Annotated in this window: 199 protein-coding genes and 5 tRNA genes (2 of these 204 running past the window's edge); 62 read left to right on the top strand and 142 right to left on the bottom strand. The window is 54.2% G+C overall.

Features of this window, described 5'->3' with window-relative positions:
- Window positions 1-422: the 5' portion of a DUF1232 domain-containing protein gene (locus SH287x_RS08560; RefSeq protein ID WP_479518682.1), read on the bottom strand. It extends 49 nt beyond the left edge of the window; only the first 422 of its 471 coding nucleotides appear in the window; the start codon lies at window positions 420-422; its stop codon lies off the left edge, out of view.
- 636 nt (window positions 423-1,058) lie between these two features.
- Between SH287x_RS08560 and SH287x_RS08555 the strand changes: the two genes are divergently transcribed.
- From SH287x_RS08555 to SH287x_RS08540, 4 genes are read left to right on the top strand one after another with little or no spacing between them, the layout of a single operon-like run.
- Window positions 1,059-1,766, top strand: coding sequence for a helix-turn-helix transcriptional regulator (locus SH287x_RS08555; protein ID WP_479518281.1), 708 nt, complete (start codon window positions 1,059-1,061; stop codon window positions 1,764-1,766).
- A gap of 42 nt (window positions 1,767-1,808) precedes the next feature.
- Window positions 1,809-3,230, top strand: a complete 1,422-nt coding sequence (locus SH287x_RS08550) for a class I SAM-dependent methyltransferase (RefSeq protein ID WP_479518280.1) — start codon at window positions 1,809-1,811, stop codon at window positions 3,228-3,230.
- Window positions 3,227-5,827, top strand: coding sequence for an ATP-binding response regulator (locus SH287x_RS08545; RefSeq protein WP_479518279.1), 2,601 nt, complete (start codon window positions 3,227-3,229; stop codon window positions 5,825-5,827). The genes SH287x_RS08550 and SH287x_RS08545 overlap by 4 nt, the downstream gene beginning before the upstream one ends.
- A complete protein-coding gene (locus SH287x_RS08540) occupies window positions 5,817-7,052 on the top strand; it encodes a response regulator (RefSeq protein ID WP_479518278.1) in 1,236 nt (411 codons plus the stop codon). Before SH287x_RS08545 ends, SH287x_RS08540 begins: the two co-directional genes overlap by 11 nt.
- A gap of 53 nt (window positions 7,053-7,105) precedes the next feature.
- Here the strand turns inward: SH287x_RS08540 and SH287x_RS08535 are convergent, their stop codons facing one another.
- Both SH287x_RS08535 and SH287x_RS08530 read right to left on the bottom strand, forming a co-directional pair.
- Window positions 7,106-7,387, bottom strand: a complete 282-nt coding sequence (locus SH287x_RS08535; protein ID WP_479518277.1) for a hypothetical protein — start codon at window positions 7,385-7,387, stop codon at window positions 7,106-7,108.
- 333 nt (window positions 7,388-7,720) lie between these two features.
- Window positions 7,721-7,975, bottom strand: a complete 255-nt coding sequence (locus SH287x_RS08530; RefSeq protein WP_479518275.1) for a transposase — start codon at window positions 7,973-7,975, stop codon at window positions 7,721-7,723.
- A 317-nt stretch (window positions 7,976-8,292) separates the two neighbouring features.
- Between SH287x_RS08530 and SH287x_RS08525 the strand changes: the two genes are divergently transcribed.
- The gene (locus tag SH287x_RS08525; protein ID WP_479518274.1) at window positions 8,293-9,354 is read left to right on the top strand and encodes a DUF1559 domain-containing protein; all 1,062 of its coding nucleotides are present in this window, start codon (window positions 8,293-8,295) and stop codon (window positions 9,352-9,354) included.
- A 551-nt stretch (window positions 9,355-9,905) separates the two neighbouring features.
- Here SH287x_RS08525 and SH287x_RS08520 read toward each other — a convergent pair.
- From SH287x_RS08520 to SH287x_RS08485, 8 genes are all read right to left on the bottom strand, one after another.
- A tRNA-Asn gene (locus tag SH287x_RS08520) sits at window positions 9,906-9,978 on the bottom strand.
- A gap of 187 nt (window positions 9,979-10,165) precedes the next feature.
- Window positions 10,166-11,509, bottom strand: a complete 1,344-nt coding sequence (locus SH287x_RS08515; protein WP_479518273.1) for a type II secretion system F family protein — start codon at window positions 11,507-11,509, stop codon at window positions 10,166-10,168.
- A 121-nt stretch (window positions 11,510-11,630) separates the two neighbouring features.
- Window positions 11,631-12,488, bottom strand: coding sequence for a type II secretion system F family protein (locus SH287x_RS08510; RefSeq protein WP_479518272.1), 858 nt, complete (start codon window positions 12,486-12,488; stop codon window positions 11,631-11,633).
- Between the two features lie 135 nt (window positions 12,489-12,623).
- The gene (locus SH287x_RS08505) at window positions 12,624-13,973 is read right to left on the bottom strand and encodes a TadA family conjugal transfer-associated ATPase (protein WP_479518271.1); all 1,350 of its coding nucleotides are present in this window, start codon (window positions 13,971-13,973) and stop codon (window positions 12,624-12,626) included.
- A 67-nt stretch (window positions 13,974-14,040) separates the two neighbouring features.
- The gene (locus tag SH287x_RS08500; RefSeq protein WP_479518270.1) at window positions 14,041-15,624 is read right to left on the bottom strand and encodes a pilus assembly protein TadG-related protein; all 1,584 of its coding nucleotides are present in this window, start codon (window positions 15,622-15,624) and stop codon (window positions 14,041-14,043) included.
- Window positions 15,625-15,759: 135 nt separating this feature from the next.
- Entirely contained in the window at window positions 15,760-16,749 is a 990-nt protein-coding gene (cpaB, locus tag SH287x_RS08495) for a Flp pilus assembly protein CpaB (RefSeq protein ID WP_479518269.1), read from the bottom strand.
- A gap of 185 nt (window positions 16,750-16,934) precedes the next feature.
- Window positions 16,935-17,345, bottom strand: coding sequence for a TadE/TadG family type IV pilus assembly protein (locus SH287x_RS08490; RefSeq protein ID WP_479518268.1), 411 nt, complete (start codon window positions 17,343-17,345; stop codon window positions 16,935-16,937).
- The gene (locus tag SH287x_RS08485; RefSeq protein ID WP_479518267.1) at window positions 17,332-18,021 is read right to left on the bottom strand and encodes an A24 family peptidase; all 690 of its coding nucleotides are present in this window, start codon (window positions 18,019-18,021) and stop codon (window positions 17,332-17,334) included. The genes SH287x_RS08490 and SH287x_RS08485 overlap by 14 nt, the downstream gene beginning before the upstream one ends.
- Before the next feature lie 392 nt (window positions 18,022-18,413).
- Here SH287x_RS08485 and SH287x_RS08480 point away from each other — a divergent pair, with 392 nt between their 5' ends.
- The 3 genes from SH287x_RS08480 to SH287x_RS08470 all read left to right on the top strand — a co-directional run bounded on the left by SH287x_RS08480 (window position 18,414) and on the right by SH287x_RS08470 (window position 30,277).
- On the top strand, window positions 18,414-19,265 hold the full coding sequence (locus SH287x_RS08480; protein ID WP_479518266.1) for an inositol monophosphatase family protein: 852 nt from the start codon (window positions 18,414-18,416) through the stop codon (window positions 19,263-19,265).
- A gap of 486 nt (window positions 19,266-19,751) precedes the next feature.
- A complete protein-coding gene (locus SH287x_RS08475; protein WP_479518265.1) occupies window positions 19,752-23,396 on the top strand; it encodes a hypothetical protein in 3,645 nt (1,214 codons plus the stop codon).
- Window positions 23,393-30,277 carry a hypothetical protein gene (locus tag SH287x_RS08470; protein ID WP_479518264.1) on the top strand — a complete coding sequence of 2,295 codons (6,885 nt, stop codon included), beginning with the start codon at window positions 23,393-23,395 and terminating at the stop codon, window positions 30,275-30,277. The genes SH287x_RS08475 and SH287x_RS08470 overlap by 4 nt, the downstream gene beginning before the upstream one ends.
- Before the next feature lie 191 nt (window positions 30,278-30,468).
- On the opposite strand, the gene hemB is transcribed toward SH287x_RS08470, so the two are convergent.
- Window positions 30,469-31,512: a porphobilinogen synthase gene (hemB, locus tag SH287x_RS08465; RefSeq protein ID WP_479518263.1), complete on the bottom strand. Its 1,044-nt coding sequence runs from the start codon at window positions 31,510-31,512 to the stop codon at window positions 30,469-30,471.
- Window positions 31,513-31,798: 286 nt separating this feature from the next.
- Here hemB and SH287x_RS08460 point away from each other — a divergent pair, with 286 nt between their 5' ends.
- The 5 genes from SH287x_RS08460 (at window position 31,799) to SH287x_RS08440 (ending at window position 36,198) form a co-directional block, all read left to right on the top strand.
- Complete coding sequence (locus SH287x_RS08460) at window positions 31,799-32,053, top strand: zinc ribbon domain-containing protein (RefSeq protein ID WP_479518262.1); 255 nt, start codon at window positions 31,799-31,801, stop codon at window positions 32,051-32,053.
- A 72-nt stretch (window positions 32,054-32,125) separates the two neighbouring features.
- The gene (locus SH287x_RS08455; protein ID WP_479518261.1) at window positions 32,126-33,064 is read left to right on the top strand and encodes an EboA domain-containing protein; all 939 of its coding nucleotides are present in this window, start codon (window positions 32,126-32,128) and stop codon (window positions 33,062-33,064) included.
- Between the two features lie 92 nt (window positions 33,065-33,156).
- Complete coding sequence (locus SH287x_RS08450) at window positions 33,157-34,068, top strand: TatD family hydrolase (protein ID WP_479518259.1); 912 nt, start codon at window positions 33,157-33,159, stop codon at window positions 34,066-34,068.
- 601 nt (window positions 34,069-34,669) lie between these two features.
- Window positions 34,670-35,005, top strand: a complete 336-nt coding sequence (locus tag SH287x_RS08445; RefSeq protein WP_479518258.1) for an STAS domain-containing protein — start codon at window positions 34,670-34,672, stop codon at window positions 35,003-35,005.
- A gap of 77 nt (window positions 35,006-35,082) precedes the next feature.
- A complete protein-coding gene (locus SH287x_RS08440) occupies window positions 35,083-36,198 on the top strand; it encodes a serine hydrolase domain-containing protein (RefSeq protein ID WP_479518257.1) in 1,116 nt (371 codons plus the stop codon).
- Between the two features lie 55 nt (window positions 36,199-36,253).
- Here SH287x_RS08440 and SH287x_RS08435 read toward each other — a convergent pair whose 3' ends face one another.
- The 3 genes from SH287x_RS08435 to SH287x_RS08425 form a co-directional block, all read right to left on the bottom strand.
- Window positions 36,254-36,784: a TlpA family protein disulfide reductase gene (locus SH287x_RS08435; RefSeq protein ID WP_479518256.1), complete on the bottom strand. Its 531-nt coding sequence runs from the start codon at window positions 36,782-36,784 to the stop codon at window positions 36,254-36,256.
- Between the two features lie 122 nt (window positions 36,785-36,906).
- Window positions 36,907-37,380 carry a c-type cytochrome domain-containing protein gene (locus tag SH287x_RS08430; RefSeq protein ID WP_479518255.1) on the bottom strand — a complete coding sequence of 158 codons (474 nt, stop codon included), beginning with the start codon at window positions 37,378-37,380 and terminating at the stop codon, window positions 36,907-36,909.
- 362 nt (window positions 37,381-37,742) lie between these two features.
- Window positions 37,743-38,723 carry a hypothetical protein gene (locus SH287x_RS08425; protein ID WP_479518254.1) on the bottom strand — a complete coding sequence of 327 codons (981 nt, stop codon included), beginning with the start codon at window positions 38,721-38,723 and terminating at the stop codon, window positions 37,743-37,745.
- Between the two features lie 651 nt (window positions 38,724-39,374).
- Between SH287x_RS08425 and SH287x_RS08420 the strand changes: the two genes are divergently transcribed.
- The 3 genes from SH287x_RS08420 to SH287x_RS08410 all read left to right on the top strand — a co-directional run bounded on the left by SH287x_RS08420 (window position 39,375) and on the right by SH287x_RS08410 (window position 41,917).
- The gene (locus SH287x_RS08420) at window positions 39,375-40,235 is read left to right on the top strand and encodes a hypothetical protein (protein WP_479518252.1); all 861 of its coding nucleotides are present in this window, start codon (window positions 39,375-39,377) and stop codon (window positions 40,233-40,235) included.
- A gap of 349 nt (window positions 40,236-40,584) precedes the next feature.
- Entirely contained in the window at window positions 40,585-40,875 is a 291-nt protein-coding gene (locus SH287x_RS08415; RefSeq protein WP_479518251.1) for a hypothetical protein, read from the top strand.
- A gap of 529 nt (window positions 40,876-41,404) precedes the next feature.
- On the top strand, window positions 41,405-41,917 hold the full coding sequence (locus SH287x_RS08410; protein ID WP_479518250.1) for a hypothetical protein: 513 nt from the start codon (window positions 41,405-41,407) through the stop codon (window positions 41,915-41,917).
- A 65-nt stretch (window positions 41,918-41,982) separates the two neighbouring features.
- Here SH287x_RS08410 and SH287x_RS08405 read toward each other — a convergent pair whose 3' ends face one another.
- The 3 genes from SH287x_RS08405 to map all read right to left on the bottom strand — a co-directional run bounded on the left by SH287x_RS08405 (window position 41,983) and on the right by map (window position 45,452).
- A complete protein-coding gene (locus SH287x_RS08405) occupies window positions 41,983-43,017 on the bottom strand; it encodes an ArsI/CadI family heavy metal resistance metalloenzyme (protein WP_479518248.1) in 1,035 nt (344 codons plus the stop codon).
- A 494-nt stretch (window positions 43,018-43,511) separates the two neighbouring features.
- Window positions 43,512-44,501, bottom strand: coding sequence for a DUF1559 domain-containing protein (locus tag SH287x_RS08400; protein ID WP_479518246.1), 990 nt, complete (start codon window positions 44,499-44,501; stop codon window positions 43,512-43,514).
- A 132-nt stretch (window positions 44,502-44,633) separates the two neighbouring features.
- Window positions 44,634-45,452: a type I methionyl aminopeptidase gene (gene map, locus SH287x_RS08395; protein ID WP_479518244.1), complete on the bottom strand. Its 819-nt coding sequence runs from the start codon at window positions 45,450-45,452 to the stop codon at window positions 44,634-44,636.
- A 408-nt stretch (window positions 45,453-45,860) separates the two neighbouring features.
- Between map and SH287x_RS08390 the strand changes: the two genes are divergently transcribed.
- The 3 genes from SH287x_RS08390 (at window position 45,861) to SH287x_RS08380 (ending at window position 48,851) form a co-directional block, all read left to right on the top strand.
- Window positions 45,861-46,679 (top strand): TrmH family RNA methyltransferase, encoded by an 819-nt coding sequence (locus tag SH287x_RS08390; RefSeq protein WP_479518242.1) that lies wholly within the window; start codon window positions 45,861-45,863, stop codon window positions 46,677-46,679.
- A 103-nt stretch (window positions 46,680-46,782) separates the two neighbouring features.
- On the top strand, window positions 46,783-47,535 hold the full coding sequence (locus tag SH287x_RS08385; protein WP_479518240.1) for a TrmH family RNA methyltransferase: 753 nt from the start codon (window positions 46,783-46,785) through the stop codon (window positions 47,533-47,535).
- 500 nt (window positions 47,536-48,035) lie between these two features.
- The gene (locus SH287x_RS08380) at window positions 48,036-48,851 is read left to right on the top strand and encodes a hypothetical protein (protein WP_479518238.1); all 816 of its coding nucleotides are present in this window, start codon (window positions 48,036-48,038) and stop codon (window positions 48,849-48,851) included.
- A gap of 256 nt (window positions 48,852-49,107) precedes the next feature.
- On the opposite strand, the gene SH287x_RS08375 is transcribed toward SH287x_RS08380, so the two are convergent.
- Window positions 49,108-49,566 (bottom strand): SRPBCC family protein, encoded by a 459-nt coding sequence (locus SH287x_RS08375; protein ID WP_479518236.1) that lies wholly within the window; start codon window positions 49,564-49,566, stop codon window positions 49,108-49,110.
- Between the two features lie 326 nt (window positions 49,567-49,892).
- Complete coding sequence (locus SH287x_RS08370) at window positions 49,893-50,204, bottom strand: tetratricopeptide repeat protein (RefSeq protein WP_479518234.1); 312 nt, start codon at window positions 50,202-50,204, stop codon at window positions 49,893-49,895.
- A 378-nt stretch (window positions 50,205-50,582) separates the two neighbouring features.
- On the opposite strand from SH287x_RS08370, the gene SH287x_RS08365 reads away from it, so the two are divergent.
- The 4 genes from SH287x_RS08365 (at window position 50,583) to SH287x_RS08350 (ending at window position 56,431) form a co-directional block, all read left to right on the top strand.
- A complete protein-coding gene (locus SH287x_RS08365) occupies window positions 50,583-51,944 on the top strand; it encodes a trypsin-like peptidase domain-containing protein (protein ID WP_479518232.1) in 1,362 nt (453 codons plus the stop codon).
- A 257-nt stretch (window positions 51,945-52,201) separates the two neighbouring features.
- On the top strand, window positions 52,202-53,146 hold the full coding sequence (locus tag SH287x_RS08360) for a thiamine-phosphate kinase (protein WP_479518230.1): 945 nt from the start codon (window positions 52,202-52,204) through the stop codon (window positions 53,144-53,146).
- A 49-nt stretch (window positions 53,147-53,195) separates the two neighbouring features.
- Complete coding sequence (locus SH287x_RS08355; RefSeq protein ID WP_479518228.1) at window positions 53,196-55,814, top strand: DEAD/DEAH box helicase; 2,619 nt, start codon at window positions 53,196-53,198, stop codon at window positions 55,812-55,814.
- Window positions 55,811-56,431 carry a 5-formyltetrahydrofolate cyclo-ligase gene (locus SH287x_RS08350; protein WP_479518226.1) on the top strand — a complete coding sequence of 207 codons (621 nt, stop codon included), beginning with the start codon at window positions 55,811-55,813 and terminating at the stop codon, window positions 56,429-56,431. Before SH287x_RS08355 ends, SH287x_RS08350 begins: the two co-directional genes overlap by 4 nt.
- Before the next feature lie 101 nt (window positions 56,432-56,532).
- Here SH287x_RS08350 and SH287x_RS08345 read toward each other — a convergent pair whose 3' ends face one another.
- A complete protein-coding gene (locus tag SH287x_RS08345; RefSeq protein WP_479518224.1) occupies window positions 56,533-57,117 on the bottom strand; it encodes a hypothetical protein in 585 nt (194 codons plus the stop codon).
- Window positions 57,118-57,394: 277 nt separating this feature from the next.
- On the opposite strand from SH287x_RS08345, the gene ispD reads away from it, so the two are divergent.
- Window positions 57,395-58,165: a 2-C-methyl-D-erythritol 4-phosphate cytidylyltransferase gene (gene ispD / locus SH287x_RS08340; protein WP_479518222.1), complete on the top strand. Its 771-nt coding sequence runs from the start codon at window positions 57,395-57,397 to the stop codon at window positions 58,163-58,165.
- A 101-nt stretch (window positions 58,166-58,266) separates the two neighbouring features.
- On the opposite strand, the gene SH287x_RS08335 is transcribed toward ispD, so the two are convergent.
- From SH287x_RS08335 to SH287x_RS08310, 6 genes are all read right to left on the bottom strand, one after another.
- Window positions 58,267-58,902, bottom strand: a complete 636-nt coding sequence (locus SH287x_RS08335) for an SRPBCC family protein (RefSeq protein WP_479518220.1) — start codon at window positions 58,900-58,902, stop codon at window positions 58,267-58,269.
- A 221-nt stretch (window positions 58,903-59,123) separates the two neighbouring features.
- Entirely contained in the window at window positions 59,124-60,143 is a 1,020-nt protein-coding gene (locus SH287x_RS08330) for an alpha-E domain-containing protein (protein WP_479518218.1), read from the bottom strand.
- Between the two features lie 195 nt (window positions 60,144-60,338).
- Entirely contained in the window at window positions 60,339-61,844 is a 1,506-nt protein-coding gene (locus SH287x_RS08325; RefSeq protein ID WP_479518217.1) for a circularly permuted type 2 ATP-grasp protein, read from the bottom strand.
- Window positions 61,845-61,934: 90 nt separating this feature from the next.
- A complete protein-coding gene (locus SH287x_RS08320) occupies window positions 61,935-62,849 on the bottom strand; it encodes a transglutaminase family protein (protein WP_479518215.1) in 915 nt (304 codons plus the stop codon).
- Window positions 62,850-62,948: 99 nt separating this feature from the next.
- Window positions 62,949-65,615 carry a circularly permuted type 2 ATP-grasp protein gene (locus tag SH287x_RS08315; protein ID WP_479518214.1) on the bottom strand — a complete coding sequence of 889 codons (2,667 nt, stop codon included), beginning with the start codon at window positions 65,613-65,615 and terminating at the stop codon, window positions 62,949-62,951.
- Window positions 65,616-65,895: 280 nt separating this feature from the next.
- Window positions 65,896-69,504 (bottom strand): transglutaminase family protein, encoded by a 3,609-nt coding sequence (locus SH287x_RS08310; RefSeq protein WP_479518213.1) that lies wholly within the window; start codon window positions 69,502-69,504, stop codon window positions 65,896-65,898.
- Between the two features lie 519 nt (window positions 69,505-70,023).
- Between SH287x_RS08310 and SH287x_RS08305 the strand changes: the two genes are divergently transcribed.
- Window positions 70,024-71,631: an arylsulfatase gene (locus SH287x_RS08305; RefSeq protein ID WP_479518212.1), complete on the top strand. Its 1,608-nt coding sequence runs from the start codon at window positions 70,024-70,026 to the stop codon at window positions 71,629-71,631.
- Window positions 71,632-71,689: 58 nt separating this feature from the next.
- On the opposite strand, the gene SH287x_RS08300 is transcribed toward SH287x_RS08305, so the two are convergent.
- From SH287x_RS08300 to SH287x_RS08290, 3 genes are all read right to left on the bottom strand, one after another.
- Complete coding sequence (locus tag SH287x_RS08300; protein WP_479518211.1) at window positions 71,690-72,460, bottom strand: segregation and condensation protein A; 771 nt, start codon at window positions 72,458-72,460, stop codon at window positions 71,690-71,692.
- Window positions 72,461-72,648: 188 nt separating this feature from the next.
- Window positions 72,649-73,500, bottom strand: coding sequence for a sugar phosphate isomerase/epimerase family protein (locus SH287x_RS08295; RefSeq protein ID WP_479518210.1), 852 nt, complete (start codon window positions 73,498-73,500; stop codon window positions 72,649-72,651).
- Window positions 73,501-73,667: 167 nt separating this feature from the next.
- Window positions 73,668-74,948, bottom strand: a complete 1,281-nt coding sequence (locus tag SH287x_RS08290) for a DUF481 domain-containing protein (protein WP_479518209.1) — start codon at window positions 74,946-74,948, stop codon at window positions 73,668-73,670.
- Between the two features lie 484 nt (window positions 74,949-75,432).
- Between SH287x_RS08290 and SH287x_RS08285 the strand changes: the two genes are divergently transcribed.
- From SH287x_RS08285 to SH287x_RS08265, 5 genes are all read left to right on the top strand, one after another.
- Window positions 75,433-76,389, top strand: coding sequence for a C-terminal binding protein (locus SH287x_RS08285; protein ID WP_479518208.1), 957 nt, complete (start codon window positions 75,433-75,435; stop codon window positions 76,387-76,389).
- Window positions 76,390-77,100: 711 nt separating this feature from the next.
- Entirely contained in the window at window positions 77,101-87,615 is a 10,515-nt protein-coding gene (locus SH287x_RS08280; protein WP_479518207.1) for a C45 family autoproteolytic acyltransferase/hydrolase, read from the top strand.
- A complete protein-coding gene (locus SH287x_RS08275) occupies window positions 87,612-88,370 on the top strand; it encodes a 4'-phosphopantetheinyl transferase family protein (RefSeq protein ID WP_479518205.1) in 759 nt (252 codons plus the stop codon). The genes SH287x_RS08280 and SH287x_RS08275 overlap by 4 nt, the downstream gene beginning before the upstream one ends.
- A gap of 60 nt (window positions 88,371-88,430) precedes the next feature.
- Complete coding sequence (locus tag SH287x_RS08270; protein ID WP_479518203.1) at window positions 88,431-89,195, top strand: SDR family oxidoreductase; 765 nt, start codon at window positions 88,431-88,433, stop codon at window positions 89,193-89,195.
- 185 nt (window positions 89,196-89,380) lie between these two features.
- The gene (locus SH287x_RS08265; protein WP_479518202.1) at window positions 89,381-91,045 is read left to right on the top strand and encodes a GH3 auxin-responsive promoter family protein; all 1,665 of its coding nucleotides are present in this window, start codon (window positions 89,381-89,383) and stop codon (window positions 91,043-91,045) included.
- A gap of 187 nt (window positions 91,046-91,232) precedes the next feature.
- Here the strand turns inward: SH287x_RS08265 and thiC are convergent, their stop codons facing one another.
- The 3 genes from thiC to serC form a co-directional block, all read right to left on the bottom strand.
- On the bottom strand, window positions 91,233-93,086 hold the full coding sequence (gene thiC, locus SH287x_RS08260; RefSeq protein ID WP_479518201.1) for a phosphomethylpyrimidine synthase ThiC: 1,854 nt from the start codon (window positions 93,084-93,086) through the stop codon (window positions 91,233-91,235).
- A gap of 295 nt (window positions 93,087-93,381) precedes the next feature.
- Window positions 93,382-94,353 carry a phosphorylase family protein gene (locus tag SH287x_RS08255; protein ID WP_479518200.1) on the bottom strand — a complete coding sequence of 324 codons (972 nt, stop codon included), beginning with the start codon at window positions 94,351-94,353 and terminating at the stop codon, window positions 93,382-93,384.
- Window positions 94,354-94,379: 26 nt separating this feature from the next.
- Window positions 94,380-95,462: a 3-phosphoserine/phosphohydroxythreonine transaminase gene (gene serC, locus SH287x_RS08250; protein WP_479518199.1), complete on the bottom strand. Its 1,083-nt coding sequence runs from the start codon at window positions 95,460-95,462 to the stop codon at window positions 94,380-94,382.
- 62 nt (window positions 95,463-95,524) lie between these two features.
- Between serC and SH287x_RS08245 the strand changes: the two genes are divergently transcribed.
- From SH287x_RS08245 to SH287x_RS08230, 4 genes are all read left to right on the top strand, one after another.
- Window positions 95,525-95,773, top strand: coding sequence for a hypothetical protein (locus SH287x_RS08245; RefSeq protein WP_479518198.1), 249 nt, complete (start codon window positions 95,525-95,527; stop codon window positions 95,771-95,773).
- A gap of 179 nt (window positions 95,774-95,952) precedes the next feature.
- Complete coding sequence (locus tag SH287x_RS08240) at window positions 95,953-96,765, top strand: sensor histidine kinase (protein WP_479518197.1); 813 nt, start codon at window positions 95,953-95,955, stop codon at window positions 96,763-96,765.
- A gap of 588 nt (window positions 96,766-97,353) precedes the next feature.
- Window positions 97,354-97,656, top strand: coding sequence for a transposase (locus tag SH287x_RS08235; protein WP_479518196.1), 303 nt, complete (start codon window positions 97,354-97,356; stop codon window positions 97,654-97,656).
- On the top strand, window positions 97,653-98,441 hold the full coding sequence (locus SH287x_RS08230; protein WP_479518195.1) for an IS3 family transposase: 789 nt from the start codon (window positions 97,653-97,655) through the stop codon (window positions 98,439-98,441). The genes SH287x_RS08235 and SH287x_RS08230 overlap by 4 nt, the downstream gene beginning before the upstream one ends.
- Window positions 98,442-98,953: 512 nt before the next feature.
- Here the strand turns inward: SH287x_RS08230 and SH287x_RS08225 are convergent.
- The 20 genes from SH287x_RS08225 to SH287x_RS08130 form a co-directional block, all read right to left on the bottom strand.
- Complete coding sequence (locus SH287x_RS08225; RefSeq protein WP_479518193.1) at window positions 98,954-100,324, bottom strand: hypothetical protein; 1,371 nt, start codon at window positions 100,322-100,324, stop codon at window positions 98,954-98,956.
- A gap of 125 nt (window positions 100,325-100,449) precedes the next feature.
- Entirely contained in the window at window positions 100,450-100,686 is a 237-nt protein-coding gene (locus tag SH287x_RS08220; protein WP_479518192.1) for a hypothetical protein, read from the bottom strand.
- Between the two features lie 95 nt (window positions 100,687-100,781).
- Window positions 100,782-101,246: a DUF2262 domain-containing protein gene (locus SH287x_RS08215; RefSeq protein ID WP_479518191.1), complete on the bottom strand. Its 465-nt coding sequence runs from the start codon at window positions 101,244-101,246 to the stop codon at window positions 100,782-100,784.
- 750 nt (window positions 101,247-101,996) lie between these two features.
- On the bottom strand, window positions 101,997-102,920 hold the full coding sequence (locus SH287x_RS08210) for a malate dehydrogenase (protein WP_479518190.1): 924 nt from the start codon (window positions 102,918-102,920) through the stop codon (window positions 101,997-101,999).
- A gap of 67 nt (window positions 102,921-102,987) precedes the next feature.
- Entirely contained in the window at window positions 102,988-103,905 is a 918-nt protein-coding gene (pvmN, locus tag SH287x_RS08205) for an aldolase PvmN (RefSeq protein WP_479518189.1), read from the bottom strand.
- A 59-nt stretch (window positions 103,906-103,964) separates the two neighbouring features.
- Entirely contained in the window at window positions 103,965-104,276 is a 312-nt protein-coding gene (locus SH287x_RS08200) for a EutN/CcmL family microcompartment protein (protein WP_479518187.1), read from the bottom strand.
- Entirely contained in the window at window positions 104,273-105,229 is a 957-nt protein-coding gene (locus tag SH287x_RS08195; RefSeq protein ID WP_479518186.1) for a hypothetical protein, read from the bottom strand. Before SH287x_RS08195 ends, SH287x_RS08200 begins: the two co-directional genes overlap by 4 nt.
- A 63-nt stretch (window positions 105,230-105,292) precedes the next feature.
- Window positions 105,293-105,550, bottom strand: a complete 258-nt coding sequence (pvmK, locus tag SH287x_RS08190; protein ID WP_479518185.1) for a BMC-P shell protein PvmK — start codon at window positions 105,548-105,550, stop codon at window positions 105,293-105,295.
- 124 nt (window positions 105,551-105,674) lie between these two features.
- Entirely contained in the window at window positions 105,675-107,093 is a 1,419-nt protein-coding gene (locus SH287x_RS08185; RefSeq protein ID WP_479518184.1) for an aldehyde dehydrogenase family protein, read from the bottom strand.
- 103 nt (window positions 107,094-107,196) lie between these two features.
- Window positions 107,197-107,616 (bottom strand): hypothetical protein, encoded by a 420-nt coding sequence (locus tag SH287x_RS08180; protein ID WP_479518182.1) that lies wholly within the window; start codon window positions 107,614-107,616, stop codon window positions 107,197-107,199.
- A 146-nt stretch (window positions 107,617-107,762) separates the two neighbouring features.
- Window positions 107,763-108,143 carry a EutN/CcmL family microcompartment protein gene (locus SH287x_RS08175; RefSeq protein ID WP_479518181.1) on the bottom strand — a complete coding sequence of 127 codons (381 nt, stop codon included), beginning with the start codon at window positions 108,141-108,143 and terminating at the stop codon, window positions 107,763-107,765.
- Window positions 108,144-108,192: 49 nt separating this feature from the next.
- Entirely contained in the window at window positions 108,193-109,383 is a 1,191-nt protein-coding gene (gene pvmG / locus SH287x_RS08170) for a lactate kinase PvmG (protein ID WP_479518180.1), read from the bottom strand.
- Between the two features lie 208 nt (window positions 109,384-109,591).
- Window positions 109,592-109,861 (bottom strand): BMC-H shell protein PvmE, encoded by a 270-nt coding sequence (gene pvmE, locus SH287x_RS08165; RefSeq protein ID WP_479518681.1) that lies wholly within the window; start codon window positions 109,859-109,861, stop codon window positions 109,592-109,594.
- Window positions 109,862-110,052: 191 nt separating this feature from the next.
- On the bottom strand, window positions 110,053-110,343 hold the full coding sequence (pvmD, locus tag SH287x_RS08160; RefSeq protein ID WP_479518179.1) for a BMC-H shell protein PvmD: 291 nt from the start codon (window positions 110,341-110,343) through the stop codon (window positions 110,053-110,055).
- An 87-nt stretch (window positions 110,344-110,430) separates the two neighbouring features.
- Window positions 110,431-111,165 carry a phosphate propanoyltransferase gene (pduL, locus tag SH287x_RS08155; RefSeq protein ID WP_479518178.1) on the bottom strand — a complete coding sequence of 245 codons (735 nt, stop codon included), beginning with the start codon at window positions 111,163-111,165 and terminating at the stop codon, window positions 110,431-110,433.
- A 76-nt stretch (window positions 111,166-111,241) separates the two neighbouring features.
- Window positions 111,242-111,991, bottom strand: a complete 750-nt coding sequence (locus SH287x_RS08150) for a DeoR/GlpR family DNA-binding transcription regulator (RefSeq protein WP_479518177.1) — start codon at window positions 111,989-111,991, stop codon at window positions 111,242-111,244.
- Between the two features lie 488 nt (window positions 111,992-112,479).
- Complete coding sequence (gene purN / locus SH287x_RS08145; protein WP_479518176.1) at window positions 112,480-113,136, bottom strand: phosphoribosylglycinamide formyltransferase; 657 nt, start codon at window positions 113,134-113,136, stop codon at window positions 112,480-112,482.
- A gap of 125 nt (window positions 113,137-113,261) precedes the next feature.
- Window positions 113,262-114,662 (bottom strand): hypothetical protein, encoded by a 1,401-nt coding sequence (locus SH287x_RS08140; protein ID WP_479518175.1) that lies wholly within the window; start codon window positions 114,660-114,662, stop codon window positions 113,262-113,264.
- Window positions 114,663-115,020: 358 nt separating this feature from the next.
- Window positions 115,021-115,977 (bottom strand): PDZ domain-containing protein, encoded by a 957-nt coding sequence (locus tag SH287x_RS08135; RefSeq protein WP_479518174.1) that lies wholly within the window; start codon window positions 115,975-115,977, stop codon window positions 115,021-115,023.
- A 118-nt stretch (window positions 115,978-116,095) separates the two neighbouring features.
- Window positions 116,096-116,371 (bottom strand): CPXCG motif-containing cysteine-rich protein, encoded by a 276-nt coding sequence (locus SH287x_RS08130; RefSeq protein ID WP_479518173.1) that lies wholly within the window; start codon window positions 116,369-116,371, stop codon window positions 116,096-116,098.
- Window positions 116,372-116,672: 301 nt separating this feature from the next.
- Between SH287x_RS08130 and SH287x_RS08125 the strand changes: the two genes are divergently transcribed.
- On the top strand, window positions 116,673-117,374 hold the full coding sequence (locus SH287x_RS08125) for a hypothetical protein (protein WP_479518172.1): 702 nt from the start codon (window positions 116,673-116,675) through the stop codon (window positions 117,372-117,374).
- 131 nt (window positions 117,375-117,505) lie between these two features.
- Here the strand turns inward: SH287x_RS08125 and purH are convergent, their stop codons facing one another.
- Window positions 117,506-119,083 (bottom strand): bifunctional phosphoribosylaminoimidazolecarboxamide formyltransferase/IMP cyclohydrolase, encoded by a 1,578-nt coding sequence (gene purH / locus SH287x_RS08120; RefSeq protein ID WP_479518170.1) that lies wholly within the window; start codon window positions 119,081-119,083, stop codon window positions 117,506-117,508.
- Between the two features lie 448 nt (window positions 119,084-119,531).
- Window positions 119,532-119,816 carry a DNA methyltransferase gene (locus SH287x_RS08115; protein WP_479518169.1) on the bottom strand — a complete coding sequence of 95 codons (285 nt, stop codon included), beginning with the start codon at window positions 119,814-119,816 and terminating at the stop codon, window positions 119,532-119,534.
- Window positions 119,817-120,286: 470 nt separating this feature from the next.
- Between SH287x_RS08115 and SH287x_RS08110 the strand changes: the two genes are divergently transcribed.
- Entirely contained in the window at window positions 120,287-120,883 is a 597-nt protein-coding gene (locus SH287x_RS08110) for a hypothetical protein (RefSeq protein WP_479518168.1), read from the top strand.
- On the top strand, window positions 120,880-121,362 hold the full coding sequence (locus SH287x_RS08105; RefSeq protein ID WP_479518167.1) for a thermonuclease family protein: 483 nt from the start codon (window positions 120,880-120,882) through the stop codon (window positions 121,360-121,362). Before SH287x_RS08110 ends, SH287x_RS08105 begins: the two co-directional genes overlap by 4 nt.
- Before the next feature lie 54 nt (window positions 121,363-121,416).
- On the opposite strand, the gene SH287x_RS08100 is transcribed toward SH287x_RS08105, so the two are convergent.
- The 3 genes from SH287x_RS08100 to SH287x_RS08090 form a co-directional block, all read right to left on the bottom strand.
- Window positions 121,417-122,292, bottom strand: coding sequence for an SDR family oxidoreductase (locus tag SH287x_RS08100; protein WP_479518166.1), 876 nt, complete (start codon window positions 122,290-122,292; stop codon window positions 121,417-121,419).
- A gap of 99 nt (window positions 122,293-122,391) precedes the next feature.
- Window positions 122,392-122,916 carry a general stress protein gene (locus SH287x_RS08095; RefSeq protein ID WP_479518165.1) on the bottom strand — a complete coding sequence of 175 codons (525 nt, stop codon included), beginning with the start codon at window positions 122,914-122,916 and terminating at the stop codon, window positions 122,392-122,394.
- Window positions 122,917-123,008: 92 nt separating this feature from the next.
- On the bottom strand, window positions 123,009-123,311 hold the full coding sequence (locus tag SH287x_RS08090) for a citrate synthase family protein (RefSeq protein ID WP_479518163.1): 303 nt from the start codon (window positions 123,309-123,311) through the stop codon (window positions 123,009-123,011).
- 272 nt (window positions 123,312-123,583) lie between these two features.
- On the opposite strand from SH287x_RS08090, the gene SH287x_RS08085 reads away from it, so the two are divergent.
- A complete protein-coding gene (locus tag SH287x_RS08085) occupies window positions 123,584-123,877 on the top strand; it encodes a GYF domain-containing protein (RefSeq protein WP_479518161.1) in 294 nt (97 codons plus the stop codon).
- Between the two features lie 12 nt (window positions 123,878-123,889).
- Here the strand turns inward: SH287x_RS08085 and SH287x_RS08080 are convergent, their stop codons facing one another.
- The 19 genes from SH287x_RS08080 to SH287x_RS07990 all read right to left on the bottom strand — a co-directional run bounded on the left by SH287x_RS08080 (window position 123,890) and on the right by SH287x_RS07990 (window position 145,779).
- A complete protein-coding gene (locus tag SH287x_RS08080; protein ID WP_479518160.1) occupies window positions 123,890-125,164 on the bottom strand; it encodes a glycosyltransferase in 1,275 nt (424 codons plus the stop codon).
- A gap of 2 nt (window positions 125,165-125,166) precedes the next feature.
- A complete protein-coding gene (locus tag SH287x_RS08075) occupies window positions 125,167-127,374 on the bottom strand; it encodes a hypothetical protein (protein WP_479518158.1) in 2,208 nt (735 codons plus the stop codon).
- A 1-nt stretch (window position 127,375) separates the two neighbouring features.
- A complete protein-coding gene (locus SH287x_RS08070; RefSeq protein WP_479518157.1) occupies window positions 127,376-129,274 on the bottom strand; it encodes a hypothetical protein in 1,899 nt (632 codons plus the stop codon).
- Complete coding sequence (locus tag SH287x_RS08065; protein ID WP_479518156.1) at window positions 129,271-132,234, bottom strand: hypothetical protein; 2,964 nt, start codon at window positions 132,232-132,234, stop codon at window positions 129,271-129,273. Before SH287x_RS08065 ends, SH287x_RS08070 begins: the two co-directional genes overlap by 4 nt.
- 4 nt (window positions 132,235-132,238) lie before the next feature.
- The gene (locus tag SH287x_RS08060) at window positions 132,239-132,385 is read right to left on the bottom strand and encodes a hypothetical protein (protein ID WP_479514559.1); all 147 of its coding nucleotides are present in this window, start codon (window positions 132,383-132,385) and stop codon (window positions 132,239-132,241) included.
- Window positions 132,386-132,417: 32 nt separating this feature from the next.
- Window positions 132,418-132,846 carry a hypothetical protein gene (locus tag SH287x_RS08055; RefSeq protein WP_479518154.1) on the bottom strand — a complete coding sequence of 143 codons (429 nt, stop codon included), beginning with the start codon at window positions 132,844-132,846 and terminating at the stop codon, window positions 132,418-132,420.
- Window positions 132,847-132,857: 11 nt separating this feature from the next.
- A complete protein-coding gene (locus SH287x_RS08050; RefSeq protein WP_479518153.1) occupies window positions 132,858-133,301 on the bottom strand; it encodes a hypothetical protein in 444 nt (147 codons plus the stop codon).
- Complete coding sequence (locus SH287x_RS08045) at window positions 133,301-134,269, bottom strand: phage tail tube protein (protein ID WP_479518152.1); 969 nt, start codon at window positions 134,267-134,269, stop codon at window positions 133,301-133,303. The genes SH287x_RS08050 and SH287x_RS08045 overlap by 1 nt, the downstream gene beginning before the upstream one ends.
- Window positions 134,269-135,378, bottom strand: a complete 1,110-nt coding sequence (locus SH287x_RS08040; protein ID WP_479518151.1) for a hypothetical protein — start codon at window positions 135,376-135,378, stop codon at window positions 134,269-134,271. Before SH287x_RS08040 ends, SH287x_RS08045 begins: the two co-directional genes overlap by 1 nt.
- Window positions 135,312-135,662 (bottom strand): hypothetical protein, encoded by a 351-nt coding sequence (locus tag SH287x_RS08035; RefSeq protein WP_479518150.1) that lies wholly within the window; start codon window positions 135,660-135,662, stop codon window positions 135,312-135,314. Before SH287x_RS08035 ends, SH287x_RS08040 begins: the two co-directional genes overlap by 67 nt.
- Complete coding sequence (locus tag SH287x_RS08030; protein ID WP_479518149.1) at window positions 135,625-136,908, bottom strand: hypothetical protein; 1,284 nt, start codon at window positions 136,906-136,908, stop codon at window positions 135,625-135,627. Before SH287x_RS08030 ends, SH287x_RS08035 begins: the two co-directional genes overlap by 38 nt.
- A gap of 68 nt (window positions 136,909-136,976) precedes the next feature.
- Window positions 136,977-138,305 (bottom strand): hypothetical protein, encoded by a 1,329-nt coding sequence (locus tag SH287x_RS08025; protein ID WP_479518148.1) that lies wholly within the window; start codon window positions 138,303-138,305, stop codon window positions 136,977-136,979.
- Window positions 138,302-138,697, bottom strand: a complete 396-nt coding sequence (locus SH287x_RS08020) for a hypothetical protein (RefSeq protein ID WP_479518147.1) — start codon at window positions 138,695-138,697, stop codon at window positions 138,302-138,304. The genes SH287x_RS08025 and SH287x_RS08020 overlap by 4 nt, the downstream gene beginning before the upstream one ends.
- A 119-nt stretch (window positions 138,698-138,816) precedes the next feature.
- Window positions 138,817-139,152: a capsid cement protein gene (locus SH287x_RS08015; protein WP_479518145.1), complete on the bottom strand. Its 336-nt coding sequence runs from the start codon at window positions 139,150-139,152 to the stop codon at window positions 138,817-138,819.
- Window positions 139,153-139,282: 130 nt separating this feature from the next.
- Window positions 139,283-141,523, bottom strand: coding sequence for a phage major capsid protein (locus tag SH287x_RS08010; protein WP_479518144.1), 2,241 nt, complete (start codon window positions 141,521-141,523; stop codon window positions 139,283-139,285).
- Complete coding sequence (locus SH287x_RS08005; protein ID WP_479518143.1) at window positions 141,504-143,081, bottom strand: phage portal protein; 1,578 nt, start codon at window positions 143,079-143,081, stop codon at window positions 141,504-141,506. The genes SH287x_RS08010 and SH287x_RS08005 overlap by 20 nt, the downstream gene beginning before the upstream one ends.
- Window positions 143,081-143,293, bottom strand: coding sequence for a hypothetical protein (locus SH287x_RS08000; RefSeq protein ID WP_479518142.1), 213 nt, complete (start codon window positions 143,291-143,293; stop codon window positions 143,081-143,083). Before SH287x_RS08000 ends, SH287x_RS08005 begins: the two co-directional genes overlap by 1 nt.
- A 162-nt stretch (window positions 143,294-143,455) precedes the next feature.
- Window positions 143,456-143,629 (bottom strand): NrdR family transcriptional regulator, encoded by a 174-nt coding sequence (locus tag SH287x_RS07995; protein ID WP_479518140.1) that lies wholly within the window; start codon window positions 143,627-143,629, stop codon window positions 143,456-143,458.
- Window positions 143,629-145,779 (bottom strand): terminase gpA endonuclease subunit, encoded by a 2,151-nt coding sequence (locus tag SH287x_RS07990; RefSeq protein ID WP_479518139.1) that lies wholly within the window; start codon window positions 145,777-145,779, stop codon window positions 143,629-143,631. The genes SH287x_RS07995 and SH287x_RS07990 overlap by 1 nt, the downstream gene beginning before the upstream one ends.
- A 257-nt stretch (window positions 145,780-146,036) precedes the next feature.
- On the opposite strand from SH287x_RS07990, the gene SH287x_RS07985 reads away from it, so the two are divergent.
- The 5 genes from SH287x_RS07985 (at window position 146,037) to SH287x_RS07965 (ending at window position 151,655) form a co-directional block, all read left to right on the top strand.
- Complete coding sequence (locus SH287x_RS07985) at window positions 146,037-146,240, top strand: hypothetical protein (protein ID WP_479518137.1); 204 nt, start codon at window positions 146,037-146,039, stop codon at window positions 146,238-146,240.
- A gap of 350 nt (window positions 146,241-146,590) precedes the next feature.
- Window positions 146,591-147,664 carry a DNA cytosine methyltransferase gene (locus SH287x_RS07980; RefSeq protein WP_479518136.1) on the top strand — a complete coding sequence of 358 codons (1,074 nt, stop codon included), beginning with the start codon at window positions 146,591-146,593 and terminating at the stop codon, window positions 147,662-147,664.
- Complete coding sequence (locus SH287x_RS07975; protein WP_479518134.1) at window positions 147,657-148,835, top strand: HD domain-containing protein; 1,179 nt, start codon at window positions 147,657-147,659, stop codon at window positions 148,833-148,835. Before SH287x_RS07980 ends, SH287x_RS07975 begins: the two co-directional genes overlap by 8 nt.
- A gap of 8 nt (window positions 148,836-148,843) precedes the next feature.
- Complete coding sequence (locus tag SH287x_RS07970; protein WP_479518133.1) at window positions 148,844-150,658, top strand: ORC-CDC6 family AAA ATPase; 1,815 nt, start codon at window positions 148,844-148,846, stop codon at window positions 150,656-150,658.
- A gap of 10 nt (window positions 150,659-150,668) precedes the next feature.
- Window positions 150,669-151,655 (top strand): hypothetical protein, encoded by a 987-nt coding sequence (locus SH287x_RS07965; RefSeq protein ID WP_479518131.1) that lies wholly within the window; start codon window positions 150,669-150,671, stop codon window positions 151,653-151,655.
- 160 nt (window positions 151,656-151,815) lie between these two features.
- On the opposite strand, the gene SH287x_RS07960 is transcribed toward SH287x_RS07965, so the two are convergent.
- The 17 genes from SH287x_RS07960 to SH287x_RS07880 all read right to left on the bottom strand — a co-directional run bounded on the left by SH287x_RS07960 (window position 151,816) and on the right by SH287x_RS07880 (window position 160,775).
- Window positions 151,816-152,079: a DUF6011 domain-containing protein gene (locus SH287x_RS07960; RefSeq protein ID WP_479518129.1), complete on the bottom strand. Its 264-nt coding sequence runs from the start codon at window positions 152,077-152,079 to the stop codon at window positions 151,816-151,818.
- On the bottom strand, window positions 152,076-152,246 hold the full coding sequence (locus SH287x_RS07955) for a hypothetical protein (RefSeq protein ID WP_479518127.1): 171 nt from the start codon (window positions 152,244-152,246) through the stop codon (window positions 152,076-152,078). The genes SH287x_RS07960 and SH287x_RS07955 overlap by 4 nt, the downstream gene beginning before the upstream one ends.
- Window positions 152,247-152,260: 14 nt before the next feature.
- The gene (locus SH287x_RS07950) at window positions 152,261-152,653 is read right to left on the bottom strand and encodes a hypothetical protein (protein WP_479518126.1); all 393 of its coding nucleotides are present in this window, start codon (window positions 152,651-152,653) and stop codon (window positions 152,261-152,263) included.
- On the bottom strand, window positions 152,650-153,201 hold the full coding sequence (locus SH287x_RS07945; RefSeq protein WP_479518125.1) for a hypothetical protein: 552 nt from the start codon (window positions 153,199-153,201) through the stop codon (window positions 152,650-152,652). The genes SH287x_RS07950 and SH287x_RS07945 overlap by 4 nt, the downstream gene beginning before the upstream one ends.
- A complete protein-coding gene (locus tag SH287x_RS07940) occupies window positions 153,198-153,917 on the bottom strand; it encodes a hypothetical protein (protein ID WP_479518124.1) in 720 nt (239 codons plus the stop codon). The genes SH287x_RS07945 and SH287x_RS07940 overlap by 4 nt, the downstream gene beginning before the upstream one ends.
- The gene (locus SH287x_RS07935) at window positions 153,914-154,207 is read right to left on the bottom strand and encodes a hypothetical protein (protein WP_479518122.1); all 294 of its coding nucleotides are present in this window, start codon (window positions 154,205-154,207) and stop codon (window positions 153,914-153,916) included. The genes SH287x_RS07940 and SH287x_RS07935 overlap by 4 nt, the downstream gene beginning before the upstream one ends.
- A gap of 9 nt (window positions 154,208-154,216) precedes the next feature.
- On the bottom strand, window positions 154,217-156,055 hold the full coding sequence (locus SH287x_RS07930; RefSeq protein ID WP_479518120.1) for a hypothetical protein: 1,839 nt from the start codon (window positions 156,053-156,055) through the stop codon (window positions 154,217-154,219).
- 91 nt (window positions 156,056-156,146) lie between these two features.
- Complete coding sequence (locus tag SH287x_RS07925; protein WP_479514534.1) at window positions 156,147-156,356, bottom strand: carbon storage regulator; 210 nt, start codon at window positions 156,354-156,356, stop codon at window positions 156,147-156,149.
- Between the two features lie 194 nt (window positions 156,357-156,550).
- Window positions 156,551-156,778, bottom strand: coding sequence for a hypothetical protein (locus SH287x_RS07920; RefSeq protein WP_479518119.1), 228 nt, complete (start codon window positions 156,776-156,778; stop codon window positions 156,551-156,553).
- A gap of 37 nt (window positions 156,779-156,815) precedes the next feature.
- A complete protein-coding gene (locus tag SH287x_RS07915; protein WP_479518117.1) occupies window positions 156,816-157,106 on the bottom strand; it encodes a hypothetical protein in 291 nt (96 codons plus the stop codon).
- Window positions 157,107-157,120: 14 nt separating this feature from the next.
- Window positions 157,121-157,336 (bottom strand): hypothetical protein, encoded by a 216-nt coding sequence (locus SH287x_RS07910; RefSeq protein ID WP_479514528.1) that lies wholly within the window; start codon window positions 157,334-157,336, stop codon window positions 157,121-157,123.
- Between the two features lie 29 nt (window positions 157,337-157,365).
- Window positions 157,366-157,452, bottom strand: a tRNA-OTHER gene (locus tag SH287x_RS07905).
- Between the two features lie 20 nt (window positions 157,453-157,472).
- Window positions 157,473-157,823 carry a hypothetical protein gene (locus SH287x_RS07900; protein ID WP_479518115.1) on the bottom strand — a complete coding sequence of 117 codons (351 nt, stop codon included), beginning with the start codon at window positions 157,821-157,823 and terminating at the stop codon, window positions 157,473-157,475.
- Window positions 157,824-157,905: 82 nt separating this feature from the next.
- Window positions 157,906-158,178 carry a hypothetical protein gene (locus SH287x_RS07895; RefSeq protein ID WP_479518113.1) on the bottom strand — a complete coding sequence of 91 codons (273 nt, stop codon included), beginning with the start codon at window positions 158,176-158,178 and terminating at the stop codon, window positions 157,906-157,908.
- Window positions 158,179-158,314: 136 nt separating this feature from the next.
- Complete coding sequence (locus SH287x_RS07890; protein WP_479518112.1) at window positions 158,315-159,439, bottom strand: tyrosine-type recombinase/integrase; 1,125 nt, start codon at window positions 159,437-159,439, stop codon at window positions 158,315-158,317.
- Between the two features lie 613 nt (window positions 159,440-160,052).
- Window positions 160,053-160,247: a hypothetical protein gene (locus SH287x_RS07885; RefSeq protein ID WP_479518110.1), complete on the bottom strand. Its 195-nt coding sequence runs from the start codon at window positions 160,245-160,247 to the stop codon at window positions 160,053-160,055.
- A 454-nt stretch (window positions 160,248-160,701) separates the two neighbouring features.
- Window positions 160,702-160,775, bottom strand: a tRNA-Arg gene (locus SH287x_RS07880).
- 451 nt (window positions 160,776-161,226) lie between these two features.
- Here SH287x_RS07880 and SH287x_RS07875 point away from each other — a divergent pair.
- From SH287x_RS07875 to SH287x_RS07840, 8 genes are all read left to right on the top strand, one after another.
- Window positions 161,227-163,272, top strand: a complete 2,046-nt coding sequence (locus tag SH287x_RS07875; RefSeq protein WP_479518108.1) for a redoxin family protein — start codon at window positions 161,227-161,229, stop codon at window positions 163,270-163,272.
- 97 nt (window positions 163,273-163,369) lie between these two features.
- On the top strand, window positions 163,370-164,629 hold the full coding sequence (locus SH287x_RS07870) for a homocitrate synthase/isopropylmalate synthase family protein (RefSeq protein WP_479518107.1): 1,260 nt from the start codon (window positions 163,370-163,372) through the stop codon (window positions 164,627-164,629).
- Window positions 164,630-165,242: 613 nt separating this feature from the next.
- Window positions 165,243-166,127, top strand: coding sequence for a hypothetical protein (locus SH287x_RS07865; RefSeq protein WP_479518106.1), 885 nt, complete (start codon window positions 165,243-165,245; stop codon window positions 166,125-166,127).
- A 134-nt stretch (window positions 166,128-166,261) separates the two neighbouring features.
- The gene (locus tag SH287x_RS07860) at window positions 166,262-166,921 is read left to right on the top strand and encodes a hypothetical protein (RefSeq protein WP_479518105.1); all 660 of its coding nucleotides are present in this window, start codon (window positions 166,262-166,264) and stop codon (window positions 166,919-166,921) included.
- 102 nt (window positions 166,922-167,023) lie between these two features.
- Entirely contained in the window at window positions 167,024-167,311 is a 288-nt protein-coding gene (locus tag SH287x_RS07855; protein ID WP_479518104.1) for a hypothetical protein, read from the top strand.
- A gap of 236 nt (window positions 167,312-167,547) precedes the next feature.
- A complete protein-coding gene (locus SH287x_RS07850; protein ID WP_479518103.1) occupies window positions 167,548-173,535 on the top strand; it encodes an RHS repeat domain-containing protein in 5,988 nt (1,995 codons plus the stop codon).
- Between the two features lie 5 nt (window positions 173,536-173,540).
- Window positions 173,541-174,326 carry a hypothetical protein gene (locus SH287x_RS07845; protein ID WP_479518102.1) on the top strand — a complete coding sequence of 262 codons (786 nt, stop codon included), beginning with the start codon at window positions 173,541-173,543 and terminating at the stop codon, window positions 174,324-174,326.
- Window positions 174,327-174,505: 179 nt separating this feature from the next.
- Window positions 174,506-176,827 carry an RHS repeat domain-containing protein gene (locus SH287x_RS07840; RefSeq protein ID WP_479518101.1) on the top strand — a complete coding sequence of 774 codons (2,322 nt, stop codon included), beginning with the start codon at window positions 174,506-174,508 and terminating at the stop codon, window positions 176,825-176,827.
- A gap of 625 nt (window positions 176,828-177,452) precedes the next feature.
- On the opposite strand, the gene SH287x_RS07835 is transcribed toward SH287x_RS07840, so the two are convergent.
- The 3 genes from SH287x_RS07835 to SH287x_RS07825 form a co-directional block, all read right to left on the bottom strand.
- Window positions 177,453-178,004, bottom strand: a complete 552-nt coding sequence (locus SH287x_RS07835; RefSeq protein WP_479518100.1) for a hypothetical protein — start codon at window positions 178,002-178,004, stop codon at window positions 177,453-177,455.
- A 159-nt stretch (window positions 178,005-178,163) separates the two neighbouring features.
- Window positions 178,164-178,910: a hypothetical protein gene (locus SH287x_RS07830; RefSeq protein WP_479518099.1), complete on the bottom strand. Its 747-nt coding sequence runs from the start codon at window positions 178,908-178,910 to the stop codon at window positions 178,164-178,166.
- Window positions 178,911-179,024: 114 nt separating this feature from the next.
- Window positions 179,025-179,124: transfer RNA gene (locus SH287x_RS07825), tRNA-Leu, on the bottom strand.
- A 64-nt stretch (window positions 179,125-179,188) separates the two neighbouring features.
- Between SH287x_RS07825 and SH287x_RS07820 the strand changes: the two genes are divergently transcribed.
- The 4 genes from SH287x_RS07820 (at window position 179,189) to SH287x_RS07805 (ending at window position 182,549) form a co-directional block, all read left to right on the top strand.
- Window positions 179,189-180,397 carry a DNA polymerase Y family protein gene (locus SH287x_RS07820; protein WP_479518098.1) on the top strand — a complete coding sequence of 403 codons (1,209 nt, stop codon included), beginning with the start codon at window positions 179,189-179,191 and terminating at the stop codon, window positions 180,395-180,397.
- Between the two features lie 11 nt (window positions 180,398-180,408).
- Window positions 180,409-180,882, top strand: a complete 474-nt coding sequence (locus tag SH287x_RS07815; protein WP_479518096.1) for a hypothetical protein — start codon at window positions 180,409-180,411, stop codon at window positions 180,880-180,882.
- Window positions 180,883-181,034: 152 nt separating this feature from the next.
- Window positions 181,035-181,925: a hypothetical protein gene (locus SH287x_RS07810; RefSeq protein ID WP_479518095.1), complete on the top strand. Its 891-nt coding sequence runs from the start codon at window positions 181,035-181,037 to the stop codon at window positions 181,923-181,925.
- A 21-nt stretch (window positions 181,926-181,946) separates the two neighbouring features.
- Window positions 181,947-182,549, top strand: a complete 603-nt coding sequence (locus tag SH287x_RS07805) for a hypothetical protein (protein ID WP_479518093.1) — start codon at window positions 181,947-181,949, stop codon at window positions 182,547-182,549.
- Between the two features lie 72 nt (window positions 182,550-182,621).
- Here SH287x_RS07805 and SH287x_RS07800 read toward each other — a convergent pair whose 3' ends face one another.
- The 22 genes from SH287x_RS07800 to SH287x_RS07695 all read right to left on the bottom strand — a co-directional run bounded on the left by SH287x_RS07800 (window position 182,622) and on the right by SH287x_RS07695 (window position 204,450).
- Window positions 182,622-182,834, bottom strand: coding sequence for a hypothetical protein (locus SH287x_RS07800; protein ID WP_479518091.1), 213 nt, complete (start codon window positions 182,832-182,834; stop codon window positions 182,622-182,624).
- Window positions 182,824-184,026: a glycosyltransferase family 2 protein gene (locus SH287x_RS07795; protein WP_479518090.1), complete on the bottom strand. Its 1,203-nt coding sequence runs from the start codon at window positions 184,024-184,026 to the stop codon at window positions 182,824-182,826. Before SH287x_RS07795 ends, SH287x_RS07800 begins: the two co-directional genes overlap by 11 nt.
- A gap of 18 nt (window positions 184,027-184,044) precedes the next feature.
- Window positions 184,045-185,811, bottom strand: a complete 1,767-nt coding sequence (locus SH287x_RS07790) for a hypothetical protein (protein WP_479518088.1) — start codon at window positions 185,809-185,811, stop codon at window positions 184,045-184,047.
- A gap of 1 nt (window position 185,812) precedes the next feature.
- Window positions 185,813-187,711 (bottom strand): hypothetical protein, encoded by a 1,899-nt coding sequence (locus SH287x_RS07785; RefSeq protein WP_479518087.1) that lies wholly within the window; start codon window positions 187,709-187,711, stop codon window positions 185,813-185,815.
- Window positions 187,708-190,227, bottom strand: a complete 2,520-nt coding sequence (locus SH287x_RS07780) for a hypothetical protein (RefSeq protein ID WP_479518086.1) — start codon at window positions 190,225-190,227, stop codon at window positions 187,708-187,710. Before SH287x_RS07780 ends, SH287x_RS07785 begins: the two co-directional genes overlap by 4 nt.
- A 124-nt stretch (window positions 190,228-190,351) precedes the next feature.
- Window positions 190,352-190,789: a hypothetical protein gene (locus SH287x_RS07775; protein ID WP_479518085.1), complete on the bottom strand. Its 438-nt coding sequence runs from the start codon at window positions 190,787-190,789 to the stop codon at window positions 190,352-190,354.
- A 12-nt stretch (window positions 190,790-190,801) separates the two neighbouring features.
- Window positions 190,802-191,239: a hypothetical protein gene (locus tag SH287x_RS07770; protein WP_479518083.1), complete on the bottom strand. Its 438-nt coding sequence runs from the start codon at window positions 191,237-191,239 to the stop codon at window positions 190,802-190,804.
- 2 nt (window positions 191,240-191,241) lie between these two features.
- A complete protein-coding gene (locus tag SH287x_RS07765) occupies window positions 191,242-192,204 on the bottom strand; it encodes a phage tail tube protein (RefSeq protein ID WP_479518081.1) in 963 nt (320 codons plus the stop codon).
- 101 nt (window positions 192,205-192,305) lie between these two features.
- The gene (locus SH287x_RS07760) at window positions 192,306-193,271 is read right to left on the bottom strand and encodes a hypothetical protein (protein WP_479518080.1); all 966 of its coding nucleotides are present in this window, start codon (window positions 193,269-193,271) and stop codon (window positions 192,306-192,308) included.
- Entirely contained in the window at window positions 193,268-193,648 is a 381-nt protein-coding gene (locus SH287x_RS07755; protein WP_479518078.1) for a hypothetical protein, read from the bottom strand. Before SH287x_RS07755 ends, SH287x_RS07760 begins: the two co-directional genes overlap by 4 nt.
- A 68-nt stretch (window positions 193,649-193,716) precedes the next feature.
- Complete coding sequence (locus SH287x_RS07750; RefSeq protein ID WP_479518076.1) at window positions 193,717-194,391, bottom strand: hypothetical protein; 675 nt, start codon at window positions 194,389-194,391, stop codon at window positions 193,717-193,719.
- Between the two features lie 6 nt (window positions 194,392-194,397).
- On the bottom strand, window positions 194,398-195,417 hold the full coding sequence (locus SH287x_RS07745) for a hypothetical protein (RefSeq protein WP_479518074.1): 1,020 nt from the start codon (window positions 195,415-195,417) through the stop codon (window positions 194,398-194,400).
- A gap of 129 nt (window positions 195,418-195,546) precedes the next feature.
- Window positions 195,547-196,473 (bottom strand): hypothetical protein, encoded by a 927-nt coding sequence (locus SH287x_RS07740; RefSeq protein ID WP_479518072.1) that lies wholly within the window; start codon window positions 196,471-196,473, stop codon window positions 195,547-195,549.
- Between the two features lie 107 nt (window positions 196,474-196,580).
- Window positions 196,581-196,985 carry a hypothetical protein gene (locus SH287x_RS07735; RefSeq protein ID WP_479518070.1) on the bottom strand — a complete coding sequence of 135 codons (405 nt, stop codon included), beginning with the start codon at window positions 196,983-196,985 and terminating at the stop codon, window positions 196,581-196,583.
- 101 nt (window positions 196,986-197,086) lie between these two features.
- The gene (locus tag SH287x_RS07730; RefSeq protein ID WP_479518068.1) at window positions 197,087-198,007 is read right to left on the bottom strand and encodes a major capsid protein; all 921 of its coding nucleotides are present in this window, start codon (window positions 198,005-198,007) and stop codon (window positions 197,087-197,089) included.
- Window positions 198,008-198,121: 114 nt separating this feature from the next.
- Entirely contained in the window at window positions 198,122-199,303 is a 1,182-nt protein-coding gene (locus tag SH287x_RS07725) for a hypothetical protein (RefSeq protein WP_479518066.1), read from the bottom strand.
- Complete coding sequence (locus SH287x_RS07720) at window positions 199,287-200,762, bottom strand: phage portal protein (RefSeq protein WP_479518064.1); 1,476 nt, start codon at window positions 200,760-200,762, stop codon at window positions 199,287-199,289. Before SH287x_RS07720 ends, SH287x_RS07725 begins: the two co-directional genes overlap by 17 nt.
- A 2-nt stretch (window positions 200,763-200,764) precedes the next feature.
- Window positions 200,765-200,977 (bottom strand): hypothetical protein, encoded by a 213-nt coding sequence (locus SH287x_RS07715; protein ID WP_479518062.1) that lies wholly within the window; start codon window positions 200,975-200,977, stop codon window positions 200,765-200,767.
- Between the two features lie 75 nt (window positions 200,978-201,052).
- Window positions 201,053-201,361, bottom strand: a complete 309-nt coding sequence (locus tag SH287x_RS07710; protein ID WP_479518060.1) for a hypothetical protein — start codon at window positions 201,359-201,361, stop codon at window positions 201,053-201,055.
- A gap of 11 nt (window positions 201,362-201,372) precedes the next feature.
- A complete protein-coding gene (locus SH287x_RS07705; RefSeq protein WP_479518059.1) occupies window positions 201,373-203,478 on the bottom strand; it encodes a terminase gpA endonuclease subunit in 2,106 nt (701 codons plus the stop codon).
- Window positions 203,475-203,801: a hypothetical protein gene (locus tag SH287x_RS07700; protein WP_479518057.1), complete on the bottom strand. Its 327-nt coding sequence runs from the start codon at window positions 203,799-203,801 to the stop codon at window positions 203,475-203,477. Before SH287x_RS07700 ends, SH287x_RS07705 begins: the two co-directional genes overlap by 4 nt.
- Window positions 203,755-204,450 carry a hypothetical protein gene (locus tag SH287x_RS07695; RefSeq protein WP_479518055.1) on the bottom strand — a complete coding sequence of 232 codons (696 nt, stop codon included), beginning with the start codon at window positions 204,448-204,450 and terminating at the stop codon, window positions 203,755-203,757. Before SH287x_RS07695 ends, SH287x_RS07700 begins: the two co-directional genes overlap by 47 nt.
- Before the next feature lie 224 nt (window positions 204,451-204,674).
- Between SH287x_RS07695 and SH287x_RS07690 the strand changes: the two genes are divergently transcribed.
- Window positions 204,675-205,835 carry an AlbA family DNA-binding domain-containing protein gene (locus SH287x_RS07690; protein ID WP_479518054.1) on the top strand — a complete coding sequence of 387 codons (1,161 nt, stop codon included), beginning with the start codon at window positions 204,675-204,677 and terminating at the stop codon, window positions 205,833-205,835.
- A gap of 111 nt (window positions 205,836-205,946) precedes the next feature.
- Here SH287x_RS07690 and SH287x_RS07685 read toward each other — a convergent pair whose 3' ends face one another.
- The 16 genes from SH287x_RS07685 to SH287x_RS07610 form a co-directional block, all read right to left on the bottom strand.
- Window positions 205,947-207,473 carry a ParB/RepB/Spo0J family partition protein gene (locus tag SH287x_RS07685; RefSeq protein ID WP_479518680.1) on the bottom strand — a complete coding sequence of 509 codons (1,527 nt, stop codon included), beginning with the start codon at window positions 207,471-207,473 and terminating at the stop codon, window positions 205,947-205,949.
- A 106-nt stretch (window positions 207,474-207,579) separates the two neighbouring features.
- Window positions 207,580-208,839, bottom strand: a complete 1,260-nt coding sequence (locus SH287x_RS07680; protein ID WP_479518052.1) for a DNA cytosine methyltransferase — start codon at window positions 208,837-208,839, stop codon at window positions 207,580-207,582.
- Entirely contained in the window at window positions 208,836-209,033 is a 198-nt protein-coding gene (locus SH287x_RS07675) for a hypothetical protein (RefSeq protein WP_479518050.1), read from the bottom strand. The genes SH287x_RS07680 and SH287x_RS07675 overlap by 4 nt, the downstream gene beginning before the upstream one ends.
- Before the next feature lie 246 nt (window positions 209,034-209,279).
- Window positions 209,280-210,236 carry a hypothetical protein gene (locus SH287x_RS07670; RefSeq protein WP_479518049.1) on the bottom strand — a complete coding sequence of 319 codons (957 nt, stop codon included), beginning with the start codon at window positions 210,234-210,236 and terminating at the stop codon, window positions 209,280-209,282.
- A complete protein-coding gene (locus SH287x_RS07665; protein WP_479518048.1) occupies window positions 210,233-210,580 on the bottom strand; it encodes a hypothetical protein in 348 nt (115 codons plus the stop codon). The genes SH287x_RS07670 and SH287x_RS07665 overlap by 4 nt, the downstream gene beginning before the upstream one ends.
- The gene (locus SH287x_RS07660; RefSeq protein ID WP_479518046.1) at window positions 210,571-210,858 is read right to left on the bottom strand and encodes a hypothetical protein; all 288 of its coding nucleotides are present in this window, start codon (window positions 210,856-210,858) and stop codon (window positions 210,571-210,573) included. Before SH287x_RS07660 ends, SH287x_RS07665 begins: the two co-directional genes overlap by 10 nt.
- Window positions 210,858-211,886 (bottom strand): hypothetical protein, encoded by a 1,029-nt coding sequence (locus SH287x_RS07655; protein WP_479518045.1) that lies wholly within the window; start codon window positions 211,884-211,886, stop codon window positions 210,858-210,860. The genes SH287x_RS07660 and SH287x_RS07655 overlap by 1 nt, the downstream gene beginning before the upstream one ends.
- Window positions 211,887-211,918: 32 nt before the next feature.
- Complete coding sequence (locus SH287x_RS07650) at window positions 211,919-212,137, bottom strand: carbon storage regulator (protein ID WP_479518044.1); 219 nt, start codon at window positions 212,135-212,137, stop codon at window positions 211,919-211,921.
- 159 nt (window positions 212,138-212,296) lie between these two features.
- Complete coding sequence (locus SH287x_RS07645) at window positions 212,297-213,169, bottom strand: HD domain-containing protein (protein WP_479518042.1); 873 nt, start codon at window positions 213,167-213,169, stop codon at window positions 212,297-212,299.
- Window positions 213,170-213,300: 131 nt separating this feature from the next.
- Entirely contained in the window at window positions 213,301-213,945 is a 645-nt protein-coding gene (locus tag SH287x_RS07640; RefSeq protein WP_479518040.1) for a hypothetical protein, read from the bottom strand.
- 14 nt (window positions 213,946-213,959) lie between these two features.
- Window positions 213,960-214,211, bottom strand: coding sequence for a hypothetical protein (locus SH287x_RS07635; RefSeq protein WP_479518039.1), 252 nt, complete (start codon window positions 214,209-214,211; stop codon window positions 213,960-213,962).
- A 31-nt stretch (window positions 214,212-214,242) separates the two neighbouring features.
- Window positions 214,243-215,520 carry a hypothetical protein gene (locus SH287x_RS07630; RefSeq protein ID WP_479518037.1) on the bottom strand — a complete coding sequence of 426 codons (1,278 nt, stop codon included), beginning with the start codon at window positions 215,518-215,520 and terminating at the stop codon, window positions 214,243-214,245.
- A gap of 225 nt (window positions 215,521-215,745) precedes the next feature.
- The gene (locus SH287x_RS07625; RefSeq protein WP_479518036.1) at window positions 215,746-216,060 is read right to left on the bottom strand and encodes a helix-turn-helix domain-containing protein; all 315 of its coding nucleotides are present in this window, start codon (window positions 216,058-216,060) and stop codon (window positions 215,746-215,748) included.
- Window positions 216,061-216,065: 5 nt separating this feature from the next.
- The gene (locus SH287x_RS07620; protein ID WP_479518034.1) at window positions 216,066-216,872 is read right to left on the bottom strand and encodes a hypothetical protein; all 807 of its coding nucleotides are present in this window, start codon (window positions 216,870-216,872) and stop codon (window positions 216,066-216,068) included.
- Window positions 216,873-217,041: 169 nt separating this feature from the next.
- A tRNA-Leu gene (locus tag SH287x_RS07615) sits at window positions 217,042-217,127 on the bottom strand.
- A 198-nt stretch (window positions 217,128-217,325) separates the two neighbouring features.
- Window positions 217,326-217,550, bottom strand: a complete 225-nt coding sequence (locus tag SH287x_RS07610) for a hypothetical protein (RefSeq protein WP_479518032.1) — start codon at window positions 217,548-217,550, stop codon at window positions 217,326-217,328.
- 324 nt (window positions 217,551-217,874) lie between these two features.
- Between SH287x_RS07610 and SH287x_RS07605 the strand changes: the two genes are divergently transcribed.
- Both SH287x_RS07605 and SH287x_RS07600 read left to right on the top strand, forming a co-directional pair.
- Complete coding sequence (locus SH287x_RS07605; RefSeq protein WP_479518030.1) at window positions 217,875-218,915, top strand: bifunctional heptose 7-phosphate kinase/heptose 1-phosphate adenyltransferase; 1,041 nt, start codon at window positions 217,875-217,877, stop codon at window positions 218,913-218,915.
- Between the two features lie 121 nt (window positions 218,916-219,036).
- Window positions 219,037-220,041 carry a sugar phosphate isomerase/epimerase family protein gene (locus SH287x_RS07600; RefSeq protein WP_479518029.1) on the top strand — a complete coding sequence of 335 codons (1,005 nt, stop codon included), beginning with the start codon at window positions 219,037-219,039 and terminating at the stop codon, window positions 220,039-220,041.
- A 28-nt stretch (window positions 220,042-220,069) separates the two neighbouring features.
- On the opposite strand, the gene SH287x_RS07595 is transcribed toward SH287x_RS07600, so the two are convergent.
- The 3 genes from SH287x_RS07595 to SH287x_RS07585 all read right to left on the bottom strand — a co-directional run bounded on the left by SH287x_RS07595 (window position 220,070) and on the right by SH287x_RS07585 (window position 223,480).
- A complete protein-coding gene (locus SH287x_RS07595) occupies window positions 220,070-220,696 on the bottom strand; it encodes a hypothetical protein (protein WP_479518027.1) in 627 nt (208 codons plus the stop codon).
- A gap of 255 nt (window positions 220,697-220,951) precedes the next feature.
- Complete coding sequence (locus tag SH287x_RS07590; protein ID WP_479518026.1) at window positions 220,952-222,655, bottom strand: DUF4332 domain-containing protein; 1,704 nt, start codon at window positions 222,653-222,655, stop codon at window positions 220,952-220,954.
- 246 nt (window positions 222,656-222,901) lie between these two features.
- The gene (locus SH287x_RS07585) at window positions 222,902-223,480 is read right to left on the bottom strand and encodes a gamma carbonic anhydrase family protein (RefSeq protein WP_479518024.1); all 579 of its coding nucleotides are present in this window, start codon (window positions 223,478-223,480) and stop codon (window positions 222,902-222,904) included.
- 181 nt (window positions 223,481-223,661) lie between these two features.
- Between SH287x_RS07585 and SH287x_RS07580 the strand changes: the two genes are divergently transcribed.
- The 3 genes from SH287x_RS07580 (at window position 223,662) to SH287x_RS07570 (ending at window position 226,211) form a co-directional block, all read left to right on the top strand.
- Entirely contained in the window at window positions 223,662-224,864 is a 1,203-nt protein-coding gene (locus SH287x_RS07580) for a phosphoglycerate kinase (RefSeq protein ID WP_479518022.1), read from the top strand.
- Window positions 224,865-225,000: 136 nt separating this feature from the next.
- Window positions 225,001-225,825, top strand: a complete 825-nt coding sequence (locus tag SH287x_RS07575) for a TIM barrel protein (protein ID WP_479518021.1) — start codon at window positions 225,001-225,003, stop codon at window positions 225,823-225,825.
- 65 nt (window positions 225,826-225,890) lie between these two features.
- Window positions 225,891-226,211: a hypothetical protein gene (locus SH287x_RS07570; RefSeq protein WP_479518019.1), complete on the top strand. Its 321-nt coding sequence runs from the start codon at window positions 225,891-225,893 to the stop codon at window positions 226,209-226,211.
- A gap of 15 nt (window positions 226,212-226,226) precedes the next feature.
- Here the strand turns inward: SH287x_RS07570 and dcd are convergent, their stop codons facing one another.
- The gene (dcd, locus tag SH287x_RS07565) at window positions 226,227-226,823 is read right to left on the bottom strand and encodes a dCTP deaminase (RefSeq protein ID WP_479518017.1); all 597 of its coding nucleotides are present in this window, start codon (window positions 226,821-226,823) and stop codon (window positions 226,227-226,229) included.
- Between the two features lie 179 nt (window positions 226,824-227,002).
- Window positions 227,003-227,797 carry an endonuclease III gene (nth, locus tag SH287x_RS07560; protein ID WP_479518016.1) on the bottom strand — a complete coding sequence of 265 codons (795 nt, stop codon included), beginning with the start codon at window positions 227,795-227,797 and terminating at the stop codon, window positions 227,003-227,005.
- A 377-nt stretch (window positions 227,798-228,174) separates the two neighbouring features.
- Here nth and SH287x_RS07555 point away from each other — a divergent pair, with 377 nt between their 5' ends.
- Window positions 228,175-228,894: an LON peptidase substrate-binding domain-containing protein gene (locus SH287x_RS07555; protein ID WP_479518015.1), complete on the top strand. Its 720-nt coding sequence runs from the start codon at window positions 228,175-228,177 to the stop codon at window positions 228,892-228,894.
- Window positions 228,895-228,921: 27 nt separating this feature from the next.
- Here SH287x_RS07555 and SH287x_RS07550 read toward each other — a convergent pair whose 3' ends face one another.
- Window positions 228,922-230,232 carry a DUF58 domain-containing protein gene (locus SH287x_RS07550; protein ID WP_479518014.1) on the bottom strand — a complete coding sequence of 437 codons (1,311 nt, stop codon included), beginning with the start codon at window positions 230,230-230,232 and terminating at the stop codon, window positions 228,922-228,924.
- On the bottom strand, window positions 230,229-230,686 hold the 3' end of the coding sequence (locus SH287x_RS07545; RefSeq protein ID WP_479518012.1) for an AAA family ATPase. It continues 502 nt past the right edge of the window; only the last 458 of its 960 coding nucleotides appear in the window; the start codon falls outside the window, past its right edge — the gene reads right to left on this strand; it ends in the stop codon at window positions 230,229-230,231. The genes SH287x_RS07550 and SH287x_RS07545 overlap by 4 nt, the downstream gene beginning before the upstream one ends.

The raw sequence follows: 230,686 nt of genomic DNA, 5'->3' as shown, positions 1-230,686 counted from the left end.
TCTGCACCTGATCGTTGATAACGACACCACTTCATAAACACCCCAAGGTGACAAACTGACTGAAGCGGCACAAACGCTTCCACATCCATTTTATTCCGAACAGCAGTTCGTGGCTGGATGTGATTAAACGTTGGTTCTGAGACATTACTCCGAACCGTATTCGCAATCGTGTGTTCAAGAGCGTTAAGCATTGGAATTGGTGGTGAAATAGTACATCGACTATCACCATGCGAATCCGAAACCATTCGTCTGGACGAAGAAAGCGGAAGACATTCTGTAAAACTGGCCCTGACCAGAAAGCCCCTGAATAAGATCTCACCTGAGTGAGACCCTACGCTGCAAACATCATCCGTAAATTCGAACACGGGTATCAAATCCGGTTTCTCATCCAGCGGAGACACCAAGTAGAAGACCGCCCCAATGGCGATTGCACATTTACCAGAGTTTCGCGATTGGCCCCTGCTTCATTCGACTAGGTTGAAAGCCGTTTTCTCGAAGTCCTGCTGAGAAATTCTGGAATTGTGGCCGCTCATTTGCTCGCAAGATTTACGGTCTATGGAGAGCGTTCTTCTCGTGTCGTGGAAGGTCACCCTTGGAAGGTCACCACTCGCCAGTCGGGCGCGCAAGATGGCAGCGGGAACTTGCACCTTATGGCCGTTAGGGACTTCCGGCCTGATCGCGCGGGACGTTTGCCTGGATTTTGCAAGCTGTGCTGCGGCTGGTCGGTGTCAAAGGATTTGTGATTCTGCCCAAGTAGTGGAACGTCGAGCGGGCGTTCGACTGGATTTCGATCACGCCACGCTTCAGCAAAGACGATGAACAGCGGCCTCAAACGACCAAGGCGCTGATTCACCTCTGCATGATCCAACGGATGTCCGACGGCTCACAAAACATCAGTCATCTGTTTGAAAACAGGCTCAGAGAAATGGTCTCCGTGATCTGAAAAACGGGGCACACTTCACCATCAGACTCTTCGTTTCAGTGGACATGTGAAGTCTGTTGTTGCAAGATTCCTTTTTGTGAGCAGTGATCCTGAATGAATTGGGCCAGAATTCAGCATGCATCAAAAAAATGGAATCACAGAACGACTTGAACGTGTGCTGCAGCTTGTCATGCTGCTGCAATCGGGGCGTCGGAGAAGCGTGGCTGACCTCTCAATTGATCTAAAAGTCAGCCGTCGGACAATTTTTCGCGATATTGCATTGCTTCGGGATGTGGGATTACCGATTGTGCATCAGGCCGACAATGGTGGCGTCTGGTTTATGAAGTCCAAGTTCCAGATTCCCAAAATCAATCCCGGAAACGCCTCAATGCTGCTTATGGCGATCCTTTCTTCACCATTGCGAACATTGTCTGAAATCAAACTGCTGACGGATGCCTTTGCCGCAGAGATTTTGAATGGTCTCACCACTGACCAAAGAATATTTGTTCAGAGAGTGCTGAGGGCTGTGCATATTGATTCACATTCTGAAGATTCCATTAAGCAGCAATGCGTGGTGGCCCTTCTGAAATCGATTGAAACACAGAAGAAAGCTCGTCTCTGGGTTGTTTCACAAAAAGACCATGCATCCTGGTCAACGCTCTCTTCTCCACTATCAATCGAACTGAGCGATAAACAATGGAGAGTTTTCGCTCATTCATCATTGCATCATCAGGTTTGCGGTTTTCACATCAACCATCTTGCACAAGTCCAGGTTCTGGATGATGATTTTGACCCGCAGACAATTCGTCGCCCTCGTGATTTAGAAACCGTACCGATGTACTAAATTCTGAATTTTCTAGTCCACATCACCACTGGGGAATTAACGATGGCGAAAGTCGGAAAACTTACCGCCGACAATGTCGTCAGTTTCAAAAACTGCCAAGGGACAGCTGCTGTCGGAACAATTCTACGGTTGAGCCGAGCGGCGATAGTATTCGAGGTCTACAACCCCTACTCGATTGTCCAGGTGAGTGAGGTTCTGCAGCACGTGGTGATTCGCCGTGGGGATCGCCCGATCTATCAGGGGCGTGCCGTTGTCACGACCCTGGTTAACACGGGACTCCTGGCAGTGGTTTCCGCTTCGCTGGTTGAACCATGGGCCGATTTAACAGATATGAATCCTGGCCCGGCACTGCGAAAAGAAGTCGAAAACTTTTTGACAGACTGGACGACATCCAATCAGCGACTTGAGCCAACATACCAGCAAATGGTCACGACAATTCGCAATTTTCTGGGTGACCTGAGCCGCTGGTTGTCGCACAGTGAAGTCGTGACAGGATTGAGCGAACTGCCACCAACAAGCAGTTTGGTCACAGAATTCACCGAAGATGTCGCAAGCCAGGCACTCCCCAAGTTCTATGAACTTTTTGAACAGTTCGAGCAAGTGGTGAAACAAGTCGATCGAAAGGTCGTGAACACACATAAGTCATTTGTCCAGAGGGAACTCCACCCACTTCTGATGTGTTCGCCCTACATTCATCGCACGTTTTCGAAACCTCTGGGATATGCTGGCGATTACCAGATGGTGAACATGATCGTTAGCAATGGATGGGAAGGAACCAGCACATATGCCAGGGTTGTCAACGCGTTTCCACTGAAAATCTCTACCGCTCAAGCCCATCGGAACCGTATAGAAATTCTGCTTGGCAAGCTCACCGAACTTTCAACACAGCATAGGAATCCAGACCACCGTTTTCGTGTGCTGAATGTCGGATGCGGCCCCGCCGTCGAAGTGCAGAGGTTTGTTCAAGCGAACGAAGGAGCGAATCGGACGAATCTCGAACTGCTTGATTTCGATGCACAGGCGCTTGAGTACACGAAATCGGCGCTAATCAGCCTTCTCCTGAACACCAAGTCCGGCATTGAGGTGAAGTTCACGAGGCGATCAATTCATGATCTCCTCGAAACAATGCAAGATGCTCCTCCCTTCCCCAAAGGGCAGTTTGATTTCGTTTATTGCGCGGGATTATTCGACTATCTCAGCGATCCTGTCTGCCAGCGCCTGGTTGAGCTTTTCTATGATTCCCTGGCCCCAGGAGGAACGGTGCTGGTTACCAACGTGCATGTGAAGCATCCGAGTCGGGGCTTCATGGAGCATATTCTCGAATGGACTCTGGTTCTTCGTGATGAAAACGGAATGCGTGCGATGGTTCCAGATGGTGCGGAATGCGTTGTCTATGACGACACAACCGGCGAGAACCTGTTTCTTGAAGTCAGGAAGCCGCTTGAAAGAGATATGTCAGCATGACTTCAGAATCAGAGCATGAGATTGATTTTCAGAAAACGCAGCGTGACCTGTGGTTACGCCGGACGCGCATTGGCTGTGTCCTGACGCTGACATTAATGCCGGCTGGCATTTTGCTGGATCTGGCAGGTTATCCTGAAGCGTTTTATCCCATCCTGTGGGCGCGGATCATTTGTGAGATTGTCGTCGGGATTGTTTTAACAATCCTTATCATCGCACCGACAAAGGCTCCCCTCGGGCTGCTGAGTACCATATGGGCCTATTCTCCAACGGCCGCCATTGCCTGGATGCTCTATGTGACAGATGGTTCGATCTCACCTTTTTACGCAGGATTGAATCTGACCATTCTGGGAACTTGTGTACTACTTCCTTACAACGCCTGGCAGGCTCTTGGCTTTTGTTCGGGAGTACTCGGGATGTATCTCTTTGCCTGTCTGGCTCACACCCGTGTTCCATTACGAGTGGATGCTCTGGTGATGAACTCGATCTTCATTGCGATGACATCCATCATCTGTGCCACGGCTTGCCATATCTATTCACTCGCCAGGCGTCGCGAATTTGATCTTCGGCATGACCTGGAGATGCGTAATCTGGAACTGACCGCCGTCGACGAAATGAAAGGGAGGTTCTTTGCCAACATCAGTCATGAACTAAGAACGCCGCTGACACTTATCATGGCTCCTGTTGAGGAAATGTTGTCTTGGCCGAAAGAACGTTTAGCTCCCCCGATGAGAGAGGCTTTGAGTTTTATCCAGCAAGGAAGCCTGCGGTTGTTAGGGCTGATCAATGACCTTCTTGAACTTGTTCGCTTTGACCAGTCATCTCATTCCGTGATCAAATTTCGCTACAATGTCGATGAACAGCTACGAACGCTTGTTGAATCTGCACAGCCGCTGGCTCGCGGAAAGGGTGTTTCGTTATCTCTGGAATTGTCCTCGCAGAGTATTCCGATTGACGCAAATGACTATCTTGTTGAACGTGTTTTGCTGAACCTGCTCTCAAACGCGATCAAATTTACCCCTGAAGGGGGATCGGTCACAGTCGCTGCCACCGCCAGTCCTGAATGGACGATTATTGATGTGTCAGATTCTGGAATTGGCATGGAAGCCACTGACTTGCCAAAACTCGGACAGCGTTTTGTTCAAGTTGATAATTCGGAGTCACGTAGATATCAGGGATTGGGACTGGGACTGTCGCTGGTTCGCGAAATTGTCGAGGCTCATGATGGCGAGCTTGTGCTGGAAAGCCAGACAGGGCAAGGAACCAGGGTCTCTGTCAAGTTCCCGGCTGCCAATGCCCCTCCCAAGCTTATGGATGAACCCGCATTTGATGGCTGGGCCGACCTCCGTCGCGCGGCTGCACTCGCTTCTGCACGTCATGGCTCATCCCCCGCTGAGCATAGTTCCAATGGTTTAGTGTCTCCCCTGGCAGGAGGAGATGCGACAATCGTACTTGCCGACGACGATGCCGACATGCGGCAATGTCTTGGCAGGATTCTGGAAACACAGGGGACAGTCATCGCCTGTCTCGATGGCGACGAAGCCATTGCAAAAGTGGAACAGAATCATCCAGACTTACTCGTTCTGGATGCCATGATGCCTGGGAAAACAGGACTTGAAGTCGCTCAGGCATTGCGTTCGTCAGGTCGAACATTTGACACCAAGATTCTTGTTCTTACTGCAAACGTGGATGATTCCTTTAAGATCAAGATGCTTGAGTCGGGTGCTGATGATTTTCTTACCAAGCCATTCAGCCCCACAGAACTGACTACTCGCTGCCGGAATCTCATTGCTGCGGCCTCATCACAAAAAAGTCTTAGAGAGCGATCAACGGAACTGGAACGCTCCATTGTTGAGCGAAAAGAAGTTGAATCACGCCTCATTCAGTCGGAGAAGATGAACGCTATTGGTAGTCTGGCGGCGGGCCTGTTACATGAATTTAACAATCCGGTCAACCATGCCCAGATGGCAATTACTTATGCGAAGAATTTGTTGAATCGGGGCCAGGTCTCTAATCAAGCTCTCTTTGGAGAGTCACTTGATGACGTGGCGGCCAGCTTGCATCGTATTGGAGATATTACCCGTGACCTACGATCTTTCGCCTATCCAGACGCAGCTTCGGCACGCAGTCCTGTCGCAATCGTACGAGTCGTGGAACTGGCCCGCCGTTTCGTTTCCCATGAATTAAACCACTGTGAAGTCGTGATCGATATTCCGGACGGGCTTCAGGTGATGGTGGTGGAAAGTCATGTTGTGCAGGTTTTCGTGAACCTGCTGACAAATTCATCTCACGCAGTTACCGAACGTTTTGGCGATCAAAAAGGAACAATCAAAGTTCACGCCTTCCAGAATAACGATCGAGTGGTAATCACTGTCCGCGACAATGGGGTCGGAATGTCAGCAGCCGTGCGTGCTCGTCTCTTTGAGCCGTTCTTCACAACGAAAGAAGTCGGCAAAGGAACTGGCCTGGGCCTTTCTGTCTGCCATACAATTCTGACCCAATATGAATCGACGATCGACGTTGATAGTCAACTTGGATCGTTTACCGAATTCCTTTTCTCTCTTCCTGCCGCAAATGTGGAAACCGCCAATGTCGCCTAACTCTCCGGCCAAACCACTGCATGTGTTATATGTTGACGATGAGGCACCCGCTCTCAAATATTTTGATCGTATGTTCTCCGATGAATTCTCAATAGTCACCGCTTTAAACGCTGCTGATGCCCGGAAGTTGCTGGACACTTCCAGCAAACCAATCGGCGTTTTGTTGACTGACCAGAGGATGCCAGGCGAACAGGGTGTGGATCTTCTTGATTACTCCCGCAAACATTATCCACAGATTGTCAGAATCCTGACAACGGCATATTCAGACTTGCCCAGTGCGATTGCCGCTGTCAACACGGGAGGCGCTTACCAATATGTGACCAAACCGTGGGATTTTGATGCGCTGAGAATCTTACTGAGACAGTCAGTTGATCTTTTCCAGCTTCGAGCCAGTCATGAGGAACTGCTGGCTCAAAAGGCATTCGTCTGGCAACAGTTGTCTCACCGGAATGCCAATCGAGGATTGCTCGGTTTGTGTGCTGCCGTAGAGAGGTGGAATCCCCGCGCGATTAATGGTTTCCTTGACTACTCTCGGATTGCTAAAAGCATGAGTCCGAACGACCTGGATCGCTCATGTTCGTTAGCCATTACAGCGACAGGCGCTGTCGAACTGGAGTTTCTCACTCGATTGGCCAGGATGATTAACCAGGTATCGCCGATAGAGCCCATTTTTATCGAAGAACTCAACGCAAAAAGCATCCTGAATAAATCGATTGATCTGTTTGAACATTTAGAGACACCAGAAGGCGTCAGGGTTGAGCCAGGTGAAATTCCATCAGATATGACGGTCGTTAGTGATGCTCCACGGCTTGTCGCCTTGATTTCTCTTCTTCTAAGTCGAATCTCAAATTTGGATGGTGATGATTTAGTTATTCAAATCAACATGGGGTTAAGCAGCGCAGATCAACTGGTGCTGACTCTTACTGCTCACGAAAAAACGTGGTCATCAACGCAATGGGGATCGCTTTTTGCGGCGATCAATGCCACATCCATTTCCAGTATAAACGATCATTCACTGGATCTCTTGCCCGCATTTCTGATGGCGGCAGAACTGAACGTTACATTAGATGTCGTTGCCCCAACAAAAAACGTTTTTGGTGGGTTCCACGTGTTGATACCAAGAAACAACTTTGCATCAACAGTGCCCCTGGCAGCTGGCGACATTGCGGCTATGTTAGCGGAAAAAACTGAAGACTCCGAGCACCTTATTCCTCCTGCGGAATGAATCAATGTCAGTTCATTCTGATGTCTCTGGTACGGTCACGAAGAGGACAACAATCACGCATGATGTTGTTGCTCTTTCCACGACATTTTAGTGATCTCTCCAGAACGAACAGTCGCCTCGTAACAAGTAGCGCCAGCAGCAGTGGCCAGCATTGTCACTTCGGTTCTCGCTACGATGTTCGCAGCCAAGGGAAGTCCATCACCACGAAGTAGCTTATACCATCTGGGAATGCGGCGGCTCTGTACCCATCCCTCTTCCAAAAGGTATTGGCAAAACTTCTCTCGTGCGCTTATTGGTTGAACGGTTTTGATGTCGAGATCAAGTAGAATATACATGGAGCGAATCCTTCGTGATCACGAGGAGTTGGCCCAAGTGTCGAGTATACTCGATGATGACAGATTTTACGATGAAAAGCCCCCTCTTCTTTGAATGTGCCGCATCAGTTTCTGACAGTCGGCAGCAGTCAAATCGTGTAATACCGACTGTCAGAGATGGTGGCCGGGGATGTGTGGGATGATCGATCAGATTGGATACAGCGGGATTGGCAGGTAGCTGGGGTTCCTCATAAGTCATCAAAGCCCCATCTTTCCCAAAGAGTCGAGCCTGAAAAAGTCAGTTGAAGGTATGATGAGGATTTTAGTCGCGGCGGAGAGGGGCTTTGGTCGGCTTTAGGCTGGTTGGAGACGGATTTTCATCGGGTTTGTGGGGCGGATGCGGCTGGTGAACTCCCACCACACGTTCAAAATCCAGGCAAAAAACAACCGCCCCAGCAGTTTGCGGAGGTTACTTCCCGCAGCCGCCAGCACCGCGTTGATCGCGTCGCCTGTCTGTCCTCGCAGAAAACAGCGGCCCATTCGATGATCCTGCTTCAAATGGCCGATCTTCGGTTCAATCGCACTGCGACGCTGGCGTCGTTTCTTCATCGTACGGCTCAGATGACAACTGGAACTTCCCGAGATGTGAATCGTAGCCGGGCCTTCGTAGCCGTGACCCCGAGACCCTTTGTCAACGAACGCGGATTTCACTGGCAAGCCAGACACCACCCCGAATTCTATGCGATAAAACAAGTTTTCAGGCCCACCGAATCACTCCCAGCGATCGATGTGATGATAGAAAAATCAAAAACTGCCAAAATCATATCGATAAACCACTAGCATTGACTTTGCCACTCGCATAGCATCATCAACCAGAACACTCCTGTGTTTATATTCATTAACACTACGGCTTAAAAGACTGGGTCATGATCAGCAAGCATCGCGGCTTCACATTGATTGAGTTGCTGGTCGTCATTGTGATTATTGCCATTCTGATCGCCCTGCTCCTTCCGGCGGTGCAGCAGGCGCGTGAGGCATCAAGACGAACCCAGTGCCGTAACAACCTCAAGCAGATTGGCCTGGCGCTACATAACTATCACGAGACCAGTCGCCAGTTCCCGTTTGCCGCTTTCCCTCAGACGCCCATTCCTGGGCCTGCTGTGATCCGATCAACCTCATGGCTGGTTCGGATACTGCCGATGTTGGATCAGGGGCCAGCATTTAATTCACTGGATTTTATCAACACCAATGATTTCAGTACCCAGGACGGTGTGACCAGAAATTGGGTCACCATGACCACCACACACATTCCTGGAGTGAATTGCCCGTCGAACCCTCTGCCTACGACAAAACAACATACTGTCAACAGCGTGACAGCTGCTGCCCTCTCACTACCCACCACCACGACGGCGTCAATTCAGATTTCAGATTACGCAGGCATTTCGGGATCTGTCCTGGATCCGGCGACAAATAGCCGCCACTCCCCATCTCACTGGCTTGGAGTACCAACCGGAGGGTGGCAAAGCTGGAGTGGTGTCATCACTTTGTCATCTGCATTCCATGGCAATTCGAGCACTGATGCCACTCCAGTTCTTCAGCCTCCCGTTAATCTTGCCAAGATCACAGACGGCACTTCAAACACGGTCATGGTCGCAGAACAATCAAGCGCTGACCCTTCATGCACAACGACCACAAAGGATTGCCGGGCATTTGGCCATGCCGGCGGTCTTTGGAATGGAGGTTCTGCTGGTGGAAATCAATGGTCACATGGCATCACAACAGTTCGAGTGAATATCAACTTTGAACTCGGTGATACGGGTAATACAACGACAGCCGCTCGTAATACAAAGATCCTGTCAGCCCACACCGGCGGCGCGCATGCCCTGTTCTCAGATGGCTCTGTTCGTTTTCTCTCTGAGAATATGAACAATTCACTCTGGCAAAATATTCTGTCCAAAGCTGATGGTGTCCCAGTCGGCGAATTCTAAAGCGATTCCCCTCTTAACTGTAGCGCACTGGCAGGGTGCTGAAAAAGTCGGATTGCGATATTGTTCTCTGGCGCTAAACTGCTCTTTCTCCCGAAGATACGGGGCGAAATCAACCGATTGTTGGAAGTGCTCAAGTCCATAGGGGTCGACGCACTGGCGAGCATCAAAGAAGAGCTGGCGCGACTGGAGTCGTAAGACAAACAACTGGTTCTTGAATTACGGAGACTGGCCGACCGCCAACGCCCGATTGAACGGATCAACGAGCAGGCGCGGAAGTTTTTGCAAACATGGCAGGGAGTCGCCGAGATTCTTGACCGGGCTTCCGCGGATGAGCAGCAGCTGATTCTGCAGCACTTCATTGAGGTTGTGGAATTGACGGCCACGACCGAGAAAAAAGACGCTGGAACATATGCCCTGAAATTATTTCCAGAAGCAAACAGGACAGCGGCGGATTGCGCTGGACAAAAAGAACCAAAGTCCGTCCAAAACAAGTGCTTCGGACGGACTCGTGTTGACCGAAATTGGATCGGTTCTTCAAATGGTCGAAAAAGCTCCCCGACTTGGATTCGAACCAAGAACCTACGGATTAACAGTCCGGCGCTCTACCGGTTGAGCTATCGGGGAATGCGTGGGGGTAGTTTAGTGTTCTGGCCAAATGATGCAAGTCAAACTGAGGATCAATCACAAATCATGCGTATCGTCAACGATTTCGGAGAACCACCTGGTCAGTTGTGCCACACTGAGATGACACTTTAAAAATTATCAGGTGATCGCAAAAGCTGAAAAAACACTCTGAATTGGTACTTTTTTCTTAGAACGGCTGCTGACCAGGTGGGTTATCGACTCTAGCCCGATTGTTGTTATTGATTCGCTGGATAGCCTGCGATCCGGTATCCAACCCATCGCGTCCCCCTTCATAGAAGAATCGTGACAGTTCGATGACAGCCGGCCCCATCAAGAAGAGATACACAGCCGGCATCAGGCATAGCACTGTGGGAAACAACAGACGGAATGTGGCACGGTTCCCTTTTTCTTCAGCCCGCTGCTTAAGGCTCTCACGCATGGTCTCTGAATAATCGGCCAATGCTCCACTCACGCTTGTCCCCATCCGGGATGTCTGCATCAGCAACGAGGTAAACGAGTGCACTTCGGGGACGTCAACCCGCTGGCTGAAGTTTTTGAGTGCCACTTCAGGAGAACCAATGCGAGACTGCTCGGAGATAATCCGCAGTTCTTGTTCAAGAGCCGGATACGCCCCTTTCATCTCGCTTTGAATTCGTTGCAGTGCCGTGGGAACAGTCATGCCCTGACTGACGCACATGTTCAACATGTCCAGCAGATCCGGCATCGCCTTTTCAATCTCAGTGCGGCGGTCACGCGCTTTGTTTCTCAGGAACAGTCGAGGAAGCGACCACCCCAGAATCGGCATTAAAATAATCGCCCCAATGACCATCGGCTCAAATCGTGGCGGCACCAATAGAAGCAGAACACCACAAAATAGCATCGGCAGAATCATCGCGAGATAGCGAATCGCCGAGAAATTCATCAGAGCATGAGGCTGATAATAGCCAGCCGCATAGAGATCTGAACGAATTTCGCTCTTTGCACCTCCCATGTCAGGAAGAAGCGAAGCTAATGACGAGGTGATCGATCCGAACGCCAGATCTTGAGAAGGAACGCCCGGCACTTCATCAGCCAGAACTCTTGGTAAACCTCGGGTTTGGTCGGCGTAGGTACTTGCCGAATTGACAAACAGCCGCTCATCCTTCCAACTCGCTTCCCGATTCACTGAAGGAGAAATTGGGGAAGGGCTGATCGAACTGGTCGAGTATGACTTGAGGATGCTAACGCCTTTAAGTCCAGGATCAAGACTTTCGCTGCTATCGCTAATATTGTTGCTGCCGCTGTTGACGTTGCTGCTGGATTTTGTCTCCATTTTGACTGAAGGGGCAAGCTCCCCAGGCTCATTATCGGCATCAACTTTAGCCAGTGACCATTCTTCATTGCCAGACGCTGTGCCTGTCGCCGCGCCTGTTCGAGTCCCCTTGGCACGCTTTCGCGAGTTCCACCATTTCATGAAATAGCGATAGCAAATCACGATGGCCAAAAGGCCCATCGCTGCATACAGCAGATTGAGAATGGAGGGTGGCAGCATCGTCTATTCCTTGCCTGGCTGAAGACCAGGATTCGTCATGGTCAAAACTTTATTTGCTGAAAATCAATGGGCGAAGAGGCGATGCGAATCGAGTTGCGCCCCTCCGGTTACCAATGAAGGATTATGTTCGCTGGCTGTCCCGCAGGATCCGGAGCACCCAGATGGTGCCGAGAATGGTTAATGTGAACGCCAGCAAAGTGGCATTGCGTCCCCAGGAACTTCCCATCAATTTGGCGAAATAATCGGGATCACGGAGGGTAAAAAAGACGAGCACTCCGGGAGGCAAAACCACCATCAGCAAAGCTGTGGCCCGACTGGCAGCGGTCATGGCGCGCAGGCGACCCAGATATTGCAATCGATCACGAATCGTTCTTGAGAGCTGCTCCAGGACTCCCACCAGATCGCCACCGGTCTGTTGATGAATACTGAGTGTCATGCAAAAGAGCCGAAGAGTCATCAGGCCAGTCCGGTCAGGGAGATCTGCCAGAGCATCACTCAGAGGCATCCCCATCTGCATGCGTTTAACCCCCAAACGCAGTTCATCACCTAAAGGGGAAGGAGTGTCTGCTGCGATCAATTGCAGGCACTGCTCGATACTGCGTCCCGTTGTTGCGGCCCGTGCCAATTCTTCTAACATCGCAGGAAGTTGCCCCAGCATCTGGTTCTGTCGACGGGAGCGTGTGAACATCAGGAAGAAGATCGGCAAAAGAAATCCAACCACCGCTGCCAGCGCTGTTGTCAGAAAATTCTCTTGAAACACAAAAATCGCCCCACCGAGAGTGAGGCCACATAACAGGCACAGCATCAAGACCACGGCGGGGGAGATTCCCAGGCCGGATTGCAACATTAATTGATCAAACCAGCGGTTCAGACGTTCGCCCGAGCCTTCTTTGCCGGGCTGTGCAAACTCCTCACGAGGTCGCATGATCCCCGAAAAGTCAGCAGTCTGTCTTGATCGATCAAGGGTGGATGTTGCCATAACAAACTCACATTGCCTTCATGAGGCTAAACAAACCCGATCTGAAAACCCGACCTGCTAAATATCACGATGATCAATTCCAGTGACAGACTCGCTCTTTGTCATGTCATTGACTTTTAGCAGCAAGGGGGAGCTTCAAGAGGAGTAGGAACTTGAATCGGATGTTCCCCCCAGTTCCCGGGCATGGAACTGAATGTTGGGAACTTCGTGGCCGCGTGCTGCTAATCGCTTGAGAATTTCTGGCTCATAGCCTGTGGCATAGAACGATCCACGGGCACGACCGTTCGAGTCCACGCCAGTCATGCGGTAGACGTAAATATCTTCAAGACGGTAGTGACCATCTTCGTAGCCATTCAATTCGCTCACACGCATCACTTTACGTTCACCTGTCCCCAGGCGGGTGATGTGCACCAGAATCTGCACCGCATTGGCGATGTACTGCCGAGCCACGCTATGTGGCAGATCAACACCGGCCAAAGCAATCATTAACTCCATCCGGTCGAGAGCGTCGCGAGTATCGTTGGCGTGGATGGTGCTCATTGAGCCATCGTGGCCGGTGTTCATGGCTTGCAGCATATCGAGCACTTCACCGCCTCGAGCTTCGCCCACAATGATACGGTCAGGACGCATACGCAAGCTGTTTTTAAGAAGATCGCGTTGAGTGATTTCCCCGCGTCCTTCGATATTTGGCGGGCGGGTCTCCAGAGAAACCACATCTTTCTGCTGCAACTGAAGTTCAGCGGTTTGCTCGATCGTCACCACACGTTCGGTCTCCGGAATGAACCGCGAGATATTGTTCAGCATGGTCGTTTTTCCGGCGCCGGTGCCACCGCTGACAACAATGTTCAACCGTCCGCGAACAGCGGCAATCAGAAAGTCGGCCATTTCCTGTGTCAGCGAGCCCATACGCACCATGTCTTCAAAGACCACGGCCTTTGATTTGAATCGGCGAATGGAAACCGTCGGGCCACGCAGTGCCAATGGAGGAATGACCGCATTGAGACGCGAGCCATCTGGCAGCTTGGCATCCACCATCGGGGAGACTTCGTCAATACGACGTCCTGTGCGTCCCACCATCCGGTGAATAAACTGCATCAAGTGCGCATCGTCAGCAAAACGAATATCGGTTCGTTCAATCAGACCATTGCGTTCCACAAAGATGGTCTCTGCACCATTGATGAGCACGTCCGTCACTGAAGAATCGGACATCAATGGTTCGATCGGGCCGAAGCCATAAATCTCATCCATGATGGCGGTCACCATCACGTCGCGGTCGGCTGCTGGAAGGTTGGCTTCCTGTTGCTGACAAAGATGATTGGCCAGCGAACGAAGCTGTGCACGCAAGTCAGCTTCCGGAAGCTGGCTGGCTTTGGAAAGATCGATGGCATCAACCATCTGGCGATGCAGTCGCGTTTTCAGAACCTCGAACGTACGCCGGGCGTCGCTCGAACGGCCGTCGACAGGAGTCTGCATGTCAGCAATCATTTTTATATCCTCACGACACGATGCCGGGTGATTTCCACCAAGCATTATCTCACATCGAATGAATCAATCAGTTGGTCAGTCGCAATTGATACAAATACTGGGGAGCCGTCACGCGAATTCGTGGATCTGGCGAATCAACAATGGCGGTGCGAGTCGCGATCACCGCCGGTTGAACGGTCACCTGGCAGCGACCACCTGCGGCGTCCTCTACCTTAAGAATTCTGACAACAGCCAGCGTCATGGCATTGATCTGAAGATCCTGATTTTTCTTGCTTCCAGAACTTGATGAAACGGATGTTTTTCTGTCAGAAGAAGTTTTTTTATCGTTCGGTAACGCTGCCGGGTCGAACAGAATCACCACGCGGGACTGCCCGACAATTGCGGATAAAGCATCACGTTCGGAGGTGTTCAGGTCTTCCAGGGTCGCGTTCATGATTAAAGGAATCCCGGTTCCTGAGCCGGAAACAGCGGGAGAGACAGCTGATTCATGGCCTTCTGTCTCGTTGTCAGAGAGAGAGGATGTTGCATCAAACCCGGCGATGGAGTCTTGTGGTTTTTCACCTGTGCTCTCTTCACCTGTGCCATCTTCACCAGTGTTCTCTTTGGCAGCATTTTCTGATAATTCGGAGGTGATCAGCGCTTTGCGTGTTTTTTCAGTGGGCAAACGAATCTCGCCATTCCATTCTGAGAGCTGCTCCTGTGTGATCCCTTCTGCAATCTGGATGGGGATCTGGTCATCGGCAGTATCAATTCCCAGTTTCAGCAGTAGCGCATTGGTGATGGTGTTGCTGGATGAACTGGGCAGTCCGAATGTCAGCGTCATCTCTGGCAAACCATCTTCCCCTCGCGTCAATCGGCCGGTGGTTTCATCGTAGGCCCACTCATCCGGGCCACCATTTTCGGTGATGGCCTTCTGCCATGTCTGATCGATTGTCCCGCTGGGATCTTTTCGCAAAATCGCCATGGGCAGCATGGGTGCCCTTGCTCCAGAGAGCGGGCGTAATCCAACGACCGGAGCCAGAATGCTCGCTTCAGCATGAGTCTTCACATCTGCCCAAGGCAGTCCCGTTGCTCCACTGACAAACAGCCCCACGGGATTTTCTCGAAATCTTGACCGCTCGGCGAAAACAACCACACTGCCGGGTGACTCTTCGCTTTCCACAAACCGGGTTGTTCGTGAAGTCACCACGTTGTCATCAGGATGCGAGGCTGTGGTGCCGGAAGAATCGATCGTGGAGTTTACCAGGCCTGGTGAATCGGATTTCATCAAGTACGACTGATTGGCAGCGGTTGAATCAACACCCGCCAGATGGCCAATGCGAATGTCTTCACCAGCACCCTGTGCTAACTGGATCGGTTCGCCAGCAGCAAGGTTCAATCCGGCGATATGAGCCGCTTGATAACGTGCGGTTTCCAGATAAGTGGGATCCACATCATCCTTGAGAATTTCATCGCTGGCCAGACTTCGAGCGGCAGCCAGCGCAGCGGCTTCAGCACCTGATTGAAGTTCCACCCGGGCCGCTTCAACCCACAAGCGATCACAAATCAGCGCCAGCATCAACATCACCACCACCAGAGCGCAGGCAAACGCAGGCGTCAGAAAGCCGCGCCTATGAACATGCGGTAAGCGTTGTGATGGAAGCAAGTGCATCGAAGTTCCAACTGGCTCCCTGCGTGAAATAAGGGTGGCTCGCCGTTTTGTCGAGCCACCCTATGCTCATCCTGTCGCGACCTGTCTTGTCGCAGTTGATTTGTCACACCTGTGTCGTGAATCCCCAAAACAAGATTAACGACGATCAAACATGTTTCGCACTGCGGTGGGCGAGAGATCCTTTGTCCGTTGCGGTTGAGCGTCAGCACGAGGCCGATCAGGAGCCTGTCCTGAAGGATCGACATTATCAGTCCGGGGAAGAACCTGTTGGGCGCGATCACGATCGTCTCGGGGGAGTTCACTGAGATCGAGCAATCGACCTTGCTTGTTGAAATGCTGAATTCTTCGGTTCTGCCCCCGGTAAATCTCAGTCAGTAATGGCTGAGCAACAGGGGAAGGAGCCTCCAAACCCAGAATTTCATTGAGCGTCACGCGTTCACTGTTGGTCAGCGCTAATCCTCCATTCCCGGCACCATTGGGATTAAAGACCAGCGTCAGCGCACCGCGTGACTCAGCCAGAGTCACCACATTTGCTTGTGCCTGGGTCAATTCGAGCGTGATGCGATTGGCACCCCGTTCAATCCGGCTTTGTGTAAAGCTGCGGTTGATGGCAATCACTTTGACACCTTCAAAAAGTCGCATCGTCAGGCCGCCTTGAAGGTCAGCATTTGACTCGGACTGCAAGGTGAAAAGCACGTCAACGTAATTCCCTGGTTTGATCATGCCGTCGACAATCCCGACAGCCTGATCAACAGCAATTGAGACCGCTCGCATCCCGTCGGCGACTCTGAGATCCGGAAGTTCACCCGGTTGATAAAGCTGGTTGGCTCGAATTGGTTCTGCCGAGCGAATTTTGGTTCGTGAAACACGTCCCACAATCACGCGGTTGGCCAACAGCATGTCGGGTTTGAGCTGACTGTTCTGCACTGGCCCTAAACCAATATGGTTCTCAGTGATCAACGTGCCAGGCTCAATATCGGAAATCGCCATTGGCACATTGCGCGTGGCAATGACCGGCTTCTTTTCTTCCCGCGCCAGCAATGACTTGCCGATGTAGGCGACGACAAGCAGCCCGACAACGCCGAACATGACAAGCGTCAGCAGGGCAGGGGTCAATCTACGCACTTGAGCATACTCCGCAGGGATTTTGGCATTAATAGCCAATCAGACCGTGGCAAACTTTTTGCGAGCCGATTTCATATCGCGCTCTTCATTGAAGCCAGGCTCCCAGCCTTCTTTCAGTGCCACGATCCCTTGCGGCAAATCACTCCACCATTCTGTCTATCGGTCAATTCGGCTGACGACTGACGTCACTCGCGAATCATTCGCGTTTCTGAGTAAAGATTCTGATCAGCCAATGTGATCCCGATTACCCACAGCAAATCCGGCGCAGCCGCTGTCATTGGTACAGAAACACCAACTGCTACCACTTCCCCCGGCTGATCCGAGAGTTGAGTCTGAACTTCGAGTCCATTTTGTAATCCCGGACTCAGCACGCTGCGGACAATGCTTTCGACAGCAGCGGGATCAGTTCCCGGTAACGAAGCGGCCCGTGCCCCAGCGCGGCTGGCTTCAACAATCTGGCCACGAGCATAAAACAGCATGGAAAACTGCAACAACGCCAGCAGCAGCAACCCGAGAATCGGGAGCGTTATGGCCAGCTCCATCGTGATGAAGCCGCGTGAAGCGCGCTGCCTGTTGACCAGCTTATTTGACTTCATTCGCGGTCTGTTCCTTATTAATCACCGCAGTTGCGTCGGCCGGAGCGTCTTCAGATGCCACGTTGGAAGAAACTGCTGCCACGGCACCCTGGACCGGCTTTTGCTCGCCACGCAATTGACCAGCGGGGAGTACGGTTGCATCAAGAAACAAGATACACCAGGTCGCCAGCGCAATCGGTTCGGCATAAGCCATCAGGCCACCGACTCGGCGCAGGCTTTCGGTCTGTGACTTTCGCCAATTCCCGTTTTCGTCTTTCAATGCCGTTGCTCTGATGTCTTCTCGGGTTTTGTTGAGGCCTCGCCGCAACACACTCCACAGCAACATCAGGACAGAACCAACCGCCACGAACAGAATTGTCAGCACAACTGTGTAAAGTGTCAGCTTCCATCCCAGCCAGACCGAAAGAGCGCCCATTAATTTGGTGTCGCCGCCACCGCTGGCACCAATGGTGAACAACAAGAAGAACAGTCCAAACCCAATTGCGAAACCCAAACCCGCATCGGCCAGGCCAGGAAGCCCATGGAAGGCCAATTGGTAAACCCATCCCAGAGCAAAAGCAGGCAGCGTTAACCAGTTATAGATCCGGAAATAGCGCAGATCGGTGTAAGCGGCTGTTGTCGTCAACACCAGAACGCCCGCGAGAAACACCATCGATTGAGGATTCAAATCAAACATTGCTCTTGCCCTGCCGCTATTTCAGAGGAGTTGACCTGTCGATCTGAGGAGTTCTCATTTCGCCATCCCGCCTTGAATCCGAACCGGGCTTTGTCCAGTGACAGGGCACGATCCGCGCTCTCAGAGAATGTGTCTTCGTGAAACATAGGTTGAAAAATCGCCTCGATGAAAAGTTCCTTCTCTGATGGTGACGTTGTTTTGAGAAATCCTCCTCTTTGTCATCATGGAGTTCTGGTGAAAAAAGAGAGGTCACTTCGGTTAAGTGGGTTGTAGTAGATTTGCGGGCGCTTTACGTTTCGGGAAAAATAACGGGAACCCTCTTCGTGGTTCATGACAGTTCCGGCCTTACCTGCCGAATTCCAAACACAGCTGCCAACAGGGAAGAATACAGCATGCTGCCCCCCGAAATTCCCGGTTCCGAAATTCCCGGTTCCGAAATTCCCGGTTCCGAAATTCCCGGTTCCGAAACTCTGGATCGGCTCCTGTTTTCCGCGATCCGGGCGGCCCGTTTGGGCGGAGCGATGTTGGAGTCGTGGCGTAGTCGATTTACCGTGACTGAAAAAAGTCGCGCTAATTTGGTGACAGAAGCCGACTTTGCTTCGCAAAAACTAATTCACGACACGCTGCTGGGGGATTTTCCCGATCATAATTTTCTGGGTGAAGAGGAACTGGCGACCAAGTCCACCGCCTCCCCTTATCAGTGGGTCGTTGATCCACTGGATGGCACTTCCAACTATGTTCACGGCTTCCCTTATTATGCCGTCTCGATTGGCCTCGAATATGATGGGGAATTGATTGTCGGCGTGATCTATGACCCGACTCGCCACGATCTGTTCACAGCCGTCAAGCAGCGCGGGGCTTTTCTGAATGGGCATCGATTAAGCTCGTCGCCTGTCACTGAAATTGCAGATGCCATGTGCATTGCCAGTCTTCCAACGGCGACTTCCTCCACCGATCCAGCCGTCATGCGTTTTCTAAGCATGATCGGAAAATCGCAAACGGTGCAGCGAACAGGGTCAGCGGCCTTGAATCTGGCTTATCTGGCGGCAGGCCGCATTGAAGCCTTCTGGTCATCCAGTCTGAAGCCCTGGGACATGGCGGCTGGGGTGCTGCTGGTTCGGGAAGCCGGGGGAGTTGTCAGCCAATTGGGCGGGCAACGCTTTGATCTTTACCAGCCAGAAATTCTGGCCACGGGGACTGAACTTCTCCAAAGACAGATTGTCGAAGAGTTTTCGAGACTGTGATCACTTGTCTGATCACGTCCCTGTTCGCTTCGCCGCATTGGGAATCACGAATCTGAGCAGCTTTCGGATTTCTGAAGACGTCCCACAGATGTCAGCTGATGTCACGCTGTTGTCTCTCCTGTGAGTTATGTATATTTGGATAGTTCCCGGGCGATTTTATCTGTCTCTTTGGCTACCATTCCGGTTCATGATCATTCGTCTCTTTGCCAGTTGCCCGATAGCGAATAAATACCAAGCCACAAGATCGCAGATACTGCACAACAGAATAGACTGCATGGTCTTATGATTTCCTCACATTTATGGAACCTTTGAAATCTTCCCGGAAAAAACGGATCGGCGACGTAATATAGCATGTCTCTCATCCTGTCTGACGGTGTTCCTCAATGACCGAATTTTCATGTGAGCGAGTTCTCGCTCGATCGTGATCTCGCTCGATTCAGTGAGTTGTTGGTATCTTGAACTCATTGTTCCCAAGAGAATCTGAGTTTGAACTTCTTTCGTAAAATCTCTGTGGCAGACTCCCGCCTGGCGAAATCCGGGTTCGCGCTGAGGGTGCGCCGCTGGCTGTCATTCAGCCTGGTCATGTGCTGCCTCTTGATGGCGAGCAGTCTGGCGTGCGGACAGGAATCTCAGGCAACCTCCAAGGCATTGCCTCCTGCAATGATTCCAGAAACCGAGCCTTTCAGTACAGAGATCGCGCCAGGGGTAGGTTCAACTCGTCTTCGTGAGGACGAAGCCAATCCGCAAGAGGTTCCCAAGGCAAATCCTCCGGTTATCAACTCACTGCCAGCAGGTGCTCGGGCCACTTCTTCTTCTGAGGGGTTGAAATCTCTCCCGGCTGAAATTGTTTATCTGCCCAATGCCAGCGGAATTCTCGTTCCAGTTCCCGCAGGAGGAACTGTCGAAGGCTATGTCGAATGGTTGCGACAGCAACGACTCGCACCAGCCAATGAAGCTCCACAATGGAGCGTCGGTTCTGTTGAAGTGCAGGGAACGGTCGATGATCACCTGGCAAAACTGACGATTCAATTTGTGATTGAAGTTCAGAAAGCCAGCAAGCCATTCCCCATTTCTATGGCTATGAATGAGGCGACACTTACGGGAGTTCACCACAAAGGTGAGGGGAAACTGCTGTTCGGTGGTTTTGATCGCGATGAAGGATATCGTTGGTGGGTTCCCGGCAAGGGCCGGTTTGAATTCACCGTCGATGCCATTGTGCCATTGCGAAAACAGCAGGCGTCATCGCGACTTCTCATGAGCCTTCCCGGTTCGGCCGTGAGCCATCTTGCCATCACGATCCCTCAGACCGATCTCATCATCAAAACGGTGGAACCTTTTACACAGACATTGTCAAAAGAACCCGCTGGACAGACCATCATTGATGCCTATGGTTTCGGTTCTCGACTCGATCTGTCGTGGCAGCGGGGGAATACTCCCGTGGTCGAATCGCAGTTGGAGTCCTCAACCACGATTACGGCGCGGGTGAATTCGGATTCATTGATTCTGGACGCCATCCAGCGTTTGCGAGTCCCTCAGGGAGTGAACAATCAGATTGTCCTGCGGATGCCCAAAGGGTTTGAATTGGTGACTCTGGAAGGACGTGAGTACCGGGATCATCAGATCGACTCACAGTCTCGAAATCGCGTGATGATTTCGCTGGCATCTTCTGCGACAGGTCTGGTCACACTGAATTGGACAGCACGCAAGGCTGTGGAACTGGATCAACCACTCACCATTCAAGGGTATCAGGTCGAAAAGGCGCGTCGACAAAATGGAGAAATCGGGTTCATTGCCAGCGATGGCATCCAGTTAACGATTGATGATCTCCAAACGCCTCAGATGGTGCGGATGACGGTGGCTGACTGGCAAGCTCAGCACGGTGGCAGTCCGGTCACGAGGGCTTACCGATTCTTTGGACAAGGCTTTCAGTTGAACCTGACACCACGTCCGGTCACTCCTTATGTTGTCTGTGAACCGCAGTTTTCTTTGATGACCTTTGCCAATGAATTGCGATTAGAGGCCATCTATCCCGTGGAAGTCTATCGCGGCCGGGTGACATCACTGAGCCTTCACTGGCCAGCATGGCAACGACAGAACTGGGTGATTGAGGCCATCGAGCCTCGCGGGCCTGTTGTTGAATCGTTCACAGCAGAGCAATCTGCGAGCAAAACGCCACTTTCAAGACGTGACGCCAAAGAAACCGATTCCTTAGACCGCGAGAGCAGGGAATCGTCGAATTCCTCATCGAACCTGACGATCAATTTTTCCTCTCCCAAACAGGAACGGTTTACGTTTCGGCTCAGGGCACGTCGTGCGATTGAGCCAAATCGTCCTTTTTCACTGACGCTTCCCATGCCAGTGGATTCAGCACAAGTTCCCGCCACCCTGGTCGTTTTTAATGCCGAAAATGTGGAGAGCGTGCTCGAGACTGTCAGCGGTGTTCCACTGAAGTCAGCACCTTCCAATAGCGTGGCCAATCTGATGTGGACGCAGAACGTCCAGGAAACGCGACACTCGATCTATCGACTTCCCGCAGAGCAGAACGATTTGAAATGCACGATTGTGCCACAAACCAAAAAAATCAGTTGTACGTCGAACACTGTTGTGCTGCTTGATGGACAAGAACTGAATATTGAGCAGATGCTTTCTCTGAATGTGGAGTATGAGCGGATCCCTTCGTTCCGTTTGAAAGTCCCTGACCATCTCGTGGAGACGTGCCAGTTTCTCAATGATGCCGGTGAAGTCTTGAATGGCGAATGGGGTTCGATGGTCGAATCAGGGTCTCGGGAGTTTCATCTGAACTTCCCTCGACCGGTCTTTGGCCGTTCTGTCATCCGGGCAAGATATTCGGTGCCGCTTTCGGATCGCTCTCCGAAAATTGAACCGATCACGCTTCAGGCCATCGTCCCGGCGGAGTTTCCCCTGATGATGGCCACTGTCGAATATCCACGCGGGCAGGCACTCGTTCCTTCAACAACTTCAGAGGGATGGCGGCTTGTTTCTTCATCTCATTCGTCACATCTTTGGACGACTAACGAAACAAAGGATCCCATTACGCTCCGATTAGAACCGGGCATGGAACTCGATGGCGACCGACCCGAAGTTGATGGCTGCGTGCATCGTTTGTCTGTTGACGACGCGGGGACCTATTTCTGGCATTCTCGGATTTCACTATCGAAAGTCGCTCCGAATATCATTGTGGAACTTCCCGAGGAATCCACATCAGCCCGTTTCTACTGGGATGGCCAGGAAGTGACTCCCGTCGTCCTGACGGCATCCAGGGCAGGCGTCAAAACGTATACACTGCTGCGTCCGCAATCCAATTCTTTAATCACGGACTTTACCAAAAGGGCCGAAACAGAATCATTCGTTTTGGATATCAGCTGGTTAAGCAAAGCCGTTGAAGATGGCCGGTGGACAGGTCAGATTCCACTGATGGGTGCTCAACTTCCTTATATCAACTGGTCTGCTTCTACTTATTGGGAGATTCAACTTCCCAACGATCGTTATCTGCTGAATTACTCGAGACGACTGACACCCATGTTTCAGTGGAAACGGCGCGGTCTCTTCTGGATTCGCGAGTCGTTGCCGACGCCTGAATTGTCAGCCAGCACGACTGGCGAACAAAATGGGACAACACGACAATTGGCGTTGCTCCCCAATAATTCTTCAACGGTCAACCGTTATCTCTTTACCGAGTTTGGACGCGCCACTACCCACGAAGTTGCCATCATCAGCATGCCTCTGATTGTTTTTCTGGGGGCAGGAATTTCTATGGCCGCAGGATTTCTTATTCTTCGTGTCCCTGCTTTGCGGCGCACCATGCCACTCCTGATCGCTGCTTTTGGAATTTCCCTGCTGGGATTGTTCCAGCTTCCCATTCTGCAATTATTGGCTCAGCCGATCATTATCGGCCTGCTGTTCCCATGTCTGGCCATCCTGCTGGAACGATGGTCGGCACTGCGTCGTCAGGAAACCATCCTCACCCTTTCTCACGATTCCTCCGACAGCTTCCGGCCTTCAAGCCACGAGCAGGCCTTGACAGCCCTGTTTGCTTCGGAAGAATCTACACAATATCGCAAACCGCAGTTCTCTCAGGCTGGTGAAGGCGAGCGGGGAGCAATTCCGTGAGCATCCTGTTGCGATGGCTGACTTGTCTCTGCCTGATTTACCTGGCAGCGGACTCTCGTTTGGCTGTGTTCGCCGATGAGCCACCTCTGCGCCGCATTGATGTTCCTGCTGACCAGCCAGCTCAATGGCCACCCGGAAAATGGACAGCCATTCCCCGAGAGGAATTCTCAGCGTGGATGAGCACGATCGAATCGCGCCGGGCTTCTCCCGAGCGGAGCCGTCTCTGGCAGGCCAGTTATCAACTTCAACTGGAAAAGGGGCAATTACAGGGATCCTTTGAGGTTTCTCTTTCCGGGAAATGCCGGCAAGGAGGTGAGTTAATTTCATTAACACCCTGTGAACTGACGCTGAAATCACTTCGTTGGAAAAGTGATGATCCCGTGGTCTTTGGTCGTGCCAACGACCAGAACCCCTACCTCTGGATTGACAGTGATCAGAGGCTACAAAATGACCGTCTTCTCGGTGAATGCACGATTGACGGAGTTTCGCTTCCCCGAAGTTTGTTCTTTTCTCTCTCGTTGTTACCAGCCGACTTGTCAAACATTCAATTGTCTGTCCCCGCAGGCTATCAAGTCTCGAGTAATGCAGGAGTCGTGCTCCAGAATGGGCCTATGGCAGAGACCGGGCTTCAATCGCTGACTTTGAAATTGGCCGGCGTTTCTGAAGTCGAGTTAACATTGACTCGTCAGAGTGAGACAGCGCCTGAACCGACCGTCATGACCTATGAAGAAGATCTGACAGCCATCGTCCGGGAAGATGAACTGCGTTTTCTGTCGACTCTGATGATTGATGTTCCCGACCAACAGACTGTCCGTCGATTGCAATTATCTCTGCCTGACAACTTTGATTTAATTTCCGCCACGCTGGGATCAGACACTCCGCTTCGTTTTGAGAGGCTCTCGTCGGATGTTCACAAACGATCCATCGTGATCAACTTGCCACAGGACATGAATGGTCGATTGCGAGCCATTCGATTGGAAGGAACATTACCGGGGAGTGCACTTCCTCATGTGATGATTCCGCAGATTGTCCTCGCTGATGCGTTAATGACACGGGGGCGAGTGACCGTTAATGTGATCTCTCCTCTTCAACTGCAAAATGTCGAGCAAGAGGGTTACCGCGAAGCCGGCCCACTGACCGTGACCGCCGATGGCGAAGTTTTTGCCTACGAACGACTTCAAAAAAAATCACGATTGAAACTGGAAATTCGCCGGCCAATCCCCCGGTTTACGTGTCAATCAACCACCATCCTTTCCGGTGAAAATGATAACTGGAGAATTCGCAGTCGTCTGGAGTGGCTCATTTCCAGTGGCTCGCTCCAGCAGGCCACGATCACTGTTCCCCCGGAATGGGAAATTACGGAAGTCATCGGTGAAAATGAGAGTTCAAAGTTAGCGAACTGGGAAGTTCAGAAAGACGGAGCACGCACTTCGTTGCTGCAACTGGAGTTTGCCTCATCGTTCAATTCCAGTCAGCCCCGCAGAGTGATGGTGGCGGCACGTCGCACGATTTCCACTTTTCCACAAAAACTGGCGATTCCCGCTTTAAAGCCAGCCAACGCGGAATCCATTGAATTCCTGCTGGGTATTCATACCGACACCACCGCAAGACCTTCACCCAGCGAAAACTCTCGTTTTGAACCGACGATCCTTCCGAATCCCGTTGATCCGCGGCTGAGCAGTGATATCCGTGAACTGGTGCCGAATTTTTCTGCAAAAGACTTTCATTGGTTTCGCGCGGTTGATCCTCAGACCATCGGAGACCTGCTTTTTCTGAACAACCCGCCTCCTGTCGATGTGAGAGCGACAGTCGTTGCTCAGAGTGAAGACGCGGTATTGACCGAACAGTTTTTTCTGGAAATTGCCTCATCCGAACAGCCTTCCCAGGAAATACTGATTTATCTTTCCGAGCCTGGCGACAACATCGAATGGTGGATTCAGGAGGGGAGCAATGAAACCAGATTGACGGCCCACCGTGCTGCCAAAGACCTCTATGCTCAGTGGGGGTATCCTGAGTCTGGCGAACTCTGGCAGATCTCGATGAATGCGAAGGGAAGTGACCTGCGGAATCTTCGTGGTCGACGGCAGAGATCCGCTGAAGAAGCCTCAATCGGATTGGTCTTTGTTCCTCATGCGAGGCAATTTCGGGGCCGATTAATCCTGGACGTTCCCCAGTCACTCAGCCCCATGATCGATGCGAAACACGTCGAAGCGATCGATTTGCCATCTCTTGAGCAGGCATCACTTTTTCGAGACTGGCAACTGAAAGAAATCGTCGGGCATCAACGCCTGTCCTGGAACTATGCCAGTCTGGATTCTCTTGTCCGTATTGGCGATGAAGCCAAAGAGCTTTTCCCTGAAACAGCCCCCATGGCTGAAGTCCAGATCATCGCGCAGATTCCTGCCACGCTTGGTGGGGAGTATCGGTATCAAGTGATCTACCAGCTACCCCGAAACCAGAGAGGGGCGATCACCCAACTGACTTCTCCCCATGGAGTCAGCATTCGTGCCCTGAGATCCGACAATCCGGCGATTTCCGCAGAAGTTCTGCTGACCCCAACGGGGATAGAGCGCCGGACCTGGGAATGGAACCGATTGGAAATTGACTTGGAAGGTCATCTTCCCGGTCAATGGCTCTCTCAGAATCTTGAACTTCCGATCCCTTCGGTGGGAGTTCAAGTCATCTCGTCGACATTGGCGCTGATGGTGCCGCCAGAGGTGGATGTCTCTGCAATCAATTCCGCCTGGTTTGCCCATGAATTTACTCCACCAAGCTGGCAAGAACGTTGGTTTGGGCCATTGGGACGCAGCCGTCAGGAGACAATGTTTGATCCCGTCCGGCGGTTATTGCCTCGTATCACGGACTCCGGATTCTCTGACAAGGGTGAGCCATTTGGCCACCTCATCCCGGATTCAACCTCAACCGCCCAGTTAAAACAGCGAATTCGCACCTTCACATCTCCGAACGGTGATTCACAGATTCGTTTGTCGTTCTGGAATTTGAAAGATGCGCAGCGAGTAAGTTGGGTGCTGTTTTGGGGAACGATTGTTCTTTCAATGGGCATGATTCGTTTTCTCCCTCAAAGAGGTGTCCGCCTCACGTTCTCCGCAGCGGTACTATTAACGGTGATTCATCCCTGGTTGGCATTGTTCACACAGCCATTCGCGGGAGCGATTCTCGCGGGCTTGCTGCTCATGCTGGTCATTCCCATTCGAATCTGGAATGACCGGGAAAAATCTTTGCAAGCCCCTTTAATTCCTTCAGGAAGTACGCAAAGTTTCCGAATTCCCGGCGCCCTGTCGGGATCACTGCTGGTGATGCTCGCGCTGGTTCGTGCCGCCATTGCCGCTGCGATTTTCCTGGCCCTGGTTCCGATGGTGGTTGTGGAAGCTCAGGTCAGTCGTTCAGAGATCAATCCCAAGGCTGTTCCCTCGGTTGCTACAACACAATTGACCCCAATAGCCAGTATGCCCCAGGAAGCAGTGACATCGGCTCCAGATCAAACAGAGGCCGTGCCATTCACTGATGAAAAAGAAGATGCCAACCTGAATGACCTGCTGGTTCCGGTCAGCTCGAATGGGGCGGTTTCTGAAACACTTCCACTGGTTTATCTTCACCCAGAGACTGCTCAAAAGCTGAAGGCTCTTGCCGCTGATTCACCAGCAATCATTGATACGCTGGTGGCACGCTCGGACTACGAAGGGAAGTGGCTTACACCGACCAGTCTCTCATTGGCGGCGACTCATGAAATCTGGGTGCTTCCTGAGTGTAAGAATCCCGAATTGCGGTTTCCGATTGCATCTCGATTTCTGGGTGGACGGGAGTCGATCCTGCTTGATGGCTCGCCAGCGGCAATTTTCCCCTCGTCCACAGGGACTGGTTCCAGCATTTCTTTTCCCGATAATGACACTGCCAACCCAGCACGGCATCTACTGCAATTGGACTTGCATCCTCTCTCCCAGACAGTCCCGAACCAAACGAGATATTCCGTACCGCTACTCCCATCGCTGCTTGCTCAGATCAAATGGCCTGGCCTTACGACAGAGCAGGCTCCTGTCTGGTTGCGTCCGGGTTTTCATACTCTGAAGGTCTCATTCCCGGAAACAGGGCGCTGGATCGGCCCGCTGGATCAGCTTCAGTTCATCAACCCCGTTAAAGGCTCTCGGGGCACGGATGACTCTTCATTCGCTTCGCCAGTCCAGACCTCGGACATGTTGCCGTCACTAAAAAACTCTGTGACAGTCACATCCACCATGAGCACCGATTTCGTCCTTTGGAAGCACGTCAGTCAGCAATTTCGGCGGCCGACAGATCCGCATGTTTTTAAGATAGAAATTCCGTCAGACGCCATTGTGCGTTCATTGACCTCGGAAAGAATACTGACTTCGTACACGCTGCAAGGAGAGACTGCGAAACAGCTGGTGCTTGAACTCAAACCGCGACTTGATGGCCAGCGAGAAGAACTCGACCTCATGCGTTCTGAAACGCCCCTGACAATTGAGTTGCAACTGGTGATTCCGAATGTCTCGGCGAACTCAGCTCGCTTATCACTCACGGACTGGGTGCCTTTTCACGAAACAGCCGTTGTTCTCACAGATTTTTCAATGACCATCGATGGCTCCTATGGTTCGACGCTTCGTGTTTTCCCTGAAGAAAGCCAAACCACATTAGAAAATCGGAATCTCAGCCGGAAAAATGAGAGTCCTCAGAATTGGCCAGCCGGATGGCAAGTCAGTCAGGTCTCACCAGCGAAATTTTTGATCAACACGCGTCAACCAGCCACTCTCAATGCGGAGCTGTCGCAAGTTCATCCCCAGCCCAAACTCACGAGTTGGAGTCAATCTTGTGATGTCTCAGGACAGCGGCTGGAAGTGGATTATCTGGCGGTCATGGAAGCCAATGAGGCTCCCGTCTATGCGTATCGTATGATCGTGGATCGAAGGCTGCAGTTAGAAACCGTTTCCGTTGAGCAAGGGGGAGCCGAGCGACTGGTGCGTGTGTCTGATGACCGCCGCCGTGACAATGGACGTCATCTGTCGTTGCTGCTTTCAAGTTCTTCGGCAGGATCGCAGACGATTCGGATTCGCGGAACCATTCCCTTGCGCCAGCAGAAATCCATTCTGCTCCCACAGTTTGAATTTGACCAGATTCCAGCCATTCCAGGCATATTGTCTCTTCGGGCTGATTCCGACGTTTCTGTCCGGTTAGAGGCCGACCTGGAGCGGATATCGCCCATCGATCAGGCTGCCGTTTCGACCACGACATCGCTGTTGGGAGTCCCCATGGCGAGAGGAAAAAAACTGATCGGCCAGTTCCGCTGGCGGCAAGATCAACCTGTGACACTGAATGTGGTTCCACAAGCCATTTCCATACCAGCCCAGGCTTACACACTCATTGGTTTGACTGATCCCTCCAAACCAGAAGTCACGTCCTGGATCCAGGTTAATCCTCAATCTCTGCCTGTAGGTGAGCAGCGGTACGAATTGGAATTGCCACAGTCCATCCGCAATCACCCTTCAACACAATTGACAGTCACTCGCGGAACCCTTCGTCCGGTAGAACCTCACGCAGGTCGATTTGAATGGAACGATGACGAGCCATCAGCTGTGTTGACTCGTTCCAGCGACTCCGCCCGGCCTCTGATTTTTAAGCTGGAAACCACCCTTGAGTCACTTTTCCCCTTTGATCTTGCCCGATTACTGCCACAGATTCGCAATGTCAGTATTCAGAACTATCAGACATCGATTCTGCCAGTTGATACAGAAATTAAAATCTCTAACTCTCAGCCTGAATTGATGCAATTTGGCCCTCCCGCCTGGGTTCGGAAGTTTGTCACTCTGGAGACTGGTCACGAAAGCTGGATCACACAAGAGACGGGGAATGCGCCGCCCACATTATCAAATAGCAACTCTCAGCCTGTCACGACACAGATTCAAAGCCGTCATGTCTTGTGGCTGGAGACCAATGGCAAGATCAACGCGGTTTCAGAATTTCTGATCAGTTCACCCAACAAGATGCTGGCATCGCTGGAAATCGATCCTCTGATTCAACAGGAATCGGCCTGGGTCAATGGATTCAATGTCCCTGTAAATACCATCAATAACGACTGGGAACCGGAAGATTTGAAATCAGGAAAGCTGGTGAACCTCAAGCTTCGCTGGCAACTCAATTCCTTATCGCGATTGCCTTATCGCCGGCAAATTGTTTTGCCGAATTTTGCGAATCAACACGAAGTTGACTCCACCGTAGCGCTGATGGGCCCGATCGAGGGATGGGTCATTCGCGGGAATAGCCTGCTGCCTATTGGCAAAAATACCTCACAAAATCACTTCTCAGTTCTGCCTATGCCGGGCCATACGAATTCTGCTGCTCGTCATCTGCCATCAAATCTTATTCGCTCCTCGTTCCATGCAAAGACCGTCTCTCCAGCCAGTGATCTCCGATCATTGCTGGTTGAGCATGAGAACGATGTCGATGATTTACAGCTTTCATCCCGATCAGAGATCTCCTGGAGAGATTGGGCCTTCCGTGGGAGTGAAGATCGTTTTTCCGTTATCTCACAAATGCCGAAAGACAATAGGGGCCAAATTGATTTTTTCACGATCAGCCCGGTGATACTGAAGACATTCCACAAGCTGCTTTTTGCGATCGTGGGTGTTCTGCTTTACTTCACTTTCAATCCGATGTTTGTCCATCGCTGGTTTGCTCTGCATCCTCATGCGGCTTTTGCGCTCCTGGGATTACTTGGCTGGCTGGTTTTCATCGCCAGCGGAATTGGCCTTATTGTGGCGATCGCGGCATTGTCCCACAGTGTTTGGCAACGCTATCCGTGGCGTAAATTCCGTCTCTTCCAGCCTGAACCCCTGGTTCAGAAAGAGTGAACCCAGGAAATGGCTTATGCCAAGGTTCCCTCAAACTGAAAATCAGGGCTGAATCAGTGCAAAGTCCGACATCGGAAGACGTTTCAGGGCCATGCCCCAAAATAAAGCCGTGGCATGCCCGTAAGGATCCGCGTCAAACAACTTGACGACAATCAGGTTATGTGACTTTGAGGTGTCTGGGCCTGGGCGATCTATTGTGACTTAAGAGACTTGGCGGCTTCTACGGCGAAGTAGGTCAGGATGCCATCCGCACCGGCCCGGCGGAACGCCAGCAGGCTTTCCAGAATCACTTTCTCCCGATCCAGCCAGCCGCGTTCGGCGGCTCCCGCGATCATTGCGTATTCACCGCTCACCTGATAAGCGAACGTCGGGACGCCAAAGGTCGACTTAACACGCTGGATGATATCCAGATAGGGCATGCCCGGCTTAATCATGATCATGTCCGCTCCTTCCGCCAGATCGAGCGAGACTTCTCTTAATGCTTCATCAGAGTTGGCGGGATCCATCTGGTAGGTCTTTTTATCACCTGATCCCAATTGAGCCGATGAGCCGACGGCTTCTCGAAATGGCCCATAAAATGCCGACGCATATTTAGCCGCATAAGAAAGGATCTGAACGTTGGTATGACCAGCGGCATCGAGCGCCCGGCGGATCGCGCCAATGCGGCCATCCATCATGTCTGACGGGGCAATCACATCACACCCCGCGTCGGCTTGAACAACCGCCTGACGACAGAGCATGTCAATGGTTTCATCGTTGACAATCACGCCATCGCGAAGCAGGCCATCCTGCCCGTGGGATGTATAGGGGTCGAGAGCGACGTCGCAAATAATTCCCATGGGAATCTTAGCCTCTTTGATCGCTCTTACCGTGCGACAAACGAGATTTTGCGGATTGACAGCTTCTGTGCCATCGGGATTTTTCAGGCTGCTTTCCGTGACAGGAAAGATGGCCACTGCGGAAATCCCCAGTGAAGCGGCTTCTTCCAGAGCGGGTAACAGCAGATCAATCGACTTTCGCGAAACCCCTGGCATGCTGGCGATCGGTTGTTCCTGCTGGATGCCGTCGATCACGAACACTGGCCAGATCAGATTGGAACAATGCAGATGATTTTCCTGCACCATAGCCCGCGACCAGGCTGTCTGCCGGTTGCGCCTCATTCGCACTTGAGGGAACATGCCTGTGGGAATCTGGCCCTGGGAGCCCGAAGAAAAGGTTGAATGGGCAAACAGCATGGGGCCAATCCTGCGAGGTGTGATCATTGTTCCGAAGAGGAGGGAGGTCAGGAAGGTTTGCCCTGTGACCTTTCATCGTGTTGTCCATTAAAGAGGAGCGGAACCTGCTCGTGCAACTGCGTAAGGCTTGCTCCCTCTTTGACCGGCGGGGTATTCTGAACTTTGGAGTGATCTCTCGTACAAAACCATCGTTGTTACGCCAGCGATATGACTTCAGTTAATCCTGCCAACCACCGTTGGGACAATGACCTGCCTTCATCACTGAGCGTCCCCGGAAATCAATACCATGATCAACTACGATTATTTCTGCCCGGCCAACAACACGACAGTATCCATTGCTCACGGCATCAAGGAACGAGTGAACACCTGGGGGGAGTTGTGTGAGAAAGCCGCTCTCAGTGTGGGAGATACGCCGCTTGAAACCCCCGTGGAGCGATTGATTTCCGGCGGCTTACTGGCCTCGGTTGTCGGAAGTGGCGGGACGCTTCCTGTGATGACTGGTTGCTGCGGCAACCCCTCGGGATGTGGCCGACATGGCTGAGTTGACGTTCTCCCTGTGACAGCTTTCACCATTGATCTGCATCTGATAAGAACCTGCCGCTGAGAACTTGCCATGTTGTCATCCTCCACGTCACCCCACACCGCACTTTCAATCCCTACGACAGATATTCCGGATGCAGCCAGACATCCAAAGATCTCAGATCTTCTGGAAAGCTGGTTGCAACCCCGATTGGACTCCAGTGCCTGGGAATGGTTGACTGCTCAACGAGACAAAGTTGCTGCGGGTGATAAAAAAGGGCTGTTCCTTTCCTTTGGTCTGGTTCCACGAAAGACGGGCAAGTTTGACTTGAACTTAAGTTCTCAGGAATTGACCGAAGCGGGCATTGTGCGTCCCGGCTGGAATCCTCACGACTGGAGTATTGATCAAGCCGCCAGAATTTTTCTGTTGCTGGCTTGGCCAAATGCCGTGGCTGAAGATCTGGGGACGATCCTTGACCCGCTGTTCAATGCCGGCGAAGTCCGGGAACTGGTCGCACTATTCAGTGCCTTGCCACTTCTCCCGTATCCCGTGGCCCATCAGGCGCGGTGCGAGGACGGGATTCGTTCAAACATCCGGGCTGTCCTGCTGGCAATTGCCTACGATAATCCTTATCCGGCGGAAGAATTGTCCGATAACTCCTGGAACCAGCTGGTACTCAAAGTTCTGTTCAATGACATTTCTTTAAGTGGTCTGGTGGGTGTTGATCGACGCAATAATGCGGCCCTGGTTGAGATGCTGTTGGACTTTTCGGAAGAGCGGCAAGCGGCTGGTCGACCAGTCCCTCTCGATTTATGGCGCCCCATCGGAAACTGTTTGTCAGATCGTGCCCGGCTCAAGCTGGAAGCCTTACTGGCCGGAAGCGACGCTTATCCTCAAAAGGCGGCTTATCTTGCTTTAAGAAGAGCCGATGATGAGTCGTCACGAGCGCTGGCGGCCCGGTATCCGGATCTGGAACAGCAGGTGCAATCGGGGGCTGTCTCCTGGGAAAAACTGGTTCCCCGCTCAGCCTGACTCAAAAGGTCAGTGCCTCCCACTTTCTGAATCTCTGATCGCAACCTCTCTGGTGACAGGTAACGGGCCTGTAAAACGCGAAAGTCAAAATCATGGCCTTCATTGATCCGCATATTCATATGGTTTCCCGGACGACGTCTGATTACGAAGCGATGGCCGCTGCCGGGGTGGTGGCTGTGATTGAACCTGCGTTCTGGCAAGGGCAGCCTCGAACGACGGCGGGGTCATTTCAAGATTACTTTGCAACACTGGTGGGCTTCGAGCGGTTTCGTGCTTCCCAGTTTGGAATCCGCCACTACTGCACGATTGGTCTCAATTCCAAAGAGGCCAATAACGAACGGCTAGCCGATGAAGTCATGGAGATGCTCCCTCTTTATCTGACCAAAGAGGGAGTCGTTGCGGTGGGCGAAATTGGCTTTGATGATCAGACAGCACTGGAAGAGAAGTACCTCCGGCTGCAACTGGAACTGGCCGTCGAAGCCGATCTGCCAGTCCTCATTCACACGCCTCACCGGAATAAAAAACGCGGGACTTACCGGACGATGGATATCATCGAAGATCTGGGAATTTCCCCTCATCGGGTGGTGATTGACCATAACAATGAAGAGACCTGCAAAGAGGTTCTCGACCGTGGCTACTGGTGTGCTTTCACAATCTATCCCCGTACAAAAATGGGGAATGAGCGAATGGTCGAGATTGTCAAACAGTACGGCACTGATCGCGTGATTGTCGATTCGTCTGCCGACTGGGGAGTGTCCGATGCCCTGGCTGTTCCCAAGACTGCCAAGCTGATGGAAAGTGCGGGGATTGTGCCGGAGCAGATCGCTGTTGTGACATACAAAAACGCGCTGGCCGCTTATTCACCCAGCGGGCAGTTTTGTGAATCGGATTGGCTGAGTCCAGAACCTGTGGATCAGCGGACGCTTTTTCAAGGAAACAGTGTTTTGAGAGGTGGCCAGACACCGCGAATTGATGAGCCGAATGATGATCACATTATTCGATAGTGGTGTGCTTCACTGCCTTGAGTTGATAAAGGGCTCGTCTAAGGGTTACTCATCCTCAGGTTTGTTGGCCAGTTCTCTGCACGTGCTTAACCGGCAGAGCAGGTGTGAAGTTCCGCTCGTGTCGCTCTTTCGCAAGAAGCCACTGATCAAGTTGGCTTCCCGGAATAATGAATATGAATTTTTGAGAGATTCCGTTGGAGTTTTTCTTCATGGTTGGTAGTATCACTCCTCAGGCAGGTCGAGTGACAACATTCTTACCATTATCCCATCTGTACGCCCGACCGTCATTTTTTTGACTCACCTGCCCATTCTTTCCTCTTTCGCCTGGTTTTGGCGATCATCTGAGGTTCCTGGTTCCCTCTCTCATGAGGTGAGTCGTTTTCGATTCTCATCGATCTTCTTGTGAGCCACAATTCCGTATTTTAAGCAGCGTCTCCTCGTTTGATGCCTGATATTCTGATGCGAGAGCCTGCAACAAGGTTTCTCTCTGGAGAGATCCTTGAAGCTGAATTGGCTCCTGCGTGTTGAGGTCGCTTGTCATCTTTGTTGACCCTTCTGGTGAGATTCATCAGACTCTCACAGATCAGAGGAGTTAACGGAAATGGCTGAGACGTATACCTCATTTGCAGTTTATCGCGAAGGCCCGCTCACCGTCATTGGGTTTGGCTCCCAACGCCCCGACCGGATTGACTTGGGGGTTTGCCGTGATGAACTGACAGCGTTACTTCAACGTACCCATTGTCAGTCACTGGCCGTTGATTTGACCAAAGTTCGGTTTGTCCCCAGTGGAATGCTGGGATTGCTCGCGACAATCCCCAAGCTGGGAGTCGAGCTGATGGTCTTTAACCCGGCCCAGGATATTCGTGATGTCCTTGAAATCACGAAGCTGGATAGCATCATGCGAATTGAGACCGTGGCCATTGCCGGTGTTCAATAAGGTCGTCTCCCGGATGATCTTCAGATGAATGCTGAGGTTCTGGCGCGTCGCCTTCACAACTTTCAAGGAGGAATCTCATGGCGGTCTCTTCGCAGGAAGCCTGGGTTCAAGCGATTCAACTTGCCGCTGCGTGGGCTGATGCTGAAGGTGTCACGGTGTCGTTCGCCTGCGGATCACCTCGCCGGCAGTTCGCTCCGCAACATCTGGGGCCTGAGTTGAAGCGACTGGGGATCGCGCTTCTCGAAGGGGAGCCTGCTTATCTGGTCGCATCAGTGACCAAGCCTGTGGTGGCATTGGCCATTTTGTCGCTTGTCGAATCTGGCGAATTGCTCCTCAATGACCGGGTGACCCGCTTTTTTCCAGAATTTGGGCGTGAACAGAAACATGGCGTGGAGATCCGTCATCTGCTGACTCATACCTCGGGATTGCCGGATCTTCCCGCTAATAATGTGGAGTTACGCCAGGCTCATGTGGGATTGCAGGCCTTTGTGGAAGCCGCTGAGAAGTCTTCTCTCAGCTTTGCTCCCGGCCGAAGTGTGCAGTATCAGTCCCTTGGTTTTGCCGTCTTGGGGGGAATTATCGAGAAGGTGACGTCTCTTTCACAAGGGGAATTCATCCGCAAGACGTTATTCGACCCTGCCCGGATGATGGAGTCTTCTCTCGGCTCTGGAACCGAACAAGCAACCCGCCGGATAGAGCGCCGCCAGACCTTTGTACAAGTTCCAGAAGATCAGATTGGCGGCGATGACTGGAACTGGAACAGCGTCTGGTGGAGAACACTGGGAGCCCCCTGGGGTGGCATGGTCACCACCACGTCTGATCTCGTGAAACTGTTACAGGCCGTACTGGGGTTGGGAAAAGGAATCACGTTCCCTTTTCCGTCTCAGCCCAGTGTCGAGCAGTCTTTTCAGAATCAACTGACAGGGATGGCAGAATTGGGCGAAATCGAGCGGCGGACTCGCGCCTGGGGCTATGGCTGGCGCTGGAACTGGCGGCAGCATGCGTCACCGTTATGTGAATTGCTCCCCGAAACGACCTGCGGCCATTGGGGAGCAACGGGAACACTTTGCTGGATTGAACCTCAAAGCGGAGCATATGCCGTGATTCTGTCGACCCAGCCTGCAGATCGCTCACGACGGATGATCTCTCGCTTGTCGAATCTTCTGGCAAAAGCCGCACTGGCCCAGGACTGAGTGTTGTTATTGAACTGATCAGAGCCTGTAGCTGATTCAATGAGAGTTGTCAGTTCTATTTGAGAAGCCTTTTCACGACCTGTTCGACACGGTCATGTGTCGCTGGAGTTTCTTCTGAGCTGGAAATCCTTGCTGCGAGTTTTCCATCACGTCCATAAACCAGATAGTGGGGCAGAGCCGCGTTCGTGATTCCAAAAATGTCGGCACCATCGTCACTCAATGAATGAGCACTGATCAGGTGAGTCGCCTTGCCTCCCTTTTCAGACAGAAACCGAGTCACTTTGGCCGGGACTTTCTTGCCATCAAGGTCATCAAAGTTCATGGTGACTAAAACCAGACCGTCAGCCGCATGCGCCTCAGCCAGGGCCACCGATTGTGGGAACTGTTTGAGACATGGGACGCACCAGGTGGCCCAGCAATCGACGACAACGATTTTGCCCTTCTGAGAGGCAATCACACGGTCAAAGGCTGCCTTATCAACCACATTCACCGTCGCATCGCTTGCCTGGGAATCGGAGAAATTCCACAGGCAGGCAATAATGAGGCTAACACTGAGCAGGCAGTAAGACGCGAAAGCTCTGGACATTGAAATCCTCCATGAGAAAAAGAGTCTGTGGTGAGCACATATCATGGCGTCCCCATGGGCGTTCTCATAGTCCAATCCTGTCGAAGAACGGGCCAGGGACTTATGCAAGAATGATGCCTTCGCTATGGAAGATTGTTGAGTTTTTCAGGCCATTCGGCTCCATCGGTCACCCATTTTCTCAACTGTTTCTTCGCGGCATCGGGAAGATGCTTTCCATCGGGGGGCATCACGATATCCGAATCTTTCCCTTCGACATATTGAATCAGCCGGCTCTCATCGGGTTGATTGGCAATAACGACTGGCCCACCGTCTCCACCATTAAGAAACAGATCACGCTGGTCGAGCCTTAACCCGGAATCCTGTCGTTCGCTCCCGTGACAACGAACACAGTTTTTCCGGAGGATGGGAGCGATCTCTTTTTCAAAGAGAGATTTTTTGGGTGGGGGCGGGACAAGATCGTCGGCGAGTAACTGTTGATAGAAGAAATGCCCGAAGAAGAATCCAGCGACATCCCAAGTTGGCTTTCTGGAATATTCTGGCTGCTGACCAGGAACTCCGAATCCCGAGAGCAATAATCCTCCTGCCAGTACTCCCATGCCCAGGCAACGATTTCTGAGTCGGTGAGCTATGAAGAACATCTGTCGCACGCTGACCTTATACGGATCCCAGATTTTAACGGCGCGTTGTGAGGTCTGCTTGCGGATTTTAGCAAGCAGGCTTCACGCATCTCTCAATGAGTGTGTCATACGAATCGCAACTTGAAATAGCGAGTTGATGATCTCAAAACATACTTGCCCAAAGTTGCAAGCATAGCACAAAGAGTGCTCTTTCAAATTGAAATGCGTATGACTTCGAGGCAATCGATGATGGTTTTCACTGCTCCAGATTACAAAGGATAAAGCCACGGCAACCGATGAAGGAAGGCCGTGGCTTTTGAGGAGATTCTGGGTAATCGTGACTATTCTTTTGCGGCAGCGCGAACGCCGCGAACCCCTGTTTTTGTCGGTTGAGAAGGGTTGTTTTCCATCTTTTCGCGGGCGGCAGACAGCAACGACTGAGCCTGCATCAGGTCATTGCGAGTGAAGACTGGGTAATCGTTGTAGCCTTGACCTGCGCGATTCATTTCAGCCGCCAGTTGGGCAAAGGTCATGCGATTGGTCAAGTGCCAGGCTGCTGCTTGAGCTGCCTGCTGATTCACTTGCGGGCTTGGGACATAAGTCAGCAGCTCGCGGAGCATGGGGTCTGATGAAAATTTTTCAACGGGGATCAGTGTGTATTTGCTGCTGGGGGCCGGCTCACGTTTTCCATGTTCCAGGCAAACGGTTTTCAGGGGAACCAGAGCAATTTTTTCGGCAGGAATTGAGAAGATGTTTCCACCACCCATACCGCCACCGCCCATGCCTCCCATGCCGCCACCCATACCGCCTTGCTGACCGCCAAACCCACCGCCACCGGCTTGTTGGCCACCGCCACCCATGCCGCCTTGCTGGCCACCCATGCCGCCGCCACCCATGCCTCCACCGCCGCCAAATCCACCGCCACCGCCAAACTGTGAGTGAATGCTCACCATGACAACAGCGTTGGGAACTTTGACATTCAGCGGCTCATTCCCATTGTTTTCAATGAGAACATTGGCGCCTTTCGAGTCAAAAGGGATGACGCGAACGCCAATTTCACCGGTTTCCATGGCTTCAAAGAGTTCGACTTCTCTTGCCGAGGGATCGTAAGTCAACTTGGTGATCGGGCGTTTGGTGACTTTTTTCGCTTTGACAGGCTTGTTTTTGCCGGGAACTTCATCAGCAACGGATTCAGGGGCAGAAACAGATGCGGCCCGTTCTGGAGTCGCCTTTTCTTCACCGAAACTCACTCCGGTCATCAGGCCTGCCGCAATAAAAAATGCGAGACAGGCACCAGTCAGCTTCGGAAATTGGCAATACATAATCATGTTCCAGAAGACTACGCGGCCTCGTGGTCGAGCACTGAAGATCGCAGGACAGAGATCAACGAGATAGGGAGACAGCAAGATAACGGTCAATTTGCACTTACAGACTACAGGGCCAAGCGACGGCTTCGCAAGAAAAACTTGCCTAAGCTGCCGGAAATCCATGATGGTCAGCCGGTGCTGCTCAATTGTTCGTCAAAACCGACGTGTTCGCTCTGCTTGATCGGATGTCTCATGATCATCACGCGATGTTCTTCAGGGGAAACTCGTGAGAAACTGCCGTTCAAGCCAAGTTTCCCCCTGCGATTTGGAGCATTCGGCACAGCCAGAACGAGGTTGAGCCGGATCACTGATCTCTTGATTACGATTAAAACTTAGCGGAAGTTTGCCAGTCGCATTCCGATGATCGAGGTCAACAATCTCCGATTGTGTTCATTGCAATCTTTATTGATCGTCAAAATCGTTAAAGTCCAAACCGATGTTTGATCAGCTCAGGTTAACAGGCATGGGCCTTGTCTTCGTTTTTGTCGACAAACTTTCATAGGTCTCTCTCCGGGCGAAGTGTCAAGCAAGTCTGACCGAATTCCTGACGAGATTCCCCGTTGTGTGTCAACCTTAGCTGTGTGGGCGAAAATATTGGGAACGCTCATGACCTTATCCCAAATCTCCCTGATGGCTGCGGCTCACCCAGAGCGTGCGAGGTTGACCTATCGCGCGCCGGCGTACGGGATCATTTGCCTGGTATTTGGGTTGGGAACAATAGGGTGTGCGACATCGAAGTCACTCTCTGCCATTTCGCGCCCTCCGGTGGGCACATCAGAAGAAGTGGCTGATTCCCCGAAATTGGCTGCCTCAGATACTCTGAGGCGGCTTTCGATTGTGTATGTTGCCCACATGCCTGACGGGGGAGCATTTATCAATCATGAACCCATTCATCAGGCCAGTCGTACTGAAGACTCCGGGAAAGGGTTTCCTCAAGACAAACCGGCAGATGACCTGGAAGGCAACCATTGGGCTGTCGCAAAGCTTCAAGTGATCTATCCGCATCCTGATGGACGTAAGGATTGCGGGCGGGCCACTGTGGAACTGCGACCGATGGATTGCGGTCGTCAATGCGATAAGCACAGTCTTTTGGAAGTTCGTGCCGACCGGATGGAATCACGCCGCACACGCTATTCGACCTGGATGAGCCGCTGGTTCTGGAAAGTGGTGCCTGCTTCCGAAGAACTCCCGGCTAATTCAGTGGCCACTTTGGATTTAAGCCTGGAACAAATTCAAAAGTTGTCTTTGGAAATGGATCGCCGGGGATACTTCCGCTGGAACTCTGACAGTCAGGGGCCTGCTCAACTTGAGATTCTGATGAACCAACGGCGAGTCTCGCAGAGCTGTGAGTATGACTCACTTTTGGATGATTTGGTCGCCGAGGTCTGGTCGCGAGGGCATCAGGAAGTTGCCCAGCAACGCAAAGATCAGCAGGAACTGCAACTCACCTCATTCCAGGTTCCTTAAGTCGCAGGAATTGCGGCATTCAGCAAAATGCTGGGTTTCAACTGTGATGGTTGCAACGAAGTTTCCTGTTCTTTCGGGGGGATGACCGCCGATACTCCGGTGTGTCGCAATAGAGCACCATCAGGTGTGTTAAGCCAGCGACATTCCATCGTTTGAATTTGAATAGGGCGCATGCCTCGCTAACACAAAAACACCACGTCGAGGGGACAGGTGAGGAATCAATGGTTGTGGGGACTACCAGAGATTCTGACGTGCAGCGGGACAGGCGATTTTCCAGAGTGGCTGCCATTGATTGCAGCCGAGAGTGACATGCTGCTTGAATGACAGGCAGATTAGACGGAGCTTGATCATGTCTCGTTCTTGGTTGATTCACGGACTGCTGGCAGCCTGCCTGCTGGGTTTCATGTCGACAACCGCCAGTGCTGCTGGTGAAGGCCAGCCAACTGACTGGAATCGATTTTACTATTATCCGTATGTGTATTACCCACATAACTTCCAGGCACCGGTCGAGTACAATCACATGTACTACCGATATCCTCAGGAACGACAGATCCCTGTCTACCGCAAGGATTGGCACAACTTTTATCCGACCGCACGCCCTTACCACATGGGGCATCATTTCGTGCTGGACGTGTTTTAGGATGACGGCTCCAGCCTGTCGGGTCTGTTAATGCTTCCTCCGCGATGGCTCGCTTCTGCAGCGTGCTGCGGCAGATTATAAAAAGCTTCTCTGATCAGAGTTCGCTCTTGATCAGAGAAGCTTTTCTCGTTTTCTCTGGGCCTGGCCCTGAAATCATTTCGTCAATCTATGACCAGTTTTCATCTGCCAGTCACAAGGAGAGGACACTGGTGCCGTGTCACGGCTTTATCTTGGGGTTGAACATGTAGTCACGTCCTCCGTTGTCGGACTTGACTACATGTTCAACCCCGATTTTCAACTTTGACAATGCACTGGTCAAACACTGGTGATGGCAAGGCGGCTTTGAAGGAATCAATCATTTGTTTGTAGTGACTGTCTGGGCAGTGGTATCAATTTGGCTTCCCGCTTAGACTCACGTGACGCCGCCAAAGATTCTGCCTCGGGGGAACCGCGATTTGTCCGGTACTCGTTGACACGAATTCAAGCTCACGGTGCTGGCGTTACCCTAAATGCAGAAAATGGTGATGAAATGGAAGTGGTCGACATTCTCTCTCGCTGGACACATGTGGGAACCGCCATCGTGATTGTCGGGGGGAGCGTGTTTCTCCGTTTTGTCGTGCTCCCTGCTGCTTCAAAACTTCCTGATGAACAGCATCAGGCCCTCCGCGCTGCGATCATCGCGCGTTGGAAAATGTTCATTCATCTGGGGATCCTGCTGTTCCTTGTCAGTGGATTCTACAATTACTTTCAGGCCATGCCGAAGCATAAAGGTCAGCCACTCTACCACGCCTTGATTGGGACAAAAATCCTGCTGGCGTTAGGAGTCTTTGGCCTTTCATCAATCCTTGTCGGACGGTCTCAACTCGCGAATAAAATGCGGGGAAACAGTCGATTATGGCTGGGGCTGACCATTGCCATTTCTGCGGTGATTGTGGGAATCTCGGGTTTTGTCAAAGTCGCGATCCCTGCCAGGCCACCCGCTGTATCGGCGCCGGCCGTGATTGCGCCGACCCCAACAGCCAGCACGAATGCAGCACTTTAGCGCTGCATTCGCTTTACGGCAACAACCGACTTCTGCCCATGGGGCAAATCGCCGTTAGAGCATGCTCATGTGCCGACTGGTTCATCGATCAGGCGATTGTTGTTTGGGCTAAAGTCCAGGTGGAGTCCGTCGAAAGCGTGCGGATTATCAAAGGGTTGACGGGCGCGGATCAGAGTCTCCCGCATTTCGACGCCATTCTGGACGAAGCAGGGGTGTCTCCCAAACGTTTCCAGAGAAATTTCAACAAAACCAGCCTTTTGTATCGCGCTGAGCAAATCTTCTCTGATGGGAACGTGTTTGACCAAACTTGCCGGGCCGGGAAGGTTCAGCGCTTCTGATGGCAAGAACTTGTCTGCGGTCAGAGCATGAATCACCAACTCTCCTGTTGGCGCCAGTTGGTTCCTGGCGATCGTCAGCCACTGTTCCATTGATGCTTCCGCATTGGCCTCGTTGAAAGTGCCGCGGAGCTTCATTGACTGATAAACCACGCCAGGTTCAGGGCGTCCCTGCATTCCCAGAAAGTGCTCGAACGTCTTGAGGGAATCCGTTGTTGTGCCTTCTGGGGAGCTATTAGCAAGCTGCTCTTTAGAACGGCTGCAGCAGTTCATGACGATGGGAGGAATGTCTGCCAGCTGCAGCTTGGCAGAATGTGGCTGAACCTCTGCCGATGGATGAGCCGTTGTTTTGACGAGTGGGATTTGTCCCACGCCGCGATGAGCGATGTCCTCTTCCAGTACGTAAAATTCCCACATGTTGCCGTCGGGATCATTGATCCAGAACTTGGTTTGTTTGGAGTAGCAGCATTCGACCCCTTCCTCGCGCTGTGTGGGGAAACCGGCCATTTCCAGGCGGCGTTGCGCTTCGACGAGTTGTTCAGAAGACGAAAAGCGAAACCCCGCATGGTTCAGTGAACCTCGCCCTGTGGGAGGCATCGGTTCCAGCGAGAGTACCAGTGGAGGGTCATTCACCTCAAACTTCGCGTAGTCTCCCCGGCACTTTGCTGGTGGCTGACCCAGCAGGTTGCGAAAGAATTCGACCGAACGATCCAAGTCACTGACATTGAGAGAAAGATGAAATCGATTGACCGTGCCCGCCATCATGCCACCTCTAAAATTTGTTGATTAACGGTGTCTCGATAATCGCAAACCCCAGTTAATCGTTTCTTACCTGTGTGCCCGAACAGGAACAGAAACAATCATTGCCCACAGAGAGATGGCCAGGGCAATCATTGCTAACAGCATAAACCTATAGGTATATTTACTCAAATGGAAGCAGTTTTTTTGAAAAAAAACGGATTAACGGTAAATGCCAGATCGGTGCTTTTCTGTGCCATGGTTTGGATCGAGCCTCAGTAAAGTGACCAAAAACGCTTTCTCCATGTGGTGAAGACACTTACGGTGATAAGATTTCCTGAAACTGACATTCTGAAGACCAGTAACATCAAGTGCTATTGTGTGTTATGAAACAGATAAGCCTACATGCGACGGCCGTCAGGGATACGGCATAAATTCGGAAGAATTTTAGTAGAGAAGCAGTCCGAGTGGTTCCCGCCGACGGGAGCAATCTCTGTGTGCACCCAGCCAATTCCGACTTATTAATAATCACCAATGACCTCGCCACCATGGCGTGAGACTAGCGATTCATAGACGGTGTAGCCGATGTTCTCCGAAATGAATCGAACGGTTCCATCGCCCAGCAAATGATGCGCACCGCCGGTATGCAAGCTTGAAGGCCCCCATCGTTGTTCAACGGGTTGGTAAAGAGCGGCGAAGTCGTCAAAGTACATGTCTTTGTTAATTGAAGAAGAGAGGCCAGCAAGGTCAGGTCTAGCAATATCAACCCATCGCGCTATGACAGCGGCAGAACTTCCATCGATCCAGGTTGTTGCCAGTTCATCTCGCGTTTCAGCAACCATGATCGTGTTGGAACTACCGTCAGTAATATCGCGGAACGAGGTTTTTGATGCGGGATAAATGATCCCTTCGGGGGCAGTCCCTGGTTGCCCCGAAAGGCTCATCACCGTTTTTCCTGCCATAGCGACGTAATTACCGATCGCGAATTTGTCCGTTGCAGATAGCGTAAGATAAACAGAGTCGTCACCATCGGTATCTTTGCCATCACTGAAGCTGCGGCCGTTATAGCTGGGGCAACGATACGCGGGCAGAACGCTTCGAGCTGCGGTGCGGTTCTGAGTGGCGAGAGAGGAAAAATTATAGTTGATCGAGTTATACAGGCTGCCCTGATCAATATATGGGAGAATCAGGCTGCTAAAGCTGTGAAGGTGAAAATCCGGGGCATTGGCCGATGCTGCCGCGTATGTCCATGGCCCCACCGCCTGACTGGGCTTGCTGGTACTGCTGGGCGGGAATACCCGATGGGTGCTCTCGTAATTATGTAATGCCAAACCGATCTGCTTCAGGTTGTTCTTGCACTGAGTCCGGCGGGCAGCTTCGCGTGCTTGTTGGACTGCGGGAAGTAGCAGTGCGATGAGAATGGCGATGATCGCGATCACGACCAGCAATTCGATCAAAGTGAATCCGTGGCGGGAAACTGGTGCAGTGGTGCGGCAGGAAGCGGTGGGCATCGGGGCAGGCTCCAGAGGGGCGACAATCTAACGATGGTTAGAGTGTTGCCTGATGGAAACCCAAATTCAACCCCCTCACGTATAAGTTTTACGCAGAAGCGGGCTGGAACTCACCATTCCTACCGGGTGATGTTAGAAACGGAAGCCTCGCTGTGGGCCACGCTGTGTGAGTGTCAGGATCTCTGGCCCGGTTTCCGTCATCAGGATTTGATGCTCAAACTGGGCGGAAAGAGCCAGATCGACGGTTCGCACCGTCCAGCCATCAAGGCTATCGATGAAAGTCCGGTAAGTACCGGCATTGAGCATCGGCTCGATCGTGAAAGACATGCCCGGCTCTATGACATCCTGCGGAGGATTGAGCCGGGGCACATAATGAGGAATTCCCGGCTCCTGATGAAAATCCTGGCCGATCCCGTGTCCCTGGTATTCGCGCACAATTTCATAGGGCCTGTCGCGGACAAAACGTTCAATCGCCCGCCCGATGTCCGTGACTTTGCCAAAGGGAGCAATCCCATCGATGCCGGCGAACATCGAATCGAAGGTTGTTTGAACCAGTTCGCGCGTGCTATCGGTCACATCACCAATCAGGAATGTTTCTGATTGATCGCCATACCAGCCATCGACCACGCTGGTCAGGTCAATGTTGACAATATCTCCGTCACGAAGTGGCCTGTCGTTGGGAATTCCATGACACACGACTTCGTTCACACTGGCGCAGATCGATGCAGGATACCCCTTGTAACCCTTTGTGGCACAGGTATGCCCGTGGTCGTGCGTATATTCTTCGACCAGTCGATCTAATTGCAATGTGGTCACGCCGGCCTTGACGTGATCGCGGATAAAATCCATCACCTGAGCATTGAAGCGGCCGGCACGCCTGAGGCAATCCCGCTCTTCCAGGCTGTAGATGGGAGACTTACGACGGACTTTTCGGCGGAGCGGTGCCTGCATCGTATGCTGAGTTCGTTAGAGAAAGGGATCGGTTGGCTGGCCGGTGCAGCAATATCACCTGAAAGAGTGTTGCTCGCCTGCTCGCAATTGGCAAGTGCTGTTCGTATTCTCGCTGGGAAGCATTCTTTTTTGTCAAAGTCGCTCACTCGCTTGTTGGCCTGTTTTTGTGAGTCTTCGCTTCTCAATTTGACAGGTTAAGCCATGGCCTGTGGGCGAGCTTGTCAGGACGAAGTGGTCTTATTACGAATCGCAACTTGAAATAGCGCGTTGATGATCTCAAAAACATGCTTGCGCAAAGCCGCAAGCATGGCACGCAGATCGCTGTTTCAAATTGAAATGCGTATGACCGCTGGCTAAGAAACAGAATGACTTGTCTTCGGATCAAATTTGCCTGAATGAAAGTTCCTCGTGCCGAAACTTCTGGGTAATCATAATCGTTCCTGGATCTGGGGGCGCCACCTCGTCATTTCGATGCTTCAGGCGGGAAAATGGCTCCCTCTTGAGGTGCATTTCGATTCACACCGGTTTTCTCCCTATGACGAACTTCCCGTAATCTCCGGTCAGAATATTGCTAGCCAAGGCGTGGCCTCCACCGCGACGCTTCAGCAAGCCTGTGAGGAGTCTGGTGCGAAATTGGTGGCGTCCACAGCCAGTGAATTGTCCCGCACCTGCCGGGCAGAAGATCATCAGGGGCTGTGCGCCCGGATGCTGGAATTCCCGTATACATCGTTTGATGAGCTTTGCCGCGCCGATAAAACTCAGCGGCTGGTGATGCTGGATGGCATCCAGGACAGTTTTAACCTGGGGGCGATTATCCGCAGTGCAGAAGCTTTGGGGTTTCGTGGAATCATCCTGGGTTCTAAAGGACAAGCAGGGATCAATAGCCAGGCGGCTCGCAGTTCTGCCGGCGCGGTCAACTGGTTGCCGATCAGTCGTGTGGACAACCTGATTGAAGCCGCAGGCCAATTGACATTGGCGGGATTTTCCCTGTTGGCTGCCACCGAGAAAAGCGACGTGTCGCTCTGGGATCTATCTCTTCCCCCTCGGATTGCTGTCGTGATTGGAAACGAAGGCCAAGGGGTTTCTCCTGAATTACTGGCTTGTTGTGACTTAAAAGCGGCCATTCCCATGCAGGGAATCACCTCGTCTCTGAATGCCGCTGTGGCTGCTGGAATCGTTCTGGCAGAAGTGGGGCGACAAACGGAACGACACGTCACGATCGCATGATGGTTCCTGATCACTCGCTGGTGAATTCCCGGTGTGATAATCTCCAGGGTGTTAATCTGCTGTTATTGTCTTGAAAATATGCCTTCTTTTCTGGAATGTCTGCGTGCCGATCACCCTGCGAAATCCTCATAGCGTTCTGGCGGCACTCGAGCACCGTGCTCATGATGTTCTGGAAATTGTTGTCTCAGCCAATCCTTCGCCGGGATGGGGCGAAGTGCTGGATCAGGCGCGTGTTCACCAAATCCCCGTGAAAACGGCTCTTCCTCAAGCACCACGCGACCGAACCGAAAAATCCGAGCGACAAAGTGGTTCGGCTGCAACCGTGCGGGAACGGACTCCTGTGACGGTTGAGCAATTGTTTTCGATGTCGCCGCCTGGGCCGATTGAAGGAGAACTTTCTCGAACCAACCCCCATGGAATCTGGTTGGCGCTCGATTGTCTTCAAGACCCACACAATGTGGGCGCGGTGTTTCGTGCGGCGGCGTTTTTCGGGGCCAGGGGCGTGATCGTGACCCGTGACCGTTCTGCGCCCCTCACGGGAACGGCGTACGATGTTTCAGCGGGCGGAATGGAGACGCTCCCTTTTGCTCAACCGCCCAATCTGGCACGAGCACTGGAGCTTGCGAAAAAGGCGGGGGTTTGGGTTCTTGGAACTTCCGAACACGCTGATCAGCCACTTTCACGAATCAAAGCCGATCGGCCCTGGCTGATTGTGGTTGGTAACGAAGAGGGGGGACTTCGCCGTTTAACACTCGAACTCTGTGACGAAGTGTGCGCGATTCCCCAATTGGGGCCAGTGGGATCACTCAACGTTTCCGTCGCGACCGGTATTCTGCTCTACGCATTGAATCATTAACCCCCTTGCGGGGTTTGGGCCTATCGGCCGGGACGTGGGCGAAGGCCCGCAGGCTCGTTGGCCTGCTCCCCTTGCGGGGCCCTTGCGGGCTTCGTGGCGGCGTATGAGGGTCGGTTGTTGATCTACGTTTGGGGCTTACGCCGCCAGGGTGATGGTTGTGGAGGGGTTAATTTTTAGTCTTTGGTGAAGGTCAGTCGTGTATAAAGATACGGGGCGAGTTGGTGCACTGCGCTGGCGATTCATGCCCCCGACGTAACTGAACTTCACAGGCAGTCTAAAAAATGACATGGTTTGAATCTCTCACGGGATTTCGTGAGGAATCACCCGAACAAGTTCGATCTCAGCTTGTTTTGAACGGGAACCAATTGTCTTCCAAGGCTAATGGGAAGAAATGGTCTTGCGGTGAGTTTCAAACACCAACGCTTTCCGAACTCCGACAGCGTGTCAGTCTGATTCCTCGCGCTTCAAAGACGACCTGCGTCCGCGAGCAGGTCGCCAATGTGCAGGATCTTCACAATGATCGTTTAAATGCAGGTGCGATGTTTCAGGTGGCATCACAATTCAACCTTCTTGAAATGATTTCACCGCATGTGACACCAGAAAAGGGTGTCGGTATTTATGGAAATGACCTGACTCAAGGCCCAGCCTGTGCAATTGCTGCCGGGCCAGGAACGATCTATCGCAACTATTTCGCTGAAGTGATGGGGCAGGTAGGCCAGACATCGATAAATCAAATCGACTGCCTAAGTGGGATCGGTGAGCGACTTGGCAACACACAGCAGCGTTTGTGGTCAATGAAAAACGGCTATGCTCTCCCATCTGGGAATGGTCTGAATCTCATCAATCAACAATTAAGTGAGCTTAATGAGCAGGAAACAGATGATCTGAGAGGTTTGTTGAGAATTGGATTACAGATCGATACACAAGTCACACGGAATCCTTCATTAGATAATCCATTGCAGGTTGTTTCTCAGGCCTATTGCTCTGCTATGCCTGTTTCGTACAGTAGCTATTCCTCCGAATCATGGGCTTCATTTGCCACAGTGGTTCTCGAAGCAGCTTATGAAGCCACCATCTGTGCCGCGATCGAAAACACTTATCATACAGGAAATAATAAGCTCTATTTGACACTCCTGGGTGGCGGTGCTTTCGGTAACGAAATTGGTTGGATTTTGGGAGCGATAGAACGGGCCATCCGAATGTCCCGGGATTGTGGACTTGATATCACTATTGTCAGCCACCGCTCATCAAATCCCGCTGTACTGAATTTTTGCCACAAGTTGAATCAATCCATAGATCGAGGAATTGAGTTGTGAAGGCAGTCGTCATGTTGTGATCACTCGGCATCCTTGCCGAACGATACCCAAGCACGCTTCTTTATTGAGAATACCCACTGGAAATCCCTCTCCCGGCACTACATGCCACCCTTTCCTCCGCGGGCGAGGGTCAAATTTCCAATGTTCTCAAAATAGTCGTGGGGGACGTTTGGTTTACTGGCATCTCATGAGAATGCACCACGTTCAAGATGGCTGTGTAATAGACATTTCAAAAATATTACGTTTCGCCGAAAGCTCAGGCACCATCGGGAATTTCTGGCTCCACGAGGTGAGCCAACGCCATTAATGACTCCTGCCATCCCAGGTAGCACATCTCAGATGGAATGACCTCTGGAATTCCCTCCTGAACGATTGTCAGTTCTGTTCCACAAAGCACCGGCTTCAAGGAAACAGTCACATTCATTTCTCCTGGAAGATTCGGGTCATCAAAGCGGTCGACGTATCGAAGACGCTCATTTGGCACCAACTCCACATAGGATCCACCAAACGAGTGCTCAGATCCTGTGCTGAAATTCCTGAATGACATGCGGTAGACCCCGCCAACGCGAAGATCCATCTCATGAACCTTGCCAATAAACCCATTGGGCGGCACCCACTTCACCCAGGCATCAGGTTCGGTGAACGCGCGGTAAACTCGTTCAGGGGGAGCTTTCAGAACGCGGTGGAGACGGACAGTTCCCGTATTGCCAGACATGATTACAGCTCCTGATCAGTGTTGTTAAGTGATTTTGTAAGTGTTGCTGAAGGTGGCCGGATTGATTTTTGAAAATGGCCCGCCAACCCGTGCAAGGCCTTTAGAAGCTATCCGAAAGCGCTTAAATCGTTCTTTGATTGAGGGATCTCTATAAGTCCTTCTCCCTGAGGGAGAAGGTGGCCGCAGGCCGGATGAGAGAATTGGTCATGGCTTTGGAAACACGGCTGGTTCATCGGCCCCCTCACCCCAACCCTCTCCCTCGAGGGAGAGGGAGCCTTCCCGGAAAGATTCATAATTCTGTGAAAATTATAATTGAAAGCGTACCGCTAATCCTCCAGTGTCTCCAGAAATCCCATCATTTCTCCGGCAGCGTGGGAATCCCCGACCCGCTGAGCGGCTGTGATGCCCGCAGAACAGGCTTCTCTTGCGGTCGCGGTCTCACCGATCTCGGCCAGAACCTGCGCCTTCTGGAAATAGGCCGCCACATAATTGGGGTCATCGGCCACTAAAGCATCAAGTGACTGTAAACCTTCGTCAGTGCTTCCCCCCTTGATCAACTCGAGGGCGAGTGCGTACCGTAGAAAGCCATCTTGAGGATCTTCCTGCAACATTTGCCGTAATCGCTCTAAACGCGACATCAATACCCCTTTCAATAATCTCAACAGTATTAACAGTCCCAATGAACGTATTGCCGGTAGACCGGCGGTTATTGCCGTTTTGGTGCCCTGGGACATGGTTTCGCCGTCTCTGTGGAGTGCCTCTGCACTCATTCTCTCGATATGGACACGGAATTCAGCTGATTGCGAAGCGCTGGTCGCTAAACCTTTCCCCATTTCACGTGTACCGACTTGGCAATCTGTACGCCATGAAAGAAGGGGATTTCAACCTCGCCGCGCAGGTGGTCGATGCCAACGCAGCGGAGCCATGGAGGATTGCTCCCGTAAACACGATGGATCGTGGCAACCCGAGACGTTCGACTAAAATCGCTGCCCTGCGGCCCACGAGTGATCTTCCCCATGACTAAATGGCTCATCACGCCAGCAATCTACGGAGTCCTGTGCCTGACAGCATCGCTGGTCAGTGCGTCCGAACTTCGTGAAACACCCGCTGTTCGAGCTTACAAACTGGCTTCGGCCTCTGTTGTGAATATTCACACAGAGAAGTCGGCCCAGGAGCGCGACTCAGTCTTTGCCTCAAGTCGTGGTCGCAAGATCAACGGCATGGGGACAGGCATTGTCATCGACGAACGCGGTTATGTCGTCACCAACCACCATGTGGTGGCAGAGGTGGAACTGATTCGCGCCACATTTGAAGATGGTAGCGATTACGATGCCCGTGTTGTTGCTGTCGATAAAGAACAAGATCTGGCCGTGATCAAGGTTGATGGCTCGCGTCCTTTCAAAGTGGCAGCCTTTGGGACATCCAGCGACATCTTCCTGGCTGAGCGTGTTCTCGCCATCGGAAACGCCTATGGTTACCGCCACACGGTGACTGAAGGGATCGTCAGTGCACTGGGACGTGATGTCGAAGTCAACGAGACGCAGTCCTATCGTAATTTGATTCAGACTGATGCCAGTATCAATCCTGGCAACAGTGGTGGCCCGCTGATCAATATGGATGGAGACGTCATCGGCGTCAATGTGGCCATTCGGGCTGGTGCTCAACGAATTGGCTTCGCCATCCCGATTGATGATGCCCGGAAAGTGGTGGCACGCCTGATTTCTGTTGAACAAATGGGTGTGGCCTATCACGGTGCGATTCTTCGCGACCTGAAAACCCCGACACAAAAGCTGCTCGTTGTTGAAAACGTGCTGACCGATAGCCCCGCTCAACGGGCCGGTCTCAAGGCTGGCGATGTGGTTCTTAAAGCGGGGATTCTTGAAACAGCCGATGCGGTTGACTTCGAGCGATCACTGTTAGGCCGCAAGCCTGGCGAAGCACTGGATCTGGTTGTTCGCCGCAATGACCATGATGAAAAGCTGTCGTTCTCTCTGGGACAGGCGAGTATCTCGCTGGTACAGAATCAGGTCTCACGTACAATTGCTGCGGGGCAGATTGGTGAAGCCGAAGCTCAACGATTCTGGCAGGTTCTGGGTCTGAAGCTCGCCCCCATCATTCCTGAGCAGAAACAATTGACCGGCACCCGTTACCGTGGTGGATTGCGGGTGGTCGATGTTCGTCCAGAAAGTCCAGCGGCTTCCAACGGCATCATCAAGGGCGACATTCTTGTAGGTTTGCACGACTGGGAAACCTTATCGGTTGAGAACGTGACCTGGATTGTCAACAAGTCGAATGAGATCAAGCTGAATCCAATCAAGTTTTATATTGTTCGAGGCCAGGAAACACTCTTCGGGCACCTTCAGACCGCCAGCCGTTAGTGGTACGACCACTTTGTCCTGACAGGTTGTGGAACTCGTCCGCAGGCTCGCTGGCCTGCTCATTACCCTCTGCTGAACCTGTCAAACTCGGAATTGAAGCTCTACCAGACGACCCAGGTTTGATAGCGACCTGATTTGAATAGATACCGCATCCCCGCCCTGTATTCAGGCTCCGGGGAATGCGGTATTTTCTTTTTTGATTCTGAAATCAGGAGTCGTGACCGGTTTCTCTTCATCTCAATGAGTGATGCTACGCCATGTCGACCACCCGACCTGAATTTGCGCTGATTGATCGCATTCGAGAAGCTGCCGGCAATTCACCCCGTGTCCTGTTGGGGATCGGGGATGATGCGGCTGGCCTGGAATGCCGGGATGACAGAGAAACGCTGGTGGCGACCGATATGCTGCTGGACGGCGTACATTTTGTTGCCGCAGAATGTGGCCCTTATCTGGCAGGTCGAAAAGCGCTAGCGGTTAATCTGAGTGATCTCGCAGCCATGGGCGGCAGAGGAGTGGCGACGTTTGTCTCTCTGGCGCTTCCCCGTTCGTACTCCGCAAGTTGGGCGGATGAACTGATGCGCGGGGTGATTGAACTGGCTGACGAATTCCATTGTCCTGTCGCCGGTGGAGATACCAACAGCTGGGATGGCCCACTGGTGATTAACGTGGCCGTTGTGGGTGAAACTCTCCTGGCGCAGTCCATCCGCCGCGGTGGCGCACGGGTGGGTGATGTGATTGCTGTGACAGGGGCTTTGGGTGGTTCCATACATGGTCGCCATCTGCATTTCTCCCCCCGTTTGGAAGAAGCCACGGAACTGATTCGCAAGGCTGTCCCCAATGCCATGATCGATTTGAGTGACGGTCTTTCATCGGATCTCCAGCATATTACCGAATCCAGCGGTGTGGGGGCGCGGCTGATGGCATTTGCCATTCCCGTTCATCAGGATGTCCTGAATTTCCCGGGAATTGATGCCGGTGATCGCACCGCGATGCTAACACATGCGTTGAATGATGGAGAAGATTTTGAACTCTTGATGACGCTGTCTCCTTCCGCCTGGAATGAACTGCGGCAGAACTGGAATCATTCCACACCTTTAACGGAAATTGGTGTCATTACTCCGGGCCAAGGTTGCACCCTGGTGGATAACTCGGGAGAGTCAGTCACACTGGCAGCCGGAGGTTACGTGCACCGCTTTGGCTGAGTGAAAGGTTCTTGTGGTTTCTGGTGGGATTGCCCCGAGGTTATTGCTCATGTCGTTATCAACTCCGGGGTCGCAGACAAGAGACCAGATTCTTGAACGGTACTATGAAACGCTCAGCTACACGCCATATGCAGTACAGGAAGAGGCTCTTTTCGCGTGGTATACGTCAGGCACTGGCGTGCTGATTTGCGCTCCCACGGGAACCGGGAAGACGCTGATTGCCGAAGGGGCCATTTTTGAAGCTCTGCAGAATCAGAAGACGGTTTATTACACCACACCCCTGATCGCATTAACGGATCAGAAGTTTGCGGAAATTCAGGAGGCGGCCGAACGCTGGGGATTTTCACGTGATGATGTGGGACTCATTACAGGAAACCGGAAGGTCAACCCCGAGGCCAAAGTGCTGGTCGTCGTGGCGGAAATTCTGTTGAACCGGCTCCTGCATCCTGATGCGTTTGATTTTTCAAATGTCTTTGCTGTGGTGATGGATGAGTTCCACAGTTTTTCCGATCCTGAGCGTGGCATTGTCTGGGAATTCTCTCTGTCGCTGCTGCCGTCGCATGTCCGGTTGATGCTTCTTTCAGCCACCATTGGCAATGCGAACCCGTTTGTGACCTGGCTGCATCGTTGCCACAACCGACGCCTGGAACTGGTGGTTGGCACTGAGCGAAAAGTCCCGCTCACATTCCAATGGATTGGCGACCAGTTTGTCACCGAGCATCTGGAATATATGGCACAAGGCGAAGGAGAAGGCCGTCGCACTCCTGCGCTCGTTTTTTGTTTTGACCGGGAACTCTGCTGGAGCACGGCTGAGGAACTGAAAGGCCGAGCCATCCTTCAAGGGGATCAACAGAAACAATTGGCCGTCCGGTTGAAGGATGTTGATTTCAAACATGGTGTCGGCCCCAAGCTGAAACAATTGCTCCATCGTGGCGTGGGAGTTCACCACGCGGGTTTATTGCCAAAGCATCGGCGACTGGTGGAAGAACTATTCCAGCAGAAGCTTCTTTCCATTTGTGTCTGTACAGAAACATTGTCGGCGGGGATCAATCTTCCTGCTCGATCGGTTGTCATGACCTGCTTGTTGAAAGGGCCGCCCGGTAAAAAACGTCTGATCGACGCCAGTCTGGCCCATCAGATCTTTGGACGTGCAGGGCGGCCACAATTCGATAAAGAAGGCTATGTCTACGCGCTGCCGCACGAAGATGATGTGCGTATTGCCCGCTGGAAAGAAAAATACGACCAGATCCCGGAAGACACTAAAGACCCTCAACTCATTAAGGCCAAGAAGGCGTTAAAAAAGAAAATGCCGACTCGCAGTCAGGGTCGGCAATACTGGAACGACGCGCAGTTTGAAAAACTCAAGACGGCCCCGCCTCGTGATCTGGTCAGTCAGGGGGAGTTCCCTCTGCGATTAGTGGCTTATCTGGTGAAGCTTTCCCCTGACGTCGCACGCATTCGCACGCTCATCCGTAAGCGATTGATGGAACCTGGCAATCTGGTGGCTTGTGAACGAGACTTCGATCAACTGTTGATCGATATGCACCATGCGGGATTTCTGGAACTGGAACCACCACCGCCTCTCCCAGCTTCCCTTGAGGCCAAAGATGATGCGTCCCCTTCAGAAGGAAGGGAAGAATCTGCCCCGGAATCACAACCAGAAAAGCTGAGTTGGCTCTCCCAGCACTTACAAAAATCCCTTGATGAAAAGCGGAAGGCGCAGGGGAAAGCTTCTGCCACCGAACTGAAGCAGCAGGATGAGGGCGAAAAAGATGTCTATCGGGCGAAGTTCGCGAAGCCCACGCCACTGTTGGATCGCATGTTTGCGTTTCGCAGTATTCATCCGCTCTATGGTGTGTTTTTAGCCGATCACTTCGAGAAAGCTGACCGGCTCGAATGGATTCTGGCCATGGAAAGCGTCCTTGAGTTTCCCCGATCACTTGTGAGATCGGTGCGAATTCCGCCCCCTAAATTTTTACCGCCGGGAACTCTAGCCAACGAAGTGCTGGATCCGGAAATCATCGCACGAGGGATTCTTCCGGCAGGTGACCTTTACCCTGAGTTTGATCACACGCTGCCGCCCGAAGAACGAAAGTATGCACCAACGCTTCCCGAAAAATTGCTGATGCTTTTTCAGTCGGAATATCCGGGGATTTCTGTTCCGATGACCCCGGTCTTTGTGGTGGCTGATCTGGAAGCATTTGGATTCAACTTTTACAAGCTGATTAACGGTCGAGATCTTGGAAAGCAGGAAGGGCTGGTTTTCAAGCATCTGCTCCGAATGGTGCTGCTGCTAGAAGAGTTCGCTGATTGTCCCCCGACCGGTCGTGATCCGGAAGCATGGCGGGCAGAACTCATTGAACTGGCCACCAAGATTTCCTGGAGTTGTGAAGCTGTTGACCCACAAAGTACAGAGCAGACGCTCAAAAGCACCACGAAGGGAGATGTGCTGCAGGGCGAGACGGCAGATGTTCCCGTGGCCCATACCGTTGAGTTGCCCCATCGACCTGCGGGATTCGGTGAAGCTGATGATGACGATGCTTCAAAAGCGAATTTTGTGGAGACCAAGGACAATCATCTCCCCAACGATGATTTTGGCGAAGGATTGGAAGAGGAGGCCCAGGCCAATCCCGCAGAGACGACTGGTCACGAAGAGGATGTGGCATGACCGGGGGGATTATTGACATCCACCTTGCGAAAGCGGCCTGCCGCGAAATGGCCCGGAAAAGCCGCTTGGCGATGCCCCATCGAGAGCAAGCCAGTCGACAAATCATGGAACGCCTGGAACAACTCGACGAATGGAAAAATGCCCGTTCCGTGCTGGTCTATTTATCAATGGGAAGTGAAGTCGACACGTGGCCGCTGGTGAGAAAAATGCTGCAATTGCGGGCCATCAACCCCGGAGCGGCTCAGCGTCTGGCCATCCCCTGGTGTGAGGGCAATCATCTTTCGTTGTTCTGGATAGAGAGCGAAAGAGAATTAGTCGCAGGCGCCTTTGGTATCAAAGAACCTGCCCCAAATTGGCGGCAACGTTCTGAACGCTGTTGTCAACCAAATGAGATTGATCTGATTCTTGTACCGGGCCTGGCGTTTGATGAATCCGGAGGAAGGCTCGGTCAGGGACGTGGCTATTACGACCGCCTCTTGACTCAGCTACCAATCACCACACAGAAGGTTGGCTTGGCCTTTGAAACGCAACTCGTGCCTGCGATCCCCACAGAACCGCATGATCAGTCCTTGGATCTCATTCTTACAGAACAGCGAATCATTCGCAGATCACGATGAGCAGGGCCAGATTCTCTGCGTTTTTTTCTGACAACTTTTATAAAAGCATCCATGGCTCCTTCATTTTTTCCAACGAGGAGCCATGGATCAAGCGTTCAAGACTACTTGAGATCGTAAGCGACTTCATCGCCGATTTTTGCACCGATAGACTTGCGCAGATCTTCCGCAGCGGCCTTCACTGTTGCATCAGGGCCAGTCAGCTTGAGAAAAAAAGTCCCTTTTTCAGGCACGACCAGCATGACCGAAATGGCGCGAGTTCCTGGAACAGCTTTGGTTTTCCCTGCAATTGGCGGCCCTACAGGTTGGTTAAATGTTCCGAAAATGTCACTGACATAATATTCACCCTGTGGTGAGGTTCCTTTAGTGATCTTGACGTCACGACCCTCAGCAGCGAACTGGGCGACCCATCGATTGAGATTGGCATCGACGGCCCCGCCAAACGAACTAATGACAAGTTCCGCAGAGGCGTCCGGCGTTGCTCCGGGAACGACAAACTGCGCCAGTCGCATGCTGTTAGCCGGCGGTTGCGAACCCCACGCGGTGGGAATATTGAGCTTGATTCCTTTGATCTCGATCGCTTCCGTACTGCTGGCTTTATCGGCAGCAATAGAGACCGGTGATGCCATGGCCATGAGGGCAAGGACTGCGAAAGAGAACGTGGTACGAAGAATTCCATTTGAAGTCATGCAAAGGCTCCTTGTGGTCTGCCAAACTTGAATAGCGAGGTTGAACAGGTTGTAAAGTCCGACAACAAAAGACGCGCTATCGTATCGAATCCCAAGTGAAGGCTGTGACGCGGCACTTGTTCATTCCAGGACAAATCAGATTCTCTGGGACATCACACAAGTTTGCGCGTGAGAGGTCAAGGAAGCGTTGCTGCTTCACGATGAGGATTGGCTGATATCTGAACGAAGAGGTGCTTATAATCTCTCAAATCAAACCAACTCAAAAGGAATTGCCAGCGTGCCAAAATTCTCTGTCATCCTTCCCGCTGCAGGTAAAAGTTCGCGATTCGGACAAGCAGGCGCCAGGCAGTCTGCCATTGACCCTTCTCGGAAAAAGGTCTTTACCGAGTTGAAAGGACGACCGGTCTGGCTGCGGGCGGTTGACCATTTTATTGAGCGGCCCGATGTGATCCAGGTGATTGTTGTGTTGTCACCAGAGGATATTGACTGGTTCAAAGAAAAGTTTCGTCCCCATCTGGCTCTCATGAATGTCGAATTGTGTGAAGGCGGAGTCGAACGCGCCGACTCGGTCATGGCTGCTCTTGCGAAGGTCAAACCAGAAGCTGATTTTGTGGCGATTCATGATGCTGCCCGGCCACTGATCAGCAAGGTCTGGATTGACGATGTTTTTGCCGCTGCTACTCAGCAGGGGGCTGCGATTCTCGCTCAGAAGGTGACCAGCACTGTCAAGAGAGTTGGCCAGCAGGGGCGAATTGAAGCCACATTGCCACGCGAGCAGCTTTGGCTGGCGCAAACACCGCAGGTCTTCCGAACCCAACTTCTCAAAGAGGCCTTTGCCAGCCGGGGAAAAGCACAACCCACCGATGAAGCCCAATTGATGGAAGAAGCGGGCCATCAGGTCGTGGTCGTCGAGTGCTCCGCGATCAATCTGAAAATTACAACCCCTGATGACCTGCGCATGGCGCACGCTTTGATCGATCAACTTCCCAGAGAGCGATCCATCGAATCACTGCTCAAGCCTCAACCTACTAACCTGGCGGATCTATAGTGAAGCTGAAACCTTGTCCTGATTTGTCAGGTCAAGCAATGATCAATCCTGCGAGGTCAGTAACACGGGCTCGGGAACTGGTCGATTGAGTCAGCATATTTTTAAGAACCTGATGCTTTGGTTTCTTCTGCTGTTGAGGCAGGACCCTCGGCTTCAGTCGTGTCTGGTGTTTTGCTGGTGGACTCCGTCGCAGCCGGCGAGGGTGACTCGATCACGGCTTTCATGTTGGATAAACCCTTCTCAAAGTCTTTGCCAACCATGGCATCGATATTCATGAATAGTCCTATGGCCTTCCCCATGAAGTTCTGAGGGCCATACATAGACCAGATCACCTGGGTTTGGTCACCTTCCGGGGCAAACTGAAATTCGCTGGTATTCACGCAAGCCATTGGCCGAATAAATTCCAGGTTGATTTTGACGAGTTCACCCGGCTTATTGTCAACAATGGTCATTTTTCCCTGGCCGACTTCGTCATTGCCTGACCATTTGAAAATCGCCCCTTCACCCGCTTCAGGGCCTTCAAATTCAACGGTTGATTTGGGATCAATCTTGGCCCAGGGTGACCAGGCTTCCCACTTGTGAAAATCACTGACATGCCCGGAAACCTCAGCCGCAGGGGCCTTGATCAGGATTTTTCGCGTAATCTTAAATTCGTTGGGTTGCATCGCGACAATCCCCATAAAGAAGACCGTCAGCCCGACAAAGACTCCCAGAACGATTAACAGTTTTGACCGCATGGTGCATTCTCCTGACAGGTCACGCATCGATGGTTATCAGCTTCAACAAAACAGGTCGCTAACATAACCAATATCAGGAGATGCTGCCCGCATGAAAATGATCACTGATTCAAACGGAACACTGAGGCTCTAACAACCAGTGTTGCCTGCGACAGCTTTTCATCGCCAGGCGATCCTGGTTCTGCGAGAGAAACCGCTCTCTGTCACAAACCGATTGTGTCTTAACGGAAAAAAATCGGATGCCGCGGAATACCATTTGATTGAAACTGCGACTGATATTGTGAAGAGGGCTGGACAGGGCGCACTGCGATAAATGTGTCGTGAACACCTTCGCCGATTCGATTCAGCTTGGTCTGTAGTAGATCAAGAAACTCGTGCAACCCTTGCTGGATGACGTCGTCCACCGTGGTGTAGGCCAACTCGGAACGGAGTTGACCCACACGCTGTTCGGCGACATTGCGAAACGTGTCTAGCGGAGTTCCTGAAATGGCATGCAGGGCATTTTCTACGCCAATCACTGAATAATTGATCGCCCGAGGAAAATGGCGATCCAGCAACAGGAACTGGGCAACACGCGAAGGTGTGATGGCATGGAACTGTTTGGAATACATTTCCATCGCACTCACCGATCGCAGTACGGCCTGCCATTGGAGATCGTCGGTCGGTGATCCCACATCATGCACCGTAGGGAGCAGTAGATAATACTTGACATCAAGAATTCGCGAGGTTTTGTCGGCCCGTTCCAGCAATCGCCCTAATCGGCTGAAGTTCCAGCCTTCGCCCCGCGACATGGTGGCGTCAGTAATGCCCTTAAAGAGGTGAGAAGCCTGCTTGACTTCATGGAAGAAATCAAGTGGTGATGCCTTAATACCAGCGTTGGTCGAAGCCTCACGAACCATATAGTAAAAGAGATTCAGTTGTTCCCACATTTCGCTGGAAATGGTCTCTCGCACTGAACGAGCGTTTTCTCGCGCGAACTTGAGGCATGAGCGGATCGAGCCAGGGTAGTCAGAATCAAAAGCGAGAAACTCAATGACACTGGCCTGATTTGCCTCCCCATACTTTTCACGGAAGTATTCGTGATCGCCTGTCGTATAGATCAGCGGAGGCCATGCGTTCTGATGAGACTGTGGCAGGTCAAGCATCAGATTAAACGTGACGTCCATGAACCGTGCCAGATTTTCAGCACGTTCGATATATCGACTCATCCAATAGATCGCATCGGCAACACGGCTGAGCATTGAAAATCTTCCGACAGGCGAACGGGGAGGATGTAAAAACCTTAGACCCGTTTCCGGGTCGGTGTGGCGGCATATGTACGTCGTTTGTTCTGGGAACTATGGGTTTTACGCCGCCAGAACGTTTCTGATAAAATGTTACAGATGAGAGGGGGCTGCTCTCGCAGTTTCGTCAAAAGTCCCCCCAGATCTGGCTGACTAAGGAGCGGGTGGTTGAGCTTGCAATTGCTCCTGATTGGTCGCTATGACCCATGTGTCTTTGCTGCCGCCTCCTTGTGAAGAATTGACCACCAGTGACCCTTTTCTCAGGGCGACTCGCGTCAAACCTCCCGGAAGAACAAAAATCTCTTTTCCATATAGGATATATGGCCTCAAATCCACATGCCGGCCTTCGAAACGCTCTCCACAAATCGTGGGGACACGCGAAAGGGAAAGCGTCGGCTGTGCAATATAGTTACGGGGTTTAGCCTTGATCAGTTCCGCAAATTGATCTTGTTGTTCCTTCGTGGAATGCGGCCCAACCAGCATGCCATAGCCACCAGATTCATTAGCCGCCTTGACGACAAGCTCGTCCAGATGCTTGAGTACATAGTCTCGTTCTTCAGGTTTTTCGCAGATATATGTCGGCACGTTGGGAATGATGGCTTCTTCATTCAGATAATACTTGATGATCTTCGGGACATAGGCATAGATGACTTTGTCGTCAGCCACGCCTGTTCCCGGAGCATTAGCGAGCGCGACACGTCCAGCCCGGTAGACATCCATCAGGCCTTCTACACCCAGCATTGAATCGGGGCGAAAGGCTTTCGGGTCGATAAAATCATCATCGATTCTCCGGTAGATCACATCGACGGGTTCCAGTCCCGACGTTGTCCGCATAAAAACACGGCCTTCAGTCACGACGAGGTCTCGCCCTTCAACCAACTCGATCCCCATCTGTTGAGCCAGGAAAGAGTGCTCATAATAGGCTGAGTTAAAGACTCCGGGAGTTAAAATGACAACGCGCGGGTTGGCCACATCGCGAGGAGAGAGATGCTCCAGCATTCTTAAGAGTCGCAAGGGATAGTCGCCAACCGGCCGCACGCGGCTCATATCGAAGACCTGCGGGAAGGTTCGCTTCATGATCGAGCGATTTTGCAGGACATAAGACACCCCCGAAGGGCACCGCAGGTTATCTTCGAGGACATAAACCTGGCCATCGCCACCACGGACAAGGTCTGTTCCAGTGACATGGCACCAGATTCCATGCGGAGGATTCAATCCCTGGCATTGGGAGCGATAGCTGGTGGCTTCCAAAAGGGTCTCAGCCGGTATAATGCCATCTTTGATGATCTGCTGGTCGTGGTAAATATCGTTGATAAATAAATTCAGAGCCTGAATTCGCTGCTTCAACCCTTTTTCCAGCCATTCCCATTCGGTGGCCTGGACGATGCGTGGCACGATGTCGAACGGAAAAATCCGCTCTGCGCCCTGGTTGTCTCCATAAACATTAAAGGTAATGCCCAGTTGCAGCAACAACCGCTCGGCAGCGGCCTGTCGACGCACGAGTTCCCCCGGCGGTAACGAATTGATTCGCTGGATCAATGGCCCGGCTTCCGAACGAGGCGAGTCGTTGTCAAAAAACAGCTCGTCGTGGAATCCTTCGGTCTGGTAATCAGCAAAATTGAGTGCAACATCGGAAAGGGATGCAAGCGATGGATTCATGAATGTGGTCCTGTGTGGGATTCCAATGAAACAGTCGCTATCACTCGGCGAAAAATATGCAGGATGAAAACGAATCGGAGCCTGAAACAATTAACCAGCAGTCGCAGCAAAACCGGGAGGAGATTCAAATTCGTCTTCAGGCATCACATCGACGGAAATAGTCATGGTGTGATGCCCCCCTCCAATAAAGACTCCTTTAATCGGACAAACATCCGTGTAGTCACGGCCCCATGATGTCGTAATGTGCTGGTCAGATGCCATCGTATTATTTGTCGGATCAAAATCGACCCAACCCGCTTCGCCACAATACGCAGACAACCAGGCGTGAGACGCATCAGCTCCGATCAACCTCGCTTTTCCGGGAGGAGGAGTCGTGCGGATGTACCCACTCACATAACGAGCTGCCAATCCCATGGATCTCAGGCAGCCTATCTGCAGATGAGCAAAGTCCTGGCAAACCCCTCGGCGGCTATCCAGAACTTCCTCAAGAGGACTGTTCACGGTTGTGGCCTTAGGGTCATATTTGAAATCATGAAAAATTCGTGCCGTTAAATCAAGAACTGCTGAAACAATAGGCTTCCCTGGCGAGAATGAGGGAGAAGCATACTCTCGCAGGCTAGAAAAGACATGAATCGAAGGTGAGTCTAAACAGAACTGCATTGCATCAAGGCAGTCGTGCCCGTCTGCGCGGCACAGACGCTCAACCACTTGCTCCCAAGGAGGTGAGTTCATCGGTACGATGGTTGGTCGGGCAATCACCTCAATATGGCTGGTGGATTTCACAATCAGCCGTCGGTGAGGCCTTTGTATGGCGAAGTAATGTTCAACATTTCCAAAGAAGTCTGTCCGTCGCACCACAGCCGCCGGTCGTGGTCGCACAGCGACGCGGTGCTCAAAACATCGCTGTGTCAGCATGTTTCGAGGAGCCAGATGTACCACATTGTGGCATATGGCGATGGGATCGGTATAGCTGTAATCAGTGATGTGGGTGATGCGGTATTCCATACGTGCGGCCTGAGTTGATAATAGCTCACCATGCGGGCAAAAGTTCGCGATGAGTCAGCGCTTCATGGGAGAGGACAGAAACAAGCTCATGCTTGCGGATTACACATTTCCAGGATCGAGATCATCGTCATCGAGCATGCTGGAATTGGTGCCTGTTGTTTTGGAGCGAGGGTTCGGAAGGTTCCATTCGTTGGCCTTGATTTTTCGTGGACGGACATCCGTCAATTGCTGTGCAGAAACAGCATGCAGGAGATACTGATGGGTGATGGCATTGGAAATCCGTGGGAGCAATCGGGAGAGCCGCCCCAGTCGGGTATCGATTCGATCACGGAAATTCACTTCATTCGCCCGTGTCAATTCGTCTGAAGAGATCAGTTGCAACTGACTGACCCCATTAAGAATCAGGCGCTGTTCGGTCGTTCTGAGTGGAGCCGTTCGATCGCGAGGTAATTGATCGATGTGTTGTGATAAGGTCAGTAGCTGGAAAATGACCGAACGAGGGTTCGTCTCGTCGGTCATAATCAAATCTAACACAGGTGGCAATTGAATCCGGGTGAGATAGCGAGTGCGATAGGTGATCAAACTGTCGGCCACTTCCACAACGGATTCCAGGACGGCCGACGAGTTCATGAATTCTGGTACCAGCAGGTTTCTCCCGAGAACCAATGTCTGCATGGCTCGCTCAATACGACGGCCAATATCAAGAAATCGCCAGCCCAGTGTTCGGGTGGTGCTTTCCATCGACAGTCCGCTGAGAGCCGAAAGATCGCCGACCAGACGATTAAGCTGCTGGAGAACATCGGCAAAATCCGTCGTACCTCCTGCGCGACGCCGTTGGAATTCGCGATAGATCCGGTTGATGGTTCGCCAGCTATCGAGTGAAAGGCGTTCACGCACCAGTGAGGCGACATGATTCAGTTGACTCAAGGTCGCTTTCAGACTGAACGGCTCTCGCTCGTCAAAAATGGCTGGCGGTAACAAATTTTCAATCGCGGGAAGGTGTTTCCGAAAGTCTTGTAAGGCAAAGCTGGGTTCAATTTGCCCCCCTTCAGCAAGGCATCTCATGAGGATGGCGACTTCCGGCACATTACTTCCCCCTGACTCGCCAGTCAGGCGACTGATCAGCGTTCGTAACAGGCGAGCCGAACTTTCTGCCCGTTCGGCAAATCGGCCGACCCAGAACATGTTGTCAGCCACGCGGCTGGGGAGTTCAGCTCCGCTGCGACGTAAAGTTATCGCCGCTCCTGGAGGGGACAGCAGCGTGATTTGTGGCACCGGGCCATCGCTCAACACCCAGCAGTCCTTGGCACCTTCTCCCATGGAGACGGACTGATCAATCGTGTGAGATTGCGGCGAGCAACGAACAAGCCCGCCCGGCATCGCAACATAACCAGAATTTGACGCAACCAGATAAGTTCTCAATCCCAAATGCCATGACTGCCAGGAATCATTCAGCAGCACTGGGGCTTTTGATCGTTGAACCACCTCTTGCCCGACATATAACTGTGGACGGGAGGTTAATGCTGCGAACAGAGCATCCCGCTGAGCCTGAGACATTTCCGACGGGCGGCCAGAAGGAAGGTTCGAGTGAGAAAACGCCGGTCTGATCCACAGATGATGGGCATGTTCGCGTACGTAGCTTAATGACTTCGGGTCACCGCACCACCAGGTTTTGGAAGATTCAATTTCCAGATCAGTTCCCAGCCAGTTTCGGGCAATCTGCGGAAGATAAGCCATGATCGCCGGTGATTCGAGCAAGCTGCTTCCCAGCGCATTCGCCACAGCACATTGACGTGCTCTCAAGGCTTGAACCAGTCCGGTCACTCCTCGAAAAGAATCACTTCTCAATTCCAGGGGATCACAATCCAGATCATCCAGACGGCGGAATAGCACATCCACCGGTAAGAGTCCTCCCAACGTTTTCAGCATGACCTGCTGATCACGAACGGCGAGGTCTTCCCCTTCGACAAGCGTATAGCCTAGATAGCGCGCGAGATAAGCGTCTTCAAAAAAGTTAGGGTTCGTCGGCCCCTGACTCAACAGCACGATACGAGGGTTGTCGCGATGGTCGTAAGCCATCTTCTGCAATAATTCTCGCAATGCGATAAAGAACGGTGCCAGCCGCTGAACCCGTTGATCGCGGAAAACCTTGGGATAGATGCTCGATCCGACAATCCGGTTTTCCAGGGCATAGGCCACACCCGAGGGAGCCTCTGTCCGGTCAGCAACGACGATCCAGTTTCCCTGGGGATTTCTGGCCAGTTCGGAAGCATAAATCTGGAGCCACTGATGCTGGACAGGCGCCGGAAGATCATGCAGCGCCCGCGAGTAATGAGGATTACCAAACAGCAGTTGCGGGGGGAGCAAACGTTCGCTGAGCAAACGCTGCTCGCCGTAAAGATCCCGCAGAATCATGTTTAACAGATACGCCCGCTGTGACAGACCACGCGAAAGTTTCTGCCATTGATCAGGAGGGATGATCAGGGGAATGACATCGAATTCCCAAGGACGATTGCGGCGTTCTGTGTCACCGTGTGACGTGTAGGTCACACTGTTTTCATGAATTGTCCGCTGGGCCTGTTGCCGGCATCGCAGCAACTCCACTGGCCCCATCTCTTGCAGGGCATCAGCAAGATGTGTGACATGTGGACGAAGTGTTCCCGGGCAGGCAAAGTATTCATCGTATAGGCCATGAGCAACAGGATAACTGTCAATCAGGCCATCGGTCAGGCCGTTTCTAAGAACGGTTCCAGGTGCTTGAGTCATCGCGCGCGGTCGATCTTTTGCACAAGTGGCGGCTAAGGAAGCCTGGCTAAGTCTCTGCTGTCACACATCTCGAGTGTCTGCTGGATACTGATGTGAGGCTGATTCTGTCAATACGCTTAGAGGACTTGCCATGAAATCTGTGGGCATCCACAGCATGATTTCGCTGTATGATTTCACAGTGAAGGCCCACAAATCTTAACAGCGCCGATCCACAAGCCTTACCATCAGGCCATGCACAAACACATCCACTCACGAACAGGTTTCAAGAGGCGATGATCGATTACATGAACATAGGGGCAGAGGGGCGCCGAAGATCCAGTGTGAATGGATACTGATGATTTGTATGCTCCGGGGGGATGCGGATTTTCCCCGCGGTGTGATTCATTTTGAAGAATCGGTTCATCCGGCGACTCTCAGCTTCATAGGAATTGACAGGAAAGACGTCATAGCCGCGACCACCGGGATGAACCACGTGATATTGAGCACCACCGACCGACCGATCCAGCCAGGTATCAATGACATCAAAAGTGAGTGGAGAGTGAATTCCAATGGTCGGATGCAGGCATGAGGGGGGCTGCCAGGCTCGGTATCTGACTCCTGCAACATATTCAGATTCTGTCCCCGTAGGATGCAGGGGAATACGACGACCATTGACAGTCAGGACATGCCGGCCGGGCGTCATGCCGCAAACCTTGACCTGAAGTCGCTCCACCGAAGAATCCACATATCGGGCTGTTCCGCCAGGGGAACCTTCTTCACCCAGCACGTACCAAGGCTCGAGAGCTGTACGGAATTCGATATGGACTGACCCCAAAGAGAGTTCACCGATTTTCTGGCAACGGAACTCGAAATGGGGATCAAACCATTCAGCTTCCACGGAGAATCCCGCGTTCTGAAGCTCACCCACCACACATTTGAAGTCTTCTTCAAGAAAGTGCGGCAGCATAAATCGATCGTGAAGCGAAGTCCCCCAATGCACGACAGGATGTCGGTAAGGTTCTTCCCAGAACCAGGCCACAAGCGAGCGGATCAGCAGTTGCTGAGTCAGGCTCATCCGGGCATGCGGCGGCATTTCAAACCCGCGAAACTCCACCAACCCCAGTCGTCCGGTAGAACTGTCAGGTGAATAAAGTTTATCGATGCAGAATTCAGAGCGGTGGGTATTGCCTGTGACGTCAATCAGCAGGTTGCGGAAAATTCGATCCACTAACCAGGGGGGAACAGCCGTGTGGTCAGGGATCTGTTCAAATGCCAATTCCAATTCATAGAGCGTGTCGCGACGTCCTTCATCCACGCGCGGAGCCTGGCTTGTCGGGCCAATAAACAATCCCGAAAACAGATATGATAGCGAAGGATGATTCACCCAAAAGGAAATCAGGCTGCGAAGCAGGTCAGGGCGGCGCAGAAAAGGGCTATCAGCCGGCGTCTTTCCACCGAGCACAATATGGTTTCCGCCGCCGGTTCCGGAATGCCGGCCATCGAGCATGAATTTTTCTGTTCCCAGTCGGGACAGACGTGCTTCTTCATATAGCCCGGTCGTTAATTCCGCGAGTTCAGTCCAGGTCTCTGTGGGAGGGGTGTTGACTTCAATCACCCCTGGGTCAGGCGTGACTTTCCAGACCAGCAGTCGAGGGTCATAAGGCGGGAGATAGCCTTCGACAGCCACCGGCATGGAGAGTTCTGTCGCTGTCTCCTCGATAGCAGCAATCAGTTCCAGGAAGCACTCTGCGGTTTCAACGGGAGGAAGGAACACAAAAAGCCGGCCATCACGCGGCTCTACCACCAGCGCCGTTCGCACCCAGCTGTCAGAAAATTCAACCGGAGCAGGGGAAACCCACTCGGGATGTCCAGTGGAACCCTGGTCATGACCATTTTGCCCGTGGCCATTCCCATCAGGGCCATGACCATTTTGCCCATGGCCAGAACCATTCCCATTGCTGCCATTCTTAACCGAATCAAAGCTTCCATAGGGGCTAGAAGCGGCTCCACCATCGTCACCGGTGATTCGTGTTCGCCGGGCAGTCGACTTGAGAGAGACACCTTCGCCGAAGCCCCAATGCTCTGCAGAAGGAGTATCCTGTCCCAACTCGTTGCCCAGATTTTGTGCTGACCACAAATTGGCTCCACTTGTCGAAGCGATACCAACAGGAACCGTTGGAACCGTGGCCTGGATGGCTCGGCGCAATGATTTGGGAGTAGGCAAGGGGGGCAGTGGTTCGAGTGGATCCCGTGTGAGCAATTCGCTGAATCGTTCATCGGAAATATAGGGGAGTGAATCCAGCGGCAAGCGGAAACCCATCGCAGAGTCGCCGGGGAGCAGATAAAACTGATCCCTTCGGACAGGCCATGCAGCCGTCATCCAATGGGGCGTGCTGCTCCAGCGATTACGGCGTAGAGGCAGGACGCAACCCGTTGGTTTCCCGAGTCCCCGCTCAAAGAGGCGGACAATCCGCTCTCGTTCTTCCTGATCTTTCAGCTTGTTATCAAAGACGTCGACATTGATCGGCAAACGCATCTCACGCATGGCGTAGTACGCCACATCTTCGTATCCATTGACAATCGTGCTGGTGGTGACTTCCAGATTTTTGGCCAGCGTTTCGGTGAACTGGCGGGCATCATCGAATGTGAATTCGTACTTCGTGGTTTCATCAGCCATCAATTTGGGCTGACGCCAGACAGGAAGGCCATCTTTACGTGCGATCAGAGTGAAAGCCCAGCGGGGGAGTGGTTCCCCCGGATACCATTTTCCCTGGCCGTAGTGGAGTAAGGCTCCTTGTGCAAATCGCTCACGCAGTCGACGGGAAAGCACATCGGCTCTCATCCGTTTGGTCGGGCCAACGGCAGCCGTGTTCCATTCATCGCCTTCCATGTCATCGATCGAGACGAAGGTCGGTTCACCCCCCATTGTGAGGCGGACGTCTGCCGCCTGGAGGTGGCGATCAACGTCATTTCCCAGTCGTGTAATCCGCTGCCACTGCTCGTCTGTGTAGGGCTTCGTAACGCGGGGATCTTCATGGACGCGAGTGACTTCCATCTGAAAGTCAAACTTGGTTTCGCAGGGATCAACCAACCCGGTCACAGGAGCGGCCGAGGAAGGCTCTGGGGTGGAAGCTAAAGGGATGTGTCCCTCACCGCAGAATAGCCCCGATGTCGGATCCATTCCCACCCAGCCTGCACCGGGAAGATAAACTTCAGTCCACGCATGCAGGTCAGTGAAGTCCACTTCTGTGCCAGAGGGGCCATCAAGTGCCTTGAGATCTGGAGCGAGCTGGATCAGATATCCTGAGGCAAACCGGGCCGCAAATCCAAGCTCTCTCAGAATTTTCACCAGCAGCCAGGCCGAATCACGGCATGACCCTGATCGCTTTGAAAGCGTCTCTTCCGCACTCTGGACTCCCGGTTCCATCCGGATCACGTAACAGATATCGCGATGAACCTGATGGTTCAGTTCCACCAGAAAAGTGATCGTTCGTTGAGGCTTCTTGTCAACGGTCTCCATGTAAGCTTTGAGAAGTGGGCCTGCTGATTCCGCAGAGCGGTAAGCGGTCAACTCGGACTGTAACCATTCCTCGTATTTGAACGGGAATGTCTCAGCATATTCCTCTAAGAAAAAGTCAAAGGGGTTGATCACCGTCATGTCGGCAATGAGATCAACGCTGACACTGAATTCCGTTGTCTGTTTATTGAAGACCAGCCGGGCAATATGGTTCCCGTGAGGATCCTGCTGCCAGTTCAGAAAATGGTCTTTTGGCTCGATATTCAGCGAATACGAAACAATCGGCGTGCGGCAATGGGGCGCGGGCCGTAACCGGACAATGTGTGGCCCCATGTTGACGAGACGATCGTAGGTGTAGACCGTTTTATGGTGGAGAGCAGCGCGAATGGTCATGTGATCTCTGGTTTGCTTAGGCCGTTGTTGTGGAAAGTGGAGTTGCCGCAAAGATCCAGAAGATTGTCTGGATTTGGAGTTTTGCCAACGTGTCCACTGATAAGTTCAGGTCGAATGATCTGTATGGTTTTGACAACATCACTGGAGACACAACCCGCGTCTGTCACCACAATTTGTCTCAATGATAGTTCACAAACGGCAACAAGAATTGTTTCGACAACAGCTTGAGAGAAACGTCACCTTCGTCTGGCGAGGCCAAATTTCCTTCCATTCACTCTCCTCTAGCAATTTCCATGCATTGTGAGGCAGGAAACAGGGAGTTTGCTATGAAAACTTGGGTTTGGAGTCCGGCAGGTTAAAAAATAAGCAAGATGGACACGGTCTGGTCGGAGTTTTGCTACACAATTAATCAACAGTGCGGTGGTTGCAGGCATGGTTGGGCGGGGTGTTAGTCAACTGAAGGACGTTTTAGACGTGATAAAGTTTCAAAAATCATTCTTTATGGGCCGGAAACCATCGGTGATTGCTTTTCTTTTGGCTTGTGTGCTGTCTTTTTCAGCAGTGGTCGAGGCGAGTGAGGCCCAGAAACATTCTTCCTCATCGGCAGAAAAATCCCCTGCGGGAACGGAGACCGTCAGGATCTCAAATCGTCCGAATGTGGTTTTTATCTTGGCCGACGATCTGGGATGGGGAGAAGTCGGTTGTTTTGGACAGGAAAAGATTCCCACACCGAATATCGACAAACTGGCGACGCGCGGCGTCAAACTGACCCGGCATTACAGTGGTGCTCCGACGTGCGCCCCATCGCGCTGTGTACTGTTGACGGGAAAGCATCTGGGGCACGCGGAGATTCGCGGAAACCAGCAGGCAAAAGTTCTGCTTCCCATGTTTTCTGAAGGGCAGCATCCGATCAGCCACGAATCCATCACAGTGGCAATGCAGTTTCAAAAGAGCGGCTATGCGACAGGGGCTTTCGGGAAATGGGGGCTGGGGCCAGTCGGAAGTACCGGAGAGCCAAATAAAAAAGGATTCGACGAATTCTTTGGCTACAACTGCCAGGCCATCGCTCACAGTTACTTCCCGAAATCACTTTGGAAGAACCGCGAAATTTTTCCGTTGAATGAGGTTCCGATTCCGGGAAATGCCAGGCAACCGGAAGGAACGATAACAATGGAAAAGTTCCAGGGGAAAAAATACGCCCCAGAGTTCACACTGAATGCTGCCGTGCAGTTCATCAATGATCACAAATCGCAGCCATTTTTTCTCTATTTGCCGTTTATTGAGCCTCATGTGGCGCTGCAGCCACCACCAGCTCTGGTTGAGAAATTCCCAAAGGAATGGGATCAAAAGGTCTATCGTGGCGAAGGAGGCTATCTCCCTCATCCCAGGCCGCGGGCGGCTTATGCCGCCATGATTCACGACCTTGATAACCATGTAGGACAGATCGTCTCGACTTTGGAAAAGTGCGGCTTGCTGGATAACACCATCATCATCTTTACCAGTGATAATGGGGCCACGCATGCGACTCAATCGCCAGACTTTCATGTCGGTGGAGCCGATCCGGTCTTTTTTAATAGCACCCGAGGATTGCGCGGCTATAAGGGAAGTACATACGAAGGTGGCCTTCGAGTTCCTGCCATCGTGAACTGGCCCGGAAAAATCCCTTCGGGGAGTGTTTGTGATTTTCCCTCCTATTTTCCCGACTGGTTTCCCACCTTATGTTCGATGGCCAACATCCCGCTCACAGACGAACTGGATGGCATCAACCTTCTCCCTTGCCTGACTGGCGAAATCCCAGCCAGAACGAGAGAACGGGAGAAGCCTATGGTCTGGGTCTATGCGGAATATACAGGTCAGGTCTGTGTGCGACTGGGGGACTTCAAAATCCTGCGTCGTGGCCTGAAAACGCGAAATCCGCAGCCATGGGAAGTTTATCATCTTCACGACGACGAAGCTGAATCAAAGAACTTGAGCGGGGAAAGACCGGATCTCGTAGCCAAAGCCATCGAGATACTTCGCGAGCAAACCAGCGCGAATTCCGTATTTCCTATGCCGGATTGTGATACTCCAACCGGCATGGCTCCCAAAGCAAAGTCCAACCCAGCGAAGAACCAGAAATCGTCCTGATCTTCCCTGATGGGTTTGATATCCCGGCATCAGAAAGAGGAATGGGGACAACAGCCCATTATTCTTTTACGGGAGTAACTTCTTCGTTTTCTGTCGGCGGAGCAGGGGGCGTCAGATAGATTTCACCGTGCGGAGAAGGCTGCTCTGCGTGGAAATGGTGGTGCCTTAGCAGTTCAAGAATCGCGAGGAAAATCCCCACGATTTTGCTTCGTTCATTCGCCCCTTCGAAGAATTCGCTGAACGCCGCACGTCCTGTGTGACGCACGCGCGAGCCAATCCGTTCGACATAGACCGAAATCGGTGTGTCGTCGTAGCGGATCGAGGCGGTCTCCACCACGATTTTCTTCTGCATGACACGAGCCAGCGCACTGACAAGATCCCACAACTCGACCTCCTTAAAGGAGTCGTTTGTCGCATCACGACCAGTCTTTGGTTTTTCGCTTGCCAGTCGGGGAAAGCGGGCATGCCATTCATCGGCATGAACCTGCAGGGCCATGCCAGCGTCCCGGTAGCGTTTGTATTCCAACAGTTGGTCGATGAGTTCAGCGCGAGGATCTTCGCCCATCGCCGCCTGGGCTTCCTGCTCCTGATCATCACTGCGAGGCAGAACAAGGCGGCTTTTGATCTCGATCAGCGTGCTGGCCATCACGACAAATTCACCAGCCACATCCAGGTCGATGAGTTCGATCACCTGAAGGAAAACCAGAAACTGGTTCGTGACCTGGGAGATCGGGAGATCCACCAGATCAATCTCATTCCGCCGAACCAGATACAACAGGAGATCTAACGGGCCACTGAAGTTGTCGAGTTGAACGCGATAGTCTGGCATCTGCTCATCCGCGTTCAAAGAGGGACTCCATGTTGCAGCTGCCTGCCACCTTTGCAGAGTCCCGCCAGTTAATCCTTTAACACGTTATCGTCCAGAGACATCGTAAAGTTCATTGTGGCCTGCGGACTTTGCCGATCATGGCACCGGCTGCCGCGTTATCAAAAGCGGCAGCCGCATAAACTGCCGCTTTACCCCGCAATTTTACTGCGCAATGATGTCAGAAGATCCAATGCTGACGCAAGATCTTTCTTTTGCTGAACAGGATCATGAGGGATCTCACGTTCAATGGTCAGCGGGCCGCGATAGCCGATTTCCAGCAGTGTCCGCAGATAATTTTCCATGCCGACATCGCCTGTCCCCAGCGCCACTTCCTGTCCCCAGGATTTGCCACGTTCAGCCTCAGCCGCCCAGAGTGCATCCTTGCAGTGGATACTCCGAACATACTGGCCCACTTTCTTGAGAGCTTCGATCGGATTGCCGGTGCCGTAAAGAATCATGTTCGCTGGATCAAAATTGATTCCCAGATTGGAGCGATTCACATCGTGGATAAACTCCAGCAGATGTTCGGCAGTTTCCTGCCCGGTTTCCAGATGAATGGCCTGCTGATGACCGGCGGCGTGCGCCAATAAATCCTGCGTGACAGCCACGAGATTCTGATAATCTTCCGTTCCGCGCTCGGGAACGAAACCAATATGCAGGCCGATGGCCGGACATCCGACCCAACTTGCAAAGTCAGAAATTTCTTTCATCTCCTGCACGCGAGAGGCCCGCGTGGCTAGGGGAACAAGACCCACTGTCCGGGCCGTCGTCGGAATGTCGGCATAGCTTTCCCCCTCGAAACCACCAAAAATGACGGTGACCGTGATGCCGGCTGCGTCGCATTTTGCACGGAAAGACTTGGCCACTTCCGGCGTCCGTGTGTGAGGATGAGGGGCATGCACCTGAACCGTCGGAACCTTAAGGTCTTGGGCAACTTCCAGATGGACGCCTAAACCCGCATCAACAGATGTGAATACGCCAATTGGCCAAAGGCTGCTCATGTTGTGACTCCCGATGATCAATCAAAGTGGCTGCTGAAGATTCAACGAGACAGATCACATGCGGCTCGTTCTGTTCTCAATGATTCTGGGCAAAATGTTAACTCATTCGACTTCTCGCAACCAGCAAGTCTTTCACGATGCAGAAGCCCGCCTCTTTTTGCAATGTCTCATTTTCGCTGATAGACAATCGATAAAACGGTGAAAACGTCTGATGGCTTTCTTCCGGGACTGGGGATAGAGATGTATTCAGTGCGGACATTCAATGCCAGTTTCCAGCGATGTTCCTGATCCAGATCCCACATCAGCGCAGATGTCGAGAAAACACGATAAAGAGAAGGATCCAGCAGGCTCGGTTGATAGCGAACACGGGTTTCCAGTGTTGTCCGATCGGATAGAGGCCAGCGGGCTTCAATTTCGCTGAAAAAGTCGAAGGTTGTCCGCGTATCGTTAGGCTCATCAAAAACTTCAACGGTCACAGCAGGGCCTACGCGAGCAATCAAACGCTTTTTTGGTTCATAATAAAAACGATAGCCAACGCCGATGGTATCTGTTCCACGAAAATACAGGTTTGCCAATTTATTATATTCGTTTTTGCTACTTAAGAACGTGATCCACTTGTCTTCTTCGTTAGCGATCGGCCAGTCAAAGTTCCCGTTCAACCACCAGCGATTGGCTGTATTTTGTCCTTGAGTTCTAGCCCATTGCCCCCCGAACTCCATCTGTCTTGAACTGGCCGGAGTTGATCGTTCAAGCTGCGCCACCACATCGACAATGTCGATATTTGAGTTTCCATTAGTGAAGTTTCCTCCCAGTTGAATGCGATTCGTCCAAAGAGCGGCATGGTTCGTAGCTGCCACAGCAGTCTGTTGCGCGGTATTCAAAACCGATGAAATCACATTGACCGAACTGCCGGCCAGGGGAACAGATCCTGTCCAGGAGTCCCCGGACTCTGACTCTGAAAAGGCTTCTTCTGGAGTGGTGAGATCGATCTCCTCCGGGGCATCATTGGCGCCGGGATGACTGATCGCGGGCGCGTCCTGTTGCAGAATTGATTCTGGCGAAAGGAGTGGCAATGACCCATTGGCCTTTGGCTCTGAAGGCCGATTGATGATGTCACTTGAAGGAGTCAGGGTTGCCTGAGACGTGCTGGGGGAGGACGGGTCTGCATTGGCAATAGGCTTTGGTGAAGTCGTGATCTTGTCAATATGGTCAATTTGTGAGATCGGAATCGACAGTGTTTCGTTGGTTGTCGTTCGCCAGATCACCTGTCCATTTTGGACTGATTCACTGACGCCCTCATAGCTTGACCCATCTATCAGAACAATTCGTTCGGTTCCTCCTGCCATCGCGAGGGAAGCCAGCATTCCTCCGACAAGTGCGCAGACCCACAAACTGCACGACACGATGTGTCGCAGTTCAATCAGTCCGGAATAAGTGCACTTGGGCACAAACAAAAGAGGCACCTCAACAGTACGGTTGGGGTTGTTCCGCGGGAGGACAGGAGAGGTCTCAGAGGGGACGGGCAGGGAAAGTCGTCAAAAAGGTGGGATGAACGGAGGCCGAAAAATCAGAAAAAGAATGGAGATTTGAGTGAGATTCGACAGAAATGCCGCATGAATCACCGCCCTATTTTATTCGGAAACGTGCTGTTTAGACAACATAAGTTATCCACTGTCCTGAAGTGGCTGGTTTTGTGTAACTTGTTTCATATCATTGTGTTGCGTATCCACTTCGGTCTTGAGCGCAGAAAGGGGATAAAATTCAGGCAGCTGGCAACAGGCGCAGTGCCTGATATAAACCATGGTGGATGGCTCGAAATTTATCTCGGTGTCGGTGAGACTTTGAAATTCTCACGGTGGCCGTCGGGCCTGCTAAGTAAAGTGATCTAAAAGACTTAGAGCTTCATCTTTCAAATCCGGGAGTGCCTCTGTAATGGCTGACGCCAAATACAAAGTGTTGTTGACTGACCGAGCCTGGCCCAGCCTGGATATTGAACAGTCGCTGTTGTCCACCATTGGTGCGGAGTTGATCGAAGCTCCTTCTGGCGATGAAGCCACGCTTTGTCGTTTGGCAGCGGATGTGGATGCCATTGCCACGAACTGGGCCAAAGTGACTCCCGCAGTCATTGCGGCCGCTACCCGCTTGAAAACGGTGGCCCGCCTGGGGATTGGTCTGGATAACATCGCGCTTGCCGACTGCACGGCACGCAACATTCCGGTCACCAATTCCCCGGACTACTGCACGCATGAGGTTTCCGACCACGCACTCGGGCTACTTTTGGCACTCTCCCGAAAAATTGCGTTTTTTCACCATCGAACGAAACAGGGAGAATACAATCTGGGGGCTGGCTTGCCTCTCACTCGGATCAAAGGGCAGACATTGGGGCTGATTGGCTTGGGGAACACAGCCCAAATGCTGGTTCCTAAAGCCCGTGCACTTGGCTTGGATGTCATCGCCCACACGGCGAGTAGTCAGGATTATGGCACTGGCTGCCGTATGGTCTCATTTGAGGAATTGCTCCGAACCAGCGATTTCATTTCTATCCATGCCCCCTTGACTTCAACCACTCGAAAAATGTTTTCGACGGCACAGTTCCAGCAGATGAAGCCCACTGCAAATCTGATCAACACGTCCCGGGGAGGGTTGATTGATGAAGCCGCTCTCTGGCAAGCCATTCAGTCTGGCACGATTGCTGGAGCTGCCTTAGATGTCTTTGACCCTGAACCCTGTGATCTGAGTCAGCCTCTTTTTCAGGATGAAAGAGTTATTGTCACTCCCCACGCGGCGTTCATTTCTGAACAATCACTGGCTCAGATGCGCCGTGAAGTCATGGAGCAGATTATTCAGGTCTTGCAAGGTGAAAAGCCTCGAAATCTGGTCAATCTCTAATGGCTTTCAACATCAATGAACTGACAAACGGAGGCTGAGAACGCCCTCTTTGCCAGTTCATTACGGCCGTAATATGAAGCGATCAATCGAGCTGACCCACTCCCGAATCGGGAGCAGGGGACAACTGCCTCTACCTCCAGATGATTTGCCGGTAATTATAATCTCACTTCCTGTGATTATGCTTCATCTGCGCAGTATTTGCTCAGTGGCCATATGATCTGTTTTGATAAATTTCACCTTAAGGGTGTGGCTTGCAGACTCACCGGACGGCACTCGCTCTCCGGCTTTTAGCAAGTTGATCAAAAACGAAATTTCATCGCTTGGGCAAAATGTTTTCTCTCCATTTTTCTCTGAACAAAGAGTTCTAAACCCTCCTGAACTCTCCTTTTTCAGCAAATCGCCACCCGAATCCCCATTCAGGGGCGTAGGTGAAAACACTCATCTTGCGATGTTGTTTTAGTGCAACGCGGATCGTTTAATTGGAACAATCCGGCAACTTGCACCCAAGCTTCCACTCTGCCCCTTCAACCCAATCTATCTTATTGACCCAGCCTAACTGGTGATGTACATTTTTTTCACCAGACGGTTTTTGGAAGCCGTCCGGGCCAGTCAGCAACAAGCGAAAGCTAAAGGACGTTGCGGCAGGACTAGGGAGTGTTTGTAAACGCACGGCGGCGGTTTCCATCAGGTTAATCTGAAGGGTTCAGGCAGATGGGTCAGTTGCCGCCGATTGCAATTGTTGGGGTGTCTTGCCGTATGCCCGGTGGGGATGGCATTGACGACTACTGGGATATGATTAAGTCTGGCCGTAGCGCCATTGATTTGCTTCCAGAATCCCGGCTGGATCGCTCACTCTACTACCACCCTGAACAAGGCAAAATTGGCCTTTCATACACAGAATTGGGTGGAGTCGTTAAAGATCGTCCGATCGACCGCTCCGTTTGCCCGATCACGGATCAGGTGCTCCGTGAGTCAGATAACGCCCACCTCAATCTTTGCGAGGTTGCTTCCTCGGCGCTGAAACACGCTGGCATGGATCCTCGCAATGTTCCTTATGCACGAACAGGAGTCTATGTCGGGCATTCGGGAGGAAGTTGCCTGGCTGGCGAGGTCACATATTCCCGGTATGCCGATTTGATCTCTGAAGTCATGAATAGCCATGACGAGTTCAAAGGCTGTTCCCCATCAGCACGAGCCGATCTGGCTCAACGGATGTTGACCAAACTGCGTGCTGGTGCACCAGACGCCGGTCTCATGAGGGATATCAATTTTCATGCTGCCAATGCCGCGATGCTTATCTCGCGAGTTCATGGCTTTGAAGGGCCATCATTAGTCATCGACGCTGCCTGTGCTTCCTCCATGATGGCGCTGAGCCAGGCGGCACAAGCGTTGGCACGCGGCGAAGTCGATATGGCTCTCGCTGGCGGTGCATCCTATAGCAAATGGTACGCCCTGGTGCTCTTCTCGATGGCAATGTCCATCAGCGGCACAGGGTCGCGTCCCTTTGACGCCAACGCCGACGGGCTGATCAGCTCCGACGGATACGGCATTGTCGTCATGAAGACGCTCGCTCGTGCTCTGGCCGATGGAGACCGCATTTTCTCCGTAATTCGCGGGCTTGGTGTCTCGTCAGACGGACGCGGAAAGAGCCTCTGGGCACCTCGGCCTGAAGGACAGATTCTCGCTGTTCAACGTGCTTATTCCAAAGAAGTCGATCCGGCTTCGCTTCAGTTCATTGAATGTCATGCCACTTCGACCCAGGTTGGCGACGCCACGGAACTGAAAACCCTCTCAAAAGTTTTTGCTAACGGCAATTCTCTTGCTAAGAAGATTCCTATCGGCAGTGTGAAAGCCAACATTGGCCACACGCTCGAAGCGGCTGGGATCGCAGGATTGGTTAAAACCGTTCTAGCCATGGAACATGGTGTTATTCCTCCGCAGATTAATTTCTCAACGCCAAATCCGGAAATCGATTGGGCCAACATCCCCTTTGAAGTGCCTCTGGAAGCCCGTGAATGGAAGCGTCCTGAAAATGGAATGCCACGCCGGGCTGCGGTCAACTCCTTTGGCATCGGCGGCCTCAATGTTCACATGGTGATCGATGATGGCCTGCTCCCCGGCGAAGGAGTGAAGTCACAGGTTTCTGTTCCTTCCTCAATGGCTCAACAGGGCGCACGCCGCACAGAATCAGCTCAGACAACACAGCAGCCAATCGCCATTATTGGAACGGCAGCAATTCTCCCCGGTGCTCTTACCAAAGCCGCGTTTTGGGAAGTGCTGGTTTCCGGGAAAGATCCCAAAACCGATTTGGCGATCGAAAAAGAGCTCAACGCAAAATCCCTGCTGGGCAAGTGGAAAGTCACGCACAATCCCCGTCAGACCACTCGCGGAGGCTACATCTCCGACTTTGTCTATGACTGGAAGCGTCATAAGGTTCCGCCTAAGCAAATTGCGAATGCGAATCCTCTCCAGTTTATGCTGCTCGATGCCGCTGACCAGGCTCTGGAAGATGCCGGCTATGGCAAGAAAGCTTTTGATCGTTCCAAAGCGTCGGTTGTTGTGGGCACGGTCTTTGGCGGTGATTTTGCCATTCAATTGCAGATGGGACTGCGTCTCCCGTTAATCCAACGCACTTTGCGAGAACTGCTGCAAGAAGATGGTGTTCCAGCCAACGTGGCACAAGAAGCTGCCCTTCAGTTTGAAAAACGGCTGCTGGATGTCATGCCGGCATTGCTCGATGAAACAGGCAGCTTCACCAGCAGCACTTTGGCCTCACGATTGGCAAAGTCATTCGACTTCACAGGTGGCGCATTCGCCCTCGAATCTGACGAAGTCTCTGGCTATGTGGCGGTCAGTGCAGGGATCGGCATGCTCGATACGGGTGCCTCTGACATTGTTCTCTGTGCTGCTGGCCATCAGTCGATGCGAGACAACAGCTTCGATACCCTGCAGCAGAACGGTTTACTGAGTGCCGGTGATTCTCGTTCGGCATTTGATGAAGCATTCGATGGGATTCTGCCAGCAGAAGGGGTCGCTGTTGTCGTTCTGAAACGACTGGCCGACGCCGAACGTGATGGAGATCCTATCCGGGCCATCATCCGTGGGACTGGACAGCGTTCTTCCCAGGTGAAAGGCAAAGAAGCAGAGATCTTCGATTCCGCATTCCAGGAAGCCTGCAATGTCGCCAAGACTCAGCCAGCAGCCATCGCTCATCTGGAAATGTCCGGCGTGGAAACTCGGCAAGGGCTGAAAAACAAGTCGGCTCTTGTTCAGAAAATTCAGGCGGAAAACGGTTCACAGCCCGTTCATCTGGCTTCGATGACACCTCAATTCGGCTACCTCCGTGGTGCTTCAGGGATTGCGTCGATCGTTAAGGCGGTTCTGCAACTGGAACAATCGAAGATCCCAGCGACCTTCGGACTGAAGCAGACAGATGCCAAAGTCACACTTCCCGCGTCCACATTCCCCAAAGAAATTCAGCCGCTCTACGCCACCACAAAAGACGGAAAATCGCTGATTTCTGTCAACAACAGTTCTGATACCGGTTTTGCGTTCAGCGTGGTTCTTGAAAGTCGTAATGAGGCGCCTCAGCGACCAGCTCCCAAGACCCCAGCCGTTACGACCCCAGCGGTGGCGACCACGCCAGTTGTCCGTGCAGCTCAGCCGGTGAGTGCACCCGCAACCATGGCATCATCGCGCTCTGGACATGGCCGACTGGCCCTGATGTTCCCTGGTCAAGGATCGTACTATGCCGGGATGGGAGCAGATCTGGTCAAAGACTATCCCGTTGCCCGTGAGAAACTGGCCGAATTCAACCGGATTCTGCAGGCTGAAGGATGCCCAACCTTTGAGGAATTAGCCGCTGATCCGGGTGCGAATATTCTCAGTGCTCAGCTTTCTATGCTGGTGATCGATTTGCTGTACTTCGCGGCTTATCAGACTTCGGGAATCAAGCCTGATGTTGTGTGTGGCCACAGTTATGGGGAATTCCCGGCACTGGTCGCCTCGGGGGCACTAACCTTCCAGAATGCTGTCCGGGCGACGAAGCTGCGTTCTCAGGTTGTGGAACAATTTGGTGGCAAACAAGGTGGTCTCCTGGCCATTTCCTCTGACGCCACCAAGATTCGTCAGCTTCTGGCACGCTCGTCCGTTGAAGTCTTTCTGGCGAATATCAATTCACCAGAACAGACGGTTGTGGGGGGAACTCCCGAAGATCTGCAGCAGTTTGAGAAGATGCTGCGTGAAAAACGGATTGGCAGCCGGATGTTGAAAGTTCCGGCGGCTTACCACACACCGCTGCTGGAACCTGCTCTGGTCACCTATCGCGATTGCATCCGGGATCTGCCCATCGTTCCGCCTCAACTCCCTGTTCTCAGTGGAATTGGCAACGTGATGGTCATCGATCCTGAAGTGATCCGTGAAAACCTCGTGATGCAGCTTGTCACGTCGATGGATTTCGTCGGCATGGTCAACATTCTCAAGCAGCAGGGCATTGATGTCGCTGTTGAAATTGGGCCGCGCAAAGTTCTGTCTCAGCTGGTTCAGAAAATCGTCGGTGAATCGGCGATTGCCTGCGTCCCGATGGATCCTCGCGATACCACAACTCCTGACTGGTTGAGCACTCTCCAAGCGAGAAAACCAGTCTCCGAAGCTCCAAAACCACCAGCAGTGAATCCACCAGGGAAGGTCAGCACAGCGGCACCGGCAGTCGCGCCAGTTCCTCCGATGTCGAAAGAAACAGGATCCGTTGTGATAGATAAGCCACAGATTGTTTACTTCGATGCTTCTGCACGTCGCAAAGAGCAGAATCGCCAAAGCGCATTGAAGCAGCGCGGCCTGACCGATGTACATCTTACGGAAGCCGCAGCTCAAGCTCTGCCGGTTGCTGCTGTTTCCGTTAAAGGCGTCGCCTCGACCAACGGTACGGTGGCACATTCAACGAACGGACATTCTGAAGTCAACGGATGGCATCCTCCTGTCAGTTCTGCGTCACAAGCAGTTGCTCCAGGAGAAGCCGTTGTTGAGCAACCCGCTGAAGCTCCTGCGGCTCCCCGCATTCTTCCGAACCGTGAAGAGTTGCAGGCGTTCGCGATTGAATACATTGTCGACCAGACGGGTTATCCGGCTGAGATGGTCGAACTGACGGCAGACCTTGAAGCCGATCTGGGGATCGACAGCATCAAGAAAGCTCAGATGCTGGGTGAATGTGCCCAGAAGTTCGAGCTTCATTGGCTGGCGAGCGAAGTGACGGACTTGTCACTGGATCAGTTCCCGACACTTGAATCGATCATCAAGTTCCTGACAGAAGATCTCGCCACAAAGGAACCCGCCACACCGGAAACCACTGCCACACCGGTCGCTGCTGTTTCAGCACTGGCACCTGAACCTGTGGCTGTGACCGCTGAAGCTCCTGCAGCACCTCGTATTCTTCCGAACCGTGAAGAGTTGCAGGCGTTCGCGATTGAATACATTGTCGACCAGACGGGTTATCCAGCCGAGATGGTCGAACTGACGGCAGATCTTGAAGCCGATCTGGGGATCGACAGCATCAAGAAGGCTCAGATGCTGGGCGAATGTGCCCAGAAGTTCGAACTTCACTGGCTGGCGAGCGAAGTGACGGACTTGTCACTGGATCAGTTCCCGACGCTGGAATCGATCATCAAGTTCCTGACAGAAGATCTGGCCACAAAGGAACCCGCCTCACTGGAAACAACGGCCACTCCCGTTGTTGCTGTGGCTGCACCCGTCGTTACATCAACACCTGTTGTCGAAGCAGTGGCAGTAACCACGGAAGCTCCTGCAGCGCCCCGCATTCTTCCGAACCGTGAAGAGTTGCAGGCGTTCGCGATTGAATACATTGTCGACCAGACGGGTTATCCGGCTGAGATGGTCGAACTGACGGCAGATCTTGAAGCCGATCTGGGGATCGACAGCATCAAGAAGGCTCAGATGCTGGGTGAATGTGCCCAGAAGTTCGAGCTTCACTGGCTGGCGAGCGAAGTGACTGACTTGTCACTGGATCAGTTCCCCACATTGGAATCGATCATCAAGTTCCTGACAGAAGATCTGGCCACAAAGGAACCCGCCACACTGGAAACTCATGCTGCACCGGTCGCTGCTGTTTCAGCACCTGAACCAGTGGCAGCAACCAATGAAACTCCTGTAGCGCCCCGCATTCTTCCGAACCGTGAAGAGTTGCAGGCGTTCGCGATTGAATACATTGTTGACCAGACGGGTTACCCAGCAGAAATGGTCGAACTGACGGCAGACCTTGAAGCGGATCTGGGGATCGACAGCATCAAGAAGGCTCAGATGCTGGGTGAATGTGCCCAGAAGTTCGAGCTTCACTGGCTGGCGAGCGAAGTGACCGATCTGTCACTGGATCAGTTCCCGACACTGGAATCGATCATCAAGTTCCTGACAGAAGATCTGGCCACAAAGGAACCCGCTCCACAGGAAACCACGGCCACACCGGTCGCTGCTGTCAGTGCACCAGCACCAGACTCAATAGCAGTTGAGCCTCAGACTTCAACCGCCGCTCAAGTCGTGATTGAAGCAATTCCAGCCGCGGTCGCTGTGGCGACTATCGAACGCGTCTGGGAACCAGCGGTTGGTTCTGGCCTGGTCACTCAGCTTAAACTATCAGGCGATCCCTATACCCTGGGATTCGAGCATGGCCGCCATCAGAAAGATGCCATCCATGCCATCCTTGAACGACAGATCACACGGTACGGGACACGCCTCGACAACATGCCAGAACTGAATCAGGCATTGCTTGAACCAGATCGTTATTTCGGTGAAGTCGAAATCGCGGAACTTTCGGGGATTGCTGCGGGAGCCGAACTTCCGGTGAATTTCATCGTCGGGCATAACCTGGGACTCTGCGAAGATTATGTCCCTGGATGCGTGCAGTTTGCGATCACAGCGGGGGCCAATGGGCCTCACGGCTTGATTCACGCCGCTAACGAAGATTCTTCACTGGCTTTGAGTCTGACCGACACCTTGAAGCGGGTCGTGCAATACCGTTCGCCTTCCAAGGGCTACCGCAATGTGGTGTTCAGCGTCACAGGCCAACTGTGCGGCATCAACGGCACCAACGAAAAAGGTTTGACTGTCAGCAGCACACTTCTGCTGGATCGTGCTCCTCGTGACGTGACCGCTCGTGGCCATATCCATCCCGTACTGATCAAGAGAATTCTCGAAAGCGCCGCCAACTCGGACGAAGCCATCGAGATCCTCAAAGAATCAAAGCGAAATGGAGCATGGGGGATCTGCCTCAGTAACGCCGCGTCAGATACGTTGTGCTATGTCGAATACGATAGCGATCAGATTCAGGTGAAGACCGGTTTGCCAAAGTTGATCGGCTCGAACCACGCGATGCTGCTCAATTCGACTCACCCCACACCTCCACATTCGGTTCATCGATTGGAGCGGCTCAACGAACTGCTGTCTCAGCATGAGAAAGAGGGCGTCTCTGTCGAGGTGGCTGAAAACACGCTGCGTGATCAATTTGATGGCCGACGCAAACGCGTCACAGCACATCCAACGATGAACACCGTCTGCCGTGTTGATAACCAGATCAGCATTGTGACCACCCCCGCAGAGCAAACCATTCGGGTGACTCCAGGGCCTGCTCGACGGGAAGTTGCTGATCAGTTTTCGACACTGAACATTGATGGATTCTTTGGAACCACCTCGGGACTGGCCAGGAAATCTGATCGATCAGGTGCTCCTTCAGAAAAAGTCGTTCGCCGTCCTGACACTGGACGCGATCCTCTGGCAGGCTTACCTCCTGTTGCAGATCGCGTCATGCGTCGAGTGGTGCTCCGTCCACGCCATGAAATGCTGAGCGAAACCTCTGGCACAACCTTTCCATTAACCGGAAAAGCCGTGGTTTATGGCTCAGGTGATATTGCTGAGAACCTGACGGCCCGGCTGCGTGCATCCGGTCTCCAGGTGGAATCGCTGCCGATAACGACTCAAGTGTCGGCCATCGAAGCGGAATACGCACAGCGGTGCGGCGATGGCAAGGTTGATCACCTGTTTGTGGTTGGCCCGAAAAATCTGGAAGCGATCCAGAATGACAGTCCTTCCGATCGTTTCATGCCCATCTTCCGCCTCTGTCAATTGTGGGCACAAAGTATTGGCAAGCACGGCAACACCGCTACCGCCAGCATGACGGCTTTGACGTTCTCTGATGGCCAGTTTGGTCTCAAAGGCAGTCCTACAGGAACCGATGGCGGTGCCTTGTCGGGCTTCTGGAAGGCTTTGCGACGGGAATCTGGCGGAATCGCTGCCCGTGTGATTGATTTCTCCATGGATGAGCCGGCTCATCGTGTGGTTGAACAACTTCAGAATGAGATGTCGCATCCCTTTGTGACGTGTGAAGTCGCCTATTCCCGTGGCGAACGATTTGTCCTGTCCGGCGTTCCGATTCCCTCAGCTCCCGATAAAAACGCGGGGCCAACTCCTGGTACAGCATGGATTGTGACCGGTGGTGCCCGTGGTGTTACCGCCGTGGTGGCACGCGAACTGGGCTTGCGATGCGGTGTGCATTTGCACCTGTTGGGTTCCTCGCCCGCCCCACAGGTGGATGCCAAGTGGCACACTGCCACCGCAGACCAATTGAAAGCTCACCGGCGTCTGGTCATGTCAGAAGCCCGCGATCGCGGTTTGGTTCCTCTGGATGCCTGGAATGCCTTTGAGCGGGGATTGGAAATCGATCGTACGCTCCGGGAAATGCAGGAAGCCGGGGTCTCTGTGACCTACCACGCCTGCGATGTTTCCAGTGTGGCTTCGGTTCAGAAAACCATCGAAAAAATCCGGGCATTCAATGCCCCGATTGAAGGGGTCATTCACGGAGCCGGCGTCGAAAACGCTTGCCGATTTGATCGCAAGCAGTTGCCCAAAGTTCGCCAGACCTTCGATGTGAAGGTGGAAGGGGCCAAGCATCTTGCCGCAGCCCTGGAACATGATCCCGTGGTCTTCTTTGTCGGCTTTGGCTCAACCAGCGGTCGATTTGGTGGATTGGGACAGGCCGATTACTCCGCAGCGTCCGATGCACTGTCAAAGTTCTGCAACGAACTGGGACGCCGGCGTCCGGATTGTCGCACCATCACTGTCCACTGGCCGCCATGGGGCGAAGTTGGCATGGCAGCCCGTCCTGAGAGCCAACTGGCCCTCAAGGCGGGAGGGATTGCCTTCATGCCACCTCAGGAAGGTGTCGCCTTCCTACTCGAAGAACTGTTCTCTGCTGCTCCAGAACCGGAAATCCTGATCATTGATAAGCCTGACGGGCTTGATCTGGATCGAACACTTCCTGAACGCGCCGAATGGGATGACTATACCGCAGCACAGAAAATCGCCCACGATTCGCCACTCCTCGATAACGTGGTTGAGTTCCGCCGTGGTCAACTCGTGAAGGTGGAAGCCAGCCTGAACCCTGCTACCGATCCTTTCCTGTACGATCATCAGCACAAGAACGCGCCGATCCTGCCCATGGCTTTCGGAATGGAAATTCTGGCCCAGGCAACACGACTGCTCGTTCCTGAAATGACCTCGCTGTCGATCACGAACACCGAGATCATCAACGGTATGCGATTCTTCGCCGACCGACCAGAACTGGTGACGGCCAAGATCGAACGCGTGGGTGATCACTACGTGGGTGAATTGGTTGCTCGATTCATGAATCGCAAAGGCGTGCTCCTTCAGAATGAGCGTGTTCTGGTGCGTGCCCACATTCAGGCAATCACGGCTCAATCATCGCAGACCATGCCCGCAGGCGTGGCCGCACCGACCGAACGTGTGGTCTATGCCGAAACCTGGGAACAAATTGGTGACTCTCGCTTTGGCAGTGTCTTCACCGGGCCAACGATTCAAGGGGTGACAGAAATTGCCCGCGAAGGCGCCCGTTTCCATGGAACGATCGTTCCACCGTCAACCGCAGGCTTCTCGGGAACACGTGGTGCGACAGGCTGGCTGGCTTCTCCCGCAGTCCTCGATGCCTGTTTTATCGCCTGTGATCGCTGGGCCTCATTGACTCTCGGCAAGCTTCATCTTCCTCAGAAGTTTGAAGAAGTCCGCTTCTATCAGGCCATTCCTGATGGGCAGCCTTGCCGCGTGATTGGACATGCCCGTGAGGTCGGCGACAACCACCTTCTCTTTGATTTCACGCTTTGGAATGCCGCAGGTCAGCAACTGATCGATGCCCGTGGATTCCAGGTGGCCCTGGCTCTGACAACCCCCGTGGTTGCCGGCCCCACCGATGCGACAGATTCTGTGGCGTCATCAGTTCCCGAAGTAGCTCCTGAAGTTCCCGTGACAAACAACGCATCGGGTTCAGCGAACGTGGCGTTGGCGGGCGTGTCTCAGCCAGTCCCAAGCATGCTCTTCCCGGTGGAAGCCGTGACGGCAACCGCAGACCTTTGGGAAGCCGAATTGCGGATTGAACCGCTGACAGAGCCTCTCTTTGCGGAACACCGTTACAACAACGCCCCGTTGATGCCAGGCGTGGCGATGCTAGAGCTTTTTGCTCAGGCCATTCGCGAGAATTTCCCGGGGAGCGATGCTCCACGGATCCGCAATTTCCAGATTCATCGGTCGCTTCATCTCAAAGCCGCTCTTCCTCGACGCATTCAGGTCGTGATCAAGAAGGGGGCTGAAGGATTCGATGCTCAACTGATCGATCTGGATGGCGGGAATCTGCTGTTGGCTTCTGCCAAAGTTGATCGGGTTCCTGTTTCTGTCGCTGATCTTCCCCAGCTTGATAAATCGAAGGGGATGTTCAGCCCGCTACCCGCCAGATATCCCGATGCCGGCCCCTTGATCCACGGCACCCCATTGCGTGCTCTTAGCACACTTTGCTCTGGACGCGATCATGTCTGGGCGGAAGTCAGCCCGACAGAAATGTCGACCTTGCTGGCGGCTAATTCTTCTTGCAAGCCACTGACTCACCCAGCCGTGCTGGATGCCAGTTTCTTTGCCTGCGGGATTCATGCCTGGATGAATTGCTTCGGTCGTATGGAACTCCCTCTCGCCCTCGAAGAGTTGTTGATTCTCCGCGAAGAACCACCCGCCAAAAACGAAAAGCTTGTAACCCGGATTTGGTATCGCAGCAGTGACGATACGGGTTCGATCTATGATATGGCGATTTATGATCGGGCCAAAAAGCCGCTCTATTTCATCAAGGGCTACCGCAGTGTCACCAAGGGAGTTGTTACGGCTTGAACCCGTTCACCCGAGAACAACTGACATTGGTCACTGCATCGCGAGCTTCTCTGCAAAACGAGATTCTCGCACAGGGCTGGCCCGAGCATCTGGGTGACGGATCCGAATGGATCGGTCATCCAGGTCGACAGGAACTATGGAGACTCGGGCGATTTTTTATCGTCAGTCAGATTCAACGATTATTGCAGGAACATTCCCCGGGATGCTCACTTGCCGTTTCGCTGAACGATATGGATGTCGTCACTCGCAATGGGCTGGGGCGGGGAACTCAGCCACGGGTTTACGTTCGTGGACGCATCCTTCCGTGGCGGCTTTCTCTCTCCCATGCCGACGAAGTCTTCGCGTTGGCGGTCAGTCGTCATCCTGAAGCGAGAGTGGGAGTTGATGTTGTCGAAGCCTCTGAGGCAACGCAGCAATCGCTCCGACTCTGGTGCACACCGGCGGAACGAAAACTATTAAATGATCACGATGATCAGATGGTTCTTAAACTCTGGTCATTAAAAGAGGCGATCTATAAAGCAGTCAATCATGGCGAGGCATTTCGTCCCGCTCATTTTGAGATCACTTTTGAATCGGAAATGACGGTCTGTTATTGGCGGGGAATGAAACTATTACTCGACGTCGCCGAAACCCGAGAACTGTTTCCGGGAACCTGGGTCTCTATGACGGTTGTATCAAATATTCGCAAAATTCGCTCCTGTTTTAATGAGACCAAGGCACAAGGATCTAAACAAGCTGCCGCCTGGTCTCACTGATTCGCATCGTTCAACGAAATCAAACAGTTCACCAATTTGTCCGGAACAGGGTTTATTGCCATGATCGATCTGACCAACAAAATTGCCCTGGTGTCCGGGGCTTCACGCGGGATTGGACGGGCCTGTGCCCTGCGCCTGGCAGAAGCCGGTGCAGACATCGTTCTGAATTACGTTTCGTCCAAGGAAAATGCCCAGCGGGTTGCAGAAGAGATTATCTCGATGGGCCGCCGGGTGGCCGTGATCCGCGCTGACGTCAGTGAGCAAGCCGACGTGCAGTCGATGATGGAGTTTGTCGGTAACGAATTTGGACGGTTGGATATTCTTGTCAGTAACGCGGCATCTGGCGGATTTCGTCCGTTACTGGCCGCGACCCCTCGCAACTTTGAAGCGACCATGAACACCAACGTTCGCGCGCTGCTGTTTCTTGTCCAGTCTGCACATCCCCTGTTGGAACGAAGCGAGGATCGTGCCAAAATCGTAGCGATATCCAGCCACGGCTCACACATGGCTCTGCCCATGTATGGACTGATCGGCACTTCTAAAGCGGCCCTTGAAAGCCTCATCCGGCATATGGCTCTCGAGTTCGGTGACCAGGGCATGAACTTCAATGTGGTTCAAGCCGGATTGGTTCCTACTGACTCCACCAAGATGATTCCTGGAGCCGATCAGATCTTCAATGCCCGCTCCGATAAGACAATGACCGGAGATCGTCAGCTAGAGGCCTCAGATGTCGCCGATGCGGTTCTTTATCTCTGCAGTCCTTTGAGCGACCTGGTTCAAGGTCAGACATTGATTATCGACGGCGGTGCCGCAATTCACGTCTGATTTCCTAGTTATGAAACGTTGGTTCCTTGGCGGGATCGACGTCAACCTGTCGCGAACAACGAAGTTGTCAGACAGTGTTGGCCAGCGAGACAGGTTCACACTCTGGAACGGATTCCCGATCAGGCTTGTTGCATCCAGCAGTTTTGCTAGCAGAGGTCATTCCGCAGCGCCGGAGTTCGTTGATCATGTTGAGTCCGATAATTGGCCTCATTGGGATGTTTCTGGCGAGGAAAGTCTCTCGCCAACGGGCGGCTTTCTATCATGCGACGACACGCCCTCGCGAATCGCAGCATGAAGTCTTAATGAACCTGGTGAAACGGAATGCCCGTTCCGATTTTGGTCGGGATCATCACTTTCATGAAATGCAGACCCCGGCCGATTTTCGTCGTCAGATGAAAATCGCTGAATATGATGTCTTTGCTCCCTATATTGAGCGAGTAAAGAACGGCGACATTAACGCGATGTTCTGTGACGAAAAAATCGTCATGTTTACATTGACAAGCGGCACCAGCAACACTCGTAAATACATCCCCGTGACAGGTCATTATCTGGAAACCTATCGGCGGGGATGGTCGATTTGGGGATTGCAGACCTTTGAAAAACACCGCAACCTGTTTCTTCAGCCCAAAATCGGATTTGGCAGCGCCTCGCAGGAATTCACCACCTCTTCCGGGATTCCTTGCGGCAGCCTCAGCGGTCTGACGGCTAATATGAACCCTGGCGTCGTACGCAAGACCTACTGCATCCCTTCTGATACAGCTAACCATGCCGATGCCTATGTCCGTTGCTATCTCAACTGGCGAGTGGGGTTGCATCGTAATATGGGGATGTGCGTTGCGCCAAACCCTGGCTTGCTACTTCAGTTTGCCCGCTATGGGAACGAGCATGCCGATCAGCTGATTAAAGAAGTGCATGATGGAGGATTTAACTGTAATGCTCAACTCCCGGATCATTTAACAAACTGGCTCAAACGTCAACTACGCCCGAATCGTCGCCGGGCTGTTGCTCTGGAGAAAATTCGCTCGAAGAATGGTCGCCTCTATCCTGTTGATATCTGGCCTCAGTTGAGCTTGGTGGCCTGTTGGCTGGGCGGCCCGACACGAGCTTATCTTTCGGCAATCCCCGAATACTTCGGTGATGTCGCTATGCGAGATATCGGCCTCATTGCCAGTGAAAGTCGTACCAGCCTGCCATTGGAAGACAATACCCCCGGTGGTATCCTGGATATCAATAGTACCTACTTTGAATTTATTCCTGTCAATGAGATAGATTCCAGCCAGCCCACAATCCTTGAAGCAGCTGATCTGGAGCTTGATCAGGAATACTATCTACTCATGACCACGGCGAGCGGTTTATATCGTTACAACATTCATGATGTGATCAAAGTTATTGGCTGGCAGGGCAAAACTCCGATTATCGAATTCCTTCATAAAGGACATCGTATTGCGAATCTGTTCGGCGAGAAGCTGACGGAAAGCCAGGTGGTGCGCGCCGTCGTAGAAGCTGCCGCGAACCTACAAGTCGCAGTTGGTGACTATGCAGTCGTACCGCCAATGGCTGATGAACCGGTGGCCTATCGAGCCATGATTGAGCTTCGCGAACCACTGACCGGCGAGGCTCAAAGCCGTTTTATGTTGCAGCTGGATGAATCGTTAGGACGCCAGAATTATCTCTACGAACGGAAACGACGGGAAGGCTTGTTGGAGCCAATGCAACTGGTGGTCGTAGAGCGGGGAGCATGGAGAGCTTGGGATCTTCGCCAACTCGCCAGAAACGGCGGTACGATGGATCAATACAAGCATCCGTTCCTTATTACCGATCGCAGCATTCTGCAAGATTTCAAGGCTTAAACAGCAGGTGTCATCTTGTTGTTGGAAACGATCTTACCGCACCCGTGTCTGCCGGAATGACTTTCCTGTGGGGAGCTTATCTCTCGCTCTTACGATCGGTCGCTGAAATCAGGTCTTCGACGTGAGAGTGGGGAGAAGTGAATCACTGCGAGAAGATTCACTTCTCCCTTTCATCATCATTGCGGCTTCAGGTTGCCGAACTCAGTCGTTCAACCTGAATTTGCTTGGCGCTCTCAGCGTCGACGACATCGCTATGACAGGCGGCTTTGGCCTCATTGTTAGCGCCGACGACTTTCTTCGTTTTGCTGGCGAGCTGATGGATTTCTTTCGGTGACAGGTGCCCGCGTTTTTCCAGAATCTCCTGTTGTTCTGGAGTGAGAGCCGCAGAGACCTTCGCGCGGTTCCACTGGTAGTTCTCATCCTTGCCAGACGCGAACTCGACAATTTCCTTCGAGATGCGGACGCTGCACCAGTCGTGGCCACACATCGCGCAGAAGTCGGTATCGACATCTAGGTCTTCGTCGTGATAGGCGCGAGCGGTATCGGGGTCAAAGCTCAGCTCGAAGTGCTTCTCCCAGTTGAGAGCTGCACGGGCCTTTGTCAGTTCATCATCGCGGTCACGTGTGCCAGGGATGCCCAGCGCCACATCTGCCGCATGAGCCGCAATTTTATAGGCAATACAACCTTGCTTGACGTCATCTTTCTTGGGGAGTCCCAGGTGTTCCTTGGGAGTGACGTAGCAAAGCATGCTCGCGCCGTGGTAAGCAGCGGCAGTCGCCCCAATACAACTCGTGATGTGGTCGTAGCCGGGGAAAATGTCGGTCACAAGCGGCCCAAGAACATAAAAGGGAGCCCCGTGGCACAGCGTCCGCTGGAGCTTCATGTTGTATTCGATCTGGTCGAAGGGAACATGACCAGGCCCTTCGATCATGACCTGCACACCTTTCCGCCAGGCCCGTTCGGTCAGTTCGCCAAGTGTCGCCAGTTCGGCCAATTGAGCACGGTCGGTCGCATCGGCCAGCCCGCCGGGACGCAGGCCATCGCCAATCGAGAACGTGACATCGTGCTTGCGCATAATGTCGCAAATGTCTTCCCACCGGTCGTACATCGGATTCTGCCCACTATTACGGATCATCCATTGGGCCAGAAGTGAACCACCCCGGCTGACAATCCCGATGAGACGCTTTACCACGTATGGCAAATGCTCTCTCAGAACACCTGCATGAATCGTGAAGTAATCAACCCCTTGCTGAGCTTGTACTTCAAGACTTTCAAGGATGATCTCGTGGGTCAGTTCTTCGATCTTGCGACCGATGATCATCGAATAGATAGGAACGGTGCCAATCGGTACGGAGCTGTTCTGAACAATGGCCACGCGACAAGCGTTGAGGTCACCGCCAGTGGAAAGATCCATGACCGTATCCGCACCCCAGCGTTCGGCCCACTTCAGCTTCTCAACCTCTTCATCGGTACTTGAAGAAACGGGCGAGGCCCCCATATTAGCATTGATCTTGGTCTTGGTGGCACGACCAATCGCCATGGGATCAAGTTGATGCTTCAGATGATTTTTATTGGCAGGAATCACCAGCCGACCGGCGGAAATTTCATCGCGAACCTGGGCGGGTGTCAGATGGTCTTCCCGTTCAGCGACACGCGACATCTGAGCGGTAATCACTCCCACTCTAGCCCATTCAAGCTGTGTGGAAGGATCGAAATCTGTGGGGAATGTGACTTCCCGGTAACTGCCATCACTCTGTTCAAAGACAAGACGTGAAGCACCCGGTGAATAAGGGACAGATGTCGCACCACCGGCGAGTTCAGCCGTTGTCCAGCCTTCGGGAAGAAAATCCCAGGCAGTCATTTCCGACGGCTGGGGCATATTGGGTGTATCAGGTGAGGAAAACGTCCAACGGCCCTGCACACCGGGGGCGACTTGGGGAGGATTGGCGAAACTGCCCGGCGTTGTTCCGGCGTGGCGCGATGAAGGATTATTTCCCAACGGCGGAAGTTCAGGCGACTTCGAATGTGCGACGTTGATCATTCCGTGATTAGCCTTCCATTATAACCGGGAGAACCAAAGGACTTGTCTTCTGATCCTGCCCGATCTCATCATCATTGCAAAAGCGATCTTCCATTCATCTCAAGAATGGCAGATCACTGGAAAAGATCGACAAATTGCCTTCACACCAGATTGGTGACGAAGCTTTCTAAGAAGCTATCGTAGTGGGCGCAGCCGTAATTGCAATCGGTGTCATGGGATGAGAGGCCATCATCCATGAGGTTGCAGGCAGTGAAAGCAACACACTCACTTGCTCCGGCTGGGAAGAATGTGAAACTTAATCACGTGAAGCCAGCAACGTTGGCAGCAACGACTCAAGAAATTGTTTGAGTCGCTCAGCAGATTGATGAGCCTCTTCACGCAGCTTCCAAAGATCCGAAACGCTCCCCGGTCGATGGAGAATCGCGCCCAATAGGGCACCGGCGCGCACACTTCCTGTCGGCCCCGCCACGGTCAGAATCTCTGCTGGTAAAGTCGTTTTGGCATCATCGCTGATAACACGGACGGAGAGCATGCGACATTGACGTGTGCGGCACGCCTCAGCCACGCCCCATGTTTCCATTTCTGCGGCCAAGGCTGCCGTTGAACGGAAAACGACCTCTTTTTCCTCGACTGTGCGAACGATTCTGGGCACGGTCACAATTGACCCGGTGAACAGCTTCGCCTGCGGATCGGATTCCATGGCCAGGCCCAATTCGATGGCCGGCAGTGGTGAGTCAAAAAGGTTGACGCGGGTGGCCGCCACAATACTGCGGCAAGGGATTTCAGGATCCAGTGCCCCGGCAAACCCGGTGGAGATAATCCAGTCGGGTTGGAAAGCGTCAATCGCCGCATGAGTCGCCCGCTTAGCACGTGCCAGGCCGACCCCCGATTCGACAATCGCGATCCGCTTGCCTTTCCAGAACCCGCCGTGAAACACAAAGTCCCCGCCGATGACTTTTTTAGGGTGTTTCAATTGGGCCAGAAGTGGGGAAATCTCAATATTGAGTGCCGCGATAATGACGACTGAAACCGATTCAGTCATCTCCTCATCGTCATCAGTACCGGCATCGGCAGGTTCGGCTGTTTGTCCAGAAGCGTGAGAGCGACCAGCTTTAGTACCAGCATGATCAGACGAATGCGGCTGAGGGGCCTCAGCATTTGTTGATCCGCCTGACGGGGTCTTGTCAGCATTGCGCATGGCATCCATCGCGGCATTGGACGCCGTTTGCATCAACCATCCACGTACCAACCAGGCCAGCCAGTTCATAAGCCTTTTCTATTTTTTAGCGTTGCCTACAGCTGCCTGGCTTCAAAAGCCTGCATGAACTTCACCAGTTCCACCACTCCCTGATGAGGGAACGCGTTATAAATGCTGGCACGCATGCCACCTACACTGCGATGCCCCTTCAAGCCATCAAAGCCGGCTTTGGTCGCTTCAGAGATAAACTGATTGTCGATGGTCTCGTTCCCGGTGACAAACGTCACGTTCATCAGCGAACGACTGTCCTCAGCCGCCGTGGCTTTGAAGAGGCGGCTCTGGTCAAGATAATCATAGAGCACCTTGGCCTTGGCTTCGTTTTTGGTGGCGATTGCAGGCAATCCCCCCTGATCAAGAAGCCATTTGAAGACCAGATTCATCGCATAAATGCCGAATGTCGGCGGCGTATTGAACATCGACTCATTCTTCGCATGAGTCCGATATTGCAGCATGGTGGGTAGTGACTTATTCCCTTTTTCCACCAGATCTTTACGAATGATGACCAGCGTCACGCCAGATGGCCCCAAATTCTTCTGACCCCCACCGTAAATGATGCCATATTTCGGCACATCAATCGGACGGGAAAAAATATCGCTCGAAGCATCGCAAACCAGGAATGAATTGCCAGCAGGAATCGGGTCTGCCTTGAACTGCGTTCCAAAAATCGTGTTATTGGAAGTGAAGTGAGTGTAAACCGGCTGTTCGCTGGGAGATCGATCGCTGGGAATGTAGGAAAAATTCTTGTCTTTGCTCGAGCAGACTTCGTGAACAGTTCCGAAACGCACAGCTTCATCACGAGCTTTTTCTGACCAGACACCAGTAACGAGATAATCCGCTGTCTGGCCTGCTTCCAGAAAGTTCATGGGAACCATGCTGAACTGAAGTGAGGCGCCCCCTTGCAGAAACAGGACTTCATAATCAGCCGGAATCCCCGCTAACTCCCGGCAACGGGCCACCGCCTGCTCATAGACCGCAAGGAATGCTTTGCCGCGGTGAGAATGCTCCATAATTCCAATGCCAGTATTGCCCAGCGACAGGAGAGCTTCCTTCGCCTCGAGCAACACGCTCTCGGGCATTACGGCTGGCCCGGCAGAAAAATTAAAAATTCGGTTCGTCATCAAAGCATCCCGGCAAAAAGATAATCACTCGCGAGGAGACGCCATCGCGAGAATAATTTCAGATGACTTTTGGCAAGCCTGGCAGCCATTTCGTCGGCCACCAGGCGGTTCGCAATCAAGAACTTGGCGACAGCTTGTTCGTGATGGCTGCCAGTATCTCGACTAACCTGCTGGAGTGCAAAGGTGCAGGGGGTGTTCGCGATTTTCCTCGATTCTATTCCATCATCGCCATTCTTTCTCCAGTCATATGGCGGTTACCGCCGCAGATGCCCCAACAGTTGTCGCAGCGGCGTCGCATCAGAGCGTTCTGAAAAGCAAATTTTCTCACAATCACCCGCATAATCACCTTAAGCAATAAAGATTCCCAATCTCCCTGGTATTGAGTTTGCCAGAAATGGCAGTTTGAACCGGCGGACTCACCCAACATGAAGGGGGGACATGATCCCGGCCGATACCCTTCAGGTAATGGAGTCTCAGGCTAAGGAACGGCATGACTGATCCCAGAGATGAACGACTGGCGGAACTCGAGTCGCAAATTCAGGCGATGAAAGCGGAATTGTTGCAGGCTCAGAAAACGGCTTCTGTCGGCATGCTGGCCACATCAATCACGCATGAGTTCAATAATATCCTCATGACGGTCATCAATTACGCCAAAATGGGAATGCGTCATAAGGACGCCGCCACACGAGATAAGGCGTTTGACAAGATTCTGGCAGCAGGCCAGCGAGCGTCAAAAATCACAACGGGGATGCTCTCATATGCCCGTCGTCAGGCTGACCGTCGTGAAGCAACAGATCTGGTTTTGCTGATCGAGGATGTACTCGTACTGGTTGAAAAAGACCTGCAAATGCACCGGGTGCGGGTTGAAACCCGTTTTGACCAGAGACCTCAGTGCAACGTGAATGCCAGCCAGATCCAGCAGGTCGTTTTGAATCTCATCGTCAATGGACGACAGGCCATCACCAACAGCGGCACAATCTACATCAGTGTCCGCAAAAACACAGATGAAAACTTTGGTGAGATCTGTATTCGCGATACCGGGTGCGGAATTCCGAGTGAAAGTCTCAAAGCGATTTTTCAACCTTACTACAGCACCAAAACGCAGGACTCACAGGGGCAGGGCGGCACAGGATTAGGGCTGGCTCTGGCTCGCGAAGTCATCGAATCCCACGGCGGCCGCATCCGGGTCGAAAGCGCCGTCGGTCGAGGCACAGCCTTCACCTTAAAGCTACCACTGGCAACCCCACCAGTTCCTGCGGTCACAGTCCCCACACCACTCCCTATTCCGACACCTATTGGCTGAAACGGGCCGCAGGCACATCTTGAAAAGCGTACCTCTTGACCTCGGCTTTTGTGGTGGGTAGGTCAGGTGAGCGGTAGGGTGGCGTTAAGGCTTTGTGCAACCCACCTGCTCATACGCATTCCAACTTGAAACAGCGCTCTGTGTGCCATGCTTGCAGCTTTGGGCAAACATTTTTTGCGATCTTCAACGCGCCATTTCAAGTTACAATTCGCACCAGAGAACCCGATTCAATCAGCGAAGGCAGGGCGGCCTAGACGTGGCTTTGAACGTCTGGGTGACGACAATCACAAGAGACATTTATCCCGTCAATCCGGCTGTGAGAGATCGCGACGTGTTTTTCTTCGCTGGGTGGCCCGGGTTGAAATTTCGATTTCTACCGGAGTGGTGAAGATACAAGAGGTTCCACCGCCCGGTCGGAGATGATTCTTATCCGGCATTGTTTAGGGTAGGGGAATAAAAAGGCTCGTTATCCGATGCCGTAACCTCTTCTACCTGCGGCACACAGGTAGCCCGTAGACGGTCTGAGGTGCTGACGATTTCACGGACAGTTCAACATCTTAAACTGGGATGCCTGGAAAGGATTGTTGGATGTCTAAGAGAATTGAAAAACAGATGGAAAAGCGTTCGCGGAGAACTTTCACTGAGGAGTTCAAGCGGGAGGCCGTCTCGCTTTTGCTGGATGGGCACTCGGCCAGTTCTGTCGCCGAGCGATTAGGTCTTTCAAACACCAATCTGCTTTACCGCTGGAAGCAGGCTCAACTCGAACAGTCCGGCCCGATTGCCACCTCGCTCGAAGCACGGGTTCATGAATTAGAACTTGAACTTCAGAGAGTCGTGCGAGAACGCGACATACTAATAAAAGCGTTAGCTATTTTCGGCCGCAACGAGTGACCGATCTCTATGCCGCGGTCCCGAGTATTGAGCAATCCAGCGGTGCTCACACAAGTTTGATCTGTGATGTCCTGCAACTTAGTCGGTCTGCCTATTATTCTTGGAAGAATCGAACATCGACGAGCCGGGAGGCACGTGATCAACGGCTGGCTCAGCAGATTCAGGTTATTTTCTGGAGACATCGCCGCCGTTATGGAGCACGACGGATTGCTGCGGATTTGGCCGATCAAGGTAATGTCTGTTCTCCGCGAAAAGTGGCTGAATTGATGCGTCTTCAGGGATTACGAGCGATTCAGCCCAAATCTTTTGTCCCCAGGACGACCCAAAGCCGGCATCGCTTGGGCTATAGTCCGAACCTGCTGCTGGAGGCTCCTGAACCGGATGCAAGAGACCGTCTCTGGGTCGGCGATATTAGCTACATTCCTTTATCAGATGGGCGGTTTTGCTACCTGGCAATTCTGATGGATCGCTACTCCCGTCGGATCGTGGGCTGGCATGTCGAATCCTCGATGACAGAGGATCTGGTGATTCTGACATTGCGAAGTGCTATTAAGGAACGTCAACCTGCACCACTGGTGATTCATCACACGGATCGCGGAGGCCAGTATGCGAGCAGTCGTTGTCGGGCGATTCTGCGCAGATCTGATTTCCGGCAAAGCATGAACCGGGCCGAGAACTGTTATGACAACGCATTTATGGAATCGTGCTTTGGCACACTCAAGACGGAGCTGCAAATGACCGAATACAAAGATCATCGCATAGCCCGGCGTGAGATCGGCGAATAAATTGCTTACTACAACCTCGACCGAAAGCATTCCGCCCTGGGCTACCTGACACCTCAGCAGTTCGAATTGAACACCTGAGACCCGAAGAACAATTTTCTTGTGTGTTGAACTGTCCGTGAAATCGTCAGCACCTCAGTCAACCTGTGCCACCCTGCGATATGAACTGCGAAATCATTTAATCATTCTCTATATTTGTCTCAGGAAAACAGAACATGGGAGTGGATTAGAAAAGATCCGCCAGGTAGTCGAAAGAAAAACAATCTGGATGGGCGGGCCACGGAAATTTCAGATCCGCTATGGCTGGCACCCAATCATTATTTCTGTGTGTAACCACTTGGCGATAGCCGCCCCTGTGCTCTGCAGTTCTTATTCAGTGCACCAGCTAAAGTGAGTACTTGCCAGCTTCTTAATCAGCATCCGGCCATTAGCATGAGATCTACCTCAAATCATCTGGACATAGTCGCCCTTTCCAATGCGATTGCTGGCGGGCTATTAATCAAAGAAGTATCTTGTCAGCCTCTAAATCGACTGTGAACAAAAAAGAAATAGAACGCTAGTGCAAATATAGCAGAAAGATTGATCAGAAAAAAAATCTTTGTTCCTAAACTCCAACCACTGTTTAAAACGAGGGGAATTGCGTTGCTTGATGGTGCTTTATTAGTAACCATCGTTAATCCACTAGTGTCAAATAAGCCGTTTTCCGTCGTTGCTCGTATGTTATCAGGAACACTAAATGGGACGGCAACAGCATTACGTCTGTCAATGACCCGTGTTCCCTTCGAAAGATCTAGAAAAAAATCTTTTTTAGTAAGTGGAATGTTTAAGCGGACTTCATTTTGCTGAAACTCGAAAGAACTCGTTGATGCCACTGCATCACCATCAGATTGATACGAAATTTCCTCGTACTTCCCTGGAAACCACATTTTACTGAATGAATCTTGGAAAAAGCCTGAAGAGGCAAAACGTATACTTATTTTATCGCCTAAATACTCCTCAATTTTAAGGCAAATAAAATCACGTTTCTCATCGATCCAATACTTGGCACTCCAAGAAAGATTATTGCCAGCGCTAGGAAGGGTAATCTTCAGCACGGTGGCGTTAGACACACTTCCGGGCAGAACTTCATAGTCTTCATATCCGACAACTTGCGTGAAAATCTTACCCTTAGAAGCCTGCGATCGCAATCTTTCTAAAAATGACATAATTTGAGACTCATCAACTGACCATGGTTGCAATTGTGCCTGCTCAGTACCTGCCACCAACGCTGCAGCAAATGCCATCGCCACATTCCCACGCACTCGCCCCATCATTGTAAGGCGATAAGACCGGAGTGCTTTGTCGATATCCAATTGATTTTGCACTTTAGACAATAAGGCAAAAGTGTTCACCGAATCACTTGACCCAAGCCGAGAAATCGGATCACGAGTCGCAAGCCCAGGCTCCAAAGTAGCAAATGTCACAAGCTCCTTAATCTGCTCAAAAGGCTCAGATCCTAAAAAAATGACATCATAAATTTCCTCACGCTTTAGACTAGCAAGCAGAAATTCGTTATAAAGATCTTCTGAGCGAGCTAATTGCGATTGCGCATGCTTCCTGTTCTTTACATCGGTCGCTGGCAAAGACGATATAAACGACTCCTGTTGTTTACGCCAATTGTCGAGCCCAATATTATAGTCCTTTCCAACAGGCCGTGGCGATTCAAACTTATGCACAAATCTAACACTGCCGCTCCAAATATACGATCGATTTATACCAGAGTGCTTCAAAGCATCAATCATTAACCGAATTGCCTTGTCCTGGTTTTTCTTAATTTCTTGCGCGGTCGAAATATTTATTAATGCGAAGTGACAAACAATCAACACAACTACCAACTTACATATCATTGTACATCCTCAGTAACAGGCAAGAGCCGAAAGACCACCGACCTTCAAATGGCTGGAATTCTATATTTAAATTGCCCACAGGGGAGTGGACTTGTATTAAGCGGGGTAGCACAGGTTGCCTGTCTTCAGGCTACCTGTGTGCTGAAAGCACGGGAGGTAAATTGTCGAAGAACAATGGTACGCACATTAGCAGAAGTTGAGCGTCGCTTCCCGACTTGTGGGCAATTGCCGTGATAGTCTTCGGCAAGCCCATGTTTGGCTTCGCCTACTTCTCGCGCCATGCCACTCATTCGACTGAAGACCGTCAACATGAGCACCTGTGAAAGAACAATCAGCCAGAACTTCAGCAACCGACGCATCATATCATCAATCTCTCATGCCTGCGGCACACAGGTTTCCCACAGACGGTCAACTTGTGCCACCCCACGGTGTTGGTTCCCCATGTGCCTTTGTCTTGCTATCCAAACAACTCCGCGTGCGCCTCGCTGAAATCGACCCCATTAAGCGAGTTAACCACGACGCTGTGACCCCAGAACATATTTTCGTCATCATAGAAAAAGTCGATCATGCGATCACCGGTAACATTGACCTCTCGCAACGACAACTTTGCCTTGAACTCGGCTTCGGAAAGTTGCGGATTCGTAACCGTGTGCAGTGACCCGTCTTCTTGTACTTCGTCGCATTCGTTCCAGCCGTTGTTGTAATTCTCTCGCAAAGCTGCTGCGGCAATGCCCCGGGCGAGATTATCCAGTTCCGCCAATCGGCCAATCACCTCAGCGGCGAAATTCAACGTGATCTCAAGGGGTTGATCGTCACGAATGATTCCAACTTTGATGTCACGCGAGCGGAGCCGAGCCAGCGCAGTCGCATCGAAAGGATGGCCGCCCGATTGCGCGATCTCGCTTAGGATGTTGTGTTTCATTGTGGCGTGGCTTCTTTGGCCGAACTGCAGATTCTCTGAATCGGACGAATTGAAAATACTAGATAGTGTTTGCGACTCAATCCCAGGAGGGCGGGGTGGCCCAGACGCGGCTTTGAACGTCTGGGTGACGATAGGCATCAAGATATATTCATCCTATCAATCCAGATGTCAGAAATGGTGGCTGATTTTCTTCTCGCTGATTTTTCTTCTCATGGAGATAGCCAGCATCGGTCGTCAAGATCCGACGACGGTGATCTGTCACGATGGTGGATCAGAATATCCTGCCATGAGGATTCCTGCGGTCATCGCTGATTTGACCGGGATTCTCTGGGTTGGGGGGGGGCTCAAAGCGTTGCTACCCAGGTTGACTGTACTCAGTCTACCTGGGTGGCAACGCCACAAGAGGTTAACGCGATTGAAATGGGCTAGCTGAAGGTTTTTAATGCCTTGGCCACAAGTCAAGCAACGACACGGAGTGGAAGGAGCGGCAGGCCTTGTTTTATTGGTCATCAGCCTCTTGTGCTTCAAGCACAAAGATAGCCCAAAAAAGGGCAACCTGTGCCACCCTCTCACGTCTCCCCCACCCACAGGTTGCAAAGCATCCTGGGCCATTCTCGTAAAGAAGGCATGTTCGGGATACGAGATCTAATACGACGATCTGGCGGCGTAAGCCCCATTCGTGACCTAATAACTGACGTCCATACGCCGCCACAAACCCGCAAGGGGGCCGCCTCAAACCTTGCAAAGGGGTTACAGGACTTTTTCGATCGTTTCCCGTAGGACACGCCCGCTTGATTGCAGGGCGATTTTTTCTTTTGGCCAGAGGTCGACTTCAACCACGCCAAGGACACCCTTACGCCCTACGATGGTCGGAACAGAGATCGCGACATCACGCAGACCATAAGCGCCGTTTTGCAATGACGACACCGGCATCACCCGGCGTTGATCGAGCGCGATGCTGTGAATCACATCGGCAATCGAAACACCGACAGCAAAACCAGCTCCACCCTTCTTCTTCAGCATTTCCGCCCCGCTGTTACGGGCACGCTTCTCAATCTCGGTGATGAGTTGAGGGGTCACACCAGGAAATCTATCGACAGGCAATCCACCAATCTGACCCAGCGACCAGATGGGAACCATGCTGTCTCCGTGCTCTCCATAAATTGTGACATCCACTTGTGTCGGTGGGACAGAGAGGTGCTGTGCCAGCAGGCTGCGCAGACGTGTGGTATCGAGCACTGTCCCCAGACCAATCACCTGCTTGGGCGGTAATCCAAGTTCGCGAATGGCCAGATAGGTCAGCACATCCACCGGGTTCGAGACAACGAACAGAATCGCGTCTGATTTGGGGCCGGCTTTCTTGATATCGCTCAGAATCCCACGGAACAGCGCAACATTACGGTTGATGAGATCCAGACGGCTTTCATCGGGTTTACGCCTAAGCCCCGCAGTGACCACGATGACGTCGCTGTTCGCACAGTCAGCCATGGTTCCGGCATGAATCGACTGATCAGCTACCAGGCTCGCACCATGGAGAATATCCAGCGCATGCCCATCGGCGGCTTCGGGATTCACGTCGATCATGACAATCTCACGAACGATCTTACCGAGTTGCAGCGCAAACCCGGCACATGACCCGACCAGTCCGCCTCCACCGATGATGCTGACTTTCATTTGACTGACTTTCGCTGGGAAACAAAGGCTTATAAAGACCACACCCGATCAAACGGCAACAAAATGATTATTTCTTAAGAGCGGCCATCACCTGCTCTGTGATCATCTTCACCAGCATTTCGGTATCAACAGGTGCGGCTGAAGCGGCTGGCGCTGCAACAGGGGCCGGGGCGGGAGTCGTCTTCTGTCGTTCGAGATAGCCGGGGTAATAGGGGGCTGGCTCAAAAGCAGATGGCTGTGGCTGGCCGTCTTTGTAACCGTCACGGAAAGCACTGTTGCCGCAAAGATCGCAGTTCTCGACATGGAACCTTGGATCATCGAAGCCGAGCTTCTTCTTGAGGTCAAGGAGTTCAACCGACTCCCGCTCGTTGAGATACTCCACACGTCCCAATTGCTTGGAAAGCAGGAGAATCTTGCAGTAGGCATCCAGGATTTCGGTCTTCCAGTAAGCTTCTTCGAGGTTAGCACCAAAACTGACCGTTCCATGATTGGTCAGGATGATGGTGTTTGTTCCCTTAAGGAACGGCACCACCGTGTTGGCAAAAGCATGCCCACCGGGTGTTTCATAAGGAGCGATGGGAACTTCGCCCATGAAGACTTCAATTTCCGGCAGAATACACTGAGGAATAGGCTCACGAGCCACAGCAAAGGCCGTGGCATGAGGCGGATGGCAATGCACCACAGCCTTCACGTCCGGACGGTGCTTCATGATGGCCAGATGCAACAGGATTTCGCTGGTGCGTTTCCGCTTTCCAGCAATCTGGCCTCCTTCGAGGTCAACCGCACAGATGTCATCAGGAGTCATGAACCCTTTACAGATCATCGTGGGCGAACACAGAACTTCGTTCTCCCCGACGCGAATTGAGATATTTCCATCATTAGCGGCAGCGAAGCCTTTGTTATAAACCCGGCGGCCAATCTCGCAGATCAGCTCTTTGAGCTTGCGATCATTGATGCCGGAATTCCATTTGTTGGCAGTGGTCATGAGAAGAGTCCGTTAAAAATTGATTGTTGTTGGTGATGAGTTGTGAGTTGCGAAGATTGCTATTTTCTGGACAGCTCAATCTTGTCGAGCAGGCAGGCGTTGTAAGCATCGAGCGGTTTCGTTTCAGGATGAAACGGGGCAGAGGCTTCGGCTCCCTCACTGATGGCAATAATGTCGCCGGGACTGGCTCCCAGTTCGTCAAAAACAATGATGGCTTCTTCTCGTCCCATGCCAGAGGGCGTGGCCTCACGATTAATCACAGCGGCAATCCCTTCAACCAGCAGCGGGACAGCGACAACCCATGTGCCACCAACCACCGTGGGATCGCATTGCGACAGCGTGACACGCCCAATGACTTCGGCCAGTCTCATTGCGCCCCCTCTGTTCTGAAGGGAATACCTGTGCGGACAATCGCCTGAACCAGGTTTCGCAATTCAATGAACGTCTTGAGAGTCGGGTCAATAAGGTAAACATTCGGGCTGAAATCGCGGCTGACAAGCAGCACTTCAGCCAATGACGACACCACGGCTGCACGAATGGCGGGCGATCGATTCAGAAGGCAGGCCCGCTTCGCTGCCGAACGCTCAATAAGAATCGCGCCATGAGCTTCGGCTTTGTGGATCACTCCGGAAACAAACTCGTCGGCTTCCGTTCCTGCCCCAAGAATTGCAATACGAGCCACTGTGGCAGCTGTCTGCGTACTGTTCAGAAAAGTCTGGACACTTGCTGTGGCAGAGACGACACCAAGTGCCCACTTCGCCATGGCCGTGGTGGTGGGAGAGGTCGGTTTGCTCGAAGAGAAACTGGCTACGCTGCCTGTTGCTGAGGGGCTGACAGCCGAGAGGCCACGTTCCAGAACCACGCGATGATCGCGTAGCCAATCTTTGGCAGCGGGGGTAATGATGGCTTTTGCGGCGACTGCAACCAGTCCGGCTCCTCGGGCTTGTCGAGAGAGAAGTTCTGCCGTGATGACAGCTTCATTGAGTGTCACACTCGCGCGAGAACTATTAGCCAATGCGGTGGGAGATGTTGCCGTGCTCACTGGCAGGGTGTTGGTTCCTGAGACTGTACTAATCGCTTTCAGCAGAGAAGGGCGATTAGGAATCGCAGCTGGCACAGCGCTCGATGATGTCTTTGTGGGAGCCTTCAAAGGTAATGGGCTGCTGATGTCGGGAACGGATTCTGGCGGCAGATGAATCTTGCTGACGGAAGCAACTGACTGATCAATCGGAACTGTTGACTCAGAACGCACAGCGCCACTGGCTCGGCTGTTAAGCTGAGCCAGCACGTTGCGGACAATCTGATCAACGAGTTCGGTGGACATGGGGTTTTGTTTGTCGTTGGTTGGAAGTTAATGGCTGGAAAGAGTTGTTATTAAAGTCGTTGATTAAGGATCGATGAGGCCAAGCACCATGAAGCGAATAGGACTGTTTTCGGCTTTCACGGTTTCACGCACCGTTTTGCCATCGGAGGTGATCACGACCAGGTCACCCTGGGCAGCACCCAAGCCATCAATGATCAATTGGGGGGCACCATCAGGTTTATCGTTGACACCCAGTGGCTGGGCAATCAGGAGCTTCCATCCCTGAAGGCTGGGATGCTTCACTGTTGATGTCGCGCGTCCGATGATTTTTGCAATCTGCATCCCTGCCTCCTTCCTATTTTTATGGCGCTTATTTGTAGGGCAGGCCCCTGCCTGCCGAAATGATTTCAAAAAAACTCGATACGGCAGGCGGGAGCCTGCCCTACGTTTCATAAATGAGCGGACTTCAAATAACCCGTAGACTATCGACCAGCACACAGCGGCGGCTGCGGGTGAAAGTGAGTGGGTTGGTCACTCCTTCGCCAGTGGGTGTGGCAATACTGAAACTGAGATAGCCTTCGCCACCAAGTCCGAGACCAGCCATCGATGGGCCGTTCTTGATGAAGAGAGTCGTATCAACAGCCTTCCCCATCTTGGTCATCGTCTGCACATTGCGCGAATGAATCAGGCTCGTATGACGGAAGCCATGTTCGTATTCGAGAGCGAGTTCAATGGCCTGATTGACATTTTTGGCCCGTACGAAAGGAACGAAAGGCATCATCTGTTCTTCGGGAACAAACGGGTTGTTAACGTCCGTTTCACCAAACAGAAGTTGAGTCCCTGCGGGAACGCGCACTCCAATCAGTTCCGCCAGTTTAGTGGCATCGGAACCAACCAGATCTCGGTTCAGGTGCCAGTGGTCACCAGGCTTGGTCGGAGGAGTGAAGGCGAGCTTTGTGAGGGCGTCAACCTCTCGGGCAGAAAGCTGGTAGCCGCCATGCTGCCCCATCCGCACCATCAAAGTGTCAAAGATCGACTCGACCGCGAAAACTTCTTTTTCACCGATACAGAGAAGGTTGTTGTCGTAGGCAGCCCCTTTGACAATCGACTTGGCGGCGTTTTCGAGGCAAGCCGTCTCATCAACAACAACAGGCGGATTACCTGGGCCAGCGACAACGGCCTTCTTGCGGCTCTCAAGAGCGGCACGTGCCACAGCTGGGCCACCGGTCACACACAGCAACTTCACGCCGCGATGGGCGAAGATGGCGGCCGCTGATTCCAGTGTCGGCTGCTCAATGATCGTAATCAGGTTTTCGAGGCCGGTCGCTTGATGGATCGCCTTGTTGAAGCGGCGAACCCCTTCACACGCAATTCGGGCACCGCTGGGGTGAGGATTGACCACCAGAGTATTTCCGCTGGCCACCATGTTGATCACGTTACCTGCCAATGTCGGCAGCGAGTGTGTCACAGGCGTGATGGCCCCGATGACGCCGAAGGGAGCGTATTCGACAATCGTCAGCCCATTGTCGCCACTGAAAGCATCGGTTCGCATGAACTCGGTGCCGGGGACGAGCTTGATGATCTTCAGCTTTTCGATCTTGTGATCGAGGCGACCAATTTTTGTTTCGTTGAATTCCAGCGTGCCCAGTTCTTCCGCTTGGGAATCACAAATCTGCCGCACGCATTCAATGGCCTTGCGGCGGGCGTCCATCCCGGCGTCAGACAGCTTTTCAAAAGCTTCGTTCGCAGCAGCGACCGCCTGATCGACATCCTTGAAGACACCCCAGTCCCCATCGCGCTGAGCTGCAGGCTTGTCGCTTCCCTTGTTCAGCTGAGCGAGAACTTCCTGCACCACCTGACGGATGGCCTGTTCTGTCGCTTGCATTGATTCAATCCTTCGTGGTGTGGTCGACCGTGTTGTTTTTATTGATGTTTTTAGATCAGCGATCCATGTTGTGGGGACGCTGACGTTTCGTTGTTAAACGGGCTTAAGCTTCAGCGACGGCCTTGTGTGCATGTAGTTCTTCACTCCCACGCCGGAAACGATTCAAACTGCCGGCAGTAGGAAAACGCACAAGGATTGATAACAGGCAGATTCCAGCAACAATCGGGCTGATCAGTGATTTTTCGACCATCCAGAACACAAGATTCATCAGCCCGCCACCTTCGGCCAAAGCAAAACCGATGATGTTATTCAGCACGAAATGTTGGGCAATCCAGGCATCGTCAATCGCAACTGCCTGCTTGACGCTTTGTCGAGTGACAATCTGAGGCATAATCAATGACAGCAGGGCACCGCCAATTCCCATGAACGCGCCGATAAGCGGCAAAGGAGTCACCACTGGCTTACCGGAGAGAACCGTTGGGGTTGTGAAGACCACAACGGTTCCGAAAAGGAGCAATCCCATCGCCATTACAAGACAAACAATCTGCATTCTTTGCAGTGCTACCGTTGGCAGGGAGTAACTCTTCCCCCTTTTTCTGAGAGCGAGAGTCATGAAAATTATCGAAATCATCAGAAAAACGGGGGCCAATAAGATCGGATGAAATTCGTTCAAGATGGCCTCCCCGTGATTGAGGCATCACTCGCACTATCATTCGCTGTTGCAGTCACCTTTGTATTAAAAATGATCTTCCCTTGAATCTGAACGACATCAATCAGGCCGATGATCGCGCAGTCAATGGGAAGCGGTTTGGTCGATGGAGTGAAACGGGCCGACGATCCCTGCACAATCAGCACGACCTGGCCTTCACCAGCCCCGACAGTATCCACCGTAATAAAAGTGCGGCCTGTCGAAACAAGCTGGGATTCCAACTGGCCATCTACCGTCTGTTCCTGGATGCGCAGCGGCTCGACCACCAGCAGCTTCTGGCCGACCATGGAGTCGACCTTCTGCGAGGAGACCAAACTGCCGGTGACGCGTGCAAGGAACATGGCGAATTCAACTTTTCAAAAAGCAGGGAACAAGACCTGTTGATCTCTTCTACTTCGACTGTGACAAAAGCTCGGCTGTTTGCCGGGCCACAACCAATTCTTCATTGGTCGGAATAACCCAAAGTTCAATCTTGCTGGATGTCGTCGAGAACTTGCCTTCTGTGCGAAGTGTCTCATTAATCCCCAGATCGATTTCGATCCCCGCGAAGTCCATCTGTGTGCAGACATCCTTGCGGATACGGTTGCTGTTCTCGCCAATGCCGCCCGTGAAGACGATGGCATCGGCTCCATTGAGGACGGTGAGATAAGCCCCGATGTATTGGCGAATCGACTGGCTGAAAACCTTTAGCGCCAGTTCGGCTTTCTCGTGTCCATTGGCAGCCGCCTGCTCCAGATCTCGAACATCGCCTGAAAGTCCACTGAGTCCCAGAAGGCCACTCTTGTTGGCGAGAATGTCGAGGATTTCGGGCAATGTCTTGCCTGTTTCCTGGATCAGCACCGGGAGTGCGAACGGGTCAAAGTCACCGACACGGTTGTTATGAGGCAACCCGGTCTGCGGACTCATCCCCAGCGTGTTTCCCTGTGATTTTCCATCGCGAATCGCACACAGTGAATTACTTCCTCCCAGGTGGCAGGAGATAACCTTTAAGTCAGATCGGCCTTTCAGTTCGGCAATGCGTTGGCTGATATAGCGATGGCTAGCCCCGTGAAATCCCCAACGTTGAATGCCATAAAGCGACTGCCATTCATGGGGCACCGCGTAGGCCCGCAACTCGGGTGGCGTCGTTTCATGGAAGGCCGTTTCCAAAGCTGCCACTTGAGGCAACTTGGGGAAGGCTTCCTGAAGCTGACGCATCGCTTTGGCATAAGGCGGGTTATGTGCCGGAGCAATGGCAGAATAACGCTCCAAACCAGCCAGCAGTGCGTCATCGACGCGACGCACACCAGATAGCGCCCCCGCCATCACGGCCTTGAAACCAATGCCACTGAGTTCCGCAGCATCCTTGAGGCAACCCGTCTCGGGAGCTGTGAGTTGCTCCAGACAGAATTTCACCGCCACGGCATGATCAGGAACGTGTGCAGTCACCTCTTCTTTGAACGAGCCGATCTCGACAGTACAGCGACTTTCCGGCCCGCCAATGCGATCAATCCCGCCTCGTGCCAATTGGCGTTCGGTGGTGAGATCGAACAAACGATATTTGAAGCTCGTGGAGCCGAGATTGGCGACCAGAATCTTCATACGGAAAGTCCTCACATGGAATTTGTCAGTGCCGGAATCTCAGGCCATCAAAGATCAGCCAAACATTATCCGGACGCGACGCATCGAGACGGGCCAACGGCCACGATCAAAGCGCCTTTCATAAAAGAGCAGCGTTCTGGCGGCGTACTATCTCATTCTTTTCTGAACTGATGCCGCACATACGCCGAGACACACCCCCGAACCGGGGTTAGATAAACTGTTCCAGCAGCGACTTTTCAGGGCGGGCAATGACGTGAGCACTCACGACTTCACCAACTTGAGAAGCGGCTTGCTGACCAGCATCCACAGCAGCCCGGACAGAGCCGACATCGCCACGGACAATTGTCGTGATGTAGGCGTTACCGATTTGAATCTGCTTAACGAGCGTGACGTTTGCAGCCTTCAGCATGGCATCGGCCGCTTCGATCTGGGCGACAAGCCCTTTGGTCTCAACGAGACCGATTGCTTCACCATTCATGAGAGAAGTTCCAGACACAGGAGACGGAAGTTGTTCAAAAGATATCGCAACAGGTGTGGCAGCCGAAGAAGCGGCGTCTCCTCCCTTGGGACGTTTCGCAGCAGACGGGCGTGATCGCTCAACCGGTCGTTTGCTGGAAGTCTTGGGCATGAGAACCTCGTTCAGCCGAATCACAGAGCCGTCACAAAAAACTACTTGCTGATGGGCTTGGGCAGGATGGCAGCCAGTTCCTCGTGCGGACGTGGAATCACCTGAACGCTAAGCACTTCACCAATTTTGCTCGAAGCGGCAGCGCCTGCATCGACAGCCGCTTTCACAGCTGCGACATCACCCACGACGAACGCGGTGACAATCCCGCTGCCAACTTTTTCCCAGCCGATCAGCCGGACATTGGCTGACTTGAGCATTGCGTCGATCCCTTCGATCATCGTGACGAGACCCTTGGTTTCGAGCATGCCGAGCGCTTCGATCGATCCAGCCATGAAAACTTCCTCTCAAGAAATGAAACTGCGAGAAACTATGAAACCTGCCGACCGGGAAACACCCCCGGTCAGATGTCTTCATTCACTTTATTTCGTATGGCACCCGCAACCGACCGGCTTCACCAACTCCACTTTCGTGGCATGAGACAGGTCTACAGCGTTGCCTTCATCCGTATCGATATGCACTTCGAGCTTGACGCTTTTGTCTTCGCGAACCGTCACGTGCTCGAGCGTGGTGGTGCAGGGGCCGGAGTGGATTTTCAGATCCATTTCGTCACCATTTTTCACACCATAATAAGCACAGTCGGCCGGACTCATGTGGACATGCCGCATGGCGCGAATCACACCCGACTTCAATTCAACCACTCCTGCCGGGCCAACCAGAATGCAGCCCACAGTGTCATGGTGATCCCCACTGATCCGCACGGGAAGGTCAATCCCTAGCGAAATTCCGTCGGTGAAAGCCAGTTCGACCTGCGACGCATTACGGCAAGGGCCGAGGACGCGAACATCGGGAATCATCCGGCGGCGTGGCCCAAAGATGGTGACAGTCTGCTTGGCGGCATAATAGCCATCCTGATAGAGCCATTTCATTGGTTCCAGTTTGACGCCTTTGCCAAACAGGACTTCAACGTGCTCTTCAGTGAGATGAACATGCCGGGCAGAGATATTCACGACCAGTGGATTGGGCGGCCCGCCAGATGATGACGCAGAGACTGAAGACGGTGCACCGCTCGCCAGTTGCCTGGTGAGTACGGCCCGAACCACTCGTTCCACATCCGCTTGTGTAATGCTGTCGACGGTAAGCGCGCTGGACGACATACGGCAGTACTTTCTCGCTGCGATCTACTCATAAGCGATCCGGCAACGTTCATTTGCCAGATCAGCTCCTGATCCCTCATGCAATCTGTAATTCGATACCGAGATCTTCGATTCTCTTCCGCCATTCAGGCGAAATTCCCTCATCAGTCACCACCGCATGGACTCGCTCCAATGGACACAAAGGGGCGAGGGCAGTCTTTCCAAATTTATAACTATCAACAGCCAGCACCACGCGATCAGCGGCATCAATCATTCGACGTTCCGCCTCGACCAGAAGAGTATTGCTGTTGAATAATCCTTTTTCTGAAATCCCACCGACACTAAAAATCAGCAACGGAACCTGAAGTTGCGCCAAGGCCATACTGACCAGAGGCCCCAGCGTGACACCAGTTTTCGGATGGAGGTATCCTCCCAGGAAGATCAGCTCGACTTCTGGCGAATTCGACAACAAATTTGCGATGGGAAGTGAGTTCGTCACCACCTGCAACTCTTTGCCAGCCAGCTCGCGTGCGATTTCCAGTGTGGTTGTGCCTCCATCCAGTAAAACCGTCTCACCACTCCCAATCATTTGTGCAATGTGTCGGGCAATCCGCTGCTTCTCAGAAAGATGAGTGACACCCCGCTCTTCCAGAGAAGTCACCGATTCCCCGATATAGGCCGCTCCACCGCGAGTTCGCCGAATCTGTCGAATTCCGTCAAGATGCTCCAGATCTCGCCGAAGAGTAGACTCACTCACGCCAGTCTTAAGGGCTAACTCGTGGAGTGATATAAACCCTTTTTCTTCTATAAGTTCCAACACATGCTGGCGACGTTGATCCAACAGCATGTCTCTTTGATCCTTAGGAAATTCTTCGCAAGTCACCCACGTTACCAAGTAGGTCGCGAGAGTGATATCAAAGTTTACGACTGCGTTGACACACTATCAAGCAGCTTGTGTCATAATATTCAACAAAACTTCAAATAACTCCATAATGTTTCATGGTTAACAATGAACATGAAGTCATATGCACTCTAGGAATCGACCAGATCCCGTGAATGAATCTATTCAACTTGCAGAAGTTCTGTTCAGGCAAGAAATGCCGGGAATGGGGATGAGGTGATTCTGCTGGTGGGCTGTGGGGGCGTAAGATTGTCAGTGAGATTCTGAAAGAGAACGAATGGCCCGGCGGAGTGGGTGGTGGCTGATGAATCACCAACTTTTCCGATGGTCATGCAGAATCTCTCAGGGAGAGCACCGTGCGGTGACTCCTCCAACTCGCAGCAACCATCTCCCTCATGAATGAAGGAGAATTCGAGAGTTTCCGGGCAGAATCTTCAGTCTCGCACCGTGGTTCGCCTGCCGGTGACGTTCACTTTTTTTGCTGCAACCAACTTGATGGCTTCAGGATAAGCCTGGCATTCCGCTTCAAAGACCCGTTCAGCCAGAGTCTCAGCGGTATCGTTATCGAGAACAGGCACTGCCTGCTGCAAAATAATGGGGCCATGGTCATATTCGTTATCAACGAAATGAACAGTACAGCCAGAGATCTTGACCCCTCTGGCAAGAACAGCCTCATGCACATGATGGCCATAATACCCTTTACCGCAAAACGCAGGGATTAGCGAGGGGTGGATATTAAGCACACGACCATAGAAGTCTTCCGGTACGATCAAGAGCGACAGATATCCCCCGCAAATCACGAAATCGGCATGGTGATCCCGACAAAGCTGAAAAATGGCATCACAGTGAGCTTCTGTCGTGGGAAAGCTTTTCCCGCTGCAAACGACGACACTCAGTCCACAATTTTCTGCACGGGCTATCCCGGTCGCCTGAGCACGATTACAGATCACCAGTGCAATCTCGGCTTGAAGTGATCCTTGTTCAATCTGTTCCTGCAAATTGAGCAGGGTCGTGCCGCCGCCCGAAATCAAGACCACCAGTCGAACCGGCCGTGAACCGGGCTTGATGCTTGAATCGGTGACGCTCGTCATTGCTAGGGAAATTCCTGAACCAAAGTGAATCGACCGTGGCCCCTCTTCACTGGGCGGTAACGATTCCTACTATAGAAGAATCCATCGCGAGTATCTCTTGTGATCCCCGCTGAAGGCGCGAAGTCTCAGGAGTTTTCTTCATCTGGAGGAAAAAGCGGATTGTCTGGAAAACCATCTGAACGGACAACACTCACCTTCGGGGTGTCATTTTTCATTGATGAAGATAAGTGGGACGCAGGGGAGATCGCGACGACAGAGGCCTGAGGGCGGCTATCGCGTGAGCCAGGAATCACCGGTTCCCAAGCCAATTCATCTTGCGCGACCGTGGGTGACGGGGCCAGAACCAGACGCGACTCGGCCATTTCCTGTAACGGGGTTGAAGAATAGCTCTCCGCCATCATCCCTCGGGAGAAACGTATTCCCTCAGGGAGACGGCGGCGGTCGGCCTGTGTCGTCCAGGCGCCGACAATGAACCATATCGCAACAAGACCTGCGACACCGTATCCCCAAATGGGAAGACGTGGTGATGGCTTGGGCATCGGCGGGATCCATTCAATAGTTCCTGCCAGAATCATCGGGGCCTTGCGGGGTTGATCCTGTGCTTCATAGCCATACATTTTCAAAAAATAACCAGCGACAACGACCTCTTCGACCAGATCTCCACCCAGCGGTAACCCTTCGGGCTTTTCAGTAAACACGACAACCACAGGATGAGTCTGTGCATCACCTGGATACAACCATCCCTCATAGACCGCCAAGACCCCTTCATCATTCGGGCCGGGTTCGTACCTGATGAGCTTTCTGAGAGTCCCGCGAAGAACCACAGGCTTCCCGCGATAAGCCGCAGGATTGAGAAACAGATCCAGAAAAGGTGAATAATTGCGATCATTGGCCGTTCGTGATTCATTAGCGGCCATTCTCGTCTTGCGATACTCGATGGCCAGATCCTGTAATTCACCAAAAGACATCAGGCTGGCCAGTTTCAGAATGCGGTAATAAGGGTCATTGTCTTCTGTTTGCAGTCCGAGAGTGCTATCACGCAAACCGCGAAGAATGTCAGAATTTATTGAAGCTCCCCCATCTAATGTCAGATCCCGTTGCCCCGCTTTTTTTGCTGAGAGATCACGGATCCGTTCACCGGGTTGGCCCAGATTCGTGACCGGAGTATCGAGATCAATAATGGGAGGTAAAGCAGTTCCACCCATATTGGAAAAATCAGCAGGCAAGGGCGTTGGAACTTCTGCGGGGGAAGGCCGCATTGAGCCGGGAGCATTTCGATCAGGCAGCGGGGCGGTAAAGGGATCGCCTGAAATCAGAGGACGATTCCCGGCAGGTAATGACGAACTGCCGGGATTTTGTAGGGGAGCGCTCGGCAAAAGAGGTTGTCTGGGTGGGAATTGTCGCGGCGGAACGGGGGTTGTTTCCACCGGCTCCACTTCATCCGAAAACTGTCCGAAGGCGGCCCGCTCCAGTGCGAATTGCCACCCAGCCATAAGCGCGATCACCAGCATCAGTCGTTGCAACATTCAGAAGATCCCTCCTGTATTGTCAAAGCTTGAAAGCGGGGTTGAACAGATTGTAAAGTCCGACATCGGAGGACGTTACTACGCATGAAACCCCAAGATAAAGCCGTGACACGGCACTCCGTTGAAATCAGAATGGCAAGTCTCATCTTCCCACATCATAAAGCTTTCGCCCATAGTGGAAGAATAACCAGGATTCGCTATTTCTCCTAACCGTCAAAAACTTCCAGGTGGAATTGTGTCGAGACCTGAAGTGGCTGTCGAGTCGAGGGATCTGATTCTCTCTCTTATGGAATCAGATTCACTTTTCCCTGAGCAGAGATTCCCTGAGCAGAGATGAGTGGTTACTGATCAAGGCCTTTTACTGATCAACACATTGACACCGCGCAGTGCCAAAGTCTGTCCCACAACGAATCCGAAAGGTCATCACCTTCTCATCGCGGCGGAGAATTGTGAGATTGACGTGATCTCCGGGGGCATGACTGGAAATCGTGGCGACCATCTGCCGGAGGGTCGGTTCTTCGACATGATCAATCGAAAGAATCTGGTCACCCGATCTCAGCCCAATTCTTGCCGCTGGTGAGCCGGGAATGACTTGATCAATAATCACCATCGAACCAAAAGGCATCGCACCAACAATTCCCAGGCAACCATTCGATTCCTGGCTGACGATCAGTCGGGGATACCAGCGGCGAAGGTCTTCAACCTGCTCGAGCGTGATGTTCACTTTTTCTGAAAGGTAAAGAATGTGCAGGACATTCAGACGCCGCAGATACTTTAAGGAGGTGGCATCTCCCCGAAAATTTTCTCCCAGTACGGCATACTCCACATTGATTCGCCCGGAATCCTGCTGAGCAGAGTCTGATTCCATCCCAATGCTTGCCCCCAACGCCTGAAGGGCTTCGATGGCTCGGCGTCGCCTCAAGGTCAAGTTTTCTGACAAAGCTTCCCAAGCAGTTTCAGCGATATTTTTTTCGTCACTTGCGGTCAATTCTTCAATCGCCGTCAGGGCGGCTTCTCCAGCTTCCTTTTCATTCAATACGGCCATATCCGAGAGAACATGAACCAGTGACTGACAATCTTCAGGGTCGGCATGAATTTGCTTGACAAGCTCAGGAATGACAGGCTCTCCCGCCTGTAATAACTCCTCGGCAGCACGGCGACGAATGGCAGCGTTACCAGACTTCAGAGCCTGCACCTGAGAGCTGACCGACGCCATCTCCGCAGGATCAATACGTGATTGCGAACCAATGCTGGCCCAGGCAACCACTGCCAGTAAAACGGCAATAACGAAATAGCGACCCGGTATTGGCAGCATTTTTCCACTCCGGATTCAGCAACGCTCAAACACTGCCAAAATTTTTATTGATGCCATTTGCCACTCAACAATTGAGAACACGGTCTAAAACCACTGAAGTTACTCTTCCGGCTCTTGTTCATTCCGAATGGGCATCGAGCCGGGCGGTTCCTTCGTCATCAATTTCTAAATGAATCAGGTTCGGACAACAGCAGACAGGGCAATCCTCAACATATTCCTGCTCTCGTCCCTGCGAGATGTCAATCGGTACGTTAATCTCTTCGCCGCACGAATGACAGATGTAGATTCCTTCTGAGGGAATACTTGAAGCCCGGCCAGAGCCTTTCCGACGTCGTCCCATGGTCGTCCCCGCTGGTCTGCCTGAGCGATCCCCTCCAGGATCAATACCCGGCATGTTCAAAAAGTTTTCATCTCAATCACAATTAATCTCATGCGGTGAGAACCCTCGGAATCTTTTTCACTTCCATCAGGTTCGTCTAACGACTTTCGAGCAACTCCAGGCGGCTTTACCAAATAGTCACTGAAGTTGATGTGGCGGAATCGCAACATCAACTCCTGAGAGCATGTCGCCAGATCACAACCCAACCGGAAAGAACGATACAAACGGAAACACACGTTTCCAAAATACGACTCAAAACCCAAAAAATCGCTCAGTCCACCTTGAGAAGTCTGGCAAATCGCGAAATAGTGCCAAAATGCTCAAGTTCAGCGAAAAACTGCTGCCCGCCTCTTGCCTCTCTTATCTGGCCATGCGTCTGGCATGGAAACAGACCGTTGAAGCGTTTGTCTTTCAACAACGTCGGTTAGAATCGCGAGACGACGCCTCTCTACAAACAGAATCAGCGTCAGGCAAATGGCCACATGCAGAGAAAAGTCGTCCCAGCCAATCGGGTTTTCTCTGCGAAGTGCCGTTTCTAGCGGAAGTTGCGCCTCAGGTGCAGTTGGATATTCTGGCTGATTTTTGGGCCCGGCACGTCAGTCTGGCCCATTACCGGGCCTCGCTTCTTGATGAAGCTGTGCTGTACGCCGCCTGTGAGTCAGCCGCCACACTTATTGAACGCGATTCCCATGCGGTGCCGCTTCATTTGAAAAACGGCCCGCTTGACGTCACTTTCCCAGTGGATGAATCGCTTTCCAGTGAAATCCGGCGGCTTTACCTGCAACTTCCCAGTGAAGGTGATTACCTCCTGATCGGGCAATTCCTGGATGTGCCACCGGAAGAAGGTCGCAAGCTGAAAAAGAAATTTGGCCTGCGAGTCAGTGAAACGGAAATGATGTTTGACCTTCTGGGCCGCTGGTCAATCCTTCCCTCAATCAATGACCGACTGGCGGGCCTCCTGTCATCGCAGGAAGTTTCCCGCCTTCGGAAAACGCTGGTTCGTCATACCCGCGTGTGAGACATTCATCAATTCGGTGCGGTTTCCTTCTGATCTGTTGCGTTCTGGCGGTGTAAAAAACGACTTCCCAGAACAAATGACGCACAGACTCCGCCACGCCGACCCACAAAAAGGTTCAATGGCGAGCGGGTTTAATGATGGAAGTGGCGTCGGCCCGTGAAGATCATCGCGATGCCGTAATCATTACACGCTTCGATGACTTCTTCATCTCGCTTCGATCCACCAGGTTGAATAATGGCTGTGATACCCGCCTGGTGGAGTTGATCTATCCCATCACGGAATGGGAAAAAAGCGTCAGAAGCGGCAATCGCTCCGCGGGCACGTTCTCCCGCTTTATCACAGGCAATTCGAGCAGAATCCAGCCGGCTCATCTGTCCAGCCCCCACGCCAACACTGGCACCATTTTTAGCGAGCAGGATGGCGTTACTTTTGACATGCTTACAAACGGCCCATGCGAACTCAAGATCCGCACGCTCAGATGTTGTGGGGGGGCGAGATGTCACCACACGCCATTCATGGGTCTGTTCTGGTTGATCATCCTGCTCCTGAACCAGCAATCCACCGGTAATTTTGCGGTATTCCGTTTGCCGGGGGCGTGAATCGATCAGCGCCGGGCACTTCAGCAAACGGACGCTATGTCGCCATTTGGGGGCCGAAGTCAACATGGCGATCGCTTCAGCTTCATATCCTGGAGCAATGATGGCCTCAATAAATCGGCCCGGAGCACAGAGTTCTTCTGCCGTCGCGAGATCAAGCGTACGGTTAAACCCGAGAATCGAGCCAAACGCACTAACAGGATCACCAGCATCCGCTTCGACATAAGCTTCACTGATCGCGTCAGCAACGGCGCACCCACAAGGGTTGTTGTGCTTGATCACCGCTACGGCAGGCTTGGAAAACTCACGAACAATCTGCAGAGCCGCATCAAGATCCAGGTAATTGTTATAGGAGAGTTCTTTCCCGTGAAGCACTTCCGCGCGTGCCAAAGTGGCTGGGTGAGGTGCGGTTTCGTGATAAATGGCTGCCTGCTGGTGAGGATTCTCGCCGTAACGCAGAGTGGCATGGCGATGAAACTGCAATGCCAGTTTCCGAGGGAACGTCGTTTCAGGGCTTTCGGTATCGTAATCCGTCAGCAGCCCCTTCATGTAGTCCGCAATCGCCCGATCATAAAGTGCTGTTAATTCAAAGGCGGCAGCAGCCAGTTCCCGGCGGAATTCCAGAGAAATATGCCCTTGTTCCAAGGCAGTAGCGACTCGGTCGTACTGGTCGGGAGTCGTCACAATCAGGACGTGAGCATGATTTTTGGCTGCCGAGCGAACCATCGATGGCCCACCGATATCAATCTGCTCAATCGCTTCAGCCGCCAACACTCCTGGCTTGGAAATTGTTTCCACAAAGGGATAGAGATTAATCACTGCAACTTCAATAGGCGTAATGTGATGGGTTTCCATCGATTGACGATCACCGGGAAGATCCGGGCGACCCAGCAATCCCCCGTGGACTCGAGGATGTAACGTTTTCAGCCGTCCATCCATCATTTCGGGGAATTCGGTATAGGCAGAAACGTCGGTGACCCGCACGCCCCCTTCGTCCAGCACCTTGGCTGTACCACCAGTGGAAAGGATCTCAAATCCCATCGCTTCCAGTCGCTGTGCAAACGAAACAAGACCGGATTTATCACTACAGGAAATGAGCGCACGGCGAGGCATGAGGGCGAACTCCACGAAATCGACCAGAGAAATCGTTCCGGCAGAAAGAAAAAAACGTACTCAACATCCTATCGCAACAGGCAATGCCATATCAACGAACGGGCAACATCAGGAACAGTGTTTGTTGTCCCTTCTGATGAGATTTCTTCAGACGGTGGTTTTAATGGGTGCAGTGCATCCGCAATATTACGAGGAGAGCAGGAGGGGCTGATTGATCTGATGATGGGTTCGAGAATACGGGCGAGGCAAAAAGTCGACCTACCAGAAACCGACAGTTGCCAAAGAGCAAACCCGTGCGGGATACTGTGGGGGAAACAAAACTACGCCCAAGTGGATTCGAACCACTGACCGTCGGATTAGAAATCCGATGTTCTTTGTCTTTGAAGAGGGAGGCCGGAATCTAAACCTGTACACTATTTTTCTCAAAGAATATCCTATTGAAAATAATTTATCTTTTAGCCGCTCGGCCGGCATCGGTCTGAAGGCGACTTGCTGCGATCTCGCAGTACTCCTCCGAGATCTCGATGCCGATGGCTTTTCGTCCGGTCTGGCTGGCTGCCACCAGAGTGGTGGCACTCCCGGCGAACGGATCCAGAATCGTTCCGCCCTCAGGGCATAATCGCACCAGGTCGGCCATCAGTGCCGTCGGCTTGCCTGTCATGTGATGCTTGTCAGTCTGCCTCACCGTATGGCGCAGGCAACCATCGAACGGGCCAGCATCATTGCGGTTCACACACTTCTTCAGTGGATTTCTCGAACCCCGTATGCAGTGTTTCCACCAATTGCAGACAGGCACCCGGCTTCAATAGATTCAGCCTGTTCACTCATTCGGGGCCAGAAATGATTCGTGTTCAATGTCCGAGATGCCTTTCCGACTATGCGATAAAACCGACGCTCGTCGGCAAAACTCTCTCATGCCGAAAGGAGGGATGCTCGCAGTCATTCGTTGTTCAACAGGCCGCCTATCCAGCGCCACCTGAACCCCCTCCCACACCGGATCCAGAGACTTTTCCGGACGATCTTTCAGGGTCATTCTCCCGATCGACATACTCGCCTGATAACCTCCCAATCTCCGAGGATGAAGTTCGAGAGGCAATCAGAAGAGCGGGTATAAAACCGGACTCACGAATTCCGTGGAAAGCATTTATTGCAGGGATCATCACGATTTCCCTGCTGGGAGTTGGATGGAAGATCTTCAGTACCATGTGGAATGGCTTCACGGTCGTGACGTCACCAAGGTGGGAATATCAGATCTTTTCTGCCCCAGACCACGAATTGCCATATCACCTCGCTGTCAAGGGGAATGAGCGATGGGAGATCATCTCTTCGCGACGGGCGATTGACCAAAAAGAAGGTGTGTATGAATTCGTGATGCGGCGTCCAGCCGCGACTGTGGAAGTTCCGCATCGTGACATTGCTCTGAGTTCGCTCAAAAAACAGATTGAAACCAAGGGGATTCGTGGAATCGAGTGGGAAGAAACGGCATCAGGATTTCGAGGGAAGAGGGATGGGATTGAAATCTCATTGTTTGCATACAGCAGTGGCAACCGGTGTGATTCAGTCGAGCTTCACGGCCCCGCTGCCTCCGATGCACTGAAGGATAGCATGTTCGCCATCATGGAAGGGAGTCAGCTCGTTGGAAGGGATTTCACTAATGCCTGGGAGGAAGGGCGAAGCAATCTTGCCGCTGGAAAAAATTACTTTGGGAGTGGAATCCGCACCCTGATTCCAACGAGCAGCTATATCTTTGTGAATGATTCTGACCCCAAGCAACTCGACATCACAATTCGATTCAAATGATAAATCGCATCCGCCTCACGATGGCCATCTGGCTGATCATGGCTTCATCCCTCTGCTGTGCGGCTGAATTCATGGGAAAAGTGATCAAGGTCACTGACGGTGACACGATCACAGTGCTGGACGCATCGAAAACTCAGCACAAGATCCGATTGCTCGGAATCGACGCGCCGGAAGCCAAGCAAGCCTTTGGGGAAGTTTCACGGAAACACCTGGCTGGCTTGGTGGCTGGAAAAGAAGTGAAGATCATCTGGACGGAAAAGGATCGGTATGGCCGCATCCTTGGAGATGTTCACTCAGGCGAGAATTGGGCGAATCGGGAAATGGTCGCAGCCGGCCTGGCATGGCACTACAAGAAATACGACAAGCGGCCGGAGCTGGCCGATGCCGAAGTGACAGCCAGAGCAGGGCAGGTGGGGCTATGGGTGGACAAGCAACCGATTTCCCCATGGGAATGGCGGCTACAAAATGTACCACGCTAGCTCAACGACAGCAGGCAGAGAGTTTTCCCTGCCTGCTGTGTGACGGCATCAAGATCAAGCCGCACGAGTTTCACCACCCAGAATGGTCATGACTTCTCCACTAATGTAACTGGAGTCGACGTTTGACGCAAAAAAGACAAATGCCGGTGCAACTTCTTCGGGTTGTCCCGGACGTTTCATAGGCGTCTCAGCCCCATGCTCTGCGACTTTTTCAGCAGGCTTTGAGGCGGGTTGTAGAACCGTCCAAATGGGGCCAGGGGCCACGCAATTGACCCGGATTCCGCGATCACTCAGATTTTGGGCCAGCGACTTGGTAAAGGCATGAATTGCCCCTTTCGTCGCGGCATAGTCAATCAAAGTTTTATTCCCTTCAAGACCTGTGATCGAGCCACAATTGATAATGGCTGACCCCTCTTTCATAAACTTCAAAGCATGCTTGGCCATATAAAAATAGCCAAAAATATTCACTCGAAAGGTCTTTTCCATCTGATCAAAACAGAGGTCAGAGAATTTCTCCGTGGTTTCTTGGAAAGCTGCGTTGTTCACCAGCAGATCCAGACGCCCAAAATGCTGGTGCGTCTTCTGGACAGCTGTTTCACAGAATTTCTCATCGGACACATCCCCCGGGAGCAACAGGCATTCTTGACCTTCATCCCGAACGGCTGCTTGTGTCACTTCGGCATCAGATTGTTCTTCCGGCAAATAGACAATAGCCACATTGGCCCCCTCACGTGCATACAAAACAGCGACGGCACGGCCTATTCCGGAATCTCCACCGGTAATCAAAGCGACTTTGTTTTTAAGTTTCCCCGATCCCTGGTAGCAAGGGGCCTTGTAATGGGGCTGAGGAGTCATTTCTGACTCAATGCCGGGTTGAGGTTGGGATTGCCCAGGTAGAGGTGATTTAGGATATTTCGTTTGTGCGGTCACGCTCGATCCTCCGAGAAAAACGCGAGGCCTTTTAGCCTCTTTCAGGAAATCGCTCGAACCTCATGTTGGCGATGACTGTAGAGACGAGGGAATGCTCAATTACACGCCGACGACTTTCTGGGTGCGGGTTTCATAATTGTATGCCCCTGATTGCTGCATCAATCGAAGGGCTTCGTCGTGACGCTCAGGGGCATCTACAGAAACGACAATCCGTCCCAGATTGACTTCAGACTCGTAATAGTCCGATTCAACCCGAGGAACCCCCAGGCCATAAAGTGCACCTGCCACTCCAACGACGGCGGCACCAACTGCTGCACTAGAAAGAATCGAAGCCAGCGTGCCGGCAGCGATTGCAGGGCCAATCACCGGCATGACCCCCGCGACAATTCCCAGTCCCCAGAGAGCTCCTACACCTGCCCCTGTGGCAAGTCCCGCAACCAAGCCTTCCATTTCAGCGCTTTCATCTGACTGGGCGGCATCTTCAGGAACGTAGCGGGCATCTCGTGAGATAAAGCCAATCGATTCTGCGGAAAAACCCGCATCACGAAGATTTTGTACCGCCTGCTCTGCTTGTCCAAATGTTTTGAAAACTCCCACAGCGACTTTTCGTTCGATGGTGGACATGATCGACTCCCTTTCACACTCTCGATAATGCGGTCTCCCCTGTAGAGACAACAATGAGTGCAATCTGGTCTGCACAAGATGTGCCGAAGAATTTATTGAGAATGGGCCTGGAGAGCTTTCACAAGGCCCATTTTGTTAAGACGGCTTCTTCCAGAGATTCCTGCTTCCTTGGCAAGGTTATAAAGCTCATCCCGGGTACGCTCATCGAGGGGAAGGTTGGGGTTACCAGTGCCTTGTGTTCTTCGATTTGATGTGTCGCCACGCTTACGACGCTGCTTGTTGACTGTCCGGGCCGCGATTTCTTCCGCTTCGTCTTCCGACTTGCCCTGATGAAGTCCGCTGTTACGAATGTGTTTGTATTGCCTTTCGTCTTTATGGCTCCAACCTGCTGGCATGATAGTTTCCTATTAATATGGCTCCAAGAAAGGCGACGGCTCTTAATGTCGCGATGAGAGCCAACTATTAATGAGACGGCCTTTATTTTTTTGACAGGCGTGTTGCAAGATTTGTACCCTATTGCTGTTCTGGTTGATGGTTGACCATCCTGATTGGCAGCAGCACAAAAGCTGAGAAAGTTGCGTATCGCCAGCGAACGGCATGGCTATTTGAAGACCAGAAATTAGGGCGCAAGCTTTCTTTTTTCTGAAATTCTTTGAGGGTCCCTCAAATGATTTTTTTTGTGAAAACTCTCAGAAGTGAAAAAGGGCCATTCACTCTCCAGCAACTTCGGGCTCTGGCTACACAGGGCATCCTGAAGCCAAGCCATTTGGTGAGGCGGGAATCAGAAGTCGAGTTCCGCGTTGTATCAACCGTTGAAGGGATTTTCACCAGCTCAGCATGTGGGTTGTCTTCCAGGCGGCCTTCCATCGACACTCCGCCTGCGTCGCCTCCAGAATCTGACACATTTCAGATATACGATAATCCCAGGGACACGATCAGTTGGGACGATCAGAAAAAGTGATTCCGCGTGGAATCACCCTTGGCTGGCTCTCCGCTCACCAGGCTGAGGAGCCGGCTTAGGGCGTGGTGGTTTCGGGCGGTGGGACTGATTGACTTCCGGGGCATCCTGTGTCTGGCAGGTGAGGCAGTTGGTCAGATCTGACCGGCGTTTTCCTAAGATCACCAGGCCGTGTTTCCGGCAGTCGAACGTGGTGACAGCCTGGGTCTTCATGCTCGGGCAGCCGATGTTGCACAAGATCTGCCCGGACTGGCGGCCACGGAAGGGACACGGGAAGGACTCCAGCAGTTCTTTCTCGCCCGGCATCAATGGTTTGCTGATCAGGCTGGAGGGCTGGGGGATGACGCGCTGGGTTGTCAGTGGCTTCGGCATGAGCGGATCTTTGCCCCGGCCTCGCTCCACGATGGCCAGTTCTTTGATCAGGTCTGCCCATTGCTGTTCGCTCATTCTCCGGGGCTGGACGTGGGCGGCTTTGATGCCATTGAGTTCTGGATAGCCCAGTTCTTTATAGCCCAGTAGGGCGTTTCTGGCTTTGGTGGTGAAGTCTTTGCCGGCATAGGGTGAGCCGTCCACATCGCCGTACTGGTGGACGTATTGAAACTCGGGATGCACCCACGCATGACGGCCCGCTTGCCGGTACTTTTCCTGAATGTAATGCTCTTCACCGCCCCAGCCTCGGCAGTCGGGATGGAAGCCTAACCATGATTCGCGGCGTACCAGAAAGAACCCGCAACCGGCGGTGGCTACCTTATACGGCTGGGCGTCCGCAGCGAGCGTGTGAGGTGCCGCCGTGCAGACGCCGAAATTGCCATCGGCTCCCCAGCGCTCGGTGCGATGGCTGCACACCACGGCGGGCGTTCCGTCGGCGTTGACCATTCGCAGATGGAGTTCCATCGCGTGATGGATGTCATCGTTGAGCGGGTTCGCGTCGATCCAGGAGAGGATGCGTTCCAGCACGCGCGGTGGCAGTTCACAGTGCGAGTCCAGGCACAACACCCAGTCGCCGCTGGCCTGACGCAAGACTTCATTCTTGGTGGGGGCCGTGCCCGCGGCTTCGACGAACTCTACGTAGCGGGCGTGGGGCAACTCGGTCATCCGCTCTTTCGCTTTGCTGGCATGTTTCTGGCCACGTACTTTGTCCGGGATGGTCAATGAATTGTCCACGCACAGCAGCTCCACGTCATCGACCACGCCCAGCGCGAGGCGGTCTTTATGCAGCCCCGCCAGCGTGTGCCAGAGGCGTTTGTAATCGCAGCAAGTCGGAATGCCGATGGTGAGTTTTGGTGTCATCTCTATATCCATGTATAATAATCAGCACCGGCGTAATAGCCGCCGCCCATGTCGCCCATGATGTCGATAAATACGTCACCAACGCCGACGTATTTAAGAATGAGGCTGTCGCCGACGCCACAGCTGATATAGGTGGCCGGCTCAGCCTCGCAGTAGTATGCCATCCCGTGGAAGCCATCCCCCCACGTGAAGTTCGCTCCCTCGGGGTACAGTGGGCCGTAGACCGTGAAGCTGAGAATTTCGTAAAAGCAGGGCGTTGCTTCTCCTGTCCCCGATCCGGTTTCGCTCTCACTCCCGGAACCAGTTTCAGACTCGCTACCCGTGCCGGAATCTGAACCGGATCCCGTCTCTGAGCCGCTGCCAGCGCATTCGCCTTCAATGCTCCAGTCTTCGTTGCTTCCGGGGAGCGTCTCGAATAGCACCTCATCCCAGGTGTAGTTGTCGAATGCCCAGAAGTTCGATTCAGCGCAACCAACAGAAAAACGTCCTTCCCCGTCAGCCCATAATGACCCATTCCAGGTCAACACATGCGACCCTTCAGACGGTGTAGTGAGCACGATTTCGGAAGGTGTGCCGGGCGCGCAATCGCAAGGGCCGGTGCCGGTGCCTGAGCCGGTCTCCGATTCGGTTCCAGATCCGGTCTCTGATTCACTGCCAGTGCCCGACTCTGAGCCGGTGCCGTCGCAATCCAGCGGCATGGGCTGGCATGGCGTTTCCGCGTATTGGCCGGTGTATTCTCCGTCGTAATCAGGCGGGCAGGCATCGCAGCCGGATTCAATCGACCAGCAGGGCGATGACCCCCATTGATCCCAGTGACCAGGTTCCGAGTAGCCATTCCATTCCCACGCCTGAGTTGACACGCACGTCGGGCCGGTGCCAGTGCCGGTCTCTGAGCCGGTGCCAGAGTCTGAGCCAGAGCCGGTGTCTGAGCCGCTGCCGGTTTCCGATTCACTCCCGCTGCCAGTTTCGAGCGGCGGGCATTCCTCCATGTAAGGCTGTGTGCAGGGTGTGTAGGCCACTTCGCCGTCATAGGCTCCCACACGATCTGGCGGGCAGGCTCGGCAACCCTCGGGACAGAAGCCGTCACCGCTGTTCCACATGTTGTCTTCGGCCAGCCATGTCCAGCGCTCCTCAGTCTCGCAGCCTGTGCCAGAATCTGAGCCAGTCCCCGAATCCGAACCAGAGCCAGTATCAGAGCCTGTGCCTGAGTCACTGCCTGTGCCCGAGTCTGAACCGGTACCGCTATCTGAGCCACTGCCGGTGTCTGATCCTGTGCCATCACAATCAATGCGGCGCAGTGTGACGACAGTGTCAGACCACGATTCGTCAAGCGCATACCAGGGGATTACGTGGTCGCGATTGCAAATATATGATTTCTTGATAAATCCCGACTGGAACGCGCCGTTATAAAAGGGGTAAGCAGCAAACGCACCTAAGATCACATACCAGGAGACCATGTCATGGCCATCTCCAGGATGGAGATTCAGAGTCACATTTCCAGCAGGGACGCCATCCACGATCCAATTGTAACTATAGGCGCTGACGTTGTGGCATTCATCGTCGGAGAGGTAGAGCGGGAACACGCCGTTGTACGCACTTTCCGGTGCCCCGCTGATCTCGATTTCCCAACAGTCCAGACAAGGATTGTGGCACTCCTCCTGGCACTCTCCCGCTATCAGTGTGATTGTGTCCGGCGCTTCGGAATTGTCGCCATCTCGGGTCAATACAATGGTGCCCGCGTCTTCAATCGGTCGTTCCGCCAGATAATCCACTGTGAGGTCGCCGTGCGTGTGTTGCAGTCGCAGCCGATAAACCTCAGACCCCGCGTACTGACCAAAAGACGCGGTGCCTCGGAGCCACGCATAAGCGATATGCGGCGTCGTAGCGAAGAAACAGTTGGCTAGTTCCCCTTCCCCCCCTGAGTTCGTGAGGATGTACAAGCCGTTTAGTAGTGCATGGCTGCCTGTAAATTCCGTGGCATCAAGGATGTAGCAACCCTCAGATGCCAGATCCTCACACAAGCTCGTAACAGGCTCCTCCGGCTCCCACGGGCCGGTGAAATTGACCGGTGGCCATGGCCCGCCGACCGGCACGCCTTCGCTTTGGCGCCGGAGATTGCGCCAGAGCCGTTCGATATCGACTTTCGCAATCTCCACATCTTGTCTGAGGGCATTTAGCTCCTGCATGGATGTCCGGAATGGCGTCGTCATTTTACTGCTCCATCCCAGTTTCTGGGTCGAGGTACGCAATCCGGCTGTGATGCGTCACGCCCACCACTTCACGCACCTTGTAACCCTTGAAGGTCTTGAACAAATCGAACGTGAGCGTCTGACCGGCGTAGAGTGTCACTTGCTCTAAAGCCCGGATCTTGAGGCGTTCCCGCAACTCGGCAGGATCTTGCCCCAGCAATTCGGCCCAGTCGCCTGAAAAGGTGATCGAAGTCAGACCTTGGGATAGGTCGTATTCAACGTCTGTGACGACGGCTTTAATTTGCTCCCAGCCGGTAGCCATCGTGCCACCAGCCCCGTTGCCACTGGTCATGGAGACGCGACGATTCAGGCCAGCAAACGAGAAATCCAGACCGTCCAGAGTGACACCACCCACCCAGACAATGTCCTTCTGCTCATCCAGAACGGATCTTGCGTACTTACGGAACTGCTCCAGGCGGGCGGCAGTGGTGACGGGGGTTCCCCACTCTTTGCCGGTGGATAAAAACTCGCTGTACTCCTGAAGCTCACGAGTCAACCCCGCTGAAGTGAAGACCGTCCCCTCCCAGCCCGATTCCGGCACGCGAACTTCGAGGCAGGGGGCGTACGGTGCCCAGATGATGCGCACGGCAGACGGTGCGTAGACCGTCTGAGTCGTGCCCGGTCGGGCGGTCGGATGCTGGTAATAGGGCAACGTCCCCTGGAACGTCGCAATGCCGTTCAAGAAATCGAACCACACACTTTCGACCGTCACCCAGGAACCGCCGCGATTATACGACACCTGAATCACAGGCCGCTTCACGTTGTTGAATTGATAGGGGCCCACGGGGATCGTGATATACTCGGGCAGGAGAGCTGCCCCGCGACGTTTCACCGCTGGGATGATCTGCCAGCGGTGCCAAGCCTGTTCGGTGTGATATCCGGAACTGTCGCCCCATGTCTGGAGATTCACCGGATCACCCAACGGCATGAGTGAATTCACTGGCGGGTCAATGTCGTCTTCGGCGGGCAGAGTCCAGTGAAACACTTCCAGCGTGTTCGTCTCGGGGCCGTAGACCCTCACAGCCGAATGACACTCTTCAATGGACGATTGGAGTTGCATCGACAGCACGGGGAACGTGACGGCGGGATCGTTAAGACGCAACGTCACCTCGGGCGAGGCGTCAATCTTAATGAATCGCCACTTGCGACTACCCGGCTCGAACAACATGCGCATGCGAGGATCAAACTGCCTGACCCGCTCTAACGCTGATCGGATCCCCTCGGATTGGAACACCAGCTTCTGTTGCGGCTTGAAGTCAAACGGGGCCAGATCAGCATCGACAAACGGCATCTCTGCCGCTTCGACGGTGCCATCCCCAGGGGCTGCGTTGCGCCACACTAATGGGTGGTAACTGTATTCCAGCACACCGGCCAGAATCTGACCCACAGTGCCATCACTGCCGACGCTGTGCGCGTAATCGTCGTCTGCGTCGTTCTTGCAATTATAGACCAACCTCGGCAACGCGCCGATTGTCGGATAAGGCCATTGCCCCTCGCTGGGATTTCCCGGTTCCCAGGGTGCATTAAACACCACGACTTCTTTGGTCACGCGATAGGTGGAATCAAAGCATTCATAGTCGATGCGGTTGCTCTCGACCGGCTGAATGCTCTCCACGAACCCTTCAAAGAGGGGGTTGGCAGCCGATTGAGCCGATCCCCGGATGGTCTCTCCCTCGAGCCAGAGACGGACGAACCAATACTCGATTGGCTGCGTGTGCTGGGGTGCCACCACAGAAAAGGTAAGCCGGGCCGCATGCTCATAACTGATCTGCAACTTTAGATTGGATAACGCCAAATCTTGCAGGTCGAGTTCAGTGAATTCGCCAAACGGCTCGGCTTGTGTCTGCATCCGCACAGTCATCGCGTGCTCCTCCGCTGGGCCGCTTGACGCTGTGCAGCGGCTCCCTGAACGATGGTTTTCTGAGCGTCTTCCAGCTTCGCCAGACGTGCCGAAAAGGCTTCGTTGGCTTGCAGCATTTCCGTCTGTGCCCGGATGCCCTCTTCAATCACGTTGATTTCGTCTTCCGATAGCTGCTTGCTCTTGCGCATGGCGTCAATCTGGCCTTGGATCAGGTCACGTTGCGCGGCAACTTTTTGAACAGGGTCAGTCTTCCCCTGTTGATCCTTCACGACGGCTTCCCGCTGAGCAGCCGCCACGGCCCGCTTGCGTTGAGCCGCCAGCCGCTTCTTGGCCATGCCGTCAGCCCCCTTCATTTTGCCGGCGTTGGCCTTGTCGAAACGCTCCCCGGCGATGAGTCCGGCGCGATTGCGGAGCTGCTTGCGGACTGCGTTCGGATCTTGTCTGGCCAATGCCTGCGCAGGATCAAATTTCGCCACATCCTTCAGCCGTTTTTCAGCAGCCTCTTTGTTCTTCGCGTTGGCCTTGACCGCCCACTCTTCCAGCTCTTTTTCTCTCGCCAGTTTTCGGGCGGTTTCGCTGACCGAAAAGGCAGCCACCGCCTCCGTCATTTCCATTTGACGCTTGGCCGTTTCCTCTGCCGCTTCCGTGGCGTCTTTGGCCAGTTTCAGTCGCAGGTCTGACTCCTGCTGGATGAACTCCTTCTTACGCCGGAACAACTCCTCGGCGGCTCGATCCTCCTCACGGAAGCGATCCCGCTCCTGTTCTGCAAACATCTTGCGGATGGCTGCCAGCTTTTCCTGGTCTTGACCCTGCCATATCGGCGAGGCTTGTTCGGCGCGGCGTTCCCCTATGGTTTCCAACAGCTTGATATCAGCCTCAAATTCGTTCTTTCTCGAAGTGGTTGCCAATTCGATTTCATGCTTACGCAACACCTCACCGGCGGCGTGTTGATCCGCTGCAATGCGAGTGGCTTCAGCGGCCACCCGCCGTTCCTGCTCAATCCGAAATTCGGCCTCATCTTTGGCCAACGACTGCCGCAATTCGACCGTGGCTTTGAGTCGGTCAGTTTCGATGGCTCTAAGCTGCTCATTGAGTGAATCAGTCTCTTCACGTGTCAGATTCTCCCGCTTCAATTGACCCTTCAGGCGGTCTTCCTCCTGGTCAATGAGGGCCGCTTTCTCTTGCCACTCCACCTGAATCATGCGCTGCTTCTCGGCGTGGACTCGCTGCGAAGAACTCATTTCCAGTTCGTGCAGTTCCCGCTCAGAAGCTCCGCGTGCCTTGGCAATTTCGATCTCGTGACGGCCTCGGGACTCGACCAGTTCCAGCTCTTGTTCCAGTAGCCCGCGACGGGAAATCAGAGCTTCCGTTAACAGTCCCTCGTTCGCGATGCGCGACCGGTCAATCTTCTCGTTGACTTTGGCCTTTTCGGTCGCTTCATCCTTTCCCGTCAGCGTGTCTTCACGAGACTGAAGTTGACCGATTCGCTTTTCGTAAGTGGCCGTATCAATGCGTTCTTCGTTGAGCTTTTCCTGTGCCCGCCGGTTCTTGTCTTTTTGCTCTGGTGACAGGCTGGAATCCTGTGCGTCCAGGTCAAGGCGGGCCTGCAATTCCGTCTGCTCGACCATTTTCTGATTGAGTTTGTCGCGCTCTCCCACCACGTCAGAAACCGTCTTTAGTTCTCCGATGCGCTTCGTTTCTTTGGCGTCCTTTTTGTCCTTCTCCGCCTCTTCATTGACCTTGCGAATTTCCGCGTAGGTTTCTCTGGTCAACTCCTTCAGTTTTCCCATACGCTCGGTCATGCGGCCCATCTGGTCGAGCCGCCGTTGTTCGGCGATGTAGGCTTCCCCACTTCCTCCCGTGATGGAGACGAAGAGTGACTGAAAGCCCCACACGCCTTCCTTCGTGAGGCGTGACGTCTCATTCAGCCCCTCGACCTGATAGCGTGCCCACTTGGTGGCTTCCTTGTTGATCCGGTCATACATCGAAGGGAGAGGATTCAATCCGGACACGAGGGCACTGGCCGCACTGCCAATCCGTCCGAATTCGGTGGTGGCCGTCTTGCCCACCTCCCGATAGCCCTTGTTGATGCGGTCGAGATTGCTTTCGACCTTCACGGCCAGATCGTCGGCCAGGTCGATCCCTTTCCGCTTGGCCAGCGTTTCCAGGCTCACCCCCAGTTCCGTTGATTCCCGCTTAAGGTCTTCAAACTTGCGGCGTTGCTCATCGGTCGCCTTGCTGGACTGTTCAAAGGTTTTGCCGGTGCGAGCCATCACCGCGCTCAAGCCTTTGATGGCCGTGCTGAGCAGCAACGCCGCTGGCAATGCTTTGTCGACCACCTTGAGAGCCACGCCGGCACCTGTGCGAAGTGCACCGGTACCCAGGCCGGCACGCCCCGCCACTCTGCCAACGGCTCCCGCGCCTTTGGCGCCCACACGGACAGCGCCCCGCGCAAACCGGGCGGTGTTGCTGTTGCCAATCGCCTTACTGGCGGCTCTCGCTCCACGCACTGTGTTAATGGCACTCGACCGCACGGAAGCACTGAGTTTGGCCCGGGCTTCGGTCAACTGGGCCGTGCGGGCAATGAGACGGCCCGTGCTCTCGACGGCTTTTTCGGTCTGCATCCCCAGACGTGTCAATCGCACGGTGTTTTCATCGAGCTGCGATCGTAACCCCGTCCAGGTGGTGAGCTGGCGGGCATTCGCGGCGGTCAGTTGCTCGGCGACCTTGCGCTGAGCCGTGGCGGCTGCGGCATAGATCTCGGCGGAATAATACGTACTGGCAATGGCGGTGCCAGTTTTGGCAAACGTCGCTGCCTGCTCCAGCATGGCCTGTGACAGCCCACCGCTGGCCTTTTCCAGACGTTGTTGGGACGCTTCCGCCCTCGTGGCACTTTGCTCGATCTCTCCGAGCGGGCCGCTCACCTGGTTATTGAGAGTGTAAGTCAACACCATCGCCATAAATCTAATCCTCCTGATGGCCAGGCTGCTTGGCCGCTGCCTCCTCAATCAATTCCCAGACAGCCAACCATTCCTCAGCCACTGCCAACGGCAAGGCCTCAAACTCCCGCAGGCTGATGCCCAGTTTCTTCCGCAGGCCGCTCGATCTCATCAGAGCGGCCAGGCGGTCGAGACTGGGGGAACTCAGGCGGCCGTGGAGCCATTGGCGGGCGAGGCGCCGGACTCCCCCGGCGTGCGGCCCTGGAGCAGTTCCGACGTGGCGACGGAAAACTGGCGGAAGGATTCCGCACTGACCAAGAGCAACTGCTGGAATCGCTTGGCACTGAACTCCAGATCGATGAGCACATCACGCGGGCTTTCGCCCACTCCCAGAGACTCCGCCGGTTTGGGTGTCTTCACACCCTTCCAGCCAGTGACTAAGGAAGCCCGCAACGCAATCAGCGCGGCGAAGTGATGGCCATCAGGATCATCAGCGAGTGACGACAATAGGGAATCCTGCCGCAACGATTCCGCGAACGTGGGCTTGCGGATGATCAGTTCAAATTCCCCTTCCGGTGAAGTCACCGGCAAGGTGATTTCGGTAGGGATATCGAGATTCAATACAAACGACATGGAACCATTCCTTAATCAATCAGCCCGCGTTGCCGAAGAACGTCCTCAAACTTCGTGAGCTGGGTTTCCAGTAAAGCGTTGATTTGTGCGGCCCAGGCGGGCGGGATGCGGTCGGGCAGGAGCTTTCGGTGCCGCTCAAAGAACCGGGCCGCGAGGGCCGTGTAATGGACAGAGGCGGTTTTACGGACACGCTTGTTTTTCACCGCGAGCTTGACCGAACGTTTCAGCTCCCCGGTGATCACACCGATTGGCCCTCTGCGAGGCCGCTTCAGGGGTTGCCACCGCAGACCTGATCGGCCTCGACCCGAATGACCGAGGCTCTCGAATTCCTCTTTCGCGAACTCAATCAACAGTTGGGCAATCTCGTTGATCGAGGCCGACAGCGAACGATCCAGCTGGCGACTCAGTGTCGACAACTCGCGGTGCAATTCTTCGGGTCTCAGCTCAGTGGTCATCAGGCCACGTCTTCGTAAGCGAACGTGATGCCGTTCACTCCCGACGATTGTGGCTTCAAAATGTCGAACTCTAACGGCTGCTGGAGAATGCCCCGCTGACGGGCGGTCTTGGCGGTTCTCAAAAACAATCGCGGCAGAGTGATCGTGATTTGCGTCCAGTCCGTGGACTCTTCGCCGGTGCCCATATGCAAGCCTTTGAGTACCAGTTCGGCTTCGACCTCCTGTTCTTCGGGGTTCAGATCAAGGATGGCCTCTGACCAGGTGTTGGTGATTTTTGGCGGGTTAAATGTGACGGTTTCGACTGTGTCGCCGGAAGGCATCGACAGCGGCACATCGCTGTTGAGATAAGACGTGATCAGGTTGTGGTTAGTGACCAGGTTGAACCCACCAAACGGAACGGTGGCACCGCCCAGTGTGAGTGTGCAGTCTGGCCCGAACTGAAACTCGATCAGCTTCTTCCGATCGAACGGCACAGTGGGAGCCGCACCGACCGTGGATTGTCCCTGCTGATCGCGGCCCATCAACGCCAGAGCCAGTGTGATCGGGCCACCCTCTTGTCCTGCGAGAGTGGCCTGATTGACACGCAGGCCTCGGTGTCGCTGGTTATCGACGTTGAGGCCTTCATACCAGTTCCCGGACTTTGAGGCGCGAAACTTGGCTTCCGGGTTGGCAAACGCCCAGGTGAGCAGGTACTCGGCCAGACTGGGCAGCCCTTCCGCCTGGCGGAACCCAAACAAATTAGTGTTGAGGTTGCCCGAAGGCAGGCCTCTGAACCGCCGCCCATGTTGCCGCTGACGGGAGCCGGCGTAAGGGGTTGCGTTGCGGGATTCGGCCACATATTCGACGTCATACGTATCGACGGGAACGTGGATCAGTGTCGGGGAACCGGGGTAATCCGCCCAGGTGGTTTCGTCGACGAGGGCCAGAAATGATTCGTTACCGGTCAGAATTTGAATATCGGCAGGCATCAGGAACTCCCTCCATGGAAGTAATCGAGGTAAACAGGCAACACGATGGTGAGCGTGACCTTAAGGGCCTGGCGGCTCGGGGTGCCGGGCAAGGTCACCCCCGAAATCTGAAACGGCCCGAGCGGTTCCGGCAGATGACCGGTCACCCGGCGGACATAAGGCACTGTGCTCCCCTCTGGCGCACAGCGGCAGATGGCCTGTATGAGCTGATCACCGAGATATTCGGCGAGCGTCAAAGATCCCGCCGGCAGCCAGAGCGTGATTCGCAGAGAGAACGGACACTTCTGCAGCACGTTCAGGATCTGCTCGACACTGAACGGAGCCGCCCACTCGACGGCGATGGCCGGGAATTCCGATAACGAGGGCGTCCCCCGCAGGAGTAGCTCTTCGGTGTCGGCATCACTCTTGAACAACCGGTTCCACTCGAAGCCCGCGGGCCAGTCCCAATGGTCAATCGCGTCCCAGATCGCCAGCCGGGCCTGGGTGAGCAGCGAAGCGGGCGAGGGGAGTTCAATGGAAGCAGACGCCCCAGCCAATAACTCGACCGTGAGGGCGAAACTGGTGACGTACACCCCGGGAGTGCGGAGCTGCTCGCGATGGACGATCTCCGGCTGCTCGATGTCGAGCACCCGGCCGCCGGTCACTTCCCGGTCAGCGAGCCAATCGCGGAGCTGCTCGGCCAGGCGGTCGAGCAGCTCAATCAGCGGATCTGTGGTCTTGGTGACCCGCACGGCGAGCACCACCCGGACGGTGTACTGTTCCAATGCCCGATCCGATGTGCGACCGACTTCCTGCCAGTCCTCCGGATCGAACAGGATGGTCGGCGTGGTCAGTCCCGCCAGGCTCTGGAGATCGACATGCCGGCGGTCGGCATCAAACGACAGTTCCCAGCCCCCCGCCGGTGGCGTGTTGAGCTGCATCAGCAGGGAGTTGATGGCGGTGTTGATGCGGGAATTGTCAGGCATGATGGGGGGCTTTCTGCTTTTTGGCTTTTCCGCTTCTCGGCTTCTCAGCTTTTCTGCTTCTCGGCGGCCTGGCTGCCTCAGTTGCGGCCGAGCCGTTTCCGTTCTTTGGGGGAGAGATTCATCAGTGTCGCAGGCTGCAGGCATTGGCCATTCCGGCAGGCCGGGGTGGGCATCGGATACAGCGCCGGTTGCGGCAGCCGGGCGGGAGGCACCGGAGGAAGAACCGGAGGAGCTGCCGGCAAGGTCGGACGCTGGACAGGAGGGGACGGCACGGTCACCGGCGGTGCCGGAGCAGGCTTCGGTTGGGCGGGAGAAGCGTCGAGCATCGCCAGCACCGACAAGTCGAGCGGCCCGGCAGCCGGAGCTTCCAGCGGCGCAAGAACCGACAGATCAAGCGGCGGCAACGGAGTGAACGCGGAGCTGCTCACGCCGCCGGTCGCGTTCGCACTCACGCCAGGGGCGTCGAGCATCGCCAGCACCGAGAGGTCGCATTGAAGGCCAGGCTTGTCCTTCAATGGCTCCTGGCCGAACGCCTGCACCGGGAAGGCGATCCCCGCCAACAGGATGAGGACCAACGTGAACACCAGGCCGAGCAGCAGTTTGTACGCGCACATTTTCAGAATCCTTTCTGAGGGACAGGAGACGATCGAGGGTCGGGCCGATATCGCCGTCTGCCTCGAAACCAGAGACGTCGGACACGGCATAGATCACGTTGCCCGACTTGATGAGACGATCCATGTCGGCCCACGAGACCCAGAACGAGCCGGGAGGTTCGTCGTCGAGCGGCAGGGGATGTTTGCTGGAATCCGGATCCGCCCCGTGGGAATTCCACACGAGGAAGTACCGGCGATCGGAAGTGGTGCCGCGCTTGCCGTCGTAGCCCACGAAACACATCTGATGCGCCCATGATCCCCAGCGGTTGACCACATGGCGGCCATCCCGCTGGTCGTAGCCCAACGGCTTCGACCAGGTCGTCCAGGTGCAGGGGTAACCGTTGGTGATCGCTTCGCAGAGTTCCTCGACCGATCGAATGGGGTGGGCCTGGCCCGCGCGGGACTTGCCCTTCGCCAGGAGTTCGGCGGGAGGCCCCTGACAGCCCCATCGATCGGCCAAGGCTCCGCTGTAGGGGACGCCCGCCTCCTGGGCGGTGATCGTCCCGTACTTCTCAAAGCCCCGGATAGCGGCCGTGGGATCTGCCCCGGCACTGCGGCAGGACGTCTTGGTGGCGATCTGGCGAGCAACCCCGAAGTGATATGGGGCGAATGGTTCGATGGCGGTTCGCAAACCCTTCATGGCCATCAGGGACATGCGGGTGCGGATCGCATTCTTGAGGCCCTGGCTGACGCAGTCACCAGTCTCCTGCCAGTCAGTCTGGAACTGCTGGCCCCACGGCTTGTTCGGCGTCTCGACGAACAGCGCGGCCCGATAGAGCCGCACGTCCTCCGAGGCGTGATCGCGGCCCGGGTCGTCGCCGGCCGCCGAGAAGAGCCGGGGATGCTTGGCGAGATCTTCCTGGAATGATTCCAGGGCCGAGGAGGCGACGCCCCAGTTCTCCCCGGTGGCCACCGGAGCGAGCGGCGAGACGACGAGCGCCACGCAAGCGAAGCCCAGCGCCGTCATCAGAACGGTGATGAGGATCCGCAGCAGGGTGTCTCTGGCAATCTTGCGTGGCATGGAAGCAGCTCCAGACGAGACAGAAACGGGAGACGACGAAACGAATCAGGGACGGCGTGGGACGTTGATCAGGTGATCGAGGCCAGGGCCGAAGCGATCTCCCGGAAGAGGCCTTCGTAGTTTTCGAGGGTCATCAGTTGGCCCGACCCGGCCAGGCGGGTGATCTCGGTCTTGAGGACGTCCTTCGCGGGTTGCCAGGCGGCGGGGAGCTGGGAGACCGGAATCAAGGCGCGGGTGAGGATCGCGGTTGGGCTGGTGATGGTCTTGTTTTTGATCGCTTCGGCCACCGCGCTGGCTTCGCCCGCCAGCCGCTGCGAGGTGGCTACGCGATCCGCGACCTGGATCGTGCGGATCGCGGCGATCAGCTTCTCGGCCACACCGAACGACTTCACCGGGACGGGAAGAGGAACCGGAGGATCGGGTTGCGGTATCGGCGCGGGCTGGGGAGCCGGGCCGGGTGTAGGCGTCGGGTTCGGTGTGGGTGTCGGGCTGGGCGGGACGGGATCCGGTTTCACGGGTTGCGGGGCCGGAGGCGGCAAGGGCTGTTCGCCGTCGACGATATACTGTCTCGCGATCGTATCGACCCCGAACGCGTTGCTTACCGAGAGCGTGAGAATGTACGTCCCCGGATAACCGGCAGCGGTGATGTCGACCGCCTCCGGGCTGGAGAGCTGCTTGCGGCCTTTAAGCTCGGGACTGATCGTCCAGCGGACGTGGTGGGGTTGGCCTTCGGAGCTTCTGGCGCTGAACTCCAGAAACTCCCCCGGCTCTCCCCGCGTCGGCCCCGTGATGACGGCGCGCGGCGGACGGCCGAACGAGTCCTGGCAGCCGGTGGCCAACAGGCAGAATAGCAGGGCTGTTCTCACCAGGCTGTAACACGGCACGCCACCGGGAGTGGGTCGCGACTGTGCGGGATACCAACCTTCCGGCAGGTGCAGAACCGCACCCCGCTCAAGCTCGACCGCCTCCATCGCGGCGAAGCTCTTGGTGGGCACATCGGGAAGATTGATGATCAGATCTGGCTCCGACTCGAGCGGGGGAATCACCGTCATTTCCGCCATGTTGGGGTTGGCCGGGTGCGTTGCAAAAGCCAATGAGGAACCCGCAGGGGCTTCAGGAAAGATCTGTTTCAGCAGATCAACCAATGGATCGACCGGCGCAGGATGAGGTGCCACTCCGCCATCGGAGGTGTCATCGTCGCCATCTTTGTTGTCACCGTTTCGCAGCTTCGTGAGGTAGTTCACCAGCACGGGCGCAAAGCCGGCGACCAGGGGCGTGTAGATGCCGAAGTCCGTCGAGGTGAGCCATTGACTGAGGTAGGCAATCACCACGCCGGAGAGGCCCAGCAAGAACGATTTCACCATCGGCGATGGTGTCGGGAATTGAGGCAATGTCATGTGACAGGCTCCATCGAAACAAGCATGGTATGAATTTTGAGCGACTGGCCGGTGCCGTCGCAGAACTGGTATTCCCGCTGGGATCCCTCGGGGAGCTGCACGCGGAACGTGCGTCGCACGCCGCCCGTCACATGCTGGATCCGGTCGCCGGTGGTCGGGAGAAACGGCAAGCCCCCGTTCTCCAGGGCGGTGAAACGCACCACGAAAAAGACGCTGTCGAACTCCACCAGCAGGCCGAACGCCGCCAGGGCTTTCTGATCCGAGCTGGTGATCATCGCCTGGAGCGGCATCTCCTGATCGTCCCGCAAGTAAAGGACAGACTCGGAAACGTGGAGTTCACGCTGCTGAGCCAGCCAGGTGCGGGCGGATTTCAGGAGATTGGCCACAGGCATCCACTTTCAAAAACGGGTGAAAGAAAAAGCCCGGCGGAGGGCGTGAGGCATGCTCTCGTGCCGTCCGCCGGGCGCATCGTCGGGGCGACTCTTCTATGCCGAGTCCGCCCCGCGTTGGTTTAGGCGGCAGCCAGGTGGAGCAACTCCACTGTGGTGGCAGCAGTCCCGGCAGCCGCGACTGCGACGCCGATCTTCTTGTGCGTGCTGGCGGTGGTCGTCGCCAGGTTGGTTGTGTCGTTCCAGTACAGCGTTGCCCCATCGGCGATATCGCTGTCATCCTTGGGAACCTGATACACCCCACCATTCACAGCCACATTGCTGAGCTCGTTGGCAGCAATAGCCCGATGAGTGATGCGGGTGTTGTTGCCCACAACAATCACCTCACCAGCAGCTCGGGCTGTGGCTGACTTATAGGGGACGAATTCCGGACTACCCCGGCGAAAGAGAGCTTCCATGGCTTCTTGCCTTATGAAAGAGAATTGGTAAACGGTTCAAGCTGACAACCCACTAACGACAACCCACCCCTCGCGGGGGAGCCATGCCGCCGAAGCGAACACGGCTCCCCCTTCACACTGGGTTTTACGGTTAGGCGATGCCCTTCATGGCTAGGCCGCCATTTGGATCCTGCAAGGCCACGCCCCAGTCGTGATAACCACGCAGGACGATGCCGAGCTGGCTGGGGAGTGCTTCGACTTCTTCCACGGTGGGCGTCTCCTGACCGTCGAGGAAGGCGACTTCCACAGTCGGGATGTCCTTCGGATCAGCGAGCAGATACCACTTGGCGGACGTTCCGCCATATTTGGTTTTGCCGAGATAGGAAGAGGAGACCACGTCGAACTTGCTCTTATGAGGGTTCGATGTGCCGTACTTTTTCGAGGCCGTCGTATCTCGAACTTCCGCGGATGTCATCAGCACATCGGCTTCGGTCTTCAGTGCCTTAGGCACCAGCATGATTGATGGCTCAATCCCCAGCGTCTGCTTGGTCTTGGAATCTTCCTTCTCCGAGAGCGTGGTCTCGGCCAGCGTGATGCTGTCGAGGCTCAAGGCGGTGTTAGTTCCTGAAAGGAAGTTGCCATTGTCGGCCTTGAAGAAATCGCTGTTCGCATTGAACACAGACCAGAAGACTTCGTTCAGCTTCAGAGCGGCACCACGACCGAGCAGCTTCGGAATACTCTGCAAAGCCCCAGCATCATCGTTAATGATGTCTCGACGGTCGATCTGCAGGATTTTCGCGTAAGTGTCGATCTTGTTGGTGTATTCCTGATCGCCGAGCGTGCCATGGGCAATGTGGCCATTCGGCCCGATCTGCTCGAAAGCCAGATCGTCGACCAGCCGGTACCGGTGAATCGTCTTGAAGTCGGAAACCGGAGTAATCGTGGAGATCTTCCGCCACTCCTGCTCGACGAAGTTGTAGGCCTCCAGAATGAACTTGTTGGCCACATCAGCGAAGATGCCCGACAGTTCGCTGGATGAGAAGGCGGCTTTCATGACCACTCGCTCGTTCCCTCGGAACTTGCGACCGTCGTAGCCATTTGCCCAGGCGGCTTCAAGAATCAATTCCTGCAGGCCGATCCCCCGCCGGAATTCCCGATCAGAGGCTTCCAGGATCTTCTCGTCGAAGTGCTTCTCACGGGCTTGCAGCTTGAGAGTCCCGCACAAGGCTGCCGCCATGATGGTGAAGCGGTTCATCTTGTTTGCCGATCCAGAGTTTGACTTGGGAGCGTGGGGACGTCCGGCTCGGAGAATCGCCAGCTCGGTCTGCTCGGCAGACCAGTTGTCGCGGATCGCTTTCGCCCGGAGCTTGGGAAACTTGGCAGCCAAAATGCGGATCTTTTCGATACGCACTTCATTGGCGGCAGCCGCCCGGTTGGCTCGTTCCAGAGAACCCACGCTGGCAGCCGTCGCCTGCACCACAGCAGGCTTAGCCATGGCTGGCTTTCGTGCGGGAGCAGTCTTGTCTTTGACGGCTGGCTTTCGTGAGCGGCCGCTGCGAGCATTGACGACGGGTTTGCCTTCTTCGTCGGTTTGCCCTTCAGCGTTCAGAGTGGAATCGTTTTCAGTCCCTGTTGCGTTGGCGTTGACGTCTTCGTTGTCCAGGCTGGCTTCCACTTCGGCGTCGTATTGAGCCTGCAGCGTGGCCATCAGTTGCTCGGTGGCTGTCTCTGGGTCAACACCCATGGCAGCGACCCATTCATTAAACGGCTTCATTGGGGATTCCTTTCCTTGAGCCTTGAGAGCGGATCCTGTCACTCGCGCTTGGGCCCCGCCCTCGTCGGCTCCCAACGCCACAAAACTGGTTTCAAACAGCAGTGCCCCACGGGACACATAGAGCGGGCCTGAAAACGTGCGGCCGTTGACCTGCACGGTTTCGCCAGGGCCGATTTCTTCCATGCCGTCCCAGGTGTTGTGAGCACCGATCGAGGCTTCCCAGGGGAAGCCGTTGCGTCCGGAATCACGGACTTCTTTTGCGGCGGCTCCCGCCCCACTGATCACACCCTTGAGGCGGATCTCTGTGGGCGAAATATTGATGGACGTGGTGTGCCCCACGATGCAGTGGAAATCGTGGTTGCAAAGCAGGGGAAGCTTTTGCTTCTTCACTTTAAGCGTGGCCAGATCGACCACCACCGGCAGATCGAATTCCGCCAGGTCGAGCAGGTCGCCGGTATAGGCGAGCATTTCGCAGGTGGGCAGCTGGCTGTTGCCAGCTGCGGCATTGATCAATGCGGGCTCTCCGGAACGCAGGCGTATGGCCACATTCCCGGCCTTGACGCGAGCCTTCCTGGCAGTGGCCCCGGGCTTGCTCTTTTTAAGCAACGGCTGTGGCACGGCGTCCCTTTCGCTTCACGGTGGGCTTGGTGGGTGCCTGGCGAGCTGCCCGGGACGGAGCTGGTGCAGCAGGAGGAGCCGCTTGAGGAGCCAGCACACTGGCACTGGCGGGGAACATTTCTCGCAGGATGCACTGATGCAATTCCGGCATTGTGATGCCCAGCCGATCGGCCATGCGTTGCAGCTCGACGTCGGCGTCTAGCCCTTGCTTGGCATACTCGATGTCGAGTGAGGTCATGCCTTGGGCGAAGTTCATGCGTCGGGCGCTGGCGGTCTTTTCGGGATCGATGTCCTCATAAGGATCCCAACGCCACGCATGATCGAGCAGGCCGGCTTCGAGCATCTCGAACACAGACATCGGGAACAGGCCCACCAGGCAGGCTTCTTCCACGAATGCTTCAAAGATGCGATCGCAGGCTTCTTCCTCAATCCGGACGCGATCCATTTCACAGGCTTTGAAGTAGACCTGGTGATCGAGTCGGCCCGAGGAATAGTTGTATCCCGAAGAATCCCCCAGCGCGACGTTCTTAGGCATGTTGAGACAGCGGGCGATTTCGCAGAGGATCGAGTTCTTGAAATCGCCATAGGTGGTGGTCGGCTGTTCGGCCTTGATCTGATAGGCTTCCCAGCCTTCAGGAAGATGGACAATCGAACCGTTCTCCAGATCGAGCGGTGTCAGGGGATCGTCCTCAAGCTCGGCAATGTCGGAATCCTGATTAGGAACACCGTTCGTCTGCATGATCACCGAGTGGTTAGCGACCGTTTCTGCTGCCCGCAGAACGGCCAGCGTGTACCGTCTCAGGATCGCATACAGCGGCAAAGCGGGAAGCAATTCGGGAATGCCCCGATGCTGGCCTGGCCGCTCTTCCCGGAACAGATGGACGACAAACCGGCGATCGACCGAATAATAGTCCAGTGGCCCGGCCATGTTGGCGAACGTGTCGCCGGGATGCCGTTTGAGGAAGTGATACTGAATCGGATCGCGGCCGGACTTATCTAAGACAATCCCGTCCACCCGATGATCGGTCATCGGGTTCAGGAAGGGCGTGGTGCAGAGTTCGGCCTCGCACGTGCGGAGATCCAGTTTGACCGGATGCTGGATCCGTTCATTCGTGGTCATCACGCCGAAACCTTCCCCGTCCTGGCATTGAGCGAGGCGGAGCGTCCAGAGCTTGCTGGCCAGGCGAATCTTTTTGGCCCACGTCGACCAGACTTTTTCGATCAGCTTGGCGAGGGGTTTATTTCGCAGATTCACCTGCAGGCGAGGCCCGGAGCCAATGACATCATTGGCGAGCGTGCGGGTCATGCCCCGGGCGTAGCTGTTGTTGGCCACCTCGTAACGCGCCCGGTTGCGGATCATCCGCCGCACGCCCGGGTTATTGGCCGCATCAGCCGACAACCCATCGGCCAAAGCCCAATGGCGTTCATTGTCGGCGGTGGTTTGGGCCACGTCGTAACGGGCACGGACGGGACGCACCGGCCCACTCCGACGCCCCGCAGGAGCAGCGGCATGTCGGGAAGCCATCGGTCGGCCGAACTGATCGAGCAGTGAAGCCATTAGCAGCCCCCCGGTCCAGGGGGACGCGTCCGCATGTAGCGTACGCCACCGGTCTTTGTCCGGGAGGCCTTCTTCTGCCTCAGGTACTTATCCGCTTCAATCAAATCCTTGGGATTGAACTGCGACATAGCACCCGCCGCATCCGAAGCCTGTGCGGGTCCCTGCACGACTTCGGCGATGCGGTCAGTGAGATCCGGTAATTCGTCGGGCATGTTCGCTTCCTTGCGAGCTCTACGTCCGGTCGGGCGTGGGAGTCTCGAAGGTGGCGCTTGCGCGAGATTCAGGAAGAGCGATTTTGTGTGAAATCACCAAATGACGGGGGAAAGTTCCAGATGTGGAACTTTAACAGCCGAGAGAGCATTTCACTGGTGGCATCAGACGATCCTTTCGGAGGTGGTGACCTTGCGGCCGCAGTTGCGGCAGGTTCGCACGCGCCGGGTGGCGGTGTTAATTTTCCTCGTGTAGTAGACCTGCAGATCGGCACAACCGCAGCTCGGACAGACCAGTCCTCTGCCAGCTTGCAAACAGTACTTCTTTCGGTGACCCATCACACGGCCCCCCGCTTCTTGCTACCCAGCGAGTACTTCTTCCGTTGGCGTTTCGGCGCTTCTCCCACGTCATGGCCGGCGATGGTCAGGCCTTCATAGCTGGCGGCCACGCAGCTTCCCACCAGGCAGTCGAGCAGATGGTTCTCGGCGTTTGGCACGGGATACCAGACTTCGATCTTCTCCCCGCCCAGATCTTCACTCTTGGGTGATTCTCCCCGCAGGTGATCGATTAAGAGCTTGTGCTGATCGGGAATCTTCGGGACGGCTTCGCCACCAGCCCGCCGGGTGGCCCATTCCCCAAAGAATGACAGGGAACCGGAACCGCCCATGCCGACTCGCAACCGGCCCCAGAGGAAGGTTTTCCAGAAGTTGGCGTTGTAGGAAAGGTGGGCCACGCTGGATCGGCGGCTGGTGCGTCTGAGCCGCCAATTGAACCCGAACCGATCCCCTTGTGCCCGGGCGGTTTTTGTGGGCTTGAACATGCTCCGCTGGGTTTTGCCCACGCCATGCGATGGCCAGATCAGGTCTTTGAAGGCCGACTCAGCACAGAAGGCTTTGGTCAATGCGGACGTTGGCCCATGGCTGGAATCGATCAGGATCCGGCGGAGAGCGAGCTTGGCATCATCTTCCCGGATCCACTCCCGCTCGAACATCTGCCGGCTGCAGGCGTCCAGGGCGGCGTAGAGCGCTTCCTCCAGGCTGACCGCATCAACCGACCGGCCCTGTGCTTTCGCGAACCAGGTGATCATATCGGGCCGGGCGTCCCGTTTGTGGAAGTAGGTTTTCGACTGCGGCGGGAACGTGCCGTATTCGACCACGTCGCCGGTGAAGCCATCCCCCCAGGCGACGATGCACCAATAGAGAAGATCTTCGTGAACGTCGATAAAGCCGGTCAGCAGGTGATTGCGAGCGGGCACGAGGCCCCGCTTCAGGCCGTTGAGTTTCACCGAGAGTTTGTCGGCATCGACCACCCGCGTTTCAAAGGCTTCATCTTCGGGTTCGTTCTGGTACTCGGCAAAGAACATGGCCCGGTTCTTGAAGAACAGATTCATCGCCCGTTGCAGGCCGGAGAGTTCCCCCTTCTTTTTCTGGTAGTTGTCTTTCCAGGCCACCACGGCCCCGCGGTTCATCTCTTCCAGATTCTGGGCGTAGAACGCGGTGGCCACGGAGCCATCGCCATCATCCCGCAGATCGTCGGCGAGGATTTGCCAGTACTGCTCCCACAGATCCATGCGGACGGGCATGGCGTAGAGCATCTTGCAACGAATGCCCCGCCAGTCGGGAAAGAGTTGGCGGTTGAGCATGCGGTCGGCCATGTCTCCCCGGCGAATGACGGTGACGGTCATCAAGACCGAAAGAGATTCCCCCGGGCCGACACAGCCCATCAGGTCATTCGTGACCAGTTCTTCACGCGTCTGGCATTGCAAGTCGCTGCGGGCGGATTTCTTGGTTTGGGGATCGTCGACCAGCACCAGGTCGGGCCGGATGACTTCCCCGTTGGGCAAGGCTTCATTGGCTCCCCGGACGGCACTTTCCAGACCGCCCACATTGAGAATCGCCCCGGAACACTTGGCCCCCTCAATCGAAGCGAACACGAGTTGCGAACTGCTGTACCCGATGTAAGTTCGCTGGCCCTGGTAGAGCTGGCCGGTGCAACGGTTTGCCAGGCCTTCGAGGGCACGGACTGGCACGACGGCTTCGGGGAAGTCGTCCAGGAGGAGCGGGTTGCGCTCCATTTCGATTTTGATTTTCTTGAGCGACTTCTCGGCCTTTTCCTTCCCGGCGGCAATCAGCAGCCCGAAACGGCAGTGGCCGTAGAGAATGGCCCAGATAACGGCCCGTTCGCAGATCGTGGTTTTGCCAGAACCACGCGGCATGGCAATCGCCTGCTGGCCACCGTCTCGTACCGCCGACTCGACGGCCGCCACCACTTGCAGATGATCGTCCGACCAACCGAGTTTGAAGGCGTTGGGGAAATACGTTTCCAGAAAGAGCTGAAGGTTGTTCTCGCAACTGGCACGGCGGGCGGGGTTTGCGACGGCGGGCAGCTCGCCGATGTCGCGGGTTTCTTCGCCAATTTCTTTCTGGCGGGCGCGCGAGCGTTCCTTGTGGCGTTCGTACGCGTCTCCCTTCGGCCGGGTTGCATCCATGCTGAAATCCCAGGAGGTTCGCGCGAAAGAAAGTGTGTCGTATCACTCAACCCCACGGACACGAGTCGAAATCGTCCAAAGTGCCAGGAAGTACCTTGGAAGCTATGGACGAAATCCGTTGACTGGCGACAATAGCCTCTCAGGGAGAGAGCCAGCCGCGTCCTTGCGCGCTGGCTCTCGGTGGGTTGTCGATCGACGAATCAGATGAAGGCGCTTGCGCAAGTGCCTGTCAAGACCACAACTCAGCGGGCAGATTCATGACACAACAGAAGCACGGGCAAGAGGCTCAAAAACAAAAGCCAATCTACGTCCGCACGCAGATTGGCTTTTGGGTATTGATTCGCGAAGCCGCCATCAGAACCAGGCACCCCGGCGGCATGAGCGGTTATGTGGCCGATCTGCTGCAAGGCATGAAACACCAGATCCAGCAAGATGCTGAGGGTGTACAGGAAGCCGTTTGAATAATTCACGCACTCAAAATCTGGCATATCAGACAATGAGACTTCTCAATGCTTCGGCCGTTTTTGCCACCCAGTAAATTGAATTGGCAATGAACGCAGGTCGAAGTATCGATCAACAGCCAGGCCTACAGGCTCGCAGAATTACAGGCCGCTACCAACCATTCAGGCCAGTCTGCACCTCCTAGTTGAACTAATCGGAAAATTTGGTTCATCAGCACCGAAATAGGGCACCACTCAGCATTAACCACTTTCAGAATCAAATGAAGATGATTTACAATCATTCACTTGGGACGATTTAAGAAAGATCTAAAAAATTTCTCATGTTTCAAGTCACCTGATTGCTGGGCATTATGATTGGACTTGATCTCTTTTCCGGTGCTGGGGGAATGAGCCTTGGGGCGACATGGGCAGGGATAGACGTTGCCTTGGCAGTCGAGAATGACCCTTGGGCAGCAAAGACTTACGCAAAAAACCACAAAAAAACAAAGGTATACGACAACGATATACGAAAACTTGGTTCAAAGGAGCTTGATGAATTCAAAAAAAAGCGGGACCAAGTTGTCGTTTTTGGTGGCCCTCCATGCCAAGGATTCTCTTGGTCAAATTCCAAAACCCGAAAATTGGAAAATAGTGAAAACTGGCTCTTCTTAGAATTTGTAAGAGTGATCAATTTCGTCCAGCCAGCATGGTTTGTTTTTGAGAATGTGCAAGGGATTACGAATACAGAAGGTGGTCAATTTGTCTCTGAATTGAAAGGCCACCTGAATGGAAAATACCAATTACACGAAGCGCTGCTAAACGCCAAAAATTATGCAGTTCCACAAGATCGGACACGTTTTTTCCTTGTCGGCACACGAGATTCTCTACCATTCTCATTCCCTGAGCCAAATACAACAGAAGCAGCAGTTACCGTCGAAGAAGCCATTCGTGATCTCCCTCCACTGTCTAATGGAGACTCGTCCTGTTGGAAGTCGTATGGGAGAAAAAAACCATCCAAATACGCAAAGTCATTGCGAGGCCGTCGAAAAGGCTGCTCTAACAATTTGGTCACACGAAATGCTTCGTACGTGATAGAACGATACCAGCATGTACCACAAGGGGGGAATTGGGAAAATATTCCAGCAGACCTTATGGGAAATTATACCGACAGAACTCGATGTCACACCGGAATATATCATCGATTGAAAAGTACAGAACCTTCCGTTGTAATTGGCAACTTTCGAAAGAATATGCTTATACATCCAACTGAAAATCGCGGTCTGTCAGTACGTGAAGCTGCAAGAATCCAATCATTCCCAGATTCCTTCATTTTTCAAGGATCAATCGGGTTTCAACAGCAACAAGTGGGAAATGCAGTACCTCCTCTTCTCGCACGATCGGTTTTTAAATCAATCGTAAAAGCCGCTGGAGGAAATCATGAATAACTCACCAACACTAAAGAATAATCTGTACAAATACCTTGAGGAACACAAAGACGACTCGTCGTTTCCAGATCATCGTGTCGATTACCACCAGCGATATATTGGGATTGATGAGCATCTCAATCGTAATGTGCATCCATATGTAAACACGGGTGCAGCGGCAAACGATAAAGATACCTCTATCTTTCTAACAGATCACGGTCCTGAGCATATTACTAGTGTAATGCGGAGGATTTCCGATCTGCTTGGTGCCAATATAACAAAGCTGACGCCTTATGAGGCATACCTTTTACTTCTTGCAGCTCACTTTCACGACACTGGCAATGTTTTTGGAAGGGAAAAGCATGAAAAGAAAATCCAAGCTTGTATCAATGAAATTGGCAACGCATTGTTAGGAACTGATGATGCCGAAAAACGCATGGTACGTGCTATAGCCACGGCTCATGGAGGGTATGTTGATGCCGCAGAAACCAACAAAGATACAATAGGGGAAATGCCGTACCCAACAGAATTGAACGGCGTTAGGCCAAGAATGCTTGCGGCTCTTTTAAGGCTTGGGGATGAGCTTGCCGATGACCATACTCGAACAAGTCGCTTTTTGATTAAATCTGGAGCAATTCAAGAGGCGAGCGAGGTTTTTCATCACTACGCTGATCGTCTTAAACAGGTTGTTATTACTCCAGAGCAAAACACTATTACGTTACGATTTGATATAGCTCGCTCTTTACTATGTCGAAAGCTTCAAAAAGGGGCTGGAAGCACATACTTATTCGATGAGATTAAATCTCGGTGCCTGAAAATGCATCTCGAAAACATGTATTGTTCAAGATTTATGTTGCCACTGGTGGATATTTCACGCATTAACGTGCAGATTACAGTTTGTGATTCAGATGGCGATACTAATGGAGATTCAGAAATGAAAAACGAGTATGCTAGAGAGCTTTTTCATTTAGATTATACGCTCCAGCAGTCAGGCTATCCCCAAACACCAGCATCACTACAGACTGTGTCCAAGGAATTTCACAAGATTACCGGGGAGTCACTCAAAGACCGCCTATCTACTCCTTCGAGTGAAGCTTTTACAGAAGACGTAAACGCCGGTGCAAAAAATGAAATTCTAGATAATAGGGGGAAGTGGACAGTGATATCGGACTTCTTTCGACGAAGAAGGTAGTGTGAATCATGACGAATATCTCAACAAGCAAAAACCCATTTAAAGTATTCACTCCAGAGGATATGCCTCCAGAAGAAGTTGCACGACTTTTCGTCGATGTTTTCACAGACTTTCCTAAAATACGGGATCCAGGCCACACAATTGTTGCGGGACCACGTGGGTGCGGAAAAAGTATGATTTTCCGCTATATGATGCCTGACTGCCAGGTGATAGCACTAAAGAAACCTTTGGATAAATTGAGTTTTTTCAGTGTGCTTGTATCCATTAAAAATACTTGCCCAAACTTAACGGAATTTCGCAGGATTGATGACACAAGCGCAAGGTATGTGCTAAGCGAACATGTACTTACGGTGTTGATAGCGACAAAAATTTTCACTTCACTTGTCTCGCTCGTTAACGAAAAGCATGAAAAACATGCGTCAAAACTTAGAGACTTTTACAATAGTGTTTTTTGTGATCGCATTAAGCTGTCGGGCTGGATGGGAGACTTACCCAATGCGGGGCGTGGGGGAACTGCAAAGACATTAACACTTATGAAAGTTGTTTGTGAAAAGCTGTATGGAGAAATAAATCAATATGCCAAGCGACTATCATTTCCTGAAGGTGAATTACCAGGGTATTCTGGCGCCCTATGTGGCTATATCGATTTTCTTTACCCAATACTAGACGCTTTAAGGGGACTCCCATTCACGCCTAATGGTCCAAGTTATCTTTTAATTGATGATGCGGATTACCTGAGTTTGACTCAAACTCAGGTTTTAAATTCATGGATAAGCACTCGTACATCAAACGCTGTCAGCATTAAAGTTTCTACACAATTACGATATAAAACACTCTCGACGGTGGGCGGTCTTCCAATTCAATCACCCCATGACTATCAAAATGTCAGTATCAACGATGTGTATACTACTGCAGGAAGTAAGTATATGCAGCGTGTTCGCGACATTGTATCAAAGCGTCTTGAAAACAATGGGATCAGTGCAACGCCAGAGCAGTTCTTCCCCCCTGACTACAAGCAGGAAGAGCAAATTGAATTGATTGCAAAGCAATTAAGGCAAGACTGGCAGATGACTGGGAGAGGGTACAGAGCAGATGATGATGTGGCTAGGTATTCTCGACCAGAATATTTCAAGCGACTTGCAGGGACGTCAAAATCGACACACTCATACAGTTATTCTGGATTTCAGCAGCTTGTCGATATCTCCTCAAATTTAATTCGTTTCTTTTTAGAACCTGCAGCTCAGATGTATGATGAAGAATTAGCCAATTCAAGTAAGGGATCGGTTTCATTTATTAGGGAGGGGATTCAAAATAAGGTTGTTAGGCAAGAAGCAGATCGCCTAATGTTTGATGAATTCGATCGACTAATTGATCAGCATGGCAACGAGGTGAGTGATGTCAGTGTTTCTAAATCCGATTTGTCGAGAAAAATTCGGCAATTGCAAAATCTCGTAAGGGTGCTCGGCGGGACATTTAGGCAAAAGTTAATTTCGGAAGATGCAGAGAGAAAAGTTTTCTCAGTTGCACTTTCAGGTTTACCTGAACCAGAATTAATTGATTTATTTGAGCTTGGTGTTCAGCATGGATATTTTCATAAATCTTCGATCGGCAACAAAGATGGTACTGGTCGTACTAGGCTCTATGTTTTATCTAGGAGACTTGCACCTCATTTTGCTTTAGACCCTTCTAGTTTCGCTGGCTATTTATGGGTGACAAGCGTAAGCCTGCTTAGCGGGATCGAGAATCCTGATGCTTTTTTAAGAAAAATTAAAAAGAATGGTGTGAGTGTTTTACAAGAAAAGCAACCGCTCTTGTTTGATTGAGAATTGTATTATGGTCACAAACCAGCCATTTAACTGCAAACTGATATATGCTAAAGATCATCTATTTGCTTTTGATGCATTTTTATGCTGTGCAAGTTTTGAGGAGCGAAGTCTCTCGGTTGCAAAAGCTCTTGATCTCAGCTCAACATTCAAAATCATTGTTGGACGCTATGATCAACGGCCTGGCCTTACAAACCAGCATTTTAATACATTGATGAAATTGAATGTTTCTTCATCTGTAGAAATGCCGCTTAAGCTTTCAGATCCAATTGCTACTGCAGACACTGTTTATTCTAATCTTATAGCACTTCGTGACGCTGGGGTTAGGTCAGTTGCCATTGATGTGTCCACGTTCACACATGAAACAACAGTAATTCTTTATCGTGTTGTTTCTATTGTTTTTAGAGGCAATTGCAACGTGACGTTTATTTATACTGGAGCAAAAGAATATTCCGTCGGAGATGACACAAAAGATAAATGGTTGAGTCGTGGGATCCGTGAAGTAAGGTCGATAATTGGTTATCCTGGTGAGATGTTACCGTCTCAGCCAGTGCATTTGATTCTCCTCGCTGGATTTGAATTTGAACGAGCTATCGGTCTTATCCGTGAATTAGAGCCGAGCCATGTCTCATTGGGCTGTGGCGATAGAAAGGTGCATTTCACAGCACCTCACCAGCCAACAAACGATCAAACAACATCCGCTATCCACAAAGCTCAAAGCATTGCAAGCGAAGTTGACACATTCTCCTTTGATCCATATTCGCCTGACAATGTTTTTATGACAGTTTCTGAACAGTGTAAGAAGATTGTCGGCATGAGTACTGTCATCGCCGCGATGAACACTAAGCTGTCTACGTTAGGTGTTGCTAAGTACGCTGGCCAGTCACAAGAAGTGCAGCTATGTTATGCTCAGCCACTTGTGTATAACTATGAGAAGTATTCATCTGCTAGAGATGATGTCTGGTTTTGGAAGTCATCAGAGTTACTTAACTCTTGATTGGTTCTGTAGTCTTTTTTGTCTTGTCTGTTTTGATGCGAATCAGTTGTGTTCTATTTTGTTTCATGTACGTCATTTCTTGTTTATATGTTTTATGACCTGATTGTTTTCTTTCTTAATACGATCTCTATTTGATTAACGTGATTGTTGTCTTGCCAAATTATTTTTTTCTAATCGTGTCAGAATTTCTTTTATATCTGGTTCTCTGAGTCATGCGGACCTTCTTCAATAACCGTTTCATCTGGTGATCAGCCTGCGGGTGTTCCGTGGCTTCCTTTGCCTTCTTCCGGAAACCCGGCCCAATGCCTGCCCGGTGGCTTCTTTCGCTGGTCAGGCGTCGGCCGCAGATCGGGCAGTAGCGAATGGGCAGTTCACCCAGCAACGAGAGCTGCCCGGCCAGGGGTTTCGCTTTCGCCACTCTCATGGCTTCTTCCCGACTGGCTTGTCTCCGTTCAACCAGATAGAGATGTCACTGCCAGATTCCTCTTCACTCGAATCCACGACATCGACGATCTCATAACACTCCTGGCCTGAGGAGTTCGGCTGCATCCGGACAGTGGCACCAGCGGGATATTCCTGGAGGATAGCCATTAGTTCATAGTTCCTCATTCAAACAGACTCCGTTGAGGGGATGGTTTCTTGAGCTGGCGACGCGGTTTAGCTACGGGCTCATCAAGCTCGAGGCGCGGCGGTGTCTTGCTTCCAAAGCCAGCCGGATTGATTTCGGGCAGCAGCTCCTCGTCGACCAGTCGCATTTCCGACCGGCCGAGAGTGGTGAGGAATTCACCGCCGACAATCACCACCAGGTGAGGCAAGGGGCCGACAGATCCGCTGTTGAGGCTCTGGACATGCTTCAACACTTGCTCGACTTGCTCGGCCGGAAAGTGGCGACCGTAGAGCGTGCGATTGAACAGCACGCAGGGTGTCCCGGCAGGATACGTCTTCGACTTCCCGCCGGTTGAAAAGCCCATGGAGCAAAAGAGAACGAACGTGCTCACTGGCACACCTCCTCCAGTGGCTTCAAACCAGGGACAGGAACCTTGATGGAGATATATCCACCCCGAATGAAGCCAAAATCACGTTCTCCGTCCGCCGTATGGAGCAATTGCCTGATATTGAGTTCATCGCACTGGAGATTGGCAGCAATCTGCCCAGGAGTGATCGGGCCTGTTCGTTCCAGTAACACACGGATATTGGAAAGTGTCACAGAAACACCAGGCCGAGCCGTCATTTCCACCCTGCTTGCTTGTGTCTCCATGGGGGAAGTTGTGAAACCCATCCGAGCCGGACGTTCTGGATACTCCGACCGCTGTGTCCCAACCTGAATCACACCGTGGTTCACAATTGTGGGAGTCGGCTCCATCGTCATCAGGTGAGAGAGGACGAACGACATCGCCTTCAAGTCGCCGGACTTGGCTCGCTTGACGATCGACTTCACCATTTCCTGCAAATCGTCATCGCTGATCGATTGCTTGATCACGTCGACCATTTTGGCTCGCCAGGCGGCGGTGTGTGATATGGGAGTTTCTGGGGATGACTCATTCATGCGGCATGGCTTTCCTGAGGGGGAAGTGGAGCAAGATGGGGTGCGAGGCAATAGACCTCGACCCGACGATCAGAATCGGGATCCCGGGCCAGCCGGCCGAGGGACAACACATAACCCAGTTGCATCAGATGGCAGAGAAAATCCCCGCCTTGGGCTAGCCCCTGAAGTGAGGCCGTTTGTCGGCCAAAGCGGGATTGCAACCCGTCAATGATCTGCCGGCGTGTCAGGGGCCCGCATTCCCAGAGGAGTTGCAGGATCTGGGTACCGACGGGGAGAGCGGTCAATGGCCAGCCGGCAACACCCTGTTCTTCCCACCGCTGGATTCTCAGGCGATTGTTGAATTCCTGAGATCGCTGGGGAGTCAGCCAGCGTTGACCGGTTTGGCTCAGCTTCGATCGAGTGACCGGATCGGGCTGTTGATGCCCTGTTAGTCCCAGCCGTATTCGCATGCGATGCACCTGGCGGCGGGAAGCACCCATCTCCTGAGCAATCTGCGGATCCTGCAAACCTTGGGCGTGCAGCTCGATGAGGCGTTGCTTCCAGCCCTGTGGATACCTGGCACGGGGATGTGCCGCCAGTCCCAGATCCACGCGCATGTTGCGGGCTGTGGCTCGACAGACACCGAGTTCAGAGGCAATCTGATGATCCTTCTTGCCGGTGGCGTGCAGTTCTCGGCACCGCTGTTGCCAGTTGACGGGGCGATCAGGGTTCTTCACTGACACACCTCCTCCAGTGCTGACAGAAACCGTTCGATCTGCTGAATCGAACTGACCGGTTTCGCGTAGGACAAAAACACCATCTCACGGGACGAGTCATCCTTGGTGATGGTGTGCAGCTCGACATCGAAGGCGCGCGGGTTGTGATGGTTCTCCAGGAGCAGCACGGCCAGGCGGCTCTGCTCATCCTCGGCGATCGTCAGTTCCCAGTTGCCCTGGTGATTGCGACGAAAGCCTCGCAATTCCAGAAACGGCTCCAACAATTGTTCATACTGAATGCGATTGATCATGGCCAACTTTCAGGGAATCAAAGGGGATGGTTCAGGTTTGTGTTCCAGGCGGAGCGTCCGTTGCGGCTTGCTTGTGAGTCGTGATTGCTTCGGCCGGGGAATTTCCAGCTTCGCGCCATTCAGCAGCGGCACGGCCTGACGCGTGACCCACAACGCGGCTTCTTCGAGGGAGTGGAACGATTTCCGGAGCAGGTCGTGAATTTCGTCCGGTCGATCATCCAGGTAATCGACCAGGTCAATCCGGTAAGTGACGGAAGAGTACGTCCGCCCACGTTCCTTCTTGTGTCCCAGGTCGATGTGGAAATCGACATCCGTTCCATCCGGACACGTTTTGCAGAGCCATTCATAAAAGCCATCGATCGTTTTGGGAGCCTTGGTGGCCATGTCACACCTCTGGTAATTGGGAAAGCACTGCATCCATGCGGGAAGGATCGTCCGTGGAAGTTCGCCGGGCCGCTTGAGCCCGGCGGAGCAAATCAAACTTGTCCGGCCCCGACCCGGCCGCTGGCTTCGCATCTGGTGGCCGTTCGGGCGCCGGGCTGATGTTTGGGCCTGTTGGTGGCGATCGCGGCCTGGAGGGCGTTCTGGCTTCGCTGGCCTGCATGGCCGTCTCATGCTCGAAGATGGCCTTGGCCTGCTTCCGGTCAATCGGTTCCGGTCGATCGGTTCCGGTCGATCCAGGCAGACGTTGCCCAGGCGATCTTTTTCGTTGGTCAGCAGGTAGTACAGCATTCCCCCCGGGCTGTTTTTTTTGGGATCCTGGGGGTTCACGCATTTGCGTCCCACATAGCAGCACAGCGCCGCAAACTGAGTGAGCGGCACGTCAAACCCCTGCTTCGCTGCGGCCTGCTGCAACTGCCGGATCAGGGCGGGACTGGTCTTCAGCGCCGAAGCGGTGATGGAGGCCACTCCCCATTCGATGCGCGGCTTCTTCTCTGAAGAACTCTTCTCTAATAGAGAGATAGAAGAATTCTTCTTTCTATCTAAATATCTAAATTCTATAGAGGGGGTTTGCGCGCTGGGGGTCACTGGGTTTGCGCTAGCGCCGAAGCTGTCGGCGCTAGCGCTTTGGGCGATTGTTCGGGGTTTGCGCGGAAGGTTTGCGCGCTGGGGGTGGGGGTTTGCGCTCTCCGCACTAACCACAGTACTGGCCACAGCGGGGGTTTGCGCGTTGGGTTCCGGCGCAAAGGTGAACTCCAACTGGTCGGGCAGGGGTTTGCGCCAGGACTTGTCGCGCTGGGGGTGAGCGGTCGGCGCGCAACTGGTGACCAGTTCCACCACCAGACCCACCCAATAGAGCGTGACCGTCATCAGTTCCCCCGCCACATCCCGCTTTCGGCGCCGAAGAGGCAGCGCGCTGGGGGATGTCGCTGTGGATGTCACTGGGAACGGTGTGGGCACCATCATGGGAACTGGAGCCGGAGCCGTTGGGAGTGAAGTCGCCCGGCGTTGGCGGCGGCTGGGCAGGGGCATCACCTGGCCAGCAAAAGCAGCCGGGGAGAAAGCAGCGGGAGTGATGGTCAAGCGGCTGGGCCGACCCGGTCGCACTTCCACCTCGAGTAAACCAGCCGCCGCACACTTGGCTGAACGCCGGGTGATGGTGCCGGGGTGACAGTGGAGCAGCTCCGCCAGTTGTTTGGCCGGAGCGTTCCAGGTGCATGTGGTCGGATCCTGAGCGCAAATGGCCAGGAGCAGTTCGCGTTCCCCCGGGGGAATGGGGAGGAGTCGCAACTGATCGACGGGGTCGAGGTCGAGAGGCAGCCGCCGCTGCACCTCATGCGCCGTAGTGTGCGCCGTGCCGTGCGTCTTGGCGTGTGTCGCTGGTATGGGTGAAGGGGGGCCTTCCATGGGCCTGACAATCAGCTGGGGTCACCTGGGAGCATCCTTTCCCCGGCGACCACCTCAGAAGCGACCACCTCCTGCGGCCGCGTGGAGAGATTCAGGCGGCCGCGATGGAATCCTCGGCCAGTTCGTCGACGGGGATCAATTCGACGCGGACGATTTTGACCGATTGCGGCGCATCGAATCCCAGCCGCATACCGCAGGCTCGCTGATCGATGGCTGTGATGTAGAGGAGTGTTCCGGCGGGGAGATCCTCGGTCAGTTTCAATTGAATGACTTCACTGGGTTTACGGGTTAAGACCAGCATGGTTCGATCCTTCGAGTGAGAGGAGAAAAGAGATTGCTTGAGAGATCACACACGCCCGGATTTGAACCGGGTTTGTCAGCCGCTGTGGAGAACTTCCACATCCTGTTGGAAACTGACGGTCGGTCAATGATCGCTAGCAAGCCACTGACCTAACCTGCGGGTCGCCAATGCCCGCCCCGTGTGCGTTGGCTGTGCTATTGCGGTTTGAGTCCATGCTGACTGCGGTGGAGTCTTATAAAGCTGTTGAGTTGCAGCATGAGGGCCGTCTTTTGCGGACTGGCGGGGACATTCATCAAGGCGACCAGTGCTCCGCCATAGAAGGCCGCTCGCAAGCTTTCGTGCTGCTCCGCTGGCATGCTGCCCACCTCATCGAACGAAGCGGCCAGCATTCCGAGAAACTCAGTTTCGAGATCAACGACCATATCTATCTACCTCAAAAATTCCGATACGGATCGGTCGTTAGTGACCAACCTGGTTGAAGTCCGGGATCTCTGCAAAGCCGGCATCGACCACTTGCTGCAGGATGGGTGGCATGTCTTCTCGGGCGTCTGAAATAAAGCCCGTCATCATCTCTGCTGATGGGCCGATGTTCTGCGGATGCCGGAGCGCGAGCTGCAGATGTGAGATCAGAGCCAGCAAGAAACGTCCCCGGAGATTCAAGGGGATCTGGCGGTCAAAGTACGCCCGCGCCTCGGGATCCTGTTCGATCCGCCGGGCGGCCAGTTCCATGCCATTATCGAGCTGAGTCATTGCAGGATCACCTTTCAATTGTTGGAAGGGGTTTGGGTCAGATTCAGATGCTCGCGCACCATCTCCGTCGCGAGGAGTTTGCAGGCTGTGCATACCGGATCGCCGCAAGGTTCACCGTGCATGATCAAGCCGGTGACGACCTGCAAGGGAATCAGCAGCAGCGGCCTACTGGCTCCCATGCGATAGAGCGCCTCGGCCCGTTGCTCGATGGTCAGTTCAGAAGCTTTCATCAGTCGATCCTGATTGAGTCAATGAAAAACAAACCTGGCGGGCATCGAACCCGCAATTCCCCAGCAGTGGGGCGTGATGTTCCGCAAAGCGGCTTGTTCCGTTTCACCACAGGTTCTGGGCCGTCCGGACGGCCGTTCACCTTTGAAAACCGATTGGTCTGGTTACCAGCGGCGCGACTTCTTGCGCACGAATGGAACTGACCAGGTGATCGAGAATGCGTGCCAGGTTGTCGGCTTCGTCGACTGTCAGCACGATCGACATGGTGCCGGTGTGCGGCTCGCCGGGTGGCTCGATGGTGAGGCAGAGCTGCACGCCATCGAGCAGTTGGGCCGCCGCCAGGCGAGAGCGGCCACTATTTCGCACTTCGCAGACCGATTGGATGCGCAGGGCATCATCACGGGCGATTGTCCGCACCATGGCAGACCGCAGAGTGATGAGCTGCACATCGCGGTCAATCTCAGCAGTGGTGGCATTAGTCTCTGACATGGGTCTGAACTCCGTTGGGATGTGTGGTCTTTGTGGACTGGCTTCGTGGCTTTTTCTCTTTGTTGCTTCTTGGCTTTTTCGCTTAGATTTCCTGGACGCGGGAGTTGCCAGCGCCTTGCGCTTGTGACAGCAGTGCATCCAGGGGTGGCACACGCCCATACGGACAAGAGATCAGCCACGCCAGAGTCCCGATGGCGGTCCGCAGGACCATCGATTCTTCGCGTGAGAGTTCACCGGGCTTGGGAGGCTGATCGTGCAATGCGGCCAGCGTTTCAATGGCTCGATTGACGACGTTTTGAGCGAATACAGGATTGACTGTTTCTACGGTCGGGGAGGCAGAGGATTCTGAAGTCATCACGAAACCTTTCAATGGGCGCACCGGGTGCGCAGAAAGAGGAAAAAAACACGCCCGGCCCCCACCGCGAGAGGCCATCGCAGCAGAGACCGGGCGCGCCGAGATGGATCAATTGAGGTTGTGATTTCAGTGGAAATCACTTGGCAGGCGTTGGTGTTGCTGCTGCGAGCAACCCTGCTCCTTCGCGGAACGCGACCGGTTGTTTGAGCCGGTACACTGCCTTCAGGACTCGTTTGGTCGGGTTCTGATAGGACTTCGCATTCACCCCCTGCAACTCGTGCCCGGTGATCCAGGGGCCCACGCCCGGCGAGGCGTCGTCGTAAGCCGTAGAACAAGTTTTGCGGAAGTCTTCGAAATGCGCGTTCCTGCCTTCGGGAGCAATCAGTCCGGACGCAATGCAGATGCGCCGCCAGCAACGGTAGAAGCTGCGGTTCGACTTTTTGAACATCGGGAAAATATCGATCTCGTCGATCTTCAGATCCCGCACAATCTCCAGATGTTTTCTGGCCACGCGACTGAGCGGGATCCGTTGAAGTTTTTTGGTTTTCTTGGCACGGAACTGAATCGAGCCATACTGAAAGTCGTCCCAGCCAATGTGCGACCAGGGTGTTCGTAACAGATCCCAGGAGCGAGGGCCGGCACCAAAGCCCAGCACAAACGCCAATCGCCAGAGTTCGGGCTGATGCAATGGCGAGGGCCGGGTAATGAGCTGTGGTCTGGCTGCAGCGGCATGCCGGTAAAGTGCCGATAACTCCGCTCGGCTGTAGGTGAAGGGAAGTTTGGCAGCCTCTTCGATTGCCGACGGAAACCGGCACAATGGCACCAGCCCCAGACCTTCCGGGTTGTGACGATCTGGCGGAAAGAGATGCATCACAATGGCTTTGAGGTGCCGCATGATCTTGTTGACGGTCGCTGGTGATCGTGGCTTGCTGGTGCCTTTTTTCCCCGACCGCGACCACCTTTCGGCGGCCAGCTTGTCGCGAAACTCCTTGAGCTTGGCTTTGGTGATCAGCCCCACCCCCAGTGTTCCCATCAGTCGTTCCCAGTGGTTGAGGGTGGTGTCGTACTCGGCTTGTGTCGTCTCGGCGATTTCGGTGTCGGGCTGGATCGACAGGAAGCATTGCCGGAGCGTGGAATGAATTGAGAGGGGAGTGTCGGCAGAGGCTGGCCATCCCGATTCCGCATCGACAAACAGCTTGAAGAACTGGGGCTGGTTGACTGCGGTATGGGGAGCGAGTGGTTGGAGAGTTGTGTATTGCATGGCTTCCGTGGTCTTTGAAGTACGTGGGGACGCCCGGGCTGGTGGCGAACCAGCCGCAATCCTTTGAGACCTCCGTGACGGGCAGCAACGATGAACAAGCGGTCGTTGGCGATGTACATTCGCCAGTTAATCCGCCTGTTGATCTATAGCTTAAATTCGACATGTGCGCACGACATCCTTGGGCATGCTGGAACAGGCATGCTTGAAGTGCCGAGAAAGCGGGGACGTGGAGCGGCCGCATCGGTGGGCAGCGGCCGCTCCACGAAACTGCGCGAACACCGCCCCTCATTCAGGATCAGGCATGACGCGCAGCCGCAAAAACTCAGCAACGGGAGCCGGTCAGAATCCCGCGAAAAAGAGCGGAAACGGGACCGGCCGAACGGCAGAACCAATCAGGTTGCGTTCGGGCCGCGACTCCCGGCAGCCGAGGGGCAGCCAGTGGACACGTCGAGAACGCTCTTTATTTAGTGCACCCTTCTGACGGGGTGGCAGTCCGATGACTGCGAGGTTCATGAAAACGACAGCCGAGAGATCTGTCAAGCAAGAAAATCACCGCCAAGACGGCGGTGAGGTGGAGAATCCGGCACTTGTTCACTAGGAGGTTGGAAGCCTTTCAACGGTCGTTTCTGATCTGTTGTAACTCAGCTTGAGTGTGAGTCAATTCGGCCTGCAACCGCCCCAGCGACTCGCGAAGTTCGATAACCAGGTTCTCAAGTTGAGCGATGGTCTGCGTGTGTTGCAGGAGGATCTCACCGACTGGTCGGGAGTCGTACTCTGTAGTGGAGTGAGCGTCGGAACTAACTCGCATATCAGCCATCCTGTTCACTGCATCCTTCCCATTGTGACGATAAGATAGATCACCGGATCATATATCCGGTGATCTATCTACACAAAATTGAAAACGCCCGGTCGGTGCCACGCGACCGGGCGACAGCCAATGGAAGAAGAGGTTCAGAAACACGGTGGCCGAAAGAGCGGAGCCTTTCAGAAAGGCTCAATGAGCACACCAACCCTGTCCCGCGACCCTGACGGTAACGGCCTCATTCCCCCGCTGTGGTTCCTTCAAAACAGCTAAAAATCTGGAAGAAACACCCGGTCGGTGCCACGCGACCGGGCGACAGCCATTGGGGAGAGAGGTTCGAAAATGTGGGGGCCGAATCGCGGAGCCCGCAGGCTCTATGAGCACACCAACCACATCCCGCGGCCCTGACAGACGCGGCCTCATCTCCTCGCTGTGGTTCAAATCAGACACATGTCAAAACTACGCCCATGTGGATTCGAACCACAGACCGTCGGATTAGAAATCCGATGCTCTATCCAGCTGAGCTATGGGCGCTCATCAAACCCGACAAAGGCATCGGGAGTAAAGTCGTCTTGGCTTTTCGGGATGAACAGGTCATCGCCAAAGCAGGAAGTTTTTCAGAATAAGGCTGCCATCGTTATAGGTTGCGTCGAGAGTGGGTTCAAGGATGGAACAACTTTAATCATTCACTGAGGAACGCTGCTGTCGATTTGGCACTTGAAAAGTTTCTCAGTAGACCCGCAAAGAAAGTCTTGGTTCACCGGGGAAATTGCCGCATCTGATGTTCTGGCCTCGCTTTTGAAAAAATCGGCATGACTCAGTGGAGCAATTCTGTTAGTTTTTTGCTGGTTGAGGACGAACACCCCAAAAAGCTGTTCGCAGGATTGATTTTTTTCTGAAACATTCCCGACTCACGAAGATTTTAAAACACTCGTTTTTTTGATGAAAATGGGTGCTGGAGCGGGTTTGCAGGGAGTTGACACGGATGTCTGAGCAGTACCAGTGGAGTCGTTTTTTTCAGAGCAGTTTCCGCTCGGGTATCGACCAATTACTTCTGACGATTTCTCCTTTACCTTTGATGTCAGCGATGACAACTCAAAGAAGCTCAGTGGTTCCATTTCCTATGAGCGTGATGCGGCCAGTCGGCCAGTTGGCAGCATTTTTAGTGATTTCCGCATACGGAATTTCTGAGGCGCAGGCCCAGGTCACAGCCAAGCAGATTCTTCAAGCTTACTCCCCCCGTCAAAAAGATGTGGAGTTTGAAACGCCAGCAGTAGCTGACGTTGAGAAGTGTCAAGTGACTGTCGAGCGGGTGGGCAAGACGTCCGGCTATGTTGTTCTGGGGCCGCAGGGGCAACTGCTGCGTCGTTTCATGGACACCAACGGTGACAATAAAGTCGATCAATGGCGTTACTACAATCACGGAATTGAAGTTTATCGCGATATTGATGCTAATTTTAATGAGAAGCCTGACCAGTTCCGGTACGTCAACCTTGGCGGAAGTCGTTGGGGAGTTGACCAGAACGAAGATGGCAAGGTCGATGCCTGGCGATCACTCTCTGCGGCAGAAGCCTCACGGGAAGCCATTAAAGCCATCGTGACGAATGATATGTCGCTCCTTCAAACCTTACTGGTCAGTGAGGCAGATCTGAAAGGTTTGGGGCTGAAAACACAGGTCAGCAAAAAGATCCTTGAGAATCTCTCTCAACCAGAATCAAAAATCCGTCAGATGCTTTCAAAGTCCAAGAGTCTGACGCCGCGATCATCCTGGGTGCGGTTTGATGCACTCATGCCTGGCACGATCCCCGCAGACGAAGGGAAAGCCGATGGCGACTTGAACGTGTATGAAAATGCCATGTGCATCGTGGATAATGGCGGTGGTCAGACAGCGTTGATTCAACTTGGTGAAATGATCCGCGTGGGGGATGTCTGGAAGCTGACCCAGATCCCGGAGCCGCTAGAGGCGGGGACGGTTTCAACACTCTCCGGCGTCCTCATGCAGCCGATGATCTCGGATGATGTCGGAATGGCTGCCAACGTCAAACCAGAAACACAGAAGCTGCTCGATCAACTCCAGAAGCTCGATGCCGCTGCACCGGCTCCAAATGCTGCTTCCGATGCGATGGCGAAATTTAATGCCGCCCGTGTGAACCTGCTTTCCCAGTTGGTGACCACTGCAGGGTCGGAAGACGAGCGAGAACAATGGATGCAGCAGATGATTGACGGCTATGCTTCGGCCGTTCAGTCAGGTCAGGGGAGTGAAAACCTGACTAAACTTAAGGATATTGAGGAAAAACTGCAGAAGGACTCGCCTCAATCATCCCTTCTGCCTTATGTGGCTTATCGTCGGACGCTGGCCGAATACAGCCTCCAAATGGTCGCTGCGTCACAATCCGAGCGAGCACAGATTCAAAAGAACTGGCTGCAAAATCTGGAAGCATTTATTGCCAAATATCCTAACTCTGAAGATGCCGGTGAGGCCATGTTGCAACTCGCCATCACAGAGGAATTCAATGGTCGAGTCAAAGAAGCCACAACCTGGTATCAGCGTCTGGTTTCCACTCAGCCCCAAAGTATTGCTGGTCGCCGAGCCGCAGGAGCTATTGACCGAATTCAACTCAATGGGAAACCTTTGAAGCTCCGAGGCCCTGGATTGGCCGGTGGGACGATTGATGTTTCTCAATTCCGGGGTAAGGCCATCCTCGTGGTCTATTGGGCGACTTGGTGCCAGCCGTGTGCTGAGGATCTTCCTCAACTGCGGGCCATGTACGAGCAGTACCGCAATCAGGGGTTTGAAATTGTGGGAGTTTGCCTTGATGTGGCTCCACAAGGCGTGAGCCAGTTCCTCACGGAAAACAAGATGCGCTGGCCACAGATTTTTGAACCCGGTGGCCTGGAAAGTAATGTGGCTGTGCAATTGGGAGTCATCACGGTTCCCACCATGATTCTGACCGACCGCAATGGTCGCGTTGTGAATCGCAATGCGAGCGTTGAGGATTTGAAAACAACGCTCCCGCAGATTCTTAAATAAAGCCGCTTCTGCTGATTCGATGGCTGGCGTGTGAAGAGATTGTTCTGGCACGCCAGCCGATCTTCTCTTGATCCCTCTCTTACGTTCAGGTGCCACAATGAGCTGGCTCAAAGCGTTCCTTCGTCCGGTGAAAAAGCCCATTCAGCAGGCCATTATCCAGCGGCATCGTCACTCGGGCGTGGTGATGTTCAGCGATACGACCCTGCGTGATGGCGAGCAAATGCCGGGAGCCACGTTGGAACCGGATGAAAAAGTTGAGATTGCTCTGGCACTGGAGGCGGCTGGCGTGCATTCGCTTGATGCCGGCTTCCCAGCAAGTTCTCAGAAGGATTTTGATGCCATTCGTTTAATGACGAAGGTGATCAAGCGGCCCGTGATGACCGCACTTTGCCGAACGGTGAATAGCGATATTGATGCCGCTGAAGCCGCTCTCCAGGGGTTACCTCCTCATAAAAGAGGCGTCAGTCTGTTCATTGGCACCAGCCCTTTGCATCGTGATTTCAAACTGCGAAAGTCATGTGAAGAGGTTTTGGGCATCATTGAAAATTCGGTTCGCTATGCGTCGTCCAGGTTTGATATCGTTGCCTTTAGTCCAGAAGACGCGAGTCGGACGGAAGATGAATTTCTCTGCGCCTGCTATGAGACAGCTATTCGTGCCGGCGCCACCACGATTGGTTTTCCAGATACGGTAGGAGTGCTCACTCCTGAACGAACGCAAGCCACGATCAATATGCTGTTCGAGAAAGTTCCCTCGATTCGCAAAGTGCTGCTGGCCGTTCATATGCACAACGATCTGGGACTGGCTGTGGCGAACAGCCTGGCTGGCTTAGCGGCGGGGGCACATATCGTTCAGTGCACCGTCAATGGAATTGGCGAACGCGCAGGGAATGCGGCCTTGGAAGAAGTTGCCATGGCACTTCACGTCAATGAGGTGCAGTACCAACGCTCTGTTCGACTGAACTATCAACAGCTCTATTCGCTTTGTCAGCTTGTGGCCGAGAAAACAGGTGTGCCGATGGCACTGAATAAGCCGGTGATTGGCCGAACGATCTTTGCGACGGAAGCAGGGATCCATCAGGATGGGTTGCTCAAAAATCCCGATACTTATTTGCCTTATCGTCCCGATGTGATCGGTGGCCCGGCGATTGAATTGGTGCTTGGTCGTCATAGCGGGAAAAGGGCTGTCGCTCATCATTTGCAGGAAATGGGATTCGAGGCCACTGAAACGGCCATCCTGCATGTGCTGCATCAACTCAAACGCCAACCACGTGGAGTGATCATTGATCGCCAGTTGATTTCATGTTGGATGCATGAATTTTATCAAGAGCAGCGGCCATTCACTGTTCGCGCCGCCTGATGATCCGACCGCTTGGGCTTTGGCAGGTTACTGAGTTCGTCCGCAAGCTTGTGGGCCTGCTCGCTTCTAGTACGTCAATTCCGAATTGACGCACCACTCAATCTGAGAGCGCAGCTGTACGCCGACTCTTAAGCAAGAGTCGGCGTCGCATTGTCAGTGTTAAAAGCGAGGTTGATCAGGTAGTCATATCCGATAACGGAGGACGTGATTACGCATGAAACTCCAAGATCAAGCCGAGACGTGACACGGCACTACCTGACAATTTTCTGAAATTCAGTGGCCAGACGGGAATCAGGCTCGCGTGTCCCTTTTGAGACACCAGAATTTTCAGTCCTGTGCTCACCAGGATTTGTTCCAGTTGCCTGAAGCCGCTTGAACGTCAAGATCATGGCCAGATCAACGAGAGTTCGGTTTTGAAACGGCTCGGACTCTTCCTTTGAAAAGGTGATTTCGCCAGTAATCAATGACGGAATCGTGGCGCTTGCGCAGGATGAGTCTACCGCAGGTGTGTCCCTGGCTTCCTTCTTCTAACCCCATAGGCAGTGCTTTCACGACACTCAGGCTCGCGCAACAACTCCAGCTAGGGTGAAGACCCTTTTTTTGGAGGCTGGCTGTGTTGCATGTTGTTACCTGTCTCTTTAATCCTTGCCGCTATCAGCGGATTTGGCGGAATTATGATCTGTTTCGTGAGCGATTGAATGCGCCTCTGACGACGATCGAACTTTCCTATGACGGCACCTTTCATGTGCCCGACGCCATCTCACTTCTCGGCGATCCCACGAAGCATACGCTCTGGCAAAAAGAACGATTGCTCAACCTGGCCATCGAGTCCGTTCCCGACGAATTTGACGCCATCGCCTGGATCGACGCCGATGTTCTCTTCACTGATCCTCATTGGCAGGAGCGGACGGAAGAGGCGTTGCTTCATTCGCCGATCATTCAACTCTTCGATCAAGTCGAACTGCTCGATGCGACTGGTGGTGTCGCCGAAATTCGTCCCGGGATTATGGCCAGATTCTGGGAGACCCACGATCCATCGACTCGTTTTGCTCATCCGGGATTCGCCTGGGCTGCCAAACGCGAGGCGCTGCCTGCAGGACTCTTCGATCAGGATGTTGTGGGAGGAGGTGACACCACCATGCTGCATGGTTGGCTGGGAACAGCATCGCCCTTCCTGGACGAATTGCGTAGCGAGGGATGGAAGCAGGCCATTTCCCGTTGGGAAAAACAAGCGTTTCCTGCGGTTCAAGGCCGCCTGGGCCATCTTTCCGGCACTATCCGGCATCTCTGGCATGGTGACCGCAAGAACCGGCGTTACGTGGAGCGCATGCGCTGGCTGACGGATCATCATTACGACCCCGCTTCCGACTTGAGGAAGGATGAGCAGGGCTTGTGGGTGTGGAATTCCCACAAGCCTGCCATGCATTCGGCCGTTCGCCGCTATTTCCAATTACGGCAGGACGATGGAACCACTCTTCCGCTGAGCGAAATTCGCTGAGCACTCGCCGCTTAACCCATCCCCATCATTCTTCTCCCGAGGACTTTATGACTCGTTCCGAGCTTGCCCCTTCGTTGACTGAATCCTCCCCTTGGGCTGTGGGAATCACGACCGCTCCGCGGGAGGTGTCCACCTTGTCAGCCACTTTAGAATCTGTGGCTCGTGCGAGTTTCACAGAGGTTCAACTCTTCGGGGAACCGGACACGCCGATTCCCCGAAGCATGAACCACCACCCGCTCCGCGTAACCATTTCTCAACGCGGCCACACGCTGGGAGCCTTTCCCAACTGGTATACCTCGCTGACCGAACTGGTGTTGTCGCGGCCGTACGCGCATGGCTATCTGCTCCTGCAGGATGATGCCGAACTGGCAGCGTCTCTCGTGCCTTATCTGGAAAAGACATTTCCATCCGGTAGTCTTCCACTGGGAGTTTATTCGCTCTATTGCCCGGCGCATGAAGCCCAGCCTCAGACCCGTGGTTTTGTGGCGATCGATCCCGGTTGGCAAGCCTGGGGAGCGTTGGCCTATCTCTTCTCGCCCCTGACAGCCCGGCGTCTGCTGACCGATCGCACCGTGCTCGACCATCGGCCGCACGGGCCGGCGGAAGGGATGAAGAATATCGATTCAGTCGTCGGCTGGTGGTGCCGTCGTTCGGGTGTGCCCTACTTCGTTCATCACCCCAGTCTGGTACGCCATCTGGGAGAAACCAGCACGCTCTGGCCCAATGCCACCGCTACGGGAAAACGCCAGGCCGGGCAGATTCTCACCGACGCTCGCGCAACGTTTTCCCTTTAAGTGATGGCCCTCGGGCCTTTCTCTTCTCTGCTTCTCTGACTTTTCCGCTTTGTTGCTTTTCTGCTTTTCCTGCTTTTTTCCTCCCTTTCCAAAGGAGTTCCCGTGTCGACCGACATTCCACCGCTGCCGTCGTTTGTTTCTCGTGTGAAGCATTTCTTTTCCGCTCTCGGCCAGCATGCGGCTGATGGCTTTGAAAAGGTCTCGGAAGAGCAGTTGCAAGAGCGGCTGACGATTTGTCAGTCCTGCCCGTCGTTCACCGGCACGCATTGTCAGGAATGCGGCTGCTCCTGCTCGGGCAACAAAACCTTCCTCAACAAGCTCGCCTGGCGTTCCGAAGCCTGCCCCCTCGCCAAGTGGCCCGCTCTGAAGGAGGCACCCACCACCATCTGATCCTCGCTTCTCCCCGTTGTCAGCAGGGCACGCCGGTTGATGGTTTTCGCCTTCTTTCTTTAAGCGGAAAAGCCGCAAAGCGGAGAAGCGAAAAAGCCGGAGGAATGCCCCCAACGAACAAACACTCAATCTCCACTTCTTGTCTTCCTGATTTCTCTTCCTTCTCCGCTTTTCTGCTTCTTTGCTTTTCCGCTTTTCGTCTCTCTCTCTCCCTTCCTTTCCGAAAGTTCCTTTCCATGTCCGATGCCACCCTTAGCAATGTTTCTATCTCCATGGGCGATCCCAAGCGTTGCCCTAGCCCCGATGAAGACAAATCACCCATCTGCGAGGAAGGCCAATGCTGCCCTCCCAATGAACCGCCGCCGACCACCTGCAACTCGATTCGCTATTCCACGGGCGAACTCTCTTATCGTGCCAACGATCTCCCTTCATTGACCGCGGGCGGCATTCCCTGGGGCCACCGTCGCAGTTTCACGCCCCGGCTCACCTTCGATCAGAGCGTCGGGCAGGGTTGGAACTGGCATGTCGCTCAGCTTCCCTACCTCATCCTGCGCGACACCGAAGTTATCGTCATGGGCCGCGGGCTGGCGGAACTCTGGTTCGACCGTTCCGGCAGCACCTTCACCGCACGCTTCGGGATCAAGCAGCAGCTTAGCTATAGCGAAGTCACCGAGAACTACACCCTGCGCTCCGTTGATGGCGATGTGCAGGTCTTTAGCCACGACGGTCTCTTCCTCCGCCAGCTCAATCCTGCCGGGAATCAACTTGTCGTCGAAAGTCTGGTGACGGACACTCAGCTTCCTACCGCCATTAAACGTGTCACGGGGGATGTCACCGAGCAATATGCCTACACTTACACGTCGGGTGGCCCCGCGGGTTCTCTCCTGACGGAAGTGGTGCTCCGCCGCAAAGTCGGCACCGGTTCTTGGGAAAACGTCGCTTCCGCCACTTATACCTACTACGAAAGTGGCGATCCCTTCGGTGAGGCCGATGATCTTCAGACCGTCACGACTCGCTCCTGGCAGAACAGTGCCTGGCAAACGACCGGCACGACGCTCTATCGCTATTACCTGCCGCAAGCCGCCTCTTCTGGCAGCAGTGGTGAGATTCCTGCCCAGCGGGGCCATCTCCTCCGCTATATCGTCAAGCCATCGTCGTTTGATCGACTGGCGGCTGATCCCGCTGTCACCGATCCGCTCACGGCTGCCAACAGCCTGGTGGCTCTCTATGCCGATTACTACTTTGAGTTCGACGACGACCGCCGCGTGACGCGTGAAGTCCGTTCGGGTGGCTCACAGATCTTTGACTACGACTTCACCACCAGTTCCTTCACTCCCGATCAAAACCACTGGCATACGAAAACCGTCGAAACCCGGCCGGATGGTTCCCGCACCATCGTCTTTACGAACGCCGATGGTCGCGTGCTGCTGAAATCCCTCGAAACCGGCGTCAGTCCCTATTTAGAGCAATGGATCGATTACTACCGCTACAACACCAGCGGCCATGTCGAGTTCCACGCTCACCCCGCAGCCGTTCTCGGCTACGACGAAGATCTCGCCGACCTGGTCGAGTACGACCCGCTCAACCACACCGCCACCTACATCAGCGATGATAGCGGCTTGATCGAACGCTTTACCTACCACGCGCCCACCGCCTGGACAACCAGCGAATCGGTGCAGGAAGGACTGGCTGGCACGCCGCATATTGTTCGCGAAATGGAATACATTCCCTGCTGTCCCGGCGGTGCTTCAGGAAGCAGCAGTTCCTCCGGGAGCAGCGGGGGCGGTAGCGGTGGCTCGAGTAGCGAACCTTGCCGCTACTTCCTTTCGCAGGAAACCGTCTATCGGGATGACACCGCCACCACGGCGGCCGTCACGACGTATGACTACACCTTCCATCCCGACACCTGCGCCATTCACGAACGCGTCACCACCTTGCCGCTGGTCTCGCTCTTAGAACACGGCTCTGGCATCAACAACACTCGCCGGGAGGTCTACGACCTCTACGGCCGCCTCACCTGGAGCCGCGACGAACGCGGCGTGATTACCCACTTCGCTTACGATGAACTGACCGGTGCCCTCATCCAGCGAATTGACGACGCCGACACGTCCCTCCTCACCGGCGTCCCCACGGCTTTGTCGCCTCTCTGGGAAACGCTCCCGCAGTTCGGCCTCCACGCCATCACCGATTTCACGGTCGATGCTCAAGGTCGCACCATTCAATCCCTCGGCCCCGTCCATGAGATCGATCTCGCCGGAACCGCCACTAACGTCCGCACCGCTTCGTGGACGGTTTACGACGACACCAACCACACCACCTACAGCGGCCAGGGATATATCAACAGTAGCAACTCGGCCGCCACGCTGGTCAATCCGATTTCGGTCTCGATTGCCGATAGTGCGGGAAAAACGCTCGTTTCCGCGAACGCGATCCTCTCCAGCACCACGGGGAATCTCGCCGCCTGTTTATTGACCCACGGTGCCGTGACGCAGGCCGACTATGTCCGCCTCAGCACGTTCCAGTACACCGAATGCTGCCTGGCCGCATCCCAGCGGGCCTATCACACCATTCCCACGTCCGGCGACGGGAGTTCCGGAACAAACTACGACCAGACTTCCTTTGGCTACGACGCCCTCAAACGCCGCATTCGCACTGTTTCTCCCGGCGGCACTATCTCCTGGAACGTCCTCGATCCCCGCGGCCTCACACTCTCCAGTTACATCGGCACCAACGATACCGGTGCGACGGAACAGGATCCCACGGGAAGCATCCATCCGTCGAACAATATGGTGCTGGTCTCGGAAGCCGAGTACGACAGCATGGGCCGGTTGCTTCTTGCGACCCAGCATGTCGATAGCAGCACGACGCGAGAAACCAGCTTTAGCTACGATTACCGTGGCCGCCGGTTGGTCACTCAGGGCGAAGAAAACTTCTGCCAGAAGGAAACTCACGACTTCCGCGGCCAAATTATCCGCAGCGAACGCTATAACGTCTCTCCTCTAGGAACGCTATTAAGCCGAAGCGAAACCGACTACGACATCCTCGGCCGCCCCTACCAATCCCGCACCTACGCCGTCAACCCCAACAACGGCAGCGTAGGGAACGCCCTCGTGGATCGCACCTGGTACGATGCCTCCGGGCAAGTGGTGAAATCCCTTCCTTCCGGCTCAAAGCTCTTCACCAAGAGTCAGTTCGATGGACTGGGCCGCACGGTGGCGACGTTCGCGGCGTACGACCTCGATGAAACGGCTTATGCCGATGCCTTCGACATCTCTGACGACGTGGTCATCGAGTCCTCGCACACGACCTACGACCTGGCCGGCCACGCGCTGACCAGCACCTCGAAGCAGCGCTACCACACGGCCGACGACACCGAACTTGGCGAACTCGGCACACCCACCAGCACCTTGCAGCCGAAAGCCCGCGTCACCCATTCGGCGATGTGGCACGACGGCCCAGGCCGCACCGTGGCCACCGCCAGCTACGGCACCAATGGAGGCAGTTCCTTCACCCGCCCAGCCCTCATCCCCGCCAGCAGTGATACGGTATTGGTGAGCAGCCAGACTTATGACGAGGCCGGTAATCTGTTCGATACGACCGACCCTGCCGACATGACCACCCGCTTTGTCTACGACGCTGCCGGTCGCCGCACGCAGGTGATTGAAAACTATGTCGCTTCGCCTGTGGGAAGTGATGAAAATCGCATCACGAACATGACTTATACGGCTGATGGCCAGCTTGCCACGCTGGTGGCCGTCAATGCCTCGACGGGGAATCAAACCACCACCTATACCTATGGCACCACGCTGGCTAATTCGGAAATTGCGGCGACCAGCCTGTTGCGGTCGGTGGCTTATCCCGATTCCTCCAGTGGCACTGACAAGGTGTTCTTGACGTACAACCGGCAAGGCCAACGGCTCTCACTCACGGATCAGATCGGCACCGTCCACCATTACGAATACGATGGACTGGGCCGACTCACGGAAGATCAGGTCGCCGCGCTGGGGACGGGTGTCGATGGGGCCATCCGTCGTCTGGCCACGACCTATGACGAACGCGGACTGGTGCAGCAGTTGACCAGTTTCGACGCCGTGACCTCAGGAAGTGCTGTCAATCAGGTGCAGTTCACGTACAATGATTTTGGGCAGTCGATCCAGACGTTCCAGGAGCATGCAGGCACCGTGAATACCGGCACTTCACCCAGTGTGCAGAGAGGCTATGCCAATGGCAGCACGAACACGGTGCGGCCATTGAGCTTGACTTATCCCAACGGTGGGGAACTGACCTACGACTACGGCACCACGGATGAAATCAACGATATCCTCAGCCGGATCGAATCAATCGTGGACGATGACACTACTCACCTGGCCGATTACGAATTCCTCGGCCTGGCAGGTGTCATCCAGCAAACCAGCCCGCAATCGAACTTACGATATACATTAGCAGGAGTTTCCAACGATCCCGACACGGGCGATATCTATTCCGGACTGGATCGCTTCGGTCGGGTGAAAGATTCCCGCTGGTACAACACCTCATCTAACGACGACCTCTCCCGCATCCAGTACGATTACGACCGCGCGAGCAACCGCATCTGGCGAAAGAACCCCGTCGCCACCGCCAACAGTGCCGAACACGACTGGCTCTATACCTACGACGGCCTCCAGCGCCTGAAGACTGCCAACCGGGGCACGCTCAACGGCACCCAAACCGCCCTCACGAGTACCGCCTTCAAGCAGGACTGGCATCTCGATCCCACGGGCAACTGGGAAGGCTTCAAACAAAGCGATAACGGCTCCACCTGGAGCATGGAACAGGAACGGACTGCCAACCCGGTCAATGAAATCACCGACATCACCAACACCGTGGGCAGTACCTGGGCCGACCCCGCCTACAACGCCGTCGGCAACATGACCACCATCCCTAAACCCAAGAAAATGGACGAAGCTTACACCGCTACCTACGACGCCTGGAACCGCTTGGTCAAACTCGAACAAGAAGTCTCCAGCACACTAGAAACCGTGGCAGAGTATTTATACGACGCCAGAAACTTCCGCATCATGGTCAATAACTACGATGCTGGAGTTCTGGACAAAACCACCCACACCTACTTCACCGACAGCTGGCAGAACATTGAAGAACGAATCGACAACAGCCTAACTCCGAGCCAACACCACATCTGGGGCCTGAGATACATCGACGACCTCATCCTGAGAGACCGCACCACCAGCACAGCATTAGACGAACGCCTCTACGCCCTCCAGGACGCCAACTGGAACGTCACGACCATTGTCGATGACACCGGCGATGTGCAGGAACGGTTTGAGTATGATGCTTATGGAAAAATGGAAGTCTTTGAACCCAATTTTGATAACCGGGGAACCAGCAACTTCGACTGGGATACGACTTACTGCGGCTACACAAACGATTCATCAACGGGCTTATTTGTCATCAGAAACCGATTCTATCATTTAACAATCGGGTCATGGGCAACAAGAGATCCCTTATGGCTTGTCACACAGAGCGAATTGTACGCATACTGTGCAAACAACCCCACGCTATTTGTTGATCCTGCTGGTACTGAAGAGTTTGATCCACGGAAAGGCGACATAACCTTTGATCAGGCTTGGAGGCAATTCCTCTTAGAAACACCTGGATATCCTTATAAATCCCAGAAGGCTGCAAGAAATGTATTGAAAAAAGGGTGTATTGGGGTAACCCAATGTTATGTTGGTCGAGCCCTAAGTATGGCAAAGTCAAAAGACTTAAACAATTGTTACAACACAATCAAAGAGGCTGTTGTTGAACGAGATCGCTCAAACAATGCCAAGGAGTGTGAAGGGTGTGATGGATGCCCCAAAGAAAATCGACTGCGATTACCACCAAAAGCAGTTGTCATTGGATTTACCTACAACATGGTTCTCTCAGAGGGAGCGGCAAGATCTACAGACCCAGCAACAGGCAGGATAAATTGGGGAGATGAAAATCCATCAAGAAGTAATCCACCTTGGCCAGACTACCCTGGACTTGGAGTGTTTGATGTCGGCTACTTGCACCCAACTAAAGGCAAGATGATTTATGCAAATTATAGTGAAGACACGCCAAACTCATTCATAAAAGTCCGACTTCCATCATCCTTTGAGGACACTGGTATTGGGCGCCATACAGTCTTTTGTGTCATCTGTGAAGGGCCTGGCACCCCTGAATCACTCAAGCAAGAGGTTTGACTGCAATGGAAGACGCGAACATTTTGATGGATAGAAAATATCTAGGGATGAATTCAAACCAACGATTGATGGTGTGTGCCATAGCTGCCATTTTAACATCAACACTGCTGCTTATATTGCGTGCAATAGACTCAAGCAATCAGGCTAATGGATTCCAGTCGGCTGATGACAGAGTGTTTACGATGTCTTCAGCAATAGGTTATTTCTTCTCACAAGAAGATAAAGACCCGTGGCTTCCATTGCCAACAGTCATTGACATGAATGGCAATCCAATTGCCAGTTGGAGGCAGGTGAGATATTTTGAGAGAATCCCTGTGCCGCAAAATGGAATGCAACATGATTTACCATGGTTGAGTTCGCAATATACAAGCATCAGAGATCGTCTCTCAGGTGTAAGCGAGTTTTGCTATTCTGGCAAACCGTTTACATCCATAATGGCTGTTGTTGGAGCAGGAACTGCTTTTGACCTCCGTAAGCATATCCTTCCAAAAAACTTGCCACCCAGCTGCATTCTTGTTGTTGAGGTCAACCAAAACAAAGTTCACTGGATGCAGCCTGGAGACATAGACATTGAATCACTACAATCAAACCTTTCCCCAAATTCTATTCGTCCGTCATCAGATTTACCCGGAGGATTTCTTATTGGATTCGCAGATACTAAAGTATGGCGAGTCAGAAATGACACGCCACTAGAGAAGATTCAACTGCTATGTAATGTTGAACAAGCCTCTAAGTGGAATCGAGAGAATGTTCTTGGTTCATATCGCGTAGATGTCAACCAGGATAGATAGACGGCAATTGCAGGGCGAGATGGCCCAGACGTGGTTTTGCACGTCTGGGTCACGATAGTCACAAGAAACATTCACCGAATTAACCTCGAGAGCCGGCTGCCAGAGATGGTGGCCGGTTTTTTTCTGCTTTTCAGTGTGGAATCGACTTCCTGCTGGGGTGGTATCAGGAAAAATCAGGCTTGTCTTTTATCTACAACCGGCAGGGTCAAGTGGTGGAAACGGTCGATCAAGCGGGAACTACTCATGGTTACGCATACGACGGCTTGGGCCGTTCGATTGCCGATTGTGTGACAGACTTGGGAACCGATGTGGACGGAGCCGTCCGCCGCATTGAAACGGAATACGATGCACGGGGCCTGCGGGTCGCCATCTCCAGCTACGACGATCCCGATCTGGGTGAAGGAAACATCGTCAACCAGGTGCAAATGGTGTACGATGACTTCGGCCAACTGACCATCGAATACCAGTCCCATGACGGAGCGGTCAACGTGCTGACCACGCCGCAAGTCCAGTACATCTACGCCGACGGCTCGAACAACTCGATCCGCCAGACGGGGTTGGTCTACCCCAACGGTCGCGAGCTGACCTATCGCTACGGCACCAGTGGCAGTATCAACGATGCCCTGAGCCGAATTGTTTCCATTATTGATGACGACTCCACTCATCTGGTCGATTACGAATACCTGGGCCGTGGCACGTTTGTGACCAGCACCTCCCCCGAACCTGGTATTCAATGGACGCTGGTGGGAAGCAGCGATGATCCTGACACGAGAGATATCTACACCGGGCTGGACCGCTTTGGCCGCGTGGAAGACAACCGCTGGCACAAAGCAGGGACTGACCTCGACCGCATCAAGTACGGCTACGACCGCGCGAGTAACCGTATCTGGCGAGAAAACCCGGTCGCCCAGTCCTACAGTGCCGAGTTCGACGAAATCTACACCTACGATGGCAGCCATCGGTTAAAGGACATGGCTCGCGGCACACTCAACATCGGCCACACCGCGTTGACGAATAAAACCTTCGGCGAGACATGGACTCTCGACGAAACCGGCAACTGGACAGCCTACACCCGCGACGACGACGGCGATTTGACCAACGACCTCGTCCAGGCGAGAATCGCCAATGAAGTCAACGAAATCGGCACCATCACCAACAGCGTGGGATCAAGCTGGGCACAACCCACCTACTCCCCCGCCGGGAACATGACCACCATCCCCCAACCGAAAGATCCGAGTAAAGAATACCTCGCCACCTACGACGCCTGGAACCGGTTAGTCAAACTGGAGGAGGAAGTCGACATTCCTGTCTGTGAATACGCCTACGACGGCCGAAAGTTCCAGATCGTTCAGGAGGAATACACCGACGGCGTTCTGGATGTAACCAAACATCAATACTACACCGATGGCTGGCAAAACATCGAACAACGCGATGATTCAAGCACAGAACCAAGTCAGCAGCACGTTTGGGGTCAACGCTACATCGACGACTGCCTCCTTCGAGACCGCATCACCGATTCTACATTGGACGAACGTCTCTACGCCCTCCAGGATGCCATGTGGAATCTAGTGGCTGTTGTTGACGTTGCTGGAGGCGTGGCAAACGTTTACACTTACACTCGATTTGGCACTCCAGCCGCCTTGGATGCAACGTATACAACTGATTGCGCCACTGCTTTCGATAGGATTTTTACGGGAAGACAGTACTCTCTTCGAACGGGCTTCCACAATTTCCGCCAAAGGATTTTCGACTCTCTGACGGGTCGTTTTACAAGTCGTGATCCACTACGGTATATAGACTCATACAGCCTATATTATCCTCGTTTTGTATCTTCGGAAGTCGACCCATTCGGCACATGCAGCAAGAACACAAACAACGCATCCCCATCCGTACAATTGCATGGATGGAAGTACGCTGGTCAAGTTGGAAACAACTCACCTCAAGTGACAGCACTTTATTGCGAAGCTGCCGAAAAGTACCCTTCTAACGGGTGGCTAAAATGTGCCTGTAGTGTTTCCGGCGAGATCGACAATGCAATTAAATTAATTGACTTCTCAGTCGATTGGTTTAAAGTCAAGGGTGGAGGGTCTGCAGCCGAAGATAAGTCCAACTGGTTTAAGTGTACCCGCAATTGCATGCAAGAAAAATGGTTTAATGCCATTCGACACTTCGAGAATGGGGACGACCTGGCTTGTGATAGCGCTTGGGAAAGTTGGAGTAAGAAATGTAATCCGTCTTCTGGCTCGCTTGAATGCTGCAAAGAGCAAGTCGCGTCTGAACAGACCGAGTTGCAGAATTGCATGACGGGGTGTGGCACGTGGAAATATGGTGACAAGTTTCCTATCGGAATGATTCCAGGCTTTGATGGAGATTTTAACGACCTTGCAAATCGGATTCAGTTCGGAAATGAAAAATGCTGCAGCGAAGCATATTATCCGAAATTTTTCCCGGTAGATCCTGTTTCAGGAACCGGGGACGCGTTAGACATGGGGTGGAGATAAAAATGCAAGAGCAAGATGGAGTTAGTCAGGTCACACCCAAAGGCGCACATGTATCTAGGTTTCTACTTGTGATTGGTATCTCTTCGATTTGTGCTAGCCTTGTACCACCTTGCGTTTTGATGGGGGACGTGCAACCAGGGATTGTTTGTCTTGGGGCAGCTGTAGGCGTCTTCATGAGTACGATGGACGGATTCCATTTCGGCAACAGCACTGTCTGGATATGTCGAACTGGTTTGCTTCTAAATGTTGCAGTTGCTGTGACAGCGATTCTCTTGGCATCCCACAGTAAAAATGCTCGATACGATGGACTAATGACAATGCTCTTGTCGTTCGGTGGTATCGTATATGTTCTTTTGTCGATCCATTTGCGTTTCGGCGTCTTACACAACGGCATCCTCGCATGGATAACTGGATTGTCATTAATTCTGGCTAGTGGATTCACTAGAAATTTAGAGATCGGTGATGTGAGCGATTTGTGATATTACGCTGAGTGGCCCAGACATGCAAAACCACGTCTAGGTGACGGCGGTCACAAGAAACTTTCACCCAATTAACCCTAAGCCGGCTACCAGAGATGGTGGCCGGTCTTTTCTTTTCTCCTTCGGGAAATTGATTCCGCGTGGAATCAGGCACTGCTTACCTGCCGGGATGGCATCGTTGGGGGCGGGGCTGGTGGTTTCGGGCGGTGGGACTGATTGACTTCCGGGGCATCTTGTGTCTGGCAGGTCAGGCAGTTGGTCAGATCTGACCGGCGTTTTCCTAAGATCACCAGGCCGTGTTTCCGGCAGTCGAACGTGGTGACAGCCTGGCTCTTCATGCTCGGGCAGCCGATGTTACACAAGATCTGCCCGGACTGGCGGCCACGGAAGGGACAGGGGAACGACTCCAACAGTTCTTTCTCACCCGGCATCAACGGTTTATTGAGCAGGTTGGACGGCGGGGGGGCGACGCGATGAGTTGTCAGCGGCTTCGCTGGCAAGGGATCTTTGCCCCGGCCGCGTTCCACGATGGCCAGTTCTTTGATCAGGTCTGCCCATTGCTGTTCGCTCATTCTCCGGGGCTGGACGTGGGCGGCTTTGATTCCGGACAGTTCTGGATAGCCCAGTTCTTTATAGCCGATCAATGCGTTTCTGGCTTTCGTGGTGAAGTCTTTTCCCACGTAGGGTGAGCCGTCCACGTCGCCGTATTGGTGGACGTACTGAAACTCCGCGTGTATCCATCTATCCAGATCCGTCCAGACCCTGCGGACGAACTCTCAGGAACAAGGTTCCGGGGAACAACACGGGAGACGTCATAGGCCGATGTCTCCACTGATGGGGAAGTCTCAGCCATGCCTTCAGAAGCGGCTTTCAAGGACACAAAGGCTGGAGATTCTCGATTCCGCTTGCTTCAAAGGGCTGACAGGTGGTGGAGTCACCGGCGGCGCCATGGCTGTCGTTAATTCTTGTTGTGAAATGACTGGAGCCGGAGCGGCCTTGGTAGCCACAAGCGAGGAGGGAGCCACACTTCGGGCATATGGTTGTGTGTGAGGCTCACTGGAAGAAGCGAGGGAATCACTGGATGATTGAGGGCGAACTTGCCCATAAATCACCGCTCCGAAGACCATCACCATTCCCAGGCACAGCATGGAAATCATGGTGGTGAGAGTCGCTTTCGAGGCAGACTTCGGCTCCAGCTTGGCCCGCATTTCGCCTGAGGAAATCGCTGGCTTGGCGGACAGCTTTTTATAAAGCGAAGGCTTCTTAGCGACCGTAGAAACGTAAGAACCCATTTCCTCTTGGGAGAGTTTTTCAAGAGGCGCCGGCGGCTGGTCTACAACAACGGGAGCATCAGAAACGGATGGCTTGGAAGAAGAGAACCAGCTCGTGGCGGATTTCAGCCAGGAGGAAGCTTCGACCGGTGGCGTGGCCTTTGGTGTCTCATTGAGTACCGAGAGCACGGCATCTTCAAAGTGATCATCGCTGGCGCGAGTGACTTTAAGCGGTTCCCCGCAGGCCGGGCATTTGACAGCTTTGCCTATGGCGGTCTCTTTGAGTTTGAGATTCCGCCCACATCCGCACTGGATTCTAATAGTTCCAGACATGCTGAAAGGCCCACTTCGCCCCAAGGGGCTTGGTCAGGTGAGTCTTCATTGGGGCCGCGCTGTTTTTAACGCGGAGATTTCATGAGCGTTTTGCTGAGAATTTCGGGTATTCAATGGCCCGGGCGGGAATCGAACCCGCACGTCCCTTTCGAGACCCAGGATTTTAAGTCCTGTGCGTCTCTCGATAGCTTCGGGAGTTAACCATCTTGATTCCGGGTGGAATCAAAAAACAATGAACACATTGACACGTGTGGTTGCACTTGTGTAAACATGCGTGCATGTCAAAACGCACCTCACTCCGTGTCGGCCACCTGGACTGCGATTGCTTCTACGTGAGCGCGGAGCGGGTTCGATGGCCACATTTACGGGGGCGGCCCGTGATCGTCTTGGGCAACCAAGGGGCTTGCACAATTGCAAAATCCTATGAAGCCCGTGCGGCAGGGATTAAGACCGGCACCGCGATCTGGGATGCGGTGCGGCTCTGTCCACACGTGATCGCGGTGAAGCGCGATTTCGCGTGGTACGAAGTGCTTTCCCGCAAGCTCTTGGCTCTGATCCAGAGTGAGTCGCCCACCGTGGAGTATTACTCAATTGACGAGATGTTTTTCGAGGCCGACCAGATCGACCCTGAGCGGTTGAAGAAACGCATTCTGGATGAACTGGGGCTGTCCGTTTCAATCGGCATTGCTCCCACGCGAAGCCTTGCCAAGCTTGCGAGCGATGTGCACAAGCCGGGTGGTGTCAAAGTCCTCGATTCGTCTACCGATATTGAAGAGCTGCTTCGCCGCCTTCCGGTAGACGAGTTATGTGGAATCGCTCGCGCTTCAGTGGCGCGATTGGAGCCACATGGAATCAAGACGTGCTGGGATTATGCCAACGCTGATCATGTGCTGATTCGCCGCCTGCTAACCATCAAAGGGGAAGGCATCCTCTGGGAGCTACGGGGGCAGCCCGTCTTGTCGATCCACACGGAGCGGCCTGCACACAAAGCCGTCTCCCGTGGTGGATCGATGGGCGAAACGACATGCGATCCACCACGGTTGCGTGCCTGGATCGCCCGGCACTCGGAACGACTTGTCGATGAACTCGATTATCACGAGGTGTTGACCGGCGAGTTGTCGATTCACCTGGCATTCAAGCATGGTGGGGGCATCTCTACGCGAGTCCCTTTCGACCCGCCAGAGTCTGCTTTCAGAGCGATTTCACAAGCTGCGTTGACCGCCTTCGATCAAGCTTTGTTGCCGATCATTAAACCAACGACTCATGTGCATTTGGTCGCAGAACATCTGGTGCCTCGCCAGTCATACCAGCGAGGATTGTTTGATGTTTCTGCCTCCTCTCAAGTCGATGATTTGCGGCGGTCGATCAATGCGAAGCTGGGAATCGCCGCCGTGCGAAGCGCAGCCACACTGCCACTGGACGGCATCTATCAAGATCCTCTCGCGTTGTACGACGTGTGCGACATTAGAGGCAAGCAGTGCTTTTGAGGCAAACCAAGATGTGTACTGGAATCGTCCTGCCACCACGCGAAGCCACTGACGAGATCATCGAAAGGTACAGCCTCTCATCCCGTCGCAGTACCGACATGTTCTCGGGCCTCGTCGAGTACAAATTCATGTACCGGGACAAGAAAGCCCAGTTGCCGATCATTCTGGACGGCCAGTTGCAGATCATCGAGTGGGGCAATCGTGACAACAAAGAGTCACGCCTTTACCGCACTGGATGGGCTAAACAAGAGAGCCTCGCAGAAGGGAAATGGGGTTGGTTGCATCCAGAACCCGTCACGATCCCCGCTTGTCTCGGCCTGGAGAAAGGCGTTTGGTATCAGATCACTGAAGGGGTGCAAGGAATTCTGGTTCGTGATGAGCAAGGACGTCCGCACGTCTATATGCTCACAATGCCCGCTACGCACTATTACGAAGTGATGACCAGGCATGACAGAATGCCAGTGTTGATCGACCAGGTCATCTGAGGTGAGAGCGCACCAGATACCTGTTAAATGACGGAGGAATACGAACACGACATGTTCAGTGGAAGTACGAATAGTGGTTCCACTAATTGCAGACGCTTCGCCTCTCCACTTAAATCTCGGCGTCTCTTCACCGAACTTCAGTAGGGCCACAAATGCAAGCTAGAATCTTTGGATTTCGACTCTCCACTCCTGCCGATAATTGCTCTCTCGAATGCCTTGCCGATTATCTCAAAACGCTTAGTGGGCATGAACTTTCCAAAAACCGCATGCTTTTTGCTGACATCATTGATGGCAAGTGTGCAGGAGTGCTTCTGACGATTCGTGATCACGACAGGATGCCAGTAATCAAACGCGGGCAAGGTCAGGAAATCATTGTTGAAATCAGCGAAGTCGAGGAAGGTGCCAGTTGGTTTGACTTCAACTTCTTTACTTTTGACCTGGAGACTGGAGGAGGCCTATATCAACACTATCGAGCATCCCAGTCACTGAACCGCTTCGGGCAATTTATGAAAGAATGCTATGATGACATCGTAAGATCCGACTGCTGTCAAGGCGACCTGACTTCTCACCTGGACCGCGGAACCAACAGGCTACGCATCAAGCGTGGAGCACCCTTGGAATTCGCGATTGTTCATCGTCGTGAGTCGTTTGAGGAGTTGGTGTCAACTCTTTCGAGGGTGAATGAAGTTCAGTATGTGATCGAAGGCCCAAAAGATATAAGTAATGAGTCAGCCCCGCTGACTGATGAAATGCAATACGAGAGGAGGACAGTCAAGCTGAAAGCGGGTGTTTCGGGAGTTAAGATTTTTGACAAAATCAAGTCCATCATCGGTTATGACAACACTTCAAAAATGCGTGTTGCTGGCGTTACTGAGGACGGCGAAGACGGCATATTCTACTTAGACAGCGCTCCGGTCGATGTTCTAGGGGTTGACGATTTTGACAATCTTGCAACTTCTACCGTTTTGAGGCTGGATAAGATTTCGGAGTCAGAGCAACTGATGAAGATGACGAAACTGCTTGAAAGCCATCCACACTTGTAAGCTCTCTAAAAGACACGCTCCATGAACTCTCTTGCGAATTTTTTCATAGAAGTGATGAATTGGCTCTTCCGGGCTGATCCTCTTCATACATTCTATGCAGAGAAGCTCATGGAGCCTTTTTTTAGTGCTAGTTTAACACTATCAGGCTTCCTCCTGGCGTCCTACACGTTCATTGTCACCCACATGAAATCCCATGTGTACGACTCAAGGGAGTACTTTGAACGGTTTGAAAAGAAAAATAAGTCTTACGGAAATCTTGAGATTTACAAACCTCTGCAAGTCCTATCCAACAAACTCTATTGGGCAGTGATGGCAACTTTTGTTGTTTCCATCATTCAGGTTTCCGTGGGTCTAATACCGGCGAATCTCGCCGCTCTTGTCTGCATGGGGTCGATGGCAGTGGCTGCTGTTGTTGTGTTCGAGTCAATCAAGGATGTTGGTGAAAACCTGAAAACGTGGTTCGACCTCATTAAAAACGCCCACCCTTGCCAAGGCCTAAGCGGTCTTCCGCCAGAATCTAAGTCGACGGGTTCAACCATGTCAGAAGCTGCTTCTCTCCCTGATCCTCAAAACCCAGTTCACCAGGTCAAGCAAGAACCACCAACCGATACCGTGCATCTTTAGTCGCAGGAATAATCACAGCCCCGAGTGAATCTCCGGTGTGATAGTGATTCCGCGTGGAATCAAAGTTCGCGTTCACCAACTCACATAATCCCCCGCTCCAATCGGGGGCGGGGGAAGCGGCTGGCCGTCTCGCTTGGCTCTCTCGCATTCCAGCCGCCATTCTTCATTCACACGGCTGCAATCCCCTTGGTATCTGGCCCAGTCTCGCTGGTTGGCGATGATCGCCCAAATGACCGGAAGTAAGGCGAGAAAATACAAAACGATAAACAGCCAATCAACCAACATGGATCAAGCCTTTACTCTGGCAGGTGAGGCAGTTGATGATGCCTTTTCTTCTTTTCCCTAGCGTGACTAAGCCGTGCTGGGAACAGTCGAAGATCGTGACTTCCTGGCTTTGCATGCTGGGGCAGCCGATGTTACACATCACGGCTCCGGCTCGGCCCCGTCTGTGAGGACAGGGGAAGGATTCCAGCAGTTCTTTCTCACCCGGCATCAACGGTTTATTGAGCAGGTTCGATGGCTGGGGGGTGACTTGCTGAGTTGTCAGCGGCTTTGGTGGGAGCGGATCTTTGCCCCGGCCCCGCTCCACAATGGCCAGTTCTTTGGTCAGATCTGCCCATTGCTGTTCGCTCATGCGTCGTGGCTGAACGTGGGCGGCTTTGATTCCGGACAGTTCTGGATAGCCCAGTTCTTGATAGCCCAGCAGCGCGTTGCGGGCTTTGGTGGTGAAGTCTTTGCCGGCATAGGGTGAGCCGTCCACATCGCCGTATTGATGGACGTACTGGAACTCGGGATGCACCCACGCATGACGGCCCGCTTGGCGGTATTTTTCCTGAATGTAGTGCTCTTCACCGCCCCAGCCCCGGCAGTCGGGATGGAAGCCCAGCCATGATTCGCGGCGTACCAGAAAGAACCCGCAACCGGCGGTGGCCACCTTATACGGCTGAGCGTCTGAAGCCAGCGTGTGAGGCGCTGCCGTGCAGACGCCGAAGTTGCCGTCAGCTCCCCAGCGTTCGCTGCGATGACTGCACACCACGGCGGGGGTGCCGTCGTCGTTGACCATCTTTAGATGGAGTTCCATCGCATGATGGATGTCATCGTTAAGCGGGTTCGCGTCGATCCAAGACAGGATGCGTTCCAGTACTTTAGGGGGCAGTTCGCAATGGGAATCGAGGCACAACACCCAGTCGCCACTGGCTTGACGCAAGACTTCATTCTTGGTGGGGGCCGTGCCGGCGCTTTCTGTGAACTCTATGTACTTCGCGTTAGGTAACTCGCTGAGCCGCTCTTTCGCTTTGCTGGCATGTTTCTGGCCACGTACTTTGTCCGGGATGGTCAATGAATTGTCGACGCAGAGCAGTTCCACGTCATCGACAACGGCCAATGCGAGACGGTCTTTATGCAGCCCCGCCAGCGTGTGCCAGAGGCGTTTATAGTCGCAGCATGTCGGAATGCCGATCGTCAGTTTTGGGTTCATTTATCTAGTCCTTGAAAATCAGGCGAGCCAAATCGTGGCTGCCCCGCCATACCAATAGATACCGTCGCTGCTCGTGCAAGAATCCATCGTGGTGTCGTTGTAGCGTACCACTAAAGTGGTCGCAGTGGTCGGTGGTGCTGTCGGGCCGGGCGACGCAAAGATGTTCCACTCAGGGATGACATCCCAGTACCACGCAGGGCCGTTCGGGCCTGATGGGTGCCATGTAAATTCCCCGTCCAGACCTGACCCGTCAGTGACGCGCAACGGTGGGGGCGTGGCCACACGGTAGGCGTAGTACTCTTCCCCGGAGTAGTCGCTGCCCGTGAATATCAGAATGTCAATAAAAACATCACCGAGATATTTCAGAATCAAATTTCCACCGACCCCGCAAGTGATATAGGCAGGCGGCGAACCCACGGAGTAGTAATTCGATCCGTGGTCACCATCGCCCCACACGAAGTGCATTCCGTCGATATATAGCGGGCCATAAACCAGCAGGGTGGAGTATCCCGCAACGCAAGGACTCCCGCCGCCCGTGCCGCTGCCAGTCTCCGATCCGGTTTCTGACTCGCTGCCAGAACCTGTGCCCGTGCCTGTGCCCGTGCCTGTCTCAGAGCCGGTGTCAGAGCCGGTGCCGCTATCACTCCCCGTCCCTGATTCACTCCCAGTGCCGGAATCTGAGCCGCTGCCGTCGCAGTCCAGCGGCATGGGCTGGCAGGGCGTTTCCGCGTACTGGCCAGTGTATTCGCCGTCGTAATCAGGCGGGCAGGCATCGCAGCCGGATTCAATCGACCAGCAGGGCGATGACCCCCATTGATCCCAGTGTCCCGGCTCCGAGTAACCATTCCATTCCCACGCCTGAGTCGACACGCACGTCGGGCCGGTGCCAGTGCCGGTCTCTGAGCCGGTGCCAGAGTCTGAGCCAGTCCCCGAATCTGAGCCGCTGCCGGTTTCCGATTCACTCCCGCTGCCCGTCTCCAGCGGCGGGCATTCTTCCATATATGGCTGTGTGCAGGGCGTATAGGCCACTTCGCCGTCGTAGGCTCCCACACGATCTGGTGGGCAGGCCCGGCAACCCTCGGGACAGAAGCCGTCACCGCCGTTCCACATGGCGTCTTCGGCCATCCATGTCCAGCGCTCTTCAATTTCACAACCCGTGCCAGATCCGGTCTCGGAACCGGTGCCAGAATCTGAGCCAGAGCCGGTGTCTGACCCCGTTCCAGAGTCGCTGCCTGTTCCCGAGTCTGAACCGGTGCCGCTATCTGAGCCAGAGCCAGTGCCTTCGTCACAGCTGACAGCGCTGAGGACGGCGGAGGTGGGATGCGTCGGCAATCCGGTCTCCGCGTCCTTCGGCAATTCGACAGACCCACTCAGCGACTCGCAATCACCGTCGTAAGTGTAGGTCGCACCGCCGACACCCACCACAATTGACGCCCCTTCGTCGTCCACGCTCACACCAATTGTGTGAGCTTCGTTCGACCAGGTGCACGGATTGGACGTGCCGTTGGATGTCAGTCGATGCGTTCCATTGAGCGGCGCCGCACCTCCGGTGGCTCCGCTGAAAACGACTTCAAAACACTCGGGGCAACCGCAAGGATTTTCAGGCTCCTCCTCCGGCTCCCACGGCCCGGTGAAGTTGACCGGTGGCCATGGCCCGCCAACTGGCACGCCTTCGCTTTGACGCCGGATGTTCCGCCAGAGCCGTTCGATATCGACTTTTGCAATCTCCACATCTTGTCTGAGGGCATTTAGCTCCTGCATGGATGTCCGGAATGGCGTCGTCATTTTACTGCTCCATCCCAGTTTCTGGGTCGAGGTACGCAATCCGGCTGTGATGCGTCACGCCCACCACTTCACGCACCTTGTAACCCTTGAAGGTCTTGAACAAATCGAACGTGAGCGTCTGACCGGCGTAGAGTGTCACTTGCTCTAAAGCCCGGATCTTGAGGCGTTCCCGCAGTTCGGCAGGATCTTGCCCCAGCAATTCGGCCCAGTCGCCTGAAAAGGTGATCGATGTCAGCCCTTGGGAGAGGTCGTATTCAACGTCTGTAACGACAGCTTTGATCTGTTCCCAGCCGGTAGCCATCGTGCCACCAGCCCCGTTGCCACTGGTCATGGAGACGCGGCGATTGAGTCCAGTGAATGAGAAGTCCAGACCGTCCAGAGTTGCACCACCTACCCAGACGATGTCTTTCTGCTCGTCCAGCACGGATCGGGCGTACTTACGGAACTGCTCCATGCGGGCGGCAGTGGTGACGGGGGTTCCCCACTCTTTGCCGGTGGATAAAAACTCGCTGTACTCCTGAAGCTCACGAGTCAACCCCGCTGAAGTGAAGGCCGTCCCCTCCCAGCCCGATTCCGGCACGCGAACTTCGAGGCAGGGTGCGTACGGTGCCCAGATGATGCGCACGGCAGAGGGAGCGTAAACCGTCTGAGTCGTGCCCGGTCGGGCGGTCGGATGCTGGTAATAGGGCAACGTCCCCTGGAACGTCGCGATGCCGTTCAAGAAATCGAACCACACGCTTTCGACCGTCACCCAGGAACCGCCGCGATTATACGACACCTGAATCACAGGCCGCTTCACGTTGTTGAATTGATAGGGGCCAACGGGGATCGTGATATACTCGGGCAGGAGAGCTGCCCCGCGACGTTTCACCGCTGGGATGATCTGCCAGCGGTGCCAAGCCTGTTCGGTGTGATATCCGGAACTGTCGCCCCATGTCTGGAGATTCACCGGATCACCCAACGGCATGAGTGAATTCACTGGCGGGTCAATGTCGTCTTCGGCGGGCAGAGTCCAGTGAAACACTTCCAGCGTGTTCGTCTCGGGGCCGTAGACCCTCACAGCCGAATGACACTCTTCAATGGACGATTGGAGTTGCATCGACAGCACGGGGAACGTGACGGCGGGATCGTTGAGCCGCAACGTCACCTCGGGCGAGGCGTCAATCTTGAGGAATCGCCACTTGCGGCTACCCGGCTCGAACAGCATGCGCATGCGGGGATCAAACTGCCTGACCCGCTCTAACGCTGATCTGATCCCCTCGGACTGGAACACCAGCTTCTGTTGCGGCTTGAAGTCAAACGGGGCCAGATCGGCATCGACAAACGGAATCTCTGCCGCTTCGACGGTGCCATCCCCAGGGGCTGCGTTGCGCCAGACCAACGGGTGATAACTGTATTCCAGGACGCCGGCCAGAATCTGACCCACAGTGCCATCACTGCCGACGCTGTGCGCGTAATCGTCGTCTGCGTCGTTCTTGCAGTTGTAGACCAACCTCGGCAGTGCCCCGACTGTTGGATATGGCCATTGCCCCTCGCTGGGATTTCCCGGTTCCCAGGGTGCGTTAAACACCACGACTTCTTTGGTCACACGATAGGTCGAATCGAAACATTCGTAGTCGATACGATTGCTCTCGACAGGCTGAATGCTCTCCACGAACCCTTCAAAAAGGGGGTTGCTGGCCGATTGAGCTGCTCCCCTGATGGTCTCTCCATCGAGCCAGAGACGGATAAACCAATACTCGATTGGTTGAGCGTGCTGGGGTGCCACCACAGAAAAGGTAAGCCGGGCCGCATGCTCATAACTGACCTGCAACTTCAGATTGGATAACGCCAAATCTTGCAGGTCGAGTTCCGTGAATTCGCCAAACGGCTCAACTTGTATTTGCATCCGCACAGTCATCGCGTGCTCCTTCGCTGAGCCGCTTGCCGCTGGGCGGCGGCGTTCTGGCCGACGACCTTCTGTTGGGCCTTGAGGGCTTCAATGTCTTTTTGGATGGCAGCCTGGGTGTCCAGGATTTCGGCGGTTTGCTTGACTTGATCTTTGGCCGACCCCAGCAGATCCTGCTGGTTCTGGTTGCCCCCCTTCAGGCCTTCCAACGTCTGCTTTGCCACGTCGGCCTGAGCCTGTGCGAGCTGCTGCGGGTCAACCTGGCCCCGAGTGAGTTGCGTTCTGACCCGCCGCTCCTCCTGCTGGATCGCTTTTTTTCGTGCCAGGTCTCGTTGACGCAGTATTCGTTTTTTCTCTTCCGTCCCTGCATCCCGAAACGCCTGCTGGTTCTTCTTGTCGGAGTTGAACTCCTTGACCGCCTTTTGTCCTGCCTGCTCACCTGCCCGCTTGGCGAGTCGGGCCGCTACTTTGCGGGGATCTTGCTGCTGGATGAAAGCCTGAGGGTTGAATCCCGCTCCTTCCAATGCCTTCTGTGCCGCTTGTTTTCTCGCTTCTTTGGCCTGTTCTGCCTGGGCTTCCAGATCATCGACCAGCTTCAACTTCCGGGCTTCGGCGTCGACCTCCGCTTTGATGCGTTGTTCCAACAGCCGCTGAAGCGTCTTTTGCCGGGCTTCCTGCCGTTCCAGTTCTGTCTTCGCTGCCTTTTCGGCTTCGCTGCCTTCTTTTTCGATGGCCTCTTCCCGCACCTTGGCGATCTTCTTGGCCGCATCTTCTTCAATGCGGGCCGCTTCTTTCAGGTCTTTAGTTTTGCGACCCGCTAGCGCCGCTTCCCGCTCCAAACCACGAATCCGGGCATCGACACTGCCAGCGGCTGAGGTGGCGTTGAATGCGGCCTGTGCAACCGCTTCGCTTTCGGCCATCTTCTGGCGTACTTCTGCCGCTTTCTGTGACTGCTCAGTCTCCTGTGTCAGGAGATCCATGCGGTAGTCGTGGGCGGACTGAGCCAGTGACTTCTGACGATCGGCGTCAGCTTCCAATCGCTCCATGTCGTTTAATGCCACTCGACGCTTTTCCGCATGCTCGGCATGAATCAATTGCAGCCGGAGAGACTGGATTTGTTCGGCGGTGGCGCCAGAAGCTTTTGCAGCGGCAATCTCAGCTTCAGACTGCGATCGTAAAAACTGAACGTTGAGTTCGCCTTGAGCTTTGTATTGACTTTTAGCCAGTTCAATTCTCTCTTGCTTCAACTTTTCCGCTTGCTCTATTTCAGCGGCGGCTTTTTCTTTTTCGAGTGCGTCTTTTCGATCCTTGAGTGCTTTCTCTTTCTCCGTGAATGCGGCCCATTCATCGTTGGCTGCTAACTCGTCTTCTGTCAGGGAAATCTCTTTCCCCTGTTTGTCTTTTTGCGGTTCAGTCCTCTTAAGCCCGTCTGCAATTCTCTGGCCAAACTTGCTTTGCAGGTCGCTAAGTTCTCCTTGAACTTGCTCTGCTGTTTTTATGGCGGCCACTCGCTCCATCTCTGCCCGACGCGCCCTTGACGCTTCATCAGCTTCATTTTGCTGTCGACGTTGGGCGAACCCTTCTTGTGCTGCCGCCTGTTTTGTGTCGACCTGAGCTTGGCGATTATCGGTGTCGTAATCTTCCTGATTTTTCTTCCGATAGTCTTCCAGATTTTCTTTGCCACCACCCGCAACATGAGCCAGCCACAGCGCGGCTTCACCCGCGCGAATGGAGGCATCGGCCCATTCTCCCGCTTGTCGAGTCGCTTCCCCGTAATAGAACGTGACTTCCTTGTCGATCGACTGCCCGATCTTCTTCAATGTCGGCTGAATCGTATCTTCGTAGGTCTGTGAAATCGCACTGGCATAAGCCCGATGACTTCGTGTCATCCCATAGGTGGCTTGGCTGACTTTCGAGGCTGCCATCTCGACCGAACGAGAGAAGTTCGACGAGCGTTTTCCCAGTGCGTCGACAGAAACGCCAGTGTTTTCCAGCACCGCATGCAGTGCTTTGAAAGAACCCACAACAGCTAGTGCCACCGTTGCCCACCCGGAGAGCGCCGCCCCGACTCTCGGAATTACGGCCAATGCCCGCAGAGAGGCCGTGGTGACCAGTTGCTGGCCAACGGCTGTCTTTTCCAGGCTGTCTTTCGCCTCGCCCAGTTCCTCGCGATATTTCTTCGTGGACGCCCAGAGTTCCCGCGTGTTGTTCACCAGGCTGACGGCCGTTTCCGCCGTCTGAATCAATCCCCGTCGAACTTCCGTGATGACGATCACCTGTTCGCGTTGGGCTTCCGTGACTGTCTTGACGCTCTCGGCCTGTTGCTGCATCGCACTCGTGAGCTGGCGGTTCTCCTCAAACACCTCCCGCAGGACAGCCCGCAGTTCTTCCCCGCTTTTGGAAAGCTGGCGCGTGGAAGCAATGGCCGGTGTCACGCCCTGTTGTGCGAACTGGGCGGCGCTGGCACTCGCTGAGTCCAGACCTTCCGCGATGTTCGATTTCAGGTTCAACGTGAAGCTGCTGGCCATCACTCATTCCTCTTCGCCTGGGCGTCGGCCTCGGCTTCCATTTGTTCCAACGCCAGCAGCCAATACTCCACCCGCTCAGCGGGCAGCTGCTCCAGATCCGACAGTGTCAACCGCAACCGCTTTCTCAGGCGGGCTGTTCGGAGCACGTCGGCGAAGTGGTCAATGTGTTCGCTGCGGGCACGTCCTTTGAGGCATTGACGGACGTGCCGACTGACTCCCCCGGATCGACGCCCCGCATCAGGTCAGCGGTTGCCTTAATGAAGGGGGCCGCTGCGTCGCGATGATGGGCCAGCAGCAGTTCCAGATTCGTGCGGGAGAAAGGCACCGGCTTTTGATCTGAATTGACAACATCTTCCCAGCCGGTGACCAGATTAAGGCGAGAGAGGATCAAGCGGGCATAGGCTTCGCCGCTATCGTCCTTGCCGCTGAATGCCCGGGTACAGAGCTGATCATCAGCCATCTGTTCGCCGAACGTCGGCTGACGCATCAGGAGCGTGAGTTGACCAGTGGCCAGGGTCAGCAGCACCCGCAGCGGTGCCGGGTTGATTGAGAAGCAGAACATGAAACAAGTCCTTTAATCAATCAGCCCGCGTTGCCGAAGAACGTCTTCAAACTTTGCGAGCTGGGTTTCCAGTAAAGCGTTGATTTGTGCGGCCCAGGCGGGCGGGATCTTTTCGGGCAGGAGCTTTCGCAGCTTGTTAAATGCGGCGGCGTACTGGGCCTGATAGGACAATTTCACTTGCAGGCGGCGGCCCCGGAGAGTGGCCCGACTGGTCAGGCTGGTCTGGAGCTTGCGCGAACGAATCCCGATTACCACGCCCCGGCTTTGTCTGGCGGGTTGCCAGCGGTCACCGTCCACCGTTTCTCCGCGCGAAAGCCGGTCGAACCGCTCTTTCTGCAACTTCAGCAGGAGCTGCTCCACGGGCCGGAGCAGCTCCTGAAAGATGCGTTCCCATTCCTGCTCAGACTCACGGAACTGCTGGGGGAGTTCCGTGAGGTCGAAATCAGGCATGATTAAGCCACGTCTTCGTAAGCGAACGTGATGCCGTTCACTCCCGACGATTGCGGCTTCAACACATCGAATTCCAGCGGCTGCTGGAGAATGCCCCGCTGACGGGCGGTCTTGGCGGTTCTCAAAAACAATCGCGGCAGAGTGATCGTGATTTGCGTCCAGTCCGTGGACTCTTCGCCGGTGCCCATATGCAAGCCTTTGAGTACCAGTTCGGCTTCGACCTCCTGTTCTTCCGGGTTCAGATCAAGGATGGCCTCTGACCAGGTGTTCGTGATTTTCGGGGGGCTGAAACTGACCGTCTCCACGGTGTCACCCGCTGGCATCGACAGCGGCACGGGACTGTTGAGATAAGACGTGATCAGGTTGCGGCTGGAGACCAGCGAGAAGCCGCCATAAGGGACGGCCACGCCCCCCAGTTCCAAGGTGGTGTCAATGAAATCGAATTCAATCAGCTTCTTGCGGTCGAATGGCACCGCAGGGGCGTTCCCCACCGTGGCGTTCCCCACCTGCTCGCGACCCATCAGGGCCAGAGCCAGTGTGATGGCTCCCCCTTCCTGGCCCGCCAGAGTCGCCTGATTAACGCGAAGGCCCAGATGCCGCTGATTGTCGACGTTCAGCCCTTCGTACCAGTTGGCGGATTTGCTGGCCCGAAACTTGGCTTCCGGGCTACCGAAGCCCCAGGTGAGCAGGTACTCGGCCAGACTGGGCAGCCCTTCCGCCTGCCGCCAGCCAAACAGGTTGGTGTTGAGATTGCCTGTTGGCATGCCGCGGAATCGGCGACCGTGTTGTCGCTGGCGAGAACCCGCGTAGGGTGTCGCATTCCGCGCTTCCGGGGTGAATTCCACGTCATAAGTATCGACAGGCACATGAATCAGCGTGGGGGAACCGGGGTAATCGCCCCAACTCACTTCATCGACCAGTGAAAGGAACGATTCATTTCCGGTGATAAATTGAAGATCTGGCATGGTCGAATCCTTTGGGAGTTAAGCGAGAAAACAAAGCGGAACAGCGAAGAAGAGGGAAAGAAAAGGCCATTAGCTTTTCGGCTTTCTCGCTTTTCTGCTGTTCACGCTCCTGCATGGTAAATGTCGGTACGGGACAGCAGGCCAATCGCGACCTGGACTTCAAAACAGAGCTGACCGGCCGCGCCGGGGAGTTCAGCGGGAACCATCGAGATGGGGCCAATGGGTCGGGGAACACTGCCGATGACCTGACGGACAAACGGCACCGTCGAACCGACCGGATGAGCCTGAATCACGGCCCGCAGCAGCTGATCACTGAGGACTTCCGCCAAGGTTTGCGAGCTGAGCGGCAACCACGCGCGAAACTTCAGCGTCAACGGCACATCTTCCAGCCGATTCAGGTTTTCCCGGACACCGAAGGGTTGCCATTCGGCCGCCAGAGCCGGGAGTTCCTCCACCGCCGGGCCGCCACGCAGGGCGAGTTCGGCGATGTCGGCGTCTGTCTCGAAGATGCGACTCCATTCAAAGCCTTCTAGCCAGACCCAGGCATCAATCGCATTCCAGACCGCGGCCCGTAAGCGGGACATGTAAGGCAACTGATCGGGGAGCGTGATGCCTGGCAGCGAAGGATTGGCCGGGAGCAGGTAAAACTGCTCGAAGTCGACATACAGGGTGGCCAGATAAACGCCCGGTGACCGGATCAATTCCAGATCGACCCGCTCGGGTTGCGTGACGGCCTGCAAGCGGCCATGGTCGAATGGTCGCCACGCCAGCCAGTCGCGGAGCTGCTCCGCCAGTTCGTCCAGCGCTTCAATGCTGATGGCATCGCCTTCGGTGACCGTGCTGGCGAACTGAATCACCAGCGTGCCGGCATCACAGGCGGCGGCGTCACTCTGGGCGACGGTGGAGACTTCCCGGCAGGAGACAAAGACCAGATGGCCTTCGCCCAGGCTGGGCAGATCTTCCTGCCGGAACGTGCCGGAATGAACGTCCAGGGGAATCAGATCATCCGCATGGGCCGCTTCCAGAGCGTCGACCAGATCATCAATCAGGTTGTTGGCACGGCTCATGATGGTTGGGTGCTCTTGTGAATGGTGAAAACCCGGAGGACACGCCCGCGAAAATCCTCGAAGGCGTAAGGCTGGGCGGCGGGATTTTTGTGAATCACGGCATAGATACGGGTTTTGTCGCCGATCGTTTCGTGAATCTCATCGCCCCGGGTGGGCGTGATCTCTCCGCCGGACAGCTCCAGATCGTCGGCGTGGAATGTCCAGTCGTGGCTTTGCCAGTTGAATTCCAGCCCCTCATTCGAGACGCCTTTCTGCTGGCTCATTCCCCGCACGGCCACCACTTCCACCGACTGGTTTCCTCGCCGATAAGTGACCGTCGCCCCGTTCACGATCTTCATCGTGTGGAGAGCGGCGGCGATGGAATCGGACATGTCCATGGGTGGGAGCCTGAAAGCGGGGAAGCGGAAAAGCCAAGAAGCCAGAGGAAGAGGGAAAGCAAAAACTCTTAGCTTTTCCGCTTCCTCGCTTTTCCGCTTTTCTGCTTCGGGGCCGTATAAACGGCCACCGGGCGGCATTGGTTCCCCTGGCAGGTCATCGTGGCGGTGACCGTTTGCGGGACTGGCGGCGCGGCGGATGGAACAAGGGTTGTTTGCCTGGGGGGCGGCCCTTTGATCGGAACGGGTGGCACGGGATTTGGCGGCAGCGCCGGAGCGGGGGCCGCGGGTGAGAGCGATTTCAGCTTCGGAATCGCAGCAGGCGGCGGCAGTTCGGCCTTTGTGGGTGAGGGGGGCACGCTCCACATGAGCTGCGGAATGATGCCCGGCGTGGAAATCGGATCGGGGAACGGCACCAAGGGTTCCAGACGGTCGAGGGCCGACAAATCCACCCGGTATGACGTGATGGGGGACGCCACCGGGGAGGTGAGCAGCTCCAGACACTCGGCGCAGGCAGCCGGAGTCAAGCCGACCGCAGGCGGCCCGGCATCGAGCGTCTCGAGCATGGCCAGCAAATCAGGCTCTGCTGTTGCCGAAACCAGAGTAGGCGCCGACGGCTGAGCGGCTCCCGCTGCGGAAAAGAGACTGGACATCGGGAAGGGATGGTTCAGCTGGCACATGCTCAGGCCAGAAAGGGCACCGAACCCGAAGGCCCAGAGGATGGCCAGTAATTTGTAACCGCACATGAAAAATCACTCCTTGAAGAGTTTGTCGAACAGCGACCAATCGAGGTCATCGGCGGGAAAGCCGGTGGCGTCGTTGATCGCGTAAAGCGTGGACGAACGGCAGATCTGATCGAACTCCCGCCACGTCACCCAGAACGAGCCTTGCGGCTCATCGTCCAGGGGCTGCGGGTGGGCGTCTTTGCCGTGGGAATTCCAGACCAGGAAATATTTGCGATCGAGGTTGTCAGAGACCGACCCATCGAACGCGATGACGGCCATCTGATGCTGCCAGCTTCCGCGCCGCTGGCAGACAATGCGGTCATCCCGCTGGCGGCCACCGTCGGGTTTCCAGCTGGTTGCGAGTGTGATCGGGTAACCATTATCCAGAGCGGCGGCCGCTTCGGCGGCAGAACGGATCGGGTAAGCATCGCCGGTGCGTTGTTTTCCCAGGGCGACCAGATGTGCGGGCGGGCCATCGCAGCCCCATTGATCGGCCAGACGGCCCGAATAGGGAATTCCGGCTTCCTGTTCGGTGATCACACCGAACTTTCGGAAGGCTTCGACGGCAGAAGACGGGTAGGCCCCGGCAGAGCGGCAGGGAAGTTTGGGGCCATCCACCAAAACACGGGTGGCCCCATAGGTATAAGGGGGGAAGGGATCAATCACCTTCTGCGGGCGACCGTTGGCCACCTGGACGGCTAAACGGAGTTTGTAGGCGTTACAGAATCCCAGCGAAACGCAATCTCCCGTCTGCTGGAACTGGGCCAGCCATTGTTGACCGATGGGCTTGCGTGGTGTCTCGACCTTGAGCGCAGCCCGGTACAGGCGGGCGTTGGCCGACTGGTGCTTTTCAATGTCCCCATCGCCATCGGCAGCAAAGGGCATGGGGAAATTCAGGTCATTGGAAGCGGCGTCCACGGCCGCAAAGTCGGCAGGGAGACCGCGATTCTCGTTCGCCGCCGGCGCTGGCCCGGCTGGCATGACGATGACGGCCACGCAGAGCGACAGGATCGCCAGCAGCACACGAATCCAGAGCTTCCATTGCATGGGGTGATCATCCTTGATGGAGCGGAAAAGTAGAAAAGCGAAGCCGCCACAAAGAGAAGAAGTCAGAGAAAGAAGAGGCCGGGAAAAACCATGAGCTTTTGTGCTTTCTGGCTTTTCCGCTTTCTGCTGTTACGTCTTTTCCGCTGCTCTCATGGCGGCGGCAATGGTGTCGGTGAATTCGGCCCAGTCGGTCATCGTCTTCAGGAGTCCGGCCAGATAGACCCGCTGGATTTCGGACTTGGCAGCGGTTTTCAGGGGTTGCCATTCCGCCGGGAGAGCGGCCAGGGCGTCGACCATCAATTGCAACACGGCATTGGGGGTGGTCAGTTCTCCGCCCCGAATCCGTTGGGAAATGGACTCGGCGGATGCGGCCAATTGAGGGCAGCGGGCGGCCCGTTCCGCCGGGCTGACCGACTGAGCGGCGGCCACCAGCTTGTCCCGAATCCCAAAGCGATCAATCGGTGTGGGTTGGGGAGCCGGTGGCGTGGGCAAGGGCCTGACCGGTTCCGGTTTGACTGGCTCGGGCTTCACAGGATCCGGTTTCAGTGGAGCGGGTGGAGCCGGGCCGGGCGGGGTGGGCAGTGGCTGGGGGACTGGCACAGGAGCGATGGCATCGAATTGTACCAGCCATTCAAAACGGGTGTTTCCCACGCTGTCGCGAGTGGCGGTCACTTTGGCCATCTCCGCAGGGCGGGCTGATCCGCAACCGCAACTCAGGCCGATCAGGGCAGCGCACAGCAGCAGCGGCAGGATCTTTCCTCCGAACGTCGTCACAGAGAAAGGATCTTTTTTTGCCAGTTGCTTCAGTGGCTCAAGTGGCTTGAGCGGATCTGTGGGCGTTTCTGGATCAGTCACGCCTTTGGAACCGACGGCCAGCCGCAAAGAGGCAGCTACGCCCGCCAGGGTGGCCACATAAATGGCTTCGCGGGACTCGCTGGGGAGGAAACCCAGCAGGTCAAACACGGCCAGCACCACCAGCAGTGCGGACAGCGTGTACGTCTTTTTTCCGGTGGATTTCTCCACCAGACCAATCAGCAGTTTCAGAAGCCGATCCATGAGGGATCTTCCTTGAGTGGAAAAGCAGAAAAGCAAAGCAGCGAAGAAGCCAGAAGAAGAGGGAAGGAAAAGGCCATAGCTTTTTCGCTTCCCGGCTTTTCTGCTGTTCAAAACACGAAGCTGATTTTGGCTGAAGCGGCGGAGGCGTTGGCCGCTCCGGTTTTGGTGGCTTTCAATCGCACGTAAGCGAGGACGTTGGACGGCAGACGCACGCGGTAGGAATTGGCAGCGGCGCCCGCACCCGCGGCGCCCGTCTGGGTGAAGAGCGTCCCGTACAAAGCCACCGGGCTGGTGAAGGCTTCATCGACGGATTGTTCCAGGGCGTAAGCCACCGTCTGAGCATCGGGGAGTGGCCCGACGGCCAACGCCGGGGCGGTGACCAGCACTTCAAAATCGGCCCGCAATTCATAGCCGGGTTCGTTGACTTTGAAGGCCGCGGACGTGGTGGCAGCGGCCCCGTTGGGGAGAGCGAATGTCTTTTCGAGACTGGCGTCTCGTAATGTCTGAAGCATGGGAAGACCTTAATAAGGGTGGGGAGCGGAAAAGCCAGAAGAAGAGGGAAGGAAAAAGCCATTAGCTTTTCTGCTTTTTCGCTTCCCCGCTTTTATGGCTTTCAAGGAATGACGACAGTGGCTTCGGTGTCGAGCAGAGCCTCGGTTAACTGGATGGGGATGTTGCCGACTTCGGTCGGAATGGGGGCAGGCGTACCGGTGTTGTTGGTGGCCGTCCGGCTTTTCCGCAGCTCGTTCAAGGCCCGCGTGTTCATCAGGAACATGTCGGGCTTCACCCCGGCGGGGAATTTCGCGAGCAGATCGTACATCCGGTCATCGTCGAGCGTTTTTCCGTTGGTTCCGTCAAGGTTGGCGATCCGGGCCGCACTGTGACGGGAACCGAGCTGGAGACCGACACGGGTGTTGATCTCCTGCAGGATGGCGGTGTAGGGGTTCCCGTTCGCGTCGTTGATGGTCTGTTCGCGTTCGGGAGTCACTACCAGTCCCTGGCCGTCCTGCGCCCAGAGCCACTGGACATATTGCGGGCCGAACTTGACCGCCCAGACCGAGGTGCCACCCGCACCGCCCGCACTGAGGGTCATGTTGGCCAGATCGTATTGGGCCTCCAGGCCGGGGAAACCTTTCACATCGTTCCCGGAGCCGTAATAGAACTGGGTGGCGACATGGATCATCGATCCGAGCATTACCCCCTGAGCTTCGCGGGCCATCGCGGCGCCGGGGCCGTCCTCGTCGGTCATGGCGACCGCCTTGTCCATTCCCCACTGCGGATTGAAGATCATGGCTTGGAAGAGTTTGTTCGTGTATTCGCTCTTCAGACGGGCCGAACCTTCATTCGCACCACGGAAGCCCCCTTTGGGCACAGTCGTGCGAACCAGCACGCTGTAATTGATTCCCTTGATGGTGCGGGCGGCTCCCAGTGCCAGCTCCGGGGTGGCGACGACGGTTTCCTCAATCAGTCCGACGGTGGCGTCGGATCCGTTTTTCTTGGCGATGTCCAAGAGAGTCAGCATTCCAGCAGGCATGGTCGAATCCTTCGAGAGTTAAGCGATAAAGTGGAAAAGGAACAAAGCGGTGATGTCAGAAGAAGCGGGAAGTCAGAAGCCATTGGCTTTTCTGCTTTTGCGCTTCCGTGCTTTTTAAGAGCCGGGCATGCGAAAATTGGCGGCCATCTTGGCCAGTCCTGGCGGGAGACAGTTGGAGAACTTTTGGGCGGCGGCAGCAGGGACGCCTCCCTTTCCTTCGGGTGGTTCGGCACTTCCGAAACTGACCGGAGCGCCGCCCGAATTGGCGACGAATTCCGCCTTTTTCAGCTTCTCTGTCATGGCCGCCTGCTGGGTTTTCATGTCAGCGGAAAACTGGGTGACGGCCTGTTTGAACGAAAGCCCCTTGGCGAAATACTTCGCGCCACACTCTTCGCCGAAGGTCTTCATGTAGAACTCGCCGGATGGCTTTTCGTCTTCCGAGAATTCCTTCGTGGGTTCCTCGTCGGAAAGGCCTTCCTTGGCGGGTTCCTCGGTCGTGGCGGGTTCGGTTTCCGACAACCCGGCGGGGTCTTCCGTGACCCCTTCGCCCGCATCCAATGCGACCGAAGTGCCGGTGTCGGAACCGTAGGGGCAGATCGCCAGGCCCAGGAGCGACCATTCGCGGAAGATGGTCACCGGCCCGGTCACGGTCTGACCGTTCACATCCGCCGTCTGACCGGCGGAGATTTCCTCGATGCGGTAATCGGCCAGGCCCATGAAGATTGAGGCCTGGTACGGAACGCCCAGGGCTGCCTTGTGCAGCACTTCCGCCGCCCGGTCTTCGCCGAACGGTGTCAACTGGCCAGCTATCACGAGCATGGCATCGGAGGCCGTCACCTTGTCGGCGAAGCCAAGCACCTCCATTGGGTTGTGGCAATAGTCGATGGCGATCTTCGGCGGGACGCGCATGCCGGCGAAGTCGTGCACGCAGCGATCCCACCACCAGTGCTGGGCCACGCCGCCGGTGCGGGCGTTGACCGTGATCGGAGTGGCGAACTCGCTCCCCTTGGCGGGTTCTTCCGCCACATCGGTGAGGGCGTCTTCGACGGGCTTGGCTTCTTCGCTGGGAGTTTCGCCGTCGGCGAGACCTTCCTTTGCGGCCTCTTCGGCGGGCTTTTCTTCGGCTCCCTCGGAGAGGCCTTCCTTCTTGGCTGCGTCATCGAGGGCGGGATCGGCGAACGCTCCCTTCTTGGAGGGAGCAGCTGGTTTCGAGGGCACCGGGCGGCCAATCGTCAGATCCGCGGCAAAGCACATGGCCTTTCGGGGGGGCGTGAGTGGCTTAGTTTTCACCGGCATGGGCGGGTTCCTCCTCTTCGTTGGGGGCGGGTTGGTTCATTGCGGCCAGGGCGGCTTCGTCGATCTCGGCGACGGCCACGCCTTGTCTGGCCATGTACTGTTCTTCGCGGGCGAGCTGGTCGACGATCGAATAAAAGTCTTTTCCCCGTGCCCGGCAGATCTCCGTGCGGGAAGCCAATCGGCCCTTGATGGCCATCAGATCGGCGGCGACTTCCTTCAGCGGATCGATCCACGGCAGGCCGGAGTGAATCCAGCTCCAGACCAGTCTTTCAACGTTCACCCGCGCGGGGACTTCGCCCATGACCAGAGCGCGGGCCAGTCGCCACTTGAGGAGATGGTTCCGGGTGCGCACGGGGAGCTTGCGGGAATTGCTGGCCGACTGCTCGTACATCAGCAAGGCTTGCCGCGAACCCGAGTAAGTTGAAAAACTCTCGTTGTAGAACGAGTAAGGGATATCCACCGTTTTGAGGGTCAACGCCAGCATCTGCTGAAAGAAGTTGGCCGTGTCGGCGGCGGGGGTCTTCGATTCGAGGAATTCGGCCCGATCACCCACATCGAGGTCAAGCACGCGCTGATTGTTGAGATTCAGCTTGCTGTAATCCTGCGCGCCTTCGGCGTCGTAGGTATCGGGGGTGATGCTGTGGGGGTCACCGCGATACAACACCAGACCGAACAACTGGGCCAGCTTGATTTTTAACAGGGTGTAGTCAAACCCCTCGTACAGGTCTTTCAGGCTGTTGAGTCCGGCGGCAAGTTGCGAAACACCGCGGGTCTGGTCGAAGCGATCGAAGCCGGAATACAGGAGCAGATCCTGGGCACGGGCCATAGCCTCGAACTGGAAGTCCAGTCCCGCTTGTCCCCAGTCGGTAGTGCGGGCACGGCGGCAGATGGCGTAGGCTTCGGCGCGGCCCGCGTCGTTCGTCCAGACGCCATGAATCACCTTGTCAATCGGCACTTCGAGAGGGAGGCCGTTGTACGGCGTGCGGATGCGGTCGCCTTCGATGGCCTGCAGATGACCGGAGCGCAGCTTGTACAAGCCCACATCGCCATCAATCAACCGGCGGGCTTCCGCCACGCGAAGAAACGAATCAAGGTCATGCCGCCCGGCAACATCAAAGTTGTCCGGCTCGCTCCACTCGGCGACAAAATCTTCCAGCCAGTCATCGGCGTAGTCATCGCCTGACCTGGCATCGAAGGTAAAGGTGGTGGTGTAATCGAGATGTTTGCGCACCATCCAGGCGACGGCGGAGAAGTTCCGCTGGATGTTTCGGGTATCACTGAGCAGCTTGCGGCGGTCTTCGACAGCCAGTTCGGCGTCTTCGCTGCGGAGAATGCCGTCAGCGGGACGGCGGCGGCCTTTGTTCTGCACGGCGTCATACGCAAACGCCCCGGCCAGTGACTGGGCAAAGACCAGTCCGGCACGGCGAAGCGGGGCAGGGAGGTAATGAGCGATGGCCAATGTCAGAATCCGCTGAGGTCAACCCCCAGAATCCGTGACCGCTTGCCCTGCTGCTGGGCAATCTCTTTCCGCCAACGATCCCGCTCGGCGAGCAGGTCGCGGTAAGTGATGGTCTTCCCATCCCATGTGACGGTTTGCAGGCTTCCCGACTTGCGAATCAAGTCTTCGACTCGGGCAAGCTGCTCTTCGGCAAATGTGAGGGCTGGTTCTGGCATGTCTGGGATTCTGCTGGCCAATTCACAGATTCCCAGCCCGGATAATCAGCGGCTGATTATCCGGGCTGAAAATTGTCAGATTTCTTCCGGTGACCCCTCGATGGCGGCCTTTTGGGCGAAGGTGCGGTCAATGCGGATCTGCTGACAGCCTTCGCACTTCACCCGACGGCGGATGATGTGGGAATAGGGCTGACCATCCGGGCCGATCCCGGCGTAGGACTGGCTGTTGGTACTGATGACGCTCCGCTCGGTACTCCCGCACTTCGCACAACGGGACAGAATCGTGGTGGTTTTGGTGGCCACGTTGGGGGCACCTTTCGGGCGGCCACGCTGTTGTTTCTCTTCGGGGTTTTTGTCTTCAGGGGAAATCGTGGGGGTTGGCATCGTTCGATCCTTCACCATTGCAGGTCATAGGCTCTCGGATCCCGCTTCTTGCGGGCCGATGCCGGTTTGAGGGCTTCCTGGCCCGCCAGTTGGAGTTTGATTTTTCCCGTGGTGGCTGCGGCCACGCAGGCCATTTTGAAACAGTCGGCAAAGTGGTTGTCGCTCTGGCCGGGCCGGAGGTCGTAGCGGTCGTGAATTTCACCCGCCGTGGTGGTGAATGTGCCGATTTTGATTTCCGAGTCAATGTGATCGGCGAACATCTGATGGGGGGAAGGGCGTTCTTTCCAAATCGTGACGGCCCCTTTAGAAGCCACGGGCACCGCCAGCCGTTCGCGATGAAACTTGATCCAGTGATTGGAATCAAACGAACATTCCCGCACTTTCCGGCCCTTGGCGACCGGGGGAATGTTCCAGCCGTCCCCCTGCTGATATTTCATGTCGTTGACGTATCGGAGCGGTTTGCCGCTCCCTTTGCAGGGCATGAGCTGGGGCCGGAAGACGGACTCTGCGCAGAACTTCCGGACGGTGTCGGTCTCGAAGCCCATGTCCACAAAAGCCCGCTCGATGCGTAACACTTCGCCGTCCGGCTTTTTCCAGTCGCGGGAAAGGGTGGCTGCCATCAGGGCTTCCAACCCCTGATAGATGCGGCCTAGCTTGTCGGCCCCCTTGAACTTGCGCGACAAAGTCTTGCGGATGTCGGCGTTGGTGTAGTAAGCCCGATCCTGATCAGGGAAGGAGCCGTAATCGATCACGGCTCCCGAAAAGTCTTGCATCCAGGCCACCACCACATAGAACAACACTTCTCCCTGGACGTCGGTGCCCATGGTGAGGAGCAGGGTTTGCGGGGGGACGATGAACCGGGCATAGCCACTGGAGCGTTCTTTGATGAGCGCGGGGGAGAGCGCTTTATCGTCTTCCTGTGCGGCGGCCGGGTCGTTCTGGTATTCGGCGAAGAAGGCGTATTTGTCGGTGAAGTAGAGATTCATCGCCGACTGGATGGCACAGACTTCGTGCCTCTCGAAGCGTTCCTCCCAGCTCGCCTTGAAGCCCGCTTCGAGGACCTGCCGGTGCTGGTGATAGAACCCATTGCAGAGCGACCCGCCGTCGTTGAGTTGCAAGCCTTGCACCCGCAGATCGGCGTATTCCATCCAGCGTTCCAGCTGGTCGCCTTCCAGCTTGGGCATCAGGAGCATGGCGCAACGCTTCCCGTGCCATTCGGGATGGGCGGTCTGATCCAAAAAGCGGTCGGACAGATCTTTGGGGGCGATGACCGTACAGCACATCACCACCGAGAGAGATTCCCCTGGCCCCGCCAGACCCATGACCGCGCCGGTGATCAGACCTTCCCGCTTGTTGTTCTGATCGGGCGAGATGGCCGATTTGTCGGTCTGGGGGTCATCCAGCAGTACAAAGCCGGGGCGAATCTTGGTGCCATCCGGCAGACGGTGCTGAAGACCGCGAATCCGGCCAGTGAGTCCCGCCACGCCGATGATTGCTCCGGCGGCATCGCTACCGGGGATATTGGGGAGCATCATCTTGTTTTTGGTGAAGAGCATCTTCACCGGCTTGCCGTCGAACAATAGCCGCCGCTGCGGGACGCCTTCCAGGCGGGCGATGGGATAGCAGACTTCCGGGTAATCGGCCAGCAGGAGTTCGTTGGTTTCCAGCTCGTCTTTGATCCCGGCCAGCATGTCGCGAGCGGAAACTTCAGTCGCTCCGATCAGAGCGAAGAAATGTTCGTAGCCGTGGAGAATGGCCCACAGGCAGAGCCAGAGGGCGAGGGAGGTTTTGCCACTGCCGCGGGGCATGGCCAGAGCATAACAGCCCCCTTCCAGGACGGTGCGTTGCATGGTGGCCAGGACGTCGATGTGATCCGGCGACCAGTTCAGGCGGAAGGTGCGGGGGCCGTAGGTCTCACAGAAGAACCGCAGATCAGCGGCGGCTTGCTGGCGGCGCTCGAGGTTGGCCACGGGCGGGAAATCCGGGGCGATGTCGCGAGCCTGAGCGGATTGCGTGCGTTGCCTTTGGCCTTCGCGGGCTTTCTTGCGTTCGTACCGTTCATTGGTCTTTTCGGCAGATGCGGACGGCGTGGCATCCTGGCCGGCGAAGAAGCTCAAGCGGTCAGATCCGAGAGCTGTTTGAGTGCCCGCAAGGCACCGGCGAAGTCGCCGATTTCGGTCATGCGGCGGTACAGGTCGCGGGTTGCTTCAAAGCAGAAGCCGCGGACGGCATCACGTGAGAGATGGGCTGACACGGCAAAACCGTCGAGTGCCTCGCCCACCAGCACCATGGCTTCTGCGTTGGGCCAGTTGGATTGGATCGCTTCCAGCACGTCCCGATCTCGGGCACCAGTGAGAATCCACTTGGCGACCTGCTCCACCTGGGCCGCGTGATCAAAGTTCATCAAAGAAGAATCGCCGCTGCTCTCTTCCGCTGGCATCGGCAAGACTCCTTTTTTGCCGCGTCCAGATGTCCGTCATGACCGACCGCAAGAATACCGCCAGTCGGGGGTCATGCGCAAGCGTGAAATCTTCAAAGCGGGGGTTCTTATTGAGATTCATTGAAGTCCGCAGGCACAGCTCCCAGCCGGGAGCTTCGATCAGAGCAAATTTGCAGTGATTCAGAGCCACACGGATGGAGTCCAGCCCGAACGTCTGGCGGATCTGGTGAGCCGCTTCGGGGTCACGCCGCGCAAAAGAGAAGTCGATTAGCCACCGCATAGACAAGAGCCGACCGGCTTTGACATGCCGATCAAGAGTTTGAATTTCGTGCCGGGCGGCGGTCCACGTCGAGAGAAAAACGTGAGCGGGGCCAGTGTGATCGAGGATGGCTTCCAGTAATTGGAGCAACCCGAACTGGCCCTTGGTGAACCCGTAGATTTCGTGTTCGTGGTCAAGTCCGGCGATGGCCTGGCTGGCCGTCTGCTTGCGGCGTAGGTCGCGCAGATCCCGCTTGGCCGCAGCCAGTGGCCGCCGGTAAACAGTGGGCGCGGCGATGTCCGCGACGTCGACGGACTTCACGGCATGCGCCGAAAGGAGCGGGTTTGCGGACAGCGGAAGTTGATTCCGCGTGGAATCATTTGGCAGCATGCGCGATCCCCTGTCTACCAAATTGGTGGGCAAGAAAGTGTGTGTACTCTCCCGGGCCGGATGTAAAAGGGAAGGGACGATTGGCTGGGAAGTACCTTTCAGAAATTCATCCACCATTCTTACATCCACCCGAGACAGTGAAACCACCAATAGGCGAGCGGCTGCTACCGCCGCTAAGCTTTCTCAAACACGGCGACTCTAACTGAACTGGAATCTCAACGACGATGCAATTCACAGACCTTTCCAAAGTCACCGAAGCCGACCTCCAGGCATTGGTCGACAACAGCACACCCGAGTCACAAACTCTTGACTTCAAACAAGAGTTCTACGCCCTCGGCAAAGGGCTTCGAAAGGAAGATCAGGTTTTGGAACTCCTTAAGGATGTCGCAGCAATGGCCAATTCTGAAGGTGGCCACATCATCTTCGGCATTGCTGAATTGGTAAGTGGAATAGCAGGTGAACTGACCGGGATCGCTCAAATCGACGACGAGGACAATCTTGAACGGCAGATCAATGGCCTCCTTCGAAGAATTGACCCGCCACTGGCGATCAAACTTAAGCGGATTCAACTTACCATATCGCTGGACGCGGTGATTTTACGAGTATTCAAAAGCGTGAATGCTCCTCATCGAATTGCTTATGCGGATGACAAAATGTCCTTTCCAAGAAGAGTGGGTACTCAGACCATTCAAATGAGAACACTCGAACTTCGATCCTTGTTCAGAGCAAGTGAAATGATGAACCAACAAATCAAAGATTTTCGTTACCGGCGCGCCACAGGCGAACCGACCTCACACGAACCTTCCTCAGCAGGTGGCAACGGAACATTTCATATACACATCATCCCGGAGGACACGGATCTCAGTTCGCATCGCCTTACATCTGATGAGATGAATGCTGAATTCCAGAATTTGCACATCTTAGAGGCCGGATATGATTGGAAACGCAATATCGATGGAATTTCCAGGAAACAAATCCACCCCAAAGATTGCAGAGTCCAGATCTACAAACACGGTGTGATCGAATTTTCGGCAGGCGATGCAGTGAAGAAACAAGGCGCTCACATGGATTACATACACCCCAAAGAAATACTTGATCTAATAAAGTATACACCGGCCTGTGTAGAAAGGCTGCGACGCTTGGGAATCCAATCTCGCCTATGGATGTTTGTCTCGCTCCATGGCGTTTCAAGTAGCACTATTATTGGGGAAGGACCTTCATTTTTTGATCGCAATACAGTTCTTTTCCCTGAAATTGATGTCTCAGACGCCAATCGAGAGTCGATTAATGGAATCGCTGACAGTTTCCTCAAGGAGCTTTACGGTGCAATTGGAAAGCAACATGCACCCCATTTATCCCAGTTTGATTTTTATGTACCAGATTAACTTTGCACCTCTCCGGAACTGCACCGAACAAACGAAACGGCGGCCTTTATGTCAATGCCGCCGTTTGGCAAGCGTCGGACCGAATTCCAGAGCACACCTCACCTTGATTCCTCACCACATCCGGGCCGGTACTCCGACTGCCGTTGCTTTGACGATCGATTTCGGGCACGTCGATTCCGTGAAGTGAGCCATCAGGTGGTCGATGATCTCGCTCTTTGATCCGCTCCCGTCCAGCAGCTTCATTTCCTTCTGGAGCGTCTTCAATTGGGCTGTCGTGTGCAGGCCGAAAAAATCTTCAATATCGTCCAGGTAGTCTGCTGACCAGACAATCTGGACGAAATCCTTGCCGCTCAGCCCCCACAGGCCATCAATCAGCACAGGGGACACCGCCTTATCCGGCTTGATTTCTGAGGCGGCAATCAGCCGATAAAGGCATTTGCTGACCAGTTCGCTTTGTTCATCCCATCCCAGAGTCGTCAGGCAGTCACACACATGCCACGACAACTCCTGCCGCTCCCATTTCCCGCTGCCGGTCACTTCATTTTCCTTGAATTCCCGAAACATATACTCTCGAAAATCGGCAATGTCCTGCCAGTCGGTCAACTCGAACACAAACCACGTCCAGAAAGCCATCAACTCCCGATGGGTGGCTTCTGAGGCAATCCATTCCTGGAGCAGATCCCGCTGAATACGGGCCTTCCACATGCCGATTTTTCCGGCCAGCAATTCCGCCTGCTGCTTTTCTTTGGCGACCGCTTCTTCCGGGGTCAGGGCAGTCTTCGCGGCCGCTTCTTCACTCTCATCATCGCTCGCCTGGCTGGCCTTTTCGGTCGCGATGGCAGCGGTTTGCAGCTCCGTCCAAAGTGAGGTGTTCATGGCCCACGTGGTGCCATCGGGCAACGTCACCACCTCGAGCGCCGCGAGCTGCTCTTTGGTTGGCTCGAATTTCACTACAACGCCATTCGCTGACAGCCCCAGGCCAATCGGCAAGCCCGCCTCTTTGACGGACTGCTTGATGATATGGTCAATGTCGCCGCTGAACTCGTCGGCCTGCAATGAAGAAGCGTAGCATTGCCACTCCCGCAGGACTTTCTCGGCGATTACTTCATACCGCGCAAAGGGGATTAGCTTCTCGGCTGCGCTCTTATTGAGGCTCCCCTTATCGACCAATTCGGCAATCCGGGGAGGCAGTTCAGTCAAGCGGGCGAGTGACGAAACTTCGCTCTGGCTGATTCCCAAGTCGGCGGCTAATTCCCGCTGAGACTTCCCCGACTTATTGTACCGCTCCACGAGGTTCGCCATCGCCCGGCCTTTTTCCAGAGGCGACAACTCCCGCCGCTTGGCGTTTTCGATGAGTACCAGCTCTTCAGCGGTTTCGTCGTCGCATTGGATGATCTCGCACCGCAGCGTCGGCAGCCCGGCCCGTTCGGCGGCCCGCTTGCGAGTGTGACCGGCGATGAGCTGCAACGATCCATCTTGCAACACCCGCACAAGACAGGGCGTCGTCTGCCTTTTTTTGAGTTCCTCAGCCAGTTCATTGAGCCACGCCTCTGAGGGAGCGGATCGAGTCTGCCAGGGAGAATCCTGCAAACTCTCCAGCTCGACATTGACCGTGGCTTTCACCTCGAACTGCTGCATGATGGGCATGGCTGGCTTCGGAGTCTTCTTCGGCTTAGCGGCTTTCGTCTTGGTTTTTGTGGCCATATTGGCATCCTTTAGTGAAACGGGGGAGGGGAGAGTTGGATCAACTTTCGAGATACGCGGTGATGAACTCCGCGGCGAGTTCCGGGCAGATTGCATTGCCGTAGCCCCGCAGGAGGCCCACACGGCCGGATACCCCATGAGCCAACGGGAATGATCCGGGTTCAATGCGCCGCGACTTCCCGTCGGTGCATGGCAGGAGGTCGAAGGAACTCCAAGCGTCACTTCGCAGTTGAGAGGGAGTGAGTTGCGCCGAAACTGGCTTGGCCCGGCATTGTTCGACGCATCCTGAACGGTTGGCGTCGCCCAACCCGCCAGAACGGCCAAAGATGGAAGATCCAAGCCCCCTGCCGCTCGGTTCTTTTTCTGCTGTGATGATTCCGGCCCGCCTTCGCCGTCGCTGGCTTTGGGCGTCGCCCAACCCGCCAGCATGGCTGTCCGTCGACTGCTGTCTGTGTTGCCAGCAGCGTTCGTTTTCTCCTTTTCTGGTGTTCCGGCCATCGGAGTCGGCCAGCCCGCAAATGTCACTGCCTGTTCTGCCAGATTGGCTTCCCCGGCAGCACACCGCCGCCTGGTCGTCGCCGTGCTGGTCACTGCTCCATGGCTCCCATCCGCCGCGCGAGGAGTCACCCATCCCGCGAAAGCAGCCACCTGGGGCAATGAGGCTCCCGTCATGCCCTCGGTCACCACGCCGCCCCGCTCGCCATCCGTGGCTGATGTCGTCGGCCACCCACCACAATCGCTGACGGATATGGGGAGGCCCGAGGGTTCGATGATGCGTGACGAACTCAGGGTCAGTTTGACCTTCAGCTTCCCACATTTCCTGGACTGTGACTGAGGGTGTCGGCACGCCCGCAGCGCACAGATCGGCGGCCCCAAAGGCATATCCCAGTCGCGCCAGGTTAGCGCGTACTCCAGAGAGCCATTCGCGCCCATCCTTTGACGCAACCTGCTCGCCAAAGACGATTGCAGGGCGGCACCGGCCAACCAGACGTCGTAGCACCGGCCATAGATGGCGCGGGTCTTTGACTCCCAGTTGTTTTCCGGCGTTGCTGAAAGGCTGGCAAGGGCAGGAGGCCGTCCAGACAGGGCGATGATCGGGCCACCCGGCGAGCCGCAAGGCGTATGACCACCCGCCGATCCCGGCGAAGAAATGGCACTGCTTGTAACCGGCAAGTTCGTGTTCCTTCACGTCTTCAATTGATCTCTCATCGACTTCACCGGGGGCGATGGCTTTGGCCTTGATCAGCTCCCGCAGCCAGGCGGCCGCCCGTCGGTCGTTTTCGTTGTAGTAAGCCGTCATTCGATCCCCTTGCAGTCTTCGGGATAGACCCGCACTTCTATGGCTTTGGCCCGCACTGATTTTTCTTCGATGGAGCGATCGAGGCGCACCGTAGCAGCACGTGTGTTGCGGCTCAGCTTCACGACAGAACCCCTTCGCCCGGAACAGATTCCGGCAATCACAACCACCCTTTGCCCGGCTCGAAATTCATCCATTTTCTCATCCGTAGCGCAACGCACTCCCGGCTTTTTGAGGGCCTCGCATATCGCGTGGACTCATTTCACAAGGAGGGTGAAGTATGTGTTGGGAATTGTTTGTCAAACTGGCATGCGAATCTGCTGGCTGTGTTCTGGATCTCTCGGGGCAGCCCCGCTGTGCGGATTTGGCACGAAATATCGGCGAGAACGCGGCGAACATCGTTGAAATCTTCAGGATGCTCGCCGCGTGGTACCGCTTCCGGTTCACGGCTGGCCGTAGAAAATCGGAGCTGGATCCACCTGCTCGGCGAGCAGCTCCGCCAGTTTCGCCATCTGGTTATCCATCGCCCTTGTGAGTTCACCAGCGAGCGGCACCAGGGCCAGGGCTTGTCTGGTCGCGTCGATCTCGATGGCACACTTCACTTCTTGCCTTACCAGCAGCGAAGGGTCATCGAAGATCAGCACATTGAGCGTCACGGTTTCTGGGATGGCACCGTTTTCAGTTGCCGTGCTGATCACGCTTTCGTCAATGTCCGTACCGATCGAGACCCGCCCATGATTGATATCGCCTCGCTGCTGGACGGCGCTGCTGAACTTCAGCTTTCGCAATGTAGGTATCAAGCTCGTGTCCAGCTGGCCAATACAATCGCCTAGCTTCAGCCTGATCATGGAAACGAAAGCTTTTTGATCCATCCACACATCTTCGGAGGCCAGTCGATTGAGCAGCAACCAGACTGGAGTTTTCTTCATTTTCAGCGTGGCACGGGGTCGCAGATCGCCTTTCAGCTTCGAGTCATCTGCCAGAACAGTGATGGTCTCGGGAGAATACCAGACGGAGACAGAAGCCGTCACACCGGCACTCACACATTCGGTGAAGTGATTCACCATTAATGGTACCTGGTCAACAGCAAGAATCGTGTGGTTTCGGGCAGGGGGTTCAGCGGTGACTCTCTCAAAACTGCCGTCCGCCTTCGCGATTCCATAGACGCCGTCCGGCTCCCCGGGCAGTTCGATCACGACAACTTTGTTTATCGCACCAGCTGCGGCCTGGGCGGTCTTATGAATCAGTTCGAGAGTCTCGGGGTCACGCACATTCATGGTGGAAAATCCTTCCTGTTTTGGATCGATCGGAAATTGAATGGGGGCAATGAAGTCGGGTGTGATGCTGAAACGGGCCGCAATGGATCGCAGGGTTTCGTCGACAAATTCGGCGAAACTCACTCCTCATCGCCGAACGGCAGGGCGGCCTGGTCAAGAGTCGTCGGGAAGTCCTGATTGAAAACCAGCCCCCGATCGGTGACTCGCATCGCATACCGTTCTGAGCGATGCACAGGAGTTTTGCTCTTCACTTCCAGCTCAACGCCCACTTCTTTGAGGAACCCGTCATTGGTTAGGACGGGCTTGCAAATGACTTCTAATGTCACCTTGCGGACTGTTTTATCGAAGGGACGATGTTTGCAGTCGTCTGAGACTTTTTTGACGTGGTAATTCATCAGTTTATTAATCCGGCCATCGTCAAGTTCGGCCATTGTCGAAAGATCGAAGTTCACTTCGTTCACGGACATGATGTTTCCTTGAAGGTTTTGGGTTCGTAATCGCGGCAGGCGGGCCAACCGGCCCGGATGTCGGTGCCGGCCCCATTCGTCCACTCGTGACGCATGCGGCCGCATTTCAGATAGACGTAATCGTTGTGGCGCTCCCGGCAGTAATGCTGGCACGTCCGGCAGGTGGCACCCGCCGGGCCACTTCCCAGGGGAGCCGGGACACAAGGCCCCTTCCGATTCCGCTGGGCTTTGGGTGTGACGGTTTCATCGGCGAAGAGTTGGGGCGGCGAATCACACATCAGTTGCACCCGGCTTTCTCGTGGGCGGAAGCCCACGCTTCCAGAGCGATCCCACGCTCAAAGGTGATTTCCTGCCCGGCCCGGCGCTTCCAAGCGTCCGGGCGGGTCTGGCGGAGTTGAGAGGCCAGGGCGTGGCCGCCGATCCTCCGCAGCAGTTCTTCCAGCGTCTGGCACTGCTCCAGCTCGTCGCCGAATTGCAGCTCCAGTTGCGTCCACTTTTCGGCCCGTGCGCGATGGTTTTCCGCTCGCTGGCGGCGTTCCTCGTCGAGGGACGCCCGCGTTCTGGGTTCCACGCTGGCCACAGGTTGCCGGTCTGGTTTGGGCCAGAGCGCGGCGGGGTCTTGGCCGGGTCGCAGGTTGATCAGCCGGCGGCGGATCTTCCCTGGCTCCCAGCGGTTTTGCTGGCTGGCGTGCCGCAGCACGCCCAGCGCCAGCTCCGGGGAAACGCCCTGGTCGCGCATCGACCGCAGCGGCTCCCCGATTTCCTGAATCCCCAATTCAAACATTTTCCCCTCCACCTCCCGCCAGACGTCTGAAGGGGGTGGGGAAGGGATTGGTAGGGGTAGGGATATAGGTTGGTTCTCTTTTGGTTCGCTTTCGGTCTTCGATAGGTTCTCTTTTGGTTCGCTTTTGGTTTGAAAAACGTCCGAAAAAGAACCATTGAAAACCGGGTCGGGTTTGGCCCAGAGCGGCAACACCACCCGATACCAGTCACCATCCCGGTGGGCGTTGCCCGCGATGCGCTCCAGCCAGCCCGCCTTTCGCAAGGCTTCGACCGCATTGCGTAAAGGCGTCCGGTTTTTGGGACTGTAGCCCAGGGCTTCAGCCAGTTGTCGCTCCGAGTAGTGCGGCAAACGGCTGTAACCCCAGCCATGTTCTTTGGCCAGCAGAAACGCCATCAGCGAAAAGGCGACCGGCCCTAACTGCGCCACCAGATCGGCGTTCACGAACGCGCGTAAGGCATCACACAAAAACCAGTTGTTGGGCCGATTGGGTTCAGGATCGGCCCGAAAATTCATCTGTTGCATCCGCCGTTGCCTCCTTGCGGTGGGGTCGTCAGTCAGGCAGCGGCATTCATTGGCGACACCTCATCGGGGAATTCCTCGATGAGAGGAATCGCGAGGCGGGGGAGTTCTTCCAGTTCCCCGCGACGGATGTTGACCTCCGGTGGGGCCTCGATGCCGATGCGCGTGGTGGCACCGATGTTTGTGAGACGGATGGGGCCGTCGCTCGTGTTAATCACGATGGTCTGGCCGGGATTTCGTTTGAGGCACAACATGGGAGACTCCTTGAGCGGGGAAGCGACAAAGCAAAACAGCGGGGAAGCCAGAAATCACCGATATGAATCGGAGCGACAAAGCGGAAAAGTCAGAAGAAGAGGGAAGAGAAAGGCCATTAGCTTTTTCGCTTTTCTGCTTTTTCGCTTTTCTCGGGGGACTCAGGCGGCGGGCGTGAGGCGTTGGCCAGCCCGCAGGATCTGATAGCAGGAGAGCCAGAGGGCTTCGGCCTGGGCTGGCTCCCAGCGCGAGGGGTCGAACTGATGGCTGGGCGTTGGCAAGGCTCCTTCCGCGAACCATTCCTTCAGTTCGCTTTCTCGCCACGAAGGGAGCAGCCAGCGGCATTCCGTGGAAAGTGCCTGCAAGTCGGCCGCTTTCACCAAGGGATGCTCAAACAGCGCGGGATCGATCCCGAATTTGTCGCCAATCGCCCGCTCAAAACCGACTTCCAACGGGCCGTAGAGTTCGCGAATGAGCGCCTTCAAGGGTCTGACCACATCGCCCAGATAAGCTTCCGCGGCATCGTGAAAGAGTCCGGCCAATTGCAGCTCCGGGGGGAGCAGCTTCGCCACCAGGACGGAATGTTCCGCCACGGAATAATGCCGTTTGGTGTGGCCGTTGAAGCGGCAGATTTGCGAGAGAGCGTGCGAAATATCGTACAGGTCAAGCTGCTCGGGCCGGGGTGGGTTTAAGTCGACCCGACGGCCAGAAATCGTGCGAATCCAAGTCATGTTTTGCGTTCCTCCTGAACCGCCACTGGCGGCCAGACGATTGGCCCGTCGATAAGCAGTCAGCTCATCGACGCAGATCAGCACTTCGGCTTCGCTCCACAGCACATCACTGTTGAGAAATTGAGCCTTCCGGAAGAGTTCTCCGGGGACATCCTGCAATTGCGGCGTGAAGCTCTTGAGATTGAGCGAAACCACCCAGGCTTCGACCCATCCACTTTCGAGGGGACTATCTGGGGCACTTTCGGCTGGGGCACTTTCGGCTGGGGCACTTTCGGCTGGGGCACTTTCGGTTTCGTTGGTCATGATCAATCCCATTCAGGGTGGTTGCTGACAGAGAAGACAAGCCGGGGACGGGTCGCGTGATGCCAGCACACAGCAGGCATCGCAGAGGCGGGCCAGCTTCTGCTGCGACCCGTCCCCCAGACTTGTTCGGGTTAAGCGGCCTTTTCGCGGGCGTTGAGTTCTTCGACGATAGGAATGCCGACTTCCGCCGCTTCATCAAGAAGTTTGCTAAAGAGCAATGAGGTTTTGAGGCGATCGGTGAACCCATTGGAACCCGTCACCCACATCAGCGTTTGCATCAGGCCCATTTGTATGACGAGTGTTTTTTGTTCGGCTGTCTGATGTGACAAGGGAATGGGGCCGTGCTGCTCCAATCCCTTGTCCAGCAGATGCGACAGCCCCAGCAGGGCACACCAGGTGCGGTTCATGTGCTCAAGGTCTTTCTCGTCCTTTTCATCGCAGTCAGGCAGGATGAATCCGCCGCCCACAGTCATCCCCGCCGTGTTGTAGTCCGCCACGATTTTCAGATCTTCGGGCAGCATTCCCCTCAGCTCGATCATGGTCATCTGCACGAAATTGTTGAGTGGCAGGCCATCGGCCATCATCACACGGGCACCACAGGCCAGATGGCCGATGATGGCCAACAGTCCCAGATAATCTGTCTGGATCCGTCCCAGCGACACCGGCGGGCGAAGAACGTCTGCCTCGTAACGCGCCATGATCTGGGCGATTTCTTCCGCTCGCAGGCGTTCGCCATAGGGGAATTTGCTGGCCGAACGTCCGTACATTTCTTCCATGGTCGGTTCCTTGATCAATTGGCTTCGATGGCGTGTTCGTGGGTGGCGTCGGCGGGATGCCACAGCGGCATCCCGTGACGGAGGCGAAAGGCAAGCGTGGAGACTTTCTGCCGTGACCCCGGGGGAAACGGGCAGGGGCCGGGCGGGACATCGAACGCCCCGATGGACTCACATTCCGGGCAGGGCTGGACGTGGCTATTGACCCGCTCCAGATGGCCTTTGCCTTCACAGGCAGGGCATAGCCGCATTTCGTTGAGCCGAATCACGCCACACCTCCCCTCGATGCGGCGCGAGGGGTCAGAATCTCGCAAAACATTCCGGCTGGGGCACGCCATGGCAGGCAGCGAACACTTCGTCGGTCGGATCGTGATAGTGCTTCGCGTTGAGTGTCAGCCCATGCCCCAACACGAAGACCCCTGAACCGGGCCGATACGTATTGAGCCGACTGTTGCAGGTGACTCGTACCACCTGGAATGGCTTGGGTGTGAAGACTCCTGCAGCCTCGAATACAGCTCTGACGATTCTTCGGCGAACCCGTGCCGGGCGGCTTTTCTCTGGGGACTTCGCGTCCGCATTGAACAGAGTCGGAAACAAGTACGGACTTTTTCCCTGACTGTTGAGACGTGCCAGGTGAGCCAAAACCGTCGCGTTCAATGGCACCGTCTGTTGTTTCTTCGTCTTTCGGGCGGTGTAGGTGATCGTCGGTCGGTCGCACCACTCGATGTAATCCCACCGCAAGGTAAACAGGTCTTCGGTACGCGGTCCGAGGTTGATGCCCAATACGAATGCCACCTGCAATTCCAGATTTGGCCCGAAGCCCATATAGATGTCGGTGATCTCCGATTCCCTTAGCTTCCGTGGCTTCTTGGGGTCGATCTTCAGTGCCTCTGGCTTCGGAGCACGATCGATGGCCCGGATGGCCACAGCATGATTGAGCATGGTGCGTAGATGGTTCCAGGTGCTCTTGGCCGTCGCTTCGGAGGTTAGTTTGACCAGCTTTTCCAATGCCTGAGTCACGTATCGATCCGTGATTAGGCCGATCGGTAACCCCGGCCAGTGCTCTCCCTTTGGCCAGGTCTCTGGTCTGGTGGCTCGTTCCCAACGGGAGAGGGCTTGCCGATCTTTTTCCAGAGTGCCGACAGACAGTTTCTGTGCCGCCACGCGGCGTTTTCGATCCGCAATCATCCAGTCGCCATAGAACTGACGAATCGACAAGTTTTCGCGAATCCATTTCCGTTGATGCTCTGGCACCACCTGATCGCGAATCTCGGCCGCAATCGTGCCAGCGTAAGCCAGCACTGACGCATCCACTCCACCAGCCCACAGTTCCTGCTGATCTTTCGCAGGAACTGTTTTGCTTCGCCGCGTCTTGCTGATATCTGGTCTGGGCACCGGCTCGGTGGTGCGCCCAGGATATACAATCCTGGGCGCAGGCAAAGTGGGAAACCGCAGGATGGCGGGTTCGCTGTAAGCTTTGGAGACTCGGGCTGGCGAGCAAGAAGCCGGGTGAGCGGGGATCGGTTGCATCAAGGGGAGTTCCCAGCGCAGAGAATTCGATCTTCGTCCGTGGTGCATCCATGGGAATCCGTCCACCAGTGAAGCTAGTTCATAAGTCGCGATATGGCGGAATAACTTTCCAGAGGTGTGACAGCAGACTGCCTCACTTAAAAAATCAATCTTCCAGCGACCCGGCGGGCGCACGAAAAAAACGCCGCTCGCCCGGTGAAGGACGGCGGCGTTCAATGACTGATCCCGCCGTGACCTCACGGCGGATAAACTTAACTGTAAGTTAAGTTCCTGTCAACTGGCAATTTTTTGATTTGGTTGTCTGCTGGTCGCGGGTATCAGCAATGACGCTGGCTCTACTTGGAGCAACTCAGCTACTTTCGCGAGCAACTCAAGTGAGGGAGCCGTTTTTCCAGCTTCCATCTGAGAAACATGCGCAGCTGTGACCGCTAATGCCTCGGCAAGAGTAGCCTGTGTCAGCCCCAACTCTTGTCGACGTACTCTCAGGTTTGCAGCGAAGACCGCCTTCAGTTCTTTTAAAGTCACAGTTAACATCCTTTCGAGTTTAGCGGCCTCGAATCCGTTTCCTAGTGTTACCAGCAGGCTCAACGCCATCATTTCTTTCGATAGGCTTCGATCTTCTTCTCTGTCTTTGGTTTTGATCGGTAATGCCCATCGACCTCAGTCCCGTCTGTGCGCTCATAGGTAGGGACATAGACTTTTCCGGGGTGAAAAAAGTCGTTTGCTTTGCGCCAGAGGGATTTGCCTTCTTCTTTTGTAGGCTCTATTGGCCTAGCACTCCCTTTGACATACCCACTCACCTGCTGGCCGCTGGACGTGGTATGGGGTGGCACATTCGCCGCCCCGGACGATCCAGCAGCAAGGGACGCCGAATTTGAGTCGCGATAAACCGTCGAGTGGCTGTTGTTACTACGCCCTGATCCGAAAACAGTCACAGTGATCACCAGGCCCACCACCAACGCAAAAGCGATGAGTGGGATCGCAATCGCCGTCACGATGATGCTGGTCAAGAACCCCACGATGGTGAATGACTTCGCCTTGGAGGCGGGCTTAGGTGCAACCGCTGGCGAAGCAATGCCACGACGTTTGGCCGGTGGATGCTCGGGTGGCTCATCGGCAGGAGGGAGATATTCAGCGATTGGAGCCTCTGGCAACTTTGCAGGCTTAAACCAACTCGCTGCAGATTTTAGCCAGGACTTACCCCTTGAATCGGCCACAGGCTTGGCGTCTGGCTTTTCATTGAGAACCGAGAGCACGGCTTCTTCAAAGTGATTATCGCTGGCGAGAGTCACTTTGAGCGGTTCGCCGCAGGCGGGGCATTTGACAGCTTTGCCGAGAGCGGTCTCTTTGAGTTTGAGATTCCGCCCGCATCCGCACTGGATTTTAATCGTACCGGACATGCTGAAAGGCCCACTTCGCCCCGAAGGGTCTGGTCATGTGAGACTTCCATTGGGGCCGCGCTGTTTTAACGCGGAAAACCAACGGGAATTGGTATTGTTTTCATTGGGGCCGCGCTGTTCTAGCGCGGAGAATTCATGAGCGTTTTGCTGAAAACTTTCGGACATTCAATGGCCCGGGCGGGAATCGAACCCGCACGTCCCTTTCGAGACCCAGGATTTTAAGTCCTGTGCGTCTGCCTATTTCGCCACCGGGCCATGTGTTGTAAGTCTATTCTGAGTGATATTTTTCGTCTAGCGAGTTACTGTATTTGTTGGCTCGTTCAGGGGATTTTGCATGGACATCCCAGGTTGAACAAGAACAAAAGTACTCGGCAAAACATCCATGGCTGCCAATTTTACATGTCTTTATGGTCGCCCGTTGATCATTTGGCCTTCCTTCGTGATATCGAGCTTTCACTGCCATCTCATGGGTTGAACGACGCCTATTGCGAGCATCACGCCCAGAAGCGCGAAGCTAATCGCAATCAAACGAGTGATCTGGATCGCCCTGGGTTCACCAAACCGGGTCGCCAACCACTGCCCCTTTCGGGTTTCCCCCACAATCCATGGTGCCCGACCCGCAAAATAAAGCCCTAACATTACCAGCCCAACTCCCATCGCTACTTCTTGCGAAATCACACTGACTCCTTGTTGATTGGCTTGCTGCCAAGATCATGTGTCATTTTTTCACGATCCCGGCGTCTTCATTGTCCCGTTTTCACCCGGTATCGGTAAACTGTTGAGGGCTTCCATTCTGATTTGACAGGTTCAGCAAAGAGTAGTGAGCAGGCCAACGAGCCTGCGGACAAGCTCAACAGCCGGTCAGGACAGAGTGGTCGTACCACTATTCTGTTGAGAATGGTATCAACAACAGCACGCGGCTCCGTCAAATCAATTGTCTGCATGCAAATTCACCAATCGACTTTGAATTACAGCATCACAGACTGCCATGGAATGGAAGAAATGAAGATTGAAACGCTCCAGAAACTTTTCTGCGAATTTCCTCTGCGGAGAATTGCCGTTCTGGGGGATTTCTTTCTCGACAAATATCTGGAGATTGACTCGCATCTTCTGGAAAGCAGTCAGGAGACGGGTCGCAAAGCGCATCAAGTCATTGGAGTCCGCCGAAGCCCTGGTGCTGCTGGGACGGTCATCAATAACCTGGCTGCTTTGGGGGCCGGTGAACTCTATGCCTTAGGGGCGATTGGAGACGACGGTGAAGGCTATGATCTTCACCAGGGACTTCGAAAATTGGGATGCTCAACCGATGGGCTGTTGCGATGCCCGGAAATCCGCACACCGACTGTCATTAAGCCCACCGAGATCCATATTCCTGGTCTTCAAGGCGAAATGCACCGCTACGATGTGAAAAACCGACATCCCACCCCGCAATCGGTCATCGCCCAACTGACGGCTGCTGTCACGCATGTTCTTCCCAGGGTTGATGCTCTGATCATCATGGATCAGGTGGAAATCGCAAATACCGGTGTGATCACGACCTCCATGCGAGATGTCCTCGCAGAGTTAGCCTTGCGATTTCCGAAGGTCACTTTCTGGGCCGATAGCAAACGCAATGTGCGCCACTTCCGTAACATTATCATTAAGCCTAATCAGTTTGAGGCCGTCGGGCGGTTCAATCCTTTGCCGGGGGATGAACTGGACGAGAAGGATATCACTCCTGTTGTCCCACGATTGAGGGCAGAAACGGGAGCCACGGTTTTTGTCACGCTGGGAGAACGGGGGATCATCGTCAGTGATCCTGAACAGATGCTGATTCCAGGTCTTAAAGTGACTGGGCCAATCGATCCAACCGGTGCGGGAGATGGAGCAACAGCAGGAGCTGTCTTAACTTTGGCGTCTGGTGGATCAGTGGCTGATGCGGCCTTAATCGCCAATCTGGTGGCTGGCGTGACGGTTCAGCAACTCGGCTCTACCGGAACAGCGACCCCTGCGCAAGTCATGAGTGCGTTTCGTCAGTGGCAACAGCAGCAGGGGCTTTTATAGTCCTGACCAATCTTTCTGAAGCTGGTATCTCGGGGACAATGAGAGTCTGGCTCAGATCATGACTCCCTCCCTCGTGACTCGCTTCTTCAGCAATAACTCAATCAATGGAAAGAGACACAGCATGTCTGATCAGATCGCGGCGGGCACTTCTTCAGTGAGCCACTCCATTTCGCCCATGGCCAGTTCTCGACGGCAATTTCTGGGTGGGGTCAGCGCTGCGGCCGCTGCTGTGGCGTCAGATTCTGTGGCTTCGTTAATTAACGTTTCAGAAGTGAAAGCTCAAGACACTGTCGTCGCTGCCAGTCCGTTGTTTGCCAAGAAGACCCGCCTTTCACTGGCCGCTTATTCCTGGAATTCCCGGCTCCCCAGATCCTGGGATGAGCAGAATCCTCCTCAGGGGAAGAAACTGTCAGACTTCATGGATTATTGCGTGACATTGGGTCTCGATGGTTGCGAATTGACCAGCTATTACTTCCCCAAAAATCCGTCACCCGCTTACCTCTATGCCTGTAAAAATCAGGCATTCAAACAGGGGCTTGATATCACGGGAACAGCGATTGGCAACAATTTCTGCCTTCCCGATGGCCCGGCATTTGACGCACAGATGGAGTTGACGAAGCAATGGATCGACAGTGCGGCTCTTTTAGGCGCGCCAGTCATCCGCATCTTTGCGGGCAATGTGGCTAAAGGGGAAACTGAAGCCATCGCCTTTGAACGGTGTGTGAAAGGGATCACGACGGCCGTCGCATATGCCGCATCAAAGGGTGTCTGCCTCGCCTTGGAAAATCACGGGGGAATTACGGCGACGCCGGAGCAGCTACTCAGAATTTATCACGCGGTTCCTGCTTCCCCCTGGTTTGGAATCAACTTCGACAGCGGAAACTTCCGGACAGCTGATCCCTATGCGGATCTTACAAAAATCGCACCTTATGCGATCAATGCACAGCTTAAGGTTGAGATGCACCAGCCAGATGGCAAAAAAGTTCCCGCCGATATTCCCAAGGTTCTTTCGATTCTGAAAAATGCCGACTACAAAGGCTACCTGATTCTTGAATACGAAGGTGCCGAAAATCCTGACGAAGCAATTCCTCGCTACATTGAAGAGCTTCGCAAGCTTGTCGACTGATGGGATGGGAGTGGCCTTCAGCCGTTCCCTATTTCAGTTTCAACGTTTTTGCAAATTCAACGATGCTGTCGCGGTGTTTCTGGATGGTTGCCTTGGGGCCGGTGGCTTTTACGAAAAAATTGGCTTCCCCCAATGGCAACACAATTCCAACTAGCGCCGAATCTGGTTGAACGGCGTTTTCTTTGGCAAAACCATCGGTGAATGTTCCCTCAATTTCCATGAGAACGGCTGGCTTTCCAGCAATTTCCAGTTCTGAACGGCGAGGTCGCACATCGCTACCCGCCGTCTGGAACTGACCTCTCCAGCGGTCAAGGTTCATTTCGAGATCGCCGCCAGCTGCCGAACAGGTCAATCGACCAACGCCATCCGATCCGGGAAGCTGAAATTCTGCGAGGACAAAACCGGTCTTAGGGGGGATCTCAAACCATCCAGCAGGAACTGTGACCACCACATTCCCCAGGTCTTTATCGTAAGGTTCTAACGTGGCGGCAGCTTCGTCAGTTGTGAGAGCCTGTTCTTTCGTAGCAGATGCCGGTGGAGGTGTTGTCGCCTCTTTAGTTTCAGCGGATGGCTGGCAACCGACCGGGATTCCCAGCAGCAAACTGAGAACCAGCGCTGCATGCCACGGTGTATGTCTCTGAGGGATATTAGGCATGAAGTCCTCTTTTTTTCCTTCTGTTTTGCCAGAACGGTTTTCGCCGTCCCGTGGTATGACCACTCTGTCCTGACCGGTTGTTGAGCTTGTCCGCAGGCTCGTTGGCCTGCTCACCACTCTTTGCCGAATCTGTCAAATCAGAATGGAAGCTCCAATCGTTTTCATCATCGTAAAAGAGGGTAGCTTTTCGCAGGGAGATCTGGCAAACGCGAGGCGGGCGGATGTTTGAATCAAGGCGGCTGGTTCTCGCAAAGTTCAAGCGGCTTGGCGATGTTCGTCGTCTTCCGAAGCCCGTTGCTGCCAGTCAAAAATATCGTCAGATGTGGGTGGTTTAATGCCTCGCAGCATTCGCTCGGCTTCGGGAGTTGCCAGGAATTGTTCGGTCAGATCCCACAAGTCATCTGGACGGGCTTCCCGCAATTCATCGCGCGTCTGAATTCCAATCGCAGTCAGGATCTGGGCCATGTAGCCACGGAATTTTGGGATTTCGCAACAGAGCGTGGCCTGGCATTGCCACTCGTAAAGCGTGACGGAGTCGAGATGCTTCTGCCCAAGTTTTTTGGCCATGTCATTGGGCTGAGCGGACAAAAACTCTTCGACAGTATGAATTCCAATGGCAGCAAATCGCTCAGCCGTTTTTGGCCCGATTGAAGGAGCCTTCTCCAGAGGCATTTCCAGATGGAGATAATAGGGTAAAGAAGAATCGGGAGGTGCTGGTTTTTCGTGATTTTTCTCACTGACAGCAGGCTTCTCCGGGATGATTTTTTCTTCAACCGATTGAGCCTTCACCTCGGCTTCTTTGGTCTCTGTTTTCATGACTGAAGGAGGTTTAACCGCAACTGGCTGAGTCGCAGGAACTGGCGGAGCAGAGGGGGGCGACACAAAGGCTGGAGGGCTTGCGACTGGAGGAATGGGAACCGTCAGAATGGGGGCCGGCGGTGTTTTTATAACTTCTGTAGTTATCGGAATCGGAGGCTTGGGCGCTACAACGGGGGTATAAAGCATCCCCGCTAACTCAACCGAATCCTGGCTCAACATCTCCACAGGAACTTGAAGCACCTCAGCGGCATAGGCTTCGCGGACAGATCGTTCGTCAGCGGAAAGAGTCTTGTCACACCGGCCAATCGCTTCCACTTCCCTGGCGATGGCTAAGACTGCGGCCCGCTCTGCCGCATTGGCCATTTTTTTTGTGACGGTAAAGATGGGTACCGTCAATGCCGCAAGAACCCCATAGATCGTCACGGGACTGGAAGGTGGAGTAACGCTTGCTGCTTTCAATGCCTCTCCCAGAACGAGGGCGTATCCACGAATGGCTTCTCCCAGCAGTCTGGCAATGATTCTCTGACCCGTAGCGTCATAGCCCTCAAGCGGCTTTTTTGCCCCGATTTTCAAAGAGTAGTGGGCTATCGATGGTTCATAAGACTTGTGGGCCGTTCGTGCTCCGTCACGAATAATCTGTGCCAACCAGTCTGTCGCTGCGGGAGCTGACTTTGTCGGAACGCCACCCAGTTCGTTATCAAGGAGCTGGCGCAATTGGTCATAGCTACAGGCAATCGTCCACTCGGCAGCCCGATGAACGATGGTTTCAGCCTCAGACTGGCCGGTATGAAACGGTTGAAACGGATCTGTCACGTAGTGACTGAGAACCCCTGCGTTGTAAACCCCTGTCGACCAGTCCTTTTTCTGGAAGGCTTCGACGGTTTTTGTATACCAGCTTTGCGCTGTCGTGATGGCTCCACCCCACTCATTGTCGCTGACATGCAGGACATGGTTGCGGAAGTCTTTGAATTTGTTGTCAGGCGCTTTTGAACCGTCGAGGTAGGAGTCAATTCTTGTGAGGAATAAGTCGCGCCATCGCTCCGATTCTGGTATCTCCAGAAAACGGAGGGCATCGAGAGCCAATTTGTGATGGGTGTTTTTGCATTTATGCGCAAAGAGCACCGAAAACAACAGAGACATTGTGATGGGAACCTCTTCGAGCCTGTCGAACAACCCGGTAAACACAGTCCAAATCTAGTTTCGCAGGTCAACCAGCGCTTCAAAAGGGATGTTGTTTCGGCGGAAGTTGCGGGCTTTTGTCATGCTCAAACGAGAGTTTAACTACTGCATTGTCAAAGTGTAAAATTCGGGTTTCTTCTGTTGTTAGGTCCGACAACGGAGGACGTTGCGGCGACATCAACCCGAAGACAAAGCCGTGACACGGCACTATGGTTTGGGGATAAACTTCGTCCCTTGAACTTCCCCCGCTCGATGGGCCACATGATTGTTGGAATAATGCTTCCAGGTTCGTTCGATCCGCCATGCCAGTTCAGGGGAAACCTCGCGGATCTGTCGTGCGGGAACACCTGCCCATAATGTCCTTGGAGGAACAATCGTTTCTTCCAGCACCAAAGCACCAGCGGCAATAAACGCCCCTTTCCCGATCACGGCCCGGCTCAAAACATTCGCCCCAATTCCGATCAGCACATCATCCTCCACGGTCGCTCCGTGAACCAGGGCGCGGTGTCCGAGCGAAACACGATGGCCAATCTTGCAGGGGGAATGCGGATCCACATGCAGGATCACGCCGTCTTGCAGATTGGAATCATCACCGATGTCAATACGCTCATGATCGCCACGAACAATGGCTCCAAACCAGACAGAGCTTCGGGCACCGATTGTCACACGCCCATAAACCGTGGCGCCAGGAGCAATCCAGGCCGTGGAATCAATTTCCGGCAATTGTGTAATAGCGGAGAAGTCCCAGTGAATTTCCGGATAAGGCACATCTGGCGGAACTGACATCAAGTGGCCTCGGCAGGTTGAAAGAATATTGGAGGGAAACCGGAAGTCGGCCGGTGGAACTTGGAAGTCCGGTACAAGTCTTCTACTCTATCGGCATCAGGGAGGCAGCGTGAGTGAAGATCGCTGACGAATGCCCCAGACGTTTTGGTGAAAGATCTGGTTCCTTTTAGTGGAAAACAAGATGGCGAAGAAAACCATTGCCGATGTGAATGTCCAAGGCCAAGCTGTCCTGATGCGGTGCGATTTCAATGTGCCGCTGGATAACGCACTGAGCATTACCGACGACCGCCGCATCACTGAAGCACTGCCGTCGATCAAGTCAGTGCTGGAGCGTGGCGGTCGGGTCATCCTCATGAGTCATCTGGGCCGCCCTGAAGGAAAAGATCCCGCAGAAGACGCCAAGTACAGCCTCAAGCCGGTAGCCGCCCGTTTGAAAGAGTTGCTCGGTGTCCCTGTGCACTTCGCCACGGACACTGTCGGAACTGATGCACAAGACAAAGTGAAATCACTGAAGGACAATGAAGTCCTGTTGCTGGAAAATGTTCGCTTCAACAAGGGCGAGAAAAAAGGTGACGCAGACTATGTCGGCGTGCTCGCCACCTTTGGTGACATCTATTGCAACGACGCTTTTGGCACGTGCCATCGTTCGGAAGGTTCGATGGTCGGTGTTCCCAACGCGATGGGTTCCAAGCCCAAGGTGTGTGGCTTCCTTGTTGAAAAGGAAATCAAGTTCCTGTCCGATGCCATCTCGAATCCAGGCCGGCCTTTTGTAGCCATTGTGGGCGGGAAGAAGGTCGATGATAAGATCAACGTCATCAAGAACCTGCTTTCCATCTGCGATACCGTGCTGATCGGTGGCGCCATGGCGTTTGCCTTCTCCAAAGCTCAAGGGGGAGAAATCGGTAAGAGCTACCTGCCAAATCCTCCCGAAGCCAGCCTGGCTCTGGCGAAGGATCTGCTCGCAACTGGTGGCGACAAACTGCAACTTCCTGTCGACACTCACTGCGGCGATGCTTTCAAAGGTGACTGCAACAAGCTGATTGCCAAAGCCGGTCAGATCCCTGCCGACTATGAAGGCTTTGACATTGGCCCGGAAACACAGGTCAAGTATGCAGCAATCGTGAAGGCTGCCAAGACCATTGTCTGGAACGGGCCGATGGGTGTCTTTGAAATGCCGCCATTTGACGCTGGCACGCGCGCCGTGGCCGACGCCATCGTAGCCAGCGATGCGGTCAGTATCATTGGTGGTGGCGATAGTGCCTCGGCGATTCAGCAGTTCGGCCTGGCTGATCAGGTCACGCATGTCAGCACGGGCGGGGGCGCCAGCCTGGAAATGCTCGAAGGGAAAAAGTTCGCAGCCGTTGAATTGCTCGACGATAAATAGGCGTTGTACGAGTTAACTGCCTTTGGATACCCGGTGATTGCCTGGCACGCCGGGTATCCGTCTTTGTGCCGCCCGATTTTTTCCCACCGCAATCGCAAGACGCTGGGTTTGACTGAGATTACAGAAGAGACTACTCATGCCCATTTTATCGGCAGTGACCATCAGTCTTGTGGAAGAGGCTCGCGGTGGGCCGTTTGTTTTCTGGGACGACTTTGAAGCAGGTTGCCGATCCGCTTCAGAACTGGGCTTTGATGCTGTTGAGTTGTTTGCACCTGCGCCAGGATTTATTTCTTCCAAGTCATTGCGAGAAATTCTCACGCGATATGGTCTCAAGCTCGCCGCAGTGGGAACGGGAGCGGGTTGGTTGCGCCAGCAGTTGTCTCTGACCAGTCCCGATGCGAATGTTCGCGCCAAGGCCAGGAAGTTCATTTCGGAGATGATCGACTATGGTGGGCCATTGGGAGCTTCGGCCATTATTGGCTCCATGCAAGGACGGGCAGCCACTCCTGATCTGATTCCGGAAGGGCGCATGTTGCTGGGGGAAGCGTTGGCCGAGTTGGGAGAACGGGCGTTTACACGGCACGGTATCCCATTAATCTACGAGCCATTGAACCGCTATGAAACGAACCTGTGCAATACTCAAGCTGATGGCGTCACGCTTCTTCAATCTTTTGGTGCTCCCGATTGCCGCTTGCTGGCCGACTTGTTTCATATGAATATCGAAGAGACCTCAATAGCCGAGGGCTTAAAGGAGGGGGGCGAGTGGATTGGTCATATCCATTACGTCGATTCCAACCGTAACGCGGCGGGGATGGGCCACCTTGACTTCCAGGAAGTCGCCTCCACACTGAAAAAGATTCGTTACAATGGCTACCTCTCAGCAGAGGCCCGCAGTCTGCCCGATGCCATCGGGGCGGCTACAGCCACGATCGAGAGTTACCGGCAGCACTTCGGAAAGTGATCTCTTCGGTTGAGATGTCGCACAGATCGGCAGGGTACATCGTCGTCAGTTCAGGATCCGCTGCCATGTTGATGAATGAATTTCCTCCCGAAGGAAAACCGGAGACTGTTCCTGAAGCGACGCCTGATTCTCTCGCAGACGCTCGGCTATATGTCCCTGATCAGGAAGGATGGGAAGCTCGAATCAAGCTCGATACCGAGCGGATGTATTGCTACGCCAAATGGACGGGTGAGGACTATTTCCACCTGATTCTCAATGGAGAAATTTATCTCATTCGAGATCATGAGAAGTACTGCCTCCGCTGCGCGTTGCGCCAAGGCGTTCTGACCCAGGATCGACTGTTCTGGCAGAACCGTGTGAAAAAACACCGGCCGCCAACCGTCTGAATAAAGGCCAGCAAATTACTCCGGCGGGGCCGTGTCATCACGCGCAGCACGCTCCTGCCCAAAAGCGAGCCGCAACTGGTGATCGGGTTGTGGCTCGCGAAACTCTTTGAACAGCAGACTTGGCTGGATGTCCTGATTGTGCTGGTATTTGTTGCTCTTGTATTCGGTGATGTCGCCAACCAACTGATGATAAAAAACCTGGCAGATCGGAACACCGGCATAAATCCGGATCGGATGTACGGCAAACATCTCCAGCGTCCAGTAGCCGCAGAAGCCCACATCGCCGAATCCTGCGGTCACATGCACAAACAGTCCCAGCCTTCCAATCGACGAGCGGCCTTCAAGCATCGGGACAAAGTTGTGGGTTTCGGTGTACTCGACTGTTCTTCCCAGATAGAGCTGCCCCGGTTGCAGGACAAGCCCTTCGGGAGGAATGACGTGCCGTCGATACCGATTGGGACGCTGCATATCGAGGATAATTTCCTCGTAAACCAGGAGTTCATCGTGCAACCGGAGATTGTAGCTGTTGGGGTTCAGCTGCTTTTCTTCAAAGGGTTCGATAACCAGGTTGCGCCCCAGTTGCGACCGAATTTCGTTTCCCGTGAGAATCATCTCTCGTTTGCATCCCCATTGTGTGTATCAGCCAGAGGACTCGACATCTTGCGATGACAGGTTTCTGCACTGGCGCAGGTTAAGTTTCTGGCCGCAGACATGCAACAGGTCATCCATTGAAAACGAGTTTTTCCAAGCTGAACGACGAATTTGCATCACAACACGACCGGCTTGAACCATCATTCTTTGATGCTGCTGTTCTTGCTCATGAGTGATTTCTTGCGAGGCTTTGAAGGTGTTGCAGAATCCAGAGGCTCCAGTCCCACACGACGGCAATCACTCAGTAGCGGACACGTCAGGCATTGGGGGCGTCGTGCGATACAAATGCGGCGGCCATGATGGATCAGGCGATGAGAGAACATGATCCATTCGGACTGAGGAATGATTTTAATGAGATCGCGTTCAATCGCTTCGGCAGAGTTTCCTTGTGTCAGCCCCAGCAACTTCGTGATTCGTTGCACATGTGTGTCGACCACAATGCCACTGGGAATCCCATGTGCTGTGCCCAGCAAAACATTGGCCGTCTTTCGACCAACACCCGGAAGAGCGACAAGCTCGTCGAGAGATGCGGGAATCTCTCCATTATGCTGCTCGACAACAGCACGAGCCATACCAATCAAGTTTGCGGCTTTGTTGCGGAAAAATCCTGTGGAACGAACAAGCTCCTCAACATCTTCCTGAGAGGCAGTCGCGAGTTCTCTCGGCGAAGGGTAAGCACGGAATAGTGCTGGTGTCACCATGTTTACACGTTCGTCAGTGCATTGGGCACTCAAAATCGTGGCGACAAGCAATTCATAAGGGGAGCTGTGAACCAGTGCACATTCGACATCAGGATAGAACTGTTTCAGCGTCGCTATGATGTTGGCAGCGCGTTCTTTGAGGTGCACAAAAGCCTCTTTGCGAGGACGTGATTCCCGGACTTCAGCAGGGGGGGGATCCTGTTTGACCGGCGGCTTGGACGACTTCTTCGCCATGCGATTACATTTCTTCCTGACAGAGACCAACTCTTAAGCCGCACGTTGCGATCGCACCATTTGATCTGGCTGGGCATCATATCGAATGTCACTTCACATGGCAGAGCAGGGCAGGGTATTCCTGGGTCTTGTCACATCCCAAAGTCTCTCTCATGACATAGCATGCTGTTCAACCCGTGACGCGACATGATGTTCAAAATATTACAATTGTTCGGAGCGATGCGGAACATAAAACTCTGCTGCCGTTGTGAGACCACGTGCCATCGGGCACTTTCCTCTGTAAACTAATGCTCTATGTCGAACAACGCCGTTGAGACAGGCCACTCATCAGAATCTCAGTCATGAAACCTGCACACTTTCTTACAGTGGGATAAGCCATGCCCAGATTTGATTCTGCCAAGGATTATCTTCAGGGATTCCGGGGAATTACTCCGATTTTCCCGCTGCCGAATGTGGTTTTGTTTCCTCATTCCTTACTGCCACTTCATATTTTCGAGCAGCGCTACCGGAAGATGATGAGCGATGCGCTTGAGGGCGACGGATTTCTATCAATCGCCCTTTACCGTCCCAAGCTCGATGGTCTCGTGACAACTGTTCCACGCCCAATCCATTCAATAGTCGGTATTGGCAAGATCATCGCATCTGACCGACTGCCTGATGGTCGTTATTATCTGGCTCTCCAGGGGTTAACTCGAGCACGTATGCAGGAAGAGCTGCCCTCTGGTTTATTGCCTTATCGGACGGGGCGATTTGAATGCCTGACCGATGAATGCGAACTCTCCATCAAAGAGCAGCAGCAGTTGGCCATGCGGTTGATCGAGCTTTTTGAGCGGGCATTTCCTCAGGCGGCGATCAAGAAGGTGCTACTCGAGGGAATGGATTGTCCACAACCACTCTCATTGGTTACTGATTTATTATCGGGTGCGATTCCTTTTTCGGCAGCATCTTCCCAGATCCTGCTGGAAATATGGAATCCTGTGAAACGGTCGGAAATGTTACTGAATATTATGGAAAGTCTGCTGACTCATAGCCCGTCGAATCACAGTCATCAAACGCTCAGCCTTCTGAATTTCCCCCCGCAGTTCAGTTCCAACTGACATTCGTAAGGCCTGCTCGTGCTCCGATCACAAGAGGCCACGGGCTTTAATTTCCAGGTAGCGTGAAATAATCGATGTCGTCAATCCATCGTGGGTGGCTTCAATCGCGAGAAGCCCTTCGCTATTGAGTTGGCGTAGCGTTTGCCTGTTTTCCTGCAAAAGATCGGCAGCCGCTGCAATCTCAAAGCTTTCCGGGGAATTACGCGGCATGTCACGTGCCCGCTCTTTGAGGCTCTCCTGCGACATGAATGCACATAGCACGAGATGGGGGGATCGAAGCCGACGAAACTCTCGGGCCATCTGCTCCAGATGCACATCGTCCATCGCGTAAGTCAATACCACGACGAGTGCTCGCTTACGATGACGACGGCGGAGTTCATCGACCAGTAATCGGTAATCCGTTGCCGTATATTCTGGCTGGAGATCATAGATCTGCCGAATCAGTGTTTCGATACTGCGTGCCCCACGAACTGGAGGGACATAGGCTCGTACCCGAGAGGAGCACGCCATTAAGCCAACATGGTCACCTTGACGGAGAGCCACGTAAGCCAGCAAGAGTGCTGAATTCATCACACGGTCAAAATGTGTTGCGCCTTCCTGGGTATGGCACATCGAGCGACCGCAGTCGAGGACCAGAATAATGTTCTGATTCCTCTCGACCGTATATTCTCGCGCGATCAATGATTCCTGCCGGGCAGAGGCTTTCCAGTCAATGTTCCGGAACTCATCCTCTCGGCGATATTCCCTCAGGCGGTCGAACGATGTTCCTTTTCCCTGCAACCGAGTCATGCGAACGCCAGCTTCTGCCAGACGGTTTTGACGAGCCAGCAGTTCGACACCACGAATCGCCTGCACATCCGGGTAGACTTTTGCCATTTGCGGTGCCGGGATCACCCAATGAATTTGCCACAAGTTCCAGGGGGAAGTTGCTCTCAGATGAATGGCACCGAACTGCACCTGGCCTCGAACTTCCGGGATAAAAAAATAGGCAAGTTTGACCAATTGACCCGGTATCAGCCGCAGTTGAACGGGAAGACCATCGACTTTCCCGGTCAGGGGCGTTTCATCGTGAATTTCAATGTGACAAGTCAGAGGGCCAGGCCAGCGAATGTCGAGTGAAATCGGATTTCTGGCACCGACACTGAGAACACGCCCGACTTTTCTTTGAACCTCAATCCGTCGTAATGCAGGACTTCTCCAGGCATCGACCACGGCAATCGCGACCAACATGAACGAGCAGAGAACGGCCAGCATCGCCCATGATGGAAACCAGCAGGCTGGAATCAATGGAAACCCCGCCATCGCCATCAACAGCAATAAATTGAGCCGGGGAGTCATGCTCGTGGAGCCTCAATCGATTCCAGTAATTCCTGCAGGATGACATCAATTGTTGAGCCTTCGATTTCAGCTTCGGGTTCAAGCCGAACACGGTGACGGAAGACCCAGGGGACAAGCTGTTTCACGTCATCGGGAACGACAAATGTCCGGCCCAGGCAGGCTGCCAATGCCCGTGAAGCAATCAGTAATCCAACGCTGGCACGGGGACTGGCACCAATTTCAATCGCAGGGTGCTCTCGTGTGGCGCTGACCAGATTGACAATGTAATTGATGATCGTTTTTTCTACGACGACCTGGCGAACGTCAGCCTGCAACTCCAGCACTTTTCGTTCGTCCAGCACCGTTTGGACATCGTAAGTGCTCATCCGTCGCGGATCATGCCCTTCGGCATAGGCGGCGAGAATACTGGCTTCCTGAGTCGGTGAGGGATAAGTCACCAGCATTTTGAACAGAA

The sequence above is a fragment of the Planctopirus sp. SH287 genome (assembly GCF_056500625.1).
Note: the sequence above shows the minus strand (reverse complement) of the source record. Positions and strands in the feature narration are given on the sequence as shown.

Excerpts from the sequence above, each read along its gene's own strand:
- SH287x_RS07590 (WP_479518026.1), bottom strand. The coding sequence starts at position 222,655 with ATGTCTCTGTTGTTTTCGGTGCTCTTTGCGCATAAATGCAAAAACACC.
- SH287x_RS07555 (WP_479518015.1), top strand. The coding sequence starts at position 228,175 with ATGCCCAGATTTGATTCTGCCAAGGATTATCTTCAGGGATTCCGGGGA.
- SH287x_RS07735 (WP_479518070.1), bottom strand. The coding sequence starts at position 196,985 with ATGCTTCAGACATTACGAGACGCCAGTCTCGAAAAGACATTCGCTCTC.
- pvmG (WP_479518180.1), bottom strand. The coding sequence starts at position 109,383 with ATGAAGATTCTGGTCGCCAATCTCGGCTCCACGAGCTTCAAATATCGT.
- hemB (WP_479518263.1), bottom strand. The coding sequence starts at position 31,512 with ATGCTGTTTGCCCATTCAACCTTTTCTTCGGGCTCCCAGGGCCAGATT.
- SH287x_RS08025 (WP_479518148.1), bottom strand. The coding sequence starts at position 138,305 with ATGACATTGCCTCAATTCCCGACACCATCGCCGATGGTGAAATCGTTC.
- SH287x_RS08080 (WP_479518160.1), bottom strand. The coding sequence starts at position 125,164 with ATGACACCAAAACTCACCATCGGCATTCCGACTTGCTGCGATTACAAA.
- SH287x_RS07845 (WP_479518102.1), top strand. The coding sequence starts at position 173,541 with ATGGAAGACGCGAACATTTTGATGGATAGAAAATATCTAGGGATGAAT.
- SH287x_RS08150 (WP_479518177.1), bottom strand. The coding sequence starts at position 111,991 with ATGCTGTTGGATCAACGTCGCCAGCATGTGTTGGAACTTATAGAAGAA.
- SH287x_RS08430 (WP_479518255.1), bottom strand. The coding sequence starts at position 37,380 with ATGGGAGTACTGGCAGGAGGATTATTGCTCTCGGGATTCGGAGTTCCT.
- SH287x_RS07830 (WP_479518099.1), bottom strand. The coding sequence starts at position 178,910 with ATGTCTGGAACTATTAGAATCCAGTGCGGATGTGGGCGGAATCTCAAA.
- SH287x_RS07975 (WP_479518134.1), top strand. The coding sequence starts at position 147,657 with ATGAATAACTCACCAACACTAAAGAATAATCTGTACAAATACCTTGAG.
- SH287x_RS08220 (WP_479518192.1), bottom strand. The coding sequence starts at position 100,686 with ATGATGCGTCGGTTGCTGAAGTTCTGGCTGATTGTTCTTTCACAGGTG.
- SH287x_RS07695 (WP_479518055.1), bottom strand. The coding sequence starts at position 204,450 with ATGCTGCCAAATGATTCCACGCGGAATCAACTTCCGCTGTCCGCAAAC.
- SH287x_RS08265 (WP_479518202.1), top strand. The coding sequence starts at position 89,381 with ATGTTGAGTCCGATAATTGGCCTCATTGGGATGTTTCTGGCGAGGAAA.
- SH287x_RS08365 (WP_479518232.1), top strand. The coding sequence starts at position 50,583 with ATGACTAAATGGCTCATCACGCCAGCAATCTACGGAGTCCTGTGCCTG.
- SH287x_RS08085 (WP_479518161.1), top strand. The coding sequence starts at position 123,584 with ATGATTTTTTTTGTGAAAACTCTCAGAAGTGAAAAAGGGCCATTCACT.
- SH287x_RS08255 (WP_479518200.1), bottom strand. The coding sequence starts at position 94,353 with ATGAACTGGCTGGCCTGGTTGGTACGTGGATGGTTGATGCAAACGGCG.
- SH287x_RS08440 (WP_479518257.1), top strand. The coding sequence starts at position 35,083 with ATGGCGGTCTCTTCGCAGGAAGCCTGGGTTCAAGCGATTCAACTTGCC.
- dcd (WP_479518017.1), bottom strand. The coding sequence starts at position 226,823 with ATGATTCTCACGGGAAACGAAATTCGGTCGCAACTGGGGCGCAACCTG.
- SH287x_RS08405 (WP_479518248.1), bottom strand. The coding sequence starts at position 43,017 with ATGATGGCGGGCACGGTCAATCGATTTCATCTTTCTCTCAATGTCAGT.
- SH287x_RS07600 (WP_479518029.1), top strand. The coding sequence starts at position 219,037 with ATGTCTGATCAGATCGCGGCGGGCACTTCTTCAGTGAGCCACTCCATT.
- SH287x_RS08455 (WP_479518261.1), top strand. The coding sequence starts at position 32,126 with ATGTTGTCATCCTCCACGTCACCCCACACCGCACTTTCAATCCCTACG.
- SH287x_RS07980 (WP_479518136.1), top strand. The coding sequence starts at position 146,591 with ATGATTGGACTTGATCTCTTTTCCGGTGCTGGGGGAATGAGCCTTGGG.
- SH287x_RS07910 (WP_479514528.1), bottom strand. The coding sequence starts at position 157,336 with ATGAAAGCTTCTGAACTGACCATCGAGCAACGGGCCGAGGCGCTCTAT.
- SH287x_RS08425 (WP_479518254.1), bottom strand. The coding sequence starts at position 38,723 with ATGTATTGCCAATTTCCGAAGCTGACTGGTGCCTGTCTCGCATTTTTT.
- SH287x_RS07795 (WP_479518090.1), bottom strand. The coding sequence starts at position 184,026 with ATGAACCCAAAACTGACGATCGGCATTCCGACATGCTGCGACTATAAA.
- SH287x_RS08480 (WP_479518266.1), top strand. The coding sequence starts at position 18,414 with ATGCTGCCCCCCGAAATTCCCGGTTCCGAAATTCCCGGTTCCGAAATT.
- SH287x_RS07580 (WP_479518022.1), top strand. The coding sequence starts at position 223,662 with ATGGCGAAGAAAACCATTGCCGATGTGAATGTCCAAGGCCAAGCTGTC.
- SH287x_RS08095 (WP_479518165.1), bottom strand. The coding sequence starts at position 122,916 with ATGTCCACCATCGAACGAAAAGTCGCTGTGGGAGTTTTCAAAACATTT.
- nth (WP_479518016.1), bottom strand. The coding sequence starts at position 227,797 with ATGGCGAAGAAGTCGTCCAAGCCGCCGGTCAAACAGGATCCCCCCCCT.
- SH287x_RS08540 (WP_479518278.1), top strand. The coding sequence starts at position 5,817 with ATGTCGCCTAACTCTCCGGCCAAACCACTGCATGTGTTATATGTTGAC.
- SH287x_RS07740 (WP_479518072.1), bottom strand. The coding sequence starts at position 196,473 with ATGGATCGGCTTCTGAAACTGCTGATTGGTCTGGTGGAGAAATCCACC.
- SH287x_RS08415 (WP_479518251.1), top strand. The coding sequence starts at position 40,585 with ATGTCTCGTTCTTGGTTGATTCACGGACTGCTGGCAGCCTGCCTGCTG.
- SH287x_RS07935 (WP_479518122.1), bottom strand. The coding sequence starts at position 154,207 with ATGATCAATCGCATTCAGTATGAACAATTGTTGGAGCCGTTTCTGGAA.
- SH287x_RS07690 (WP_479518054.1), top strand. The coding sequence starts at position 204,675 with ATGCAATTCACAGACCTTTCCAAAGTCACCGAAGCCGACCTCCAGGCA.
- SH287x_RS08510 (WP_479518272.1), bottom strand. The coding sequence starts at position 12,488 with ATGGCAACATCCACCCTTGATCGATCAAGACAGACTGCTGACTTTTCG.
- SH287x_RS08070 (WP_479518157.1), bottom strand. The coding sequence starts at position 129,274 with ATGACTGTGCGGATGCAGACACAAGCCGAGCCGTTTGGCGAATTCACT.
- SH287x_RS08530 (WP_479518275.1), bottom strand. The coding sequence starts at position 7,975 with ATGAAGAAACGACGCCAGCGTCGCAGTGCGATTGAACCGAAGATCGGC.
- SH287x_RS08235 (WP_479518196.1), top strand. The coding sequence starts at position 97,354 with ATGTCTAAGAGAATTGAAAAACAGATGGAAAAGCGTTCGCGGAGAACT.
- SH287x_RS07920 (WP_479518119.1), bottom strand. The coding sequence starts at position 156,778 with ATGGTCGTTGATCTCGAAACTGAGTTTCTCGGAATGCTGGCCGCTTCG.
- SH287x_RS07585 (WP_479518024.1), bottom strand. The coding sequence starts at position 223,480 with ATGTCAGTTCCGCCAGATGTGCCTTATCCGGAAATTCACTGGGACTTC.
- pvmD (WP_479518179.1), bottom strand. The coding sequence starts at position 110,343 with ATGGCTGGATCGATCGAAGCGCTCGGCATGCTCGAAACCAAGGGTCTC.
- SH287x_RS08245 (WP_479518198.1), top strand. The coding sequence starts at position 95,525 with ATGACTTTTGGCAAGCCTGGCAGCCATTTCGTCGGCCACCAGGCGGTT.
- SH287x_RS07645 (WP_479518042.1), bottom strand. The coding sequence starts at position 213,169 with ATGACCAACGAAACCGAAAGTGCCCCAGCCGAAAGTGCCCCAGCCGAA.
- SH287x_RS07710 (WP_479518060.1), bottom strand. The coding sequence starts at position 201,361 with ATGCCAACCCCCACGATTTCCCCTGAAGACAAAAACCCCGAAGAGAAA.
- SH287x_RS07930 (WP_479518120.1), bottom strand. The coding sequence starts at position 156,055 with ATGGAAGGCCCCCCTTCACCCATACCAGCGACACACGCCAAGACGCAC.
- SH287x_RS07665 (WP_479518048.1), bottom strand. The coding sequence starts at position 210,580 with ATGTCCGTGAACGAAGTGAACTTCGATCTTTCGACAATGGCCGAACTT.
- SH287x_RS07760 (WP_479518080.1), bottom strand. The coding sequence starts at position 193,271 with ATGAGCCGTGCCAACAACCTGATTGATGATCTGGTCGACGCTCTGGAA.
- SH287x_RS08355 (WP_479518228.1), top strand. The coding sequence starts at position 53,196 with ATGTCGTTATCAACTCCGGGGTCGCAGACAAGAGACCAGATTCTTGAA.
- SH287x_RS07955 (WP_479518127.1), bottom strand. The coding sequence starts at position 152,246 with ATGGCTATCCTCCAGGAATATCCCGCTGGTGCCACTGTCCGGATGCAG.
- SH287x_RS07680 (WP_479518052.1), bottom strand. The coding sequence starts at position 208,839 with ATGACGGCTTACTACAACGAAAACGACCGACGGGCGGCCGCCTGGCTG.
- SH287x_RS08445 (WP_479518258.1), top strand. The coding sequence starts at position 34,670 with ATGGCTGAGACGTATACCTCATTTGCAGTTTATCGCGAAGGCCCGCTC.
- SH287x_RS08375 (WP_479518236.1), bottom strand. The coding sequence starts at position 49,566 with ATGTCTGGCAATACGGGAACTGTCCGTCTCCACCGCGTTCTGAAAGCT.
- SH287x_RS08330 (WP_479518218.1), bottom strand. The coding sequence starts at position 60,143 with ATGCTCAGCCGTGTTGCCGATGCGATCTATTGGATGAGTCGATATATC.
- SH287x_RS08240 (WP_479518197.1), top strand. The coding sequence starts at position 95,953 with ATGACTGATCCCAGAGATGAACGACTGGCGGAACTCGAGTCGCAAATT.
- SH287x_RS07995 (WP_479518140.1), bottom strand. The coding sequence starts at position 143,629 with ATGGGTCACCGAAAGAAGTACTGTTTGCAAGCTGGCAGAGGACTGGTC.
- SH287x_RS07790 (WP_479518088.1), bottom strand. The coding sequence starts at position 185,811 with ATGACGACGCCATTCCGGACATCCATGCAGGAGCTAAATGCCCTCAGA.
- SH287x_RS07805 (WP_479518093.1), top strand. The coding sequence starts at position 181,947 with ATGAACTCTCTTGCGAATTTTTTCATAGAAGTGATGAATTGGCTCTTC.
- SH287x_RS08090 (WP_479518163.1), bottom strand. The coding sequence starts at position 123,311 with ATGCCAGCAGGTTGGAGCCATAAAGACGAAAGGCAATACAAACACATT.
- SH287x_RS07750 (WP_479518076.1), bottom strand. The coding sequence starts at position 194,391 with ATGTGCGGTTACAAATTACTGGCCATCCTCTGGGCCTTCGGGTTCGGT.
- SH287x_RS08050 (WP_479518153.1), bottom strand. The coding sequence starts at position 133,301 with ATGACCACTGAGCTGAGACCCGAAGAATTGCACCGCGAGTTGTCGACA.
- SH287x_RS07745 (WP_479518074.1), bottom strand. The coding sequence starts at position 195,417 with ATGCAATGGAAGCTCTGGATTCGTGTGCTGCTGGCGATCCTGTCGCTC.
- pduL (WP_479518178.1), bottom strand. The coding sequence starts at position 111,165 with ATGTCGTCCAGCGCGCTTACCGTCGACAGCATTACACAAGCGGATGTG.
- SH287x_RS08400 (WP_479518246.1), bottom strand. The coding sequence starts at position 44,501 with ATGCCCACCGCTTCCTGCCGCACCACTGCACCAGTTTCCCGCCACGGA.
- SH287x_RS07550 (WP_479518014.1), bottom strand. The coding sequence starts at position 230,232 with ATGACTCCCCGGCTCAATTTATTGCTGTTGATGGCGATGGCGGGGTTT.
- SH287x_RS07780 (WP_479518086.1), bottom strand. The coding sequence starts at position 190,227 with ATGGCCAGCAGCTTCACGTTGAACCTGAAATCGAACATCGCGGAAGGT.
- SH287x_RS08505 (WP_479518271.1), bottom strand. The coding sequence starts at position 13,973 with ATGATTGCTGACATGCAGACTCCTGTCGACGGCCGTTCGAGCGACGCC.
- SH287x_RS07700 (WP_479518057.1), bottom strand. The coding sequence starts at position 203,801 with ATGCCAGCGGAAGAGAGCAGCGGCGATTCTTCTTTGATGAACTTTGAT.
- SH287x_RS08460 (WP_479518262.1), top strand. The coding sequence starts at position 31,799 with ATGATCAACTACGATTATTTCTGCCCGGCCAACAACACGACAGTATCC.
- SH287x_RS08315 (WP_479518214.1), bottom strand. The coding sequence starts at position 65,615 with ATGACTCAAGCACCTGGAACCGTTCTTAGAAACGGCCTGACCGATGGC.
- SH287x_RS08345 (WP_479518224.1), bottom strand. The coding sequence starts at position 57,117 with ATGACTTCAAATGGAATTCTTCGTACCACGTTCTCTTTCGCAGTCCTT.
- SH287x_RS08500 (WP_479518270.1), bottom strand. The coding sequence starts at position 15,624 with ATGCACTTGCTTCCATCACAACGCTTACCGCATGTTCATAGGCGCGGC.
- SH287x_RS07765 (WP_479518081.1), bottom strand. The coding sequence starts at position 192,204 with ATGCCAGATCTTCAATTTATCACCGGAAATGAATCGTTCCTTTCACTG.
- SH287x_RS07785 (WP_479518087.1), bottom strand. The coding sequence starts at position 187,711 with ATGACTGTGCGGATGCAAATACAAGTTGAGCCGTTTGGCGAATTCACG.
- SH287x_RS08325 (WP_479518217.1), bottom strand. The coding sequence starts at position 61,844 with ATGAATCCATCGCTTGCATCCCTTTCCGATGTTGCACTCAATTTTGCT.
- SH287x_RS08420 (WP_479518252.1), top strand. The coding sequence starts at position 39,375 with ATGACCTTATCCCAAATCTCCCTGATGGCTGCGGCTCACCCAGAGCGT.
- SH287x_RS07675 (WP_479518050.1), bottom strand. The coding sequence starts at position 209,033 with ATGGATGAATTTCGAGCCGGGCAAAGGGTGGTTGTGATTGCCGGAATC.
- SH287x_RS07960 (WP_479518129.1), bottom strand. The coding sequence starts at position 152,079 with ATGAGAGTGGCGAAAGCGAAACCCCTGGCCGGGCAGCTCTCGTTGCTG.
- SH287x_RS07730 (WP_479518068.1), bottom strand. The coding sequence starts at position 198,007 with ATGCCTGCTGGAATGCTGACTCTCTTGGACATCGCCAAGAAAAACGGA.
- SH287x_RS08410 (WP_479518250.1), top strand. The coding sequence starts at position 41,405 with ATGGAAGTGGTCGACATTCTCTCTCGCTGGACACATGTGGGAACCGCC.
- SH287x_RS07755 (WP_479518078.1), bottom strand. The coding sequence starts at position 193,648 with ATGGACATGTCCGATTCCATCGCCGCCGCTCTCCACACGATGAAGATC.
- SH287x_RS08175 (WP_479518181.1), bottom strand. The coding sequence starts at position 108,143 with ATGTTCCTTGCACGCGTCACCGGCAGTTTGGTCTCCTCGCAGAAGGTC.
- map (WP_479518244.1), bottom strand. The coding sequence starts at position 45,452 with ATGCAGGCACCGCTCCGCCGAAAAGTCCGTCGTAAGTCTCCCATCTAC.
- SH287x_RS07810 (WP_479518095.1), top strand. The coding sequence starts at position 181,035 with ATGCAAGCTAGAATCTTTGGATTTCGACTCTCCACTCCTGCCGATAAT.
- SH287x_RS07900 (WP_479518115.1), bottom strand. The coding sequence starts at position 157,823 with ATGTCAGAGACTAATGCCACCACTGCTGAGATTGACCGCGATGTGCAG.
- thiC (WP_479518201.1), bottom strand. The coding sequence starts at position 93,086 with ATGATCAACGTCGCACATTCGAAGTCGCCTGAACTTCCGCCGTTGGGA.
- SH287x_RS08040 (WP_479518151.1), bottom strand. The coding sequence starts at position 135,378 with ATGCCTGCAGCCTGCGACACTGATGAATCTCTCCCCCAAAGAACGGAA.
- SH287x_RS08335 (WP_479518220.1), bottom strand. The coding sequence starts at position 58,902 with ATGCGGTCAAAACTGTTAATCGTTCTGGGAGTCTTTGTCGGGCTGACG.
- SH287x_RS07815 (WP_479518096.1), top strand. The coding sequence starts at position 180,409 with ATGTGTACTGGAATCGTCCTGCCACCACGCGAAGCCACTGACGAGATC.
- SH287x_RS08320 (WP_479518215.1), bottom strand. The coding sequence starts at position 62,849 with ATGGAATACCGCATCACCCACATCACTGATTACAGCTATACCGATCCC.
- SH287x_RS08485 (WP_479518267.1), bottom strand. The coding sequence starts at position 18,021 with ATGTTTGATTTGAATCCTCAATCGATGGTGTTTCTCGCGGGCGTTCTG.
- SH287x_RS08060 (WP_479514559.1), bottom strand. The coding sequence starts at position 132,385 with ATGAGATCGAGCGGCCTGCGGAAGAAACTGGGCATCAGCCTGCGGGAG.
- pvmN (WP_479518189.1), bottom strand. The coding sequence starts at position 103,905 with ATGACCACTGCCAACAAATGGAATTCCGGCATCAATGATCGCAAGCTC.
- SH287x_RS07985 (WP_479518137.1), top strand. The coding sequence starts at position 146,037 with ATGACACAACAGAAGCACGGGCAAGAGGCTCAAAAACAAAAGCCAATC.
- SH287x_RS08525 (WP_479518274.1), top strand. The coding sequence starts at position 8,293 with ATGATCAGCAAGCATCGCGGCTTCACATTGATTGAGTTGCTGGTCGTC.
- SH287x_RS07640 (WP_479518040.1), bottom strand. The coding sequence starts at position 213,945 with ATGGAAGAAATGTACGGACGTTCGGCCAGCAAATTCCCCTATGGCGAA.
- SH287x_RS08110 (WP_479518168.1), top strand. The coding sequence starts at position 120,287 with ATGTGGAATGGCTTCACGGTCGTGACGTCACCAAGGTGGGAATATCAG.
- SH287x_RS07725 (WP_479518066.1), bottom strand. The coding sequence starts at position 199,303 with ATGCCGGTGAAAACTAAGCCACTCACGCCCCCCCGAAAGGCCATGTGC.
- SH287x_RS07915 (WP_479518117.1), bottom strand. The coding sequence starts at position 157,106 with ATGACTCAGCTCGATAATGGCATGGAACTGGCCGCCCGGCGGATCGAA.
- SH287x_RS08515 (WP_479518273.1), bottom strand. The coding sequence starts at position 11,509 with ATGCTGCCACCCTCCATTCTCAATCTGCTGTATGCAGCGATGGGCCTT.
- SH287x_RS08185 (WP_479518184.1), bottom strand. The coding sequence starts at position 107,093 with ATGCAAGCGACAGAACAGGCCATCCGTCAGGTGGTGCAGGAAGTTCTC.
- SH287x_RS07775 (WP_479518085.1), bottom strand. The coding sequence starts at position 190,789 with ATGTTCTGCTTCTCAATCAACCCGGCACCGCTGCGGGTGCTGCTGACC.
- SH287x_RS07595 (WP_479518027.1), bottom strand. The coding sequence starts at position 220,696 with ATGCCTAATATCCCTCAGAGACATACACCGTGGCATGCAGCGCTGGTT.
- SH287x_RS07870 (WP_479518107.1), top strand. The coding sequence starts at position 163,370 with ATGAGCTGGCTCAAAGCGTTCCTTCGTCCGGTGAAAAAGCCCATTCAG.
- serC (WP_479518199.1), bottom strand. The coding sequence starts at position 95,462 with ATGACGAACCGAATTTTTAATTTTTCTGCCGGGCCAGCCGTAATGCCC.
- SH287x_RS07650 (WP_479518044.1), bottom strand. The coding sequence starts at position 212,137 with ATGTTGTGCCTCAAACGAAATCCCGGCCAGACCATCGTGATTAACACG.
- SH287x_RS07770 (WP_479518083.1), bottom strand. The coding sequence starts at position 191,239 with ATGCCTGATTTCGACCTCACGGAACTCCCCCAGCAGTTCCGTGAGTCT.
- SH287x_RS07885 (WP_479518110.1), bottom strand. The coding sequence starts at position 160,247 with ATGCGAGTTAGTTCCGACGCTCACTCCACTACAGAGTACGACTCCCGA.
- SH287x_RS08135 (WP_479518174.1), bottom strand. The coding sequence starts at position 115,977 with ATGCTGCCAATACCGGGTCGCTATTTCGTTATTGCCGTTTTACTGGCA.
- SH287x_RS08045 (WP_479518152.1), bottom strand. The coding sequence starts at position 134,269 with ATGCCTGCCGATATTCAAATTCTGACCGGTAACGAATCATTTCTGGCC.
- SH287x_RS07890 (WP_479518112.1), bottom strand. The coding sequence starts at position 159,439 with ATGCAATACACAACTCTCCAACCACTCGCTCCCCATACCGCAGTCAAC.
- SH287x_RS07620 (WP_479518034.1), bottom strand. The coding sequence starts at position 216,872 with ATGTCCGGTACGATTAAAATCCAGTGCGGATGCGGGCGGAATCTCAAA.
- SH287x_RS08130 (WP_479518173.1), bottom strand. The coding sequence starts at position 116,371 with ATGCCGGGTATTGATCCTGGAGGGGATCGCTCAGGCAGACCAGCGGGG.
- SH287x_RS07630 (WP_479518037.1), bottom strand. The coding sequence starts at position 215,520 with ATGCACCACGGACGAAGATCGAATTCTCTGCGCTGGGAACTCCCCTTG.
- SH287x_RS08350 (WP_479518226.1), top strand. The coding sequence starts at position 55,811 with ATGACCGGGGGGATTATTGACATCCACCTTGCGAAAGCGGCCTGCCGC.
- SH287x_RS08195 (WP_479518186.1), bottom strand. The coding sequence starts at position 105,229 with ATGTCCACCGAACTCGTTGATCAGATTGTCCGCAACGTGCTGGCTCAG.
- purN (WP_479518176.1), bottom strand. The coding sequence starts at position 113,136 with ATGACGAGCGTCACCGATTCAAGCATCAAGCCCGGTTCACGGCCGGTT.
- SH287x_RS07990 (WP_479518139.1), bottom strand. The coding sequence starts at position 145,779 with ATGGATGCAACCCGGCCGAAGGGAGACGCGTACGAACGCCACAAGGAA.
- SH287x_RS08295 (WP_479518210.1), bottom strand. The coding sequence starts at position 73,500 with ATGAGCAGCCTTTGGCCAATTGGCGTATTCACATCTGTTGATGCGGGT.
- SH287x_RS08105 (WP_479518167.1), top strand. The coding sequence starts at position 120,880 with ATGATAAATCGCATCCGCCTCACGATGGCCATCTGGCTGATCATGGCT.
- SH287x_RS07800 (WP_479518091.1), bottom strand. The coding sequence starts at position 182,834 with ATGTTGGTTGATTGGCTGTTTATCGTTTTGTATTTTCTCGCCTTACTT.
- SH287x_RS08005 (WP_479518143.1), bottom strand. The coding sequence starts at position 143,081 with ATGGCTTCACTGCTCGATCAGTTCGGCCGACCGATGGCTTCCCGACAT.
- SH287x_RS07655 (WP_479518045.1), bottom strand. The coding sequence starts at position 211,886 with ATGCAACAGATGAATTTTCGGGCCGATCCTGAACCCAATCGGCCCAAC.
- SH287x_RS08065 (WP_479518156.1), bottom strand. The coding sequence starts at position 132,234 with ATGGCGATGGTGTTGACTTACACTCTCAATAACCAGGTGAGCGGCCCG.
- SH287x_RS08370 (WP_479518234.1), bottom strand. The coding sequence starts at position 50,204 with ATGTCGCGTTTAGAGCGATTACGGCAAATGTTGCAGGAAGATCCTCAA.
- SH287x_RS07685 (WP_479518680.1), bottom strand. The coding sequence starts at position 207,473 with ATGCAGCAGTTCGAGGTGAAAGCCACGGTCAATGTCGAGCTGGAGAGT.
- pvmE (WP_479518681.1), bottom strand. The coding sequence starts at position 109,861 with ATGAATGGTGAAGCAATCGGTCTCGTTGAGACCAAAGGGCTTGTCGCC.
- SH287x_RS08545 (WP_479518279.1), top strand. The coding sequence starts at position 3,227 with ATGACTTCAGAATCAGAGCATGAGATTGATTTTCAGAAAACGCAGCGT.
- SH287x_RS08450 (WP_479518259.1), top strand. The coding sequence starts at position 33,157 with ATGGCCTTCATTGATCCGCATATTCATATGGTTTCCCGGACGACGTCT.
- SH287x_RS08490 (WP_479518268.1), bottom strand. The coding sequence starts at position 17,345 with ATGAAGTCAAATAAGCTGGTCAACAGGCAGCGCGCTTCACGCGGCTTC.
- SH287x_RS07875 (WP_479518108.1), top strand. The coding sequence starts at position 161,227 with ATGTCTGAGCAGTACCAGTGGAGTCGTTTTTTTCAGAGCAGTTTCCGC.
- SH287x_RS08140 (WP_479518175.1), bottom strand. The coding sequence starts at position 114,662 with ATGTTGCAACGACTGATGCTGGTGATCGCGCTTATGGCTGGGTGGCAA.
- SH287x_RS07820 (WP_479518098.1), top strand. The coding sequence starts at position 179,189 with ATGTCAAAACGCACCTCACTCCGTGTCGGCCACCTGGACTGCGATTGC.
- SH287x_RS08550 (WP_479518280.1), top strand. The coding sequence starts at position 1,809 with ATGGCGAAAGTCGGAAAACTTACCGCCGACAATGTCGTCAGTTTCAAA.
- SH287x_RS08225 (WP_479518193.1), bottom strand. The coding sequence starts at position 100,324 with ATGATATGTAAGTTGGTAGTTGTGTTGATTGTTTGTCACTTCGCATTA.
- SH287x_RS07715 (WP_479518062.1), bottom strand. The coding sequence starts at position 200,977 with ATGCCAGAACCAGCCCTCACATTTGCCGAAGAGCAGCTTGCCCGAGTC.
- purH (WP_479518170.1), bottom strand. The coding sequence starts at position 119,083 with ATGCCTCGCCGTGCGCTCATTTCCTGTAGTGATAAATCCGGTCTTGTT.
- SH287x_RS08125 (WP_479518172.1), top strand. The coding sequence starts at position 116,673 with ATGCTCAAGTTCAGCGAAAAACTGCTGCCCGCCTCTTGCCTCTCTTAT.
- SH287x_RS08300 (WP_479518211.1), bottom strand. The coding sequence starts at position 72,460 with ATGCCAGACTATCGCGTTCAACTCGACAACTTCAGTGGCCCGTTAGAT.
- SH287x_RS07660 (WP_479518046.1), bottom strand. The coding sequence starts at position 210,858 with ATGTGTGATTCGCCGCCCCAACTCTTCGCCGATGAAACCGTCACACCC.
- SH287x_RS08180 (WP_479518182.1), bottom strand. The coding sequence starts at position 107,616 with ATGGGATTGCTCCTTTTCGGAACCGTTGTGGTCTTCACAACCCCAACG.
- SH287x_RS08020 (WP_479518147.1), bottom strand. The coding sequence starts at position 138,697 with ATGCCTGTGGCCAATCTCCTGAAATCCGCCCGCACCTGGCTGGCTCAG.
- SH287x_RS08200 (WP_479518187.1), bottom strand. The coding sequence starts at position 104,276 with ATGAGACTGGCCGAAGTCATTGGGCGTGTCACGCTGTCGCAATGCGAT.
- SH287x_RS08310 (WP_479518213.1), bottom strand. The coding sequence starts at position 69,504 with ATGACCATTCGCGCTGCTCTCCACCATAAAACGGTCTACACCTACGAT.
- SH287x_RS08555 (WP_479518281.1), top strand. The coding sequence starts at position 1,059 with ATGCATCAAAAAAATGGAATCACAGAACGACTTGAACGTGTGCTGCAG.
- SH287x_RS08535 (WP_479518277.1), bottom strand. The coding sequence starts at position 7,387 with ATGTATATTCTACTTGATCTCGACATCAAAACCGTTCAACCAATAAGC.
- SH287x_RS07945 (WP_479518125.1), bottom strand. The coding sequence starts at position 153,201 with ATGAATGAGTCATCCCCAGAAACTCCCATATCACACACCGCCGCCTGG.
- SH287x_RS08055 (WP_479518154.1), bottom strand. The coding sequence starts at position 132,846 with ATGTCGTTTGTATTGAATCTCGATATCCCTACCGAAATCACCTTGCCG.
- SH287x_RS08215 (WP_479518191.1), bottom strand. The coding sequence starts at position 101,246 with ATGAAACACAACATCCTAAGCGAGATCGCGCAATCGGGCGGCCATCCT.
- SH287x_RS08210 (WP_479518190.1), bottom strand. The coding sequence starts at position 102,920 with ATGAAAGTCAGCATCATCGGTGGAGGCGGACTGGTCGGGTCATGTGCC.
- SH287x_RS08360 (WP_479518230.1), top strand. The coding sequence starts at position 52,202 with ATGTCGACCACCCGACCTGAATTTGCGCTGATTGATCGCATTCGAGAA.
- SH287x_RS07570 (WP_479518019.1), top strand. The coding sequence starts at position 225,891 with ATGTTGATGAATGAATTTCCTCCCGAAGGAAAACCGGAGACTGTTCCT.
- SH287x_RS07605 (WP_479518030.1), top strand. The coding sequence starts at position 217,875 with ATGAAGATTGAAACGCTCCAGAAACTTTTCTGCGAATTTCCTCTGCGG.
- SH287x_RS08435 (WP_479518256.1), bottom strand. The coding sequence starts at position 36,784 with ATGTCCAGAGCTTTCGCGTCTTACTGCCTGCTCAGTGTTAGCCTCATT.
- SH287x_RS08015 (WP_479518145.1), bottom strand. The coding sequence starts at position 139,152 with ATGGAAGCTCTCTTTCGCCGGGGTAGTCCGGAATTCGTCCCCTATAAG.
- pvmK (WP_479518185.1), bottom strand. The coding sequence starts at position 105,550 with ATGCAGATTGCAAAAATCATCGGACGCGCGACATCAACAGTGAAGCAT.
- SH287x_RS08075 (WP_479518158.1), bottom strand. The coding sequence starts at position 127,374 with ATGACGACGCCATTCCGGACATCCATGCAGGAGCTAAATGCCCTCAGA.
- SH287x_RS08280 (WP_479518207.1), top strand. The coding sequence starts at position 77,101 with ATGGGTCAGTTGCCGCCGATTGCAATTGTTGGGGTGTCTTGCCGTATG.
- SH287x_RS07965 (WP_479518131.1), top strand. The coding sequence starts at position 150,669 with ATGGTCACAAACCAGCCATTTAACTGCAAACTGATATATGCTAAAGAT.
- SH287x_RS08285 (WP_479518208.1), top strand. The coding sequence starts at position 75,433 with ATGGCTGACGCCAAATACAAAGTGTTGTTGACTGACCGAGCCTGGCCC.
- SH287x_RS07925 (WP_479514534.1), bottom strand. The coding sequence starts at position 156,356 with ATGCTGGTCTTAACCCGTAAACCCAGTGAAGTCATTCAATTGAAACTG.
- SH287x_RS08030 (WP_479518149.1), bottom strand. The coding sequence starts at position 136,908 with ATGCCACGCAAGATTGCCAGAGACACCCTGCTGCGGATCCTCATCACC.
- SH287x_RS07575 (WP_479518021.1), top strand. The coding sequence starts at position 225,001 with ATGCCCATTTTATCGGCAGTGACCATCAGTCTTGTGGAAGAGGCTCGC.
- SH287x_RS07850 (WP_479518103.1), top strand. The coding sequence starts at position 167,548 with ATGTCCGATGCCACCCTTAGCAATGTTTCTATCTCCATGGGCGATCCC.
- SH287x_RS08000 (WP_479518142.1), bottom strand. The coding sequence starts at position 143,293 with ATGCCCGACGAATTACCGGATCTCACTGACCGCATCGCCGAAGTCGTG.
- SH287x_RS07895 (WP_479518113.1), bottom strand. The coding sequence starts at position 158,178 with ATGACTTCAGAATCCTCTGCCTCCCCGACCGTAGAAACAGTCAATCCT.
- SH287x_RS07970 (WP_479518133.1), top strand. The coding sequence starts at position 148,844 with ATGACGAATATCTCAACAAGCAAAAACCCATTTAAAGTATTCACTCCA.
- SH287x_RS08270 (WP_479518203.1), top strand. The coding sequence starts at position 88,431 with ATGATCGATCTGACCAACAAAATTGCCCTGGTGTCCGGGGCTTCACGC.